Origin of the sequence: Streptomyces sp. 8N616 (genome assembly GCF_052246385.1) — a bacterium.
In the GTDB taxonomy this organism is placed as follows: Bacteria; Actinomycetota; Actinomycetes; order Streptomycetales; family Streptomycetaceae; genus Streptomyces.
This window is the reverse complement of record NZ_JBQQBY010000008.1, coordinates 1-221,970: the sequence shown is the minus strand read 5'-3', so window position 1 is coordinate 221,970 and position 221,970 is coordinate 1. Positions and strand designations below refer to the sequence as shown.

187 protein-coding genes, 1 rRNA gene, 13 pseudogenes and 1 riboswitch are annotated in these 221,970 nt (G+C 72.1%); of the genes and pseudogenes, 109 read left to right on the top strand and 92 right to left on the bottom strand.

What is annotated here, in order from left to right:
- The 11 genes and pseudogenes from rrf to ACTWQC_RS10220 form a co-directional block, all read left to right on the top strand.
- Positions 1-115: ribosomal RNA gene (rrf, locus tag ACTWQC_RS10270) — 5S ribosomal RNA — on the top strand; the annotation flags it as partial.
- A 205-nt stretch (positions 116-320) separates the two neighbouring features.
- Positions 321-929 (top strand): CDP-alcohol phosphatidyltransferase family protein, encoded by a 609-nt coding sequence (locus tag ACTWQC_RS10265; RefSeq protein ID WP_443315279.1) that lies wholly within the window; start codon positions 321-323, stop codon positions 927-929.
- Positions 930-1,062: 133 nt separating this feature from the next.
- Complete coding sequence (locus ACTWQC_RS10260; RefSeq protein ID WP_443315278.1) at positions 1,063-3,558, top strand: sugar phosphate nucleotidyltransferase; 2,496 nt, start codon at positions 1,063-1,065, stop codon at positions 3,556-3,558.
- A gap of 173 nt (positions 3,559-3,731) precedes the next feature.
- Positions 3,732-4,652: a DUF881 domain-containing protein gene (locus tag ACTWQC_RS10255; protein ID WP_443315277.1), complete on the top strand. Its 921-nt coding sequence runs from the start codon at positions 3,732-3,734 to the stop codon at positions 4,650-4,652.
- Positions 4,649-4,981 carry a small basic family protein gene (locus ACTWQC_RS10250; RefSeq protein ID WP_019708255.1) on the top strand — a complete coding sequence of 111 codons (333 nt, stop codon included), beginning with the start codon at positions 4,649-4,651 and terminating at the stop codon, positions 4,979-4,981. The genes ACTWQC_RS10255 and ACTWQC_RS10250 overlap by 4 nt, the downstream gene beginning before the upstream one ends.
- A 5-nt stretch (positions 4,982-4,986) precedes the next feature.
- Entirely contained in the window at positions 4,987-5,949 is a 963-nt protein-coding gene (locus ACTWQC_RS10245) for a DUF881 domain-containing protein (protein ID WP_443315276.1), read from the top strand.
- 80 nt (positions 5,950-6,029) lie between these two features.
- A pseudogene (locus ACTWQC_RS10240) lies at positions 6,030-6,921 on the top strand (FHA domain-containing protein).
- 30 nt (positions 6,922-6,951) lie between these two features.
- Complete coding sequence (gene ftsR, locus ACTWQC_RS10235; RefSeq protein WP_443315275.1) at positions 6,952-7,698, top strand: transcriptional regulator FtsR; 747 nt, start codon at positions 6,952-6,954, stop codon at positions 7,696-7,698.
- 50 nt (positions 7,699-7,748) lie between these two features.
- Positions 7,749-8,222, top strand: a complete 474-nt coding sequence (locus ACTWQC_RS10230) for a bifunctional nuclease family protein (protein ID WP_360861600.1) — start codon at positions 7,749-7,751, stop codon at positions 8,220-8,222.
- A gap of 205 nt (positions 8,223-8,427) precedes the next feature.
- A complete protein-coding gene (locus ACTWQC_RS10225) occupies positions 8,428-9,042 on the top strand; it encodes a MerR family transcriptional regulator (protein WP_443315274.1) in 615 nt (204 codons plus the stop codon).
- Between the two features lie 56 nt (positions 9,043-9,098).
- Entirely contained in the window at positions 9,099-10,661 is a 1,563-nt protein-coding gene (locus tag ACTWQC_RS10220) for a DNA polymerase IV (RefSeq protein ID WP_443315273.1), read from the top strand.
- On the opposite strand, the gene ACTWQC_RS10215 is transcribed toward ACTWQC_RS10220, so the two are convergent.
- A complete protein-coding gene (locus ACTWQC_RS10215) occupies positions 10,568-10,954 on the bottom strand; it encodes a PRC-barrel domain-containing protein (protein WP_443315272.1) in 387 nt (128 codons plus the stop codon). The two genes, ACTWQC_RS10220 and ACTWQC_RS10215, sit on opposite strands and share 94 nt — an antisense overlap.
- A 125-nt stretch (positions 10,955-11,079) precedes the next feature.
- A riboswitch (glycine riboswitch) is annotated at positions 11,080-11,176 on the top strand.
- A gap of 186 nt (positions 11,177-11,362) precedes the next feature.
- Here ACTWQC_RS10215 and gcvP point away from each other — a divergent pair.
- The gene (gene gcvP, locus ACTWQC_RS10210; RefSeq protein WP_443315271.1) at positions 11,363-14,248 is read left to right on the top strand and encodes an aminomethyl-transferring glycine dehydrogenase; all 2,886 of its coding nucleotides are present in this window, start codon (positions 11,363-11,365) and stop codon (positions 14,246-14,248) included.
- A gap of 90 nt (positions 14,249-14,338) precedes the next feature.
- On the opposite strand, the gene ACTWQC_RS10205 is transcribed toward gcvP, so the two are convergent.
- Entirely contained in the window at positions 14,339-14,545 is a 207-nt protein-coding gene (locus ACTWQC_RS10205; RefSeq protein WP_443315270.1) for a DUF5999 family protein, read from the bottom strand.
- A gap of 376 nt (positions 14,546-14,921) precedes the next feature.
- Positions 14,922-15,530, bottom strand: coding sequence for a hypothetical protein (locus ACTWQC_RS10200; RefSeq protein ID WP_443315269.1), 609 nt, complete (start codon positions 15,528-15,530; stop codon positions 14,922-14,924).
- Positions 15,531-16,017: 487 nt separating this feature from the next.
- Here ACTWQC_RS10200 and ACTWQC_RS10195 point away from each other — a divergent pair, with 487 nt between their 5' ends.
- Entirely contained in the window at positions 16,018-17,520 is a 1,503-nt protein-coding gene (locus tag ACTWQC_RS10195) for a glutamate-cysteine ligase family protein (RefSeq protein WP_443315268.1), read from the top strand.
- A 75-nt stretch (positions 17,521-17,595) separates the two neighbouring features.
- On the opposite strand, the gene ACTWQC_RS10190 is transcribed toward ACTWQC_RS10195, so the two are convergent.
- Entirely contained in the window at positions 17,596-19,365 is a 1,770-nt protein-coding gene (locus ACTWQC_RS10190; protein ID WP_443315267.1) for a substrate-binding domain-containing protein, read from the bottom strand.
- A gap of 103 nt (positions 19,366-19,468) precedes the next feature.
- On the opposite strand from ACTWQC_RS10190, the gene ACTWQC_RS10185 reads away from it, so the two are divergent.
- Positions 19,469-20,272: a CPBP family intramembrane glutamic endopeptidase gene (locus ACTWQC_RS10185; RefSeq protein WP_443315266.1), complete on the top strand. Its 804-nt coding sequence runs from the start codon at positions 19,469-19,471 to the stop codon at positions 20,270-20,272.
- A gap of 130 nt (positions 20,273-20,402) precedes the next feature.
- On the opposite strand, the gene ACTWQC_RS10180 is transcribed toward ACTWQC_RS10185, so the two are convergent.
- Positions 20,403-21,224, bottom strand: a complete 822-nt coding sequence (locus ACTWQC_RS10180; protein ID WP_443315265.1) for a PhzF family phenazine biosynthesis protein — start codon at positions 21,222-21,224, stop codon at positions 20,403-20,405.
- A 197-nt stretch (positions 21,225-21,421) separates the two neighbouring features.
- On the opposite strand from ACTWQC_RS10180, the gene ACTWQC_RS10175 reads away from it, so the two are divergent.
- Entirely contained in the window at positions 21,422-22,012 is a 591-nt protein-coding gene (locus tag ACTWQC_RS10175; RefSeq protein WP_443315264.1) for a PadR family transcriptional regulator, read from the top strand.
- A gap of 189 nt (positions 22,013-22,201) precedes the next feature.
- A complete protein-coding gene (locus ACTWQC_RS10170) occupies positions 22,202-24,535 on the top strand; it encodes a glycoside hydrolase family 3 N-terminal domain-containing protein (RefSeq protein WP_443315263.1) in 2,334 nt (777 codons plus the stop codon).
- Between the two features lie 117 nt (positions 24,536-24,652).
- Here the strand turns inward: ACTWQC_RS10170 and ACTWQC_RS10165 are convergent, their stop codons facing one another.
- Entirely contained in the window at positions 24,653-25,081 is a 429-nt protein-coding gene (locus ACTWQC_RS10165) for a type II toxin-antitoxin system Rv0910 family toxin (protein WP_443315262.1), read from the bottom strand.
- 182 nt (positions 25,082-25,263) lie between these two features.
- Between ACTWQC_RS10165 and ACTWQC_RS10160 the strand changes: the two genes are divergently transcribed.
- From ACTWQC_RS10160 to ACTWQC_RS10150, 3 genes are all read left to right on the top strand, one after another.
- Positions 25,264-25,890, top strand: a complete 627-nt coding sequence (locus ACTWQC_RS10160; protein WP_443315261.1) for a peptidase — start codon at positions 25,264-25,266, stop codon at positions 25,888-25,890.
- A gap of 106 nt (positions 25,891-25,996) precedes the next feature.
- Complete coding sequence (locus ACTWQC_RS10155) at positions 25,997-27,052, top strand: EamA family transporter (RefSeq protein ID WP_443315260.1); 1,056 nt, start codon at positions 25,997-25,999, stop codon at positions 27,050-27,052.
- Positions 27,053-27,213: 161 nt separating this feature from the next.
- A complete protein-coding gene (locus ACTWQC_RS10150; protein WP_443315259.1) occupies positions 27,214-28,218 on the top strand; it encodes a DMT family transporter in 1,005 nt (334 codons plus the stop codon).
- A gap of 106 nt (positions 28,219-28,324) precedes the next feature.
- Here the strand turns inward: ACTWQC_RS10150 and ACTWQC_RS10145 are convergent, their stop codons facing one another.
- On the bottom strand, positions 28,325-29,068 hold the full coding sequence (locus ACTWQC_RS10145; RefSeq protein WP_443315258.1) for a pyridoxamine 5'-phosphate oxidase family protein: 744 nt from the start codon (positions 29,066-29,068) through the stop codon (positions 28,325-28,327).
- A 36-nt stretch (positions 29,069-29,104) separates the two neighbouring features.
- Here ACTWQC_RS10145 and ACTWQC_RS10140 point away from each other — a divergent pair, with 36 nt between their 5' ends.
- On the top strand, positions 29,105-30,436 hold the full coding sequence (locus ACTWQC_RS10140; protein ID WP_443315257.1) for an aminotransferase class I/II-fold pyridoxal phosphate-dependent enzyme: 1,332 nt from the start codon (positions 29,105-29,107) through the stop codon (positions 30,434-30,436).
- Here ACTWQC_RS10140 and ACTWQC_RS10135 read toward each other — a convergent pair.
- The 9 genes from ACTWQC_RS10135 to ACTWQC_RS10095 all read right to left on the bottom strand — a co-directional run bounded on the left by ACTWQC_RS10135 (position 30,427) and on the right by ACTWQC_RS10095 (position 41,371).
- The gene (locus ACTWQC_RS10135) at positions 30,427-32,412 is read right to left on the bottom strand and encodes a class I tRNA ligase family protein (protein ID WP_443315256.1); all 1,986 of its coding nucleotides are present in this window, start codon (positions 32,410-32,412) and stop codon (positions 30,427-30,429) included. The two genes, ACTWQC_RS10140 and ACTWQC_RS10135, sit on opposite strands and share 10 nt — an antisense overlap.
- Positions 32,409-33,518, bottom strand: a complete 1,110-nt coding sequence (locus ACTWQC_RS10130; RefSeq protein ID WP_443315255.1) for an NAD(P)/FAD-dependent oxidoreductase — start codon at positions 33,516-33,518, stop codon at positions 32,409-32,411. The genes ACTWQC_RS10135 and ACTWQC_RS10130 overlap by 4 nt, the downstream gene beginning before the upstream one ends.
- A complete protein-coding gene (locus tag ACTWQC_RS10125; protein ID WP_443315254.1) occupies positions 33,515-34,837 on the bottom strand; it encodes a lysine N(6)-hydroxylase/L-ornithine N(5)-oxygenase family protein in 1,323 nt (440 codons plus the stop codon). Before ACTWQC_RS10125 ends, ACTWQC_RS10130 begins: the two co-directional genes overlap by 4 nt.
- Positions 34,838-34,909: 72 nt before the next feature.
- Positions 34,910-36,313 (bottom strand): KamA family radical SAM protein, encoded by a 1,404-nt coding sequence (locus ACTWQC_RS10120; protein ID WP_443315253.1) that lies wholly within the window; start codon positions 36,311-36,313, stop codon positions 34,910-34,912.
- 102 nt (positions 36,314-36,415) lie between these two features.
- Positions 36,416-37,048: an SET domain-containing protein gene (locus ACTWQC_RS10115; RefSeq protein WP_443315252.1), complete on the bottom strand. Its 633-nt coding sequence runs from the start codon at positions 37,046-37,048 to the stop codon at positions 36,416-36,418.
- 4 nt (positions 37,049-37,052) lie between these two features.
- On the bottom strand, positions 37,053-38,339 hold the full coding sequence (locus ACTWQC_RS10110; protein WP_443315251.1) for a preATP grasp domain-containing protein: 1,287 nt from the start codon (positions 38,337-38,339) through the stop codon (positions 37,053-37,055).
- 11 nt (positions 38,340-38,350) lie between these two features.
- A complete protein-coding gene (locus ACTWQC_RS10105; RefSeq protein ID WP_443315250.1) occupies positions 38,351-39,076 on the bottom strand; it encodes a class I SAM-dependent methyltransferase in 726 nt (241 codons plus the stop codon).
- Positions 39,077-39,253: 177 nt separating this feature from the next.
- A complete protein-coding gene (locus ACTWQC_RS10100) occupies positions 39,254-40,108 on the bottom strand; it encodes an alpha/beta fold hydrolase (RefSeq protein ID WP_443315249.1) in 855 nt (284 codons plus the stop codon).
- Positions 40,109-41,371 carry an MFS transporter gene (locus ACTWQC_RS10095; RefSeq protein ID WP_443315248.1) on the bottom strand — a complete coding sequence of 421 codons (1,263 nt, stop codon included), beginning with the start codon at positions 41,369-41,371 and terminating at the stop codon, positions 40,109-40,111. It abuts the gene before it with no gap.
- A gap of 287 nt (positions 41,372-41,658) precedes the next feature.
- Between ACTWQC_RS10095 and ACTWQC_RS10090 the strand changes: the two genes are divergently transcribed.
- From ACTWQC_RS10090 to ACTWQC_RS10080, 3 genes are all read left to right on the top strand, one after another.
- Complete coding sequence (locus ACTWQC_RS10090; protein WP_443315247.1) at positions 41,659-42,981, top strand: ATP-grasp domain-containing protein; 1,323 nt, start codon at positions 41,659-41,661, stop codon at positions 42,979-42,981.
- On the top strand, positions 42,974-44,089 hold the full coding sequence (locus ACTWQC_RS10085) for a GNAT family N-acetyltransferase (protein WP_443315290.1): 1,116 nt from the start codon (positions 42,974-42,976) through the stop codon (positions 44,087-44,089). The genes ACTWQC_RS10090 and ACTWQC_RS10085 overlap by 8 nt, the downstream gene beginning before the upstream one ends.
- A gap of 127 nt (positions 44,090-44,216) precedes the next feature.
- A complete protein-coding gene (locus ACTWQC_RS10080; protein ID WP_443315246.1) occupies positions 44,217-45,122 on the top strand; it encodes a LysR family transcriptional regulator in 906 nt (301 codons plus the stop codon).
- 64 nt (positions 45,123-45,186) lie between these two features.
- On the opposite strand, the gene ACTWQC_RS10075 is transcribed toward ACTWQC_RS10080, so the two are convergent.
- The gene (locus tag ACTWQC_RS10075; protein WP_443315245.1) at positions 45,187-45,654 is read right to left on the bottom strand and encodes a pyridoxamine 5'-phosphate oxidase family protein; all 468 of its coding nucleotides are present in this window, start codon (positions 45,652-45,654) and stop codon (positions 45,187-45,189) included.
- A 143-nt stretch (positions 45,655-45,797) separates the two neighbouring features.
- Between ACTWQC_RS10075 and ACTWQC_RS10070 the strand changes: the two genes are divergently transcribed.
- On the top strand, positions 45,798-46,442 hold the full coding sequence (locus tag ACTWQC_RS10070) for a cysteine hydrolase (RefSeq protein ID WP_443315244.1): 645 nt from the start codon (positions 45,798-45,800) through the stop codon (positions 46,440-46,442).
- A gap of 72 nt (positions 46,443-46,514) precedes the next feature.
- Here ACTWQC_RS10070 and ACTWQC_RS10065 read toward each other — a convergent pair whose 3' ends face one another.
- Positions 46,515-46,997, bottom strand: a complete 483-nt coding sequence (locus ACTWQC_RS10065; protein WP_443315243.1) for a Rieske (2Fe-2S) protein — start codon at positions 46,995-46,997, stop codon at positions 46,515-46,517.
- Positions 46,998-47,078: 81 nt separating this feature from the next.
- Complete coding sequence (locus ACTWQC_RS10060) at positions 47,079-49,298, bottom strand: prolyl oligopeptidase family serine peptidase (protein ID WP_443315242.1); 2,220 nt, start codon at positions 49,296-49,298, stop codon at positions 47,079-47,081.
- Positions 49,299-49,355: 57 nt separating this feature from the next.
- Between ACTWQC_RS10060 and ACTWQC_RS10055 the strand changes: the two genes are divergently transcribed.
- From ACTWQC_RS10055 to ACTWQC_RS10030, 6 genes are all read left to right on the top strand, one after another.
- Positions 49,356-50,180, top strand: coding sequence for a HipA family kinase (locus ACTWQC_RS10055; RefSeq protein ID WP_443315241.1), 825 nt, complete (start codon positions 49,356-49,358; stop codon positions 50,178-50,180).
- Positions 50,177-50,572: a DUF3037 domain-containing protein gene (locus tag ACTWQC_RS10050; RefSeq protein WP_443315240.1), complete on the top strand. Its 396-nt coding sequence runs from the start codon at positions 50,177-50,179 to the stop codon at positions 50,570-50,572. Before ACTWQC_RS10055 ends, ACTWQC_RS10050 begins: the two co-directional genes overlap by 4 nt.
- Positions 50,573-50,751: 179 nt before the next feature.
- A complete protein-coding gene (gene fabG / locus ACTWQC_RS10045) occupies positions 50,752-51,513 on the top strand; it encodes a 3-oxoacyl-ACP reductase FabG (protein WP_443315239.1) in 762 nt (253 codons plus the stop codon).
- Between the two features lie 17 nt (positions 51,514-51,530).
- The gene (locus tag ACTWQC_RS10040) at positions 51,531-52,292 is read left to right on the top strand and encodes an SDR family oxidoreductase (protein WP_443315238.1); all 762 of its coding nucleotides are present in this window, start codon (positions 51,531-51,533) and stop codon (positions 52,290-52,292) included.
- 136 nt (positions 52,293-52,428) lie between these two features.
- Positions 52,429-53,097: a uracil-DNA glycosylase gene (ung, locus tag ACTWQC_RS10035; protein ID WP_443315289.1), complete on the top strand. Its 669-nt coding sequence runs from the start codon at positions 52,429-52,431 to the stop codon at positions 53,095-53,097.
- Positions 53,098-53,270: 173 nt separating this feature from the next.
- A complete protein-coding gene (locus ACTWQC_RS10030) occupies positions 53,271-53,714 on the top strand; it encodes a hypothetical protein (RefSeq protein ID WP_443315288.1) in 444 nt (147 codons plus the stop codon).
- A gap of 135 nt (positions 53,715-53,849) precedes the next feature.
- Here the strand turns inward: ACTWQC_RS10030 and ACTWQC_RS10025 are convergent, their stop codons facing one another.
- On the bottom strand, positions 53,850-54,443 hold the full coding sequence (locus ACTWQC_RS10025; RefSeq protein WP_443315237.1) for a TetR/AcrR family transcriptional regulator: 594 nt from the start codon (positions 54,441-54,443) through the stop codon (positions 53,850-53,852).
- Positions 54,444-54,520: 77 nt separating this feature from the next.
- Between ACTWQC_RS10025 and ACTWQC_RS10020 the strand changes: the two genes are divergently transcribed.
- Complete coding sequence (locus tag ACTWQC_RS10020) at positions 54,521-55,756, top strand: FAD-dependent monooxygenase (RefSeq protein WP_443315236.1); 1,236 nt, start codon at positions 54,521-54,523, stop codon at positions 55,754-55,756.
- 34 nt (positions 55,757-55,790) lie between these two features.
- Positions 55,791-56,696: a Gfo/Idh/MocA family protein gene (locus tag ACTWQC_RS10015; protein ID WP_443315235.1), complete on the top strand. Its 906-nt coding sequence runs from the start codon at positions 55,791-55,793 to the stop codon at positions 56,694-56,696.
- Here ACTWQC_RS10015 and lnt read toward each other — a convergent pair.
- The 3 genes and pseudogenes from lnt to ACTWQC_RS10000 form a co-directional block, all read right to left on the bottom strand.
- Complete coding sequence (lnt, locus tag ACTWQC_RS10010; protein WP_443315287.1) at positions 56,620-58,203, bottom strand: apolipoprotein N-acyltransferase; 1,584 nt, start codon at positions 58,201-58,203, stop codon at positions 56,620-56,622. The genes ACTWQC_RS10015 and lnt overlap by 77 nt on opposite strands.
- 187 nt (positions 58,204-58,390) lie before the next feature.
- Positions 58,391-59,440, bottom strand: coding sequence for a phosphatidylinositol-specific phospholipase C domain-containing protein (locus tag ACTWQC_RS10005; protein ID WP_443315234.1), 1,050 nt, complete (start codon positions 59,438-59,440; stop codon positions 58,391-58,393).
- A 199-nt stretch (positions 59,441-59,639) separates the two neighbouring features.
- Positions 59,640-59,758 (bottom strand): annotated as a pseudogene (locus tag ACTWQC_RS10000) (pyridoxamine 5'-phosphate oxidase family protein); the annotation flags it as partial.
- Between the two features lie 93 nt (positions 59,759-59,851).
- Between ACTWQC_RS10000 and ACTWQC_RS09995 the strand changes: the two are divergent.
- From ACTWQC_RS09995 to ACTWQC_RS09985, 3 genes are all read left to right on the top strand, one after another.
- Positions 59,852-60,340, top strand: a complete 489-nt coding sequence (locus tag ACTWQC_RS09995; protein ID WP_443315233.1) for a GNAT family N-acetyltransferase — start codon at positions 59,852-59,854, stop codon at positions 60,338-60,340.
- A gap of 90 nt (positions 60,341-60,430) precedes the next feature.
- Complete coding sequence (locus ACTWQC_RS09990) at positions 60,431-61,237, top strand: ANTAR domain-containing protein (RefSeq protein WP_443315232.1); 807 nt, start codon at positions 60,431-60,433, stop codon at positions 61,235-61,237.
- Positions 61,238-61,275: 38 nt separating this feature from the next.
- Positions 61,276-61,668, top strand: coding sequence for a hypothetical protein (locus tag ACTWQC_RS09985; RefSeq protein ID WP_443315231.1), 393 nt, complete (start codon positions 61,276-61,278; stop codon positions 61,666-61,668).
- A gap of 303 nt (positions 61,669-61,971) precedes the next feature.
- Here the strand turns inward: ACTWQC_RS09985 and ACTWQC_RS09980 are convergent.
- Positions 61,972-62,163, bottom strand: a pseudogene (locus tag ACTWQC_RS09980) (LysR family transcriptional regulator); the annotation flags it as partial.
- Between the two features lie 311 nt (positions 62,164-62,474).
- Between ACTWQC_RS09980 and ACTWQC_RS09975 the strand changes: the two are divergent.
- Entirely contained in the window at positions 62,475-63,143 is a 669-nt protein-coding gene (locus ACTWQC_RS09975) for a chaplin (RefSeq protein WP_443315230.1), read from the top strand.
- A 142-nt stretch (positions 63,144-63,285) separates the two neighbouring features.
- Here ACTWQC_RS09975 and hpnR read toward each other — a convergent pair whose 3' ends face one another.
- On the bottom strand, positions 63,286-64,803 hold the full coding sequence (gene hpnR, locus ACTWQC_RS09970; protein ID WP_443315229.1) for a hopanoid C-3 methylase HpnR: 1,518 nt from the start codon (positions 64,801-64,803) through the stop codon (positions 63,286-63,288).
- A 278-nt stretch (positions 64,804-65,081) separates the two neighbouring features.
- Between hpnR and ACTWQC_RS09965 the strand changes: the two genes are divergently transcribed.
- Positions 65,082-66,062 (top strand): sigma-70 family RNA polymerase sigma factor, encoded by a 981-nt coding sequence (locus ACTWQC_RS09965; protein WP_443315228.1) that lies wholly within the window; start codon positions 65,082-65,084, stop codon positions 66,060-66,062.
- 27 nt (positions 66,063-66,089) lie between these two features.
- On the opposite strand, the gene lpdA is transcribed toward ACTWQC_RS09965, so the two are convergent.
- Positions 66,090-67,490, bottom strand: a complete 1,401-nt coding sequence (gene lpdA / locus ACTWQC_RS09960; protein ID WP_443315227.1) for a dihydrolipoyl dehydrogenase — start codon at positions 67,488-67,490, stop codon at positions 66,090-66,092.
- A 733-nt stretch (positions 67,491-68,223) separates the two neighbouring features.
- Positions 68,224-69,183 (bottom strand): hypothetical protein, encoded by a 960-nt coding sequence (locus tag ACTWQC_RS09955; RefSeq protein ID WP_443315226.1) that lies wholly within the window; start codon positions 69,181-69,183, stop codon positions 68,224-68,226.
- A 196-nt stretch (positions 69,184-69,379) separates the two neighbouring features.
- On the opposite strand from ACTWQC_RS09955, the gene ACTWQC_RS09950 reads away from it, so the two are divergent.
- The 3 genes from ACTWQC_RS09950 (at position 69,380) to ACTWQC_RS09940 (ending at position 75,801) form a co-directional block, all read left to right on the top strand.
- The gene (locus tag ACTWQC_RS09950; protein WP_443315225.1) at positions 69,380-72,601 is read left to right on the top strand and encodes a chondroitinase family polysaccharide lyase; all 3,222 of its coding nucleotides are present in this window, start codon (positions 69,380-69,382) and stop codon (positions 72,599-72,601) included.
- A 91-nt stretch (positions 72,602-72,692) separates the two neighbouring features.
- The gene (locus tag ACTWQC_RS09945; protein ID WP_443315224.1) at positions 72,693-74,537 is read left to right on the top strand and encodes an AMP-dependent synthetase/ligase; all 1,845 of its coding nucleotides are present in this window, start codon (positions 72,693-72,695) and stop codon (positions 74,535-74,537) included.
- 295 nt (positions 74,538-74,832) lie between these two features.
- Entirely contained in the window at positions 74,833-75,801 is a 969-nt protein-coding gene (locus ACTWQC_RS09940; RefSeq protein ID WP_443315223.1) for a zinc-binding dehydrogenase, read from the top strand.
- Positions 75,802-75,886: 85 nt separating this feature from the next.
- On the opposite strand, the gene ACTWQC_RS09935 is transcribed toward ACTWQC_RS09940, so the two are convergent.
- Together ACTWQC_RS09935 and ACTWQC_RS09930 are read right to left on the bottom strand one after the other, a co-directional pair.
- Positions 75,887-77,071 carry a thiolase family protein gene (locus tag ACTWQC_RS09935; protein WP_443315222.1) on the bottom strand — a complete coding sequence of 395 codons (1,185 nt, stop codon included), beginning with the start codon at positions 77,069-77,071 and terminating at the stop codon, positions 75,887-75,889.
- Positions 77,072-77,100: 29 nt separating this feature from the next.
- Positions 77,101-77,916: an acyl-CoA thioesterase gene (locus ACTWQC_RS09930; RefSeq protein WP_443315221.1), complete on the bottom strand. Its 816-nt coding sequence runs from the start codon at positions 77,914-77,916 to the stop codon at positions 77,101-77,103.
- 96 nt (positions 77,917-78,012) lie between these two features.
- On the opposite strand from ACTWQC_RS09930, the gene ACTWQC_RS09925 reads away from it, so the two are divergent.
- The 3 genes from ACTWQC_RS09925 (at position 78,013) to ACTWQC_RS09915 (ending at position 83,730) form a co-directional block, all read left to right on the top strand.
- The gene (locus ACTWQC_RS09925) at positions 78,013-78,453 is read left to right on the top strand and encodes a winged helix-turn-helix transcriptional regulator (RefSeq protein ID WP_443315220.1); all 441 of its coding nucleotides are present in this window, start codon (positions 78,013-78,015) and stop codon (positions 78,451-78,453) included.
- Between the two features lie 214 nt (positions 78,454-78,667).
- Entirely contained in the window at positions 78,668-80,446 is a 1,779-nt protein-coding gene (locus tag ACTWQC_RS09920) for an AMP-binding protein (protein WP_443315219.1), read from the top strand.
- A gap of 2 nt (positions 80,447-80,448) precedes the next feature.
- Positions 80,449-83,730, top strand: a complete 3,282-nt coding sequence (locus ACTWQC_RS09915) for a carboxyl transferase domain-containing protein (RefSeq protein WP_443315218.1) — start codon at positions 80,449-80,451, stop codon at positions 83,728-83,730.
- 96 nt (positions 83,731-83,826) lie between these two features.
- Here ACTWQC_RS09915 and ACTWQC_RS09910 read toward each other — a convergent pair whose 3' ends face one another.
- On the bottom strand, positions 83,827-84,231 hold the full coding sequence (locus ACTWQC_RS09910; RefSeq protein ID WP_443315286.1) for an SsgA family sporulation/cell division regulator: 405 nt from the start codon (positions 84,229-84,231) through the stop codon (positions 83,827-83,829).
- 179 nt (positions 84,232-84,410) lie between these two features.
- Between ACTWQC_RS09910 and ACTWQC_RS09905 the strand changes: the two genes are divergently transcribed.
- The 8 genes and pseudogenes from ACTWQC_RS09905 to ACTWQC_RS09870 form a co-directional block, all read left to right on the top strand.
- Positions 84,411-85,799 carry a hypothetical protein gene (locus ACTWQC_RS09905; protein WP_443315217.1) on the top strand — a complete coding sequence of 463 codons (1,389 nt, stop codon included), beginning with the start codon at positions 84,411-84,413 and terminating at the stop codon, positions 85,797-85,799.
- A gap of 128 nt (positions 85,800-85,927) precedes the next feature.
- A pseudogene (locus ACTWQC_RS09900) lies at positions 85,928-87,235 on the top strand (MFS transporter); the annotation flags it as partial.
- Between the two features lie 431 nt (positions 87,236-87,666).
- Positions 87,667-88,821 (top strand): serine hydrolase domain-containing protein, encoded by a 1,155-nt coding sequence (locus ACTWQC_RS09895; protein ID WP_443315285.1) that lies wholly within the window; start codon positions 87,667-87,669, stop codon positions 88,819-88,821.
- 146 nt (positions 88,822-88,967) lie between these two features.
- Positions 88,968-90,227, top strand: a complete 1,260-nt coding sequence (locus ACTWQC_RS09890; protein ID WP_443315216.1) for a Tm-1-like ATP-binding domain-containing protein — start codon at positions 88,968-88,970, stop codon at positions 90,225-90,227.
- Positions 90,228-90,391: 164 nt separating this feature from the next.
- Entirely contained in the window at positions 90,392-90,736 is a 345-nt protein-coding gene (locus tag ACTWQC_RS09885; protein ID WP_443315215.1) for a hypothetical protein, read from the top strand.
- A gap of 142 nt (positions 90,737-90,878) precedes the next feature.
- Entirely contained in the window at positions 90,879-91,481 is a 603-nt protein-coding gene (locus tag ACTWQC_RS09880; RefSeq protein WP_443315214.1) for a TetR/AcrR family transcriptional regulator, read from the top strand.
- 75 nt (positions 91,482-91,556) lie between these two features.
- Positions 91,557-92,435, top strand: a complete 879-nt coding sequence (locus tag ACTWQC_RS09875; protein ID WP_443315213.1) for a hypothetical protein — start codon at positions 91,557-91,559, stop codon at positions 92,433-92,435.
- A gap of 159 nt (positions 92,436-92,594) precedes the next feature.
- Positions 92,595-92,798: pseudogene (locus tag ACTWQC_RS09870) on the top strand (ABC transporter ATP-binding protein); the annotation flags it as partial.
- 106 nt (positions 92,799-92,904) lie between these two features.
- Here the strand turns inward: ACTWQC_RS09870 and ACTWQC_RS09865 are convergent.
- Entirely contained in the window at positions 92,905-93,780 is an 876-nt protein-coding gene (locus tag ACTWQC_RS09865; RefSeq protein WP_443315212.1) for an LLM class flavin-dependent oxidoreductase, read from the bottom strand.
- A 51-nt stretch (positions 93,781-93,831) separates the two neighbouring features.
- Here ACTWQC_RS09865 and ACTWQC_RS09860 point away from each other — a divergent pair.
- Positions 93,832-94,205: pseudogene (locus tag ACTWQC_RS09860) on the top strand (MFS transporter); the annotation flags it as partial.
- A gap of 186 nt (positions 94,206-94,391) precedes the next feature.
- Here the strand turns inward: ACTWQC_RS09860 and ACTWQC_RS09855 are convergent.
- Together ACTWQC_RS09855 and ACTWQC_RS09850 are read right to left on the bottom strand one after the other, a co-directional pair.
- Entirely contained in the window at positions 94,392-95,294 is a 903-nt protein-coding gene (locus tag ACTWQC_RS09855; protein WP_443315211.1) for an alpha/beta fold hydrolase, read from the bottom strand.
- Positions 95,295-95,553: 259 nt separating this feature from the next.
- A complete protein-coding gene (locus ACTWQC_RS09850) occupies positions 95,554-96,180 on the bottom strand; it encodes an NUDIX hydrolase (RefSeq protein ID WP_443315210.1) in 627 nt (208 codons plus the stop codon).
- Here ACTWQC_RS09850 and ACTWQC_RS09845 point away from each other — a divergent pair.
- A pseudogene (locus ACTWQC_RS09845) lies at positions 96,088-96,279 on the top strand (anhydro-N-acetylmuramic acid kinase); the annotation flags it as partial. The gene ACTWQC_RS09850 and the pseudogene ACTWQC_RS09845 overlap by 93 nt on opposite strands.
- Positions 96,280-96,283: 4 nt before the next feature.
- On the opposite strand, the gene ACTWQC_RS09840 reads toward ACTWQC_RS09845, so the two are convergent.
- Positions 96,284-96,712 (bottom strand): YchJ family protein, encoded by a 429-nt coding sequence (locus ACTWQC_RS09840; RefSeq protein WP_443315209.1) that lies wholly within the window; start codon positions 96,710-96,712, stop codon positions 96,284-96,286.
- A 130-nt stretch (positions 96,713-96,842) separates the two neighbouring features.
- Between ACTWQC_RS09840 and ACTWQC_RS09835 the strand changes: the two genes are divergently transcribed.
- Complete coding sequence (locus ACTWQC_RS09835) at positions 96,843-99,299, top strand: SpoIIE family protein phosphatase (RefSeq protein WP_443315208.1); 2,457 nt, start codon at positions 96,843-96,845, stop codon at positions 99,297-99,299.
- A gap of 255 nt (positions 99,300-99,554) precedes the next feature.
- Here ACTWQC_RS09835 and ACTWQC_RS09830 read toward each other — a convergent pair whose 3' ends face one another.
- Positions 99,555-100,475 carry a DMT family transporter gene (locus tag ACTWQC_RS09830; protein WP_443315207.1) on the bottom strand — a complete coding sequence of 307 codons (921 nt, stop codon included), beginning with the start codon at positions 100,473-100,475 and terminating at the stop codon, positions 99,555-99,557.
- A 464-nt stretch (positions 100,476-100,939) separates the two neighbouring features.
- On the opposite strand from ACTWQC_RS09830, the gene ACTWQC_RS09825 reads away from it, so the two are divergent.
- On the top strand, positions 100,940-103,402 hold the full coding sequence (locus ACTWQC_RS09825; RefSeq protein WP_443315206.1) for a SpoIIE family protein phosphatase: 2,463 nt from the start codon (positions 100,940-100,942) through the stop codon (positions 103,400-103,402).
- Here the strand turns inward: ACTWQC_RS09825 and ACTWQC_RS09820 are convergent.
- Complete coding sequence (locus tag ACTWQC_RS09820; RefSeq protein WP_443315205.1) at positions 103,399-104,115, bottom strand: response regulator; 717 nt, start codon at positions 104,113-104,115, stop codon at positions 103,399-103,401. The genes ACTWQC_RS09825 and ACTWQC_RS09820 overlap by 4 nt on opposite strands.
- On the bottom strand, positions 104,112-108,398 hold the full coding sequence (locus ACTWQC_RS09815) for a HAMP domain-containing protein (protein ID WP_443315204.1): 4,287 nt from the start codon (positions 108,396-108,398) through the stop codon (positions 104,112-104,114). The genes ACTWQC_RS09820 and ACTWQC_RS09815 overlap by 4 nt, the downstream gene beginning before the upstream one ends.
- A 93-nt stretch (positions 108,399-108,491) precedes the next feature.
- Between ACTWQC_RS09815 and ACTWQC_RS09810 the strand changes: the two genes are divergently transcribed.
- The 5 genes from ACTWQC_RS09810 (at position 108,492) to ACTWQC_RS09790 (ending at position 114,838) form a co-directional block, all read left to right on the top strand.
- Positions 108,492-110,384, top strand: coding sequence for a SpoIIE family protein phosphatase (locus tag ACTWQC_RS09810; protein WP_443315203.1), 1,893 nt, complete (start codon positions 108,492-108,494; stop codon positions 110,382-110,384).
- Between the two features lie 92 nt (positions 110,385-110,476).
- Positions 110,477-111,001, top strand: coding sequence for a (2Fe-2S)-binding protein (locus ACTWQC_RS09805; RefSeq protein ID WP_443315202.1), 525 nt, complete (start codon positions 110,477-110,479; stop codon positions 110,999-111,001).
- Positions 111,002-111,013: 12 nt separating this feature from the next.
- Positions 111,014-112,009: an FAD binding domain-containing protein gene (locus tag ACTWQC_RS09800; protein ID WP_443315201.1), complete on the top strand. Its 996-nt coding sequence runs from the start codon at positions 111,014-111,016 to the stop codon at positions 112,007-112,009.
- Positions 112,006-114,234 carry a xanthine dehydrogenase family protein molybdopterin-binding subunit gene (locus tag ACTWQC_RS09795; RefSeq protein WP_443315200.1) on the top strand — a complete coding sequence of 743 codons (2,229 nt, stop codon included), beginning with the start codon at positions 112,006-112,008 and terminating at the stop codon, positions 114,232-114,234. The genes ACTWQC_RS09800 and ACTWQC_RS09795 overlap by 4 nt, the downstream gene beginning before the upstream one ends.
- Before the next feature lie 151 nt (positions 114,235-114,385).
- Positions 114,386-114,838 (top strand): YbhB/YbcL family Raf kinase inhibitor-like protein, encoded by a 453-nt coding sequence (locus tag ACTWQC_RS09790; protein WP_443315199.1) that lies wholly within the window; start codon positions 114,386-114,388, stop codon positions 114,836-114,838.
- Here ACTWQC_RS09790 and ACTWQC_RS09785 read toward each other — a convergent pair.
- Positions 114,826-115,686, bottom strand: coding sequence for a CDP-alcohol phosphatidyltransferase family protein (locus ACTWQC_RS09785; protein WP_443315284.1), 861 nt, complete (start codon positions 115,684-115,686; stop codon positions 114,826-114,828). The genes ACTWQC_RS09790 and ACTWQC_RS09785 overlap by 13 nt on opposite strands.
- 115 nt (positions 115,687-115,801) lie before the next feature.
- Between ACTWQC_RS09785 and ACTWQC_RS09780 the strand changes: the two genes are divergently transcribed.
- The 5 genes and pseudogenes from ACTWQC_RS09780 to ACTWQC_RS09760 form a co-directional block, all read left to right on the top strand.
- Entirely contained in the window at positions 115,802-116,794 is a 993-nt protein-coding gene (locus tag ACTWQC_RS09780; protein ID WP_443315198.1) for a zinc-dependent alcohol dehydrogenase, read from the top strand.
- Between the two features lie 97 nt (positions 116,795-116,891).
- On the top strand, positions 116,892-117,290 hold the full coding sequence (locus ACTWQC_RS09775) for a 6-pyruvoyl trahydropterin synthase family protein (RefSeq protein WP_443315197.1): 399 nt from the start codon (positions 116,892-116,894) through the stop codon (positions 117,288-117,290).
- A gap of 77 nt (positions 117,291-117,367) precedes the next feature.
- Positions 117,368-118,438, top strand: a complete 1,071-nt coding sequence (locus ACTWQC_RS09770; RefSeq protein ID WP_443315283.1) for a glycosyltransferase family 4 protein — start codon at positions 117,368-117,370, stop codon at positions 118,436-118,438.
- Complete coding sequence (locus ACTWQC_RS09765) at positions 118,435-119,349, top strand: methyltransferase domain-containing protein (RefSeq protein ID WP_443315196.1); 915 nt, start codon at positions 118,435-118,437, stop codon at positions 119,347-119,349. Before ACTWQC_RS09770 ends, ACTWQC_RS09765 begins: the two co-directional genes overlap by 4 nt.
- Positions 119,349-120,293 (top strand): annotated as a pseudogene (locus ACTWQC_RS09760) (lysylphosphatidylglycerol synthase transmembrane domain-containing protein); the annotation flags it as partial. The gene ACTWQC_RS09765 and the pseudogene ACTWQC_RS09760, both read left to right, overlap by 1 nt.
- Here the strand turns inward: ACTWQC_RS09760 and ACTWQC_RS09755 are convergent.
- Entirely contained in the window at positions 120,174-121,130 is a 957-nt protein-coding gene (locus tag ACTWQC_RS09755; protein WP_443315282.1) for a RibD family protein, read from the bottom strand. The pseudogene ACTWQC_RS09760 and the gene ACTWQC_RS09755 sit on opposite strands and share 120 nt — an antisense overlap.
- Positions 121,127-121,891 (bottom strand): creatininase family protein, encoded by a 765-nt coding sequence (locus ACTWQC_RS09750; protein ID WP_443315195.1) that lies wholly within the window; start codon positions 121,889-121,891, stop codon positions 121,127-121,129. The genes ACTWQC_RS09755 and ACTWQC_RS09750 overlap by 4 nt, the downstream gene beginning before the upstream one ends.
- Before the next feature lie 178 nt (positions 121,892-122,069).
- Here ACTWQC_RS09750 and ribA point away from each other — a divergent pair, with 178 nt between their 5' ends.
- Positions 122,070-122,726, top strand: a complete 657-nt coding sequence (gene ribA / locus ACTWQC_RS09745; protein WP_443315194.1) for a GTP cyclohydrolase II — start codon at positions 122,070-122,072, stop codon at positions 122,724-122,726.
- A gap of 58 nt (positions 122,727-122,784) precedes the next feature.
- Here ribA and ACTWQC_RS09740 read toward each other — a convergent pair whose 3' ends face one another.
- The gene (locus ACTWQC_RS09740) at positions 122,785-123,144 is read right to left on the bottom strand and encodes a CAP domain-containing protein (RefSeq protein WP_443315193.1); all 360 of its coding nucleotides are present in this window, start codon (positions 123,142-123,144) and stop codon (positions 122,785-122,787) included.
- Positions 123,145-124,120: 976 nt separating this feature from the next.
- Here ACTWQC_RS09740 and ACTWQC_RS09735 point away from each other — a divergent pair.
- Positions 124,121-125,272: a CapA family protein gene (locus tag ACTWQC_RS09735; protein WP_443315192.1), complete on the top strand. Its 1,152-nt coding sequence runs from the start codon at positions 124,121-124,123 to the stop codon at positions 125,270-125,272.
- 82 nt (positions 125,273-125,354) lie between these two features.
- Here ACTWQC_RS09735 and ACTWQC_RS09730 read toward each other — a convergent pair whose 3' ends face one another.
- From ACTWQC_RS09730 to ACTWQC_RS09710, 5 genes are all read right to left on the bottom strand, one after another.
- Positions 125,355-126,227: an undecaprenyl-diphosphate phosphatase gene (locus ACTWQC_RS09730; protein ID WP_443315191.1), complete on the bottom strand. Its 873-nt coding sequence runs from the start codon at positions 126,225-126,227 to the stop codon at positions 125,355-125,357.
- Between the two features lie 322 nt (positions 126,228-126,549).
- The gene (locus ACTWQC_RS09725; RefSeq protein ID WP_443315190.1) at positions 126,550-131,160 is read right to left on the bottom strand and encodes an SAV_2336 N-terminal domain-related protein; all 4,611 of its coding nucleotides are present in this window, start codon (positions 131,158-131,160) and stop codon (positions 126,550-126,552) included.
- A 1-nt stretch (position 131,161) separates the two neighbouring features.
- Positions 131,162-132,115, bottom strand: coding sequence for an AAA family ATPase (locus ACTWQC_RS09720; RefSeq protein WP_443315189.1), 954 nt, complete (start codon positions 132,113-132,115; stop codon positions 131,162-131,164).
- Positions 132,112-134,205, bottom strand: a complete 2,094-nt coding sequence (locus ACTWQC_RS09715; protein WP_443315188.1) for a vWA-MoxR associated conflict system protein — start codon at positions 134,203-134,205, stop codon at positions 132,112-132,114. The genes ACTWQC_RS09720 and ACTWQC_RS09715 overlap by 4 nt, the downstream gene beginning before the upstream one ends.
- Entirely contained in the window at positions 134,202-135,674 is a 1,473-nt protein-coding gene (locus ACTWQC_RS09710) for an esterase/lipase family protein (RefSeq protein ID WP_443315187.1), read from the bottom strand. The genes ACTWQC_RS09715 and ACTWQC_RS09710 overlap by 4 nt, the downstream gene beginning before the upstream one ends.
- Positions 135,675-136,071: 397 nt before the next feature.
- On the opposite strand from ACTWQC_RS09710, the gene ACTWQC_RS09705 reads away from it, so the two are divergent.
- A complete protein-coding gene (locus ACTWQC_RS09705; RefSeq protein ID WP_443315186.1) occupies positions 136,072-136,590 on the top strand; it encodes a hypothetical protein in 519 nt (172 codons plus the stop codon).
- Entirely contained in the window at positions 136,587-138,275 is a 1,689-nt protein-coding gene (locus tag ACTWQC_RS09700; RefSeq protein ID WP_443315185.1) for a sugar transferase, read from the top strand. Before ACTWQC_RS09705 ends, ACTWQC_RS09700 begins: the two co-directional genes overlap by 4 nt.
- Here ACTWQC_RS09700 and ACTWQC_RS09695 read toward each other — a convergent pair.
- Entirely contained in the window at positions 138,269-138,994 is a 726-nt protein-coding gene (locus ACTWQC_RS09695) for a TVP38/TMEM64 family protein (protein ID WP_443315184.1), read from the bottom strand. The genes ACTWQC_RS09700 and ACTWQC_RS09695 overlap by 7 nt on opposite strands.
- A gap of 48 nt (positions 138,995-139,042) precedes the next feature.
- Here ACTWQC_RS09695 and ACTWQC_RS09690 point away from each other — a divergent pair, with 48 nt between their 5' ends.
- The 5 genes from ACTWQC_RS09690 to ACTWQC_RS09670 all read left to right on the top strand — a co-directional run bounded on the left by ACTWQC_RS09690 (position 139,043) and on the right by ACTWQC_RS09670 (position 143,398).
- Positions 139,043-139,810, top strand: coding sequence for a DNA alkylation repair protein (locus tag ACTWQC_RS09690; protein ID WP_443315183.1), 768 nt, complete (start codon positions 139,043-139,045; stop codon positions 139,808-139,810).
- 89 nt (positions 139,811-139,899) lie between these two features.
- On the top strand, positions 139,900-140,091 hold the full coding sequence (locus ACTWQC_RS09685) for a hypothetical protein (protein ID WP_443315182.1): 192 nt from the start codon (positions 139,900-139,902) through the stop codon (positions 140,089-140,091).
- Positions 140,092-140,182: 91 nt separating this feature from the next.
- Complete coding sequence (tuf, locus tag ACTWQC_RS09680) at positions 140,183-141,358, top strand: elongation factor Tu (protein ID WP_443315181.1); 1,176 nt, start codon at positions 140,183-140,185, stop codon at positions 141,356-141,358.
- A gap of 274 nt (positions 141,359-141,632) precedes the next feature.
- Complete coding sequence (locus ACTWQC_RS09675; protein ID WP_443315180.1) at positions 141,633-142,475, top strand: patatin-like phospholipase family protein; 843 nt, start codon at positions 141,633-141,635, stop codon at positions 142,473-142,475.
- A gap of 59 nt (positions 142,476-142,534) precedes the next feature.
- A complete protein-coding gene (locus ACTWQC_RS09670; protein ID WP_443315179.1) occupies positions 142,535-143,398 on the top strand; it encodes a spermidine synthase in 864 nt (287 codons plus the stop codon).
- A gap of 150 nt (positions 143,399-143,548) precedes the next feature.
- On the opposite strand, the gene ACTWQC_RS09665 is transcribed toward ACTWQC_RS09670, so the two are convergent.
- Complete coding sequence (locus ACTWQC_RS09665) at positions 143,549-144,577, bottom strand: hypothetical protein (protein ID WP_443315178.1); 1,029 nt, start codon at positions 144,575-144,577, stop codon at positions 143,549-143,551.
- A gap of 82 nt (positions 144,578-144,659) precedes the next feature.
- Here ACTWQC_RS09665 and ACTWQC_RS09660 point away from each other — a divergent pair, with 82 nt between their 5' ends.
- Both ACTWQC_RS09660 and ACTWQC_RS09655 read left to right on the top strand, forming a co-directional pair.
- Positions 144,660-145,112 carry a DUF4442 domain-containing protein gene (locus ACTWQC_RS09660; RefSeq protein WP_443315177.1) on the top strand — a complete coding sequence of 151 codons (453 nt, stop codon included), beginning with the start codon at positions 144,660-144,662 and terminating at the stop codon, positions 145,110-145,112.
- A 196-nt stretch (positions 145,113-145,308) separates the two neighbouring features.
- The gene (locus ACTWQC_RS09655) at positions 145,309-146,001 is read left to right on the top strand and encodes a DedA family protein (protein WP_443315176.1); all 693 of its coding nucleotides are present in this window, start codon (positions 145,309-145,311) and stop codon (positions 145,999-146,001) included.
- 130 nt (positions 146,002-146,131) lie between these two features.
- On the opposite strand, the gene ACTWQC_RS09650 is transcribed toward ACTWQC_RS09655, so the two are convergent.
- Complete coding sequence (locus ACTWQC_RS09650; RefSeq protein ID WP_443315281.1) at positions 146,132-146,662, bottom strand: gamma carbonic anhydrase family protein; 531 nt, start codon at positions 146,660-146,662, stop codon at positions 146,132-146,134.
- A gap of 192 nt (positions 146,663-146,854) precedes the next feature.
- On the opposite strand from ACTWQC_RS09650, the gene ACTWQC_RS09645 reads away from it, so the two are divergent.
- Positions 146,855-147,640 carry an acyltransferase gene (locus ACTWQC_RS09645; protein WP_443315175.1) on the top strand — a complete coding sequence of 262 codons (786 nt, stop codon included), beginning with the start codon at positions 146,855-146,857 and terminating at the stop codon, positions 147,638-147,640.
- 321 nt (positions 147,641-147,961) lie between these two features.
- On the opposite strand, the gene ACTWQC_RS09640 is transcribed toward ACTWQC_RS09645, so the two are convergent.
- The gene (locus ACTWQC_RS09640) at positions 147,962-148,828 is read right to left on the bottom strand and encodes an EamA family transporter (protein WP_443315174.1); all 867 of its coding nucleotides are present in this window, start codon (positions 148,826-148,828) and stop codon (positions 147,962-147,964) included.
- Between the two features lie 94 nt (positions 148,829-148,922).
- Here ACTWQC_RS09640 and ACTWQC_RS09635 point away from each other — a divergent pair, with 94 nt between their 5' ends.
- Complete coding sequence (locus ACTWQC_RS09635) at positions 148,923-149,495, top strand: helix-turn-helix domain-containing protein (RefSeq protein WP_443315173.1); 573 nt, start codon at positions 148,923-148,925, stop codon at positions 149,493-149,495.
- A gap of 44 nt (positions 149,496-149,539) precedes the next feature.
- Positions 149,540-150,094, top strand: a complete 555-nt coding sequence (locus tag ACTWQC_RS09630) for a YbaK/EbsC family protein (protein ID WP_443315172.1) — start codon at positions 149,540-149,542, stop codon at positions 150,092-150,094.
- A gap of 55 nt (positions 150,095-150,149) precedes the next feature.
- Here the strand turns inward: ACTWQC_RS09630 and ACTWQC_RS09625 are convergent, their stop codons facing one another.
- Entirely contained in the window at positions 150,150-150,557 is a 408-nt protein-coding gene (locus ACTWQC_RS09625) for a CoA-binding protein (RefSeq protein ID WP_443315171.1), read from the bottom strand.
- Between the two features lie 59 nt (positions 150,558-150,616).
- Here ACTWQC_RS09625 and ACTWQC_RS09620 point away from each other — a divergent pair, with 59 nt between their 5' ends.
- Complete coding sequence (locus tag ACTWQC_RS09620; RefSeq protein ID WP_443315170.1) at positions 150,617-151,243, top strand: YigZ family protein; 627 nt, start codon at positions 150,617-150,619, stop codon at positions 151,241-151,243.
- A gap of 1 nt (position 151,244) precedes the next feature.
- Here ACTWQC_RS09620 and ACTWQC_RS09615 read toward each other — a convergent pair whose 3' ends face one another.
- A complete protein-coding gene (locus tag ACTWQC_RS09615; RefSeq protein ID WP_443315169.1) occupies positions 151,245-153,227 on the bottom strand; it encodes a HelD family protein in 1,983 nt (660 codons plus the stop codon).
- Between ACTWQC_RS09615 and ACTWQC_RS09610 the strand changes: the two genes are divergently transcribed.
- The 3 genes from ACTWQC_RS09610 (at position 153,216) to ACTWQC_RS09600 (ending at position 158,238) form a co-directional block, all read left to right on the top strand.
- On the top strand, positions 153,216-153,482 hold the full coding sequence (locus ACTWQC_RS09610) for a hypothetical protein (RefSeq protein WP_443315168.1): 267 nt from the start codon (positions 153,216-153,218) through the stop codon (positions 153,480-153,482). The genes ACTWQC_RS09615 and ACTWQC_RS09610 overlap by 12 nt on opposite strands.
- Before the next feature lie 311 nt (positions 153,483-153,793).
- Complete coding sequence (locus ACTWQC_RS09605) at positions 153,794-154,996, top strand: exonuclease SbcCD subunit D (RefSeq protein ID WP_443315167.1); 1,203 nt, start codon at positions 153,794-153,796, stop codon at positions 154,994-154,996.
- Positions 154,993-158,238 (top strand): AAA family ATPase, encoded by a 3,246-nt coding sequence (locus tag ACTWQC_RS09600; protein WP_443315166.1) that lies wholly within the window; start codon positions 154,993-154,995, stop codon positions 158,236-158,238. Before ACTWQC_RS09605 ends, ACTWQC_RS09600 begins: the two co-directional genes overlap by 4 nt.
- 44 nt (positions 158,239-158,282) lie before the next feature.
- On the opposite strand, the gene ACTWQC_RS09595 is transcribed toward ACTWQC_RS09600, so the two are convergent.
- Complete coding sequence (locus ACTWQC_RS09595) at positions 158,283-158,738, bottom strand: Lrp/AsnC family transcriptional regulator (RefSeq protein ID WP_443315165.1); 456 nt, start codon at positions 158,736-158,738, stop codon at positions 158,283-158,285.
- A 95-nt stretch (positions 158,739-158,833) separates the two neighbouring features.
- On the opposite strand from ACTWQC_RS09595, the gene ACTWQC_RS09590 reads away from it, so the two are divergent.
- Positions 158,834-159,355 (top strand): rhodanese-like domain-containing protein, encoded by a 522-nt coding sequence (locus ACTWQC_RS09590; RefSeq protein ID WP_443315164.1) that lies wholly within the window; start codon positions 158,834-158,836, stop codon positions 159,353-159,355.
- A gap of 289 nt (positions 159,356-159,644) precedes the next feature.
- Here ACTWQC_RS09590 and ACTWQC_RS09585 read toward each other — a convergent pair whose 3' ends face one another.
- Together ACTWQC_RS09585 and ACTWQC_RS09580 are read right to left on the bottom strand one after the other, a co-directional pair.
- Positions 159,645-161,330, bottom strand: coding sequence for a DUF885 domain-containing protein (locus ACTWQC_RS09585; protein ID WP_443315163.1), 1,686 nt, complete (start codon positions 161,328-161,330; stop codon positions 159,645-159,647).
- Between the two features lie 90 nt (positions 161,331-161,420).
- Positions 161,421-161,903 carry an Lrp/AsnC family transcriptional regulator gene (locus tag ACTWQC_RS09580; RefSeq protein ID WP_443315162.1) on the bottom strand — a complete coding sequence of 161 codons (483 nt, stop codon included), beginning with the start codon at positions 161,901-161,903 and terminating at the stop codon, positions 161,421-161,423.
- Between the two features lie 59 nt (positions 161,904-161,962).
- On the opposite strand from ACTWQC_RS09580, the gene ACTWQC_RS09575 reads away from it, so the two are divergent.
- On the top strand, positions 161,963-163,357 hold the full coding sequence (locus ACTWQC_RS09575; protein WP_443315161.1) for a trans-sulfuration enzyme family protein: 1,395 nt from the start codon (positions 161,963-161,965) through the stop codon (positions 163,355-163,357).
- On the opposite strand, the pseudogene ACTWQC_RS09570 reads toward ACTWQC_RS09575, so the two are convergent.
- Together ACTWQC_RS09570 and ACTWQC_RS09565 are read right to left on the bottom strand one after the other, a co-directional pair.
- Positions 163,284-164,705, bottom strand: a pseudogene (locus ACTWQC_RS09570) (GNAT family N-acetyltransferase); the annotation flags it as partial. The gene ACTWQC_RS09575 and the pseudogene ACTWQC_RS09570 sit on opposite strands and share 74 nt — an antisense overlap.
- Before the next feature lie 218 nt (positions 164,706-164,923).
- Positions 164,924-166,519 (bottom strand): alkaline phosphatase D family protein, encoded by a 1,596-nt coding sequence (locus ACTWQC_RS09565; protein WP_443315280.1) that lies wholly within the window; start codon positions 166,517-166,519, stop codon positions 164,924-164,926.
- 361 nt (positions 166,520-166,880) lie between these two features.
- On the opposite strand from ACTWQC_RS09565, the gene ACTWQC_RS09560 reads away from it, so the two are divergent.
- Positions 166,881-167,216, top strand: coding sequence for a DUF6191 domain-containing protein (locus ACTWQC_RS09560; protein WP_443315160.1), 336 nt, complete (start codon positions 166,881-166,883; stop codon positions 167,214-167,216).
- Here the strand turns inward: ACTWQC_RS09560 and pdxR are convergent.
- Positions 167,211-168,824, bottom strand: a complete 1,614-nt coding sequence (gene pdxR / locus ACTWQC_RS09555) for a MocR-like pyridoxine biosynthesis transcription factor PdxR (protein ID WP_443315159.1) — start codon at positions 168,822-168,824, stop codon at positions 167,211-167,213. The genes ACTWQC_RS09560 and pdxR overlap by 6 nt on opposite strands.
- 155 nt (positions 168,825-168,979) lie before the next feature.
- Here pdxR and ACTWQC_RS09550 point away from each other — a divergent pair.
- Positions 168,980-169,856, top strand: a pseudogene (locus ACTWQC_RS09550) (DMT family transporter); the annotation flags it as partial.
- 185 nt (positions 169,857-170,041) lie between these two features.
- On the opposite strand, the gene ACTWQC_RS09545 reads toward ACTWQC_RS09550, so the two are convergent.
- A complete protein-coding gene (locus ACTWQC_RS09545; protein ID WP_443315158.1) occupies positions 170,042-170,887 on the bottom strand; it encodes an alpha/beta fold hydrolase in 846 nt (281 codons plus the stop codon).
- Positions 170,888-171,085: 198 nt separating this feature from the next.
- Between ACTWQC_RS09545 and ACTWQC_RS09540 the strand changes: the two genes are divergently transcribed.
- The gene (locus ACTWQC_RS09540; RefSeq protein WP_443315157.1) at positions 171,086-171,970 is read left to right on the top strand and encodes an RNA polymerase sigma-70 factor; all 885 of its coding nucleotides are present in this window, start codon (positions 171,086-171,088) and stop codon (positions 171,968-171,970) included.
- 20 nt (positions 171,971-171,990) lie between these two features.
- Here ACTWQC_RS09540 and ACTWQC_RS09535 read toward each other — a convergent pair whose 3' ends face one another.
- Complete coding sequence (locus tag ACTWQC_RS09535) at positions 171,991-172,737, bottom strand: SDR family oxidoreductase (protein WP_443315156.1); 747 nt, start codon at positions 172,735-172,737, stop codon at positions 171,991-171,993.
- 273 nt (positions 172,738-173,010) lie between these two features.
- Between ACTWQC_RS09535 and ACTWQC_RS09530 the strand changes: the two genes are divergently transcribed.
- The gene (locus ACTWQC_RS09530; protein ID WP_443315155.1) at positions 173,011-173,775 is read left to right on the top strand and encodes a GntR family transcriptional regulator; all 765 of its coding nucleotides are present in this window, start codon (positions 173,011-173,013) and stop codon (positions 173,773-173,775) included.
- Positions 173,776-173,946: 171 nt separating this feature from the next.
- Here ACTWQC_RS09530 and ACTWQC_RS09525 read toward each other — a convergent pair whose 3' ends face one another.
- From ACTWQC_RS09525 to ACTWQC_RS09515, 3 genes are all read right to left on the bottom strand, one after another.
- Positions 173,947-175,104 carry an ROK family transcriptional regulator gene (locus tag ACTWQC_RS09525; RefSeq protein WP_443315154.1) on the bottom strand — a complete coding sequence of 386 codons (1,158 nt, stop codon included), beginning with the start codon at positions 175,102-175,104 and terminating at the stop codon, positions 173,947-173,949.
- Positions 175,105-175,198: 94 nt separating this feature from the next.
- Positions 175,199-175,849: a response regulator gene (locus ACTWQC_RS09520; RefSeq protein WP_443315153.1), complete on the bottom strand. Its 651-nt coding sequence runs from the start codon at positions 175,847-175,849 to the stop codon at positions 175,199-175,201.
- A 9-nt stretch (positions 175,850-175,858) separates the two neighbouring features.
- Positions 175,859-177,091, bottom strand: coding sequence for a sensor histidine kinase (locus ACTWQC_RS09515; RefSeq protein ID WP_443315152.1), 1,233 nt, complete (start codon positions 177,089-177,091; stop codon positions 175,859-175,861).
- A gap of 108 nt (positions 177,092-177,199) precedes the next feature.
- Between ACTWQC_RS09515 and ACTWQC_RS09510 the strand changes: the two genes are divergently transcribed.
- The 3 genes from ACTWQC_RS09510 to ACTWQC_RS09500 all read left to right on the top strand — a co-directional run bounded on the left by ACTWQC_RS09510 (position 177,200) and on the right by ACTWQC_RS09500 (position 179,421).
- The gene (locus tag ACTWQC_RS09510; protein ID WP_443315151.1) at positions 177,200-178,132 is read left to right on the top strand and encodes an ATP-binding cassette domain-containing protein; all 933 of its coding nucleotides are present in this window, start codon (positions 177,200-177,202) and stop codon (positions 178,130-178,132) included.
- A gap of 2 nt (positions 178,133-178,134) precedes the next feature.
- Positions 178,135-178,908, top strand: coding sequence for an ABC transporter permease (locus tag ACTWQC_RS09505; RefSeq protein ID WP_443315150.1), 774 nt, complete (start codon positions 178,135-178,137; stop codon positions 178,906-178,908).
- A 66-nt stretch (positions 178,909-178,974) separates the two neighbouring features.
- Positions 178,975-179,421, top strand: a complete 447-nt coding sequence (locus tag ACTWQC_RS09500; RefSeq protein ID WP_443315149.1) for a hypothetical protein — start codon at positions 178,975-178,977, stop codon at positions 179,419-179,421.
- Between the two features lie 203 nt (positions 179,422-179,624).
- Here ACTWQC_RS09500 and ACTWQC_RS09495 read toward each other — a convergent pair whose 3' ends face one another.
- The 9 genes from ACTWQC_RS09495 to ACTWQC_RS09455 form a co-directional block, all read right to left on the bottom strand.
- Complete coding sequence (locus tag ACTWQC_RS09495; RefSeq protein ID WP_443315148.1) at positions 179,625-180,437, bottom strand: IclR family transcriptional regulator; 813 nt, start codon at positions 180,435-180,437, stop codon at positions 179,625-179,627.
- A 37-nt stretch (positions 180,438-180,474) separates the two neighbouring features.
- Positions 180,475-181,041 carry a DJ-1/PfpI family protein gene (locus ACTWQC_RS09490; RefSeq protein ID WP_443315147.1) on the bottom strand — a complete coding sequence of 189 codons (567 nt, stop codon included), beginning with the start codon at positions 181,039-181,041 and terminating at the stop codon, positions 180,475-180,477.
- Positions 181,042-181,205: 164 nt separating this feature from the next.
- The gene (locus ACTWQC_RS09485; RefSeq protein WP_443315146.1) at positions 181,206-182,000 is read right to left on the bottom strand and encodes an IclR family transcriptional regulator; all 795 of its coding nucleotides are present in this window, start codon (positions 181,998-182,000) and stop codon (positions 181,206-181,208) included.
- Between the two features lie 101 nt (positions 182,001-182,101).
- Positions 182,102-182,827: an MIP/aquaporin family protein gene (locus ACTWQC_RS09480; RefSeq protein WP_443315145.1), complete on the bottom strand. Its 726-nt coding sequence runs from the start codon at positions 182,825-182,827 to the stop codon at positions 182,102-182,104.
- Positions 182,828-182,831: 4 nt separating this feature from the next.
- Positions 182,832-183,875, bottom strand: a complete 1,044-nt coding sequence (locus tag ACTWQC_RS09475) for an NAD(P)-dependent alcohol dehydrogenase (RefSeq protein WP_443315144.1) — start codon at positions 183,873-183,875, stop codon at positions 182,832-182,834.
- Positions 183,876-183,984: 109 nt separating this feature from the next.
- Positions 183,985-184,500, bottom strand: coding sequence for a G/U mismatch-specific DNA glycosylase (gene mug / locus ACTWQC_RS09470; protein ID WP_443315143.1), 516 nt, complete (start codon positions 184,498-184,500; stop codon positions 183,985-183,987).
- A gap of 53 nt (positions 184,501-184,553) precedes the next feature.
- Entirely contained in the window at positions 184,554-185,987 is a 1,434-nt protein-coding gene (purB, locus tag ACTWQC_RS09465; protein WP_443315142.1) for an adenylosuccinate lyase, read from the bottom strand.
- 81 nt (positions 185,988-186,068) lie between these two features.
- A complete protein-coding gene (locus ACTWQC_RS09460; RefSeq protein WP_443315141.1) occupies positions 186,069-186,848 on the bottom strand; it encodes an SGNH/GDSL hydrolase family protein in 780 nt (259 codons plus the stop codon).
- Between the two features lie 71 nt (positions 186,849-186,919).
- The gene (locus ACTWQC_RS09455; RefSeq protein WP_443315140.1) at positions 186,920-187,555 is read right to left on the bottom strand and encodes a TetR/AcrR family transcriptional regulator; all 636 of its coding nucleotides are present in this window, start codon (positions 187,553-187,555) and stop codon (positions 186,920-186,922) included.
- 168 nt (positions 187,556-187,723) lie between these two features.
- Between ACTWQC_RS09455 and ACTWQC_RS09450 the strand changes: the two genes are divergently transcribed.
- Positions 187,724-188,179, top strand: a complete 456-nt coding sequence (locus ACTWQC_RS09450; RefSeq protein ID WP_443315139.1) for an ATP-binding protein — start codon at positions 187,724-187,726, stop codon at positions 188,177-188,179.
- Positions 188,180-188,243: 64 nt separating this feature from the next.
- Here ACTWQC_RS09450 and abc-f read toward each other — a convergent pair whose 3' ends face one another.
- From abc-f to ACTWQC_RS09420, 6 genes and pseudogenes are all read right to left on the bottom strand, one after another.
- Positions 188,244-189,878 carry a ribosomal protection-like ABC-F family protein gene (gene abc-f / locus ACTWQC_RS09445; RefSeq protein WP_443315138.1) on the bottom strand — a complete coding sequence of 545 codons (1,635 nt, stop codon included), beginning with the start codon at positions 189,876-189,878 and terminating at the stop codon, positions 188,244-188,246.
- A 75-nt stretch (positions 189,879-189,953) separates the two neighbouring features.
- The gene (locus tag ACTWQC_RS09440) at positions 189,954-190,973 is read right to left on the bottom strand and encodes a hemolysin family protein (RefSeq protein WP_443315137.1); all 1,020 of its coding nucleotides are present in this window, start codon (positions 190,971-190,973) and stop codon (positions 189,954-189,956) included.
- Positions 190,970-192,313 (bottom strand): hemolysin family protein, encoded by a 1,344-nt coding sequence (locus ACTWQC_RS09435; RefSeq protein ID WP_443315136.1) that lies wholly within the window; start codon positions 192,311-192,313, stop codon positions 190,970-190,972. The genes ACTWQC_RS09440 and ACTWQC_RS09435 overlap by 4 nt, the downstream gene beginning before the upstream one ends.
- Positions 192,314-192,495: 182 nt before the next feature.
- Positions 192,496-192,962: pseudogene (locus ACTWQC_RS09430) on the bottom strand (GNAT family N-acetyltransferase).
- Positions 192,963-193,116: 154 nt separating this feature from the next.
- The gene (locus ACTWQC_RS09425) at positions 193,117-195,687 is read right to left on the bottom strand and encodes an ABC transporter permease (protein ID WP_443315135.1); all 2,571 of its coding nucleotides are present in this window, start codon (positions 195,685-195,687) and stop codon (positions 193,117-193,119) included.
- 6 nt (positions 195,688-195,693) lie between these two features.
- A complete protein-coding gene (locus ACTWQC_RS09420; RefSeq protein WP_443315134.1) occupies positions 195,694-196,485 on the bottom strand; it encodes an ABC transporter ATP-binding protein in 792 nt (263 codons plus the stop codon).
- Positions 196,486-196,680: 195 nt separating this feature from the next.
- Here ACTWQC_RS09420 and ACTWQC_RS09415 point away from each other — a divergent pair, with 195 nt between their 5' ends.
- On the top strand, positions 196,681-196,905 hold the full coding sequence (locus tag ACTWQC_RS09415) for an antitoxin (RefSeq protein ID WP_443315133.1): 225 nt from the start codon (positions 196,681-196,683) through the stop codon (positions 196,903-196,905).
- Entirely contained in the window at positions 196,902-197,273 is a 372-nt protein-coding gene (locus ACTWQC_RS09410; protein ID WP_443315132.1) for a fic family toxin-antitoxin system, toxin component, read from the top strand. The genes ACTWQC_RS09415 and ACTWQC_RS09410 overlap by 4 nt, the downstream gene beginning before the upstream one ends.
- A 34-nt stretch (positions 197,274-197,307) precedes the next feature.
- Here ACTWQC_RS09410 and ACTWQC_RS09405 read toward each other — a convergent pair whose 3' ends face one another.
- Together ACTWQC_RS09405 and ACTWQC_RS09400 are read right to left on the bottom strand one after the other, a co-directional pair.
- Positions 197,308-197,979 carry a class I SAM-dependent methyltransferase gene (locus ACTWQC_RS09405; protein WP_443315131.1) on the bottom strand — a complete coding sequence of 224 codons (672 nt, stop codon included), beginning with the start codon at positions 197,977-197,979 and terminating at the stop codon, positions 197,308-197,310.
- Positions 197,980-198,080: 101 nt separating this feature from the next.
- Positions 198,081-198,644: a helix-turn-helix domain-containing protein gene (locus tag ACTWQC_RS09400; RefSeq protein ID WP_443315130.1), complete on the bottom strand. Its 564-nt coding sequence runs from the start codon at positions 198,642-198,644 to the stop codon at positions 198,081-198,083.
- Positions 198,645-198,708: 64 nt separating this feature from the next.
- Between ACTWQC_RS09400 and ACTWQC_RS09395 the strand changes: the two genes are divergently transcribed.
- Both ACTWQC_RS09395 and ACTWQC_RS09390 read left to right on the top strand, forming a co-directional pair.
- Positions 198,709-199,377, top strand: a complete 669-nt coding sequence (locus ACTWQC_RS09395) for an AzlC family ABC transporter permease (protein ID WP_443315129.1) — start codon at positions 198,709-198,711, stop codon at positions 199,375-199,377.
- Positions 199,378-199,417: 40 nt separating this feature from the next.
- Positions 199,418-199,741 carry an AzlD domain-containing protein gene (locus tag ACTWQC_RS09390; RefSeq protein WP_443315128.1) on the top strand — a complete coding sequence of 108 codons (324 nt, stop codon included), beginning with the start codon at positions 199,418-199,420 and terminating at the stop codon, positions 199,739-199,741.
- Between the two features lie 79 nt (positions 199,742-199,820).
- Here ACTWQC_RS09390 and bioD read toward each other — a convergent pair whose 3' ends face one another.
- From bioD to bioB, 3 genes are all read right to left on the bottom strand, one after another.
- Positions 199,821-200,552 (bottom strand): dethiobiotin synthase, encoded by a 732-nt coding sequence (bioD, locus tag ACTWQC_RS09385; protein ID WP_443315127.1) that lies wholly within the window; start codon positions 200,550-200,552, stop codon positions 199,821-199,823.
- A 143-nt stretch (positions 200,553-200,695) separates the two neighbouring features.
- Positions 200,696-202,000 carry an adenosylmethionine--8-amino-7-oxononanoate transaminase gene (locus ACTWQC_RS09380; RefSeq protein WP_443315126.1) on the bottom strand — a complete coding sequence of 435 codons (1,305 nt, stop codon included), beginning with the start codon at positions 201,998-202,000 and terminating at the stop codon, positions 200,696-200,698.
- Positions 202,001-202,022: 22 nt separating this feature from the next.
- Entirely contained in the window at positions 202,023-203,204 is a 1,182-nt protein-coding gene (bioB, locus tag ACTWQC_RS09375; protein WP_443315125.1) for a biotin synthase BioB, read from the bottom strand.
- A 148-nt stretch (positions 203,205-203,352) separates the two neighbouring features.
- On the opposite strand from bioB, the gene ACTWQC_RS09370 reads away from it, so the two are divergent.
- Complete coding sequence (locus ACTWQC_RS09370) at positions 203,353-204,492, top strand: 8-amino-7-oxononanoate synthase (protein WP_443315124.1); 1,140 nt, start codon at positions 203,353-203,355, stop codon at positions 204,490-204,492.
- Between the two features lie 50 nt (positions 204,493-204,542).
- Here the strand turns inward: ACTWQC_RS09370 and ACTWQC_RS09365 are convergent, their stop codons facing one another.
- Both ACTWQC_RS09365 and ACTWQC_RS09360 read right to left on the bottom strand, forming a co-directional pair.
- Positions 204,543-204,806 carry a DUF397 domain-containing protein gene (locus ACTWQC_RS09365; RefSeq protein WP_443315123.1) on the bottom strand — a complete coding sequence of 88 codons (264 nt, stop codon included), beginning with the start codon at positions 204,804-204,806 and terminating at the stop codon, positions 204,543-204,545.
- Positions 204,769-205,677 carry a helix-turn-helix domain-containing protein gene (locus ACTWQC_RS09360; RefSeq protein WP_443315122.1) on the bottom strand — a complete coding sequence of 303 codons (909 nt, stop codon included), beginning with the start codon at positions 205,675-205,677 and terminating at the stop codon, positions 204,769-204,771. Before ACTWQC_RS09360 ends, ACTWQC_RS09365 begins: the two co-directional genes overlap by 38 nt.
- A 257-nt stretch (positions 205,678-205,934) precedes the next feature.
- On the opposite strand from ACTWQC_RS09360, the gene ACTWQC_RS09355 reads away from it, so the two are divergent.
- A complete protein-coding gene (locus ACTWQC_RS09355; RefSeq protein WP_443315121.1) occupies positions 205,935-206,363 on the top strand; it encodes an ATP-binding protein in 429 nt (142 codons plus the stop codon).
- Positions 206,364-206,421: 58 nt separating this feature from the next.
- Here ACTWQC_RS09355 and ACTWQC_RS09350 read toward each other — a convergent pair whose 3' ends face one another.
- Complete coding sequence (locus tag ACTWQC_RS09350) at positions 206,422-207,339, bottom strand: LysR family transcriptional regulator (protein ID WP_443315120.1); 918 nt, start codon at positions 207,337-207,339, stop codon at positions 206,422-206,424.
- Between the two features lie 72 nt (positions 207,340-207,411).
- Between ACTWQC_RS09350 and ACTWQC_RS09345 the strand changes: the two genes are divergently transcribed.
- Positions 207,412-208,083: a LysE family translocator gene (locus tag ACTWQC_RS09345; RefSeq protein WP_443315119.1), complete on the top strand. Its 672-nt coding sequence runs from the start codon at positions 207,412-207,414 to the stop codon at positions 208,081-208,083.
- A gap of 16 nt (positions 208,084-208,099) precedes the next feature.
- On the opposite strand, the pseudogene ACTWQC_RS09340 reads toward ACTWQC_RS09345, so the two are convergent.
- The 3 genes and pseudogenes from ACTWQC_RS09340 to ACTWQC_RS09330 all read right to left on the bottom strand — a co-directional run.
- A pseudogene (locus ACTWQC_RS09340) lies at positions 208,100-208,435 on the bottom strand (C40 family peptidase); the annotation flags it as partial.
- A gap of 1,025 nt (positions 208,436-209,460) precedes the next feature.
- Positions 209,461-209,769 carry a hypothetical protein gene (locus ACTWQC_RS09335; RefSeq protein WP_443315118.1) on the bottom strand — a complete coding sequence of 103 codons (309 nt, stop codon included), beginning with the start codon at positions 209,767-209,769 and terminating at the stop codon, positions 209,461-209,463.
- Positions 209,770-209,775: 6 nt separating this feature from the next.
- A complete protein-coding gene (locus tag ACTWQC_RS09330; protein WP_443315117.1) occupies positions 209,776-210,411 on the bottom strand; it encodes an ATP-dependent Clp protease proteolytic subunit in 636 nt (211 codons plus the stop codon).
- An 81-nt stretch (positions 210,412-210,492) separates the two neighbouring features.
- Here ACTWQC_RS09330 and ACTWQC_RS09325 point away from each other — a divergent pair, with 81 nt between their 5' ends.
- Entirely contained in the window at positions 210,493-210,792 is a 300-nt protein-coding gene (locus ACTWQC_RS09325) for a type II toxin-antitoxin system Phd/YefM family antitoxin (protein WP_443315116.1), read from the top strand.
- A gap of 184 nt (positions 210,793-210,976) precedes the next feature.
- On the opposite strand, the gene ACTWQC_RS09320 is transcribed toward ACTWQC_RS09325, so the two are convergent.
- A complete protein-coding gene (locus ACTWQC_RS09320) occupies positions 210,977-211,984 on the bottom strand; it encodes an ABC transporter permease (protein WP_443315115.1) in 1,008 nt (335 codons plus the stop codon).
- Positions 211,985-212,090: 106 nt separating this feature from the next.
- On the opposite strand from ACTWQC_RS09320, the gene ACTWQC_RS09315 reads away from it, so the two are divergent.
- The 8 genes and pseudogenes from ACTWQC_RS09315 (at position 212,091) to ACTWQC_RS09280 (ending at position 219,479) form a co-directional block, all read left to right on the top strand.
- Positions 212,091-212,717: a TetR/AcrR family transcriptional regulator gene (locus ACTWQC_RS09315; protein WP_443315114.1), complete on the top strand. Its 627-nt coding sequence runs from the start codon at positions 212,091-212,093 to the stop codon at positions 212,715-212,717.
- A gap of 208 nt (positions 212,718-212,925) precedes the next feature.
- On the top strand, positions 212,926-213,228 hold the full coding sequence (locus ACTWQC_RS09310) for an urease subunit gamma (RefSeq protein WP_443315113.1): 303 nt from the start codon (positions 212,926-212,928) through the stop codon (positions 213,226-213,228).
- 15 nt (positions 213,229-213,243) lie between these two features.
- Positions 213,244-213,555: an urease subunit beta gene (locus tag ACTWQC_RS09305; RefSeq protein ID WP_443315112.1), complete on the top strand. Its 312-nt coding sequence runs from the start codon at positions 213,244-213,246 to the stop codon at positions 213,553-213,555.
- Complete coding sequence (locus ACTWQC_RS09300) at positions 213,548-215,269, top strand: urease subunit alpha (protein WP_443315111.1); 1,722 nt, start codon at positions 213,548-213,550, stop codon at positions 215,267-215,269. The genes ACTWQC_RS09305 and ACTWQC_RS09300 overlap by 8 nt, the downstream gene beginning before the upstream one ends.
- Positions 215,270-215,286: 17 nt before the next feature.
- Complete coding sequence (locus ACTWQC_RS09295) at positions 215,287-216,060, top strand: urease accessory protein UreF (RefSeq protein ID WP_443315110.1); 774 nt, start codon at positions 215,287-215,289, stop codon at positions 216,058-216,060.
- Between the two features lie 36 nt (positions 216,061-216,096).
- A pseudogene (ureG, locus tag ACTWQC_RS09290) lies at positions 216,097-216,789 on the top strand (urease accessory protein UreG); the annotation flags it as partial.
- 149 nt (positions 216,790-216,938) lie between these two features.
- On the top strand, positions 216,939-217,715 hold the full coding sequence (locus ACTWQC_RS09285; protein ID WP_443315109.1) for an urease accessory protein UreD: 777 nt from the start codon (positions 216,939-216,941) through the stop codon (positions 217,713-217,715).
- Positions 217,716-217,823: 108 nt separating this feature from the next.
- On the top strand, positions 217,824-219,479 hold the full coding sequence (locus ACTWQC_RS09280) for an alpha/beta hydrolase (protein WP_443315108.1): 1,656 nt from the start codon (positions 217,824-217,826) through the stop codon (positions 219,477-219,479).
- A 221-nt stretch (positions 219,480-219,700) separates the two neighbouring features.
- Here the strand turns inward: ACTWQC_RS09280 and ACTWQC_RS09275 are convergent, their stop codons facing one another.
- Entirely contained in the window at positions 219,701-220,426 is a 726-nt protein-coding gene (locus ACTWQC_RS09275; RefSeq protein ID WP_443315107.1) for a lysophospholipid acyltransferase family protein, read from the bottom strand.
- A gap of 545 nt (positions 220,427-220,971) precedes the next feature.
- Positions 220,972-221,970, bottom strand: a 999-nt coding sequence (locus ACTWQC_RS09270; protein ID WP_443315106.1) for an IS701 family transposase, incomplete at its 5' end; no start/stop codon positions are given.

The following is a 221,970-nucleotide window of genomic DNA, read 5'->3' as shown; positions in this document are numbered from 1 at the left end:
CGGTGGTCATTGCGTTAGGGAAACGCCCGGTTACATTCCGAACCCGGAAGCTAAGCCTTTCAGCGCCGATGGTACTGCAGGGGGGACCCTGTGGGAGAGTAGGACGCCGCCGAACAAACATTGAGCCGTGGTTCCCGGTCGGATACTCGTATTCGACCCGGGAACCACGGCTTTTCTGTATCCGCATCTGCGTCCGTATCTGCTTCCGGGCACGGCTTTCCCGTCCACCTGCGGGACGGGCAGGGCCTCTGTGCAGGTCGTCAATGCCTGCCGGTAGGGTCAGGGGGCATCGTTGGCACGTTCTTCCAGGAGGCTCCCGGGTGGAGGTCCAGGAGACGCGCGTCCAGACGGACCGTGTCCTCACCATCCCGAACATCCTCAGCATGGCGCGTCTCATTGGTGTTCCGCTCTTCCTTTGGCTGATCCTCCGGCCCGAGTTCGGCGGCCCCAAGAGCGACGGCTGGGCGCTGCTCGTGCTTGCCCTCAGCGGTGTCAGCGACTACCTGGACGGCAAGCTGGCGCGGCGGTGGAACCAGGTCAGCAGCCTGGGCCGGCTGCTGGACCCGGCCGCGGACCGGCTCTACATCCTCTCCACGCTCGTCGGTCTGACCTGGCGCGAAATCCTGCCCTTGTGGCTCACGGCCGTTTTGCTGGCCCGGGAGCTGGTCCTTCTCATCATGGTCGGGGTCCTCCGCCGTCACGGCTACCCGCCGCCGCAGGTGAACTTCCTTGGGAAGGCGGCGACGTTCAACCTCATGTACGCCTTCCCGTTGCTTCTGCTGAGTGACGGAAGTGGCTGGGTCCCCTCACTCGCTGCTATTTTCGGATGGGCGTTCGCCGGATGGGGTACAACGCTCTACTGGTGGGCAGGAATCCTGTACGTGGTTCAGGTCCGCCGACTCGTGCGGGCGGACGCCGCGGCCGACTGAGCTCGCCGATGCGGTTACACCGTATTTTCGACCGCCTTACCGCACGCCGGGGCCCGATTTGCGAGAACCGAGGGCCCATCTGGACGGGCGCAGTCGGCTTGACCGTCGTCTCTTCAAGGAGGACGCTTCCGACATGAAGGCCGTCGTGATGGCCGGTGGCGAAGGTACTCGCCTTCGTCCCATGACCTCGAGCATGCCCAAGCCGCTGCTGCCTGTGGCCAACAGGCCGATCATGGAGCACGTACTGCGGCTGCTCAAGCGGCACGGTCTCACCGAGACCGTGGTGACCGTGCAGTTCCTCGCCTCTCTCGTCAAGAACTACTTTGGCGACGGTGAGGAACTCGGCATGGAACTCACCTATGCGCATGAGGAAAAGCCACTCGGCACCGCCGGCAGTGTCAAGAATGCAGAGGAAGCGCTGAAGGACGATGCCTTCCTCGTTATTTCCGGCGATGCGCTCACTGATTTCGACCTCACGGAGCTGATCAATTTCCATAAGGAGAAGGGCGCGCTCGTCACGGTATGTCTGACGCGTGTGCCCAATCCGCTGGAATTCGGCATCACCATCGTCGACGATAACGGCCAGGTCGAGCGATTTCTCGAGAAACCCACCTGGGGCCAGGTCTTCTCCGACACCGTCAACACCGGTATCTACGTCATGGAGCCGGAGGTTTTCGACTACGTCGAGGCCGACGTGTCCGTCGACTGGTCCGGTGATGTCTTTCCTCAGCTGATGAAGGAAGGCAAGCCCATCTACGGCTACGTGGCCGAGGGTTACTGGGAGGACGTCGGCACACACGAGAGTTACGTCAAGGCGCAGGCAGACGTCCTCGAGGGCAAGGTCGAGGTCGATCTGGAGGGCTTCGAGATCTCGCCGGGCGTCTGGGTCGCCGAAGGCGCCGAGGTGCATCCCGACGCCGTTCTCCGCGGGCCGCTCTACATCGGTGACTACGCGAAGGTGGAAGCGGACGCCGAGATCCGCGAGCACACCGTCGTCGGATCGAACGTGGTCGTGAAGAGCGGCGCTTTCCTCCACAAGGCCGTTGTCCACGACAACGTCTACATCGGGCAGCAGTGCAATCTGCGCGGATGTGTGATCGGCAAGAACACCGACATCATGCGCGCCGCCCGTATCGAGGACGGTGCCGTCATCGGTGACGAGTGCCTGATCGGCGAAGAATCGATCGTCCAGGGCAATGTTCGCGTTTACCCCTTCAAGACCGTGGAGGCGGGCGCGTTCGTCAACACCTCGGTCATCTGGGAGTCCCGCGGCCAAGCGCAACTGTTCGGCGCCCGCGGCGTCTCCGGGATCCTCAATGTGGAGATCACGCCGGAGCTCGCCGTACGCCTCGCCGGTGCGTATGCGACCACACTGAAGAAGGGCTCGACCGTCACCACCGCCCGTGACCACTCGCGTGGTGCCCGCGCTCTCAAGAGGGCGGTCATCTCCGCCCTCCAGGCCAGCGCGATCGACGTACGGGACCTGGAGAACGTCCCGTTGCCCGTCGCCCGCCAGCAGACCGCCCGCGGCGGCGCCGGCGGCATCATGGTCCGTACGTCACCCGGGGTCCCGGACTCGGTCGACATCATGTTCTTCGACGAGCGGGGCGCGGACCTCTCCCAGGCCGGCCAGCGCAAGCTCGACCGGGTCTTCGCCCGACAGGAATACCGGCGGGCCTTCCCCGGCGAGATCGGCGATCTGCGCTTCCCCGCCAGCGTCTTCGACTCGTACACCGGATCGCTGCTGCGCGCCGTGGACAACAGCGGTGTCGCCGACTCCGGGCTCAAGGTCGTCGTCGACGCCTCCAACGGCAGCGCGGGCCTTGTGCTGCCCAGCCTCCTCGGCAAACTCGGCGTCGACGCCCTCACCATCAACCCCGGCCTCAACGAGTCGCGGCCGACGGAGACGGCGGACGCCCGCCGCGCCGGCCTCGTACGGCTCGGTGAGATCGTCGCGTCCGCTCGTGCCGCCTTCGGTGTCCGCTTCGACCCCGTGGGCGAGCGGATCTCGCTCGTGGACGAGCGGGGCCGGATCGTCGAGGACGACCGTGCGCTGCTGGTCATGCTCGACCTGGTCGCCGCGGAGCGGCGCAGCGGCCGCGTCGCGCTGCCCGTGACCACGACGCGGATCGCCGAGCAGGTCGCGGCCTACCACGGCACGCAGGTGGAGTGGACGACGACGTCGCCCGACGACCTCACCCGCGTCGGCCGTGACGAGACGACGATCTTCGGCGGTGACGGGCGCGGCGGCTTCATCGTGCCGGAGTTCAGCAGTGTCTTCGACGGAACGGCCGCGTTCGTACGGCTTATCGGCCTGGTGGCCCGCACGCAGCTCACGCTGAGCCAGATCGACGCCCGGATTCCGCGGGCCCACGTCCAGCGCCGTGACCTCGCCACCCCGTGGGCCGTGAAGGGACTGGTCATGCGGACGGTGGTGGAGGCGGCGGGCGACCGGTTCGTGGACACCACCGATGGCGTACGGGTCGTGGAGGCCGACGGCCGCTGGGTGATGGTGCTGCCCGACCCGGCCGAGGCCGTCACGCACCTGTGGGCCGAGGGGCCGGACGAGGCCTCGGCGCAGGCGCTCCTCGACGAGTGGTCCGCGGTGGTCGACAGCGCCGGCCGCTGACCTCCACGCACCCGTCCGCCGGCCGTAGGAGCCCTCCCAGGCTCTGCCCTGGCCGGCGGATCGGTGCGCCGCCATACGGCCCCGGTGCGGGGCGCCGCAGACACGGTGCCTCGCACCGGCGCGTCGATGGCCCCATTCGGCGGTAGCGGCCACGACGTGCGACGATGTGCGGCATGTCGCAGCAGCACCCCGCTCGGAGCTCCGCTTCGCCGCCCTCGCGCCCCGACGCCTCGATGTCGCTGCTGACCAACGTGATGGACCACAGCCTCGACGACGGCTACGTCGAGGCCGCCGCCCGGCACGAAGCCGAAGGCGGCAAGGGGCTGCCGAAGACCCTGCGCGCCCGGCTCGGGCTCGCCGCAGGCCTCGTCCTCGCCGCGGCCGTGGTGACCGTAGGCGCCGCGGAGACGCAGATATCGGCCCCGGCCCTCGCCAAGGAGCGGCAGGAGCTGATCGACCGCATCGAGAGCGACACCTCGGAAGCGGACAAGCTCCAGGAGAGCGTGGACGAGCTCAGGGATGAGGTCGGGCAGCGGCAGCGCGAGGCCCTGGAGGAGCACGGCGGCGGCGAGGGGGAGATCGTCGGCCTGCTGGCCGGGGCGGCGCCGGTGCACGGCCCCGGCGTGAAGCTGGTCGTGAACGACGCCAAGGAAGCCGACGAGGGCGGCGAAGGCCCCCGGGAGAGCAGCGGCTTCACCGACACCGGCCGCGTCCGCGACCGGGACCTGCAGCGGGTCGTCAACGGCCTGTGGGAGTCGGGGGCGGAAGCCATCGCGATCAACGGCCAGCGGCTGACGGCCCTGTCGGCGATCAGGGCCGCGGGTGACGCCATACTGGTCGACAACAAACCGCTGGTGCCGCCGTACACGGTGCTCGCGGTGGGGGACGGGCAGCGCCTGGCCGCCGACTTCCAGAGCAGCGCCGACGGGCAGTACCTGCAGGTGCTCAAGGAGAACTACGGTGTCCGCGCGAACATCTACGCGCAGGACGACGTCCGGCTGCCTGCCGCGCCCAGCCTGATCGTCCGTACCGCTAAGCCGGAAGCCGGGAGCGCGGAGAAGAGCGCCGCCGACACAGGGAAGGGCACATCGTGATCGCCGTACTGGGCCTCGTCGTGGGAGTCGTGGTGGGACTGCTGGTCCGGCCCGAGGTGCCGGCGGTGGTCGAGCCCTATCTGCCGATCGCCGTCGTCGCCGCGCTCGACGCGGTCTTCGGGGGCCTCAGGGCCATGCTGGACGGCATCTTCGACGACAAGGTCTTCGTGGTGTCGTTCCTGTCCAACGTGGTGGTCGCCGCGCTGATCGTGTTCCTCGGTGACAAGCTCGGCGTCGGCGCGCAGTTGTCCACCGGTGTCGTCGTCGTGCTGGGCATCCGCATCTTCTCCAACGCCGCCGCGATCCGCCGGCACGTGTTCCGGGCGTGAGGCCGATGAGCAACGAAGAGACACCCAGGACCCCGGAAACGCCGGAAGGCGAGCCCGAAGAGACGCCGAAGCCGGAAGGGGCTCCGGAAGCAGGGCAGACCCCGGAAGCAGGGCAGACCCCGGAAGCGGAGCGGACCCCGGAAGCGGGACGGACTCCGGAGCCGGAGGACGCCGCCGAGCAGCCCTCTCCTGAGCCGGAGGCCTCAGAGGCACCGAAAGCACCGAAAGCAACGAAGGCCCCAGAGGCGCGGCTCACCGGCCGGCAGCGGCTGGCCGCAGGCGTATGGCCGCCCCGGGTCACCCGCGCCCAACTGATCGTCGCCCTCCTGCTGTTCGTGCTCGGCCTCGGCCTGGCCATCCAGGTGCGCTCCACCACCGAGAACAGCGCGCTGCGCGGCGCCCGCCAGGAGGACCTCGTACGGATCCTGGACGAGCTCGACAACCGCACCCAGCGCCTCGAGGACGAGAAGCGCCGCCTGGAGAACCAGCGCACCGAGCTGGAGAACAGCTCGGACCAGGCCGAAGAGGCGCGCAAGCAGACGGTCCAGAAGGAGCAGCAGCTCGGCGTGCTCGCGGGCACGGTCGCGGCCGAGGGGCCCGGCATCACCATCACGGTGAGCGACGCCGGGACCGTCCAGGCGGACATGCTGCTCGACGCCATCCAGGAGCTGCGGGCCGCGGGCGCGGAGGCCATCCAGATCAACGACGTACGGGTTGTGGCCGACACGTACTTCTCCGACGCCGGGGGCGGTGTACGGGTCGACGGGAAGCGGATCACCGAGCCCTACCGCTTCAAGGTCATCGGCAAGCCGCAGGACCTCGAACCGGCGCTGAACATCCCGGGCGGAGTGGTGCAGACTCTGGAGAAGGAGCAGGCCACGGTGTCCGTCGCCCGCTCCGAGAGGATCGTCGTGGACGCCTTGCGATCGGCGGAGCGGCCTGACTACGCTCGGTTGTCATCGCAGTGAAGGGATCGCGCAGGGGCCGCGCGGCCGGTGCGCGAAGTCGCGGGGGGTCGGCGCACTACGGGGGTGGTGTGTGGTGGAAACTGTCTGAGGGTCACGGACGTTGTGAAGGTGTCCGGGTCGGCCGGGTGCGTGCAGTGAGGTTTCGTCCTGCCCCACGGGCGGGTCTGTTTCGGTCAAGGGGAATCGCCCGTGAAGTTGTTTGCGAAGTTGTTCGGCAAGAGCGCGCGTGAAGGCGGGGGCAGCGGCGCGGCCCGCCACCGCGCGGGGCGTCCCGCCCAGGAGAGCGCCGCGTCGGAGGAGCGGCCGCTGTTCCGCGACGAAATCGCGGGCTCCGGCGGCGACATTCCGGGTGGTCACGGCGCGTCTTCTGTTGACCCTGCGGCATCCGGGCGCATAGGTTTCGAGGAACGATCAACCTCAAGTACGGGTGGAGGGTTCACGGCCTTGCCTGTTTGTACGCGGTGCGGAAACCGGAATGCAGAGGCCAGCCGGTTCTGCTCCAACTGCGGAGCGCCGCTGCGCGCAGGGGCGTCGGGCGAGCGTTCCTCGGAGACGACCTCCACCATCTCGATCTCGGGTCTTGAGGCGTACGAGGCCGAGGCCACGGGCCAGACGGTGCCACCGCTGTCTCCCGAGGCACAGGCCGCCGTTGACGCCCTGCCCCTCGGCTCGGCGCTGCTGGTGGTCCGCCGCGGGCCGAACTCCGGCAGCCGCTTCCTCCTGGACGGCGACCTGACCACGGCCGGGCGCCACCCGCAGAGCGACATCTTCCTGGACGACGTGACCGTCTCCCGGCGGCATGTGGAGTTCCGCCGCGGTCCCGACGGCGGCTTCACGGTGTCCGACGTCGGCAGCCTGAACGGCACGTATGTCAACCGGGAGCGGATCGACTCGGTCCCGCTGTCCAATGGCGACGAGGTGCAGATCGGCAAGTACCGGCTGGTCTTCTACGCCAGCCAGCGGGGCATCTGACCCGTCAGGCGACCCGATCAGGGAAGGGCCATGCGTCGGACACGGTCGGGCGGTGCCGGTCCCGGCACCGCCACCCCGGCAGGCGGCGGGCTGATGAGCATCGGCGCGGTGCTCCAGCAGCTGCGCGAGGAGTTTCCCGAGGTCACCATCTCCAAAATCCGCTTCTTGGAGGCGGAGGGCCTGGTCGAGCCGCGGCGGACCCCTTCCGGCTACCGCAAGTTCAGCCCCGAGGACGTGCAGCGGCTCGCCTGCGTACTGCGCATGCAGCGGGACCACTATCTGCCGCTGAAGGTCATCCGCGAGCACCTCGACGCCCTGGAGCGCGGCGAGCAGGTCCGGCTCCCGGCCCCCGGCCGGCCGCGTGAACTGCTCGACCAGGCGCTGGAGCAGGGCGCCGGGGTCCCGGAGGGCGCCCGGGTCGGCCGCGCCGAGCTCCTCGCCGCGGCCGAGGTCGGAGAGGACGAGCTCGCCGAGTGGGAGTCGTACGGCCTGATCGCGCCGGACGGTGACGGGGGCTACGACATCGAGGCGGTCTCCGTCGCCAAGCTCGTCGCCGACCTCGGGCGCTTCGGTCTCGAGCCCCGCCACCTGCGGGTCATGAAGGCCGCCGCCGACCGGCAGGCGGACCTCGTCGAGCAGGTGGTGGCCCCGCTCAGGCGCCACCGCAACCCCCAGACCAGGAATCACGCGGAGTCCACGGCCCGCGAGCTGGCGACGCTTTCCGTACGGCTGCACGCCGCGCTCGTACAGTCCGCTCTGCGGGGCCGGCTGCACTGAAGGACGGGCCCGACTACCCAAACCGCCCGGGCACGTCCTAGGGTTGCTGTGTGAACGAGCTCGACGTCGTCGGTGTCCGGGTGGAAATGCCCTCCAACCAACCGATCGTGCTCCTGCGTGAAGTGGGAGGCGACCGCTACCTCCCCATCTGGATCGGGCCCGGGGAGGCCACCGCCATCGCCTTTGCCCAGCAGGGCATGGCGCCCGCCCGGCCGCTGACCCACGACCTTTTCAAGGACGTGCTCGAGGCCGTCGGCCAGACTCTCACCGAGGTCCGCATCACGGATCTGCGTGAGGGCGTGTTCTACGCGGAGCTGGTCTTCGCCAGCGGGGTCGAGGTCAGCGCCAGGCCGTCCGACGCCATAGCGCTCGCGCTGCGCACCGGCACGCCCATCTACGGCAGCGACGGTGTGCTGGACGACGCGGGAATCGCCATCCCGGACGAGCAGGAGGACGAGGTCGAGAAGTTCCGCGAGTTCCTCGACCAGATCTCGCCCGAGGACTTCGGCACCAACAGGGAGTGAGCCGGGGCCGGGGAGGCCGGGGAATCAGCCGGATCGGCCGCCCGACCGGCGCGCGGCCAGGCCAATCGGCTAGCCCTTCCCCCGAAGAGGTCACGAGAAACCACCCTTAGGGTGATTATCACTCGGCGTGGCGAGTGTGGCGATCGTTGACGCACCCGGGGTGACTGCCTACCGTCGAGAAGGCAGGTCAAGGACGGAGGTCGGCGTGAGCAGCACCGGCGACGGTACAGCGGCGGGCGGTCCCATTCCGCTCCACGGACGTGCGTCCGACCCCACCATCCGGCGGCACAGCGCAGCGGCTCCGGACAGCGTGGCCCCTGACCAGTCCGATCTGATCGGCTACCGCGGACCCACCGCCTGCGCGGCGGCGGGCATCACGTACCGCCAGCTGGACTACTGGGCGCGTACCGGACTCGTCGAACCCAGCGTCCGGCCGGCGTACGGCTCGGGCACCCAGCGGCTCTACAGCTTCCGGGACGTCGTCGTCCTGAAGATCGTGAAGCGCTTCCTGGACACCGGCGTCTCGCTGCAGAACATCCGTGCGGCCGTCCAGCACCTGCGCGCCAAGGAGCGAGCCGACCTCGCCCAGATGACGCTCATGAGCGACGGCGCGACCGTCTACGAGTGTTCGTCCCCGGACGATGTGGTGAGTCTGCTCCAGGGCGGACAGGGCATCTTCGGCATCGCGGTCGGCGTGGTCTGGCGGGACGTGGAGGACGCCCTGTCCCAGCTTCACGGCGAGCGGGTGGACACCGGAGAGACGCTCGTCGGGCACAACCCGGCCGACGAGCTCGCCCGTCGCCGCAACCGGGCCGTCTGACCCGCCGCAGCCCCGTACACGGCCTGTTGTCAGTGCCGTAGGGCAGCATCGGTGGTGTGAGGTCCGCACCGACCATCCTGCATCTCGACATGGACGCGTTCTTCGCCGCGGTGGAGCAGGCGGCCAAGCCGAGCCTGCGCGGCAAGCCGGTGGTGGTCGGCGGCATCGGTCCGCGCGGCGTGGTGGCCACGGCGTCGTACGAGGCGCGGGTCTTCGGGGTGCACTCCGCCATGGCGACCGGCCAGGCCCGGCGGCTGTGCCCGAACGCCGCCTATCTCGCTCCGCGCTTCACGCTGTACCGCCAGGTCAGCGACGCGGTCATGGAGCTGCTGCACGGGCTGTCCCCGCTGGTCGAGCCGCTGAGCCTGGACGAGGCTTTCGTCGACCTCGAGGCCGGCGGGGTGGCGGCGTCGGCGGACGCCGCGCGCGAGATGGGGGAGCGGCTGCGGCGCGACATCCGGGCCGTCACCGGCCTCACGGGCTCGGTGGGCCTCGCCGGGTCGAAGATGCTCGCCAAGATCGCCTCCGAGCAGGCGAAACCGGACGGACTGGTGCTCATTGCGCCCGGCACGGAGCGTGAGCTGCTGGCGCCCATGACGGTCCGCACCCTCCCGGGCGTCGGTCCGGCCACCGCCGAGCATCTGCGCAGGGCCGGGATCCACAGCGTGGGTGAGATGGCCGAGGCGGGGGAGGACGAGCTGGTCCGGCTGCTGGGCAAAGCGCACGGCAGCTCGCTGCACGCCATGGCCCTGGGCCTCGACGACCGGCCTGTGGTCGCGGAGCGGGACGCCAAGTCCGTGTCCGTCGAGGACACCTTCGACGTCGATCTGCACGACAGGGCGCGGGTGCGGGGCGAGGTCGCGCGGCTCGCCGACCGGTGCGTGCGACGGCTGCGCTCGGCGGGCCGGTCGGGCCGTACGGTCGTGCTGAAGGTCCGGCGCTACGACTTCTCGACGCTCACCCGCTCCGAGACGCTGCGCGGGCCCACCGACGACCCCGCGGTGATCCGGGAGGCCGCCGCGCGGCTCATCGAGACCGTGGACACCACGGGCGGCGTACGGCTGCTCGGCGTCGGGGTCAGCGGGCTCGCCGACTTCACGCAGGAGGACCTGTTCGCGCAGGCCGCGACGGCGGAGACGGCCCACGCGGGGGAGACACCGGGGCCGGAAGCGGAGGCCGGCGGCGCGGAACCGGAGACCGCGGGTGGGGGTACGCCCCCAGCTACCACTGGGGGGACCCCCACCCATGCCGAAGGCTATGGGGGAGCGCCACCCGGGGCGGAGGAAGCGGCGCCGGAGCCCGGCCACAGGCGCTGGGTGCCGGGCCATGACGTCCGGCATGCGGAGTTCGGACCTGGCTGGGTGCAGGGCAGCGGGGTCGGGAAGGTCACCGTGCGCTTCGAACAGCCGTGGTCGGCGCCTGGGCGGGTGCGCACGTTCCCCGTGGACGACCCCGGCCTGGAGCCGTCCGAGCCTCTGCCTCTGGTGTCACCCGAGGACCGGGACGCGGACGCGTACGCGGGCGATCAGTCGCCGTCCCCGGCGATACGGCCGAAGTCCTGGTCGCCGTCGTCCCCGTCGTCCTGGCCGCTGCCCGGAGCGGACGCGTCGAGCCCGTAGTGGTGGTAGAGCTGCAGCTCCTGCTCCGGCGAGAGGTGCCGCCCCACGCCGAAGTCGGGAGCGTCCTTGATCAGAGACCGGTGGTAGGGGACCCGCAGGGTGTCGTCGACGACCTCGCTGGGCTCCAGCGGTACGAACGCGTCGCGCCCGAACAGGCCGGTGCGCACGGCGGCCCACTCAGGACGCCCTGTGGCGTCATCCAGATACACCTCGTCCACGGTGCCGATCTTCGCTCCGTCCAGGTCGAACGCCTTGCGTCCTATCAGGCTCCGCGGATCGATATCGGACTGCACGCTGCCCTCCAACTCCTCGTACGTCCTCTATGAGACAACGAAAGGCCACATCTCGTGCCTCGGCCACTCGGCGTCCTGCGGGTCACGCCCGGCGTGAGGCGCGCTGGTAGGCTGACAGCGGCTGCAGACCCCGTGCGGGAGAGTCCTCCGCTGCAAGGCCGGAGGCGCCGAAGGAGCAAATCCTCCCCGGAATCTCTCAGGCACCCGTACCGCACGGACGAGGTCACTCTGGAAAGCAGGGCGGGCGTCGGACGGAATGTGCCGGAACCCCTCCTCACCGACGGTGAAAGCCGGGCCGCCCAGGCGGACCGGTGAAGCTCTCAGGTTGAGATGACAGAGGGGGAGGCCGTCCGGGTACTCGTGCAGTGGTACCCCTCGCAGGTCGAGTCGACCAGGAGGCCTCCGCAGATGACCGCCAACCGCATCCCACTCTCCCGGCTGGAGCGTGGCATCCCCTTCGAGCAGCGCCACATCGGCCCCGATGCCGGGGCCCAGGCGAAGATGCTCGCCCAGGTCGGCTACGGCTCGCTCGACGAACTCACCGCCGCCGCCGTGCCCGACGTGATCAAGAGCGCCGGGGCGCTGGACCTGCCGGAGGCGCGCGGGGAGGGCGACGTCCTCGCCGAGCTGCGCGGGCTCGCCGACCGCAACGAGGTGCTGGCCCCGATGATCGGGCTCGGCTACTACGGCACCTTCACCCCGCCGGTGATCCTCCGCAACGTCCTGGAGAACCCGGCCTGGTACACCGCCTACACGCCGTACCAGCCGGAGATCTCGCAGGGCCGCCTCGAGGCGCTGCTGAACTTCCAGACCGTCGTCGCCGACCTGACGGGTCTGCCGACCGCGGGTGCCTCGCTGCTCGACGAGGCCACCGCCGCCGCCGAGGCCGTGGCCCTCTCCCGCCGCGTCGGCGAGGTCAAGGACGGGGTCTTCCTCATCGACGCCGACTGTCTCCCGCAGACCATCGCCGTCATCGAGACCCGCGCCGAGCCGACCGGCGTCGAGGTCGTCGTCGCCGACCTGTCCGGCGGCATTCCGGCGGAGGCCGCCGAGCGCGGTGTCTTCGGCGTGCTGCTGCAGTACCCGGGCGCCTCCGGGCAGGTGCGGGACCTGCGGCCGGTGATCGAGCAGGCCCACGAGCTGGGCGCGGTCGTCACCGTCTCCGCCGACCTCCTCGCCCTCACCCTGCTCACCTCGCCCGGCGACCTGGGCGCGGACATCGCCGTCGGCACCAGCCAGCGCTTCGGCGTCCCGATGGGCTTCGGCGGCCCGCACGCCGGCTACATGTCCGTACGCTCGACGTTCGCCCGCAGCCTGCCGGGCCGGCTCGTCGGAGTCTCCGTGGACGCGGACGGCGACAAGGCGTACCGGCTGGCCCTGCAGACCCGCGAGCAGCACATCCGCCGCGAGAAGGCCACGAGCAACATCTGCACCGCGCAGGTGCTGCTCGCCGTCATGGCCGGGATGTACGCCGTCTACCACGGCCCGGACGGGCTGGCGGGCATCGCCCGGCGGACCCACCGCTACGCCGCGCTGCTCGCCGAGGGTCTGCGGGCGGGCGGCGTGGAGATCGTCCACGGCTCGTACTTCGACACCCTGACCGCCCGCGTCCCCGGGCGGGCCGCCGGCGTCGTGGCCGCCGCCCGCGAGGCCGGGGTCAATCTGCGCGAGATCGACGCGGACCTGGTCGGCATCGCCTGCGACGAGACCACCGACCGGGACCAGCTGGCCGCGGTGTGGGGCGCCTTCGGCGTCGAGGCGGACGTGGAGGCGCTGGACGCGACCGTGGAGGATGCGCTGCCGGAGGCGCTGCTGCGCACCGACGAGTACCTCACGCACCCGGTCTTCCGCCAGCACCGCTCCGAGACCGCGATGCTGCGCTACCTGCGCAAGCTGGCCGACCGGGACTACGCGCTCGACCGCGGCATGATCCCGCTGGGCTCCTGCACCATGAAGCTCAACGCGACGACGGAGATGGAGCCGGTCACCTGGCCCGAGTTCGGGGCGCTGCACCCGTTCGCGCCCGTCGAGCAGGCCGAGGGCTATGTGACGCTGATTCGCGAGCTCGAGGAGCGGCTCGCCGAGGTCACCGGCTACGACAAGGTGTCGATCCAGCCGAACGCGGGCTCCCAGGGCGAGCTGGCGGGACTGCTGGCCGTACGGGCGTACCACCGCGCCAACGGCGACGAGCAGCGCACCATCTGCCTCATCCCGTCCTCCGCGCACGGCACCAACGCCGCCAGCGCCGTGATGGCGGGCATGAAGGTCGTCGTGGTGAAGACCGGCGAGGACGGCGACGTCGACGTCGAGGACCTGCGCGCCAAGATCGAGCAGTACGGCGACCAGCTGTCCGTGCTCATGGTCACCTACCCGTCCACGCACGGCGTGTTCGAGGAGCACATCACCGACATCTGCGCGGCGGTGCACGACGCGGGCGGCCAGGTGTACGTGGACGGCGCCAACCTCAACGCGCTGCTCGGTCTCGCGAAGCCCGGCCACTTCGGCGGCGACGTCTCGCACCTCAACCTGCACAAGACCTTCTGCATCCCGCACGGCGGGGGCGGCCCGGGCGTCGGCCCGGTCGGCGTGCGCGCCCACCTCGCGCCGTACCTGCCGAACCACCCGCTCCAGCCGGCCGCGGGGCCCGAGACGGGGGTCGGCCCCATCTCGGCCGCGCCGTGGGGCTCCGCGGGCATCCTGCCCATCTCCTGGGCGTACGTCCGGCTGATGGGGGCGGAGGGTCTGCGCAGGGCCACCCAGGTCGCGGTCCTCGGCGCCAACTACATCGCCAAGCGCCTCGAACCGCACTACCCCGTGCTCTACACCGGCCCGAACGGTCTGGTCGCGCACGAGTGCATCGTCGACCTGCGCCCGCTCACCAAGGCGACCGGCGTCACCGTCGACGACGTCGCCAAGCGGCTGATCGACTACGGCTTCCACGCTCCGACGATGTCGTTCCCGGTGGCCGGGACGCTGATGATCGAGCCGACCGAGAGCGAGGACCTCGCCGAGCTGGACCGGTTCTGCGAGGCCATGATCGCGATTCGCGGGGAGATCGAGCGGGTCGGCTCGGGCGAGTGGCCCGCGGACGACAACCCGCTGCGGGGGGCCCCGCACACGGCGGCCGCCCTGGCCGGCGAATGGGAGCGGCCGTACAGCCGCGAGACTGCGGTCTTCCCGGCCGGTGTCACGGCCGCGGACAAGTACTGGCCGCCGGTGCGCCGGATCGACGGGGCCTACGGCGACCGCAACCTGGTCTGCTCGTGCCCGCCCCTGGAGGAGTACGACGCCTGACACGCATCGGGGCCGGTTCGGCGATTTCCGCCGGGCCGGCCCCTGTGTTTCCGGGTCTTTCTGGTGGTACCGCCTACCGCCGTGCCGCCGTCACGCCGCAGTCATCACATGCTCGGAGCCGAGCGGCCGGTGCGGGGCGATGATCTGCCCGTCCGGCAGCAGCTCACCGGTGTCCTCGAAGAACAGGACGCCATTGCACAGCAGGCTCCAGCCCTGCTCCGGGTGGTGCGCCACGATCTGGGCGGCCTCCCGGTCGGCGGAGTCGGCTGACGGGCACGGTGACTGGTGCTGGCACATGGGTGGGTTCTTTCGCTGTGGTGTGGTGAGTGTCCTGCTGCTCGATGCGGTGTCCATACCGCCCCCCGTATCTCTCGGATCGGTCCCAGTCTTGCCCTACGGGCGCAATTCCGCAGGCATTTCGCGGCAGCTGTCCTCACTGGAAGGGACGCGTCACCCGGGCGGACGGTTCACCGTAGTCCCGCGGTCTCTTCGGGGGGTCTTGTGTGGTCACACCAGGCTAGTCCGGTTGGGCGGTGGCGCTTGGGGCGGCGTTTATGGTGGTGCGCCCCGCGCATTGAGCGCCGAGCCCGCACAACGAGCGCCCAAAGCGAGCGCCCCGCGACCACGGGGTCGCGGGGCACGCTCATGCCGCACACAGCTGGGGTCCTCAAGGTCAGGCGGGCGACCCCATGGCAGCTTGGCCCATGCCCATCAGCGGGGGCGGCGAGAGCCGGAGGGTGAGCACGGGCAGCAACTCCGCGACCCGGTGCGTCCGGTGCGCGGCGATGCCCGGAGGCGCCGGGGCGAGCGGCACCAGCAGGTCGTTCGGCGCGGGCGCGCCCTCGGCGGCGTCGGCCGTGGTGTCCTCGTGGAGCCACAGCGTGAGCATGTAGAGCTCGGGTACGGACAGCAGCCGCGGCTGGTACGCGGCGGGCAGCGTCTCGGCGTGCCGCAGCGCACGCTCGGTGGACGTCACGTAAGGACCCTCGAAGAAGTGCGAGAAGGCCCAGCCGTCCGGGGTCAGCATCGTCTCGGCCGCCGCCACCGCGCGGTCGCCGCCGCGGACCAGGAAGCGCCACCCGGCGAGCCGGGTGCGCGGCGTGCCCCGCCGGGCGGTGATGCGGTCGAGGACATGGACGGGCAGCGGGAGTTCGGGAGTCAGCGGCCCGGGTACGGACCGCAGGGCGGGCGTGCGCGGATCGCGGACCGCGGTGGGCGAGCTGAGGGCCGCAAGGGCGCTGCGCAGGGCGGGCTTGGGTGCCGGGGGAACAAGCAGCGGCATGGTGGTCGCCTCTCACTTGGGAGACACGTGGTGCGGGGCGGTGCGGACGGCGGTGTCAGCAGGTGCGGGGTCAGAGGGGGCCGGTGGATCGAAATGCCGGCGGTGCACACTCTCTGCCCTCTTTCGCGGAGTTTAACTGACGTATGTTCACTCGGTGTTTCGACTAGCTGTCGTCGGCATTGCGGGCAAGGTCGTATTCGGTCCTTGCTCCGAGTGGGTTACGCCTATTCTGTCCGCCCCTCCGGCTCCCTGCCTCGTGCTATGGCCCGTGAGCGGTAGGCCGATTCCCGCCGGTGTTTTTCACGTGAGCAATGCGCGGGGCCCGGGACAGGACGCTATGCCGATGGAATGTGCCGCGGTGCGTGTAGTCACGAGCGTAGCGGGCATGCGGTGTCCGGCGGGCGTTATCGATCACATTGCCTGGGCATCATCGACCCTGACGCCGTGGCCGGTACCGCGGTCGGCCCACTCGAGGAGGGACGCTTCGATGGGGGAGAAGGTCGTGGCAGGCGGGTTCGACCTGTCCGATCGGCAGCGCTATCGGCGCAAACTGCGGCAGTGTCTCGAGGGCCTCGAGCGACTGCTGGAGGAGAAGCGGTTCGACCGGCCCAAGAATCTCATGGGGCTGGAGATCGAGCTGAATCTCGCGGGCGCCGACGGGATGCCGTGCATGATGAATGCGGAAGTACTGGAACGCATCTCCAGCGGCGATTTCCAGACCGAGCTCGGCCAGTTCAATCTTGAAGTGAATATCGTGCCGCACCGTATGTCGGGGCGGGTCCTCGACCGGCTCGCCGAGGAGCTCCGTACCGGTCTGGCGTACGCCGACCGCAAGGCGCGCGAGGTGTCCGCGGAGATCGTGATGGTCGGCATTCTGCCCACCCTCACCGCGCAGCACCTGGTGTCCTCGAACCTCTCCGAGGTCGACCGTTACATGCTGCTCAACGACCAGATCCTGGCGGCGCGCGGGGAGGAGATCGCCCTCGACATCGAGGGCGTGGAGCGGCTGACCTACCGCAGCGGCTCGATCGCCCCCGAGGCCGCCTGCACCTCCGTGCAGCTGCACCTCCAGGTGACGCCCGGGCGGTTCGCTGCCGTGTGGAACGCCGCGCAGGCGGTGGCCGCGGTGCAGATCGCGATGGGCGCCAACTCCCCCTTCCTCTTCGGCCGCGAGCTGTGGCGCGAGTCGAGACCGCCGCTGTTCCAGCAGGCCACCGACACCCGGCCGCCCGAGCTCAGGGCACAGGGCGTGCGGCCGCGGACCTGGTTCGGCGAACGCTGGATCACTGGCGCGTACGACCTCTTCGAGGAGAACTTCCGCTACTTCCCCGCCCTGCTGCCCATCTGCGGCGAGGAGGACCCGATGAGCGTCCTCGACGAGGGCCGCATACCCGAGCTGCAGGAACTGGTCCTGCACAACGGCACCGTCTACCGCTGGAACCGGCCTGTCTATGCGGTCGCCGAGGGCGTGCCGCACCTGCGGGTGGAGAACCGCGTCCTGCCCGCGGGCCCCACCGTCACCGACGTCATCGCCAACACCGCCTTCTACTACGGGCTCGTCCGCGCCCTCGCCGAGGAGCCGCGCCCCGTCTGGTCGAAGCTGTCGTTCGCCGAGGCGTCCGACAACTTCGACGCCGCCTGCCGCTACGGCATCGACGCCACGCTGCGCTGGCCGCGCCCCGGCCGCTCGGGGAGCGTGTCCGAGCTGCCCGCCGTCCGCCTCGTACGGGACGAGCTGCTGCCGCTCGCCGCAGCCGGGCTCGACGGGTGGGGCGTGGAACCGGCCGACCGGGACTTCTACCTGGGCGTCATCGAGGAGCGCTGCAGGCGCCGGGTGAACGGCGCCTCCTGGCAGGCCGCGACCTTCCACCGGGGGCTGGACGGCGGCCTCGGCAGGGAGGCCGCGCTGGCCGCGACCACCCGCCGTTACTGCGAGCTGATGCGCGCCGGCGAGCCCGTGCACACCTGGCCGGTGGCCTTTCCGGGCTGAAACGTCTCTCCCGCGGACCGGGGCCGGGGCTCGGGGCCACAGGACCGGGGCTGGGGGCCACGGGCGCAGAACGCGTCAGCGGCTTCCGGCGGACATGATCGCCTTGAGGAGCACCTGGTGGATCTCCGCCGGGTCCACGACCTGGTGCGCGGAGCCGCCCGTCGCCGCCGCGATCTGCTCGCACGACCGCTTGTCGGCGTCGGGCCCGACCGCGATGGCGATCAGCGGCACCGGACGCTGCGGATCGGCGAGTTCCCTCAGCTCTTCGACCAAGGCTTTGCGGGAAATGGATCCGGGGTCCTGGTTGGCGCCGTCGGTCAGCAGCACGACGGCGTTGAACCGGTCCTTCGCGTATGACGCGTTGGCGTCCCGGTAGACCGCGAGCACCGTGTCGTACAGCCCCGTCGGGCCGTCGGGCACCGGAGCGAGACCGGTGAAGGCCGCGGCCAGCCGGTCCCGGTGCGTGGCGCCACCGGCCGTACGCTCGCCCAGCCGCTCCGTGCCCACCAGCCTGCGGTAGTCGCGGTCGCCGTCCAACTGACGCGCGAACTCCCACAGCCCGATCTCGTCCTTCGGCGTGAAGGTGGCGAGGGCCTGGAGCAGCGAGGCCTTGGTGACGTCCATCCGTGTCTGGCCGTTCCGGCCGGGCACGGGCGCGGACATGGAGTCCGAGGCGTCCACCACGGTGGTCAGCCGCGCGCTCTGGACCGTGATCGTCCATAGGCTGAGCGTCGCCCGCACCTCCTCTGCGGTCGGCGGCTCCGCGGGCGTGGCGGCGTACGGCTGCGGGGCCCGCGCACCCGCCGCGCGGACCACCCCGGGTTCGGGTGGCCCGCCGCCCGTGCGGAATCCGTGCTCGCGCAGCACCTCGAGGCTGTCTCCGGTGCCGAGCAGCGTCATGAAGCGGGTCGCGGCCCGCGTCTGGCCGGCGGTCAGAGTGTCCTCGCCGACCAGGGTGTACGGGTAGTCGAGCAGCGCGCTGCCGTCCTCGGGGTAGAACAGCCGGAGGTCCGGTCCGAGGTGACCGCCCTGGTTGTGGGCGTGGGCCGCCTGCTCGGACACGATCAGCGCCGGGTTCCCGCGCGGATCGCCCTTCTCCGCCCCGGAGTCGGCGCGCGGGAGGGTGGCCAGGACCTCCTCGTCGCCGTCCGCGGCGTGCCCGGCGAGCAGCTTGGCCGTCGCCGCGACCAGCGTGTCGGAACTGGGATCCCGCTTCTCCGCTGAGGCGCCGATCCGGGCGAGGGCGAGCACCCCGGTGGCGCTGCGGGCCGGGTCGGCCGCTCCCAGCCGCAGATCCGCCTTCCCGGCGGCCTTGGTCAGCTCCGTCCAGGTGTACGTCCTGCGGGGCCAGCCCAGCTTCTCCGCGGCGGAGGGGACCGTGGCGAGGGCGAGCGGCGAGGAGGCGACGTTGCCGCCGTCGCCGAGCGAGGGGCCGGTGCCCGACGCCAGGACCCGTTCGACCCACACGCTGGAGTCCGGCAGCCAGACCTCGTAGCCGGGGCGGGCGCCGCGCCGGCTCAGCTCGCCCGCGACCTCGTACCCCGGGCGGGCGGTGACCCGTACGTCCAGGCAGCGGCCGTCCGTACGGACACCGTCGGCCCGGGCCCGGCCGGCGACGATGCGCAGGGCAGGCGCGATGTCGGGCGAGGCGACCACGCGCAGGGGCATGGTCTCGCCGTCGCAGGAGCCGTCGAAGGACAGCAGGTCGCCGCGGAGCGCGGCGACGGTGCCCGCGGTCACGGCCAGGACGAGGGCGGTGGAGATCGCTACGGTACGACGGCGGGCGCGGGTTCTGGCCCCCGTGCCACCGGGCGCCGAGTCGTCGGGCAAGCTGTGTCGTCCCATGGGTCTCCTCCCGGCCTGTCGTGGCGATCTTCGTACTTGTTTTCGAGACCATAGCGGCGCGGGAACGGGGATGAGGCGGGATTGTGGAGAACTGGAGGCGGGTGTGCAGGCAGAGTCCGGCAGGGTGGCCGATTCCTTCCCCGGTGAGCGGCTGTCGCCCCGCTTGCTGCGCGACGAGACGCTGCTGGTGCTCGCTCTGTCGGTGGGTGCGAGCGCGGTATCCGCACTGATCAGCTTTGTCGGCGCGGCGACGAAGCCGGGGGGTCTGCGGGACCAGGCCGCCACGCTCAACGCCTCCGCCGCGCCCGGGCGGCCGTGGCTGGATCTCGCCTGGCAGGTCTTCGGGATCGCGACCGCGCTGGTGCCCGTCCTGCTCGTCGCGCACCTGCTGCTGCGGGAGGGCGCGGGGGGCCTGCGGGCGATCGGCCTCGACCGGCGCAGGCCCCGTTTCGACCTCGGTGCCGGGGCCGGTATCGCGGCGGCGATCGGCGGCACCGGCCTCGCCTTCTATCTCGCCGTGCGGGCCGCGGGCTTCAACCTCACGGTCGTGCCGGAGTCGCTGCCCGACGTGTGGTGGAAGATCCCGGTGCTGATCGCCTCGGCCATCCAGAACTCGCTGCTGGAGGAGGTGGTCGTGGTCGGCTATCTGCTGCGCAGGCTCGGGCAGCTGGGGTGGACGCCGGCGGCCTCGCTCGCGGCGAGCGCCGGGCTGCGCGGGCTGTACCACCTCTACCAGGGCATCGGCGGGCTCGTCGGGAACATGGTGATGGGCGTCGTGTTCGTGCTGCTCTACCGCAGGTGGGGGCGGGTCGGGCCGCTGGTGGCGGCCCATGCGCTGATCGACATCGTGGCGTTCGTCGGCTACGCGCTGCTGGCGGGGAAGGTGAGCTGGCTGCCGACGGGCTGACGCGACCATCGGTGGGTGGGTGCGGCTCGTTCGGCCTCCCCTCCCGCCAATCGCTGGGTGGAGGAGCCGAGCGGACCGCGGCCGAAGATGCGCCTCGTGAGCCGAAGATGCGTCTCGTACGTCCCAAGTCCTAGGCGATGGCGTGCAGTTCGCCGTCGATGACGGTGACCGCGGTTCCGGTGAGGAGTGTGCGGTCGCCGCGCAGGGCGGTGCGTACGAGTCCGGTGCGGGCCGAGGCCTGGAGGCCGGTGAGCTCGTCGCGGCCGAGCCGCTCGGACCAGAAGGGCGCGAGGGCGGTGTGGGCGCTGCCCGTGACCGGGTCCTCGTCGATGCCGACGGCCGGGGCGAAGAAGCGCGAGACGAAGTCGTAGCCACGGGTGGGGTCTTCGGCCCTGGCGGTCGCGATGACGCCGCGGTGGCCGAGGCGCGCGACGGCCGCGAGGTCGGGCGCCAGGGCCCGGACCGTCTTCTCGTCGGCCAGCTCGACGAGCAGATCCCCGACGTTCGGGCCGGTGTCATGGGCGGAGAGGACGTCCGTGCCGAGCGCGGCGACGGCGCTGTCCGGCACGTCGAGCGCGGTCAGCGGTGCGGTCGGGAAGTCCAGGGTGATCGAGCCGTCGTCGGCGGCGGTCGCGGTGAGGACGCCGCTGCGCGTGGCGAAGCGGACGGTGCCGCTCGCGATGCCCGCGGTGTGCAGGACGTGGGCGGTCGCAAGCGTGGCGTGGCCGCACAGGTTGACCTCGGTCGCGGGCGTGCACCAGCGCAGCGCCCAGTCGGCCTCGCCGCCCTGGGGGAGCGGGTGCGCGAAGGCCGTCTCGGGGAGGTTGACCTCCGCGGCGACGCGCTGCAGCCAGGCGTCGTCGGGGAAGCCGCCGGAGTCCAGGAGGAGCACGCCGGCCGGGTTTCCGGCGAAGGGGCGGTCGGTGAAGGCGTCGACGATACGGATGCGCATGAGCGTGAGCGTAGGGCGCGGGAGGCGCCGGGGGACAAGGCCAATTCCGAGTCGCTGGCCCTGGCCGGCCCTGTTGGCCTCGTCTCGGGGGCCTGGGTGGGTGCGGGCCGGCGGCCGGGTCCACGGGCCTTGTCGTTCGAGTGTTCACGATATATCGTTGAAGCATCGCGACAGATCAACATGGAAGGAGCGTCACTATGCGTTCCCACGGACAAGGACATGGACCCTGCGGACCCGGCCACCAGGGCCGGGGTGACTTCGATGCGCGGCGCGCCGCCTTCGGGCCGTTCGGCCCGCCTTTCGGGCCGCCGCCATGGGGCGGCCGCGGGCGCGGCGGAATGCGCGGCAGGGCGCGGCGCGGCGATGTGCGCGCTTCGATCCTGACCCTGCTCAAGGACCGCCCGATGCACGGCTACGAGATGATCCAGGAGATCGCCGAGCGCAGTGGCGGAGCGTGGAAGCCGAGCCCCGGCTCGGTCTATCCGACCCTGCAACTGCTGGAGGACGAGGGCCTGATCAGCAGCACGAGCGATGGCGGCAAGAAGCTGTTCGAGCTGACCGAGACCGGTCGCGCCGAGGCGGATGCCGGTCCCGAGGCCCCCTGGGAGGAGGCCGGGCGCGGCGTCGACTGGGAGGCCATGAACGAGATCCGGAAGGCCGGCGCGGGTCTCGTCGACGCCTTCCGGCAGGTCTGGGCGACCGGGACGCCCGAGCAGCGCGACAAGGCTCTCGCGGTGGTCAACAAGGCGCGGAAGGAGCTGTATCTGATCCTCGCGGAAGAGGACTGAGTGGGGCTGAGCGAGGTCCGGGGAGAGGCCGAGCCAGTCGGAAGCGGCGGTGCCGCGCGCGGGTGCGCGGGGTCGCCGCTTCTTTGCTCGCGAGTTAGTTCAGGTCATGAGAAAAGCGCTGCGAAAAGCCTTGACGGGGTGTCACCGGCGCGGAAAGACTCCGCTCGCCGACCACGAAACGGAGCCCGCATGATGCTGTTACACCGCCGCCTCAAGGGGCGCGTACGCACGAGAGCGAGATCCATCGGAAGCGCCCGGCGCCGCAGCGCCGCCGCACTCGTGACCGTCACGGCCTGTGTGGCGACGCTTGCGTCCGCGCCGGCCGGAGCCGACGGGGCCGGGCGGCCCGCGTACCTCGACGCCCGTGCGCCCGTCGCGCAGCGCGTCCAGGACCTCCTCCGGCGGATGACGCTCAAGGAGAAGGCCGGGCAGATGGACCAGATCGCCGTGGCCCGGATCCAGGGCGACTGCGAGTGGAGCGGCGGCGCCCTCAACGAGGCGTGCATGAAGACGGTCCTCGACGACTACGCAGCTGGTTCCGTCCTTTCCGGCGGCGGCATGGGCCCGCAGAAGAACACGCCCGCCGACTGGGCCCGTATGGTCAACTCCGTCCAGAAGTACGCCGTCGAGAAGTCCCGTCTCCACATCCCCGTGCTCTACGGAGTCGACGCCGTGCACGGCCACAACAACGTCCTGGGCGCCACCGTCTTCCCGCACCAGATCGGGCTCGGCGCCACCTGGGACCCCGGCACCGTACGCGACTCGGGCGCGGCCACCGCCCGTGCCGTCGCCGCCACCGGCATCGACTGGAACTTTTCGCCCGTCGCCGACCTCGCCCGTGACCAGCGCTGGGGCCGCTACTACGAGACGTACGGCGAGGACCCGCTGCTCGCCGGAACGCTCGCCGCGGCCGCAGTCCGCGGCACCGAGAACGTGCGGGGCGCGAAGAAGGTCGCCGCCACCGTCAAGCACTTCGCCGGCTACTCGGAGCCCTCCAACGGGCACGACCGGGTGCCCGCCGACGTGTCGGTCCGCTACCTCCAGGACACCCTGCTCGCGCCGTACCGGTCCGCCGTCGAGGCCGGAGCCAGGACCGTCATGGTCAACTCCGGTGCCGTCAACGGGGTTCCGGCCACTTCCTCGCGCTACCTGCTCACCAAGGTCCTGCGCGACCAGTGGGACTTCAAAGGCGTGGCGGTCACCGACTGGGAGGACATCCGCGCCCTGCAGACCAAGTACAAGATCGCGGCCGACTACCCCGAGGCCATCGCGCTCGCCGTCAACGCCGGTATCGACATGGCCATGGAGCCGTACTTCGCCAAAGACTTCACCGAAGGCCTGATGACCGCCGTCAGGCGTGGCCTGGTGAAGGAGAAGCGCATTGACGAGGCCGTCGGCCGCATCCTGCGGCTGAAGTTGGAACTCGGCCTGTTCGAGGACCCGTACGTCGACCCCGGCGAGGCCGACGAGGCCGTGCTCGGTGCCGACCGGGAACTCGCCCGCAAGGCCGCCACCGAATCCCAGGTCCTGCTGCGCAACGAGGACGGCACTCTCCCCGTACCCGCCTCCGCCAAGAAGATCGTGGTCGCCGGTTCGTACGCCGACGACATCGACAGCCAGGCCGGGGGCTGGACCATCGGCTGGCAGCGGGTGCCCGAGGGAGTCGAGCTCCCCGGCACCACCGTCCTCGAAGGCATCAGGGCAGCGGCGCCCAAGGGCACGGACGTGGTGTACGCCGCGGCCGCGGACGAGGCCGCCGAGCAGGCCAGGACCGCGGATCTCACGGTCGTCGTGGTCGGTGAGAAGGCCGCGGCCGAGGGCGAGGCCGACTCCCCGCGGCCGGAACTGTCCGCCGGCCAGCAGGCGCTGGTGAAGTCGCTGAAGGCGAGCGGCAAGCCGGTCGTGGTCGTGGTGCTCGCCGGACGCCCGCTCGCGCTCGGCGACGCGGCGGGCACCGAAGGGCTGCTGATGTCCTGGCTGCCCGGCACCGAGGGCGGCCACGCGGTCGCCGACGTCCTCTTCGGGGCGGCGAACCCGAGCGGCCGGCTCCCGGTGTCCTGGCCGAAGAAGACCGGCAACGAGCCGATGTACTACCAGCAGCTGCCCGGCACCAACGGGGGCGCCGAGTCCTCGTACGACGCCGCGTACGCCTTCGGGGCCGGTCTCTCCTACACCAGCTACGCCTTCGATTCCCTGGGCCTGGTGCGGAGCTCGGTCAGGGCGGGCGAGCCGGTGCAGCTGAAGGTCACCGTGTCCAACACCGGCCGGAGGGACGGGGATCTGGTGGTTCCCATCCACGTGTCGCGGCCGTCGAGCGACGTGCTGGCCCCGGCCGGGAAGCTGGTCGCCTTCACCAAAGTGCGGCTGGAAGCGGGCCAGTCGAAGACGGTCGCGCTGACCGTCCCGGCGCGGGTGCTCGCGGTCACCCCGGGCGACATCGACGGCGCGGGCGCGCCGCGCGTCGAGGGCGGGGCGTACGTGTTCACCGCGGGCGGGCGGAAGGCCGAGCTGACCGTGCGCTGAGCCCTGCCCCGCCTTACGAGCTGCTCGAGGGGCGCAGTGGCTGAGGGGCGGCCGGCGGGCCACCCCTCAGCCAACGGCGGTCGCCCCAGTCGCGGCGGTCGCAGCCTGTCCTGCTTGTTACGCGACCAGACCGCTGAGCTTGCGCAGCGACTCGTTCAGCGCCGCCGTCGCCGAGTCCTTGAGCTTGCCGGCCATGAGCGTCACGGCCGCTCCGGTGAACTCACCGTCGATCCGCACCTGCGTCCCCTCGCCGTCCGGAGTGAGGGTGTACCGCGTGCCGACGTTCACCGCCATCGGCCCGGTGCCCCTGATGTGCAGCAGCCGGGCGGGCTCGCAGGCCTCCACCGTCCAGTTCACCTCGGCAGGGAATCCCATGAGCTTCATGTTCTCCGCGAAGGTGGCACCCGGCTCCAGGGAGGCGGGGCCGCCCTTGGGGAAGCTGGTGTGCGTGGAGTTCCACTGCCCGTACGACGTGAAGTCCGTCAGCTGCTCCCAGACCTTCTCCGCCGGTGCTTCGATCCGTGCCTCCGCGCTGACCTCGGCCATACGACCACCCCTTCTCCGTCACTGCGACAGGCGCTCGCGGACCGTAGACCGAGGGGCTCCAACATTCAAGACTGACGGAGCGTCAGTTATGGCCTTCCTGTGGCGTGATCTCATCCCTAAGGAGGAGAATCCGGTCATCCGTACCCAACCACGGTGGGAGGGGCAAATGATCCCTACCGTCGATGCTCGGCTCGTTCGGGGCTGATGAGGTGGGAGATGTGCCAGACCGTTCGCCGCCGCCCGGTGTCGCCGGGCAGTCCAGTCCCGGGCCCGGTGCCCGGCTCGGTGCCGTGCCGGCGTCGGTGGTCAGCGCTGCCCGCAGGCGCGCCATACGCGATGCCGACCGCCATGTCGACACCGCTCACCTCCTGCACACCCTCCTCGAAGCGGATCCGGAGGTCAGGGCCGCATTCGGCGCCGGGGCGCAGGTCGCCCGGCTGCTCACCTATCTCGTGCAGCGCAGCATCGGTTACGGGCTCAGGTGGCGGGGTGCGGTCGAGGACTCCGGGGCCCTGCGCGTCGTGAGCGCCGGGCGCGAGGAGAGCGGAACCCCCGGCTTGTCACCGGCGGCGGCCGCGGCCATGCAGGGCGCACTGGAGCGCGCCCGCTGCAGGGGCGCCGAACGCGCCGAAGGGCTCGACCTGCTGGCCGCGCTGGTCGCCGACTCCGGGTGCCGGGCGTCGGAGGTGCTGCGCCGGGCGGGCGTGGACCGCGAGTTGCTGTCGGCCCGGCTCGACGGCTCCCTGCCCGCCGGGGCGGTCGGCGGCGCAACTGTCCTGCAGAGGGGACTCGGGAACGAGGCCGTGTGACGGGGAGCGGGGCGTTCGGGCTGCGGCCTGGTGCTGCGGCCCGGTACTGCGGCCTGTCAGGCGTATCGGGGATGACGCTCCTGTCGAGAGCTGACATCATGTCCGGATGCACGCGTCTCAGGGAAGGAACGTCGGCCTCGGCCTCGCCTTGGCTTCGGCGTTCGCGTTCGGGGGATCGGGGGTTGCAGCCAAGCCGCTGATCGAGGCGGGCCTGGACCCGCTGCATTTGGTGTGGTTGCGCGCCGGGGGCGCGGCCCTCGTCATGCTGCCCGTCGCCTGGCGGCACCGCGCCCTGGTACGTCGGCGCCCCGCCCTCCTCGCAGGTTTCGGCCTGCTCGCCGTGGCGGGCGTGCAGGCCTGCTACTTCGCCGCGATCTCCCGCATCCCGGTCGGGGTGGCGCTGCTCGTCGAGTACCTCGGCCCGGCGCTGCTGCTGGGCTGGGTGCGGTTCGTACAGCGCCGGCCGGTGAGCCGCGCGGCCGCCGTCGGCGTCGTGCTCGCAGTGGGCGGTCTCGCGTGCGTCGTCGAAGTCTGGTCGGGGCTCGGCTTCGACGCGCTGGGACTGCTGCTCGCGTTCGGCGCGGCCTGCTGCCAGGTCTCGTACTTCGTGCTCGCCGACCACGGCAGCGACGGCGAGGACGCGGCGGACCCGATCGGGGTCATCGCGTACGGGCTGCTCGTGGGCGCCGCCGCGCTCACCGTCGTCGCCCGGCCGTGGGGCATGGACTGGGCGCTGCTCGCGGGACAGGCGGACATGGACGGCACGGTGGTGCCGGCGGCGCTGCTGCTCGGCTGGGTCGTGCTCGTCGCGACCGTCATCGCGTACCTCACCGGCGTGCTGTCGGTGCGCCGACTCTCGCCGCAGGTCGCCGGAGTCGTGGCGTGCCTCGAAGCGGTCGTGGCGACCGTACTGGCCTGGTTCATGCTCGGGGAGCATCTCTCCGCGCCGCAGGTCATCGGTGGCGCGGCCGTGCTGGCGGGGGCGCTCATCGCGCAGACCTCGACGCCGAAGGCGGCCTCGGACGGGCCGGTGGCCGGCTCGACGTCCGGATCGATGCCCGGCGAAGGCGGCGAGGGCGGCGAGGGCGGCGAGGATGGCGAGGACGGCAGGGGCATCGGGCGGGACGAAAGGGAGTTGCCCGCCCGTTCCCGGGCGACGTAAGGTCCGGATCATGTATGCGAACGCACTCGTTCTTCCGCCTCCCGCCGCTTAAGGCGGGCGGCCGCTCCACGGAAGACCTGGCTCGGGCTCTGCCCGGGCATGTCGCCGCTGCCCGCAGACGGAAGCGAAGCGACCATTCCTCTTCCGCGGAGAACTCTCTCGTGTCGAACGTGTCGGACAATGCTGTCGGCCTGCCCGTCGGGCGTGGCCTGTTCTATCTGGTCGTCGCCGGTGCCGCCTGGGGCACCGCGGGTGCGGCGGCCGCCATGCTGTACCGGTCCAGCGATCTCGGTCCCGTCGCCCTGTCGTTCTGGCGCTACGTGGGCGGGCTCGCGCTGCTGATGGCGGTGCGTGCGGTACGTGCCGTGAGCCGAGTACGGGCACGGGCCCGGGGCCCGGGCGCCGTCGCGCCCGCGGCGCGGCCGTCCGTTGAAGCGCGGGGCCGCCGGGTCCTGCGCATCGTGGGCACCGGTCTCGGCCTGACCGTCTTTCAGACCGCCTACTTCGCGGCGGTGCAGGAGACGGGGCTCGCGGTGGGCACCGTCGTGACCATCGGCGCCGGGCCCGTGCTCATCGCGCTCGGCGCCCGCCTGACCATGGGGGAGCGGCTGGGCCGCGGGGGAGTGGCGGCCATGGCGGGTGCGCTGGGCGGGCTCGCTGTGCTGGTTCTCGGAAGCGGGGGCGGGGTCGTGAAGCCGCTCGGTGTCGTCCTGGCGCTGGTGTCCGCGGCGGCATACGCGGGGATCACGCTGCTGACGCGCCGGCTCGGGCGCGCCGGTGGAGGCGCGGACCCGCGCTCGACGACGGCCTGGGCCTTCGCCGTCGGCGCGGTCTGCCTGCTGCCGCTCGTCGCGTCGGAGGGGCTGCTGCCGCACACGGCGGATCCGGCCCGGGTGCTGGTGCTGCTGGTGTACGTGGCGGCCGTGCCGACCGCGCTCGCGTACGCCCTGTACTTCGCGGGGGCGGCCGTCGTACGGGCCGCCACCGCGTCCGTGATCATGCTGATCGAGCCGGTGAGTGCGGCGGTGATCGCGGTGGCTGTGCTGGGGGAGCGGCTCACGGTGGCGACCGCGCTCGGAACGCTCCTGCTGCTGGCGGCGGTGGCGGCTCTGGCGGTGACGGAAGCCCGTCTGGCCTCCGCCTACCGCCGCCCGTCCCCCGCCTGAACGGCATTCGTTCCGCGGGGTGATGGGGGTACCCCCATCACCCCGCGGAACGAATGCCCGCACCCGGGCGGGACATTGGGCGGGTAGCGCCGGGCGTAGGTCCTGCTCAGCGGGACGCCGGGTAGGCCGGGAGCGGCACGGCCGGGTCCAGGTCGTCGGACGGGAGCGGCGTGCCGTACGCCCGCGTGACCGGCAGGACGCCGCTCCAGTACGGCAGCGACAAGTCCTCGGGCTCGTCGTTGGGCGGGCCGGACCGCATCTTCGCCGAGACCTCCTCGAGGTCGAGCCGTATCACCGCGGTCGCGGCCAGTTCCTTCGCGTTGGCCCGGCGGGAGTCGTCGGCGCGGCCCGGCAGCACCTGGTCGACGATCGCGTCGAGGGCCGCGGCGCGCTCGGCCGCGTCCGTCACCTGCCGGGCGGTGCCGTGCACCACCACCGAGCGGTAGTTGACCGAGTGGTGGAAGGCGGAGCGCGCGAGCACCAGCCCGTCGACGTGGGTGACGGTGAGGCACACCGGCAGTCCGGGGTCGGCCGAGTCCGCCGAGTCCGCCGAGTCGGCCAGGCCCGAGGAGTCCGCCGGGGCCGCCATGCGCAGCGGCCGGGAGCCCGTCGAGCCGTGCACATACAGCCGCTCGCCCACCCGGGCGTAGAGCGTCGGCAGCACCACGGGTGCGCCGTCGCGGACGAAGCCGAGGTGGCAGAGGTAGCCCTCGTCGAGGATCGCGTGGACGAGTTCGCGGTCGTACGCCGCGCGCTGCCGTGCGCGGGTCGGCACCGTGCGGTCGGTCGGATCGTAGGCGGCTGGGGCCCCGTCGTGGGCGGCGTGAGCGGCGGCGTCCGTGTCCGGCATTGCGAAGCTCCATTGAACTAGTGCATAATCTTCTTTGTGCTAGGAGAGTATCGGATCGCCGGTCGTCGCGCAGCCGAGATTGCGGCCAGCGTGGAACAGGCCGTCGGATCGGGGGAGTTGAGCCCCGGTCAGCTCCTGCCGCCGCTGCGTGAACTGGCGCAGCAGCTGGAGGTCAACCCGAACACCGTCGCGGCCGCGTATCGCACGCTGCGCGACCGCGGAGTGATCGAGACGGCGGGCAGGCGCGGCAGCAGGGTGCGGGCGCGGCCTGCCAGCACGTCCCGGGAGGCGATCGGCGTCGATGCCCCGCCGGGCGTCGTCGACGTCTCCAGCGGCAACCCCGACGTCGCCCTGCTGCCCCCGCTCGGCGGGGCGCTCGCCGAGGCCGCGGCCCGTAACGCCCGCCGCCCTGCGCTCTACGGCGACGTCCCCATCAGCGCCGAGCTGGCGGAACAGGCCAAGGCCGCATTCGCGGCGGACGGTGTACCGGACGGCCCCATTGCGGTCACCTCCGGGGCGCTCGACGCGATCGAGCGGGTGCTCGCCGCCCATCTCAGGCCCGGTGACGCGGTCGCCGTCGAGGACCCCGGCTGGGGCAGCGTGCTGGATCTGATCCCCGCGCTGGGACTGCGCGCCGTGCCCGTCGCCGTGGACGACGACGGGCCGCTGCCGCAGGACGTCGAGTGCGCGCTCCGGCAGGGCGCCCGCGCGCTCGTGGTCACCTGCCGGGCGCAGAACCCGACCGGCGCGGCGGTCACCGGCCCGCGCGCGGACAGCATCCGGTCCGTTCTGGAGAGCCATCCGGAGGTCGTGCTCATCGAGGACGACCACGGCCACGGCATCGTCGACCTGCCGTTCCACGCCCTGGCGGGCAGTTCGGGGCGCTGGGCCCTGGTCCGCTCAACCGCCAAGGCGTACGGGCCCGACCTGCGGCTCGCCGTGCTCACCGGGGACCCCGTCACCATCGACCGGGTGCGCGGCCGCCTGCGGCTCGGCCCCGGCTGGGTCAGTCATCTGCTGCAGGACGTCGTGGTGCAGCTGTGGCGGTCGGGTGCCGTGGACACCGCGGCCGTGGCCGCTGCGTACGGCGCCCGGCGGGACGGCCTGGTACGCGCGCTGCGCGAGCGCGGAATCGCCGCACACGGCCGCAGCGGCATCAACGTCTGGGTGCCGGTGGCCGACGAAACGGGTGCGGTCGCGCGGCTGCTGCAGTCCGGCTGGGCCGTGGCACCCGGGGCGCGCTTCCGGATGTCCTCGCCGCCCGGGGTGCGGGTGACCGTCTCGACGCTGTCGGACGACGACATCGGGCCGGTCGCCGACGCCCTGGCGTCCGCGGCCGGCCCCGCACCCTCGGTGCGCTACGGCTGAGCGGCCGGCCGGAAGAAGACCGCGGACGACAGCTGGACCTTGCTTCCCGGTGTGAGGAGTTCGACCGTCCTGGGCCACTCGGCGGGCTCGGGAAGGTCGAGCGCGGCTGCGAGCCGGGACGCGAAGCGGGGCATGACCGGAGCGGCTCCGGCCGCCAGAAGGCGCGCCGCCGCGAGTTCGAGCGCCACGGCCGTACGGCTCTCGTCCCGCCACTCCTCGCTGCCGGCCAGCAGGCTCTGCCCCTGGCCGAAGCGGACCACGTCCTCGACGATGCCCCCCAGCTCGGCTGCCGCCTGCCGAAGCGAGAACCCGTCCGGGCTCAGGCTTCCGGTCAGGGCGGCCAGCCGGTTGCCGAGGCGGCCGAGGAAGGCCGAGTGCTCCGGGGTCCAGTTGCCCGCGTCCGGCGCGATGCCGGCATGGCGCTCGTCGATACGGCGCCCCAGGTCGTTCAGCCACTCCTGCCAGGTCCCGATGAGGGTGTCCTGGAGCACCGATGCGTAGGCGGCACGCCGGAAGTTGGTACGCACCCCTTCGGGCCGGGTGCTCGAGAGGAAGTAGCGGACGGCGTCGACGCTGTCCGGGCCGAGGATCTCCTTACCCCAGATGGCGTGCCTGCGGCTGGTGGAGAACTTGCTGCCTTCGAGCAGATAGAACTCGTTGACGTGGTAGTCGATGTCCGGTGCCCAGTCGGGGAACGCCAGCTTGTAGAGGACCGGGTAGAGCACCGCGTGGTAGAAGCTGTTGTCGTAGCCGAAGAAGTGGACGATCTTCCAGTCCGGCCGGGGGGCGAGGGCCTTCCACTCCTCGCCGAGCCGCCCGCCCAAGGTCTCGATGCCGTGCAGGAACCCGTACGACATCTCCGGCCACACCCAGATCACTTGACCCTCGGTGGCCTTCTCGGCAGGAGGCACTCCCCAGGTGGACGGGTGGGTGACGGGGACGTCGAAGCGCGGCCGGCCGAAGAGCCGGTGCGCGAGCTCCCCGAGCCGCGCCGGGACACGGCCGAGGCGGTGGTGCTCGCGGACGGTCTCACGGAACTCGTGCAGGGGCAGCGAGTACCGGCTGACGGCGGCCCGGCGCGGGACGGCCGCCGACTGCGCCGACTCCGGGTCCGCCAGGTCGGCGACGAGGTTCGGCTCCCCGCACTCCTCGCAGATGTTTCCGCCGGTGCCGGACGAGCAGTGCGGACAGCCGCCGGTGACGTCGACTTCGTAGAGGTACCGGCCCGTCTCCGAGTCGAAGAGCGCCTCGCCCTCCGCCGGAGCCACCGAGCCGGAGGCGACCAGACGCGAGAAGAACTGCCGCAGTCCCGCCGGGTAGGCCTCGTCGCTGCTCGTCACCGTGTACTGGTCCAGCGGGATGTCCATCAGCCGCAGTGTCTCGGCGATTTCGGCGCTGTAGTGCGCCGCGACCTCCGCGGGTTCCCGGTTCTCCCTGCGCGCGGCGCCGAGCACATAGCTCTGGTAGTCGTCGCTGCCGGTCAGATGCCATGCCTGGGCACCGTTCATGCGCTGGAAGCGCACGTACGCGTCGGCGCCGAGGTACGGGCCGGACAGGTGGCCGAGGTGCAGATCGCCGTTGGGCGTCGGCGGGGTGGAGAAGACGAAGACCGGCCGGTCCCCGTAGGACTTGCGTTCGGGAGACCCCGCCGACCTCAGCGCCCGGTCGGCGTCCCGCCAGTACTGCGTCAGGAAGACCAGATCCGAGTCGCCGGTGTTCTCCAGCACATGGGACTCGAAGGGCTCGAAGAGCGCGACGGTGCCGGGCTCCGCGACGTACCGCTCCCCGTCGACGACGAACTCGCCGCGGCCCGCGACGATGACGAAGCACTCGGTCTCGTCGTGGTGATGGCTGTCCGAGCTGCGGCCCGGGGCGACTCTGCCCCAGCCGGCCCCCACGCCCAGACCCTCGACCGAGCTCATCTCGATGCCGAACGTCTCGTGCAGCGCGCTCGGGTCGTACGTGTTGATGATCACGAGTTGTCCCTCTCTCCGTGGTGCGGAAGCTGGAGCAGACCGGCCGCCTCCGCGGCGACGGCTGGGGCCAGCCGGTAGCCCGAGCCGCACGCCGCACCCGCGAAGACCAGACGCCGGTGGCTGTCGAGGGCCGTCACCAAGGGCCCGCCGGTGGGGCTGTACGCGTCGCAGAAGACCCGCCCGGATACGCAGTGCTCGACGAGGCCGGGCGCGTAGCGGGCCAGGACGTCCCGGGCTTCACGCAGGTTCTCCGGAGATATCCCGTCCGCGACGGTTTCCGGGTCGACGTCCCACTCCCGGCACGTATAGCTGAACAGCCAGTGGCCCCGGTGGTGCAGCGGCAGCAGAAACGCGTCCTCGTCGTGGAAGACGATCGCGCGGTCGCCTTCTTCCGGCCGCACGTCGACGTGCATCGCCACGACCTTCTTCACGCGGCCGCCCAGCGGCGCGACGAGCCCCTTCCAGGCAGGAGCGGCGAGCCAAGGACCGGGCGCGAGTACGGCCCGGTCGGCGATCACGGTCTCGCCGGTGCCAAGGCCCAGTACGACGGCCTGTTCTCCGGGCCGGACTTCGGTGACCCGCACGCTCTCGCGGAAGGAGACCTGCCCCCGGAGGCCCCGGCCGAGGAGGTGCGTGAGGGCGTGCACATCCGCGTACTGGCAGCCCTCGCCCTGCCAGGCCGCGGAGTCCGGGGGGATCCGGATCCGGTCGTCCGGCGGCTGCGCGACGCGCCGCAGACGGGCGCTGTCGAGGTAGATCCCGCGCAGTGCCGCCTCCCCGGCCTCGGCGGCTATCACGGTCATGGGCAGGGGACGGATGGGCAGTTCGGGGTGGAGCGCCAGCAGCTTCGCGTAGTGGTCCTGGCTGTAGGCGGACATGCGGCGCACCCGCTCGGTCGCGCCGCGCGGGAAGGCCAGCCCCGCCGAGCGCCGGGTGGCGCCTGAGCCGATCGTGTCGCGGTCCAGGACCATGACCGAGGTGCCGGGGCTGCGGGCCAGAATCTCGCGGGCGGTCATGCAGCCGATGACACCGGCTCCGATGACCGCGACGTCCACGGTCGTACGCGTCGCGGTCCCGTCCACGGTCGTACGCGTCGCGGCCGTCATCCCGCGAGCCACGCGTTCTTGGCGGCGGTCTTCGTCGACCACTCGATGAACGACGCGAGCTGGTCGTCGCTGCGCACCCCGCGCAGCCGGTCGGCTATGCGCTGACTGCGCCAGGCGTTGAGGCTGAGGTTGGGGTCGGCCAGGCCACGCTGCTGCCGTGCGGCGTTCTGGACGAAGATGTCGCGGCCCGGCGGCCCGTCCCACTGCACGGCGAAGTCCTGGTCGACACGGAGCTCGCCGTCCTCGCGCTCCAGCCGGCCGGCGATCGGGGCCAGGAAGTCCGTCGGTGCGGACCTGAACCCCGTCGCCCACACGACGACGTCCGCCTCGTGGTGCTCCACTTCCCCCGGCTGGTCGTTGTGCTGCGTCGCGATGTCCCACGTGCCGCCGATGCCGCGGGTCACCTCGGTCACCTCGCGGTTGGGGAAGAGCCCGACCAGATCCGGTAACCCCTCGACGAACCGGTGGACGTACAGCCGCTGGTAGATCGACCGGAGGGTCTCCTCGGAGATCCCGTCACTGCTCAGGATCTGCTGGTCGTTGAACGCCCTGCGCGCGTCACCCGGCAGGCCGTAGAAGTAGTCCGAGTGGGACGGCGTGTAGAAGTCGTTGGTGAACGGTGAGTCGTCGATCGGGAAGTAGTTGCGCCGCCGCGAGACCCACGAGACCCGCCGGGGCAGTTCGGCGCCCGGCCGGGATACGAGATCGAGGAAGGCCTCCGCGCCGGACTGGCCGCCGCCGATCACGACGATCCGCTTGCCCCCGAGGTCACGCGCCTTCTCCATGAACTCGCTGACGTGATACTGGGTGGGACCCAGCCACTCCCGCCCCTGAGGCGGTACGAACGGGCGGCTTCCGACCCCGAGTACGACGTTGTCGGCCGTCACCGTGCGGCGGTCGGTGCGGACGCGGAAGACGCCGTCGAAGCCGATTTCCCGCACCTCCTCGCCGAAGACGATGTTGTCGTTGCGCGCGCAGGCCCAGGCCAGGTAGTTGCGGAACTCCTGCCGCGGCACGGCGGAGAACTGCGCGTTGAGGAAGTGGTAGACGCGCCCCTGGGCGTGCAGATAGGCGAGGAACGAGAAGGGGTTCGTCGGGTCCGCGAGGCTGACCAGGTCCTTGAACAGCGAGACCTGCAGGGTTGTCCCGGGTAGCTGCTGTCCGTCGTGCCAGCCGAAGGCCGCCTTCCGGTCGACGAAAAGGTTGGACACCTCGGCGTGCCCGTGGAGGAGTGATGCCAGGCTCAGGTTCGCCGGCCCCACCCCGACCCCGACACACCGATAGTGCGCCGGAGGGTGATCGGGACTCTCCTGTCCCATGTCCGGACCTCTCTTTCGAGTGACGATGGACGGATCATTGACTGCCGCCGGCGTGGGTCACGCCCGGCCGCCTCAACGCACCGCGGAGAAGCGGGGCTCGAAGGCGGGGACGCCGGGGGCGTGCGCCTTCCACCACTCCTGGCCTTCGGGGGGAAGGGTGTAGACGGGGTCGTAGTACTCGTAGAGCCGCGTCAGGTCGTCCGCGTCGCCCGCGTCGAGGGCGGTGCGGTAGTTCTTGGACCAGTACGAGATCCCGTGCACCCGGTCGTAGTCGGTGAGCTGGTGGACCCAGCGCTTCCCGACGAAGGGAACGTCACAGACGATGCGCGGAGTCGCGAAACCGGGGAGATACCCCATGATCGCGTGCTGCAGATCCTGGGCCTCGGCGACCGATGTCCGCCAGTGCTCGCTGTACGGGATCATGTCGCACATGTAGAAGTAGTAGGGCATGATCGCGGCACGGTCGAGCAGGGCGAAGCACAGGTCCAGGAGCGCCGCCGGGCTGTCGTTCACCGTACGCAGCAGGACCGCCTGATTGCGGATGTCGCGCAGGCCGGCATCCAGCAGGAGCCGCGAGGCCCGGGACACGCTCCGTGTGATCTGCTGCTCGGCGTTGGCGTGCGTGTGCAGCGCGATCTGCACCCCGCGCGAGCGCGCCGTGGCTGCCAGTCTCCCGACACCGGCCAGCACCTTGCCGTCCATCCAGTACTGCGGCAGCCCGATCAGCGCCTTGCTGGCCAGCCGTATGTCGCGTATGGAGTCGATCTCCAGCAGAGCGTTCACGAACGACTCGACCCGGGGCCACGGGACGTTGGCGACATCGCCGCCGGAGACGACGACGTCCCGCACGCTCGGGGTCTTCCGCAAGTAGTCGATCATGGCTTGCAGCCGGGCTTCGGGTTTGAGCGTGAAACTGGTCTTGCTGACCTGCGGGGTGGAGTTCCCCACGAGGTCCATGCGGGTGCAGTGCCCGCAGTACTGCGGGCAGGTGGACACCAGCTCCGCCAGGACCTTGGTGGGGTAGCGGTGCGTCAGGCCCTCCGTGGCCCACATGTCGCGCTCGTGCAGGGAATCCCGCTCGGCGTACGGGTGGGAGGGGAAGTCGGTTCTGCGGTCGGAGAGGACCGGCAGCATGTAGCGGCGGACCGGATCGGCGTAGTAGGCGTCGGTGAGCGACCCGGGCCCGTCCGCCGGCGCGTCGGGCGCCATGGTGTTGATCATGTGCGGGGTGATGAGCAGCGACATGGTGGCGCGCTCGCGCTGGTCGCGCTCCAGGTCGGCGAAGAAGGTGTCGCCGAGCAGGTCCCCGGTGACCTCACGCAACTGGCGGAGGTTCTTCACGCAGTGGGCGCGCTGCCACTGCGGGGAGTTCCATTCCTCATCGGTGACGTCACGCCACCCGGGTAAGCGGCGCGGATCGGGCTCCCCGGCTTCGTGACGCCGGTACGCGTAGGGCTGCTGGAGGCCGTCGGACATGCGTATCCTCTCGGTCGGTTCGACGTCGGCGGCAGGCGGCGGGCCGTGGCAGCGGGGGTGCCGCCACTGCCACGGACCCGGCTCACGGGGCGGGTTACGGCGTCACGCCCCCGCCGGCCTGCCCGGCGACACGAAGGAGGGCGCGCAGACACTGGCGCCGGTGGACACCTGCTCCAGGGCGGTCATCCCGCCCAGCGCGCGGCGGTAGGGCTCGCTCAGTTCGGTGAGCACATCGTGGAGCGGCTGATCGACCGCGGCGAGCTGCCGCAGCGCGCCCTCCACCTGTTCGCGCCAGCGGACCCTGATCTCCGGGTCTCCGCCCTGCTCCGTCGTGATCAGTCCACGGCAGCGCGGGCCGCGGCACCGGCACTCCATGCTCCAGCCGATGTCCTCGACGAAGGTCGCGTAGTCGCACGTGACCTCTTCGCCCGCGGCGATGTCCCGGACGGCCACGCCGAAATCGAGACCGAGGTCGAGGACGTTGGCCTCACACGAGTGGTTCATCAGGTAGGCGCCGAGGCACGGCAGCAACAGGCTGCCGTCGCTGAGGAGATGCCCATACGTGTCGAGCGCCGCGAAGCGCGCGCCGGGGAGCGCCGCGACCTCCTCCTTGGACCATCGCGAGCACTTGGTGCACGGATTCCAGATCGCCGTCCCGGCGGGAATGGTCTCCGTGGCGAACAGCCCGACGTTGTGCGTGCGGCTCGCGCGTACGTCGATTCCCTTGGTCAGCACGGGATCAGAGAAGTTTCAGCGCATCGGCGAGACCGGACTCCAGCTCGTCCACCCTGGTATGGCTCTTCCCGAGGATCAGGTAGCGCCACTTGCCGTCGAACGCCAGCGTGTCCGAGGTGAGGACGACTCCCTCGTCGGAGCCCGGCTTGAAGTCCAGACCGGCCTGCCGGACCCGCGCGAGACCCGCGGCGAACTCCCGCTCCACGCCGCCCGGCCTGGAGTCGGCGATCCACACGGCTGCGCCCGCCCGCTCCTCTCCGAGCAGCCGCCTGACCAGCAGATCCAGGTAGGTGCACCCGGTCTTCCTGACGTTGCTCTCGGTCGAGTAGAGGACGTCGTCCGCGGTGATCCCGCCGTCGATGTCGAACGGGCCCCGATATCCGGCCTGATGCAGGTGGCGGCCCAGCGCGAGGCCGCCCTCGACCAGTTCCTCCACGGCCGAGGAACTCGCCACCAGCGGCGTGACCTGGCCGCTGAAGCTGCCGTTGGGAGTTCGCATCTCGCCGACGTGCATCACCCGGGGGCCGTCCTCGTACACCTCCATCTCCACGGTGACGACACGGGCGAAGTCGAGCCGCTCCTCGACGACCCAGCCCGGAGGCTGGTCGGCGACCGAGGGCAGGTACGCGGCGAGCTTGGCATCGAGGCCGGGCAGGTCGCCGGCCTCCCAGAAGCTCACTCCGTAGCCGTTGGAGCCCCGGGCCGGCTTCACGACCGCCGCGCCCCTGTCGGCCAGGACCTTCCGCAGGGCGGCGGCCAGTTCGTCCGGGGTGCCGCAGCTGAAGCCGTGGGCGGTCCTGATGCCCAGCTCACCGGCGAGCTCCCGGAAGCCGGGCTTGGCGTTGATCCGGTACGCGGCCTCCACGGCGCTCGAGGGAACGCCCTCCGCGCCGTAGCCCTCCACCGGTACGCCGATCTCGGCGGCGAGTTCGACGGCGGGGCGGTCCTGGGCGAACGCCTGGAACCGCATGCCGGGCCGGTCCCGCGCCTCCGAACGCAGCCTGTCCACGAGGCCGCTACGGCGGACCGCGGCGGTCAGCGTCGCCAGGTCGTCGGCGGGCGCGTCCAGCAGCGTCACCTCGGACGGGGAGAACCCGAGCAGGTCGCAGGCGTAGTCGCGCAGAGGCCCCGACATGGGCCTGGGTGTGACGAGGACATCGCCCGGCCTGGTCAGCCAGATCTTGCGCGGGGACACGGCGATCAGGGCGTCCGCGTGCCGGTGCACCGGGACGGTGACCATCAGTTCGTTGACGAAGTTGCCGAAGACCAGCAGGGGATAGTCGCGCTGCACGGTGGTTCTCCTCACTCCCCGGGCTTCACGCCGCCGTAGACGGCGTGGCCCGCTTTCATCCAGTAGAGATCGACTTCGTTGAATCCCGCGTCGCGCAGCCAGCCGAGTTGGTCGAAGAGTGGGGACGGCTTGTCGAGGTCGTCCGGGTACTCGTAGCAGCTCCACTCGAGGGCGTGAAACTTCTCGTACGGTTCCGTGGTCCCGGTGCCGACGAGGCTCTGGGCCTTGACGGCCTCGTTCCACATCCGGCGCGCGAGTGCCACACCGCGCTCGCCGACCGGCTGGATCAAGTCCGCGATCACCAGGACCCCGCCGGGGCGCAGCATGGCGAACACATCGCGGAAGAGTTCGCGCTTGCCGTCCCCGTCCAGGTGGTGGATGGCCAGCGAGGAGACCACGGCGGCCGGGGCCTCGTCGCGCGTGCGCCAGTCCTTCCCGGCGAGGTCGAACTGCTCGGTCCGGAACCGGGACTCGTAGGCGGACAGCTCGCGTCGCGCGGTGTCGAGCATGGTGCGGCTGAGGTCCAGGCCCACCACGGTGGCCTGCGGAAAGGCCTTGAGCAGCGCCTCGCTCAGCCTTCCCTGGCCGCAACACAGATCCAGGAACTCGGCCGGATTCTGCGGCTCGGGAATGAGGGAGGTCACGACGTCCATCTGCACCTGGCGCTCGGGGACGAAGTACTCACCGAGCTCGATGAATTCGCTGGAATCCTGTTCTTCCCAGTCCTGCTCGCTCAACTTGCTTCCTTTCGCTTTCTCATTGCGGTCGGAACGCCGTCGCCCACAGCCCAAACGGGCACACGGGGGCCACGCTCACCATGAAGAAGAAATCAGCTTCGGCAGTCGATGAAATGCGCAGCGAAGCCTACGAATATCTGCCGCTCACACGTGCCCCGTCCCCCGGTTTCCTTGAGATCATACCTGCATTTCGACGCCGCTCCGCAGGAATCCGCCGATCGCCGTCACTACGGCCTCGGTGGCGTCGGCATGGCACATGTGCCCTGAGCCGGCGACGACTTCGGTGCGGCAATTTCCGAAGGACCGCGCGAGCCGCTCGAGATGACTCGGGCCCGCCCAGCCGTCCAGTTCCCCGCCGACGGCCAGAGTGGGACAGCGCACCTCGTCGGCATGGCTCATCGCTTCGTCCAGCGAAGGGAATACCGATTCATTGAAGTAGCGAAGCGCGTCGACATTCGCCGGCCACCGGGCGAGCTGCGACTGCCAGGCTCTCGTGCGCTCCGACATCGGGCCCACCCAGAGCGGGATGACGCTCGCGATCAGCCGCCCGAGAGCGGCGTCGCCGGACGGATACGCGTCCCCCTGGGCCTCCAGGATCGCCAGGGCCTCCGCCACCTCGGGCTCGGACCGCCGCACGCGCTGGAAGTCCTGTGCCATCTCCTCGGCCTCGTCGCCGCCGTAAGCGGGCGTCGCCAGCAGCACCAGGCGCCGTACGAGACGCGGGTGACGTGCGGCGGCGAGCGAGGCGACCACTCCGCCGTGCGAGTGGCCCAGAAGATCGACGGGCTCCCCTCCGGCCTCCCTCTCGATCCAGGCCACCAGGTCGCCCGCGTACTCGCTCAACGAGTATGCGCCGGGATCACCGGGCCGCGGGCTGCCGCCCGTGCCGCGCGGGTGCACCACCGCGACGGTGTGGCCGCCGGCCAGGGCGGTCAACGGCTCCAGGTAGCCGGGATGCATCCCGGGACCACCGGGGTGGCACACCAGCAAAGGACCGCTGCCCCACCTCGTGTCGGCCAGTCGCAGCACCATTCAGGCCTCCCGGGGGACGAGAAGGCGGGCGCAGACCGCGGAAGCCAGGGTGAGCGCCGCCGCGGTCGCGAGCGCCCGCTCGGGTGTCGTGGCACCCACCAGGAATCCGCCCGCCGCGGTTCCGATCGGAAAGCCGATCAGATTGACGCTGATGGAGACGGTCATGATGCGGCCCAGCCAGCCGGGGTCCGTACGCCGCTGCCGGAGCGAGAGCAGGCTGACGTTGACCGTCCCCTCCATCAGGCCGAACGCGGCCAGGCCGGCGCCGAGCGCGACGACCGAACCCAGCGCGCTGACGGGGAAGATCGCGACCGCGGCCAGCACGGTCGCGCCCACCATGTAGCGGCGCTCCACCCCGGACCGTACGAGCTTCCCGGCCACCAGCGCGCCCAGCCCTCCGCACAGGCCTGCGATCGCCCACATCAGACCGACATAGCGGCCCGACGAACTCCCGTCGTCCGTGACCCACTTCGCGATCGCGACCGGCACGATGAGGACCAGCATCCCGTACGAGACCTGGAACAGGGAGTAGGAGGCCGCGAGGCCGCGCAGCGTGGCGTTGCGCAGCAGATACCTGATGCCCTCCCACGCCGAGCGCAGCAGGTGCTGCCGCTGCTCGCCCGGCTGTGCGGGCCCCCGCGCGGGGACGGAGCCGCCGCGCAGAAGGGCGAGGCTCAGCCCGGCCAGCGCGTACATGGCCGCCACGGTGAGCAGTGTGGGGTTGGCGCCGACGCCCGCGAACAGAGTTCCGGCGACCAGCGGCCCACCCACCTCGATCACCGAGTAGGTGCTCAGGTCAAGGGCGTTCGCCCGGTCGTACGCGGCATCCGGCACGAACTGGGGGAACAGGGTCCGGATTCCGCCGTCGGTCAGCGGGCTGGTCAGTGAGAACAGGGTCAGCAGCACGTAGAGAACGACGGGAGTCAGTTTCTCCGCCAGGGAGAAGACGGCGATGCCACCGATGAACACGGCGCTCGCGGCCGTGTCGAGTGCGACCGCGCGCAACGCTCCGAACCGGTCCAGTACGGCACCGGCGATGGGGCTCACAAGGAACCCCGGGAGAGTCAGAAAGAACCCGCTCATGCCTGCGACGGAGGCGGAGTCGAACTCGGCTATCGCATAGAGCACGATGACGAACAGCAACATACCGTGCGCCAGCCTGGACAGAGATGCGGCCAGCAGCAGTTGCGGGACGTTGCGACTCGTGAGGACTTGTCTGTAGGTGACGACCGGAGTTTCCGAGTCCTGTAAGTCCTGCGGCATCGGTGTCATTGTGCGGCGTTCACCCGCGAGTCAACCGGTCATCGACAATGCTCGACCAACGAAATTGCACCACGCTTGCTCCCCCGTGTCCTGAAGATGACAATGTCCTCAAGCGGACAATGTCCTGATGGGGACATTGTCCTGAAGATGACAGTGACGCTTTTCCCAATCGGCCGCCAATGTTGCCACGGGCAGAGGATCTATGGAAGCCTCTTCCGCGGTCAATCCGACGCGCTGCGAAGTTGATTCTTGAACTCATGCATGAGTTCCAAAGGGGGAGGGGCGCTGTGACCGAGAAGGCCTCACGACGCCTGGACAGCGTTGATCTCGACATCCTTTACCTGGGCTGGCAGCGGGAAGCCGTCGAGGCGCTGCAGAGACTCGGCGCCCGGGTGACGTGCGTCGTCTCGTCGTCCGACCGCGTCAAGCCGGCCCAAGAGGGCTTCGAGGGAACGTTGGCGGTGGCCCGCGACCACACGCATACGGAGGATGTGCTGGGGGCGCTGGCCCATCTGCGCCTTGCCCCTGACGGGTTCTGGACCGTGTGCTCCGAGGACGAGTTCGCGATCGTCGCAGCGGCGGTGCTCAGCAACCTCGGCGGCGAGCACGCGACTTCGGTCTCCGGTGCGCTGTCTCTGCGCGACAAGGCCTTTCAGAAGCGGTTGGTGCGTCAGGCGGGCATCCCGACCGCCGAGTGCGCGCGCTTCCCCGACCTCGGCGCGGTCGCGGAGGCCGTGCGGTCCGGTGAGGTCGGCACCCCATTCGTGATCAAGCCGCCGGCCGGCGCAGGCTCCCAGCACACCCGCGTCGTCAGGGACGGGGAGGCCGTCAAGGACGAGGACGTCAGGGACGGGAAGGTCGGCGCAGGCGCGCTGGACGCCTTCGCGCGAGAGGTCGGCACCGCCGCCGGCCCCTGGCTGGTCGAAGAGTTCGTCCGGGGCGAGGAGTTGCACATCGACGGCGTGGTACGCGACGGCGCCGTGCTGCTCGCCTCGGTCAGCCGGTACCTGCACAACGTCGTCGAGGTCCACCAGGGCAGCCTCATCGCCTCCGCGACGCTCGACGAGGACGCGGAGCGGGAACTCGTCGACGGCGCCGTCCGGCAGACCGAGCGCGTGCTCGCCGCCCTCGGCCACGCCGACGGCGTCTTCCACCTGGAGGCCTTCCACGCCGACGGCGCCCTGACCTTCAGCGAGTGCGCGGGGCGCATAGGCGGTGGAATGATCCTGGAAGCCGTCCGCGGCAAGTACGGCACCGATCTCTACGACGAGTGGGCCGCGGCCGTCCTTGACGTACCCTCGCCCGCCGCGCGGAGCGTCCGCGAACCCCTGAAGGACTCCTTCGGATGGGCGAATCTCGCGGCGCCCCCGGGCCGTATCCGGAGCCTGCCGTCCCGCGAAGCCATCGAGGCCAGGCCCGGCGTGGTGCAGGGCCAGCTGTGGGCGGAGCCCGGTGACGTCATCGGCGACATGAGCCAGGGGTCGCACCTCCTCGTGGCCAAGGCCCTCGTACGCGCGCCGAGCGAGGCGACCGCCCGGACACAACTGGCCTCGGTCAACGCCTGGTTCGCCGACGCCCTGCAGATGGAGCCGGGCAGTGACGATGCATGACATCAGGCTGCTGTCACTCGCCACAGCCGGGGAGCTGACTCCCTGGGCCGATCTGTGCGGCTCGGCCGACCTGTTCTGCACCCCCCAGTGGCTCGCCGTGGAACGGGATGCCTCCGGGCCCTGGGTCCCCGCGGCCAACGCGTGTCTCGTCGCGGGCGACGGCGACCGCCTCACCGCGGGAGTCACCCTCCAGCAGTTCGACCTCACGGTCGACGACGACACCTGCCGCGTCGACAAGATGGTGCGCGCCCTTCCCGAGGCGGACGGCCTGACCGATGCCGAGCTGGCCGGCGCCCTGCTCCCCTCCCTGATGTGCGGCGGCTGGTTCAACTCGACCGTCCTCACCGCCCCCGGTACGCCGGTCGAAGCCGCCGCCACGGCGCGCCGCGAACTCATCGCGCGGGCCATCAGCACCGGGCAGGAGTGGGGCAGCGCCTCGGTCTTCTTCCCCTACGTCAACGCGGCCGACAGCGGACTGCGTTCGGACCTGAGGGAGGCCGGATTCCTGGAACTCCCGGCACCCGCACGGCACATCTTCGACTGCGACCACCCGAGCCACGACGCGTACCTGGCCGCCCTGCCCTCGCGCCGCAGGGTCCGCATACGGAAGGAGCTGCGCCAGTTCGAGCAGGCGGGAGTGACGACCGACCACACCCCGCTCGACGACTCCAACGTGGAGCGGATCGCCGCGCTGGCCCACAATCTCGAGCGCAAGTACGGACAACTGTCCTCTCCGGAGCAGCTCACCAGCTGGTTCACGGCGATCGCCAAGAACCTGCGGGCCTCCGTGTTCACGGCGGAACTCGGGGGACAGGTCTTCGCGATGACCATGTGGCTGCACCACGAGAACCGGCTGTACGGATTCCATGCCGGATTCGACTACGAGATCGGTCGTGGCCTGCCCATGTACTCCGTGGTGGGCTACCACCTGCCCATCGCGTACGCCTGCTCGAGTCCGGAGACGACGGTGCTCGAGTACGGCATCAGCGCGGACGAGGCCAAGCTCCTGCGGGGTACCGAAGCCATGCCGCAGGTCCTCAGCCTGAAGCCGCTCTCGGATCGGGCGAAGGCCGCTCTCGACGGGCTGGCACCCCTCGGTCCCGGGTGACGGCCGTGCCGAACATGATCAACTCCAGCGTGGCGCTGGAGCGGAGCGCAGGCCTGCGGGCCGACCCCGGCGGAACCTCGTAGGAAAGGCGAGGTCGCATGAGGGTCATCGCTTAGAATCCCTTAACATGTTGAACCTCGACCGCCTCCGCACCCTGGATGCCGTGGCGCGCCACGGCTCGGTCAGCGCCGCCGCCGAAGGGCTGCATGTCACGACCTCGGCCGTCTCGCAGCAGCTGGCCAAGCTGGAGCGCGAGGCGGGGCAGCAGCTGCTCGCCAAGAACGGCCGCGGCATCCGGCTCACCGACGCCGGCCGGCTGCTCGCCGAGCACGCGTCGCGCATCATCTCCCAGGTCGAGCTGGCCCAGTCGGACCTCGAGGCGCACCGCGGGCAGGCGGTGGGCGAGCTGCTGCTCGGCGCCTTCCCCACCTCCGTGCGCGGCCTCTTCCCGGGAGCCATGGCCGTCCTGCGCGCCGACCACCCGCAGCTGCGGGTCCGGCTGCAGGAGCTCGAGCCCGACGAGTCGCTGCCGCGTCTGGTGCGGGGCGACATCGACCTGGCCGTCGTCCTCGACTGGTACAACAGACCGCTCTCCCTGCCCGACGGGCTCGCCAAGGCGCCCCTGCTCGACGACCCCGCGGACGTCGCCATGCCCGCCGACCATCCGCTCGCCGACCGGACCGAGGTCGATCTCGAGGAGTTCGCGGACGACGAGTGGATCTCCTGGCCGAAGGGTGAGTTCTGCCACGACTGGCTCATGTTCACCCTGCGCAGCAAGGGAGTCGAGCCACGCATCACGCATACGGCGGAGGAGCACCACACGCAGCTGACGCTGGTCGGTGCCGGGTTCGGGGTAACCGTCGCGCCACGCCTGGGCCGCGGTCCTGTGCCCGACAAGGTGCGTGTGGTGCCCGTCAGGTCCACGATGCGGCGGCACATCTACGCCGTGTGGCGCGCGGACGCGGACCGCCGCCCCTCCATCCGGGCCGCCGTGGACGCGCTGCGCAAGGCCGCGCTGACCGTGGAGGGCTGAGCGGCCCCGCCGCTTGCGCTCCTCGGCGCCGTCCGCGCCCGCCGCTGAGCCCCGTCCGCCCCCCTCAGCCCTGCGGGATCTTGCGGAAGTCCCAGGAGGCGACCGAGTCCGGGGTGAGGCGCAGCCAGGCGTGGCGGCCGTCGTGCGGCATCCGGTCCATCCCGAAGTACTTGGCCGCGAACAGCCGCTCCGGGGCCTCCAGGTCCGGGCACGGCTCGCCGGTGCGCGGTGCCTCGCCCACGAAGACACCGGTGCCGGACAGCTCGGCGCCCCGCAGCTCCCCGTACTCGTGCCCGTCGTCGACCACCACCGCGATGCGCGGATCGCTGCGCAGCTGTGCCCAGCGGCGGCTGCGGGTGATGGAGTACAGCCACAGCGACGTGCCGTCCCAGGCGAACCAGAGCGGGCTGACGTGCGGCCTGCCCTCCTCGTCCACCGTGGCCACGCGGCAGGTCCGCTGCCCGGCCAGGAAGGCGTTCAGCTCCTCCCCGGTCATCATGATCCGGCGGCCCCGGCGCTGTGTGACGGCCACAACCGTCCACCTCCCCTGTCCCCAAGCATTCTGACGGTACGTCAAGAAATCATGGGTGGTCTTCCGCCGGAGCGCAATGGAGGCTAGCGTCGCGCGCTGCGGGGACACGGACGCGGGCGGGTGAGGGCGGGCGAGGGAGACGTATGGGTGCGCAGGAACGGCTCGGCGAACTGCTCGACCCGGCGGCCACCGCGCTGCTCACCGTGGAGTGCCAGCGGGGCGTGGTCGGTCCCGACAGCGCCCTGCCCGAGCTCGCCCAGGAGGCCCGCTCTTCCGGCGCGCTCACCAACGTCGCCCGGCTGGTAGCCGCCGCCCACGACGCCGGTGTCCAGGTGCTGCACGCCGTGGCCGAGCGCCGCCCCGACGGGCGCGGCGCCAACCGCAACGCGCGCCTCTTCCGGGCCGCCGAGCGCCTGCCCGTACAGCAGCTGTCCGGCTCGACGGCCGTGCGGATCGCGGACCCCGTCCCGGTCGCGGACGAGGATCTGATCGTGCGGCGCCTGCACGGCCTCTCTCCGATCGCGGGAACCGACGTGGACGCCCTGCTCCGCAACCTCGGCTGCCGCACGCTCATCGTCACCGGGGTGTCGGCGAACGTGGCGATTCCCAATGCCGTCTTCGACGCGGTCAACCTCGGCTACGCCGCCGTGGTGCCGGCCGACGCCATCGCGGGCGTACCCCCCGAGTACACGCCCGCGATGGTCCGGCACACCCTCGCCCTGGTCGCGACGGTCACCGCGACCGACGAGGTCCTGGCCTGCTGGAAGCGGCCACACCGACCTCGCTGAGGGGAACCCGCGAGGTCGCGCGAGGTCCCGCGAGGTGCGGGGGTCCGGCCGGGCTCCAGCCTGGCCCGGAGGTCAGCCCAGCTTGATCGAGTCGCCGTCGACGGTGACCTTCGCCCCGGGCAGCGGCTGCGTGGCCGGTCCCTTCTTCACGCTGCCGTCCGCGATGGCGAACTGGCTGTGGTGCAGGGGGCAGTTGATCGTGCCGTCGGCCACCTCGTTCAACAGGGCGCCCTGGTGGGTGCAGAGGGCGGCGTACGCCTTGAACTCGCCCTCCGTCGGCTGCGTCACCACGACCTTCTGATCCTTGAAGACCTTCCCGCCGCCCACCGGGATGTCGGCGGCCTGCCCGAGTACGGCGCCTCCGCCGCCCCCGCTGCTTCCGCCGGACTCGGGCGCGGAGGCGTCGCCCCCGGACGGCTGCTGCTGCGCGTCGCCGCCGGAGTCCTCGCCCGAGTCGCCGCACGCGGCGAGCGCGGCGGCGAGACAGGTGGCGCCGGCCGCGGCGACCACGGTGCGGCGGCTCGTGGACCGCCCCGTCCCCTGAGTTCCCGTCATGGTGCTTACGTCCCCTTTGCTGCTGGGCTTCGCTGCTGGGCGTCTTCCCTGATCCGGCCCACGTGCCACCGTACGGCCGGTTCAGTCGATCTGTACGGAGCGCGGCGCTCCGGTGTTCAGATGTCTTTCGATTCCGAGCGACTTCCGCAAGAAAGCGATCTGGAAGAGGAGGAGATTCTCGGTCACATCCTCCTGGGCCACCAGGTGCGAGATCCCGGGCAGCGGCAGTACGGAGTGCGGCCGACCCGCGGCCAGCAGCGCCGCGGACAGCCGCAGGCTGTGCGCCACGACGACGTTGTCGTCCGCCAGGCCGTGGACGAGCAGCAGCGGTCGGCTGAGCCGGGGCGCGTCCGCGATCAGCGAGGACCGCTCGTAGTTCTCCGGCTCCTCATCCGGGTGGCCCAGGTAGCGCTCCTTCCAATGGGTCTCGTACAGCCACGGGTCGGCCGGGGCCGCGCCCGCGACCGCCGCGTGGAAGACGTCGGGGCGGCGCAGCACCGCGCCCGCCGCGAGATAGCCGCCGTACGACCAGCCGCGGATCGCCACCCGGCCCAGATCCAGGTCCCGGAATCGGTCCGCTGCCGCGTGCAGCGCCTCGACCTGGTCCTCAAGGGCGGGGCCGAGGGCGTCGCCGCGGACCGCCTTCTCCCACTCGGGGCTCCGGCCCGGCGTACCGCGCCCGTCGGCCACCAGCACGGCGAAGCCCTGCTCGGCGAACCACTGCGACACGCACGAGAACCAGGTGCGGGCGCGGACGACGACCTGCATGGCCGGGCCGCCGTACGGGTCGAGCAGCACCGGCAGCGTCCCGGACCCGGGCTCGTACCAGGACGGCAGATACAGGGCGCAGCGCAGGCCGCGGTCGCCCAGGCTCAGGAAGGCGGGCCGCGGGGTGACGGCGGGCTCCTCGGCGAGCGAGCCGATGCCGTCGCCGTCCGCCCGCGGCGCCGGCCGCTGATGCGGGCGCCCCCCGCGGAGCACGGTCGTGCGGTGGCCGCCGGGCGTACGGCTGTCCAGGACGACCGTGCCGCCGCCGGCCGCGGCGGTGTGCAGGCCGGGGCCTTCACTGAGCCGGACGCAGCCGTCCCCGGGCTCGTACGACCACACGTGCGTCTCGGTGGGCTCGTCGCTCGCCGTGAACAGCACCCGCTCGCCCTCGACGGCGAGCACCTCGCGCACCTGGAGCCCGGGCGGGGTGCGGACCTCCGCGCCGATGCGCAGCTTCCGGGTGCCGTCCTGCTCCTCCGCGTGCACGAGGGCGCCGGACGCCGTACGGGCCGGGGTCCCGGGCATCGGCTCCACCCAGGCCGCATCCCGCTGCTCGTGGAGGAGCCGCGTCGCCCCGGAGGCCGGGTCCGCGGCGAGGACGCGTACGGTCCGCTGATCGCGGCTCTGCACGGTGACCAGCGGACCGTGGGCGTCCCAGTGGGTGCCGACGAGGTACTCGAAGGCCGCCCGGTCCCATCCCACTTCCACGGCGGTCCTGCGCTCCTCGAGGGAGAGGACGTGCAGCGAGACCTCCGCATTGGGGGTGCCCGCCGCCGGGTACGGGACCGAGCGCGGCGGCAGGTGCGGATTGGCCGGATCGGCGATGTACCACCGCTGGACCTGCGAGGTGTCGACGCGGGCGGCGAGCAGCGCGGTGCCGTCGGGCGCCCACCAGAATCCGCGCAGCCGCCCGGACTCGGCCGCCACGTAATCCGGCAGCCCGTACGTCACCTCGGGGCCTTCAGGGGCGGCGAGCAGCCGGTCGTTCCCCTCGAGGTCCACCACGTGCAGCGCGCCCGCCGTGACATAGGCGACCGACTGGCCGTCGGGGGAAGGGCGCGGATCGACCACAGGACCCGGCGTGCGGACCGCGAACGGCGCGCCGCCACCCGTCCGTACCACCCAGAGCGCACCGCCCAGCGCGAAGGCGGCGATGCGCACCCCGGGGTCGGTCGCGTACGCCACCACGCCCTCGGCCTGCTCCCTCGCCCGCTCGCGCCGGAACCGCTCCTCTTCCGGTACGGCGTCGCGGGCGGAGCGCGGGCCGGGCGGTTCGGCGAGGACCCGCTCCGCGCCGTCCTCCTCCCTGAGCCACAGCCGGCTCACCGGGTCGGAGCCGCCGCCGGTCCGCAGGAAGAGCACCCGGCGGCCGTCGGGGGAGACGGTGAACTGCCGGGGGACTCCGAGGGAGAAGCGGCGGGTGCGGGCCAACTGGCGGGGAAACTCGGGGAACTCGGGGCTCTCCGGGAAAGCGGCGGTGTCCGGGGCGGAGTCTCCGGCGGCGTCCGTGGCGGTGTCCGTGGCTGCGTCCATGCGGGGACTCTGACAGGCCTGTCCGATCGTGGGAACAGCGCCCTCTAACCTGGGGGAATGCTTCCCGAAGTCACCGCCACCCGCTATGTCACGCCCTTGCGGGAGGGCGGTTCACTGCCGGGCATCGTCGAGGCCGACGATCTCGGCACCTACGTCATGAAGTTCACCGGCGCGGGCCAGGGCCGCAAGACCCTCGTGGCCGAAGTGATCTGCGGCCGGCTCGGCCGCCGTCTCGGGCTGCGCGTGCCCGACCTCGTACAGATCCAGCTCGACCCGGTCATCGGGCTCGGCGAGCCCGACCAGGAGGTGCAGGAGCTGCTGAAGGCCAGCGGCGGCCTCAACCTCGGGATGGACTACCTCCCCGGCTCGCTCGGCTTCGACCCGCTCGCCTTCGAGGTCGGCTCCGCGGAGGCGGGGCGCGTGATCTGGTTCGACGCGCTGATCAACAATGTCGACCGCTCGTGGCGCAACCCCAACCTGCTGGTCTGGCACGGGAGGCTCTGGCTCATCGACCACGGCGCCAGCATGATCTGGCACCACAACTGGCCGACGGCCCGCACCGCGGCCGCCAAGCCGTACGACGCCTCCGACCACGTGCTGGCCTCCTTCGGCCCCGACCTCGACGCCGCTGCCACGGAACTGGCACCGCAGGTCACCGACGACCTGCTGGCCGAGGCCGTGGCCGACGTCCCCGACGCGTGGCTCACCGACGAGCCGGGCTTCGACAGTCCCGACGCGGTGCGCCGGGCCTACGCCGAGGCGCTGGCGGAGCGCGCGGCCACGATCCACACCCGGATCACACTCGGGCCGCGCCGCGCGGAGAAGCCCTCGCAGGCGCCGGAGTGGCTGCGCGTCCGGGTCGACGGAAAGGCCGCGAAGTGACCGGGCTCCACAAGGGACGCGATGTCTTCGAGTACGCCGTGCTGCGCGTCGTCCCGCGGGTCGAGCGCGGCGAGCAGATCAACGCGGGCGTGGTGGTGTACTGCCGCGCGCGGTCGTCCGTGATCGCCCGCACCCACCTCGACGAGGAGCGCCTGCTGGCCCTGGACCCCTCGGCGGATGTGGCGGGCGTACGAGCCGCGCTGCACGCCGTCGAGGGCCTGTGCCACGGCGGGGACGAGGCCGGTGCGGCGGCCGGCGAAGACGCGGGGCGGCGCTTCCGCTGGTTGATCGCGCCGCGCAGTACGGTCGTCCAGCCGGGCCCGGTGCACACGGGACTGACCACCGACCCGGAGGCCGAGGCGGAGCGGCTGCTCGACCTGCTCGTGCGCTAGCACGGTGTGGGCGGGCGTCCGCCACGCCCCGGTCCACCGGGCCGGCCGACCGCCGAACTGCATGTGACATGCGCCGTCGGTGGGTATGGGCCGTTGACACCGGGTGCCGCTGCTTCTAGCGTTTCGTCGACCGACCTACTAAGCGGTTGCTCACTTCATCCGAGCCGAGGAGAACCCGCATGTCCACCACCGAGCAGCGCGTCGCGATCGTGACGGGCGGAGCCCGAGGCATCGGCGCCGCCACCGCCGTACGCCTGGCCGAGGAAGGCCGCGCCGTAGCCGTACTCGACCTCGACGAGGCGGCCTGCAAGGAGACCGTGGAGAAGATCACGGCGGCGGGCGGCAAGGCCATCGCCGTCGGCTGCGACGTCTCCGACGGCGCCCAGGTCGAAGCCGCGGTCGCGCGCGTGGCCGAGGAGCTGGGCGCGCCCACGGTCCTCGTCAACAACGCGGGCGTGCTGCGCGACAACCTGCTGTTCAAGATGAGCGAGTCCGACTGGGACACGGTCATGAACGTGCACCTCAAGGGCGCGTTCCTGGTCACGCGCGCGTGCCAGAAGCACATGGTGGACGCCGGGTTCGGCCGGGTGGTCAATCTGTCGAGCAGCTCGGCGCTCGGCAACCGCGGCCAGGTCAACTACGCGGCCGCCAAGGCCGGTCTGCAGGGCTTCACCAAGACCCTCGCCAAGGAGCTGGGCAAGTTCGGCATCACAGCCAACGCCGTGGCCCCCGGCTTCATCGTCACCGACATGACCGCCGCGACCGCCGCCCGCGTGGGCATGGACTTCGAGGAGTTCCAGGCGGCCGCCGCCAGTCAGATCCCCGTCCAGCGCGCGGGCAAGCCGGAGGACGTCGCCAACGCCATCGCCTTCTTCACGGGCGATCAGGCGGGCTTCGTCTCCGGCCAGGTCATGTACGTCGCCGGCGGCCCGCTCAACTGAACAGGACGGACACGGACATGACTGCACAGGTTCAGAACAGCGGGAAGGTCGCGCTCGTCACGGGCGCGAGCCGCGGCATCGGGTACGGCATCGCCGAGGCGCTCGTCGCCCGCGGCGACCGGGTGGCCATCACCGGTCGCAACGAGGACACCCTCAAGGAGGCCGTGGAGCAGCTCGGCGCCGACCGGGTGATCGGCATCGCGGGCAAGGCGCACGACGAGGCCCACCAGGCGGCCGCCGTCGAGCGGACGATGGAGGAGTTCGGCCGGGTCGACTACCTCGTCAACAACGCGGGTACCAACCCGGTCTTCGGGCCGATCGCCGAGCTGGACCTCGGGGTGGCGCGCAAGGTCTTCGAGACCAACGTCATCTCGGCCCTGGGCTTCGCCCAGCAGACGTGGAAGGCGTGGCAGAAGGACAACGGCGGCGCGATCGTCAACATCGCGTCCATCTCCGGCGTCTCCGCCTCGCCCTTCATCGGCGCGTACGGCGTCAGCAAGGCCGCCATGATCAACCTCACCATCCAGCTCGCGCACGAGATGGCGCCGGGTGTGCGGGTCAACGCCATCGCCCCGGCCGTCGTCAAGACCAAGTTCGCGGAGGCGCTCTACGAGGGGCGCGAGGCGGAGGCCGCGGCCGCCTATCCGCTGGGGCGGCTCGGCGTGCCCGCGGACATCGGGGGCGCGGCGGAGTTCCTGCTCTCGGACCGTGCGGGCTGGATCACCGGCCAGACGCTTCTTATCGAGGGCGGCATCCTCCTCAACGCCGGGGTCGCCTGACCGGTTTGCGTGACGGTGCGGCTGCGCGGCCGGTCCCGCCGGGCGGGACCGGCCGCGCAGCCGCACCGTCAGTGGCCGCCGGTAGGTTCTGCGGTGCAGAACGGATCGCACACCGGAGGTTGTTGACGTGATCGACATGCTGCCCGCGTCCTGGCGCGGCGTCCTCGGCGAGGAGCTGGAGAAGCCCTACTTCGCGGAGCTCACCGAGTTCGTCGAGAAGGAGCGGGCGAACGGGCCGGTCTACCCGCCGCGGACAGAGGTCTTCGCAGCGCTGGAGGCGACCCCGTACGACCGGGTGAAGGTGCTGATCCTCGGGCAGGACCCGTACCACGGCGAGGGGCAGGGGCATGGCCTGTGCTTCTCGGTCCGGCCGGGCGTGAAGACCCCGCCGTCGCTTCGGAACATCTACAAGGAGCTGCGGGACGAGCTGGGCCACCCCGTGCCCGACAACGGCTATCTGATGCCGTGGGCGGAGCAGGGGGTGCTGCTGCTCAACGCGGTGCTGACGGTCCGGGCGGGGGAGGCCAACTCCCATAAGGGCAAGGGCTGGGAGAAGTTCACGGACGCGGTCGTCCGTGCGGTCGCCTCCCGGCCCGACCCGGCCGTCTTCGTGCTGTGGGGGAACTACGCGAAGAAGAAGCTCCCGCTGATCGACTCCGCGCGGCACGCCGTGGTCGAGGGCGCCCACCCGTCGCCGCTGTCCGCGAAGAAGTTCTTCGGCAGCAGGCCGTTCAGCCGGATCGACGCGGCGATCGCCGCACAGGGCCATGCGCCGGTCGACTGGCGGATCCCGGACCTCGGCTAGCGTCATCGACGGAGATCACGGAGATCACGGAGATCACGGAGATCACGGAGATCACGGAGATCACGGAGATCACGGAGATCACGGAGATCACGGAGATCGCGAAGAGCACGGCGACGAGCGCAGGAGGTCCGGTGGCAGAGGAGCGGCGGGGTGAGGCGTCCCAGGACGCCGTCATGACGAGGATCGGCCAGGCGATCATGCTGCACAGAGGCGGCGACCGGGACGAGGCCCGCAACCGGTTCGCCGCGCTGTGGGAGGAGATCGGCGAGGACGGCGATCCGCTCCACCGCTGCACGCTCGCGCACTACATGGCCGACACGCAGGACGACCCGGCCGACGAACTGGCGTGGGACGTGCTCGCCCTGCGTGCGGCCGACAGCCTCACCGACGTCCGTGCCGCCGCGCACCACCAGTCCCTCGCGGTGCGCGCCTTCTACCCCTCGCTCCACCTCAACCTGGCGGCGGACTACGAGAAGCTGGGACAGCCCGCGGCGGCCCGCCGGGAGCTGGACCGGGCACGGGAGCGTTCGTCGGCGCTCGGCGACGACGACTACGGCGACGGCATCCGGGCCGCCATCGCGCGCCTCGAACTGCGGCTGGGCGGCCGGCGGCCGTAGCGCTCGCCCTCGGGGACGGCGCGGCGGGCCGCCGGGGCCCGCCACGCTGTGGGCTTCTCGCTCCGGCACCGATGGTCCCGACTGGCGGCTCCGGCACAGCCGGTCCCGCCCACCGCTCATCCGGTCAGTCGCGGCTCATCCGGTCAGCATGCCGCGCAGCAGCTCCGCGAAGCCGTCCCGCAGCTCCGGGAGCGTGGGGGTCCGGGCATGGTAGGAGCCGGCTGTGCAGGAAAACATGATCCCGTCGCACCAGGCCACCAGCGACAGCGCGTGCCGCTCGGGATCGCGGGACCCGGCTGCCGTCATGAGCTGGACCGCCGGCTCGCGGAAGGCCCGGCCCGAACTGTCGTAGATCTCGCGCAGCTCGGGCCGCCGGGTCGCCTCCAGGGCCAGCTCGTAGCGCGCAATGGCCAGCTGCCGATGCCGCGTCAGATACCGGTGCAGGGCGAGGGCGAGGGCGTCGGTCAGCCCCCCGGATCCGCCGCCCGGCACCGGCATCTCCTCCGGCGTGAGCACCTGCGCCTCCCGTGCGGCCAGCCGCCGGACTGCCGCTTCGAGCAGTGCGGCCCGGGTCCGCGCGTGGTTCGAGGTCGATCCGGCCGGCAGGCCCGCCGCCTCGTCGACCGCCCGGTGGGTGAGCCCGCGCATCCCTCGCTCGGCGAGCAGGCCGAGGGCGGTGTCCGCGATCAGTTCGAGGCGCGAGGAGGTGCCGGTCGTGCTGGGTTCCATGACGTCAATCTACCGTCGGCACTACGGCTGTAGTACGGTGTCACTACAGGTGTAGTGCCAGGAGTCGGGGAGGAGCCATGGGACAGCCAAGGGCCGTGGTGATCGGCGCAGGAATCGGCGGACTCACCGCCGCCGCGGGGCTGCATCGCGGCGGCTGGTCCGTCACCGTCCTCGAGCGGGCCGCCTCGCTGGAGCCGGTCGGGGCCGGAATCGCGCTCGCCCCCAACGCCCACCGCGCCCTCGATGTCATCGGCGCCGGTGACGAGGTCCGTGCCATGTCCTTCTGGCAGGGCGAGGGCGGCCTGCGGCTGCCCAGTGGCCGCTGGCTGTCGCGCGCGACCAGCGCCGCCGCCGTCGAGCGGTACGGCGGCCCGGTGGTCGTCGCCCATCGCGCCGCCGTGGCCGGACTGCTCGCCGCCCGGCTGCCCGAAGGCGCCCTGCGGACCGCGGCCCCGGCCGCACTCGCCGACCCCGGCGTGCCGGGCACCCCCGGCGCGCCCGGCCGCCCCGCCCGCGTCACCACCCCCGCCGGGGACCTCGAAGCCGAGCTGGTCGTCGCCGCGGACGGCATCCACTCCGCGGTGCGGCGCGCCCTCTTTCCCGGCCACCCCGAGCCCCGCTACGCCGGGTTCACCGCCTGGCGGGTCGTTGTCCCCCCGCTCGACGAGCCCTTCCAGCCGCACGAGACCTGGGGGCGGGGCACGCTGTGGGGAACGGTCCCGCTCCACGACGGCCGGGTCTACGCCTACGCCACCGCGGCCGTACCGCCCGGGGAGAAGGCTCCGGACAACGAGAAGGCGGAGCTGCTCCGGCGGTTCGGCGACTGGCACCACCCTGTGCCCGCCGTCCTGGCCGCCGCCGAGCCGGGCGTGCTGCTGCGCCACGATGTGTACGCGGCGGCCGCGCCGCTGCCCGCCCACCACCGCGGCCGCGTCGCTCTCCTCGGCGACGCCGCCCATCCCATGACCCCCAACCTCGGCCAGGGCGGCTGCCAGGCCATCGAGGACGCCGTCGTGCTCAGCCTGCTCGCGTCTCCGGACGGCGACGTGGCGGCGGCTCTCGCCGCGTACACCGACCAGCGGCTGGCCCGCACTACGGACGTCGTACGCCGGTCCGGCCAGATCGGCAGGCTCACCACCTGGTCCTCCCGGCCCGCCTTCGCCCTGCGCACCGCGCTGTTCGCCGCCGTCGGCCTCCTCGGACCCCGCCTCGCGCTGCGCGGCCTCGACGGCATCGCCGACTGGCGGCCGCCGCATGACACGTATGCTGCCGGGGCACAGGAGGCGGAGAGCACGCGCGCCGCGCAGAACTGACGCTCAGAACTGATCAGAACTGAGGAGACCCACGGTGAAGGTCGGCTGCATCGGGCTCGGCGAGATCGCCCAGAAGGCTTACCTGCCCGTCCTGGGCACCCAGCCCGGCCTGGAACTGCACCTGCAGACCCGCGACCGCGCCACCCTCGACCGGATCGGAGCGGCCCACCACATCCCCGGAGAGCGGCTCCACACAGGCCTCGACTCGCTCATCGAGGCCCGCCCGGACGCGGCCTTCGTGCACGCCGCCACCACCGCCCACGCCGAGATCGCCGGCCGGCTCCTTGAGGCCGGGATCTCGACGTACGTCGACAAGCCGCTCGCCTACGACTACGCCGACTCCGAGCGGCTCGTACGGCTCGCCGACGAGCGCCGGGTCAGCCTCGCCGTCGGTTTCAACCGCCGCTACGCGCCCGGCTACGCCCAGTGCCTGGAGCACCCCCGCGACCTGATCCTGATGCAGAAGAACCGGGTGGGCCTGCCCGAGGACCCGCGCACCCTCGTCCTCGACGACTTCATCCACGTCGTCGACACGCTCCGCTTCCTGGCGCCCGGCACCGTGGAGCACGTCGATGTCCGCGCCAAGATGCGGGACGGGCTGATGCACCACGTCGTACTGCAGCTCTCCGGCTACGGCTTCACCGCCATCGGCACCATGAACCGGATGAGCGGGTCCACCGAGGAGATCCTCGACGTCTCGGGGCAGGACACCAAGCGGCAGGTCGTCAACCTCGCCGAGGTGATCGACCACAAGGGCCAGCCGACCGTGCGCCGCCGCGGCGACTGGGTCCCGGTGGCCCGCCAGCGCGGCATCGAGCAGATCGTCCTCGCGTTCCTCGACGCCGTACGGGCCGGGAAGGTGCTCAGCGCCGAGGATGCCCTGCGGACCCATGAGCTGTGTGAACGGGTGGTGCGGGAGGCCCTGGAGCAGGCCGCCTGAACGCCCGGGCCGCATCGAGAGCTCCGAAGGCGGCGAGCGCGGCCAGCGACCCGTACAGCGCCCACTCGCCGAACCGGACGTACGGGCTGGTGCCGCCACCGAGCGGCACCTCGTAGACCGTGGCGGTGCTGCTGCTCGTGCCCAGCCGGTCGCCCACCGCCTCGCCGCGCGGGCCGTGCACCGCGCTGACCCCGGTCAGCGTCGCGTGCACCATGGGCCGCCAGGTCTCGGCGGCCCGCAGCGCGGCCAGCGAGGCGTGCTGCCCGGGTGCCCAGCTCTGCTGGAAGGTGCTGGTGGCCGACTGGGCGACGAGCACCTCCGTGCCGTCCCGCACCAGCCGGCGGCTCATGTCGGGGAACGCCGTCTCGAAGCAGACCAGCGGTCCGATCCGCAGCCCGCCCCCGCCCGGCACGTCCATCACCACCGGTGCCGCACCCCGCCTGCGGTCCTCCGCCGCCGCCTCGCCGACCGAGGTGGCCCAGCCGAGCACGGACCGGAACGGGATGTACTCGCCGAACGGCACCAGGCGCATCTTGTCGTAGCGGGCCCCGGTCGGCCCGTCCGGGCCCACGAGCACCGAGCTCTTGAATATTCCGGGCCGTTCGGAGCGCCGCGCATCCACGTTCACCAGCAGGTCCGCCCCCACCTCGCGGGACAGCGCGGTCAGCCGGTCCCGCAGGTCGGGGCGGCGGCCCAGGTCGGAGCTGACGCTGCTCTCGCCCCACACGACCAGGTCCACGGCCTGCCCGGCCAGCTGCCGGGTCAGTGCCTCCTCCCGGTCGAAGCGCCGCTCCTGGCCGTCGACCCCGCCCTGTATGACACCGGGCTGGACGACGGCGATCCGCACGCTGCCCGTACGGTCGGGCAGCGGGGCCCAGGCCCATGCCGCGCTGCCCGCGACGGCGACCGTCAGCCCGCCCGCCACTGCGGCCGTACGGGCGGTGGGCAGCGCGACGCATATCGCAAACGCCGTGTTGAGCACCACGATCAGAAAGCTGACCAGCCACACGCCGCCGAGCGAGGCCAGCCGCAGCGCGGGCGTGACCTGCCACTGGCTGGCGCCGAGCAGCCCCCACGGCCCGCCGAGGAGATCCCAGGATCTGACGAGCTCCACCGCCAGCCAGCCGGACGGCACCAGCACCAGCGCGCCCGCCACCCGGCGCGGGCCCGGTGCGCCGCCCAGCAGCCGTCTGACCAGCAGGCCCCACGGCGCCCAGAGCACGCCCAGCAGCAGGCCCACGACCAGCGTGAAGACATGCAGATTCGGCATCAGCCAGTGGTGCACCGCCACCATGAAGGCGGCCCCGCCGAGCCAGCCGTCGTACGCGGCGCGGCGCCAGGTCGGGGCGGAGCGGATGAGGAGCAGCCACGGCACCAGGGCGGCGTACGCGAACCACCACAGCGACGGCTCGGGGAAGGCCAGCGCGGGCAGGGCGCCCGCGGCGGCCGCCACAGCGCCGCGCTGCCACGGCGAGGCGAGTACGTGCCGCCACCGGTCGACCGACATCACCATGCCGCGCCTCCCTCGTGCTGGCCCTGTGGCCAGGGGGCACCGCCCAACGGTAGTTGGGGGAGTGCGACCAGTGTGATGGAGCGCGACGAGGGGCGACAGATGGCGTGGGCCGAGCCGGTGGCGGCCGCGGATGCAGGCCTCACGGCTGCCCGGAGCTGCCTGACCGGGATCCGGCGGAGGTTCAGCCGCGGGGCAGCACCGTGGCGAGAACCTGTGGCAGCGGGTACCAGTCGCTCGTGACGATGCTGCCGTGGTCGGCGGCGAGGGCGGCGACGCGGGCGTGCGCGTCGGCCTCCGGGGGGCTGACGGCGTCGATGGCGGGGGAGACCCCGTGCGCGTCGGTCATGATCATCAGGTAGTGGCGCCGGTCGTACCAGGCCGTGTCGATCGCGGTGTCCGTGACGTACGTCGACGCGTCGCCGTCGAAGACGACGAACCAGGGGCGGATCGCCGGGTCCGCGTACCGGGACCGCGGGTCGCCCGCCGCGGCCCCGTGGACGGCCGGGAAGGCGGTGGCCCGGCTCAGGCTCCCGGACGCGGCCAGATTCCGCAGGTGCCCCGCGTACTCGCGGTCGGTCCACAGCGTGTCGAACGGGTTGCTCTCCTCGACGGTGCCGGGGATCAGCTCGATCAGGAACGTGCCCGCGAGTGCGGACCTGGCCGGCCAGCCGCCCGCCCGCACCGCCTCGTCGAGAGTGGCATGGCCGCCGAGGAGGTCGGAGGGGCGGAACAGCGCGTCGCCCAGCTTCTCGCCGACCAGGGCGTCGAACTCGTCGGGGCCGAGACCGCCCCGGTCGTTGAAGCCGTCCTTCAGCTCGATCTTCAGCAGGACGGGGCGATGGCCGGGGTGGGCGTCGTGCCAGGCCCTGATGTCGGAGAGGCAGCCGTCCAGGCTCTGGTTGCGCGGCTTGGTGCGCAGTTCGGCCGGGGACGCGGCGTTCTCGCAGTTGTTGTCGCTGCCCACCGGGTTGTTGTGCGAGACCCGCCAGCGCTTGCTCAGCCCGTTGGTCCACACGTCGAGCTCCAGGAGCCCGGCGCCGGAGTCCAGCGCGTCGGCGAAGTACGGGTACTTGGCCTTCTCATAGGCGTTGTGCACGCCGACCGACGTGGATCCGGAGTACGGGAGGGCTCCGGTGTCCGAGGTCCCGGCGCCGGCCGGCGCGGCTCCGGCGAGCAGAGCGGCCGCGGACACCAGGGCCACGGCCGTACCGGCGGGGCGGATTGTGCGCATGCGATGCCACCTTCGTGTGGGGGGTGGTGAAAGTGGCAGCAGCGTAAGGGAGTTGGGCCGCAATGAGGCGACCGCGGAGGGAATCGGAGGTGGACGGAGGACCGACAAGCGCGCGCCGTGCGGTGCGGCACGCCCTGGGTGCCGAGCTGTGCGGCACGCCCGGGAAACCGCCAGGTGTCCTCGCGGGGCGGGCTGTCGACGCGCGCCCGCTCAGCCGGACGTCACCGCCCGCCATCTCCGTATCGGGCCCGGGTTCGCCTGGAGTGGGAACCGCGGGTCGCGCCGCAGACCCAGCGCCTTGCGGGAGTTCGGCACCATGTGACACGGAAAGCCGACATCTTCTGTCGCCTTTGCCGCGGCGGACCGGAAAATCCCTCGCGGCGCGCGGCCTCCCGGAGCAGGATGACCACCATGCGCATCAGAGCCGCCACCGCCGACGACTGGCCCGCGATCTGGCCGTTCTTCCACCGGATCGTCGCCGCGGGCGAGACCTACACCTACCCTCGCGACCTCGGCGAGGAGGAGGGCCGGGAGTGGTGGCTCCTGGAGCCCCCGGGGCACACGGTCGTCGCCGTCGACGACGAAGAGACCGTCCTCGGCTCGGCCAAGATGAACCCCAACCACCTGGGACCGGCGTCCCACATCGCGGGCGCGGGCTTCATGGTCGCCCCCGGGCACTCCGGGCAGGGCGTGGGCCGCGCCCTGGGGGAGTACGCCCTGGAGTGGGCGCGCCGGGAGGGCTACCGCGCGATGCAGTTCAACGCCGTCGTGGAGACGAACACCCGGGCCGTGGCGCTGTGGCGCTCACTCGGCTTCGAGATCATCGGGACGCTGCCCGAGGGGTTCCGGCACCCCGAGAAGGGGTACGTGGGGCTGCACATCATGTACCGCCGCCTCTGACGGCGACCGCGCCGCCCAGGGATGACGTTGACAGCGTTCTCCGGTGGGCAGACGATCGGTGTGGAGGGAACCGATCGAGGAAGCTACTCAATGCCGGAGTACCGGAACATTCCGCTCGACCGCGAGACGGGGCCGCCGGACGGCGGCCTCGCGGAGCTCGTGGAGCAGGCGGCCTCATGCAATCCGGCCTGCTGCGGAGCCACCGCAACGGTCATCGCCCCCGAAGGGACAGACCGCGGCGAACCACCCACGACCGCCGTCACCCACCCCGACCTGGCCCCGCTGGTCTCCGTGCAGTGGGAGTCGGGCGAGGGCCCGATCCCCTCGGCCCTGGCCACCGGCCTCCCGTCCGCCGCGGACGACCTGCTGCACGACAACCGGTGGCCCAGCTACCGGGCGAGGGCCCTGGACACGGGCGTCCGCTCCAGCATGACCCTGCCGTTCCGCCGCCAGTTCCTGACCGTGACCCTCACGGTCTACGGGTTCCGCCCCGGCTTCCTGCAGAACGCCGCATACGGCGCGACCGCCCTCCTCGGCGACCTCGCCACCACGGGACTGCTGCGCGAGCGCCAGTACCGCGAGGTCCTCGCCGAGGTGGACCAGCTCGACACCGCACTGCGCACCCGCCCCGTCGTCGACCAGGCCTGCGGCATCGTCATGTACGTGCTGGAGTGCGACGTGGAGCGGGCGATGACCCTGCTGCGCCGTCTGTCGCAGCGCACCAACCGCAAGCTGTCCGACCTCGCCGAGGCCCTGGTCCGTACCCGCGGGCGCGGCGCCGAGGCGCAGCTCCTCCGCATGGCCGAGCAGCTGGAGAGCGAGGCCGGCGCCGCGGCCGAGCCGTGGAACGGACACGGACGCGCCGCCCGTCGCGCGCCGGCCCGCACTCTCTCCTAGCGTCGGCCTCAGCGCCGGCACCCCAAGGAGCACCCGCGATGACCACCCTGCAGCACTCGGCCCACGTCAGTGTCCATCTCACCGACTGCTCCCCGCAGGACGCGGACTCCGTGTTCGATGTCCTGGGGGCGGCGTTCCCTGCGGCCGTCGACCGGGAGACCGGAGCGCACTGCGAGCGGCCTCCGCTGCTGGCCAACCCGATGGTGTGGATCAGTACCTATGACGTACGCACCCCGGGCCCGGCAGGGGAGCCGGCGGCCCTCGGAGGATCGGTCACGGCCGACCTCTTCGGCTGCCACCGGCCCGTACGGCAGCTGGAGGAGGCGCTCTCCCGCTCGTTCAGGGTCGAGGAGGAGGGGCACGTCGTGCCCGGTGACCAGGAGGTCCAGGTCCGGCTGAGGCTCCGCAGCCGGGTCACCGTACCGTCGTGACCGAACGGGGCCACGGTGCGCTCGTGACCGTCCGGGGTCACCACGCCGTCCTCAACTCGCCCGCGGGAAGCGCCGGTCGAGACGATCGAGGGGCCTGGCAGCCGCCGGGCAGGCACGGGTCGCGGAGGTAGGAGAGCAGCTCGTGCGCAGCGGGCGCGAGCCGGTCGGAGGCGGGGACGGCGACCGAGACCTCCCACTCCGGCTCGGGTCACCGGCCAGCGGTACGGCCGACAGGGCGGCCGCCTCCGGCTTGCGGGCGATCGGCCGCGGGACGACGGCGACTCCGAGCCCGTGGCCGACGAGCGCGCGCACCCCGGCCAGCGTGCGGGACGCCTCCACCAGTAGCGCCCGGCCGGCGCCGGCCAGCTCCACACTGCTGGTGGTCCGTACGAAGAGCAGGGCCCCCAGCTCCCGCTCCAGGGCCCGGACCGAGGCGGAGAGACCCGAGGCTGAACCGCGCGAGTGAAGTGGCGCTCCTGACGGCCACCACGACAGCCGCCGCCCCGCATACCGCCCGCAATAGGCGCACAGCAACTTCCCTCAGCCATGGGATGGTCAGTCCTCGATAAACGAGGACATGACACTCCATAGGAGGCGCTGTCCGCTGGATCCGTGCGCCCAACTCCGCTTGTCCGACGGGCGAACGTGCCGATCATCGATCCCATTGGGCCCGGGTCGAGCGTCAGGTCGATAAGCCGTCCACTCGATGGGGTGAAAGGCATATGAGCCATAACCCGTATGGCCGTGCCGCGTTGTCTTCGGTGCGGGCGTGTGTCCCGCGAGTATGACTGGAAGGCAGGAAACGCATGAGACGGGTCGCCAGAAATGGCCTGGTCACCGCGGTGGCCACGGGCGGCGTGCTGGCCGCGGCCGCGGGGTACGCGCACGCCGACGCGGGTGCCGAGGGCACCGCAGCCAGGTCGCCGGGAGTGGTCTCGGGCAACACCGTGCAGGCCCCGGTCCACGTCCCGGTCAATGTGTGCGGGAACACCGTCAACGCCGTGGGCCTGCTCAGCCCCGCGGCCGGCAACCGCTGCGTCAACGACTCGCGCGGCCACGGCGGCGACTACGGGGAGGGCTCGCACTCCTCGGCACCGGCCGGCGCCACCGCTCACGCGCGAGGAAGGGGTTCCCCGGGCATCGCGTCGGGCAACACCGTGCAGCTGCCGGTGGACGTCCCGGTCAACGTCACGGGCAACTCGGTCAACGTCGGCGGCATCGGCAACGCGGCGGTCGGCAACTCCTCCTCGAACGGCTCCGGGGACCGTCCCCACAAGCCCCGTACCCCGCAGCCTCCGACGGCGGACAAGCCGGTGCCGCCGCGGACGGCCGGCGTCCACGCCATCGCGCCGACGGAGACCGAGACCCTGGCCCAGACCGGCGCGGGCGTGCCGGGCTACGTCGTCCCGGCCGGCGCCGGACTGCTGCTGGGCGGCGCCCTGCTCTACCGCAGGTTCCGCCCGGCGCAGCACTGAAACGCCCCATTCCCCACGCCTCCCCGAACCGCGCCCCCGTCACCGTCTCCCCCCTCGGTGGCGGGGGCGCCACCGCGCCGCCGTGCCGCCCTGCCGGTGCCGGGGTCTTTCGCCCTCCCCGCGCCCGCGGACCGGTTCAGGCTCAGCCCTCGTCCCGCGGCTGGGCCGCGACGCTGCTCTCGCCGCGCGACCGGCTGACCGGCCTGGTGTGGATGAAGAGGTCCTGGCGGCCGGGCGCCTCGCGGCGCTGGGGCAGCGGCAGCTCGTACCTGACCTCGCGCGCGTGGTCGGCGAGCTGGCGGGTCGGGTTGTAGACCCGGCTGAACTTCCACAGCATGCGGGCGAAGTTGGTCTGCCCGCGCGCGAGGTTGCGGCCGAGGACCCCCATCGCACCGATCGCCGTCCGCAGCCCCAGGTGCTTGCGGTTGATCACGGCCTGCGTGCGGACGAGTTCGCGGTAGAACACCTCCAGCGGGAGCCGCGTGGGCACCACCGCGTGCTGGATGTCGAACAAGCGGTAGTCCCGGGTGGTGAGTTGGCGCGCCTCCGTGTGCCAGATCTCGGTACCCGGGTACGGGGTCATCACCGTGAGGTGCACGATCTCCGGCACCGACAGCGCGAACTCGCGGACGATGCGGAAGCGCTCCTCGTCCCACGCGGGGTCGACGATGAGATTGATGGCGACGTTGATGCCCAGCTTGCGCGCCACTTCGAGCGCCCGGACGTTCTCGTCCGGGCTGATGCGCTTGCGGAACAGGTCGAGGCCCTCGGCGTCGATGGCCTCCATGCCCAGGAACATGTACCTCAGTCCGAGGCTTGACCAGCGCTCGAACACATCCAGGTTGCGCAGCAGCACGTCGCTGCGGGTCTCCAGGTAGTACTGCTTGCGGATGCGCCGGCGCTCGAGTTCCGCGGCGATGCCGTGGCCGTGCTCGGGGCGGATGAAGGCGACGTCGTCGACGATGAAGACATGGGGCTCCCGGATGGTGGCCATCTCCTCGGCGGCGGCCTCCGGCGACGCCTTGCGGTAGCTGCGGCCGTAGAAGGTCCAGGCGGAGCAGAAGGAGCAGTCCCACGGGCAGCCGCGGGTGAACTCGATGGAGGCGCACGGATCGAGTTCGCCGATGAAGTAGCGGTTGCGGCGGCGCATGAGATCCCGCGCGGGCCGGGGGTGGTCGAGGCTGTCCAGCATCTTCGGCGTCGGGCCGCGCCCCGCCGCGCTGACCACTCCCGGTACGGTCTCCAGGCCCCCGTCGCGCGCCGCCTCGAGCAGCGGGGCGACCGCCGGCTCCCCTTCCCCGCGTACGACCGCGTCCACCGCGCCCTCCGCCTGGGCCAGCACGTGCTCCGCGATGAAGGAGACGCTGTGGCCGCCGAAGAAGACGAAGCACCCCGGTGAGGCCGCTTTGGCCTGGTGGGCGATCTCGATGGCCTCGGGGATGTTGGCGAGATAGTTCAGGGAGATCCCGAGCGCCTCGGGGGCGAAGGACGCCAGCTCCCGGTCGAGCACCCGCCGGGACAGCACCTGCAGGTCCACCACCCGTACCTGATGACCGGCGTCGCGGGCCGCCGCCGCCACCCGCTCCAGCCCCAGCGGCTCGAGCCGGAGGAAGATCTCGGAGTACATCAGCGCACTGGGGTGGACCAGCAGCAGTCGCATGTCAGGCTCTCCGGTCGACGGAAGCAGAGGCATACCGTGTCCTTTATGAACCTTTCATGTGCTTTGTTCGGGGAGGCTCGCCGCCACGGGACCCCTCGGTGCGGGGCGGAGCGTCCGGCGCCCCGGGCCCTCGATCAGAACGGGCCTATGCCGCGGATGGCCGGGCCGCGCGGCGCGTGAACGGAGGCGGGAAGGGTACGCCAGCTCGTGTGGCCCACGGCTGACGAACGGTTCCCGAGGACGGGGCGCGGGCCACGGTTCGAAGAGAAGGTGACACCATGCCAGTGGAGCCGAGCGTTGCCGCCGCTCCTCACAGGACCGATCCGGCCGGGCCGGACGAAGAGCCCGATCTGCTGCGCCAATACCTGGCACAGATCGCCGCCACCCCCCTGCTCAATGCCGAGCAGGAGGTCGACCTGGCCAAGCGCATCGAGGCCGGCGTCTACGCGGACGAGCTGCTGCGGGAGGCCGAGGCCGACGGGCGCGACCTGCCCGCGGAGGGCCGGTGGGAGCTGGAGGTCATCGCCCGCGACGGGCAGCACGCCAAGGACCACATGATCCGGGCCAACCTCCGCCTGGTCGTCTCCGTGGCCAAGCGGCACAGCCGTCGCGGCCTGCCGTTCCTGGACGTCGTCCAGGAAGGGAACCTGGGGCTGATCAGGGCGGTCGAGAAGTTCGACTACACCAAGGGTTACAAGTTCTCCACCTACGGCACATGGTGGATCCGGCAGGCCATCGAGCGCGGCCTGGCCCAGTACGCCCGCACCGTACGGCTGCCCGTCCACGTCGTCGAAGACCTGTCAAAGCTCGGCCGGGCCGAGCGGAACCTGCAGCTGCGGCTCGGCCGGGAGCCGACCGCAAAGGAGGCGGCAGCCGAGACCGGCTTCCCGGTCGGGAAGGTCACCCGGCTGCGCCGGGTCGGCCGCGAGGCGATCAGCCTCGACACCCCCGTCGGCGACAAGGGCGAGACCGTGGTCGGCGACCTGATCGAGGACACCGAGGTGCTCCAGGCGCCGGATGTCGTGGAGTACCGCGCGCTCGCCGAGCAGCTCCGCCAGACCATCGGGACCCTGCCGCCCCGGGAGGCGATGATCCTCACCCTGCGGTACGGCCTGCACGACGGGAAGACGCACACGCTCAAGCAGGTCGCCGAGCATGTGGGGCTGACCCGTGAGCGGGTGCGGCAGCTGGAGAAGCACGCACTGGCGCAGCTGCGGGCGCCGGAGCGGCACGAGCCGCTCCTCGACTGGGCCGGCTGACCCCGGCCGCCCCCCTGGGCCCTCGCGTCACATGTTGATCATGTGGCCCGCCAGGCCGTGGACCGCTTCCTTGACCGCCTCGCCGAGCGTCGGGTGCCCGTGCACGTTCCGCGCCACCTCGTGGACGGTGAGGTCCCACTGCTGGGCCAGCGTGAGCTCCGGCAGGAGCTCGGTCACCTCGGGGCCGATCAGGTGGGCGCCCAGGAGTTCCCCGTGCCGGCCATCGCTGATGATCTTGACGAATCCCACGGTGTCGCCGAGCCCGTGCGACTTGCCGTTGGCCGTGAAAGGGAACTTGGCCACCCGCACGTCGTAGCCCTGCTCGCGCGCCTGGGCCTCCGTCCAGCCGAAACTCGCGATCTGTGGCTGGCAGTACGTGGCCCGCGGGATCATCACGTACTCCAGCTCCATGGTCTCCGCACCGGCGATCGTCTCGGCCGCGACGATCCCCATCGCCTCGGCCGCGTGCGCCAGCATGAGCTTGGCCGTCACGTCGCCGATGGCGAAGATGTGCTGGACATTCGTACGGCAGCGGGCGTCGATGTCGATGGCGCCGCGCTGGGTCAGCCGCACGCCCGCGTTCTCCAGGCCGAAGCCCGTGATCCGCGGCTGGAAGCCGATGGCCTGCAGCACCTTGTCGGCCTCGAGGGTCTGCCGCTGCCCGCCGGTGGTGACGATGACATGCACCTTGTCGCTGGAGTCGTCGATGGCCTCGACGCGGGTGGACGGCAGCACGTTGATGCCCAGCTTGCGGTAGCGGCGCGCCAGCTCGGCCGAGACGTCCTCGTCCTCCAGAGGCACGATGCGGTCGAGGAACTCCACCAGCGTGACCTGGACGCCGTAGTTGTGCAGCACATACGCGAACTCGACGCCGATGGCGCCCGCGCCCGCGATCACGATGCTCTGCGGGAGCTCGTCGCTGAGGATCTGTTCCTCGAACGTCACCACCCGCGGGCTGAGGGATGTGCCGGGCAGGAGCCGGGTGGTCGCGCCCGTGGCGATGATGCAGTGATCGAACGAGAGAGTCTCGGTGTTGCCGTCGGCGACCGTGACCTGGAGGGTGTGCGCGTCGATGAAGCTGCCGATCCCCTCGTACTGGGTGATCTTGTTCTTCTTCATCAGGAAGTGCACGCCCTTGACGCGCCCGTCAGCGACCTTGCGGCTGCGGTTGAAGGCCTCGCGGTAGTCGAAACTCACCTGGCCGTCCACCCGGATGCCGAAGGTCTTGGCCTCCTGGGTGAAGATGTGCGCGAGCTCGGCGTTGCGCAGCAGGGCCTTGGACGGGATGCAGCCGACGTTCAGGCAGACCCCGCCCCAGTACCGCGCCTCGACGATCGCCGTTCTGAGGCCGAGCTGGGCCGCCCGGATGGCGGCGACATACCCTCCCGGGCCCGCGCCCAGGACCACGACGTCAAAGTGTCCGCTCATGCACGGCAGCCTAGGCCGCGGCGCCCCGCCGCGCAGCGCGTCCCCCCTTCGCGAAGGAGGCCGGAGTGGGTCATGGACAGCCCCTGGACGGCAGTGGGCTGCGGTGATGTCATGGAAGTGGCGTGGGCGTCGAGAGCGAACTGTCCGGCACGGAGAAGCGGAAGCGTGTACCGCGCACCGTGCAATGAGGGCCCGCAAGAAGCGGGCGGCTCCGGCGCCCCGTCGCCGGGTTCGCGGGGCCGTCGCCGGGCGAGCGCAAGGGCCGTCAGGGCCGGTCGGGATTGCTGAGGTAAGTCCGGCTCGGATCGCGGCGCGTGGACGGCGTCGTCCTTGCCGCTGTCGGCGCGGCTGGTCGGGTGCGATGCCCCGTCGAAGCCCTGGAGGACGAGGCTGCCGTCGATGTTCTCCCGGCCGTCGGTGAACGGACTGCCGGTGGGGTGTAGGAGTCGAAGCTGTCGTGAGCGAGTGTCACGACGGCCTCGAGGGTGCCGAATTCGCAGCCGTCTTTGCGGACGACCTCCAGCTGCCCCTCCATATCGTTCTCGTGCCAGAAGAGGTTGACCGGGTAGTCCTTCCGGTCCTTGCCCCCGCGCCCGCCCACGCCGCGCCGGGCGACGCCGAGTGCCGTGTCAGCGGGGCTCGCGAATGTCCACCAGGGGCTCGGCTCGCCGTCATGGCCGGGATGGCACGAGTGGGCCCGGGCAGGCGGAAAAAGCTCGGGGCGCGGGGGCTGTCAGCGCCTGCCTCCGCGGCCGCGGGGCGCTGCGTCCTCGGCCCGCAGGCGCTCCACCTGCGTGGATGCCTCCCGGGCTCGCCTGCGGTCCCGTTCGGCCGTCTCGTGCGCCCGCCGCGCCGGCGCGCGGGCGGTGCGTTCGGCCTTCCTCGCCTCGGTCAGCGCTTCCCGGGCCTCCCGCAGCGCGGCCTCCAGCTCCCGCACCCGGTCCTCGGCCTCGTGCCGCCGCTCCTCCGCTGCGGCGAGCCGCCGCTCCGCGACGGCGGCTTCCTTCTCCGCGGCGCGGGCCTCGCGCTCCAGCCCGTCCGCCTCTGCGCGGGCTTCGGACAGCCGCGCCCGCCGCTCCCGCTCCGCGCGTGCCCTCTCCTCGGCCTCCTCCGCGCGCCGGGACAAGTAGGTCACCGACGCCGGCCGGGCCGGTGCGGAAGCGCGCGACGGGGCCTTGCGCTGCGGCGCCGATTCGCGGGGGCGCAGCGGATGCACGGTGGCGCTGACCGGCGGGCCGAAACCGGCAGGCGGCGCCAGAGCCTTGGTCATACGCCCGGTGGCCAGCTCCTCGGCGGCGTCGGGGTCGGCGAGCGCGGCCTGCACGGTGGCCTCCACCTCGCGCAGCACGCTCTCGCCCACCGGCCGCCCGGCCTCGGCGGCCAGCTGCTGGGTCTCCTGGGACAGGGCGGTCACCAGCCGCCGCTGCTGCTGCGACAGCGCGCGCAGTTGCCGGCCGTCCAGGTCCTGGTGGGCACGGCGCAGCTGCTCGCCGAGCCCGAGCAGCGCGGTGATCCGGTCGCGGTCGCTGCGGACCAGGAGGTTCAGGGCCCAGGCGGCCAGGGTCGGGCGCCGCAGCGCGCGGATCTTCGCCGCCTGCCCGCGGGGCGCGGTCTTCGCCGCCTCGTCGCGCGCCGCGGTGAACTGCTCGGGCGGCAGCGCGTACAGCTGGTCGGCGACCTCTTCCCAGCCCATACGGTCAGGTTCCCATCATTCCGCACCCGACGGCTGGATTGGTGGGGTGACCGGAGGAAGGAATTCGGCGCGACGGCGGGCGGGGCCGGCCCGGATTCATTCCCGCACATGGGGCCGACGGCGGGGAAGACTCGCCACACGACCCTTGTCGGTTCGATCCACCCTTCCATGGCAAGTGACCGAAGGAGAAGGCACCTTGTCGGACGACGCCACACGGACGCCCCGCCGTACGGTTCTCAAGGCCGCCGCCCTCGGCGCTGCGGGGGGCCTCGTCCTCCCGGCCGTTCCGGCGGGGGCGGCCGTCCGTGAGAGCGCGGAGCCCGGCACCGCCCCCGCCACCCCTCCGGCCGACCTCGAGCGCCGGGCGCTGGCCCTCCAGCCGCCCGCCTTCCTCCTCGAGACCGCGGTCCCGCCCCAGATGGCGGCAGGCAAGGGATCCCGGCTCAGCATCAGCGACCGGGCCGCGATCTGCGGCGGCCACTCGCTGCGCTGGGACCACGACGCACGGTCCCGCATCGTCGTCCGCGCCGACCTGGCGTACGGCGCCGACCCGTACCGCCCGCTCGACGACCAGGCGTGGCAGGGCACCGTGGACACCTTCTCCGTCTGGGTCTTCAACGAGGAGCCCGCCGACGACGCGATCCGCTTCGAGTTCGGCCGGGGCGAGCGCACCGACGCCTGGTTCGACTTCCGCCTCGGCTTCACCGGCTGGCGCACCGCCTGGGTGCGCTACGGGTACGACATGCACGGCCGGGCGCACCCGGACATGGACACCGTCCGCATCATCGCGCCGCGCCGCTCCGGCACCCTCCATCTGGACCAGCTCCTGCTCAATGTGGCGGTGCGGCCCGACGGGCCCACCCGCGACGTGCAGGTGCCCGAGGTCTGCCGCGAGGGCGACGTGTGGGACGCCCAGCACTGGCAGGCCCTCTACCTCTTCGACCAGCTCCTGAAGAAACGTCAACTCCCCGCACCCGCCCCCTCGGAGGAGGACCGGTCCTCCCTGCGCACACTCCTCGCCCGCTACCACGACGAGTACCTGGCCGCGGCCGTGAGGGCGGACGACGCCTACGTGGCCGCGCTCACCGCCCAGGTCGCGGAGCTCGGCGTACCGGAGCGCTCCTCGACCGGCACCGGCCGCCCGGTCCTCTCGTACCAGTCCCAGATCTATCCGCCGCAGATCGCCGCCGACCTCAAGTCCTTCGTGGGCGCGGCGACCCTGCGCGGCTGCACCGACCTGATGAAGACGGTCGCCCAGGCGCACGACGCCGCGGGCGACGCCCACCGCCCCGCTCTCGCCGAGCTCTACCTGCGGCTCGTCGCCCACCTCCGTGACCAGGGCTGGACGCACGGCAGCTGCCAGGGCACGATCCACCACCTCGGCTACGACGCCCGCGGCTACTACGACTCCGTCCACCTGATGCGTGACGTGCTGCGGGAGGCGGGTCTGCTCGGTGCGGTGCGCGCGGACGTGACCTGGCTGACCGGCCTCGGCCGGATCTTCCGCGGCTGGGACCACCGCATGGCGTACGGCAGCATCATGGACATCCTGGGCACCACGTTCCGGGGGCTGCTCGCGGCCGTCCTGCTGTACGAGACCGAGGCGGAGCAGGTGGCGTATCTGCACGCGCTGCGCGACTGGCTCGACCGGGCCCTGCTGCCCGTCCCCGGCATCCAGGACGGCATCAAGCCCGACGGCACCACCTTCCACCACGTCGGGTTCTATCCGGACTACGCGCGCGACGGCTTCAGCGGCCTTGCGCCGCTGGTCTACGTGATGGGCGGCGGGACCTTCCGTATCTCCGAGCGGGCCCACGCCTGGCTGAAGCGGGCCCTGCTGACCATGCGGCTGTACGCCAACAAGTTCCACTGGCCGATCTCCCTCACCGGCCGCCACCCCAGGGGCACCACGGCGCTGTCCGTGACCCCGTACGAGTGGCTGGCGTTCGCCGGAACCCCCGACGGGTCGAGCGACGTCGACCCCGAACTCGCCTCCGCCTTCCTGCGGTTGCTTCCCGCCGAGCCCAGCGACCGGCAGAAGCGGCTGGCCGGGCGGCTCGCCGCCCGCGGCATCACCGCGGAGCCGGACCCGTCCGGCACCTGGGCCCTCAACTACGCGGCCCTCGCCGTCCACCGGCGCGACAACTGGCAGGTCACGGTCCGCGGGCACAACCGCTACCTGTGGAGCACCGAGGTCTACGAGGGCGCCAACTGGTACGGCCGCTACAACACATACGGCCAGATCCAGGTGCTGCACCGCGGCGATCCGGTGACCAACGCCGACAGCGGCTACAGCCAGCCCGGCTGGGACTGGAACCGCCGCCCCGGCACCACCACGATCCGCAAACCGCTGCCGCACCTGCGCGCCGACCTGACCGGCACGATCGAGGAAATGCTGCTCACCGACGAGCGGTTCGCGGGCGCGCATGCCATCGACGGCCGTCATGGCATGTTCGCGATGCGGCTGCACGAGCACCCGAAGTACGACGGCTCGCACCGGGCCCGCACGTCGGTCTTCCTCTTCGACGACCGGATCGTCGCCCTCGGCTCCGGGATCGGGAACGACGACCACCTGCACGAGACGGAGACCACCCTGTTCCAGACCCGGCTGGCCTCCCCGTCGGACCCGACGTACGTCGAAGGACCCGAGCCGGTGACCGCCTTTCCGTACGAGCGGCCCGGTATCGAACTCCGCGAACCACGCTGGCTGCTGGACGACAAGGGCATCGGCTACTACCTGCCCGCGGGACAGCGCATCGGCGTCCAGCGGACCACCCAGCACTCGCGCGACCAGGCGACCGATGCCCCCACCAGCGGCGACTTCGCCAGCGCCTGGATCCGGCACGGCACCGCGCCCCGGGGCGGCCGCTACGCATACGCGATGGTGGTGCGGGCCACGCCGGAGCGGATGGCCGCGTTCACCGAGGAGATGGCGGATCCGGCGCGCGCCCCGTACACCGCCCTCCGGGCGGACACCACCGCGCACATCGTCACCGACCGGGCCACGGGCATCACCGGCTACGCCGCCTTCGAAGCCGTGGACCGGCTGGCCGGGGGGACGGCGGTGCGCGGCGTGGACACCCCGTCGATGCTGCTGACCCGCCGGGACGGCGATGCTCTGGTCCTGGCCGTCTGCGACCCCGACCTGCGGCTGTACGAGGGCATCGACCGCGACCAGTACGAACACGGCCGCTACGTCGGCCACTTCAGTCCCTGGTCCAGGCCCTGGCTCACCAGCCCGAGCCGGCCCCACACTCTGCGCGTGACGCTCCGCGGCCACTGGCGGGCAGCCGGATCCGGCGAGCCGTGCCGGACGCGCCGCCAGGGCAGGGCGACCGTCGTCGAGTTCGAGACGGTGGACGGCCGGCCCGTCCAGGCGCGGCTGCTGCCGGCGCCCGCGCGTCGCATCAAGCCCTAGGCAGGCGTCCAGACCGACCGGTATGGTGCGCTGCCTGCCCGCCGGAAGGATGCGACGCGGCAGAGGCTCGTTGCTCGTTGAGGGGGGTGCCGTGCGGGAATACAGCCTTCCGCACCTGGTGGAGGCTCCGCGTTCGGGTGGTCTCGCGGACTCGGTCTACCAAGTCGCCGAGAGCGACCCGAAGCTGGCGCAGCTCGCCAGGCGCGGCGATCCGGACGGCGGCGAGTGGGTGCAGGTGACCGCGGCCGAGTTCCGGGACGAGGTGCTGGCGCTCGCGAAGGGGCTGCTGGCCGGCGGCATCCAGTTCGGCGACCCGGTCGCGGTGATGTCCAGAACCCGCTACGAATGGACCCTGTTCAGCTATGCGCTGTGGTCCATCGGAGCCCAGGTCGTCCCCGTCTACCCCACCTCCTCCGCCGAGCAGGTGGGCTGGATCCTGTCCGACGCGGGCGTGGTGGCCATCGTGGTCGAGCACGAGGACCACGCCATGACGGTGGGCGCGGTGTGCAACAGCCTCCCGCTGCTGCGCCGGATCTGGCAGCTCGACGACGCGTGCGTGCAGCGCCTCGCCGAACAGGGGCGGAACATCCCCGACACGCTGGTGCACCGTCACCGGCAGGCGGTGGGACCGAACTCGACCGCCACCATCACGTACACCTCGGGCACCACAGGACGGCCCAGGGGGTGCGTGATCACCCACGCCAATCTCGCGGCCGAGTGCGACACCCTCTTCGCCGGGTGGAACGAGCTGCTCGCCGAGCGCGGCGAGCAGCCCACCCTGCTCGCCTTCCTGCCGCTGTCCCACGTCTACGGCCTGATGGTGCAGGTGTTCTGCATGCGCGGCGGTGTCACGCTCGGGCACCAGCCGGATCTCGCGCCCGCCTCGCTGCTGCCCGCACTCGCGTCCTTCCGGCCCACCTTCGTCTTCGCGGTCCCGTACATCTTCGAGAAGATCTACCGCAGGGCGCGGCAGGCGGCCGAGGAGTCCGGCAGACAGGACCTCTTCGACCGGGCCGTGGACATCGCGGTGCGCTACGCCGAGGCCGTGGAGCGCCGGCACATGGGCCTGGGGCCCGGCCCGGGGCCGTGGCTCCGGGCCGTGCACGCCGTGTTCGACCGCATGGTGTACGGGCGGCTGCGGTCCGTGCTGGGCGGCCGGGTGCGGTACGCCGTGTCCGGCGGGTCGACGCTCCGGCGAGAGCTCGGCCTGCTCTTCGCGGGCGCCGGCATCACCATCTACGAGGGCTACGGCCTGACCGAGACCACCGCGGCGGTGACCGGCCAGCCCGTTGGCTTCGTCCGGTTCGGCACCGTGGGCCGGCCGCTGCCCGGGTGCGCCGTCCACATCGCCCGTGACGGGGAGGTCTGGGTGTACGGCGACGTGGTCTTCGCGGGCTACCACCGCAACCCGGCGGCCACCGAGGCGGTGCTGCGCGACGGCTGGTTCGCCACCGGCGATGTGGGCTACCTGGACGACGACGGCTATCTCGTCATCACCGGGCGCAAGAAGGACATCATCATCACCAGCGGCGGCAAGAGCACCTCGCCCCAGGTGCTGGAGGAGCGGATCCGCGCCCATGCCCTGGTCTCGCAGTGCCTGGTCGTCGGCGACAACCGGCCGTACATCGCCGCGCTCATCACCCTGGACCCCGAGGCGCTGGAGCACTGGCTCCGGCTGCGCGGCAAGCACATGTCGGGCCCCTCCTCCCACGACCCTTCGCAGGCCGTCCTCGACGAGGAGCTGCGCACCGAGATCCAGCGGGCGGTGACGGCGGCGAACAGCGCAGTGTCACGGGCCGAATCCGTCCGGGCCTTCCGGATCCTGCCCTTCGAATTCAGCGCGGCCGACGGGCTGCTGACCCCCTCGCTGAAGCTGCGGCGTGGCGCGATCGTGCAGGCGTACGCGCAGGACATCGAGGACCTGTACGCGTTCTGATGCGGGCACGGGCAGACGGCCGAGCGCCGGCTCGCCGCGCGCCGCACCCGGGGCGACGATGCTTCCGGCAGACGTCGTCGCGGAAGGACGGGCAGACAACGGAGGGGAACGTCTTCGTCGCTTTCCAGCCCGAGGGCGCAGCGGGCTGACCGACGGCCGTGCGCAGCGCCGTCCGTGCCATGCCGCACCGTGCCGTGCCCCGACCTGCCGCGCCGTTCCGCGCTGTTGAGGAAATCGCACGCCGGGCTCGTATTGCGTGGGGAGGCGGAACAAGAGAAGAGACGAGGAGCCACGCATGCGCGCTGTCCGTGTCGCCGAGTTCGGCCCGCCCGAGGTCATGCGGGTGGAGATCGTGCCGGACCCCGAACCGGGCGAAGGCGAGGTGCTGGTCGATGTCGCCGCGGCGGGTGTCCAGTTCGTCGAGACGCTGGTGCGCGCGGGGAAGTCGGCGCAGGTGCCGCGGCCGTACACGCCGGGCCGGGACGTCGCAGGAGTCGTGAGCGCGGTCGGACCCGGGGTGGACCCGGGACTCCTCGGCAAGCGGGTGGCCGGGCAGACCGCCCGCTCCGGCGGCTACGCGGAGCGGGCGGTGGTGGCCCGCCGGGCCCTGCACGTGCTGCCCGACCACCTCTCCCTGGACAGCGCCGTCTGCCTGCTCGGACAGGGCCTCACCGCCGTCGGCCTGATCGAGATCGCGGCATTGCGCGAGGACCAGACCGTGCTCGTCGAGGCGGCCGCGGGGGGAGTGGGCAGTCTGCTGGTGCAGCTCGCCAAGGTCGCGCGGGCGAAGGTCATCGGGGCGGCCAGGGGCGAGCACAAGCTGGATGTCGTACGGAAGCTCGGCGCGGATGCCGCGGTGGACTACGGCGTGCCCGGATGGGCCGGTCTCGTACGGGAGGCCGCGGGCGGTTCCGGGGTGGACGTGGTGCTGGACTCGGTCGGCGGGGACGTGGGACGGGAGGCGGTGGACACGCTCGCTCCGGGCGGTCGGTTCATCGTCTACGGCATCGCGTCGGGCCGCGGCACCGAGATACCGGGCGGACTCGTCTACGGCCGTGGGCTGACGGTCATCGGCTACGGCAGCAGCACCCCGGGCCATGACCCCTCGCGCTTCCGTGCGCTGCAGGGCCGGGCCCTGGCCGAGGCCGCCATCGGCAGGATCACGCCCGTGATCGGATGGCGCTTCCGGCTGGAGGACGCCCCGGCCGCGCACGCCGCGCTCGCGGGCCGGGAGACGGTGGGCAAGGTGATGCTGATCCCGTGAACGGCCCGGTCATGGGCCCGAGCCCGAGCCCGAGCCCGAAACCGAGACCGAGCTCGGGAGGTCTCGGTCTCGGTCTCGGGGGCTCTCAGCGGAGGTTCTCCAGGACCGTGGCGTTCGCCAGACCGCCCGCTTCGCACATCGCCTGCAGTCCGTAGCGGGCCCCGCGCTGCTCCATGGCGTTGACGAGGGTGGTCATCAGCCGCGTACCGCTGGCGCCGAGGGGGTGGCCGAGCGCGATGGCGCCGCCGTTGACGTTGACCTTGACCGGGTCCGCGCCGGTCTCCTGCTGCCAGGCCAGCACGACGCTCGCGAACGCCTCGTTGATCTCGAACAGGTCGATGTCGTCGAGGCCCAGTCCGGCCCGGCGCAGCACCTTCTCGGTGGCGGGGATGATGCCGGTGAGCATCAGCAGCGGGTCGGAGCCGGTGACCGCGAAGCTGTGCAGCCGGGCCAGCGGGCGCAGGCCGAGCCGGGCGGCGGTCTCGCTGCTGGTGATCAGCACGGCCGAGGCGCCGTCGTTGACCGGGCTGCTGTTGCCGGCCGTCACCGACCAGTCGATCTGCGGGAAGCGCTCGGCGAAGTCCGGGTCCTCGAAGGAGGGGCGCAGACCGGCGAGCACCTCGGGCGTGGTGTTGGGCCGTACGGACTCGTCGGTGTCGACCAGGCCCTTCTCCGTGGTGACAGGCGCGAGTTCGGCGGCGAAGCGTCCGTCCGCGTGGGCCTGGGCCGCGCGCTGGTGAGAGGTGGTCGCGAACTCGTCCATCCGCTCCCGGCCGACCGACCACTTGGCGGCGATCAGCTCGGCGCTGATGCCCTGCGGAACCAGGCCCTCCGGGTAGCGCGCGGCGAGCGCCGGGCCGAACGGGTCGGCACCCGCGGGCACGTTGGACCACATCGGCACCCGGCTCATCGACTCGACCCCGCAGGCCACCACCAGGTCGTACGCGCCGGAGATGACGCCCTGGGCGGCGAAGTGGACGGCCTGCTGGGAGGAGCCGCACTGCCGGTCGACGGTGGTCGCGGGCACGGACTCGGGGAATCCGGCGGCCAGCCAGGCGTACCGGGTGGTGTTCATCGCCTGCTCGGCCACCTGGTCCACGCAGCCGCCGACGACGTCGTCGACGAGGGCCGGATCCACCCCGCTGCGGTCGATCAGTGTGCGCAGCGTGTGACCGAGCAGGTCGACCGGGTGGACTCCGGCGAGCGCGCCGGAGGGTTTGCCTTTTCCGACGGGCGTACGGACGGCTTCGACGATGACGGCGTCGCGCATGGCGATCGACTCCTTGGGGTTGAGGGTTTTCAGGAAGGTGCGCCGAGGACGCGGCGGGCCTGCCGCGCGAGCGCCAGCAGGTGCCCGTCCGCGTCCCATACGGCGCTGTCGTCCACGGCCCAGCCGCTGCCCGCGTGCTCGCCGCGGATCCGTACGAGCGCCCAGCCGGTGGCCGGTCCGTCGTCCAGCGCCGAGCCGTAGTGCACGGTCAGCTCGGCGGTGGGGACCGGCCGCGGGGCCGTCCAGAGGGCGAAGAGCGCCGGAGGTGGCGCGTCCGCGAGGACGGTCACCGCCCCGGCGTCCAGCGGGCGGCCGTCGCGGAACCGCATCCAGGCGACGAGCTCGGCGCTCTCGCCGCCGCCGAGCGGACGCGCGGGGGTGGCGGGCCGGATCTCCAGGCGCTGCGCGAAGGTGGCCAGACCCTGGGGGAGTGCGAGGGGAGGGCAGTCGCCGGGCCCGGGCACGGCGGGAGCCGGGCTGCCGTGGTGGTACGGGCCGGGGCGCGGGCTGCCGAAGGTCGCCGAGCCGAGCAGGGCCTGCTCCCCGCCCTGCTCGGCGCGCAGCCCGGCCACCGCGGTGCCGCGCCCCGACCGCTCGACGGTGGTGTGCAGGGCGAGCGGGCGGTCGTCGACCCGGGCCAGGAAGTGGGTGGTCAGGGAGCGCACGGGCCGGTCGTGGCCGGAGTCCAGGGCCAGCCGCGCGCGCATGGCGCCGAGACCGAGGGCCGCGAGATACCCGCCGTGCGCACCGGGCCCGGATCCCCAGGAGCGGTCGACCCGGACCACGGCCGGGGGTTCCCCGTCTCCGGGCCGCGTCTCTCCGGACGTGACGGCAGTCGTGGTCATCGCGGACCAACCCCTCGGCTGTGAGTGAGTTTGGAAACTGGACTCACCATACCCCGGTGAGTTTGATAAGCAAACGCACACCTCTAAACTGTGAGCATGAAGACCCGGCGCCCCTGCTCGATCGCGGATACCCTCGGCGTGATCGGCGAGAAGTACTCGATCCTGGTCCTCCGCGAGGTCTTCCTCGGCGTGCGGCGCTTCGACGCCATGACCCGCAACATCGGCGCCCCGCGCGACGTCCTCGCGGCGCGGTTGCGCCACCTCGTCGAGGCGGGCGTGCTGGAGAAGGTCCCGTACAGCGAGCGCCCGCCGCGCTACGAGTACCGGCTGACGGAGGCGGGGCAGGACCTCCGGCCGGTCCTGCTCACGCTGATGCAGTGGGGCGACCGGCATCTCTCCGGCCGCCCGCCGGTGGTCTTCGAGCACGACTGCGGCGCCGACCTCGAACCGCTCGTCGTCTGCCGCTCCTGCGGCCGTGAGGTCGACTCCCGCTCCCTGACCCCGCGCCACGCGGACCCCGACTGGGCCCGGGCCTGACGCGCGGCGAGGCGCCCGCGCCACCCGGGCGGCGGGGGCGCGCTGCGGGGTTGCGGGACCGTACGTCCTGGACTGAACCTCTGCGCCTCGTCCTGGATCGAACGGTTCTGGGGTCCGGGGTCCTGACCGGACCCTTGTCCGGAGCCCTTGGCCGCTCTTAGGGTGAACGGCCAGTCATGCCGACCAGTCGGTATGGGTGAGGGCGGAGGTCGTCGTGTCGCAGAGCGGACGTGTCGAGGACTATCTGGCAGACGTGCGCGCCCGGCAGCGCCGGGTCTGGCCGCGCGAGGTGCCGGCGGAGGTCGTCCATCCCCAGGGGGAGCGACCCCTGACCGAGTATCTCGCGCACTGGTCCGGGCACTGCCCGGACCGGGTGGCGATCAACTTCTACGGGCGGCGGATCGGTTACGCGGAACTCGAGGACCTCACGGCCCGCTTCTGCGGCTGGCTGCAGCGGACCGGGGTGCGTCCCGGCGACCGGGTCGGCGTGCTCCTGCCCAACTGCCCCCAGTTCGTCGTCGCGATGCTCGGCATCCTGCGCGCGGGAGCCGTGCACGTACCGGTGAACCCGATGTTCCGGGAGCACGAGCTGCGGCACGAGCTGGCCGACGCCGGAGTCGAAGTCCTCGTCGTCCTCGACTCATTGCGGCCGCTCGTGGACGCCGTACGGGAGGACACCGCCGTACGCGAGGTGCTCGTCACGCGGATGGCGGACTTTCTTCCGGCAGACCCTGACCTGCCGGTGCCGCCTGGCCTGTCCGGCACTGGGGACGGTGCGGCGAGCGCAGGGGACGGTGCGGCGAGCGCATGGGACCGGGCGCTCGGCGGAGCCCGCGGGCGGGAGCATCCGGCCGACCTCGACGCGCTCGCGGCCCTCAACTACACCGGCGGGACCACCGGCCTGCCCAAGGGCTGCGAGCACACCCAGCGGCACATGCTCTACACGGCGGCGACGGCCGCGGCCGCCGGGGGCATGGACCTCTCCGGGGACCGGCCCGACGTCCTGCTGATCTACGTCCCGGTCTTCTGGATCGCGGGCGAGGACTTCGGGATCCTGCTGCCGCTCCTCACCGGAAGCACCATCGTGCTGCTCGCCCGATGGGACCCCGAGGCCGTCCTGCGGGCGGTCGAGCGCTACGGCGTGACCCTGATGCTCGGGACCGTCGACAACTACGTCGAGCTGATGGATCATCCGCGGTTCTCCGGAGCGGCCCTGTCCAGCCTGACGCAGCCGCGCGCGATGTCCTTCGTCCGCAAGCTCACGCCGCGGATCCGCGCCCGCTGGCGCGCGCTGGTGGGTGAGCACAGCGTGCTGCGCGAGGCGTCGTACGGCATGACCGAGACCCACACCGCCGACTCGATCACCGCGGGCTTCCAGGACGGCGACCACGACCTGCTCACCGAGCCGGTCTTCTGCGGGCTTCCGGTGCCCGGCACCGACTTCATGGTGGTGGACGAGAAGACCGCCGAGCCGCTGCCGCTGGGGGAGCGCGGCGAGATCCTGGTCCGGTCACCCTCCCTGATGACCGGCTACTGGCGGCAGCCGGAGGCCACGGCCCGGGCGCTGCGCGGCGGTTGGCTGCACACCGGGGACGTCGGACTGATCGACGAGGAGGGGTGCCTGCACTACCTCGGCCGCAACAAGGAGATGATCAAGGTCTCGGGGATGAGCGTGTTCCCGTCGGAGCTCGAATCGCTGCTGGCGCGCCACCCCGATGTGCTGTCCGCCGCCGTGGTGCCGATGGACGACCCGTCAAAGGGCCAGATCCCGCTGGCGTTCGTAGAGCCCCGGCCGGGTGCCGCGCTCGGGGCGGAGCAGCTGCGGGCCTGGGCGCGCGACAACATGGCCTCGTACAAAGTGCCCGTCGTGGTCTGCGTCGACGCCCTGCCGATGACCACGACCGGCAAGGTCAAGAAGGGCGAACTGCTCGATCGCGCGGCACGGATCGCCGGGGCGAACGCCGCACCGGCTGTGGACCGGAAGGGCGACTGACGATGGGAATGGCCAAGCTGCTGGTGGCGAACCGGGGCGAGATCGCCGTCCGGGTCATCCGCGCCGCCCGTGAACTCGGCCTCCAAGCCGTGGCGCTGAGGTCCCGCGACGAGGCGGACGCGCTGCACACCCGCCTGGCGGACGACGTCGTGGAGCTGGAAGGCGAGGGCCCTGCCGCCTTCCTGGACGCGGCCGCGGTGGTCGCCGCGGCCGTACGCGCCGGCTGCGACGCCGTACACCCCGGCTACGGGCTGCTGGCCGAGAACGCCGACTTCGCGCGGCAGTGCGGCGACGCGGGCCTGACCTGGGTCGGGCCCCGCCCGGACGTGCTCGACGTCTTCGGCGACAAGAGCGCGGCCCGGCGGCTCGCCGCCCGCCTCGGGGTGCCCGTACTCCCGGCGACCGAGGGGGACACCGCGCTCGAGGAGGCCCGCGCGTTCATGCTCGGCCTCGGCGAAGGGGCGGCTGTGATGGTCAAGGCGCTCGCGGGCGGCGGCGGGCGCGGCATGCGCGCCGTGTACGGCATCGAGGGGCTGGCGGAGGCCATGCGGCGCTGCCGCTCGGAGGCCGCCCACGCCTTCGGCTCCGACGCGGTCTACGTCGAGCAGTTGCTGACCCGGCCCCGCCATGTCGAGGTGCAGGTGCTCGGCGACGGCACGGGCGCGGTCGTCTCCTGCGGCGACCGCGACTGCAGCCTGCAGCGGCACCGGCAGAAGCTCGTGGAGATCGCGCCCGCACCGGACCTGTCCGATGCGGTCCGTGCGAGGCTGCACGACGCGGCGCTCCGGATGGCCCGGGACGTGGGCTACGAGGGCCTCGGCACCTTCGAGTTCCTGCTGGACACCGGCCAAGACCCCGGCGCCCTCTTCTTTCTGGAGGCCAATCCGCGGGTCCAGGTCGAGCACACCGTCACCGAGGAGGTCACGGGAACGGACCTGGTGAAGGCCCAGCTGCGGGTGGCGGCCGGTGACACGCTCGACCGGATGGGCGTCGAGCGGCCGCCGGTCTCGCGCGGGTGTGCCGTGCAGGTGCGGGTGAACGCGGAACGGCCGCTTCCCGACGGGTCGGTGCTGCCGGCCGCCGGGACGCTGGACTCCTTCTGGCCGCCGAGCGGGCCAGGCGTCCGCGTGGACACGGCCGCGTTCCCCGGCAGCCGGATCAGTCCGCGGTTCGACTCGCTGCTCGCCAAACTGGTCGCGCACGACGGCTCGGGCGGACTGCCCGAGGCGCTGGCCCGCGCCCGGCGGGCACTGGCCGAACTGCGAATCGAGGGAGTCGACACCAACATCGGTCTGCTGCGCGGGCTGCTGGAGGCACCCGACGTCATCGCGGGGCGGCTGCACACCGGGCTGGTCGACGACCTGCTGCCGGGGTTGCTGGCGGGCCTGATGCCGGAGGCGGTACCCGAGCCCGGACCGGAGGCACCCCATGAGGCGGGCACTCCCGCTCCCGTTCCCGCTCCCGGGGACGTACTCGCCGTGGACGCCCCCATGCCCGGCACGGTCGTCGAGGTCGCCGTCCACGAGGGGCTGCGCGTACGGGCCGGAAGCACGCTGCTGGTCCTGGAAGCCATGAAGATGGAGCACCTCGTCGAGGCGCCGTGCGACGGCGTGGTCCGCTCCCTCGGCGTGGAGCCCGGCGTCCTCGTCGAGCACGGAGAGCGCCTGGTGCTGATGGAGGCGGCCGAGGCGGGGGCGGGGGAGGCGCCGCAGAACGAGCAGGCGGACCTGGACGAGCCGCGCCCCGACCTGGAGGAGGTGCTCGCCCGCAAGGAACTCGGTGCGGACTCCGGCCGTCCCGGGATGGTGGCCCGCCGGCATGCCGGGGGCCGGCGCACGGCCCGCGAGAACATCCTCGACCTGTGCGACCCGGGCAGCTTCGTGGAGTACGGAGGCCTGGCCATCGCCGCCCAGCGCTCGCGCCGCTCCCTGGACGACCTGGTCCGCCGCACCCCCGCGGACGGGCTGGTCGGCGGGGTCGGCACGATCGGCGCCGGCAGCTTCGGCCCGGAGGCCGCGCGCGTGGTCGCCATGTCGTACGACTACAGCGTGCTGGCCGGAACCCAGGGCCATATGGGGCACCGCAAGAAGGACCGGCTCTTCGAACTCGCCGAACAGGCGGGACTGCCCGTCGTCCTGTTCGCGGAGGGCGGCGGCGGCCGTCCCGGTGACGTGGACGGCATGACGGTCTCCGGTCTCGACTGCATGGCGTTCTGGCTGTTCGCCCGGCTCAGCGGGCAGGTGCCGCTGGTCGGCATCGGATCCGGGCGCTGCTTCGCGGGCAACGCGGCGCTGCTCGGTTGCTGCGACGTCATCATCGCCACGCCGGACGCGAACATCGGCATGGGCGGCCCGGCGATGATCGAGGGCGGTGGCCTCGGCCGGTTCGCGCCGGAGGACATCGGGCCGTTCGAGGTCCAGACGGCGAACGGCGTCGTCGACATCGAGGCGGCGGACGACGCGGACGCGGTACGGCTGGCCCGGCGGTATCTGTCCTACTTCCAGGGGCCTGTGGGGGAGTGGGAGGCCCCTGACCAGCGGCGGCTGCGCCACCTCGTACCCGAGAACCGCGTGCGGGCGTACGACGTTCGGGCCGTCCTCGAGACGCTCGCCGACACCGGCTCCGTGCTCGAGCTCAGGCGGCGGTTCGGGCGCAGCGTCATCACGGCCCTCGCGCGCGTGGAGGGGCGGCCGTGCGGGGTGCTCGCCAACGACCCGCGGCACCTCGGGGGCGCCATCGACTCCGACGCCGCCGACAAGGCCGCCCGCTTCCTGCAGCTGTGCGACGCGTTCGGGCTGCCGGTCGTCTCGCTGTGCGACACCCCGGGCTTCATGGTCGGCCCCGACGCCGAGCGGACCGCCACCGTCCGGCACGTCAGCCGGATGTTCGTGGGCGCCGCCGCGCTGACGGTCCCCATGGGGGTCATCGTGCTGCGCAAGGGATACGGGCTCGGCGCGCAGGCGATGGCGGGCGGCGGCTTCCGGATTCCCCGGTTCACCGTGGCCTGGCCGACCGGCGAGTTCGGGCCGATGGGCCTGGAGGGCGCCGTACGGCTCGGCTATCGCAAGGAGCTTGAGGCGATCGACGACCCCGCCGAGCGCGCGCGGGAGTTCGAGCGCCGGGTCGCGGCCGCGTACGAGCAGGGCAAGGCGCTCAACGTCGCGTCGGTCTTCGAGATCGACGACGTGATCGACCCGGCCGAGTCGCGGCGCTGGATCAGCACACTGCTGCGTGAGGCGGAACCCGGCACGCGCGGATCCCGCCCGTTCGTCGACACGTGGTGACCCTGCGCCGCCCAGGTGTCCCGCGGATCGCGCCGCCTACGGCGGGCGCCGTGATCCTCCGGACGCCCCAGCCGGGCGAGACCGCGGCTTCGGCACTCACCCCTGCTCTGTTGTGGGGTGCTCGTCTGTGGGGTGCTCATCCTCGGAGCCCGGTGGCACGATCCGCAGGGTGCGCTCCAGCCAGGCCGAGACCAGGTCGATGGGAGCCTCCAGTAACGTGACGCCGTCCGGAGAGGTCAGGGAAACGTGGAGCAGGCTGCGCTCGCCCGCCTTCGACGGCCAGATCCGCACATCGCCGTAGCCGGCCGGCCGGTAGATCCCCTCGACCAGCAGCTGGCGCGCGAAGGACCAACTCACCGGCGACTGCGACTCGGTGTGGAAGGTGAAGTGCACCGCGTGCGGGTCCTCCGTGCGGTACGTCAGACGGGCGGGGACGGGGATCCTGCGCTCCGGTGACAGGGCCAGGCTGAACACCAGGTCACGTTCCACCACCGTGTGTATCAAAAGCCCTCAGCCATCCCGTCGCTTACGGATCTTCATGCCGTCCCCACCGACTCCTCACGCCCCGGGGGCGATCTTCTTACGGGAAGTCAACCCGTCAGGGATATGGGGGCGGTAGGTTCCTCGGTCGTCGAATGCGCTTAAACCGCTTAATCTCCGACCCGGGGACCGAACCCGCCGTGAACAAGCCCAACCAGGCGTTGCAGCAGGCGATTCGCGCGGCTGGATGCAGCTACGCGGAGCTCGCGAGAGAGGTGCGGACCGTCGCCGCCGAGAGCGGCAGGACCCGGCTGCGGACCAACTCCTCCGCCGTGTCCCACTGGGTGTCGGGCACCCGCCCGAACGACGTCACCTCGGCCTTCCTCGCCGAGGCCCTCTCCCGGAAGCTCGGGCGCCCGGTCACGGCCGGGCAACTGGGCCTGGGGACGCGTGGGGAAGCGCACGACGGCCAGGAGCCGGCTGTGGGAAGCGGCCCGGCCGGGGATCCGGTGGACGCCCTCACGCGCCTGGGGCGAGCCGACATCGAGCGCTGTACGGCCGTGACCTCGGCGGCCTACTCGGTCGGCGCCGCCGCGCTCCCGCTGGGCTGCGCCGACGAGTTGGCGGCCCGCGGCCGTTCCGCCGCTCTCGGCTCGGGGACCGCGGGCAAGGGCGAGATCGAGGCCGTGAAGGACATGACTCGGCTGTTCACCGCCATCGACGAGCGCTACGGCGGACAGCACGGGCGCTCGGCGGTCGTCCAGTATCTGGTGTCCGACGTGGCCGCGCTGTGCAGGGCGAGATTCCGCACCGAGAACCAGCGGCGGGAGATGCTGTCGGCGGCCGCGTCCCTGGCGTATCTCGCGGGGTGGAAGGCGTACGACGCGGGCGAGATGGGACTGGCCCAGCGGTACTACCTTCAGGCGTACCGGCTGACCCAGGAGGCGGACAACGAGCTGCACGGGGCGTTCATCCTGCGGATCCTGGCCCACCACGGCCTGGAGGCCGGCCGCCCCGAGCACACGCTGGCGCTGGTCGACGCGGCGCTCGACCGGGTCAAGGGGCGCACGGACCCCGCCACCGAGTCCCTCTACGTCATCACCCGCGCCCGCGCGCTCGCGGCCAAGGGCATCCGGCGCGAGGCCGTCGCCGAGTCCGCCCGCGCGGCGCGGATGGTCGAGGGCGCCGACGAGTCCGAGATGCCGTACTGGGCAGCACTGTGGGGTTCTGCGGCGGCCTGCGTGGAGGCTCACACCGCCAAGGCGGCCGTGAGCCTGGGTGAGTTCGCCGCAGCCGAGCGTCACTTCTCCCGGGCGGTCTGGAGCCGGTCCGGCTCCGAGTACCAGCGCATCGCGGCGCTGAGCGTCGCCCACGAGGGATCCATGCAGTGCCGCCAGGGGCGCCTCGAGCAGGCCTGCGACACCTGGGCGAGGGCGCTGGACATGATGAGCGGGGTGCGCTCGGCCCGGGTGCGCGGGGCCGTCGCCGGCATGAGCGAGGACCTCGGGCCGCTGATGCGGCGCGGCGCCCGCACGGCCCTGGACTTCGACGAACGGGTCCGGGCGTGGTGGCGGGACGGCCGGGCGTGACGGTGCGGCTCACGACCTCGGGTGCCGCAGGCACGGGATCCGGCGCGTCGGCCCCCGGGCCGCCTGGTGGACCAGTGGGATCCGATGCGCCGGGGACGGCGCGGCGGATCCCCGGACGCACTCCTTCCGTGGCCCGGATCGCCGCCGCCGGATTCGCCGGTACCGTCATCGAGTTCTACGACTTCTTCCTCTACGGCACCGCCGCGGCCCTCGTCTTCGGACCGCTGTTCTTCCCGAACTTCTCGCCGACCGCGGGAACCCTCGCCGCTTTCGGCACCTTTGCCACCGGGTTCCTGGCCCGGCCGATCGGCTCGCTGATCTTCGGACACATCGGTGACCGCTTCGGACGGCGTCCGGTCCTCCTCCTGACCGTCCTCCTGACGGGGCTGGCCACCGTTGCCGTGGGCCTCCTGCCCGGGTACCACCGCCTGGGCGTCGCCGCCCCCGTCGTCCTGGTGCTGCTCCGCTTCCTCCAGGGCCTGGGTCTGGGGGGCGAGTGGACCGGTGCCGTGCTGCTCGCCACGGAGCACGCGCCTCCCCGGCGCCGAGGCCTCTGGGCGGGCTTCCCGCAGACCGGCCCCGCGATCGGCTTCCTGCTCGCCAACGGAATGACCCTGGTGCTGTCCGCGGCCCTGACGGACGAGCAGTTCCGGTCGTGGGGCTGGCGGGTGCCGTTCTGGTTCGCCGGACTGCTGACGATCGCCGGGTATGCGCTGCGCGCCCGGCTCGAGGAGACCCCGGAATTCCGGGAGCTCGCGCGGAACCGCTCGCTGGCCCGCTCGCCGGTGGCGCAGGTGCTGCGCGGGCAGTGGCGTCGCGTACTGCTCGTGGCCGGAGCGGTGACGGCCGGATACGCGATGCACTACGCGGTGACGACCTGGTCGCTCGCCTACGCCACGCAGTACCTCGGAATGGCGCAGGGAGCGGTGCTGACCTGCCTCATGGTGGCGATGGCGGTGATGGGCGCGGCCACGCCGGTCGCGGCCCTGCTCGGCGATCGCTTCGGGCGGCGGACGCTGAGCCTGGCCGGGTGCGCGGCGATGGCGGTGTGCGTGCTCCCGTACCTCGCCGTGCTGAGGACGGGAGAACCGGTCCCGCTCGTGACCGCTTCGACGGTGACCCTGCTGGCGCTGATCGCCACGATCGGGGTCCAGGGCGCATACATCCCCGAACTCTTCGACGCCCGGCTGCGGTGCACGGGAACGGCGGTCGCGTACAACCTGGGCGCGGTGCTCGGCGGGGCACTGACCCCGCTGGTCGCCACGCGGCTCGCCGGGGGCGGGAGCGGCTCCGGGACACGGGGCGTGGCGCTCTACCTGCTGGCGCTCTGCGTGCTCAGCCTGGGCTGTTTCGCCGCGCTGCCGGACACCCGGGCCGCTGCCGGAGCCGCCGCCGGGGCCCCCGCCGCCGAGCCCGGCGGGGCGGCTGGAGCTGCGGGCGGGGCGAACACGGGGCAGCCTGGTCGCATGGAGGATGAGACCCAGCGGCGGCAGCCGCCCGTGGTGGTGGACCCGCCGCTCGACGGCCGCCGCCGCGTAATGATCAACGGTGCCGACGTGGGAGCCGCCGTCAGCGCGGACGAGCTGCGCGGGATGCTGCGTCGCGCGGACCTGGCCGGGGAGGACGTGAATCTCGACGATCCCGGCCTGATCGAGTGGCGCGGCGGCGGACCGGACGACTGGCCGGCCACCTGACACCCCGCCGTCAGCTCCCCGCCGACGGCACCTGCTGACGGCCCGCTGAGCCGCCCGCGTCGCCCACTACCCGACCATCCGACTGGTCGGTACGGTGGAGTCCGACGGGCCGGGGAGCCGAGGGGGCGGACCCTGGGGGCGGACTCCTGGCTGGGTAGGGATGGGGGCTCATGATGGCTGCTGTTCACGGGCACTGCGACACGAGGTTCGAGGCCGTACGGGAGGCCTTCGACGAGAGCTTCCGCACCGGAGGGGAACTCGGGGCGGCGGTATCGGTGCTGGTCGGTGGTCGGCTCGTGGCCGACCTGTGGGGCGGCTGGGCGGACGTGGCGCGCACCCGCCCGTGGGAGAGGGACACGCTGGTCAACGTGTGGTCCACGACCAAGGGCGTGACGGCCCTGTGCGCGCACCTCCTGGCCGATGAAGGGCTCCTCGATCTGGACGCGCCGGTCTGCGGCTACTGGCCGGAATTCGCCGCCGCAGGCAAGGAGAAGGTGACCGTCCGCCATCTCCTCTCCCACCGGGCGGGTCTGCCGGGCCCGCGTGAACCGCAGTCGGTCACCGACCTCTACGACTGGGACCTGACCGTCTCCAGGCTCGCGGCGACGGAACCCTGGTGGGAGCCCGGCAGCAGGTCCGGATACCACGCGGTGAGCTACGGCTTCCTCGTCGGCGAGGTGATCCGCCGGGTGTCGGGCCGGACCGTCGGCGCGTACCTGCGGGAGAAGGTGACAGGCCCGCTGGGCATCGACTTCACCATCGGCCTGCCCGGAGCGGCGGACGGCAGGGCCGCGCAGCTGGTCGCCGAGCGGCGCGATCCGGGCAGCGAACAGGAGAGGGTCTTCGCGCAGTTGGATGCGGCGGCCCTCGCCGCGCTGGGCAACCCCCTCGTCGGCCCGGACGACGCCAACACGCTGCCCTGGCGCCGGGCCGAACTCCCCGCCGTCAACGGCCACGGAACCGCCCGCGCGGTCGCCGCGCTCTACGGCATCCTCGGCGGCGGCGCGCTCCCCGGGCAGCGCCGGCTGCTCAGCGACTCCGCGGCCGAACGCGTACGGGAGGGCCAGGGGGCGTGCGTCGACCTGGTGCTGGGAGCGGGTTTCGGCGGTGAGACCGAGATCGCGCTGGGCTGCTGGCTGAGCGGATCACGTCGCTCCTACGGCCCCAACCCGCGCGCTTTCGGCCATGACGGCTACGGCGGCTCCTTCGGTCTGGCCGACCCCGAGGCAGAAGTCAGCATGGGGTACGTGATGAACCGCATGGGTCCGCACATCGCGGACGACCCCCGCAAGATGGCCTTGATCGACGCCGTCTACGGCGCGCTCTGAGCACGCCGGAAGCGTCAACTCCGGTCATCCGGGGCCCCGGGTGACGACCCTCGTCCCATCCTGACCCGAAACCGCGATTTCTCGCCGTTCCCCGAGTCTTGTTTCGGTCTTGCCGTGGCCGGGTTGCGGCGGGGACATTACGGACTATGGCGGTAGTTGTGCTGGTGGGGGCCCTGGACACCAAAGGCGTGGAGTACGGCTGGGTGAGGGACCGGCTGCGTCGCAGAGGTGTCGAAGTGGTGCTCGTCGATGTCGGCATCATCGGTGAGCCGCCGGTACGGCCCGACATACCGCGCTCCGAAGTGGCGCACGCCGCGGGGACCGATGTGCGCTGGCTGAAGGAGATGGGTGACCGGGGTGCGGCGGTGACGACCATGGCCAGGGGAGCGGCCGAGGTCGTGCGCCGGCTGCACGCCCAGGGCCGGCTGCACGGTGTGATGGCCGTCGGCGGCAGCGGCGGCACGTCGATGGCGACGCGGGCGATGCGCGCCCTGCCGCTGGGCGTACCGAAGTTGATGGTGTCGTCGATGGCCGCGGGCGATGTGACCCCGTACGTCGGGTCGTCCGACATCGCCATGATGTACAGCGTCGTCGATATCGCGGGGATCAACCGGGTCCTGGCGCCGGTCCTGGCCAACGCGGCGGACGCGATCGCGGGCATGGCGAAGGGCTATTCCGCCTCGCCTGCCGCGCGCTCGGTGCAGTGGGGGCGTGCGGGCGGCCGCCCGGTGGTCGCGGCGACCATGGCGGGCGTGACGACGCCGGGCGTCGACGCCGCCCGGGAGCGGCTGGCCGAACTGGGCTACGAAGTGCTGGTCTTCCACACCAGCGGCGCGGGTGGCCGGTCACTGGAGGCGATGGCGGGGCAGGGCCTCTTCGCCGGCGTGCTGGATCTGACGCTCAGTGAGCTGGCCGACGACCTGGTGGGCGGCATCCTCTCCGCGGGACCCGACCGGCTCAGGGCCGCCGGGCGCCGGGGCACCCCGCAGGTGGTCAGCCTGGGGGCGCTGGACATGGTGAAGTTCGGTCCTCTCGAATCGCTTCCCGAGCGCTTCCGCTCCCGCCTGGTCCGGGTCCACAACCCCTCCATCACGGTGGTCCGCACCTCGGTGGCGGAGTGTGCCGAGCTCGGCCGCCGCGTCGCCGCGAAGCTGCGGGCGGCGACGGGGCCCGCGGCGGTGTACGTCCCGCGGCGCGGGCTCTCGACGCTCGGCGCCCCGGAAGGCCCGTATCACGACCCCGAGGCGGACCGTGCGCTGTTCACGGCGCTGCGCGAGGGACTGCGCTCCAGCGACGTCGAGCTCCGGGAGCTCGACACGCACGTCAACGACCCGGAGTTCGGCCGTGCCGCGGCCGAGCGGCTGCACGGGATGATCACCGCGGGCAGGGAGCGGGCGGCCGGCTGAGCGGCTCCGGTCGTCCTCCCGGTCGTCCTCCCGATCGTCTTCCACGAGGCCTGAGCAGGAGGCCAATAACAGGTGACCGCCGTGCACGGAGGGGGTGAGGCCTTGATTGCGTTTTCAACTCAGCCCTATGCCGCAGGCGCTCACGGGGACCATACTGCGGGGCCATGACCCTCACGGCCGACACCATCACCGCTGAACGGCTCGAGGAACTCCTCGCCGATCAGTCCATCCCCGTCGTGCACCGGACTCTCTGGCTCCTGCTGTGGGAAGGGGAGGTGCCCGTCCTTGAGTTGCTCTCCCTCGACGTCGGGGACGTAGCGCTCGACTCCTTCGGCGAGCGGGCCACCGCTCTGCTCAGCGAGCTGATCGGGGACCGGGACTCCGGCCCGCTGTTCTCCGTCGGAAGCCGCTCCCTGAGCTGGGACGAGGCGGTGCAGGCAGCCGGGGACCAGGGGCACGGCATCCACGCCTTCCGTACCGGCGGCAAGCGGAGCCGGCAGCCCGAGTAGCCGTCGGGCCGGGTACGTCTCACCGTCGCCGCCGTACGTGCGGCGGTCCGGCGCCGGGGAAGTAATGAACCGCAGCCGTATTGACGGGCCTTGGAGGCCGGTCTGAGAATGACGTGTCATTCCGCCGATGCCAGGGGGGCCCGTGCCGAAGGGTGTAGTCGACAAGCGGGACGCGATCCTGCGTGCCGCGGGGAAGGTCTTCGCCGAGCGCGGCTATCACGCGACGGGCATTTCCGACATCGCCCGGGAGCTCGGCGCCGGGCACGGCACGTTCTACCGGTATTTCAAGAACAAGGAGGACATCGCGCGCAGTGTGGTGTCGCGCGCCCTCGGGCGGGTGACGGACGCGCTGTCCGATGAGGACCCGGGCTCCTCCGAGACGCTGGGGCAGTACCGGGAGCAGGTCAGGCGGATCGGCCACAAGCTGTTCGATCTCGTCGTCGCGGAGCCCGAGTTGTGCCGCATTCTCTTCTACGACGCCATAGCGATAGACCGGGCGGAGCCCCGGGCCGCCGGGCAGGCCATGGAGGCGGCGGCCGCGTACACCGCCGCGTTCATCCGCAACGGGCAGGACCGCGGCTTCCTGCGCCGGGACGTGGATGCGCACGTGGTCGGGCTCGCGGTGAACGGGGTGATCGTGACCGGGGCGGTGCGGCTCCTGCATGTGCAGGACCCCGGCGCCATGCGCGAGCCGTGGATCCACACGGTGGAGACCCTCATGTTCGACGGCCTCGGCTCCTCCTGAGCCGCGGCCCGCAAGGACCGCAGTTTCTTTTGTCTTCCGAGCGGAATGACGTGTCATTCCGGAAAGGGGAGCACGATGGTCCAGGTCGACGTCTTCTGGTCGTACGGCATCGGCGCGAGCTTCGCGACGGCCGCGGCCCACCAACTCCGCAGCAGGGCCCGCAGCGCCGACGGCGCTGCCCGGTGGTCCTGGTCCGACCCTCACCTCATGGCCACCGCCCTCTACTGCGCGGTGCTCTTCGCACCGAGCGGCGCATGGCTGCTGTGGGGCTTCCCCGACTGGGAGACGATGCAGGTGGCGCGTGGGCACGGTTCGCTGCCCGCCTGGCTGGTCGCGTTGTTTGCCGCGACCAACGTGAGTCAGGGCGTGCTCGGCTACTGGGTGGCGGCGCGGCTGATCGCCTCCGGCCGGGTCTACGCCGCCTTCCTCCAGGCGGGAGTGGGCTACCTCGGGATGTTCTTCATCCTCGTCCACGGCTGGGACGGGCGCGGGTACCAGCGGTTCTTCTCCGCGGACCGGGAGGTGTTCGCGGCCTGGCCGAGCCGGCCGGGTCCGGATGAGGCCCTGTCGCGCGCGGGCGACTGGCTGAGCTCGCCGGTCGCCCTGACGCTGTACGGGATGGGAGCCGTTCTCGTCCCGGTGATGCTGACGCTGATGGTGTCCTGGCTCAGGCCCGGGCGGCGCGAGCCGGGTGCCGCCGCGGCACCGGGCCGGCTCCGCATCGTGGGTGCCGTGCTCGGTGCCGTCTTCGGCGTGGCGCTGGGTACAGCCGTGGCCGCCAGCGTCCTCGTTCATCTGCTCGGCTGGTGGCTCGGCGTCCCCGTCGCGGCCGCCGTCACCGCGCTGCTCGTCGTACGCCGGGGAACCGGCGCGGCGCACCGCGTCTTCGGGCTGCTCGCGCGGCCGGACCGCCAGGCGCCCCGGCCGCGGAGCGTGCTCGCTGCCGGGCGATGACCCCTTCCGCCTGGAGGCGGGGAACTCCCTGCGGCCGTGGGCCGACTACCTCGACCGGCCGGCGCAGGCCGGCCCGGTCGGGGGCGGCAACCCCGACACCGTGCGGTGGATCGTCGGCACGATCCACCCGGCAAGGTGGAGGCGGCGCAGTAGATGCGCTCCGTCTCCGTTCTGAACGCCGCCGCCTCCCTGTGCGACCGCCTGCACGTGCTGCACGACGGCGCCGTCGCCGCCTCCGGGACTCCGCGCGACGTTCTCACCCCGAGCTGCCGGAGGGGTCTTCGGGGTACGCGCGGCGGTGGTAAAGCACCCGTCACCCGCGACCCGCTGACCGCTTTCGACCACCGCTCCCCGGCGGCGGACGCCGGGGAGCGTGATCAGCGGAGCCTGCCGCTCCGAAGTGACGGGGCCGGCCGTTTCGCAGGACGAGCCGCGCGATCTATCGGGCCGGAAGGACCGTCCGGCCGGCTCAGGCCCCGAGGGCCGCACGGGCAGCCGGGACGACCTCCTCCGCGAACAGCGCCAGCTGCCGCTCATGGTCGTCCGCGGGCCAGTAGACGAACCCGTTCATGCCGAAATCCCGTACGACGGAACCGAGTTGGTCGACCCACTGCCGTACCGACCCCTGAAAGGGCGCGGAGGACTCGGGGCCGATGATGCCGCCCAGGTTGTAGACCTTGCGGATCGCCGCCGGGTCCCGGCCGGCTTCCTCCACGCCCCTGTCCAGCTGAGCGACCGCATCCCCGAGCCGGTCAAGGCCGAGGAAGCCGAGCGACGGCAGCCACCCGTCGGCCCGCGCCCCGGTCAGCCGGATGGTCCTCGGCCCGTACGCGCCGAGCCAGATCCCCAGGTCCGGGCCGGGAGCGGGCCCCGGGTGGACACCGGCCAGGCGGTAGTGCTCTCCCTCGAAGCGGACGGACCGCTGCCCGCTCCACATCAGGCGAATGACCTCAACGGCCTCCTCCAGCGCGTCCGCGGCCTCCCTGCGGTCCCGCCGCGGCCCGCCCATCGCGGCGATGGCGTCCCAGAAGGCGCCCGCCCCGAGCCCGAGCTGGACGCGCCCGCCACCGGTCAGCACATCGAGGCTGGCGGCGGCCTTCGCGAGCATCGAGGGAGGGCGCAGCGGCAGATTGGCCACGGTCGGGACGAAGGTGATGCTCCGGGTCCGTGCGGCCAGATAGCTGATGAGCGTCCAGGTGTCGTAGAACGCGGACTGGTACGGATGGTCCTGCACGGTGACCAAGTCCAGCCCGGCGTCGTCCACCAGACGTGCCAGCCGCTCCGGGGCCTGCGGATCGGCCCAGGTGGGATCGATGTTCGCGCCGAACAGCACAGGGAGTGTCATGGGCCGAACCCTAGGCGGCGCCGGGGCCGGAGCGTGGGCGGCGCGGCCAGGACCGGCGCCACCACGCTGATCGGCCTGCTCCCCACGTACGCCACGCTGGGCCCCGCCGCGCCGTGGCTGCTCACGCTGTTGCGCGCCCTGCAGGGCTCTCCGCCGGGGGCGAGTTCGGCGGCGCCGTATCGGTCATGACGGAGTTCGCACCGCCGGACAGGCGCGGCTTGTACGGGTCGTGGCGGTCCTTCACCGTGGCGCTGGGCCTGCTCGGGGGCGCGGGCGCGGCAGCGCTGCCGGCGACCGCCCTGACCGAATCCGACCTCAACGCCTGGGCTGGCGGCTGCCGTTCCTGCTGACGCCGCCCATGGGGCTCGCAGCCCTGTGGCTGCGGCTGAGGCTGGAGGAGGCGCTCGCGTTCCGGCGGTCCCGGGAGGCGTCCGGCGCGTCCGGCAAGCAGGAGACGGTCCGGACCGCCGACGCGGCCGAGGCCACCGCTGGCGAAGTGGTCAGGGCCAAGACTGAGGCCCTGTTGAGCCCTGGGATGTTGAACGTCAAGCTCAGCGAATCCGGCCCGGGTTCGAGTTCGGGGGCAGGTGGCTTTGCCACCCAGGGCGGCGTCAGGCCCGGCCGCCGGAGCGGGTCTCGATGTCGTGCAGGAACGCGGGCACCAGGCTGTTCATCACCTTCACCGGTATCGCATGCCCGGCCCCCGGGGCGACCTCGATCCGGGCGGCCGGCAGGAGTCGGCGGGCCCTGGCTTGTGCGCGGCGGGCGTCGGTGGCTCGGCTGTCGCCGCCCAGCAGGAGCAGAACAGGTGTGGTGACCGACCTCAACTCCTCGTCGCGGATCCTCTGCGGCGGGATCAGCCGCCCCCGGAAGCCGTGCATGGCCTCCAGGGCCACCCTTGCCTGCGCCTCTGCGGCCTCCGCCGTCTCGCCCGGATCACCGACGAGCCTGTCGAACCAGCGGCGCCGGAAGCCCTCGGAGCCGCTCACCATGGCGGCAACGGCCCCCAGGACGAAACCCGGCCTGAGCGGGGCCAGAGCCCGCACCGGTTCGGCCAAGGTGACCGAGGCGAGTCGGCCGGGGGAGCGTGTGGCCTGATTGAGCGCCACCCAGCCGCCGTAGGAGAGCCCGACCAGGTGCGCACGGTCCACACCGAGCCCTTCAAGGACCTCTTCCAACCAGTCGGCCATCTCGTCCGCCGTACGGATCGGGGCGGTCTGCGTGCTGTAACCGGGCTCGCCCACTCGGTCGATGGCCAGGACGGGGTGGTCCCGGGCGAACGCTGCGACGCTCGACGCCCACACCGCCGGTGTCGCATTCTGACCATGCAGCAGTACCAGAGGGATGCCGTCGGACTCGCCGTAGCCGTAAACGCGGGTGGTGCCCACGCGCGTTGGGATGTCCCGTTGCCGGCGCGGGCCCGGCCAGTACTCCATGGCACGGTCGTACGCGGCCAGGAAGCGCGCCCGCGCCTCGTCGCCGATGAACGAACCCATGTGTGTGCCCGCACCCATACGACTCTCCCCCCCAACGGCGATTCGGCCCGGCCGCCACCGAACCGATCTTCGCAGGAACACGAACCCGAACTGCAACCGGGTCGGTGACCGGCCGATCGCCGTCCAATCGGGGCCTACCAGATCAGGTCCTCCTCCCGGGGCCGGATTCAGTGGCAGCGGTCACCGGCGCCGATCGACGCTGGACGCATGAGGGCCACGTGATGGTGAAGCCGTGGCGAGCGTGCCGGCGCCAAGGTCCTTGAGATACACGGCCCAGTCAGCCGGGGCTGACGGTTCCGTTCCGCACATACCCGAGGTCAATCGGCGTCACTGGCGGACCATCTCTCCGCACACAAGCGAGCAATTCCGGCAGCTGCGGCGGCCACAACGGCTCCGTATCACCGGACAGATCATCCAGCGACCACCATCGCCAACAGAGGATCCCGTCCGCAGCATGCGCGGCAGTGAGGTCACCGACGGGGTCACGATGGGGGCCATGCGCGAGGAAGATGTGTTCGCGCTGCCGCACAGGAACGCCGGCTCTGGTGAAGTCGTGTTCCCAAACACACAGCACAGTGCCGCTGAGCTCGATGTCGGTCCACCCGGTCTCCTCGCGCAACTCGCGCTCGGCCGCTTGCAGCGGCGTCTCGTCCGGATCGATGCCACCGCCCGGCATCGCCCAGTGGACGCCGACTTCCTCGTTGTCATATCGGAACATGAAGACCGACCCTGTCGGGTCCAGCACGGCGACTCTGGCTGCCTGTCTGGGTATCCGCACCGGCTCACCCTGCCAGAGCGTGACACCGCTGTCGATCAAGAAGCGGCCCAGGCATTCGCGGTCCTCGGGTACCTGACGGTCCACGGACTGGCCGGCACCGTACCGACGTGCACCGGCGCGCGCCATCCCAGCATCCTCGGCTCGATCACACCGGGCCGCCGCGGTCTGCGGCTGCCCGCGCCGCGGGAGACAGCCCGGGTCCGGCTGGAGATCTCGCCGCGCTGAGACCTCACGGCGCGAACAGCGCCTCCACGTACACCCACGCGCCGTCGTGCCGGACGAAGCGGCTCTTCTCGTGGAGTTCGCCGGGGCGACCGCGGTGGGTGTAGCGGGCGCGGAAGGTCACGGTGCCGGAGGTGTGGAAGGCGCTGCCCTCGGTGGTCTCCAGGATCTCCAGCCCCAGCCACCGCATCCCGGGCTCGAAGCCGACGCCGGGCGGGCGGGTGCCGGGATGCCACGTCCGCAGCAGGTACGCCTCGTCCTGGACCGCGAAGGCGCTGTAGCGGGAGCGCATCAGCGCCTCGGCGGTGGGGGCGGCGGCCTCTCCGGCGTGCAGCCGCCCGCAGCAGTCGCCGTACGCGGCCGCCCGCCCGCAGGGGCACGGCGAGGTGGCGGTCGTGACGGGGCCCCGCTGGGGGCGTGAGCTGCGACGGGACATTCCGTCATTGTCCGCCACGCGCGCCGCGCTGCGGACATACGGCGACACCATCCGTGTCCTCCGGTGGCTCGCCCCCGGCCGGGGGCGGGAAGATGGACGTGCTGGAGCCGCACAAATCGGATGGCTGACCATGGGCACTTCCGATGCCGCGATGACGCAGGGCCGGTTGGGTACGCCGCTTGTGGCCGTGGCGGTGCTGGACGAGGACGGCACGATCGTCTCCTGGGGCGGGGCCGCCGAGCGGATGTTCGGCTACGCGCCGCAGGCCGTGCTGGGGAGGCCTGGGGCGTCCGTGCTGGTCCACGAGGACGACAGGGGACCGCCGGGCGGCGGCCTCGACCGGCTCCTGGCGGATACCGACCGGGACACGCTGCTGGCCGTCCGGCACCGGGACGGGCGGCGCGTCGACGTCGGCGCGCGAGTCTGCCCGATCACCGGTCCGGAGGGTGAGCCGCAGTGGATGGTGATGGCCTTCGACGTGGCCCGGATGCCGTGGTGGACCGAGGAGCGCTCGCTGCTCGACCAGCTGCCCTCCCAGGCGCCGGTCGGCATGGCCGTGGTGGACAGGGACCTGCGCTGCATCTGGCTCAACGACGCGCTGGTGGCCAGCGGGGGACTGGCGCGTGAGGAGCGCCTCGGCCGGCGCTTGAGCGAGGTCCTGCCGGACCTGCCCGCCGCGGACCTCGAGGACCGGATGCGCCAGGTCCTCGAGGCCGGGGAGGCCGTGATCGACTACGAGTTCAGGGGTCGCACCGAGGCATACCCCAAGCAGGACCGTGCCTACTCGGCGTCGTTCTTCCGGCTCGACGACGCGGAGGGCGGCGTTCTGGGCGTGTGCTACATCGTCGTCGACGTCACCGACCGCTGGCGGGCCCGGCAGCGGCTTGCGATCCTCAACGACGCCAGTACGCGTATCGGCAACAGCCTGGACGTCCGGCGTACCGCACAGGAGCTGGCCGAAGTGGCCGTACCCATGCTCGCCGACTTCGTCTGCGTCGATCTGCTCGCCTCGGTCGTCAAGGGGGAGGAACAGGAGCCGGGGCCGCTCGGCCCTGATGTGCCTCTCGTCCGCAGCGGGCAGCAGTCCGTCCGGGAGGGCTGCCCGGAGGCGTCGGTCGCCGTCGGCGAGCCGGTCGGATACGCCCCGTCAGCACCGCTGGTTCTTGCGCTGCGCGAGGGGCGCTCCGCGCTGGAACCGGTCTTCGCCGCGGGCCTGTGGGCGGAGGACGACCCGCTGCGGGCCGCGAAGATGTGGGACTTCGGGATCCACTCGGCGATGGTGGTGCCGGTGGCGGCACGCGGGGTGACGCTGGGGGCGGCCGCGTTCTACCGGTGGCAGCGGCCCGAGTCGTTCGAGCGGGACGACCTGGTCCTGGCGGAGGAGTTCGTCGCGCGGGCGGCCGTCTGCATCGACAACGCGCGCCGCTACACGCGCGAGCACGCCTCCGCGCTGGCGCTGCAGCGGAGCCTGCTCCCGCAGGCGCTGCCCGAGCAGACCGCGGCCGAAGTCGCCCACCGCTACCTGCCGGCGGGTGAGCGCGGCGGCGTCGGCGGGGACTGGTTCGACGTGATCCCGCTGTCCGGTTCCCGTGTGGCACTGGTGGTCGGTGACGTCGTCGGGCACGGGCTGCACGCCGCGGCCGCCATGGGGCGGCTGCGTGCCGCCGTGCACACCCTGGCGGATCTGGACATGCCCCCGGACGAGCTGCTGGCTCATCTCGACGACCTGGCCATCCGGTTGTGCGCGGAGGAGACCGGCACCGGCGTGGCGGGCGACACCGCGGTGCTGGGGGCCACCTGCCTGTACGCGGTGTACGACCCGGTGACCCGGCGCTGCGGTCTCGCCAGGGCCGGGCACCCCGCGCCGGCGATCGTCACGCCCGGCGGCGCGGTGGACTTCCCCGACCTGCCGGCAGGGCCGCCGCTGGGCCTGGGCGGCCTGCCGTTCGAGGCTCTCGAGGTCGAGCTGCCCGAGAGGAGCCTGCTCGCCCTCTTCACCAACGGCCTTCTCCAGGTGAACGCCCACGACGTCGGCGCCGGGGCGGACCGCTTGTCCCAGTCGCTGGCGTCGCTCTCCCGGGCGCACGCCGACCGGCCGGTGGAGGACATCTGCGCCGCTGTGATCGACTCGATGATCGACGCGGACCGCCGGCCCGACGACGACGTGGCCCTGCTCGTCGCCCGTACACATGCGCTCGGCGCCGACCGGGTCGCCTCGTGGGACCTGCCCGCGGACCCGGCCGTCGTCGCCGACGCCCGCAGCCGCACGGCGCGGCAGCTCGCCGAATGGGGCCTGGAGGAGATCGGCTTCACGAGCGAACTGCTGGTCAGCGAGCTGGTGACCAACGCCATCCGGTACGGCGTCGGCCCCATCCGGCTGCGCCTGATCCGGGACCGGGGGCTGATGTGCGAGGTGTCCGACGGCAGCAGCACCTCCCCTCGCCTGCGGCACGCGCGCACGACCGACGAGGGAGGCCGGGGGCTCCTTCTCGTCGCGCAGCTGAGCCGGCGCTGGGGAACCCGCCACACCGCCGCGGGCAAGACCATCTGGGCGGAGCAGACCCTGGACGAAAGCGTTCTCGGCTGATCACTGTCCGGGGGTGAACCGGTCAGCGCCCGGGGGGTGAACCGGTTCCGCGTCCGCGGGGTGAACCGGTCCCGCGCGCCGGCCGTTGACTTCGGGCGGCAGGGCCGAACACCCCACGGAGTTGAGAGAGATGGCATGGAAGCCGAGCAGAGGCGCGGCGAAGAGCGTTCTGGCGCCGGCACTTCTCGTCGTGGCCGCTGCGAGCGGGCTGACAGGTTGTGAGGTGGGCGGAGACGACGGTGGTGGGCCCCGGGGTCACCCTCCCAGGTCCGCGGTCGGCCGGCCTTCGCCGGCCGCCGGCCCGCTCGCCGTCGCCTCCGCCGCGGCCGGCCTCCTGCCCGTACGCGCCCTGGTGCGCATACGGGAGACCGCGACCCCGCCCAGGCACAGAAGGCCGCCGAAGAGCGTGAGCCAGCCGGGGACTTCGCCGAGGAAGATCCAGGACATGAGGACCACGAGGCCCGGCACCGCGTAGGTCGACGCGCCCATCTTCCCGGCGGTCGTGCGGGACAGCGCGTAGGCCCATGTGCTGAAGGCGAGAGCGGTCGGGAAGACGCCCAGATAGACGACGTTCAGCGTCGCGGACAGCGGGGCCTCGGCGATCTGCGAGACCAGTTGGCCTGCGAAGGGCAGGCACACCAGGGCCCCGATCAGGCAGCCGAAGGCCGTCACTTGGAGAGGCGTGGCGTAGGCGAGAGCGGGCTTCTGGCTCACCACGCCCGCCGCGTACGCGACGGCCGCGAGCAGGCAGAGCAGAACCCCGCCGAACGACGACGTACTGCCGCCGGACATGGACAGTCCCACCACGACAGCCCCGAGGAACGACACGGCGATTCCCGCCAACAGCCTGGGCGGGAAGCCCTCCTTGAGCAGCCAGCCGCCGAGGAGCGCGACCAGGACCGGCCCGACGTTGACGATCATGGCGGCCGTGCCCGCGTCCACCTCACGCTCGCCCCAGTTCAGTGCGACCATGTATCCGCCGAACCACAGGACGCCGGAGGTGACGATGCCGGGCCACGCCCTGCGGGGCGGGAGTCCGCCTCCTCTGACCACCAGAACGACGCCGAGCACGACGGCTCCCGCGAGGAGTCTGCCGAAGGCGAGGGCGCCGGGCCCGAAGTGGCCCACCGAGCTGCGGATCGAGACGAAGGCCGACGCCCACAGCACCACGGTCACCGCTGCCGCGGCGAGCGCGAGACCGTTGATGCGGCTTCCTGGGCCCTGGCTTCCGGCGCCCCGGCTTCCTGCGTCCGAATGATCCTCTGCCGGCCTCGATCCGAAACGCTGTCTCACAGCACCGATCCCTCCAGTCGTCTTCAACGGCAGCCTGAGGCAGGCGAACTGATAGCACAAGCGAGAAAAAGTTGAAGGACGGCGTAGCATCGCTTACAGGTTGGATCGGGCCGTGCCCTCCGGCCGCTCCGCCGACCTGACCGACTAATTGCGCGATATGCGCAATACGGGCAGCTCGCGATTGCGTGTATTGCGCAGATTCCAGGGGGCGCTCATCATGCGCTGGAGGAAGCCCGGCCGACCCTCTCCGTTGCCGTTCTCTGCGGATCGACGTAGGGAGTGAGTAGGGAACAAATGGGGCGAAACGCTACAGGGGACGAAACGCTACACAGGATGGGCGGGCGACCATGAGCGGATCCGAGGCGGAGCCCAGCGGGGGCCTGGGAAGCCCGTTCGATGTGACGCATGCGGCCGCCGTAGTGGTGGACGAAAGCGGAGTGGTCGAGCGGTGGAGCCCGGGCGCCGAGGAGCTTCTCGGGTACCGCGCGGAGGAGATGGTCGGCCGTCCCCTCGCGGAGGTGCTCGACGACGGCAGCGCTCTGCCGACCGCCCTCTCCGACGGACGGCGGGACGGCGAGGGGCGCGGCGGCCTGGTGGCCGTACGCCACCGTGACGGCCGCCTGATGGACCTGGCGTTCCGGGCCTGCCCGCTGTGGGGGACGGTCGAGAAGCCCAGCTGGCTGGTCGTCGTCACCGAGGTGGCCGGGCTGCGCGCCTGGGAACGCGAGCAGGCGGTGTTCCGCGGACTGTTCACCCAGTCGCCCATCGGCATGGCGGTCGTCGATCCCGATCTGCGCTACCTGCTGATCAACCCGGCGCTGGAGCGCATGGACAGCGTGCCCGCCCGGGAGCACATGGGCCACCGGCTCGGAGAGGTGGTGCCCGGTCTCGACGCGGACGTCCTCCAGCGCGAGGCCCGGCGCGTCCTGGAGACGGGCGAGCCCCGGCAGACCCACGAGACGATCGGGCCGGTCCGCGCCGACCCCTCCTTCCCCCGTCACAACCGGGTCAGGTCCGGCTCGTCCTACCGCCTCGAGGACGCCTCGGGCGAGGTTCTGGGGCTGTGCCATACGGTCCTGGACGTCACCAGCCACTACCGGGCCCGGCAGCGGCTCGCCCTGGTGAACGAGGCGAGCGGGTCGATCGGCACCACCCTGGACCTCGACAGGACCGCCCAGGAACTGGCCGAGGTGCTCGTCCCGCGGGTCGCCGACTTCGTGTCCGTCGACCTGCTGGACGCGGTGGTCCGTATGCAGGAACTGCGTCCGGGGCCGGTCAGTGCGACGGAGCCGCTGCGCCGGGTCGCGCACCGTTCACTCCAGGAGGACCTCCCGGAGGCCGTCGTCGAGCCCGGTGAGCCGACCAGCTACCCGGAAGGGTGGGCGCCCATCGAGTGCCTGGTCTCCGGTCGTCCGGTGCTGAGAGCTGTGGTGGATCTTTCCGCCCGGTGGATCGCCCAGGACCCCGTCCGCGAGGCCCGGATGCGCGAACTCGGCATGCACTCGGCGATGGCGGTGCCCCTGCGGGCCCGCGGCATCACCATGGGCGTGGCCACCGTGGTCCGGTGGAAGAACCCGGATCCCTTCGACGAGGACGATCTGCTGCTCGTGGAGGAGCTGGGCGCCCGTGCGGCCGTCTGTATCGACAACGCCCGCCGTTTCGCGCATGAGCACAACGCGGCCCTCACGCTGCAGCGCAGCCTGCTCCCGCGCGATCTGCCGGAACAGAGCGCCGTGGAGGCCGCGTACCGCTATCTGCCCGCCGACATGCAGGCCGGCGTGGGGGGCGACTGGTTCGACGTCATCCCGCTCTCCGGCGCGCGGGTGGCGATGGTCGTCGGCGACGTGGTCGGCCACGGCCTGCACGCGGCGGCCACCATGGGGCGACTGCGGACCGCCGTCCACACTCTCGCCGACCTCGACCTGCCGCCGGACGAACTCCTGGCGCACCTCGACGACCTGGTGGTCCGGCTTTCCGAGGAGGTGGAGGAGGCCGAGTCCCCGCACAGCGGCGATGTGATCGGGGCGACCTGCCTGTATGCCGTATACGACCCGATCTCGCGCCGGGCCACCTTCGCCCGCGCCGGCCACCCCAGCCCCGCGATCGCCCATCTCGAAGCTCCCGTGGAGCTGCCCGACATCCCCGCGGGGCCCCCGCTGGGCCTTGGCGGCCTGCCGTTCGAGTCCGCCGAGATGGAGCTCCCGGAGGGCAGTGTCGTCGCCTTCTTCACCGACGGTCTCATCGAGGCGGCGGACCGGGACGTGGACGTCGGTTTCGAGCGCCTCTTCTTCGCGCTGGCCCACCCCGACCGCCCGCTGGAGGAGATCTCCGACACCATGGTCCGCACGCTCCTGCCGGACCGCCCCCGCGATGACGTCGCCTTCCTCGTCGTCCGCACCCGCGCTCTCGGCAGCGACGACGTCATCTCCTGGGATCTGCCCGCCGATCCCGCCGTCGTCGCCGACGCCCGGCACCGCACCGGCCGGCAACTGGCCGCCTGGGGCCTCGACGACTCGGTATTCACCACAGAACTGATCGTCAGCGAACTGGTCACCAACGCCGTCCGCTACGGCGCCGGGCCGATCCGTCTGCGGCTGATCCGGGACCGGAGCCTGATCTGCGAGGTCTCCGACTGCAGCAACACCTCGCCGCACCTGCAGCGCGCGCGGGGCATGGACGAGGGCGGACGCGGTCTGTTCCTGGTGGCCCAGTGCGCTGCCCGCTGGGGCACCCGCTACACCCCCGAGGGCAAGACCATCTGGGCGGAACAGCCGCTCACCCGCGCCCCCTGGGCGGCACGTGGTCGCTAAGCGTTCCGGCCGCCCACGCGCAGTGCGTCGACCACGCGCTCCACGTCGGAGATACGGTCGGCGAGCACGCCGGTTTCCTTGCCCTCCGCATCCCGCAGCTGGAGTTCGATCTGAGCCAGCCGCTCGGCGATCTCCGTCAGCCGTTCCCCGCTTTCCGCTGCCGTCTCCTGGCCCGCGGGCGGGGGCTGCTCCTCCGCTTCCTGCGCCGCCTCCTCCGCGGGCCCGGCCGGCCGCACCGCTTGCGCCGGCTCCGCGGGCCGCTTCTCGCCGACCAGCAGCCGCCGCAACTGCTCCGCCTGCGCGGCGAGTTGGCGGTTCTTGCGGTGCAGTTCCAGGAAGACGTTGACCTTGGTGCGCAGCAGCCACGGATCGAAGGGCTTGGTCAGGAAGTCCGCGGCGCCCACCGCGTAGCCCCGGTAGGCGTAGTCCGTGTCGGCATCGGTGCCGGTCAGCAGGATGACGGGCACGTCCTTGGTCTGGTCGAGGCGCTTGATGCTGGCGGCGGTCTCGAAGCCGTCCATTCCGGGCATCAGGACGTCGAGCAGCACGACCGCGAACTCCTGCCGCAGCATGGCCTTGAGGGCCTCTTCTCCGGAGTGCGCGCGGACGACGTACTGGTCGAGTGAGCCGAGTACGGCTTCGAGCGCGACCAGGTTCTCCTCCATGTCGTCGACGATGAGGATGCTGGACTTGTCGGATGCGGGAGTGCTCATGTGCCCTGCCTCGGCGGATTCTCTTCGTCCGTCCCGGGTGTCTCCGGCTTCCCGGATTCCCCGGCTTTCCCGGCTTCCTCGGAATCGTCCGCTTCCCCGGCGTCCTTGGTGTCGAGCACGCCGCAGACCGCCGACAGCAGGCGGTCAACGTCCACCGGCTTGGGTACGTAGTCCGAGGCGCCGCTGTCGATCGCCTTCTCGCGGTCGCCCGGCATGGCCTTGGCGGTGAGCGCGATGATCGGCAGGTCGGCGAGCCGTGGCGTGTCCCGGATGGCGCGGATCGTCTCGTACCCGTCCATCTCGGGCATCATGATGTCCATCAGGACCAGCGACACGTCCGGAGACCGGTCGAGGACCTCGAGTCCCTCGCGGCCGTTCTCGGCGTATTTCACCGTGATGCCGACGCGGCCCAGCACATGCGTGAGCGCGAAGACGTTCCGGATGTCGTCGTCGATGATGAGGATCTGGCGCCCTGCCAGCAGACGGCCCGGGCGTCCGCAGACCCACTCGGTGAGCCGGGTCGTCTCCGGCCAGGTGTCCTCACGGTGGTCGGCGGCCCGTGTTCCCCGGCCGGTCAGGTCGCTTCCGGTGCCGGATGCGGGGCCCGGTCTGGAGTCGGGAGGGGTGGTCGGCGGCGCGGTCGGCAAGGGTGCGGCCTGCGCGGGGAGTGGCGCCGCGACGGTGGTGGCCGCCGGGCGCAGCGCCGCAAGATCGGGCGCGGAGGCCGCGGCGGGGTAGTGGGAGGGAACGTAGAGCGTGAACCGGGAGCCGACGCCCTGCTCGCTCTCCGCGGTGACCCGGCCGCCGAGCAGCCCGGCGATCTCGCGGCTGATGGACAGGCCGAGCCCGGTGCCCCCGTACTTGCGGTTGGTGGTGCCGTCGGACTGCTGGAACGCGTCGAAGATCACCGGCAGTTTCTCCGGCGGGATGCCGATCCCGGTGTCCTCGACCGAGAACGCAATGACGGCCTCAGCGTTCCGCAGGGTCTCCTCCTCGAAGCCGGCTCCCGGTACGCGCTCGACGCGCAGGTCCACGCCGCCGGACGAGGTGAACTTGACCGCGTTGGACAGCAGGTTGCGCAGCACCTGCTGGAGGCGCTGCTCGTCCGAGTACAGCTCGCGCGGCACGTCGTCGCCGACCGACACCTCGAAGGTCAGCTTGCGGTCGTGGGCGAGCGGCCGGAACGTCGCGTGCACGTAGTCGAGCAGCTTGGTCAGCGGCAGCTTCTTCGGGTGCACGTCCATCCGGCCCGCCTCGATCTTCGACAGGTCCAGGATGTCGTTGATCAGCTGGAGCAGGTCCGAGCCCGAGCGGTGGATGGTGGCCGCGAACTGCACCTCCTGTTCGGACAGCCGCTCATCCGGGTTGTCGGCGAGCAGCCGGGCCAGGACCAGGAGGGAGTTGAGCGGGGTGCGCAGCTCGTGCGACATGTTCGCCAGGAACTCCGACTTGTACTGCGAGGAGGTGGCGAGCAGGGCGGCCTTCTCCTCCAGCTCGGCGTTGGAGCGCTGCAGCTCGTCGGTGCGCTTGCGCAGCTCGGTGGTCAGCCGCTGGGACTCCGAGAGCAGTGACTCCGTACGGGAGTTGGCGATGATCGTGTTGATCGAGACGCCGATGGTGTTCACGAACTGGTCGATGAAGGCCAGGTGGACCTCGCTGAACTTGCTGAACGAGGCCAGCTCGATCACTCCGAGCACCTCGTCCTCGAAGAGGATCGGCAGGATGACGATGCTGGCGGGCGGTGCGGCGCCGAGCCCGGAGTTGACGGTGATGTAGTCCGGCGGGACATCGGTGATGAGGATCCGCTTCTTCTCCAGCGCGGCCTGGGCGACCAGCCCGCGCCCCACCGTGCCGGACGCGGCCCCGCGGCTGCTGCCGCCGGCCGCGTCGGTGCCGTATCCGGCGATGAACTGCAACCCCTGGCCCGGCTGGGCGCCCGCCTCGGCCAGGAAAAACGCGCCGAACTGGGCGTTCACCAGCGGTGTCAGCTCGCGCAGGATCAGGTCGGCGACCTCGACCAGGTCGCGGTGGCCCTGCATGAGGCCCGCGATACGCGTGAGGTTGGACTCCAGCCAGTCCTTGGCGCGGGTGGTCTCGCGGAGGTTGGCCACCATGAGGTTGACGTTGTTCTTCAGCTCGGCGACCTCGCCCTCGGCTTGCACCGAGATGGATCCCGACATGTCGCCCTGGGCTACGGCGCTGGCGACTTCGGCGATCGCGCGGACCTGGGTGGTGAGGTTCGACGCGAGCTCGTTGACGCTCGTGGTCAGCCGCTTCCAGGTCCCGTAGACGCCCTCGACGCGGGCCTGGCCGCCCAGTTGCCCCTCACTGCCGACCTCGCGCGCCACGCGGGTCACCTCGGCGGAGAACGAGGAGAGCGTGTCGACCATCGTGTTGATCGTGGTCTTCAGCTCCAGGATCTCGCCGCGCGCGTCCACGTCGATCTTCTTCGACAGGTCGCCCTGGGCGACGGCGGTCGCGACCTGGGCGATGTTGCGGACCTGGGAGGTGAGGTTGTCGGCCATGAAGTTGACGTTGTCGGTGAGGTCCTTCCACACGCCGGAGACGCCGCGTACCTGGGCGCGCCCGCCCAGGTTTCCTTCGGTGCCGACTTCGCGGGCCACGCGGGTCACCTCGTCCGCGAACGCCCGCAGCTGGTCGACCATGGTGTTGACCGTGTCCTTCAGCTCGAGGATCTCGCCGCGCGCGTCGACCGTGATCTTCTTCGACAGGTCGCCGTCGGCCACGGCGGTGGTCACCTGGGCGATGTTGCGGACCTGGGAAGTCAGGTTCAGCGCCATGAAGTTGACGTTGTCGGTGAGGTCCTTCCACACCCCCGAGACGCCCCTGACCTGGGCTTGACCACCCAGGTTCCCTTCGGTGCCGACCTCGCGGGCGACGCGGGTCACCTCGTCCGCGAACGCCGACAGCTGGTCCACCATGGTGTTGATCGTCGACTTCAGCTCCAGGATCTCGCCCTTCGCCTCGACCGTGATCGTCTTGCCGAGGTCACCCTCCGCGACCGCGGTGGCGACCTGGGCGATGTTGCGGACCTGGGAGGTGAGGTTGTCGGCCATGAAGTTGACGTTGTCGGTGAGGTCCTTCCACACGCCGGAGACGCCGCGTACCTGGGCGCGCCCGCCGAGCCGCCCTTCGGTGCCGACTTCGCGGGCCACGCGCGTCACCTCGTCCGCGAACGCGGAGAGTTGGCCGACCATCGTGTTCACGGTGCTCTTGAGCTGGAGGATCTCGCCCTTCGCGTCCACGGTGATCTTCTGGCTGAGGTCACCGTTGGCGACGGCGGTGGTCACCTGGGCGATGTTGCGTACCTGCGAGGTCAGGTTCGACGCCATGAAGTTGACGTTGTCGGTGAGGTCCTTCCACACGCCGGAGACGCCGCGTACCTGGGCGCGCCCGCCCAGCTGCCCTTCGGTGCCGACTTCGCGGGCCACGCGCGTCACTTCGTCGGCGAACGCCCGCAGCTGGTCGACCATCGTGTTCACGGTGAGCTTCAGCTCGAGCAGCTCGCCCGTGGCCTCCACCGTCACCTGCTGGGTCAGATCGCCGCGCGCCACCGCCGTGGTGACGACCGCGATGTCGCGCACCTGCGCCGTCAGCCGCGAGGCCATGGTGTTGACGGCCTCCGTCACGTGGCGCCAGTCGCCGGACAGGCCCTGGACCTTGGCCCGGCCGCCCAGCCGGCCCTCGGTGCCGACCTCGCGGGCCACCCGCGTCACCTCGCCGGTGAACCGTGACAGCTGGTCCACCATGCGGTTCACTCCGCGTCCGAGGCGGCGCAGATCGCCGCGGAGCTGCCGGTTTCCGGCGTGCAGGTCCACGTGTTGGGTCAGGTCGCCGTCGGCGACCGCGTCCAGCACCCGCGTCGCGTTCGAGACCGGCACCACCAGTGCGTCGATCAGCGTGTTCGCGGCTTCCACGCTCGTCGCCCAGCCTCCCTGGCCGGGGCTCGGTGCGATCCGCTCGTCGAGCCTGCCCTGCCGCACCATCTCGCGCCGTACGCGCTGGAGCTCGGCGGCCAGATGCTCGTTGCGCGCCACGATCTGGTTGAACACCCCGGTCATCTCGGCCACGACACCTTCGCCGCCGCCGTCGACACGAACGGTGAAATCTCCGTCGCACAGCGAGTTCATCGCCGTGAGCAGGGGACGCAGATCTGCTGCCCTTACCCACGCCTCAGCCGGGGCGGAGTCTGGGGGGCCTGGGGAGGCCGGGGACCGACTGGCGGTGGACGCTGAAACAGGCGGGGCCGGATCGAGTGCCATAACAGCCCATTCTCCGTGATCTACGCATACAGGCGTGTCCTAGTATAAGACCGTCAAAAGAGACGAAATTGCCGGTAAGCGTCCGAGGTGCCCATGGAGCTCTCGCCCACGTACCAGCAGGTGTCCGAGGCGCGGACGAGGTTGCCAGCCGACCGCCTCGCGGCCTCGGCGGCGCGTACGTTCGTGCGGAGCGCGCTGATCGAACGAGCCGCCCCGTGGGACTCCTCGTCGGACGCGATCACCGACCGGCTGGTGGACGACGCGGTGCTCCTCGTGGACGAACTGGTCACGAACGCGGTGATACACGCCGGCACCGAGATCGAGGTCGTCTGCCGGCTGGAAGCCGGACACCGGCCTGTCGCCTCGCCGCTGCTCGTGGGGGAGCCGGCCGGCGAGGCGCCCCTGGCCGAGGAGGGCCCCGTGGGGGTGGTGGTCGAGGTGGTGGATCACCACCCGTCCAGCCCGGTGAGCCGGGGGCCGGACGCGCGGCACGGCAGGCGCGGCCTGGGCCTCCAAGTGGTAGGCGCGCTGGCCGAATCGTGGGGCGTGACGTACCGGCCCACGGCGAAGACCGTGTGGTTCCGCCTGGTGGCCGGGGATGGTGAGCGGGAGGCCGGCGGGCCGGCCGGCGGCGAGGACCGCCGCGATGCGCGCTTCGCGACGGCCCCCGCGCCTGCCGAGGCGCCGGTCCGCCGCGATCGCACCGGGAGGCGGGTCGACCGCATTGGACCGTCGTTCCTCGCCGAGGCCAGCGAGCTGCTGGCCGGGCAGCTCGACCAGGACATGGTGGCCGCGCTCGCGGGGCAGCTCCTGGTCCCCAGGCTCGCGGACTGGTGCGGCGTGTGGCTCAGCAGCGACGGTGGCAGGATGCGGCTCTCCCGCATCTGGCACATGGACGAGCGGCTGATCGACGCACTGCGCCCGCTGCTGGAGAAGAACCCGCCGCCTGCCAGTCTCCGCACCACGGGATTCCCCTGGCCCTGGCCCGGGGGCGGTGGAGTCGGCTCGGCGCTGGCCTTCCCCCTCGTCGCGGGCGGAGCCTGCCAGGGCGTGATGCTGCTCGGCCGCGCCGGAAGGGAGGAGATGACCGACACGGTCATGCGCAAGGTCGAGGACGTGGCGCGGCTGGTGGGGCAAGCGGTGGTGACGGCCCGTCAGTACACCCAGCAGACCACGATCAGCCGGGCGCTCCAGCGCAGGCAGCTCCCTCCCTCCCTGGCGAGCGTCCCGGGCGTGGAATCGGCGATCGTCTACGAGCCGTACAGCGAGCATCAGACCGTCGGCGGCGATTTCTACGACCTGTTCCCGATGGGAGGCCGTCGCTGGGGCTTCATGCTCGGAGACGTCCAGGGCAAGGATCCGGAGGCGATGTCCGTGACGGGCCTGGCCCGGCACCTCGTACGGCTGCTGGCCCGCGAGGGCCACGGCGTCGAGTCCGTGCTCCACCGGCTGAACATCGCGATGGCGGAGGAGAGTGCGGAGGCCGTGGCGTACGGCGGCGAGCACGTGAATCCGCGGTTCCTCAGCCTGCTGTACGGCGAGCTCGAGCCCGACCTGGTCGCGGGCGGCGCGCGCTGCACCCTCGCGAGCGCGGGCCACCCGCTGCCCCTGAGGCTGTTCGCCGACGGAAGCGTCGAGCCCGCGGCGGATCCGCAGATGCTGCTGGGCATCGACAGGAGCACCCGGTTCACCGCCAACTCCTTCGACCTCGCGCTGGGCGAGACGCTGCTGTGCGTGACCGACGGCGTGACCGAACGCCGCAACGGAAACCGGCAGTTGGACGACGACGACGGCCTGTCCGAGGTGCTGCGCGGGTGCGCCGGGATGAGCGCCATGGCCGTGGCGGAGCGGGTGCGGCAGGTGACGCACGACTTCGGCCCCGAGCCGCTCGAGGACGACCTCGCGGTGCTGGTGCTGCATGCGGTACGCGGTCCGGTGCCGGCCCAGTCGCCCGGACCCGGCGCTGACCGGGCGGCGGGCCGTTGACCGGTTGACCTGGGCTGATTCTGCCCTGAGGTACGGTTTGCGACCTTTATGCAGGCATACGAGCATGAAGAGGAGCCTTACGGAGGTGCCTTATGTCTGCACGCGGTCCGGCGCTCACGGAACGTGGCCGAACACTCGAGGAACGCGGTCCGGGCCCGGTCCGGGTCACCTTGTCGGTCAACGGAGTTGAACACGCCCTGGAGATCGAGCCGCGTGTCAGCCTGCTCGACGCCCTGCGGGAGCACCTGCACCTGACCGGGGCGAAGAAGGGCTGCGACCAGGGCACGTGCGGCGCCTGCACGGTGTGGGTCGACGGGGCCCGGGTGCTCGCCTGCCTCACGCTCGCGATGACCTGCGAAGGCCGGGAGGTCACCACCATCGAAGGGCTCGCGGAGGGCGGTGAACTGCACGACATGCAGAGGGCCTTCATCGCCGAGGACGCCTTCCAGTGCGGCTACTGCACGCCCGGCCAGATCATGTCCGCCGTGGCGCTCCTGAAAGAGGGCCACGCGGCCGACAACGACGAGATCAAGGAGTGGATGAGCGGCAACATCTGCCGCTGCGCGGCCTACCCGCACATCCGGGCCGCCATCCGCGCCGTCCGCGACCAAGCCTAGGGAGTCCGTACCGTGCGGCCCATCACCTACTCCCGCGCGACCGACGCGGCCGGCGCGGTCGCCACCGTCAGCGCCGACCCCACGAGCGACTACCTGGCCGGCGGCACCACCGAGGTCGATCTGCTCCGGCAGAACGTCCTCACCCCGCGCCGGCTCGTCGACATCAACGACCTTCCCCTGACCGGCATCGAGGCCCTGCCCGACGGAGGCGTGCGCATCGGCGCCCTGGCCCGGATGAGCGAGGTCGCCGCGTCGCCCTTCGTCCGCGAGCGCTTCCCGGTGATCTCCCAGGCCCTGGAGCTCGGAGCGTCCGCGCAGCTGCGCCACATGGCCTCCATGGGCGGCAACCTGCTGCAGCGGGTGCGCTGTTCGTACTTCCGCGACGCGGAGTCCCCCTGCAACAAGCGGGAGCCCGGGACCGGCTGTTCCGCGATCGAGGGCTTCAGCCGGGGACACGCCGTGCTGGGCACCAGCGAGCACTGCATCGCCACGCACCCCTCCGACGTGGCCGTGGCCTTCATGGCGCTCGACGCGCGCGTGCACACCCAGAGCCCCGGCGGCGAACGGGCCTACCCCATCGACGACTTCTACCTCCTGCCTGGCGACTCCCCGCACCGCGAGCACCCGCTGGAGCACGGCGAGCTGATCACCGCGATCGAGGTGCCCGCCATGCCCGTGGCCCGGCACTCGCTGTATGTGAAGGTCCGCGACCGGGAGTCCTACGAGTTCGCCCTGGCCTCGGTGGCGGCCGCGCTGTCCATCGTGGACGGCACGATCGCGGACATACGGCTGGCGCTCGGCGGTGTGGCCACCAAGCCGTGGCGGGCCATGCACGCCGAGGACTTCCTGATCGGGGCGTCCGCGCAGCGGGAGAACTTCGCCCACGCCGCCCGGGTGGAGCTGGCCGTCGCCCGGCCCACCCCCATGAACGCCTTCAAGATCGAACTCTCTCAGCGCACACTCGTACGCGCCCTCGAGACGCTCACGGGGAACGGGAGCCCCGCATGACCACGGTCATCGGACAACCCCTCGACCGCGTGGACGGCCGCCCCAAGGTCACCGGCGCCGCCCGCTACTCCGCCGAGATCCCGGTCCCGGACATGGCGTACGCCTACCTCGTCGGCTCCCGCATCGCCGCCGGCCGCATCACCGCCATCGACGCGAGCGCCGCCCGGGCCGAGGAGGGTGTCCTCGCCGTACTGACCCATGAGAACCTGCCGAAGATCGCGTCGCAGCCGCCGCTGATCCCGTCGCTGGCCGGCACGGCCGCGCCCGGGCAGACGTTCTTCCCCATGCAGGACGAGGCCGTGCACTACGCGGGCCAGCACGTCGCGATCGTCGTCGCCGACACCTACGAGCGGGCCCAGCACGCGGCGAGCCTGCTGCGCATCTCCTACGAGGAGAGTCCGCCGGTCACCACCATCGAGCAGGGCCGGGACCAGGCGTACGAGCCCGAGGCCATCTTCGGCGGTTTCCTGCCGGCCCGCATCGAGCGCGGGGACGTCGAGGCGGGCCTCGCACAGGCGGAGATCCGGCTGGACGCCGCCTTCACCTGCGCCGCGAACCACCACAACCCCATCGAGCCCTGCGCCACCACCGCTCAGTGGGACGGCGACGAGTTGGTGCTGCACGACACGACACAGGGCGTCAACGCCACCCAGATCACCGTCGCCCGGCTCCTGGGGATCCCGCTGTCGAAGATCCGCGTCATCGGCCACTACGTCGGCGGCAGCTTCGGCTCCAAGGCCATGATCCACAACCATCCGGCGCTGGCCGCGATGGCCGCCCGGGAGGTCGGAAGGCCGGTCAAGCTCGTGCTCACCCGGGAGCAGATGTTCACCTCGGCCGGCCACCGCGAGGAGCAGGAACAGCACATCACCCTGGGCGCCACGCGCGACGGCCGCCTCACGGCACTGCGGCACCACAAGCTCTCGCCCACCTCGCACTTCGACCACTGGGCCGAACCCTCGCTCGGCGGCGCCTCGCAGCTCTACGCCTGCCCCAACTACGAAGGCGTCTACCGGCTCATCCGGGCCAACACCATGACGCCGACCTTCATGCGCGCGCCCGGCGAGGCGACCGGTGTGTTCGCCCTCGAGTGCGCCATGGACGAGCTCGCCGAGCGGCTCGGCCTCGACCCGCTCGAACTGCGCCTGCGCAACCACACCGACGTCGACCCCATGACCGGCCACCCCTGGTCCAGCAGCGGCCTCAAGGAGTGCTACGAGCGCGGCGCCGCCCGCTTCGGCTGGCAGGACCGCGACCCGCACATCGGCTCTCGGCGCGACGGGAACTGGCTGCTCGGCACCGGCATGGCCACCGCGGCCTACCCGGTCCACCCGCCCAGCAACCCGCAGCGCGCCCGCGCCCGTATCTACGCCGACGGCACCGCTGTCGTGCAGGCCGCAACCCCGGAGTTCGGCACCGGTGTGGCCACCGTCATGACCCAGGTCGCCGCCGAGGCACTCGGCCTGCCCGCAGACCGATGCCGCTTCGAGAACGGGGACACCGACCTGCCCAACATCGCGGCCGCGGTCGGCTCCGCGGGCTCCGGCATGATCGGCGCCGCGGTCCACACCGCCGCCACCGCGCTGCGCGATCAGCTCATCGCCCAGGCCGTCGCGGACCTCGGTTCCCCGCTGCACGGGGCCGATCCGTCGGACGTCGTCGTACGCGGCGGTGTCATGACCGCCGGCACCGCATCCGAGTCGTACGCCGGCCTCCTGCAGCGCAACTTCCAGCCCGATGCCGAGGCTTACGGATCCTGGAGCCCGCCGGGCCAGGACGTCCCGTACGGGATGATGACCTTCGGCGCGCAGTTCGCCGAGGTCGCGGTGGACCCGGAGCTGGGAGTCGTCCGGGTGCGGCGGATGACGGGCGCCTTCGCTCCCGGCCGGGTGCTCAACCCCAGGACGGCCCGCAGCCAGCTCATGGGCGGCATGCTCTGGGGCCTCGGCCAGGCGCTTCTGGAGGCCAACTCCATGCAGCCGCGCACCGGCCGCTGGGCGAGCTCCGGCCTCGGCGAGTACCTGGTCGCGGTCAACGCGGATGCGCCGGATGTCGACGTCGAACTCGTCGAGGTCGAGGACACCGTCGTGAATCCGCTGGGCGTCAAGGGCGTGGGCGAGGTCGGACAGGTCGGAGCAGCCGCCGCGATCGCCAATGCCGTTCACCACGCCACCGGCCGCCGCTTCCGGAAGCTGCCCATCACCGTCGAGGACATGCTGCTCTGATGGGTGGCACGCGCGTGTGGCTCGGCCATCGCGATACCCGGGGTGATCGCTCCTACCGCTCCGCTGAGATCGTTTCCGCCCAGGGGGAAGCCATGAGGATCGTGGACGGCGGACCGGCATGGCCGGCCCGCTCAGGGGTACCGCGGCGTACATGACCGGAATCGAGCTGCACAGCGCAGCATTCAGCGACCACAGCACCATCCCCCTCCGCTACTCGAAGGACGGGGAGAACGTCTCGCCACCCCTGACCTGGTCGGGAGTGCCGGACGACACCGAAGAGCTGGTCCTCCTGTGCGAGGACCCCGACGCCCCCTCCGGGAGCTTCGTCCACTGGCTGGTCACCGGCATCCCGCCGGACAGCCACGGCGTGGACCCGGGCCAGGCGCCCCCGGGCACCGCCTTCACCAACGGATTCGGGGACCGGGGGTGGGACGGGCCGCTGCCACCCGTGGGCGACGATGCGCACCGGTACATCTTCCACCTGTACGCCCTGCCCGACCGGGTCTCCCTGTCCGGCCGCCCGACGGCCCGTGAGGTCCACCGCGCCATCGACCGCCAGGGCGAGCTTGCCAGCGGCACGCTGGTCGGCCTCTACCAGCGCTGAGCCCCGGCCCCGGCGGGCTCGGGAGCGGGTGTCCCGGCGGGCTCGGGACCGGGCGCCACGGTGGGTTCAGGACCGGACGCCACCCGGAGCCGCCTGTCCGTCAAGCGGTCCCTGACGCGCCACAGCCACGCGATATCGCGTCCGAAGGACCAGACGAGCAGCGCCAGCGCCAGGAGGACCGCTGCGCCTGCGGGAAGGCGCGAGAGGACCCCTGCGCCGGCCACGACGAGGACGATCCCCTGCAGCGCGGCCACCGCCTTGCGGGCGGTGCTCGGAGGGAGCGGCCCGCGCAGCCATGGCAGCACCCGGGCCGCCGCGACGAACGCGTACCGCATCGCGCCGATCAACAGCACCCATGCGCCCAGCGACCTGGCGATGTGGACACTGAGCACCAGTATGAGGAAGGCGTCGACCTCCATATCGAAGCGGGCCCCCAGCGGGGACGCCGTCCCGGTGCGCCGGGCGACCTGGCCGTCGACCGCGTCGAGGATCAGCGCCACCGTGGCGAGCATGACCAGGACCGCGACCGGCGGCCGGCTCCCGAAGGAGTCCGCGACCAGCGCGGTCACCCCGCCGACGAGCGTCGCCCGGGCCAGGGTGACGCCGTTGGCCGGCCCGAAGGACCGGGTCCACGACCGGCGCAGCGCGAGCGTGAGCATCGTCCAGGTGGCGAGCGCGAACGCCGTACCCGTCAGCCACCCCACGGGTCCCAGACCGACCGCCGTGCCGAGCAGGGCCAGCAGGAGGATCTGCGCGCCCAAGCCGGCTGTTGTCTCCTGCCGGAACAGTTTTGTGCCGTGCTCGCTGTACCTGTCGTAGCCGTCGTATCCGTCGTACCCGTCGTACAGGGCCACCGTGCCCCCTCCGGCTCTGTGGCAGAGTCGATCAGTGCCGCGTACCGTATCCGCGGACGTCGTGCCCACTAGAACGTGCACCGCCACCCGAATGTTCAGGAGGAGGCCGATGAAGCGCGACGCCCGCGCCTTCTGGCTCAGCTCTCCCGGTCACGGTGAGATCCGGACGGCCGCCCTGCCGGAACCCGCCGCCGGCGAGGTTCTGGTGCGTACGCTCTGCTCCGGTGTGAGCCGCGGAACGGAGACGCTCGTCTTCCGCGGTGGCGTACCCGAGAGCCAGTACACCGCGATGCGGGCGCCGTACCAGGACGGCGAATTCCCCGGCCCCGTCAAGTACGGCTATCTCAACGTCGGCCTCGTCGAAGAAGGACCGCCGTCCCTGCTCGGCCGTACGGTCTTCTGCCTCTATCCGCACCAGACGCGGTACGTCGTCCCCGCCGGCGCCGTGACCCCGGTGCCGGACACGGTCCCCGCCCCCCGGGCCGTACTGGCCGGGACGGTGGAGACCGCGGTCAACGCCCTGTGGGACGCCGCACCGCTGATCGGCGACCGGATCGCCGTGGTCGGGGCCGGCATGGTCGGCGCCTGCGTCGCCGCCCTTCTGGCTCGCTTCCCCGCCGTCCGCGTCCAGCTGGTCGACGCGGATCCCGCCCGTGCGGACATCGCCAAGGCGCTCGGCGTCGGCTTCGCGCTCCCCGAGGACGCCGCGGGCGAGTGCGACCTCGTCGTCCACGCCAGCGCCACCGAGGACGGCCTCGCGCGCTCACTGGAACTCCTCGCCCCCGAGGGGACGGTGCTCGAACTGAGCTGGTACGGCGACCGGCGGATCAGCCTGCCGCTGGGGGAGGCCTTCCACTCCCGCCGCCTGGTCGTGCGCGGCAGTCAGGTGGGCACGGTGGCGCAGGCCCGGCGCTCCCGCCGGACCTTCGCCGACCGGCTCGCGCTCTCCCTCGACCTGCTCGCCGACCCCGCCTTCGACGCGCTGATCACCGGCGAATGCTCCTTCGAGGAGCTGCCGCAGGTACTGCCCCGGCTCGCCTCCGGCGACCTCCCGGCGCTGTGCCACCGCGTCCTGTACGACTCCGCCGCGGATTCGGTCTGAACAAGTCCGAGCAGGACTGAGCAAGGAGAACGGACCGGCCGTACTACACGACACACCTCGGCAGAGGGAGACGTCCCGCACCCTGGAGGGCCATCCGTTGTTCAGCGTCACCGTCCGCGATCACCTCATGATCGCTCACAGCTTCCGCGGCGAGGTCTTCGGACCCGCACAGCGCCTGCACGGAGCGACCTTCATCGTGGACGCCACCTTCCGCCGCGCCGAGCTCGACGCCGACAACATCGTCGTCGACATCGGACTGGCCACCCGGGAACTCGGCGGTGTGGTCGGCGAGCTCAACTACCGCAATCTCGACGACGAACCGGCTTTCGCCGAGACCAACACCTCCACGGAATTCCTGGCCAAGGTCATCGCCGACCGCCTCGCCGACCGTATTCACGCCGGCGCCCTGGGCGAGGGCGCCCGCGACCTCACCGGCATCACGGTCACCCTGCACGAATCGCATATCGCCTGGGCGAGTTACGAGCGCACCCTGTGAAGGCCCACCCTGTGAAAGCCCACCCTGTGAACCGCGGCGACGCCACCACGACGGCCGTGCGCTCGGTGCACATCGTCATGCCCGGCGACGTCCGCGACCCGGCCGCACCGAGCGGCGGCAACACCTACGACCGGCGGGTGTGCCGGGACCTGCCCGGCCTCGGCTGGCAGGTGCGCGAGCACGCCGTCGCGGGCACATGGCCACGGCCCGGACCCGCCGCCCGCGCGGAACTGGCCCGGGTTCTCGCGGAGCCGGCGGACGGCGCCGTCGTGCTCCTCGACGGGCTCGTCGCCTGCGCCGTCCCCGACATCGTCGTCGCCGTGGCGCGGCGGCTGCGGCTGGCCGTGCTGGTGCACCTGCCGCTGGGCGACGAGACAGGCCTGCCTCGCCGCGTCGCGGCAGACCTGGACACCCGGGAGCGCAGGACCCTGCACGCCGTGCCTGCGGTCGTGGCGACCAGCGGCTGGGCTGCCCGCCGGCTCGTGGACCACCACGGGCTCGCACCCGGCCGGGTCCATGTCGCCGCGCCCGGCGCCGACATCGCGCCCCTGGCGTCCGGCACCGACGGCGCCTCGCGGCTGCTGTGCGTCGCCACGGTGACCCCGCGCAAGGGACAGCACCGGCTGGTAGAGGCCCTGGCGACCGTCGCCGGCCTGCCCTGGAGCTGCACCTGTGTCGGCGGACTGCGCCACGACCCCGGCTATGTCGCCCGAGTCCGCGAGCTGATCGAGAAGTCCGGCCTCGGACACCGGCTGCACCTCACCGGTCCGCAGGCGGGCGCGCAGCTGGACGCGAGCTACTCCGCCGCCGACCTCCTGGTGCTCACGTCGTACGCCGAGACGTACGGCATGGTCGTGACCGAGGCCCTCGCGCGCGGAATTCCCGTCCTGGCGACGGCCGTCGACGGCGTGCCGGAGGCGGTCGGTCGGGCGCCCGACGGCAGCGTGCCGGGCATCCTCGTGCCGCCGGACGACCCGGCGGCGCTCACCGCGGCGCTGCGCCGCTGGTTCGGCGAGCCCGGCGTGCGCCGCCGGCTGAAGGCTTCAGCACGCCAACGGCGCGCAGTGCTGGACGGCTGGGAGACGACGTCGCGCAATATCGCCGGTGTGCTGGAACAGCTCCGACACGAGCCGCGGAGGGCCGCATGAGTACGACCGACGCGCCTCGTTACACCCCCGAGTGGCTGGAGCTGCGGGAGAGCGCCGACGCCGCCGCCCGCGCACCCCAGCTCCTCGACTCGCTGCGCCGTCACCTGGCGGACCCGCCGCGGCGCCCCCGAGAGCTGGTGATTCGCGATCTCGGCTGCGGCACCGGCTCCATGGGACGCTGGCTCGCCCCCCGGCTGAACGGCCCTCAGCACTGGATCCTGCACGACCGCGACCCCGATCTGCTCGACCGGGCACGCGCGGCAGCGTCCCGTACGGCCGCCGACGGCAGCCGCGTCACGGTATCGACGGAGCGCGGTGACATCGCCCGGCTGACCGCGGACGGCCTTGCCGGCACCTCGCTCGTAACGGCCTCCGCTCTGCTGGACGTGCTCACCCGCGACGAGGTGGACGGGCTCGCCGCAGCCTGCGCCGGTGCCGGATGTCCGGCGCTGCTGGCGCTCTCCGTGGTGGGACGGGTCGAGCTCACCCCGGCCGACCCGCTGGACACCGAGATCGCCGGGGCCTTCAACGCCCACCAGCGGCGCAGCGATCGGGGCCGCCGCCTGCTCGGCCCCGACGCCGTCGCGGCGGCCTCCGAGGCCTTCGCCCAGCAGGGCGCCACGGTACGGGTGCACGCCAGCCCGTGGCGGCTCGGCGCTGGGGGCACTTCCCCTGCCTTCGGCGGGGGCACCCCCACCCAGGGCGAAGCCTCTGGGGGAGAGTCCGCGCTGACGGCGGAGTGGCTGCGGGGCTGGGTCGGCGCGGCCTGTGAGCAGCGGCCGGACCTGGCGTCGCGCGCCGACGCGTATCTGCGGCGCCGCCTGGCAGCGTGCGCGGCGGGCGAGTTGCGGGTGGTGGTGCACCACAGCGATCTGCTCGCACTGCCCCGGCCGCAGGCGAGGATCTCGTGATCCCGCGCGCGGCCTGGGCCCGGATCCGGACCGTCGCCGGACTGGCCATCCTCGCTGTGCTGCTGTGGCGGCTGGGCACCGGCGCCTTCCTGGAGGGCCTGGGCAGGATCGACGGCCCGACCCTCCTGGCCGCTCTCGGTCTCGGCTTGATCACCACCGTGTTCAGCGCCTGGCGCTGGTGCCTGGTGGCCCGGGCCCTGAGCCTCCGGCTGCCGATGGGCCGCGCCGTCGCGGACTACTACCGGGCACTGTTCCTGAACGCGGCGCTGCCCGGCGGGGTCCTCGGCGATGTGCACCGCGCCGTACGGCACGGGCGGAACGCCGGTGACATGGGCCGGGGCGTACGTGCCGTGGTCCTCGAACGGGCCGCGGGGCAGGTGGCCCTCATCGTCGTCGGCGTGACGGTACTGCTCGCCCGGCCGTCCCTGGCCGTGACAGGCGTCCACCACCTCGCCACGACGCCGGGCGCCGCACCGGCCTTCGCCGTGGTGTGCGGGCTCGTGGTGATCGCGGCCGCCGTCTGGCTCCGCCGGAAGCCGGGCACCTCGCGATGGCGCCACGCGGTCCGCGCGGCGCTGGCCGAGGTGCGCCTCGCGCTGCTGGCCCGCGGCAGCTGGCCGGGAGTGGTGATCTCATCCGTCGCGGTGGTGGCGGGGCACCTCGGCACGTTCCTGCTCGCCGCCCGGGTCGCGGGATCCGCCGCACCATCGGCCGAGTTGGTGCCCCTGATGGTGCTGGCGCTGCTCGCCATGGCGCTGCCGCTCAACGTCGGCGGCTGGGGGCCGCGCGAAGGCGTCACCGCGTGGGCCTTCGGCGCCGCGGGCCTAGGCGCGGCCCAGGGGCTGACCGTCGCCGTGGTGTACGGAGTGCTCACCTTCGCCGCGAGCCTTCCCGGCGTCGGCGTGCTCGCCGGCCGGTGGCTGGCCGGTCTGCGGCCCGAGCGGTCCGGGCGGCCGCAGCTCGAGTTCGAAGAGGGTGTCCTCGCCGAGGGCGGCGCGTCGCACCGGCGGGCGGAGCGCGTCCCGCATCACCGGTGTGCCGGGGAACCGGAGCCCCGGAACGCCGTCGCCGAGCAGGACCGGTGCCACGGTGACGTACAGCCGGTGCAGTTGCTGCTCGTGCAGGAAGCGCGACACGGTGACGCCGCCGCCCTCGATCAGCAATCGGCCGAGGCCGCGCCGCGCGAGGGCCTGCACCAGGCGCCGGGGCGAGAACGCATCGCTGTCCGGCAGAGTCAGCACGTCGACGCCGTCCGGGACGGTCTGCTCCCGGTCACTGCCGGCGCCCACCACCCACAGGGTCGGCGCGGCCCCGTCGGTGAACACCCGGCGCCGCAGCGGCACCCGGCCGCGCGGATCGAGGACGACCCGCACCGGGTTGGCCCCCGCACAGGCGCGCACCGTCAGTTGGGGGTCGTCCGCGACGGTGGTGCCGGCCCCGACGACCACCGCGTCGGCGAGCGCACGCAGGCGGTGCAGATGGCGGCGGTCCTCCTCGCCGGTGACGAAGTCGGCGTCGCCGGTACGGGTCGCGATGAAACCGTCCAGGCTCTGCCCGAGCTGGGCGAACACCAGACGCGGACCTGCCAGGCACAGCGGCAGATAGCGGTCGGCGAGCAGTGCCGCCCCGGGTGAGGCGTCCTGCCCCCACCGTCGGCAGCCGTCGGGGCCCAGGACCAGCCCCGCGGCCTCGGCGTCGGCCGCGGACCGGATGCGGTGCAGCCGGTCCCAGGCCTCCGCCGTGTCCAGCACGCTGCTGCGGTGCTCGGCGCGGCCGGTCATCGTATGTCCCGCGGGGCTTCGGCCGGCGATGCGAGAAGTGAGAAGTACTCATCGAACGAATCGACAAGTCCGGCCAGCAATTCCTTTCCCTTCCCGGCGGACGCCATTGACGGGCGGCCGATGACGCCGGATTCCGTGTAGGCCGTCATGCCGAGGGTGAGCAGATGTTTCCGGTCGTCGGCGAGACAATCGGAGGTTTCATAGCCGGGGCGGACCAGTTCTGGATGGGCATGCAGCAGGATGGAGGTCTCCACTTCTCCCGCGTGCATATCGCTGTTCGACGGCGTCTGCACACCCGCCCTGGCGCGCGCCGCATCCCAGTCCGCCGGGCCCGGGAAAAGCGCCATCCGGGTACCGCCGCCGGCGGATTCCTGAACCACGTTGCGTAGTACGTAATTTCCGCCGTGTCCGTTCACCAGAATCAGGGTGCTGATACCGGACCGGCGGAGCGAGTCGGCGATGTCCCGTACGACGGAGTAGAGGGTCGTGGCGGAGATGCTGACGGTCCCGGGCCAGGCCGCATGCTCGTGTGAACAGGAGATCGTGACGGGCGGGAGGTGGTGGACCGGATACGCGGCGGCGACCTCCCGGGCGATGGTGCAGGCGATGACCGTGTCGGTCACCAGCGGAAGAAAAGCGCCGTGTTGCTCGAAGCTGCCGACGGGAAGGACCGCAACAGCGGGCCGTCCGGCCCTCACGTCTTCGGTTGTGCCCAGCGGCAACAGGCCTGGGGCGGTTCCATGCGTTCCCCAACCTCCCATGTTTTTCCGGCCTTTCACTCTTCGCTCTCGGTTCTGCGGGATGCGGCCAGGTTACGTTACCCGGGAACCCCTTGCCCACTGGTCCGAACACGACGAATCGGACGCCGGGTTGAAGTTTCCCCCGCCATTATTCGCTTACACCCGATGAGGATTTACCAGCAGGAGTAAGATCCGCGCCATGACGGAAAGTGAAGTCGTGTTCGACCGCGGTGCTCGTCCATCAGATGTCGAACGAGTGGTGAATGTCCGACTCCCCACCGTACACGGCGATTTTCTCGCTATTGGCTACCTGGACCGCAATGGCGGGGATGAGCACGTAGCGCTGGTGCACGGCGACGTCGGGGGAGAGAGAGCGCTTACCCGCGTGCATTCGGAGTGCCTGACCGGAGATGCCTTCGGGTCCGCGCATTGTGAGTGCGGGGAGCAACTGTCGGCAGCGCTGCGCGCCATCGTGGCAGAGGGGCGCGGCATTCTCGTCTACCTCCGGGGCCACGAGGGCCGGGGAATAGGGCTGTTGGCCAAGCTGCAGGCGATGAAGCTCCAGACGGAGGGACTGGACACGGTCGAGGCGAATCTCGCTCTCGGGCTCCCGGTGGATGCCCGTGACTACCGGGCGGCGGCGGAGATCCTGCACGACCTCGGTGTGGAATCCGTACGGCTGCTGTCGAACAACCCGCGCAAGCGCGAGGCGCTGCTGCGGCACGGCATCAAAATCGCCGAACAGGTCCCGCTGCTGATACCGCCGGGTGAGGAGAACATCCGCTATCTGCGGACCAAGCGAGAGCGCCTCGATCACTACCTGCCGCACCTGGACGGCGCGGCCGACTGGTCGTGACGACGACGTGCGCGTGACCCGGGCGGCCGTACGTGACCGGGCGCTCTCGCGGTGTCCGTTATCGGGCCGTTCCGAAGTCCTGCGTCCAGTAATGGCCGGGCTGCGCGAGGCCGACACCGATCTCCTTGAAGGAGCAGTTCAGGATGTTGCGCTTGTGGCCGGGGCTGGACATCCAGCCCTCCATGACGCTTTCGGGCGTGGTGTAGCCGTAGGCGACGTTCTCGCCGTAGGTGCTCCAGTTGTAACCGGCACGCGTGATCCGGTCGCCCGGAGACGATCCATCGGAGCCCGTGTGTGACATGTTCCGGCTGTCCGCCATGTCTTGGCTGTGATCCTGAGCGGCCTTCGCCAGCTTCTCATTCACGGTCACCGGTGCGCATCCGGCCTTGCGGCGCTCGTTGTTGACGAGTTCCACCACGCGGGCCGAGTCGCCGGAGGCCGGGGCGGTGGAGTCCGGGGCCGTGGACTTCGGAGTGGTGGACTTCGGAGCGGTGGACTTCGGAGCGGTGGACTTCGGAGCGGCGGATTTCGAAGCACTCGGAGACGCGGTGGGGGTCTTCGATGCTCGCGAAGCCGGCTTGGCGTGCGATCGGCCGTCTGCCCACCGGTGATGGGAGGACTCGCTCTTCCAACGGCTGTGAGACTCACCGCCCTTGTTCTCCTGCCAGTCCATACAGGCCATGGCGGCGGAGGGCACACCCACGGCGCCTATGGCGATGGCGGCGATGGCTATCTGCCGGTAATGCGTATTCCTGCGGTGCTTCGACATGGGTGACCTCGCTCGTAAATCGCGGGGCGCCTCGAGTGCGGTCGGCTCTGCACGGACCCCGTGCCTGAGCTGCGGAGACGCCTTGCGGAGCCGTCATTCTTAGGACCGCCGGACGTGCAGGGCAACGAGCATGTGCTACTAAAGAGCTTCGTAGGAAGGGAGGGCTCTTGCGATCGGGGCAAGGGAATGCGTGCCGCCTCTCGGAGCATTTCCGGCAATTCTGTCGCCCTGTCAGAAGCCTTTATTCGCCGCATAGGCGGGCGGATGCGGCTGAGCGAGCCGCAGGCCATCGAACCCTGTGCGAAGTATGTCGGTTTCGGGACGGACAAATCCCCTATTCCGCATGGCGGCCACCTACTATCCCGCCGCGTTGGTGCCGGATATCGGTGTGACGGATGTCACCAGCCTGCGGGTTTGGGTATCCAGGCGTGCACTCCTGGTGACGGAATGCGCCCGTGGTGCTCGCGTGCGTGCGGCCCCCGTGCGCGCGCCCCGGAGGCCCGTCAAGCCGACGCGCCGCTACTCCCCTCGGCCCAACCCGTACGGCCCCCGGCTGCGGACCCCCGGACCTCGGTACACGCTGCGAAGAGGCGTGAGAAGTGCACCGAGGCGAGAGGAGACCGGCATGCGCTGCGCGCTGCGCACAAAGGCGGCGGCCTGGGGGCTGGCCCTCGGGGCGCTCGCCGCCTGTTCCGCACAGGGGACGGCGCCAGGCCCCACCCAGCCCGGCGGCCCCAAGAAGGCCGCGCCGGATGAGGCTTCCGCCAAGGGTCGCCCCTTCACCGTCGTGGCGACCGGCGACGTGATCCCGTACCCCTCGGTCATCCGGCAGGCGCAGACCGACGCGGGCGGCACCGGCTTCGACTTCAGCCGCATCCTGGCCGGGGTCAAGCCTGTCGTCGACCCAGCCGATCTGGCGGTCTGTCACATGGAGACCCCGTACGGACTCCCGGATGGGCCGTTCACCGGCTACCCCATGTTCCAGTCCCCGCCGGACGTCGCCCAGGGTCTCCGCGCCACCGGATACGACAGCTGCTCGACCGCCTCGAACCACACCCTCGACGCCGGTGCGGAGGGCCTCCACCGCACGCTCGACGCCCTCGACGCGGCAGGCGTACGGCACGCGGGCTCGGCCCGCAGCGCCGGCGAGGCCGCCCGGCCCGCACGGCTGCGGGCCGGCGGAGCGGACGTGGCCCACCTCGCGTACACCTATGGCACGAACGGCGTGCCGCTGCCCGAGGGGCAGCCGTGGGCGGTGAACCTGCTCGACCCCGAGCGGGTCATCGCCGACGCTCGGGCCGCCCGCCGCGCCGGGGCCGACGTGGTCCTCGTCAGCGTCCACTGGGGCACCGAGTGGCAGCAGGCGCCCGACGGGCAGCAACTGGACCAGGCCCGGCGGCTCACCGCCGCCCGCACGGGCGGGAGGCGGGACATCGACCTCATCATCGGGACGCACAACCATGTGCCGCAGCCGTACGAGAAGGTCAACGGCACCTGGGTGGTGTACGGGCTCGGGGACCAGGTGGCGAGCTTCGTGCCCGGGAAGGCCCGGGGCAACGAGGGCTCGATGGCCCGCTTCACCTTCGCGCCCCAGGGGGACCGCTGGACGGTCTCGAAGGCGGAGTTCCTCGTCGGGCACTCGGACGTCGGGCCGCCGTTCCGGGTCGTCACCGCGACGCGGAATCGATTCCCCGAGGTACGGGACCGGGTACGCGAAGCCGTTCTGAGCCGGGGCGCGGCTCAGGACGGCTTGACGGAAGCGACGGCGGGGGAGTGACGCGGAGTGGCGGGCTCCGGGTCAGCCTGCGGGGTCAACGCGGGGTCTCAGCACGCGGGGTCAGCCCGCGGGGTCCGCGAGTTCAGCCCGCGGACTCGCCCGCCTGCGGATCGAGGGCTCCCGTCCCGACCAGGATGTAGAGCGCGATGCCCAGCAGGATCCGGTAGACCACGAAGGGCATGAAGCTCTTGGTCGAGATGAAGCGCATGAACCAGGCGATGACCGCGTACCCGACGAAGAAGGCGACGATGGTCGCGAAGATCGTCGGCCCCCACGACACATGGCCCTCGCCCGCGTCCTTCAGCTCGTACAGTCCCGACGCCAGGACCGCGGGGATCGCGAGCAAGAAGGAGTAGCGGGCGGCGGCCTCGCGGGTGTAGCCCATCAGCAGACCGCCGCTGATCGTCGCGCCCGACCGCGATACGCCGGGGATCAGCGCCATGGCCTGGCACACCCCGTAGATCAGGCCGTCCCGGACACCGAGCTCGGCGAGCGTCTTGCGGTCCCGTACGGCGCGGTGCTTGCCGCCCGCCTCGTCCCGCGCTGCGAGCCGGTCGGCGACGCCCAGCACGACGCCCATGACGACCAGAGTGGTGGCGATCAGCCGCAGATCGCGGAACGGCCCCTCGATCTGGTCCTTGAGCGTGACGCCCAGCACGCCGATCGGAATCGACCCTACGATCACCAGCCAGCCCATCTTGGCATCGTGGTCGCTGCGCATCGCCTTGTTGAACAGCGACTTGGCCCAGGCGCCGACGATCCGCGCGATGTCCTTGCGGAAGTAGATGATCACGGCGGTCTCGGTGCCGATCTGGGTGATCGCCGTGAAGGCGGCGCCCGGGTCGTGCCAGTCGGCGAAGGCCGCGGTCAGCCGGAGATGGGCGCTGGAGGAGATCGGCAGGAACTCGGTCAACCCCTGGACGAGACCGAGGATGAATGATTCGAACCAAGACATGAAATGCTATGCCATCCAAGAGACGATCACGGTCTGACCAGGAAACCTGTGGGTCAGAGGCCAGGGTGGGCTGCCAGGCGATGCGCGCGTTCGATCATGTGAATAGGGTCGTGGGCATACTCATGCTCACCTTTGCTGGCTTGGCTGACGGTGCGTCAGGTTCTCTGGGCGGCTTGTGGACGCTGTAGCAGATGGTGATCGCGCCCAGTCGGAGGCAGCGTAGCGCCCCTGGATGTTCGGCCGTCGCCGGGCCCCTCGCGGGGGCAGGGAGGCGGTGTCTCGCGGCAGCCGTGCGGCGGTCCACAGGGACGACCGGCGGCGGTCACAGGAGTTCCGAGACGATGGCCGCTCCCACAGCGCCGGCGCTGAGATAGCGAGACATGTCGTGGGCCGCTGTTCCGTTGCTGACGGAGACGTCCTCGACCCGCGCACCGAAGGTCGTGGCAAGGCGTGGTTCCAGGGCTACGAGGTCTCGGGGGTCGCACACATTCACCCACCGCACGACCGAGCCCGGCCACGCGCCGACGCCGTTCACCGGGGCCGGCTTGAGCCGGTCGAAGAACAGATGTCTGACGCCGAGCGGCGAGCCGGTGGTCACCAGCGTGCGCACCGGCCATTCCGGGTGGGCGCACAACGCCTCGTAGGCCACGATCGAGCCGAGGGAGTGCCCGACCAGTACGCGAGTCCGCGGCGAAATGGCCTCCGCCACCCGGTTGATGACGCTCTCCCGGAGCCCTTCCTCCTGGAAGTAGCGCAGGAGCTGCTTGATGCTCCCCACCAGCATGTGCTCCGCGACTCCCATGAAGAACCGCGACCTGCCGAGCGCACTGACCACGCGCTTGATCGCAGAAGTCCGCGAGGGATCGAACAGCGACTGTGCCGCGTCCTGGAGAGTCCTGGTATCCGGCCGCGGTACGGCGTGATCGGCCCGGGCGGCAGTCTCCCACCACTGCAGCAGCAGGTCCGTCTCGAGCCCGGGTGCGACATCCCGGGCCGAGAGCCTCGGTCCCGCAAGCGCCTCCGGAGCCCCCGCGGCACGAAAGAGGTCCTGGTAGCCGGGGAAGGACACCTCCCATCGCAGCTCGCCCGCCCGGGCCCGCGCATCGGGATCGTCGCGCACGGCCCGGTCGACCGCATCGCGCAGGGCTGCCGTCAGGCGGCTGCGCCCGGCGGCCCTGTCCTCGTTGGCCCTGCCCATCCCGTGGAGTACGACGACCTGCGCGCCGTGGCTCGTCGCCCGGCCCGACCGCGGAGTTTGCGCCGGCCGGGAGAGATGCCGCAGGGCGCTCCCCAGCTCTCCTGGATCGTTCAGGCGTCCGGCGGCGGCGGCATGCACGGACAGATAGCGCGAGACGTAGGGCTCGGCGCGGGACCAGTCGTGGGTGCCGTCGGCCGCACGAGGGAGGTGCGAGAGGAGCACCTCGGTGATCGCCGTGTGCGCGGCCACGTCGTCGCAGTCCTGGCGCAGGGCGTCGGCGAGCGACTGATGGCACAGGCGGTAGCCGGCCCTGCCGTCCTCGTGTCCCTCGACGACACAGATGCCGGCCAGCCGCCGCAGCCACGCCACGTCCTCGTCCGTATACCTCCGGCGGGACATCCGGGAAGCCACTTGGGCCCACAGCCCCGCGGACGGAAGTCCGGGGCCCTGGCAGAAGGCGAGGGGGCGCAACAGGTCGCGGGCGGGCTCGGCGGCCGTGCCGAGCTCGGAGTCCAGCTCCCGGAGCAGCGTGAGCCCGATGTCGCGCGGCAGCGACGCTCGCCATGCGGGGTCGCGGGGGTCGGGGACGGCGTCCGCGGCGGCGAGGGCGCGGGCGACGATCCGGGCCGTGAGGAAGGATCCGCCCACCGCGGTCACCGCTTCCGCCACTTCGCGGACCACCGGTGGCGGGGCCTCCCGGTAGGGACTGTGGGGCGAGGACTCGAGCAGCATCAGGACCGTGTACGCCGTGAGGTCCGCGGGATCGCTGAACCTCTCCGTATCCAGGTCGAGCATCGTGAAGGCCCCGTCAGTGTCTCCCAGTTGGGGCAGAAGAGAGCGGCGGGTGCCCAGAAGCAACCGGATGCGGCCCCGACCGTGATCCATGAGCGGACGCAGCACCGAAGCGATGAGCGTGTCCGGGGTGGCCGCCTCGTCGAGACCGTCGATGACCGCGGTCAAGGGCCGCGGGGACCCTTCCAGACCCGCCAGGAGTTCCCTGGGGTGGTCGGTGGAGAGCTCCGCGGCGGCCGCCAGCTCCGCCACCACGTGCCGGTCGGTCAGTTCCCGGGCGGAGAGGGCGACATCGACACTGCCCAGGGGCGGGATCGCCCGGGAGGGCAGCTCCAGGGTCGACAGGGGCACCCTGCGCCTGAGCTGGGGACTGGTGAGCGCGGCGATCGCCCCCAGGACCGTGGACTTGCCGGAGCCGGGATCACCGCAGACCACCAACGCCGGTGGGTGCGGTCGCGGCTCATTGAGCCAGGCGGAAATCTCGGTCAGCGCCTGGTGACGCGCGGTGAAGGACCAGCCGCCGCCCGCCGTCAGCGATGCCTGCGCCCCTGCCAGGAAATGGGAGTTGAGGCGCGCTTCACGGCGTACTGCGTACCCCGTCCCGGCCGCCCTCGCGGTCTGCGGCGCACTGGAGTCCACCGGTGAAGGCGCGGGAAGGTGCCGGGGGCTGGGCAGGAACGCCGGCTCGTCGTCGGGCGGCCCGAGGCGGGACAGGCGAATCCGGGGACCGGAGCCGGGGCCGGCGAGCTCGGTCATGCGCCGGGCGATGGCGTGCAAGGGCAGGCAGGGCTGATCCTCTTCCGTCGCCAACTCGTCCACTGCGACTCGCAGAAGGCGGGGAAGATTCCCCGCCTCCGCGTGACCCGATGACACGCACTCCAGGACGGAAACCGCGGCTCCCGCTCCGGGCCCTGCTGTGTCGCTCCACGACGGCGGGGAGAGCGGCGCACCCGCACCGGGTGCATCGGCACCACATCTGTCCACCAGCAACAACAGATGGCGTACGCCGATGGCGCCGAGGAACCGGTGGACCTTCTCCGCGAGGCTCACGGAGTGTGCCGCCACGTAGACCGTGAGGAGGTCGCGGGGGCGGCGGTCCGCGGACTGGCAGAAGGCGTGGATCTGCTGGGCCAGCTCCTCAGGTGTCAGGTCCTCGGCGCTCGTTGTCGCGTCCTGGTATCCGAGGCCGGCGAACAGTTCCACCACCATGCGGCGGGACGCGGTGAACTCGTGGGCGTCCGTGAGCATCACGGCGATGAGGAACCTTCTCGCCTCCCGCGCTCCGACGGACGGAGCACGCTCCGAGGCGCCGGACTCCGTGCCTGCCGACACCCCTCTGAGCAGCCGCAGGCCGTCGCGGTGCGCCGCGGCGAAGGGCTGGAGGTCGGCCGGCAGAGCCAGCGGACCGCTGGGATCGACGAGGGCCGCGAGGAAGGTCGGCTGCCCGGTCTCCTTCTCGATGAAGCGACTGAGCGCCCAGTGGACCTTCCAGGCGTCCTCCCGTGCCAGGGACCGGTGCAGCACCTCCCGTACGCCGGGGCGGAAGGTGAGAAGCAGCTCGCTGTCGCCGGTGCGCGGCGGAGGCTCCTCGAACAGGCCGCTGACCACGACTTCGGCCAGGTCGCTCACCTCTGCGTCGGGAAGCATCGTGTGCTGGATGAGGCGCATCACCGGCAGCGACAGCGTCCGCTGGCCGGAACAGAGCACCGCGAGTCGGCGGGCCTCGGGGGAGGCGAGCATTCTGAAGGCCCTGACGGTGTCCTCGGGGTGGGAGGGACCCAAGCCGTCGTCCTCGTCGTCCTCGTCGTCCCAGGGTTCGTCGACCTGGGGCTCCGCATCCTCCGCCCACTCCGCCCTGCTCCCGGAGCCCGTGCGTGCGGTGAGGGAGGCGGGCGAAGGCAGGAGTACGCCGCCGCAGCCGCCTCTCTCGGTTCCCATGAGAGTGCCGGACCATTGCCCCAGTGAGTCGGGCGACAGGTCGGTCGTCGGCAGCGCCGTCCAGCCGGCGTCGTCGTCGCGGCCCGGGTGCAACCAGGAGAACAGGGGCGCGGAGAAGGACAGATCCCCTCCGTGCGCACCGCGCCTGCCCGGACGCAGCCGGGCTGCCTGGGAGTTGAGACCGGTGTGCTGCCATAGCCGGTCGGGGAGCGGGTTGAGCAGTACGGTGGCGGTCGAAGCCGCCCAGTTGCGCAGGTCCTGCCAGATGCCCGTACGGTCCCAGCCCCTGGCCACGCAGTCGGAGCAGACCAGGACCAGGCGCCGGGCTGCCGGGTCCCTCAGCCGGCCCGACGTGACGACGTGGCCGGTCGGGTCGCGCAGTACGGGGTCGTCCTGCGAGACGTCCAGTCGCCAGGTGTGGACGGTCTGGAAGGCGCCCAGTTGCTGCAGCATCCGGATCAGTTCGTCGAACGGCTCCCGCCACACCTCCATCGACGGACTGTCGTCCAGAACCACGTCGAGGTGGAACCACCGCTCCGGCACTGCGGAGAAGGCCGGCACCACATCACCGCTGCGCACATACGCGTGAATCGTGCTCTCGACGTCGAGGGTGCGCCTGCGGCCACGCGGGAACCGGTGCTTGAGCGGGCGCAGGGAGCGCGCGACGTTCAGCTGCCGGGGGAGGGAAGGGCCTCGTTCGACGTACACCCGGGTAGCGCGCTGCAGGCCCGCGCCACCGACGTTGTCGTACAGGTCTCCCGTGCCCGCCGCAGGGGCGGGCTCGTCCATGCCCCCGCCGCAGGCCGCCGTGGTGTCGGCGGCCGGGTCCTCCGCCGCTTCCCGCTCCCCGGGCTGTCCGACGGCCTCGCGGGGATGCTCCTCGGCCCCGTGACCGGCCTGGCGGCCGATGGCGTCGGCCAGCCAGAGGGCATCGGCGAACCCCACGGCGTCGACTTCGGCACCGACGTCAAAAAGGCGCTGCAGCAGCGTCTCCAACTCGACCATGTCAGGTGCTGGAGAGATCGCGGAGGAGAAGAGCCTCCAGTTCCTCGCGCTGGCGCCCCTCTGGAGGCAACTCACCGGTCACCAGGTACACGGCGTTGAGCAACTGGTCGGTCGCCAGCGTCGCCCGTCCCTCGAGACGTTCGGCGAAGCCCTGGATCAGTTGCTGGACGCTCGCCGCGGCCTCGTCGCCCAGATGGGCACGGACGATTCTGGCGAGCCGCTCGGCGCTCGGATCCTTGACCTGGAAGCGGACACAACGCCGCAAGAACGGCGGCGGAAAGCTGCGTTCTCCGTTGCTCGTCATGACGATGACCGGGAAGTGCGTGCAGGTGACCCGGCCCGACGAGATGTCCTCCGCACCGGTGGCGTCCCAACGGCGCACGCTCACCGTGGTCTTGTCGTGCCGAGCCAGCTCCGGAATCTCGAACTCGCCGCGCTCCAGGATGTTGAGGAGGTCGCTGGGCAGATCGAAGTCGCTCTTGTCGATTTCGTCGATGAGGAGCACCCGCGGCCCGTCGGACCAGGCCAGCGCCGTTCCGAGGGGGCCGAGGCGGATGAACCGGCCGATGTCGTCGTCCTCGTGGTGGCGCGTGGCGTCCAGACGGCCGAGCGCGTCATACCCGTAGAGCGCGTCGGGGAGCGTGCTACGGGAGGTGATGTGCCAGCGGAGCACCTCACCCAGGCCCAGTTCGCGGGCCACCGACTCGGCGACGGCGGACTTCCCGGAGCCCGGGGGTCCGGTGAGCAGCAACGGCCGCCGCAGGTACAGGGCGGCGTTGACGGCATCGACCAGACCCTCCGGTGGGTCGAAGCGGAAGGTGTCCTCGGCATCGCCGCCCTCGCCGCTTGCGTCGCCGTCGGCCGAGCTGGACGGCAGACGGCGCCATGGCGGGGGCGGGGGGAGTTCGACGGCTCGCTTCTCGCCGTCTCCGCGGTAATAAGGGGCCCACGTCACAGTTGTCCTCCTGAGGGAGCGAAGCCCGCTCGATGCCGTTTCAACACATCACAGAACCTCTGCCACTCCCGGTCGTGCCACACTGCTCGGAGCTTCGCCAGAGCCGGGAGTTTCTCCGACGCGTCGGCCCGCCACGCCGTGCGATAGGCACGGAGAAAGGCGGCGGGCAGGTCCGGCCACCAGTCGCGTACATCGCACTCGACCTCGTCCCAGTCGGCCACCGACTCCTCGGGCCACATCAGGATGGGCACGTGCAGGAGCAGAAGGTCCAGCAGCCCCTCGGGGTCCGCCGACGGCAGGGAGCGAAGGCCCACGGCCTTGTAGTCACCGCTGTGGATGCGGCGGGTCAGCGTGGCACGGTCCCGGGCGTCGGCGTCGGGTATCCATTCGATCGCCGTGTCCAAACCGTCCTGCTCCATCTTGGCCAGCCGGAGACGGCACATGCGCAGCGCGCGTCGGCGCTCGGGAGGTTGCGGGCGCAGATGGTCGCTCCACCGTACGACGACATCGTGGTGCGCCCCGAGGCGGTCCCCGATGCGGCACTCCTCGGGTTTGTAACGCACCATCAGGGAGGTGGGTACGGCGACGTCCACTCGGCCGATGAGGAGGCCATGCTGTTCAGCGATGTCGAAGGCGTCCTCATAAATGTCCGCCATCGCCTCCTCGAGGCTCTTTCCCTCGGCCCGGTCCTCACCCGCCGTCCACGGCGGGGCCAGTACCTCGTCGCCGTCGAGCAGCCAGGCGCGGAGCCGCTCCGCCCGCGCCGTCGTGCGTACGGCGTGCAGGTCGACGACGAGCCGCACATCGGAGGTACGCGTCTGGGCCGTGAGGCGGTTACGCAGGTCGTTGACGTGTGCGATGTCCGCCACGGTCTCCGCCCAGGCTTCGAACCGCGGGTCGCAGACGTCGAGTTCCGCACTCATGGCCAGACGCAGGGTGAACTCCACGACGGCCCTTCCGCAGCCGTCGTCCGTCACCGGATGGCGCAGCGCGATCAGGTTCAGGTGGTCGTCGAGGCCCACCGGCGACTCGCGCAGCGCGCCGGGCAGAGTGGCCAGCAGCGCCTTGCGGAGTGCTGCCGAGGTGAGCCGCTCAGCCGGTATCCACTGTCTGATGAAGGAGGCGGCGCGCAGGGCCAGCGACAGGTCCTCGACCAATTGCCGCAGGTGGTCCATGACATCGGGCGGGCCGACCTGCTGCGTGGCCAGCCACTGACTGAGTCGGCGCAGATCCGGTTCGGTCCAGCGGTCCCCGTGCGGCGGCGCGCCGTCGCTCTGCGCCAAGGCATCGAAGAGTGCCTTGGCGCCGCGGTCGCCGAGCCGCGCGATCGGGGCGCCCCCGGTGGGGCGCCCCGACGCGACCGGCAGGTCGTACGGCGTGTAGAGGCGGTTGCCGTGCAAGTAGGCGATGTCCAGGAGGTCGATGAGGCTGCCGTGGCGCAGCCGCTCGTGCCCGGCCTCGACGGCTTGGTCGAAGGTGAGTCGCCCGGTGGCACCGTGCAGCGTCTCCGAATAGGCGAAGCCGGTGCATTCCACCAGGATGAAGGAGTCCGTCTCGACCATTCTCAGCAATGCCGTCTTGACCGCCGGATCACCGGCATCGCGGATCCTTCCGCCGCTGAGAATGGTGTGATCTCCCGGCGCAGGCCGCCCCGTACGGACCAGAGGGTCGACGTCCGCCTCCAGCCAGAGCGCGAGCAGGGCATGGCCTTCCAGGAGCACGACCAGCGGCCGGAGGCGCTGGTGTTCGCTGAGTCCGGCGAACACCAGCGCCAGTTCCAGACAGTTGCCGCCCTCCTGGCGTACCCGGTGCGGTGGGCGGATGACCTGCTCGGCCTCATGGCCGTTCGCGAAGTCCAGACGCGCGGTCTCGTAGGCGATGTTCAGCGCGGCCATGTGGTCGTACAAGGCACGCACGGTGGTGCGGCGGTCCGTCTGACGCTCGTCGAACGCCGTGCCGTTCCTGGGCGCGGGGACCCCGAACCAGTGCACGATCGCGTTCGGGTCGACATAGCGGGCGAGCCGCTGCGGTTCGGTCTGTTTCCAGTTGACCCACGCCCGGTCGGGGTTGTGGGAGGCCGTGGGAGTCACCAGACCTCGAAGACGTCGGCGACGGTTCGGTTGCCGTAGGTGACGGTGGCCTCGTAGGTCCCGGCCGGCAGTCCTTCGACGACCCAGGCGGCCCCGTTCTCCCCGTCGGTTCGAGTGACCTGCTCGGGCCGCCCGGGGCCGGTGAGTTCCATGCGCGGCGTCGTGTCTTCGGCCGGGTCTTCCCGCACAGCGCACCGGAGCGTGACGGGCTCGCCGCCGAGATGGACGTCTTCGACTTCGAGCGCGATGACCGGTCTGTCCTCGTGTGCGTCCCCCGGGTCGGTCAGGACGGGCGCACCGTCAGGTCCTTGGAGATCGCTGATGCCCGTGCCGTACAGGCCCAGGGTGCGCAGAAGGCGCGCCAGCGCTCGCTCGCCGGTATGGCACGAGGAGTGCGTGCCGTTCTCCCACCAGTGAACCGGTCCCTCGCTCAGTTCGACGGGGATGGCCGACAGGGCCGGCACGGTGCCGTCCCCTGTTCCGAGCCATCGGCGGCCGCTGCCCAGGGCCAGGGGCTCTGCGGATGTCGCGACGCCGTTGTCGGACAGCACTGCGGCTTGCAGTGTGCTGTGCCCGTAACCCACGACGGGGATGAGGTGCCCCTGCCCCGGGCCTGTCCGTTCGGCCGCCTCCGGTCCCATTTCCTGGTGGAAGTCCGTATAGGCGCAGCGCGCTCTGGTCACGGACAACGAGCCGGCCGACTTCTCCTCCAGTTCCGAGACCCGCAGCGGAGCAGTGGGCCGGTCCGGTCCTGACCTGCGGTCGAGGACGACGGGATGGCGGGGCAGCAACTGGTAGACCGAGGTGTAGCCGGCCAGGAGTTCTGAAATCGGAGCGATTTCGATGCCGCATTTCCGATAGCCGTTGGAGAGGAATTCGAGCGCTTGGACCGACCCACGAAAGGGTGTGCCGAAGGTGATGATGGACCGGGTGTGCGTCCAGCCGCCGAGGACGTCGGCGTAGAACTTGGCGACGAGTCCTCCCATGCTGTGGCAGACGAATACGACTTTCGGCCGGCCGTAGGGGAGTGCGGAGCGCCACTTGGGAAGCTCACGGTCGATGAATTCCTTGAGACGGAGGGCGGAGACGCGGTTGTCGCGGCGCCAGTCGTAGGCGAACTCGAAATAGTTCGCGGGCGGTCCGTCCACGGAGGGATCACCCCGGACGACATCCAGACCGGAGAGGATCATCCTGCGCAACGCACGGTACTGATTCACCTTGGCGAGCCCGGGGATGGTGACCGGTGTGCCGATGAGTCCAGCGGCGGTCACCTCGCTGTCGTGCTCGGCGTCGTCCAGGTCGGCGCGGTCGCCGGCCAGCGCCTCGAGCAGCTCGGTGCGGTTGCGCAGCAGCCCGCCCGCCAGCTTCAGGGACGGTTCCCACAGGGGCGTCTGCCCTTTGCGTAAAACACTTCCCCCGATACCGGGCAGTAGCACGATCACGTCGTTGAATCGGATTCGCTCTGTCAATGCCTGGCCTCCCCCCGGAGCCGCACCTGTGCTGCCGACATGATGCCGGGTCGTGCGGGAGATGGTGCCGGAAATGAAGAAAGATGGTGCCGCATTGAAGAAAGTTGGGGTGCTTGATCGGGAAGGGGGGCGCGCACTTGCTGCGTTCCTGGCTTAACGCGCCCCCTCGGTCGCTCCCGCACGCCCCCGAGTTCGGGTCATATTTTCGGTGTGCGTGTGGTTGTCTCGAAGGGTGCCAGTCTCCGTCCAGAGGTTACGGCGCGTCAGTTCACCGCTCATGCACCTAGGACCCGCCGTTGCTCATCCATCGTTCGACGATTGCCGGGCCGGCCTCGGCGCGCTCAGCAGAGGGGCAGTCTCGTCCTGTGGCCTGCCCGCCGGCGGCAGAGGCGCTCGGATGACCACGATCGAACCGAGTCTGGACTTCGACAGCTACTTCCACTTCAACTTCGAGGACCTGTCGGTCACCGCTGCGCTGATGCTGGCCGCCGACCTTCCGGCCGAACTGGCGCGCGCCGAGTGGCTGGTCAAGGAGGTCTGCTCGCAGGCGTACAGCCAGTGGGACGCGATAGGCGATCCGGACACCTGGATCAAGGCCAGGATCGCGCGGACGGTGATCGCGGCCTACGGCAGACGACGCTCCTGGTGGCCGAGAGCAGGGCAGCCGACAGGCCCCGCCCGCCCCCCACGCGCATCCGGCGACCCGCTCATCGACGTCCTCGACGAGATCCCCGCGCGACAACGGGCTGTCGCCGTTCTCTGGCTGCGCGAGAACTGGCCGCAGGGGAAGATCGAACGCGAACTGGGGATGAAACCGAGGGTCGTCAGCTCGCAGATCGCCCGAGCCGAGGCCACGCTCAAGCGCAGGCTCAAACAGCTCGATGAGCCGGACGACTTCAAGGGGGATCAGTCGTGAAGCCGTTCCGCAGGAGGGTCTACGACCAGCGGCCCGATCCCTTCGTCGCCGCCCGCCTCGCCCGGTCCGGCGCGTCGCTGCAAGCCCGCCTGGCCGACCCCGGAGGCGAGCGCCGCAGCGCGGCGCTCGCCGAGATCAAGCGCCGGGCCGGCGGCCAGGAGAGCCCGGTACCAGCGGTCGTGCCCGCCCTCGTCGGCGTGGGCGCGCGGACACGCGAGGCACAGCCCGAGGGCGAGCCACCCGCCGACCCCGAAGAGCCACCGCGACGGGCGCCGCGGCGCAGCACTCCCCGAAGGCCGCGCTGGTACTTACTCACCGCCATCGGCGTGGACATCCTCGCCGCCGGATTGCCCACTTTGCTGCTCCTGCACGCCGCAGACCAGCGGGCCGCGGCGCTGTGCGCCCTGATCGCGGCAGCGGCGTGGATACTGGTCTGCGCCGTCCGCGGGCGCTACGCCCGGTACGCACTCGGCGAAATCAGCTCGCCGCGGCCGGTGTTCTACGACTGGGCGACCCTGCTCGGAGTGCTCGCCATCCTGCACGCCTTCACCGACGCCACCACGGATCCCTATGTGGCACTCCTCGCTCTGACGCCGACTCCGGTGCTCAGCGCGACGGTGCGCAGGTCCCTGCACCGCCACCTGTCCGACCGACGGCGCCGGGCCTCGGGAGTGCGCCGGGTGCTCGTCGTCGGGGAACCGGTGACCGCCGATCATGTCATCAACCTGTTGTCCCGCCACACCGATCACGAATACGTCGTCGTCGGGCTCTGCGCGGTCGGCGCGGGAGAACCGCTGATCGGCCTGCCCATCGCCGCCCGGCTCGACGAGGCCCCACCGGCCGGTACGGCCGACGCGGGGCAGGTGCGCAGTGCCGCCCGCTTCCACCGAGCCGACCTGATCGTGGCCATCCCCGGCGGGGCCATGGTCGGCGAGCGGTTGAGCCGCTTGATCTGGGGCGTGCACGACTCGGGACTTTCGCTGGCCGTCCTGCCCGGGCTCGCCGAGGTCGCACAGCACCGCGTTCGCTCCTCGGAGGCCGGTGGGCTGATGATGCTCCACATCGCGCCGCCGATCCGGCGGGGTGTCGAGTTGCAGACCAAGTATCTGATGGACCGGTTCGGGGCGGCGACGCTGCTGATGCTGCTGGCCCCCGTCATGGGAGTGATCGCTCTGGCCGTGCGGTTCGACTCGCCCGGGCCGGTTTTCCACCGGCAGATGCGGGTCGGCCTTCAGGGGCAGGCCTTCCACACGTGGAAGTTTCGCACCATGGTGGCGGACGCTGAGGCCCGCAAGCGGGCGCTGCTGTCGGAGAACGAGCACGACGGCCCACTGTTCAAGATGCGCCGGGACCCCCGGGTCACCCGGGTCGGCCGGTTCCTGCGCCGGTACTCGCTGGACGAACTGCCGCTCCTGATCAATGTGCTGCGCGGTCAGATGTCCCTGGTCGGTCCGCGCCCTCCGCTGCCCGACGAAGTGGCGCTGTACGACGAGACGGAGCGGCGCCGACTGGCGGTGCGCCCAGGAGTCACCGGCATCTGGCAGATCAGCGGGCGGTGGGACCTGTCGTGGGACGAGACCGTCCGGCTCGACCTGCGGTACGTGGAGAACTGGTCCCTCATCGGGGACATCGCCATCATGGCGCGCACATTCCGCGCTGTCATCGACGGCCGTGGCGCCTACTGACCCGGGGACCAGCCCCGGCGCAGCCGGCCCCGCTTGCGCCAGGCGACCGTAAGACCCGCGATCCCCGTCACGGCGATGAAACCGATGGCGATCAGGAACGCGGGCGAGGCCGGGGCCGTGGCCCTGCTGCCCGCGATGGCGTACGCGGCCGTGTTCGGCACGCACCCCAAGCCCGTGGCGAGCAGAAACGGCAGCCAGCCCATGCGCGAGACGGCGGCGCAGTAGTTGGCCGCGGCGAACGGCACGCCGGGGAAGAGCCGAAGCGCCAGCATCGAGCGGAAGCCGTGTCTGCTGAGCTGCCGGTCCGCCGCCGTCAGCCAGCGGGCACGCAGCAGCGGCCGCAGCGCGTCCTGGCCGAGTACCCGCCCGAGACCGAACGAGATGCCCGCGCCGAGCACCGTGCCCGCGACGGCGGCCGCGAGCCCGAACTGCGCGCCGAACAGCGCACCGGCCGCGAGGTTCAGAATCGGCCGCGGCACGAGCGCGGCCGTGCACACCCCGTACGCGACGGCGAACAGCACCACGGCCGCGCCGCCCGAGACCCGGGGCGGCCAGCCCTCCGCCAGCAGCTGCTGCGGCTCGAACAGCACGACGGCCGTCGCGGCCGCGGCGAGCAGCACGACGAGCAGGGCGAACCGGGCCCATGGGGACAGCAGCGCCCTGGCGTATGTCAGGGTCTGCGGGCGCTGCGCGGCAGGGGCAGGGGCAGGGACGGGCATCGGGGGAGACTAACCGACGCCGGTGTCCGATCGCCGTATGTTGGGCCCATGCGACCCATCACACCGGGGCCGGAACCCATCACTCCGGGGCCGGGACCCGTCATTCCGGGGCCGGGACCGACCACGGGCGGGCCGGAGAGTGAGCTCGCGGACACCGTGATCGAGCGGCTGACCGCCGTCTACCCGTCCGCCGCCGATCCCGTACGGGCCGAGGGTGCCGCCGCGTACATGAAAGGCATCGCCCCCTTCCTCGGCATCCCCACCACCGAACGCCGCGCCCTGTCCCGTACGGTCCTCGCCGGCACCGCGCGCCCCGGCGAGGCGGACTGCACGGCCATCGCGCTGCGCTGCTGGCAGCTGCCCGAGCGCGAGTACCAGTACTTCGCGGTCGACTACCTGCGCCGGTACGCGGGCCGCTGCTCATCCGGATTCCTGCCGGTCGCCCGCCATCTCGTCGCCACCAAGTCCTGGTGGGACACGGTGGACCTGCTCGCCGCGCACGTCGTCGGCCCGCTGGTCGCTGCGGACCCCCGGCTCGTGGCGGCGATGGACGAGTGGATCGCGGACGACGACATGTGGATCGCCCGCACCGCCCTGCTGCACCAGTTGCGGTTCAAGGGCGACACGGACGCGGACCGGCTCTTCGACTACTGCCTGCGCCAGTCCCGCCATCCCGGCTTCTTCATCCGCAAGGCCATCGGCTGGGCGCTGCGCGAGTACGCGAAGACCGATCCCCACGCGGTCCGCTCCTTCGTCGCATCCGCGCGGGACCGGCTGGCGCCGCTCTCGGTCCGCGAGGCGCTGAAGAACCTCTGACCGGCGGAGGGTTGCGGACAGCGTTCTGAACTGGCGCCCCGCGCAAAATGGTTGGACGCGCGGCCGACCGGGCCGCGATCATTGGCGGCATGTTCCGGCACGCCTTCCTCGCGCTTCCGTCCGCAGTCGCGGACGCGCCGAAGGCTGCCTTCGTTCCCTCGGCCATCGCCGTGGCCGCAGTGGCCGCAGTGGCCGCCGCAGGCGCTGCTGCCGCCGCTGCCGCTGCCACCGACGCAGTCGCCGCAGCTGCCCCGGCACCCTTCGGCGGCGCCCGAAGCTGACCCTTCCCGGATCGTCCGGCGGACCCCGCAGGGGGAGGGTCGGTCAGGCCCAGGGGTCCCGCTGACGCTGCTCACTTCCGAGGAAGCAACCATGTCCAAGCAGGCATACGTGCGCACCAAGCCGCACCTCAACATCGGCACCATGGGCCATGTCGACCACGGCAAGACAACGTTGACCGCCGCCATCACGAAGGTGCTCAGCTCGCGCGGCTCGGGCACGTTCGTGCCGTTCGACCGGATCGACCGGGCGCCCGAGGAGGCGGCGCGCGGCATCACCATCAACATCGCGCACGTCGAGTACGAGACCGACACGCGGCACTACGCGCACGTCGACATGCCGGGCCACGCCGACTACGTCAAGAACATGGTCACCGGCGCGGCCCAGCTCGACGGCGCGATCCTCGTCGTCTCCGCGCTCGACGGCGTCATGCCGCAGACCGCCGAGCATGTGCTGCTCGCCCGGCAGGTCGGCGTCGAGCACATCGTCGTCGCCCTCAACAAGGCCGACGCGGGCGACTCCGAACTGACCGACCTGGTCGAGCTCGAGGTGCGCGAGCTGCTGTCCGCGCACGGCTACGACGGGGACCGGGCGCCGGTCGTACGGGTCTCCGGACTGCGTGCGCTGGACGGCGACCCGCGCTGGACCGGAGCCATCGAGGCGCTGCTCGACGCCGTCGACACGTACGTACCGACGCCGGTGCGCTACACCGACGCGCCGTTCCTGCTGCCGGTGGAGAACGTCCTCACCATCACCGGGCGCGGGACGGTCGTCACGGGCGCGGTGGAGCGCGGCCAGGTGCGGGTCGGGGACCGGGTCGAGGTGCTCGGGGCGGGCATCGAGACCGTCGTCACCGGTCTCGAGACCTTCGGCAAGCCGATGGAGTCCGCGGAGGCGGGCGACAGCGTCGCGCTGCTGCTGCGCGGTGTGCAGCGGGACGCGGTGCGGCGCGGGCACGTGGTGGCGGCGCCGGGCAGCGTGCTGCCGCGCCGGCGCTTCACGGCTGAGGTGTACGTGCTGTCGGCGGCCGAGGGCGGCCGGACCACTCCGGTCGCCACGGGCTACCGGCCGCAGTTCTACATCCGTACGGCGGACGTGGTCGGGGACGTCGACCTCGGTGGCGCGGCGGTCGCCCGGCCCGGCGACACCGTCACGATGACGGTCGAGCTGGGCCGCGAGGTTCCGCTCGAGCCCGGCCTCGGCTTCGCCATCCGCGAGGGCGGCCGCACGGTGGGCGCGGGCACGGTGACCGCTCTCGCGGACGAGTAACCCGCGGCCCGGGCCGCGGGCCACGCAGCGCCAGGGCAGCGGCGCCTGCACGACCCCGCGGGCCCGACGGCGTGGCGCCGACCCGCAGGGCGGCCCCTGCCCCACCGGCCGGCCCTCGGGGATTTCCACCCACCCGCCCTCAAGAGGGCGGGTGGCTGGGAAAACACCGGGCGCGAAGCGCCCGGGGAGGCAGGGGTGGCAGCCCGTGTGGGCTGCCGGTCCTCGGGCAGGGGTGCCAGACTGCCCGGAAGCGCGACGGCGGAGGGAGCGACACGTGGCGGAGACGGCGCTGGTGCTCGGCGGGGGTGGCATCACCGGCATCGGCTGGGAGATCGGCATGCTCGCCGGACTCGCCGAGTCAGGAGTGGACTTGAGCACGGCGGGCGCGGTGATCGGGACCTCCGCCGGTTCCGTCGTCGGTGCTCAGCTCACCTCCGGTCTGCTCACGCTCGACGAGCTGTACGAGCGCCAACTGGCCGACCCCGCAGGGGAGATCGCGGCCCGGATGAGCCCCGCGCTGATCGCCCGCTACGTCTTCGGCGTCCTCCGGTCCCGCGACGGCGCCGCTCTCGGTGCCCGTATCGGCAGGCTTGCCCTCGCAGCGCGTACACCCCCTGAGGCCGAGCGGCGGGCCGTCATCGCGCAGCGGCTCGTCTCGCACAGCTGGCCGGACCGGCGGTTGGTGATCACCGCTGTGGACGCGGTCACGGGTGAGTTCGCGGCCTTCGACAGCTCGAGCGGCGTGGGGATCGTCGACGCGGTGGCCGCGAGTTGCGCTGTCCCGGGCGTCTGGCCGCCGGTCACCATCGACGGCCGGCGCTGGATCGACGGCGGCATCCGGTCGTCCGCCAACGCCGACCTCGCCGCCGAGTACGGGCGCGTGGTGATCCTCGCCCCGCTTTCCCAGGGCGGCGGTCCCGTCCCGACCGTCCGCGCGCAGGCCGCGAAGCTCACCGCCGGCGGCGCCCGGGTCGTACTGCTCACCCCGGACCGGGCGGCGCGCGCCGCCTTCGGGCGCAATCCGCTGGATCCCGCGCGCCGGGCCCCCGCAGCGCGGGCCGGCCGCGCCCAGGCGGCCGCACAGGTCGAGGCGGTGACGGCGGTCTGGGCCGACTGACCGCCGCCCTGCCCGCCCCGCCTGGTCCGGCCCCGCCTCACCCCGGCGACAATGGGTCCGTGGACGAGCCGATTCCCGTCACCCGAGCCGTGGACTCCGGGACCGCCAAGCTACTTCCCGATGTCGACCGGCCGCGGGCCTGGCTGCTCACCGTGAACGGGGCGCCCCAGTCGTACGTCGATCTGGACGACCCGGCGCACCTGGAGTTCGAGTACGCGCGACGGCTCGGCCACGTCCTCGACACGGTTGCCGAGCCGGGCCGCCCCCTCGACGTACTGCACCTCGGCGGCGGCGCGCTCACCCTGCCCCGCTACGTGGCCGCAGTCCGCCCCGGGTCGCGGCAGACGGTGATCGAGGCCGACCGGGGCCTGCTCGACCTCGTCGTCGAGCAACTGCCGCTGCCGCAGCGAACCGGAGCCGGAGCAGGAGCCGGGATCACGCTGCACGGGGAGGACGCCCGCGCGTGGCTCGAGAACGCACCGGAGCACGAGGCCGACATCCTGGTCGCCGACGTCTTCGGCGGCGCGCGCGTGCCCGCGCACCTCACGTCCGTTGAGTACGCCAGGGCCGCCGCCCGCGCCCTGCGACCCGGCGGCGTCTACGCGGCGAACCTCGCCGACGCCGCGCCGTTCGCCTTCCTCCGCTCCCAACTCGCCACGCTCGCCGAGACCTTCGGCCACCTCGCCCTGATCGCCGAGCCCGCCGTACTACGCGGCCGCCGCTTCGGCAACACGGTCCTCGTCGCCTCGGACGCCGAGCTCCCGGTCGACGACCTGGCCCGCCGGACGGCCGCCGACGCCTTCCCCGCGCGCGTGGAGCACGGGGCCGCACTGGAGCGGCTGTACGCGGGAGCCTGGCCGGTCCACGACGCCGACGCCGTACCGTCACCGGAACCGCCCGACGGCGCCTTCAGCATCGGCTGATACGGCACCCGGCAGGCGAAGAACCTCGCCTCACCGGTCGGCCGCACCGTGAACGGGCCGCAGGAGCAAGCGGTTTCGCGCCGGGGGGAGCGAGCCCAGGTTCAGCCGCAGTGCGACCGACGCGCGCGCCGGGAGCAGGACAGGCAGCGGTCAGGACGCCGATTCGAGCGGGCGAAGCGAGCTCATGATCTTCTGGATGGTCGCGTCGGGGATCTCGTCCGCGACGCCCTTCGCCGCGTAGAGCGACCAGATCGCGAGGTCGCCGCTCTCCGCCTTGTACGCCACCGTGAAGGACTTGCCGTCGGACGAGCACTTGTCCGTCTTCTTCACGCCGGTGACGGTGGCGGAGGAGGAGAAGCCGGTGAGGCCGTGCTTGCTCGCGAACGGCTTGGCCTCGGTGACCTTGCGGGTGCCCGTCTCGTTCTGGTCGTAGCCCGCGTAGACCCACATCTCGGCCGCGTCCTGGGCGGCGTTGGCGGTGCTCTTCGCGCCCTGGGCGCCCTTGGTCCCGGCAGCGCCGAGGGCGGTGGTCGAGTCGTAGCCGCTCTCCGTCTTGACGGTGCACCACTGCTCCTTGGCGAAGGCGGGTGCGGACATGACGATGAGAGCCCGCGGTATGTCCGACTTGTCCTTGGAGTCCTCGAACCCGATGGAGGTGCCCTGCGACTCCACCGACCAGTCCGGCGGCACGTCGAAGGCGTTCTGCCGCTTGGCGTTGACCACGACCTTCCAGCCCGGGATGACCGGCTTGACGTCCGAACCACCGCCGCCGCGCGGGTTGTCCAGCTCACCTTCGCCGGACGGGGAGCCGCCGCCCTCCGGCGAGTTCCCGGGCGAGGGCGAAACCCGGGTCTTCCGGTCCTGCTTCGCCTCGTCGGTCTTCTCGTCGTCGCCGCCCAGGACGAAGACCCCCGTGATGACAGCTGCGGCCACGACGGCGACGGCCGTGACGATCGCGATCGTCGCGACCTTCTTGTTGCGGTTGTCCTGCGGCGGCTGCGGGGCGCCGGGCTGCATGCCCGGGTTCCACTGCGGGGCCTGCTGCTGGTACGGATTCGGCTGCTGGTATCCCGGCTGCTGATAGGGGTTCGGCTGGTGATACCCCGGCTGCTGGTATGGATTCGCGTTCGGGTCCTGCGGGTTCTGCTCGCCCCCGGGCGGCTGCTGTCCTGGCCACATGGCCCGTAACGATAGAGGGGCATGAGCATGCCTGCCACGGCCGCCCCTCCCCAGCATTGCTACTCGCTGGTAACGTGGCCGCATGTCCGAGACCCTGCCGTCGATCGGCGACATGCTCACGGCCACCGTGCCGATGGCCCGCACCCTCAACCTCGAGTTCGCCGAGACCACCGCGGAGCGCGCCGTCGTACGGCTGCCCGACCAGCCCGACTTCCACAACCACGTGGGCGGGCCGCACGCCGGCGCGATGTTCACGCTCGCCGAGTCCGCCAGCGGCGCCATCGTGCTCGCCGCCTTCGGCGACCAGCTCTCGCGGGCCGTCCCCCTCGCCGTACGGGCCGAGATCGGTTACAAGAAGCTCGCCATGGGGCCGGTCACCGCCACCGCCAGGCTCGGCCGCCCGGCCGCCGACGTCGTCGCGGAGCTCGACGCGGGGCAGCGCCCCGAGTTCCCGGTCGAGATCGAGATCACACGCGAGGACGGGGCCGTGACCGGGGAGATGTCGATTGTGTGGACACTGCGCCCCAACGGCTGACAGCTGGGCTGGCGGCAGGGGCTGACGGCAACGGCTGACGGAACGGCTGTCGGGAACGCGGGAAACGGCCGACGAGGACGCGGGGAACGGCTGACCGGAGCTGACCGGAGTTTTCCCGGAATCAAGTAGGCTGCCCGGCGTCCGCCCAAACGGCGCGCGCGCCGGGCAGCCTGTACAGATCACGGGAGGAACCGGCTTGCACGTCCAGGAGTGGCTCGAGACCGTGCCCGCGGTCAGCATCTATCTGCTCGTCGGGATCGTCATCGGCCTGGAGAGCCTCGGCATCCCGCTGCCCGGAGAGATCATCCTCGTCAGTTCGGCGCTGCTGGCGTCCCAGCACGGCGAGATCGACCCCGTGATCCTGGGCGCCTGCGCCACCACCGGCGCCATCGTCGGTGACTCCATCGGCTACGCCATCGGCCGCAAGGGCGGCAAGCCCCTTCTGACCTGGCTCGGCGGGAAGTTCCCCAAGCACTTCGGGCCTCACCACATCGCGTCCGCCGAGCGGTCCTTCGAGAGGTGGGGGATGTGGGCGGTCTTCTTCGGCCGCTTCGTGGCCCTGCTGCGGATCTTCGCCGGGCCGCTCGCGGGCGTGCTGCGCATGCCGTACTGGAAGTTCCTCATCGCCAACGTCCTCGGCGGCATCGTATGGGCGGGCGGCACGACCGCGGTCATCTACTACGTCGGCGTGGTCGCCGAGGCGTGGCTGAAGCGGTTCTCGTGGCTCGGCCTGGTCGCCGCGCTGCTGATCGGGCTCACCTCGTTCCTGGTGCTGAAGAGCAGGGCCAAGAAGGCCGCCAGGGAGCAGCAGGAGGAGCGGGCGGAGCAGGCTGCGGCGGGGGCGACCGGCGAGGCGGCCGAGCGGCAGCCCGCACCGGCGGCCGACTGAGGCCGCAGGCCGAGGCCACCGACCGCTGCGACGGCGCTCGCATGGCCCGACCGCTGCGACGGCGCTCGCCAGGCCCCGGGCCGGGGCTTCCCGGTCACCGGGTGGTCGCTTTTTCGCTCCCCGCCTGCCGTCAGCCTCCCAGCGCCTCCCGGTGCTCCCGCGCCAGGTCCACGTACACCGCAGCGTTGAACCTGACGCCCTCGAGCTCCTCCTCGGTCAGCTGCCGCTTGACCTTGGCGGGCACTCCGGCGACCAGCGAGCCGGGCGGAATCTGCATGCCCTGCGGTACGAGCGCCTGGGCGGCGACCAGCGAACCCGTGCCGATCCGTGCCCCGTTGAGCACCGTGGCCCCCATGCCCACCAGCACGTCGTCCTCGACCGTGCAGCCGTGGAGCACCGCGTTGTGGCCGACGGACACGCGCTCGCCGACGGACACCGGGAAGCCCGGGTCGGCGTGCACGGTGGAGTTGTCCTGGATGTTGCTGTCGGCGCCGATGGCGATCGGGCCGCCGTCGCCGCGCAGCACCGTCTGGTACCAGACGCTCGCCCCCGCGCCGAGCGAGACCTCGCCGAGCACGACGGACGTCGGCGCGGTGAACGCCTCCGGGTCGATCTTCGGCTCCTTGCCGTACACCCCTGCGATCAACGCCCGCTCCGCCATCTCGTCCGCTCGCTCTCGTCTCCGGTCGTCCCCCGGTGGCACGTCCGGTCGTCCCCGGTGGCACGCTTCGTCCCCCGTGGCACGCTCTACCGGCACCGTAAGGGAAGGGCCGGGGAGGCTTGCGGGCGGGTGGGGTGAAGATCACAGCACGGGGTGTACGCTGCCCGGCCGACGGCTGAGTACCGTGAGCGGGTGCCGAGAAACCGGAACACGTTCTCATCGCTCGCGGACTGGCGCCGCCGGGCCGTCACGCGCGCGGTGCACCGGTGCTGGCGCTGGATGCAGAACGCGGGCGCGGTGACCGCCGAGCGTCCAGGACGGCACCGCTTCGGACGGATAGGCCGCGGCACCCGGCTCGCCTTCCCGCAGGGGACGCTCTTCGGCGAGCCGTGGATCCACCTCGGCGATCACTGCATCATCGGCGAACAGGTCACCCTGACCGCCGGAATGATGCCCGGTCTCGATCTGGGGCCCGAGCCGGTCCTGCGGCTGGGCGACGGCGTTGTCCTCGGCCGCGGCAGCCATGTCGTGGCCTCGCGGCCCGTGGTCTTCGGAAACGACGTGTTCTGCGGCCCGTACGTCTACGTCACGAGCGACAACCACAGTTACGACGACCCGGAGCAGCCGGTGGGCCGGCAGTGGCCGCGCACCGCACCCGTCGAGGTCGGCGCGGGCAGCTGGCTCGGCGCCGGGGCCGTGATACTTCCCGGCGCCCGCCTCGGCCGGAACGTAGTCGTCGCGGCGGGCGCGGTGGTACGGGGCGAGGTGCCCGACCACGCGGTGGTCGCGGGCGCGCCCGCCCGTGTCGTCCGCCGCTGGGACCCGGATTCGGGCTGGCAGCCGCCGCTGCGCACGCCGCCCCCGGTGCCGATCCCCGAGGGCGTCACCCCGGAGCAACTGCTCGCGCTGGCCGAGCTGGACGAACTGAACGGGCAGGGCGCCGCCCCCGGCACACTGGACCTGTCGGCCGACCGCTGAGGCTGCGGGGGACGGCCGCGAGGAGGTTCGGACGATGAGCAACCGGAATCTGCGCATCCTGCTGGCGATCGCGGTGGTGATCCAGGGCGTCGCGCTGGCGCTGTACGCGGCGCGCAGACTCTGACCGAAGGCTCTCAGGCCGTATCCGGCAAGCTCGGGCCGTATGCGGCAGGGCCCAGACCGTACGCGGCGAGCTCGGGCCGTATGCGGCAGGCCTCAGGCTGTACGCCGCGGACTCAGGCCGTACGCGGCAGGTCTCAGGCTGTACGCCGCGGACTCAGGCCGTACGCGGCCCGGACGCGGGCGTCCGGGCCGCATGGTTCAGCCCGCCGCGAGAAGCACCGTGCCGAAGAGCGCGAGCCCCGCGCCCGCCGCCTGCACCAGCCGCAGCCGCTCCTTGAGGACGCCGCGCGCGGCGAGCGCGGTGATCACCGGGTACAGCGAGGCGAGCACGGCTGCGACGGTCACCGGACCCTGCTGGGCCGCCATGGCGTACGTCCCGTTGGCGGCGACGTCCGCGAGCCCCACGAATCCGAGCGCCGGCAGCGAGGACCGTATCGTCCGCCAGCCCCCGTCCTCCGGCAGCGCGGTGGCGCCGCGCCGCACCGACACGTACAGGGCGGCGCCGCCGACCGCGATGTTCGACAGCCGCTGGACGAAGAGGGCGAGGAAGAGCCCGGTGACGGTGGAGGACGCCTCCGCGATGAGCGCCATCACCGAGCCGAAGCCGAAGGCGGCGACGAGCGTCAGCAGGATGGCCTGCCGCTGCACCGGCGCGCCGCGCAGCTGCGGCCCGCCGGCCAGCACCACTCCCGCGACGGCCACCACGATCCCGGCGAACTGCAGCAGCCCCGGCCGCTCGCCGATCACCAGGCCGACCCCCACGGGCACCGCGACTCCGATCGATCCGAGCGGCGAGACGACGCCCATCGGACCGAGCGCCAGCGCCCGGTAGAAGCACAGCATCGCGGCCGGACCCACGACGCCCGCCGCGACCGCGAACCACAGCTGGGGTCCGGCCTCCTGCCAGCCGCCGGTCGCGACCACGATGGCGCCGAGCACGGCCGCGGCCATGGTCTGCGAGACCACGACGACCGTCAGGGCCGGGATGCGCCTGGTCAGCAGCCCGCCGCCGAAGTCGGCCAGCCCCCACAGGAAGCTGGTGGCCAGGGCGAAGACGGCTGTCATGGCGAAACCTCGCAGTACAGTGGAGTGAACAATGCAGTGCAGCACACAGTAGTGCATTAAAGTGAACTCTGTCATCCAGGATATTGGACGGAACGTGACGGACCTCGACCACCTCACCCAGTCGCTCGCGCGCAACCTCAAGCACTGGCGCACCGAGCGGGGCTTCACGCTGGACGGGCTCGCCGCCCGCGCGGGAGTGAGCCGGGGGATGATCATCCAGATCGAGCAGGCCCGGACGAACCCGAGCGTCGGCACGACCGTCAAGCTCGCCGACGCCCTCGGCGTCAGCATCACCACGCTGCTCGACTACGACCAGGAGCCCAAGGTCCGCGTCGTCCCCGCCGGCCAGGCCGTACGGATGTGGTCCACCGAGGCGGGCAGTTCGACCTCGCTGCTCGCCGGCGTCCAGACCCCCGGCCCCCTCGAGCTGTGGTCCTGGCGGCTCATGCCCGGCGAGGGCAGCACCTCCGACCCGCACCCGGGCGGGACCTTCGAGCTGCTGCACGTGACGGCGGGTGAGCTGACCCTCGTCGTCGACGGCGAGGAGTACCGGGTGCCGACGGGTGCCGCCGCCAGCTTCGAGGCGAACGGCGCGCACGCGTACCGCAACGACGGCACGGAGCCCGTCGAGATGACCATGACCGTGGCCGTCCCGCCCGTGCGCTGAGACGATCAACCGCGATGTCGGCGCCGCCTGTTAGCGTGGCGGACATGCGCGCTCCCATCGGAAACTTCGACTCCGTCCGGCCCGCCGCCGAGGTCCTGGACGAGCTGAGCCCGCCCGTCGCCGGTGCCATCCGGGCATGGAGCGGCCCGGTGCCCGTGGAGCAGCTGCTGTACGTCGACACCGCCCCCGAGAGGGCCGACACCGCCGTCTTCGCCGAGGCCTACGGGCCCGGGCTCCTCGAGTCGTCGGCGAACTGCGTGGTCGTCGCGGGCAAGCGCGGCCAGAGCGTCACGCTGACCGCCTGCGTGGTCCTCTCCACCACGCGGGTGGATGTGAACGGAGCGGTGCGCCGCCACCTCGGAGTGCGCAAGGCGTCCTTCGCGTCGATGGACACGGCGGTGGGGGAGACCGGCATGGAGTACGGCGGGATCACGCCCATCGGGCTGCCCGAGGGCTGGCCTCTGCTGGTGGACGCGGCGGTCGTGGACGCGCCGTATGTGGTCATCGGCAGCGGCCGTCGGCGCGGCAAGCTGCTCGTCCCCGGCAAGGCGCTCGCCGGGGTCCCCGGCGCGGTGGTCCTGGACGGCCTCGGCATCTGATCCATCCGGGCTCGAGGTCGCCGCCGTGCCTCAGCTCAGGAGCGCCGCTGCACCCTCAGCTCAGGAGCGGGATCTCGATCGCCGGGCAGCGGTCCATGACCATGTCGCGCCCCGCCGCGCGGGTGCGCTCGTAGGCGTCCTCGTCCACCACCCCGAGCTGGTACCACACGGCCTTCGCGCCGATCGCGACCGCTTCGTCGGCCACTTCCCCGGCCAGCTCGCTGTTCACGAACACATCGACCACGTCCACCGGGAACGGGATGTCCGCCAGCGTCGCGTACCCCGGCTCGCCGTGGACCGTCTCCGCCTTGGGGTGCACCGGCACGACGCGCTTGCCGAAGCGCTGCAGCACCTTCGCCACCCCGTAGGCGGCCCGCCGCTCGTTGGTCGACAGGCCCACCACCGCCCAGGTGTCGCCTGTGCCGGTCAGAATCCTGCGGATCGTCTCTGCGTCTGCGTACATGCCCCCGACAACCACCGGCCCGGCGGCGCCATTCCCGGCACCCGGCATAGGGTGAGGTGATGCAGGAGCAGTACCGGACGGTCGCGCGCGAGGGCGTGCACGAGACCGAGATCAGCAAGTCGCGGTTCATCTGCGCGCTCGCGCCCGCCGCCACCGAGCAGGAGGCGCAGGAGTTCATTCAGCGCATCCGCAAGGAGCATCCCACCGCGACCCACAACTGCTACGCGTACGTCATCGGCGCCGAGGGCGGCATCCAGAAGGCGAGCGACGACGGGGAACCCGGCGGCACCGCGGGCGTGCCCATGCTGCAGATGCTGCTGCGCCGCGAGGTCCGGTACGTCGTCGCCGTCGTCACCCGCTACTTCGGCGGCGTCAAGCTCGGCGCCGGCGGACTGATCCGGGCGTACGGCGGCGCCGTCGGCGAGGCGCTCGACGCGCTGGGCACCATCACCCGCAAGCGATTCCGGCTGGCCACCGTCACGGTCGACCACCAGCGGGCCGGCAAGCTGGAGAACGACCTGCGGGCAACGGGCCGCGACGTGCGGGACGTCCGGTACGAGGCCGAGGTCACCATCGAGATCGGGCTGCCCGAGGCGGACGTGGACGCCTTCCGCGCCTGGCTGGCCGACACCACGGCGGGCACGGCCGTGCTCGAACTCGGCGGCGAGGCGTTCGGAACGGTTTGAATCACCGCAGCGCTTCCCGCAGGGCATGCGGCAACGCACGGGTGTGCACGAGGCCCAGCGACTGGGTCGCACGAGTCAGCGCCACATACAGGTCACTGGTCTGGTACGCGGCGGGCTCGACCACGATCACCGCGTCGAATTCGAGCCCCTTCGACTGGCGGGCGTCGAGCAGGACGAGCGGCCGGGTCAGGTCGGGTTCCGCGTCCGCCGTCACGCCCGGAAGTTCGGTGGCGAGAGCCCCGTGCAGGGCGCCCGGGGCGATCACGGCCAGGCGGCCGTCCACCTGGGTGTCGCGCGCCACCGCCTCGGCCACGGTGCGGGCGAGAGCGTCCGGGGACGTGGCGCGTGCCCATGGACGTACACCCGTCGACCGTACCGAGCTCGGCGGTTCGAACCGGGGGTTCTCCGCTGTCTGGACCGCTGCCGCGACCGACAGAATCTCAGCAGGGGTGCGGTAGTTGACGGCCAGCCGGGCGTGCTGCCAGCGGTCCTCGACGTACGGCGCGAGGATCTCCTCCCATGAGCTGCAGCCCTCCGCCGCCCCGGTCTGCGCGAGGTCGCCGACGAGCGTCATGGACCGGGTGGGACAGCGGCGCATCAGCAGCCGCCACGCCATGGGCGACAGCTCCTGCGCCTCGTCGACGATGATGTGGCCGAACGCCCAGCCGCGGTCGGTCGCGGCGCGCTCGGCGGCGCTGCGATGGTCGGCCTCCTCGTGGCGCTCGGCCATCCGCTCGGCATCGATGATGTCGTGCGCGGACAGCACCTCCGACTCCCCGTCGCCGAGGTCCTCGAACTCGAAGGTGCGCGAGCCGTACGACAGGTCGAGGACGCCCTGTGCGTAGGCGATCCGCTCCTGTCGCTCGGCCCCCGCCGCGGCACGGCCGGCCCGGTCGTCCTCGCCGAGGAGCTCGGCCGCCTCGTCGAGCAGCGGGACGTCGGCGGGAGTCCACTCCTGTGGCGTACGGCGTATCAACTCGGCGTCGGTGTCCGGCAGATATCCCTCCGGGTCCGCAAGAAAGTCGGCGATCAGGCGCTGCGGGCTCAGATACGGCCACAGGGAGTGGATCGCCGCGTGCACCCGGGGGTTGGCGTCGAGCTCATCGCGCAGCTGCTCGATGTCGGCGGGCCCGAGCAGGTTGGACCCGCCGTACGGGTCGGCGCCGATGCGGTCGGCGAGCTGGTCGGTGAGGGCGCCCAGAACGAAGCCCTCGAAGTACTCACGGGCGAGGTTGTGCGGCAGCCCGGTGTCCCGGGCGCGGTCCCGGGCCGTGCGCACCGTCCCCTCGTCCAGTAGCAGCGTGTCGCGGTCGTGCTCGATCGCGAGCACCGGGTCGGGCAGTGCTTGCCGGTCCCGTACGACGGCGGCGAGCACATCGGCCATCTGCGCCCGCCCTTTGACCGCGGCCGCCTCGGGAGCGTCGGTCCCCGTGGCGCGTACGCCGGGGAAGAGCTCCCCCATGGTCGCCAGCAGCACCCCGGTCTCACCGAGGGAGGGCAGCACTTCGCCGATATAGCGGAGGAAGGCGAGGTTGGGGCCGACGATCAGGACCGCGCGCCTGGCCAGCAGCTCCCGGTGCTCGTACAGCAGATACGCGGCCCGGTGCAGGGCCACCGCGGTCTTGCCGGTGCCGGGGCCGCCTTCGACGACGAGGACGCCGCGGTGCGGGGCGCGGATGATGCGGTCCTGCTCGGCCTGGATGGTCTGCACGATGTCCGCCATGCGTCCGGTGCGTGCGGAGTTCAGCGCGGCGAGCAGCACCGCGTCGCCGTGCCGGTCCTCGTAGCCGGTGCGCTCGCGGTCGGTGAGATCCAGGATCTCGTCGTGCAGGGCGGTGACCGTGCGGCCTTCTGTGGTGATGTGCCGGCGCCGCCTGAGCCCCATGGGCGTGTGACCGGTGGCGAGATAGAAAGGGCGGGCGACGGGTGCGCGCCAGTCGATGAGGAGCGGGGTGCGTTCCGCGTCGGCCGCGTGGATTCCCATGCGGCCGATGTGATATGTCCCACCGTCAGTGAAATCGAGCCGACCGAAACACAGCCCGGATTCGTTCGCTTGGAGCGCGGCCAGGTGCCGGGCCTGCTCGGTGACGGTCACATCGCGCTCGAGCATGGCCTGAAATCCGCCTCCCACCTGGGCCATCGACGTCTGAACGGCCGTCTCGGCCGCGGCGCGCAGATGGTCCAGGCGGTGGTGAAGCAGGGAGACGAATTGTTGCTCGTGCCGCCATTCCTCGGTTGACAATTCAACTCCTCGCTGGATAGGATGCTTTCGGAAAGTGAGACTTGAACTCTTTTGTCGCGGCTCACAGAACCACCCAATATACGCAGCGAAATACCCCGGACGTCAATCGGCCCGGGGTATTTCGCTGCGTATATCCGCGACGATCTGCGTATCTGCGCACGAGCCCCCCGACCCGGGTGAGAAACTGGGGCTGGTGAGGGACAGCGTCCTGTCCGGGCCGACGGGGGCCGGTGTGACTTCCGGGTCCCGTGCCGGTTGGGTACCTCGGAGGCGAAGGGAGCGGGAAGCGTGGAGGTCGGAGCGGTACGGTGAGGCTTCTGCACACGTCCGACTGGCACTTGGGCCGGTCCTTCCACCGGGTGAGCCTCCTGCCCGCCCAAGCGGCGTTCCTCGACCACCTCGTGGAGACGGTCCGCGAGCAGCGGGTCGACGCGGTGCTCGTCGCAGGCGATGTGTACGACAGGGCCGTGCCGCCGCTGGCCGCCGTGGAACTGTTTGACAGCGCCCTCCACCGCCTTGCCGGACTCGGCGTCCCGACGGTCATGATCTCCGGCAACCACGACTCCGCCCGCCGGCTCGGCGTCGGCGCCGGGCTGATGGAGCGCGCGGGCATCCACCTGCGCACCGACCCGGCGGGGTGCGCGGACCCGGTCGTGCTCGCCGACGAGCACGGCGACGTCGCGGTCTACGGCCTGCCCTATCTCGAACCCGCCCTCGTACGGGAGCAATTGGGCGCGGAGAAGGCCGGGCATACGGCCGTGCTCCGGGCCGCCATGGACCGGGTGCGGGCCGACCTCGCCACCCGTACCCCCGGGACCCGTTCCGTCGTCCTCGCCCACGCCTTCGTCTCGGGCGGCGCCCCCAGCGACAGCGAGCGCGACATCACCGTCGGCGGCGTCGCGGCCGTGTCGGCCGAGCTCTTCGACGGGGCCGACTACGCGGCCCTCGGCCACCTCCACGGCTGCCAGACCATCGGCGAGCGCATCCGCTACTCCGGCTCCCCGCTGGCCTATTCCTTCTCGGAGGCCGGACACCGCAAGAGCATGTGGCTCATCGACCTCGGCGCGGCGGGCTCCTTCGCGGCCGAGCGGATCGACTGCCCGGTACCGCGGCCGCTCGCCCGGATCCGCGGCCGCCTCGAGGACCTGCTCGCGGAACCGGGGCTCGCGCGGCACGAGCAGGCGTGGGTGGAGGCGACCCTGACCGACCCCGTCCGTCCGCACGAACCCATGGCGCGGCTCACCGAGCGCTTCCCGCACACCCTCCGCCTCGCCTTCGCCCCCGACCGGGCCGCCGAGGACTCGCTCGCCTCCTACGCCGAGCGGCTCAAGGGCCGTACGGACCGGCAGATCGCCGAGGACTTCGTGGCCCATGTACGCGGTGGCGCGGGGCCCGACGAGAGCGAGCTGGCCGTGCTCCACGGGGCGCTGGACGACGTGCGCTCCGGTGGCGCCGAACGCTCCGGTGGCGCCGAGCGGACCGGTGGCGCCGAGCGCGAGGTGGGCCGGTGAGGCTGCACCGCCTGCGGATCACCGCCTTCGGCCCCTTCGCCGGCACGGAGGAGGTCGACTTCGACGAGCTGTCGGCCGCCGGGCTCTTCCTGCTCCACGGGCCCACGGGCGCGGGCAAGACCTCCGTGCTCGACGCCGTCTGCTACGCCCTGTACGGCGGCGTGCCCGGCGCCCGGCAGGGCGGCCCGTCGCTGCGCAGCGACCACGCCGATCCGCTCACGCCCACCGAGGTGCTGCTCGATCTCACCGTCGGCGGGCGGCGGCTGGAGATCACCCGCCGCCCCGAGCAACTGCGCCCCAAGAAGCGGGGCGAGGGCTTCACGCGCGACAGGGCCCAGACGTGGCTGCGCGAGCACACCGTCGGCGAGCAGGGCGGCGAGCAGCACGGTGAGTGGAAGGCGCTGAGCCGCTCCCATCAGGAGGTGGGGGAGGAGCTCGGGCAGCTCCTGGGCATGAGCAGGGAACAGTTCTGCCAGGTCGTCCTGTTGCCCCAGGGCGACTTCGCACGCGTCCTGCGCGCCGACGCCGAGGCCCGGGGCAGGCTGCTCGGCAGGCTCTTCGACACCCGGCGCTTCGCCGCGGTCGAGGAGCGCCTCGCGGAGCTGCGGCGCGCCGCTGAGAAGCAGGTGGGCAGCGGCGACGAACGACTCCTCGCGCTCGCCCACCGGATGGCCCAGGCCGCGGGCGGCAGCGCTGACGTCCGGACACCGGGGGACCACCCGCCGCCCGAACTCGCCCCCGGCGAACCCGGTTTGGCCGACGCGGTCCTGGAGTGGGCGGCCATCGCCCGTACGAGCGCGCGCGAGCGCCTGGACATCGCCGCGGCCGCCGTCCGCGCCGCCGAGAGCGCCCATGAGGGTGCCCAGCGACACGCCGAGGCAGCGCGGGAGCTCGCCGCGTTGCAAGCGCGACACGCCGACGCGCGCCGCCGCGCCGCCGAACTCGAGGAGCGGCGCGACGACATCGACCGCGTACGGGCGCGGCTGGACCGGGGACGGTCGGCGGAGGGTGTCGTGCCCGCGCTGGAGCTGCGCGAATCCGCCGAGCGCGAGCGCCGCGCCGCCACCGCGGCCCTGCGGGATGCTCGCGCGGCGCTGGCCCGGGAACTACTGGCAGGGCGGGCGGGGGACTGGGCGCACGACCAGCCCTTCGCCCGCGGGGGCGCGCCGGGTGCCGTCGGTGAGTGCGCGGCCGAACCGGAGCAGTCCGCTCTGCTGGGGCGGGAGACCCCCTCCGAGCGCGCCGCGTCCTCCGAGCGCGCCGTGTCCTCCGAGTTCGCCCCGGCCTTCGGCCCGGCCATGCTCTCCGATCTCGCCGAGGCCGGTGCGGAGCGCCTCGCCGCCCTTGAGCGCGAACTCCGCGAGGAGCTGGGCGGCTTGGCCGCCGCCCGGCGCGCCGAACAGCGGGCCGCCCGGATCTCCGCGGAGCGCGCGGACCTCGACCGCGAGGCGCGCGCCGACGAGGAGGTGCTCAGGGAAGCCGCGCACTGGCTCGCCGACTGGGACAACACGCGCCGGCGGCACCAGCGGCGGATCGAAACCGCTCAGGAGGCCGCCACCCGGGCAGAACAGCTCGCCGGCCAGATCGAACCGGCCCTGCAACGCCTCGACGCGGCCCGGCGGCGCGACCGCCTCGCCGCCGAGCTGCACGACGCCGAACAGCGGCTGCTGCGCGCCCGCGAGCGCGCCACGGCAGCCCATGAGCACTGGCTCGACCTCAAGGAGCGCCGACTGCGCGACATCGCCGCCGAGCTGGCCGGCGGTCTGCGTGAAGGCCACCCGTGCGCGGTGTGCGGCGCCACCGAACACCCTGCCCCCGCGCAGGAACAGGCCGGCCACGTCGACCGGGACGCCGAAGAATTCGCCCTCCAGGCGTACCAGCAGGCGGAGGACGGCCGCGCGGACGCCGGCAGGGACGTGCAGTCCCTGCGCGAGGCCCTCGCGGGAGCCGCGGCGGCAGCCGGCAGCGCCACTACCGCGGAACTCGCCACCGTCGCCGAAGAGTTGCGCCGGTCCCACGCCGAGGTCCGTGGTGCGGCCGCCGACCTGCACGCGGGCCGCGAGGCCCTCGCCCGCGCCGAGCGCGAACACGAGCGGCGCCGCGCCCAGCAGCAGGACGCCGAGCGCCGCGCCGCTGCCCGCATCTCCCGGCGAGAGGCCCTCGCGGGTGAACTGGAGGCGCTGGAGAAGGAGTTGGAGCAGGCGCGCGGTGGCGCGGCGAGCGTCGCCGCGCGAGCCGCACTGCTGGAGCGGCACGCCGGCCGGCTCGCGGAAGCGGCCGAGGCGGTACGCGCCGCCGACGTCGCAGCACAGCGGCTGAAGGAGGCCGACGCGCGACTCGCCGACGCCGCCTACCGGGCGAAGTTCGACACGCCGGAGTCGGCGGCCGACGCGGTACTCGCCGAGCCCCAGCGGCGCGAGCTGCAGCGGCGCCTCGACCAGTGGCAGGCCGAGAGCGCCGCGGTCGCCGCCGAGCTGGCGGACCCGCGGACCGCCGAGGCCGCGGCCCGCCCGTCTGCCGACCCCTCCTCCGCCCAGCTGGCCGTGGACGCGGCCACCCGGCGGCTGCGCGCCGCCTCCGCCGCAGAGGCCGAGGCCCGTACGCGCTGCGCCGAGCTCGACCGGCTCAGCGCCCGCGCCACGGCCGACGCGCGCGAACTGGCCCCGCTGCGCGAGTCGTACGACCGCGTGGCGCGGCTCGCCGGACTCGCCGCGGGCACCTCGGCCGAGAACGAGCGCAGGATGCGCCTGGAGTCGTACGTCCTCGCCGCCCGGCTCGAACAGGTCGCCGCGGCGGCGAGCGTGCGCCTCCAGCACATGTCCTCCGGGCGCTACACGCTCGTCCACTCCGACGCCAAGGCGGGCGGCCGCGGCCGCTCAGGCCTCGGTCTGCACGTGATCGACGCCTGGACGGGCAGCGAGCGCGACACCGCCAGCCTCTCCGGCGGCGAGACCTTCTTCGCCTCGCTGTCCCTGGCCCTGGGCCTCGCGGACGTGGTCACGGAGGAGGCGGGCGGCACCCGGCTCGACACGCTCTTCATCGACGAGGGCTTCGGCAGCCTGGACGAGCAGACCCTCGACGACGTGCTCGACGTACTGGACGCGCTGCGCGAGCGGGACCGTACGGTGGGCATCGTCAGCCACGTCGCGGACCTGCGGCAGCGCATCCCGGCGCAGCTGGAAGTGGTCAAGTCCCGTACGGGCTCCGCCATCCGCCGCCGGGCGCCGGGTACGGCGGGCTGAGCGGCGCCGGGGAACGCACAGCAGCGGTAGCCGGGGAGGGCGGGTCAGGGAAGAGGCCCGCCGAGCGGCCGTCGCCGCAGCGGCGAGGAGTACACCACGCTGGTGGTCACCGAACCGAGCCCGGAAATCCGCCCGGAGACCTCCTCCAGGTGGGACATCGAGCGCGCGGCGACCTTCAGGACGAAGCAGTCGTCGCCCGTGACGTGATGTGCCTCCAGAATCTCCGGTGTCGTGTCGAGAAGGTCATGGAACGGCTTGTAGTTGCCGGTCGGGTACCGGAGTCGTACGAAGGCCAGGATCGGCATGCCCAGCCGCTCCGGCTCCACGACCGCCGCGTAGCCCGAGATCACCCCCGCCTCCTCCAGCCGCCGCACCCGCTCCGTCACGGCGCTTGCGGACATGTTCACGGCGCGCGCCAGCTTCGCGTAGCCGGCGCGGCCTTCGCGCTGGAGGACATCGAGAATGCGCCAGTCGGTGGGGTCAGGGGAATAGCCGGTCATGGCGCATCAATAGCAGGGCAATCCCCGGCGGAACAAGGGAGATGCCAGGGAATCCCACTTCATGAGGCCCTGGCACCGCCCATAGATTTCCCGGCATGACACCGCACGTCGCACCGGCCGTTCCGTCCCCGTCCGTCACCGCGTCCGCCACCCCTTCCGCCGACCCCGTCCTCCGCGTGCCGCCCGCCGCACCCGAGGACGCCGCCGCCTACTTCGCCGCGAGCCTGGCCTTCCACACCGACGTCGCCGATGTCGCCGCCGCCCTCGAAGCGGGCGTCCGCGGCTTCACCGTGGCCGACTCCCGCAGCGCCGAGGCCTGGGAGCAGGGCCGCATTCCCGGCGCGCTGCACCTGCCCACCGCGCAGATCCCCTACCTGGCAGGGAAGTTCCTCGATCCGTCCGTGCCGGTCGTCGTGCACTGCTGGGGGCCCGGCTGCAATGGCGCCACGCGCGCCGCGTACGCGCTCGCGCGCCTGGGCTACCAGGTCAAGGAGATGCTCGGCGGCATCGAGTACTGGATCCGGGAGGGCTTCCCCGTCGAGACCGGCGACGGCACCGAGCGGCGCCCCGCCGACCCCCTGACGGCGCCCGCAGGCGCGGGCCACTGCGGATGCTGACGACCGGTCCGCTGCCCCCGAGGCCCGCTGATTCCGGCGCGGCGGCCTGGATCACGGGCCAGGTCATCGACTCGGAGGGCGGCTTCCGCCGCTGAGCGGTCCGGCCGGTGGGCGCACCCACCGGCCGGACCCGGGCGACCGAACGCGCAGACCGAGCCGGATACACGCGGGCAGAGCCGGATCCCCGTACACCGAGCCGGATACCCCGCAGACCGAGCCCGATACGAGCAAACCGAGCCCGATGCGAGCGGACCGAACGGGATTCGATGGACCGTCAGGCCCCGTGGCCTCAGAGGCGGGATAGTTCCTCGACGAGGTCGTCCAGGCCCAGGGAGCCCAGGGACAGCGCCGCCATATGCCACTTCTTCTGGTCGAAGGCGGCCCCGTGCGCCGCGCGGGCGGCCTCGCGGCCCTTGAGCCAGGCGCGCTCGCCGAGCTTGTAGCCGATGGCCTGCCCCGGCATGCCCAAGTAGCGGATCAGCTCGCTGTCGACGAAGTCGGCCGGCCGCCCGCTGTGCATGCCGAAGAACTCGCGCGCCAGCTCGGGCGTCCAGCGCTCGCCGGGGTGGTAGGGCGAGTCCGCGGGGATCTCCAGCTCGAGGTGCATGCCGATGTCGACGATCACGCGCGTGGAGCGCATCATCTGCGCGTCGAGGTAGCCGAGCCGCCGCTCCGGGTCGGTGAGGAAGCCCAGTTCGTCCATCAGCCGCTCCGCGTACAGCGCCCAGCCCTCCGCGTTGGCGCTCACCATGCCGACCGTCGCCTGGTACCGGGAGAGCCGGTCGGCCACGTGCGCCCACTGCGCGAGCTGCAGATGGTGCCCCGGCACGCCCTCGTGGTACCAGGTCGACACCAGGTCGTACACGGGGAAGCGGGTCTCACCCATGGTCGGCAGCCATGTGATGCCGGGGCGGGAGAAGTCCACCGACGGCTGGGTGTAGTACGGGGCCGCCGCGCCACCGGGCGGGGCGATCCGCGACTCGACCCGCTTCACGCGCTCGGCGAGTTCGAAGTGCGTGCCGTCCAGGGATTCGATCGCCTCGTCCATCAGCCCCTGGAGCCAGACCCGCACCTCCTCGACGCCCTCGATGTGCTTGCCGTGCTCGTCCAGGTGCTTGATGGCCGCCCAGGGGGTGGCCGCACCCGGAAGGATCTTCTCGGCCTCGGTACGCATCTCGGCCAGCAGCCGGTGGTACTCGGACCACCCGTACGCGTACGCCTCGTCGAGATCCAGGTCGGTGCCGTTCCACAGGCGCGACCAGCGGGCGTAGCGCTCGCGGCCCACGACGTCGCGGGCGCCCTCGACCGCGGGCGCGTACGTGTCGCGCAGCCAGTCGCGCAGATCCGCGAAGGCCCCGGCCGCGGTGGCGGCCGCCGTGTCGAGCTCGGTGCGCAGCTCGCCCGGGCCGGCGGCGGTGAACTCCGCGAACCAGCTGCGGTCCTTGCCGACCCACTCGTCCAACTGCCCGATGACGGTCTCCACTTGCCGGGGCCCGGCCGGCAGCCCCAGCTCGATGCCCTCGTCGAGCGAGGCGCGGTAGCCCTTCAGGGCCGCCGGGACGGCGCGCAGCCGCTCGGCGACGGCCGCCCAGTCCTCCGGGGTCTGCGTCGGGGTGACCGTGAAGGCGGTACGGACCGAGTGCGCGGGCGAGTGGATGTTGCTGACGGCCCGCAGGCCCTCGTGGGCTTCGTGGACGGCGAGTTCGGCGGTCAGCCGCTCGCGCAGCAGCCGGGCGCAGCGACGCTCGGCGTCGCTGTCGCCGCCCGGCCGGGCCTCCGCCTCGGCCAGCCGGTCCAGCGTCGTGCGGGCCAGGTCGGCGAGGGCCTGCTGCCCGGCGGGGGAGAAGTCCGGGAGCCGGCTCGAACTCTCGGCAACGCCCAGGTAGGTGCCGGTGATCGGGTCGAGGTCGATGAGCGCGTCCACGTAGGCGTCGGCGACCTGGCGGGGCAACGGGCTGCTGATGTTGTCGGACATGGGCTCATCCTCGTATGGGACGGGCCACCGCGTCACCACCACCCGGCGACAGGCATGCGCCTGGCAGGGCGTGTCCGGCGGATCTTTCCCCTATGGGCCGGGAGCCGGCGGGAGCAGGGGGCCGCACTCCCACTGCTGGAAGATCAGCCGCGTCTCGACCCGCGCCACCTCGCGCCGCGACGTGAACTCGTCGATGACCAGGCGCTGAAGGTCAGCGGTGTCGGTGACGGCGACATGGACCAGGTAGTCGTCCGGCCCCGTCAGATGGAACAGGGCGCGCGACTCCGGCAGCGCGCGGATCCGCTCCACGAACGGGCCGATCAGCTCGCGGCGGTGCGGTCGCACCTGCACCAGCAGCAGGGCCTCAAGACCGCGCCCCAGCTTCGCGGGGTCCAGCCGCAGCTCGTGCCCGAGGATCACCCCGGCGCGGCGCAGCCGCGCCACCCGGTCGAGGCACGTCGACGGCGCGACCCCGACCTCGGCCGCGAGGTCGCGGTACGTGGTCCGGGCGTCGTTCTGCAGAAGCCGCAGAATCTGCAGATCCACCGGATCCAGGGGTACGGAATCGGCCATTGGCCGAACATAGCACGGAGAATCGCCACCGTACCCCGTCGAGTGTTCAGCATCGGACCATGGACACGACAGCGACGACAACCGCGGCGACGCCATCCCGCTCGCTCGCCACCGAAGCCGTGCACGCCGGCCGCGAGGACCTCGCCGAACTGGGCCTGCACGCCCCGCCCCTGGACCTGTCGACCACCTATCCGTCGTACGACAGCCGGGCCGAGGCCGCCCGGCTCGACGCCTTCGCCGCCACCGGCGCGCAACTCGACGGACCGCCGGTCTACGCCCGGCTCGACAACCCGACCACCGCCCGCTTCGAGACCGCACTGGCCCGTCTCGAAGGCACCGAAAGCGCGGTCGCCTTCGCCAGCGGCATGGCCGCCCTCACGGCCTGCCTGCTGGCCAGGACGAGCGTGGGGCTGCGCCACGTCGTCGCCGTCCGCCCGCTCTACGGCTGCAGCGACCACCTGCTCACCGCGGGCCTGCTCGGCAGCGAGGTCACCTGGGTGGACCCGGCTGGGGGTACCCCCGATGAAGTCAGGGGGAGCGTCGCCGACGCCATCCGGCCCGACACCGGCCTGGTCATGGTGGAGTCACCGGCGAACCCCACGCTCGCCGAGGTCGACCTGCGGGCCGTCGCCCACGCGTGCGGTGTGGGCCCCTCCTCCCCGATGGGGGGCGAGGAGGGAGTGCCGCTGCTGGTCGACAACACCTTCGCCACGCCCGTCCTCCAGCGCCCCGCCGAGCAGGGCGCGCGGATCGTGCTGCACAGCGCGACGAAGTACCTCGGCGGGCACGGCGACGTGCTCGGCGGAGTCGTCGCCTGCGACGAGGAGTTCGCCCGGAAGCTGCGACAGGTGCGGTTCGCTACCGGTGGGGTGCTCCACCCGCTCGCCGGCTATCTGCTGCTCCGCGGGCTCGCCACCCTCCCCGTACGCGTACGGGCCGCCTCGGCGTCTGCGGCGCGGCTCGCGGAGCGGCTGGCGGCCGATCCGCGGGTCGCCCGCGTCCACTACCCGAAGCTCGGCGGGGCGATGGTGGCCTTCGAGGTGTACGGGGACCCGCACGAGGTGATCGCCGGGGTGCGGTTGATCACCCCGGCGGTCAGCCTCGGCAGCGTCGACACGCTCATCCAGCACCCGGCGTCCATCAGCCACCGCATCGTGGACGAGGGCGACCGCCGCTCCGCCGGGGTGAGCGACCGGCTGTTGCGGATGTCGGTGGGGCTCGAGGACGCCGAGGACCTGTGGCGGGACCTCGACCGCGCGCTCGGCGATCCGCGCGCTTCCCGCGGTGCCGTGGCCGACAGCCCGGTCGTGGGCCTGGGCGTCCCGGTCAGCGCTCGGCCGACGGCTGGTACGCCGGCCCGTGCGACTCCTCCTGCCCCGGGGCCGGCTCCTGCGGGCCGTGCGGGCCGTGCGGACCGGGGGTCACGACGGGTGTCGCGGCCAGCCGGGCGGTGATGACGAGCGTGCCCTCCTCGATCTGGTAGTCGAGCGGCAGGCCGAGGCCGCGCATGGCGGCGACCATCCCGGTGTTCGACGACTGCGTGACGGCGTACACGCTGTCGCAGCCCGCTTCGACGGCCAGCGCGACCAGTCGGCGCAGCAGCTCGGCGCCGACCCCGCGCCGCTGCCAGTCGTCCTCGACGATCAGCGCGACCTCGGTCTCGTCGCCGTCCCAGAGCAGATGGCCGAGGGCGACGAGCCGTCCTGACGGGGTCTGCACGGCGAGCGTGCGGCCGTAGCGGGGGCTGAGCAGGTGGGCGAGGTAGCGGTCGGCGTCGCGGACCGGGCCGTGGTAGCGCATCGACAGCGTCCGGGCGGAGCAGCGCGCCTGCATGTCGCGGGCGGCGGCCAGGTCGTCGGTGTCCGCCCGCCGCACGGTGATCTCGTTGCCCTCCGGCAGCGTCAGCACGTCCCGGCTGCTGGGCACGCGCGGGCCGAGCCGCGCGTCCAGCTCGACGAGGGCGCGGGCGCGGGCGAACTCGGTGGGCGTGAAGGGCAGATACGGCCGCTCGACCGTGATGACCCCGCCTGAGGGGTCGGGCAGCCGCAGCACGGTGTCCTCCAGGACGCCCTCCTCGGGGACCGGCTCGGCGAGCGGCTGCCCGCTGAGGGACTGCGCGGGCAGCGAGTGGATCGTGCAGCGGCCGAGCAACTGCCGTAGTGCCAGGGGAAGTTCGGCCGCATCCAGGGCGGTGCGCGTCGCGAGGTTCAGCACCCGGGTCGGGGCGTCGACCAGGTCGTGGGCGTCGGCGCGCTCGATCCAGGTGCCGCGGCCGCCGACCGCGGCGATCTCGCGCGTCAGCTGGGCAGGAGCCAGGTCTTCCGGGGCGCGCAGCAGGAACTCGTCCACCGTGCCGTCGGACAGCGGGTGCGTCTGGAGGGTCAGGATGTCCACGCGGCGGCGGGCGAGGGCGGTGCACAGCACGGCGAGGCTGCCGGGCACGTCCCGTACGGTGGTCCGGAGGCGCCACAGCGTCGTACCGCCCGCATCCGGGCCCGCCGCGGTGGCGGGGGCCGGCGCGGACGCGGCGGCGACGCCGTGGCCGGTATCGCCGGTATCGGGCGTATGGCCCAGCGGCGGGGCGTGGCCGTGGCGTCGTGCCCACCATGTGTGGAAGCCCGCCGTGGCGATCATGGCGACGGCGGAGGTGATCAGCAGTATGGGTCCGTGGGGGCCGTGCACGATCATGTTCGCGACGGCGTCCGCGACCGCGACGGCCGTGAAGAGGGCGGCGAGTTCAATGAGATCCCGCCGCCAGTGGTGCGGGCGGCGGGAGCTCTTCGCAGATGTCACATCAGTCATGGGATCACCCTGCCTGAAGGGTGTTGCGTGATCACGAACGCTTTGTGACCGACGGGTTAAGGGTGGTTCTGGTCACCTAAGGCCCGGTTTTGGTCATTTATGAGCGGCCGTGACGGGCGAGGCCTCGAGCCCCGGCGGGCACGGAGCGCGTCATGGAAAGGACGGTAGGCCCCGGCACTGACCGTCAACCGGGCTACCGCCCCACCATGGTCAGCGGCTCACTGCCCGACCCGCCCCGGCTCGAGGACCTTCGTGAACAGCACCGCGCCGCCGTCCTCGCGCAGCCGCACCGTCAGTTCCCCATTGTGCCCGTCGATGTCCACCTCGCCGTAGAACTGGTAACCCTCGGCGGGCGAGACGTTCGCCCTCGCCGGGGCCTTCACGAAAACCCGGTCCGGACCGAACGTCCCGTCCAGCGCGTTCGCCGGGAACGAACCCGCGTTCAGCGGCCCGGACACGAACTCCCAGAACGGCGCGAAGTCCGTGAACGCCGCCCGCGACGGGTCGTAGTGCTGCGCCGACGTGTAGTGCACGTCCGCCGTCAGCCATACCGTGCCCGTGATCCGGCTGTGCTTGATGTACCGCAGCAGCTCCGCGATCTGCAGCTCGCGGCCGAGGGGCCCGCCCGGGTCGGCGTTCGCGACCGCCTCGAAGTCCGTGGCGCCGTCCGGCACCACGAGCCCCAGCGGCATGTCCGAGGCGATCACCTTCCACGCCGCCCGCGACCGGCCCAGCTCGCGCTTGAGCCACTCCAGCTGCTCGCGCCCGAGGATGCCCTGCGTGTCCTCCGGCTGCCGGTTCGGCGAGTTCCGGTTCCGGTACGTCCGCATGTCCAGCACGAAGACGTCCAGCAGCGGACCGTGCCGGACCACCCGGTGCACCCGCCCCTCCGTCCGGCCGGGCCGCAGCGTCGGGATCGGGAAGTACTCCGAGAACGCCTGCCGCGCCCGCCCCGCCAGGACGTCCACCGACTTCTCCGTGTACCGGGCGTCGTCCAGGATCTCGCCGGGGTACCAGTTGTTGACGACCTCGTGGTCGTCCCACTGCACGATCGACGGCACCTGGGCGTTGAAGCGCCGCAGGTTCTCGTCCAGCAGGTTGTAGCGGAAGTTCCCGCGGTACTCGGCCAGGGTCTGGGCGACCTTCGCCTTCTCCTCGGTGGTGACGTTCCGCCACACGCGCCCGTCCGGCAGCGTCACGCTCCCCGTCAGCGGCCCGTCAGCGTAGACGGTGTCCCCGCTGAAGAGGAAGAAGTCCGGATTCCTGCGCCGCATCTCCTCGAAGATGCGGTAGCCGCCGTGCTCCGGGTTGATGCCCCAGCCCTGCCCTGCGAGGTCGCCCGACCACACGAACCGTACGCCCTCGCGCCGCCGCACCGGCGCCGTGCGGAACGTCCCGTACACCGGCTCGCCCGTACGCCGCGGGTCGTCGGGGTCGGCGAGCAGCACGCGGTAGTGGATCTGCTCACCCGGCGGCAGCCCGCGCAGCGGAGCCGTTCCCGTGAAGTCCGTGCCCGGGCCGACCACGGGGCCGTACTGGCGCTGTGCGTTGCGGAACGACTCGGTGGCCGACGTCTCGACGATCACTTGGGCCGGACGGTCGGACCGCACCCACACCAGGCCCGACGAGGCGGTCACATCGCCGACCTGCACGCCCCAGCGGGCCTCGGGCCGTCCCGACAGGGCCTGCGCGGGCGCCGCCCCGGTCAGCGAGAGCGACGACGGCAGCACGAGGCCCGCCGACGCCACGGCCCCGCCCCGGAGAAGCGACCGCCGCCCGACGCCTCTCCCGGATCCTTGCGATCCCTGCCCCATCTGGTACCTCCCGTTGCTCACACCAAGTCCTGCCCCGGCCGCCCCGGCTGTCCGCGGCGCCGTCCCGTTGCTACCGGTGCCAGATGTCAGGCACCAGAACGCACAGCCAACTTCTCGGCCTTAAAGGACCGAGATTGCTGACTCGGTGCCCTTAGGCCAAGTCGCGCCTCCGGCTGTCCCGTACGACAGGACGGTACGGGTCGCATCTACCAGTCAGGGAGGCTGGGTCCCTTGTCGTACGGGTGTGTTGACGGAGACCCACGCCGCGCGTGCACGCGCGCGCACGTTGACCCCGGCGACGACAGCTCGCTGGCTTCCCACAGCCGGGAACGGCGCACCGGCGCCGGGACGTTGAGCTGGCATGGTGATGACGATGAGCCTGCTGTCCATATGCCTGTTGGTGATGGTGCCCTTCATGCTGGCCTCGGCCCGGCACGTGGTGCTGCGACGGGGCCGTCCGGAGTGGTTGCGCCGCCGCTTAGCCGCACGCAGGCCCCGCACCGGGGTGGGCCTGGGAGCCACCGCAATTGAGGAGCTGCACGCGTTCCTGAATGCCAATAAACGTGTACAGCTGGAGCAGCGCCATGTGGAGCAGATCGCGCGGAGCGATGTCCAGGACGGTGCTCCGCCGCACGTGGGCGTCGACCTGGACGCGGGGCGGGCGGTGGTCCGGCGGCGGGATGGGAGGCAGTCATGATCTGACCGCCGATCCCAGCAGGCGCACGGCCCGGGCGATCTCCGCCGGAGGCAGCTGCGCGTAGCCGAGTACCAGCCGCACCGGCTCGTCGTCCACCGATCTGTCCCGCCCGTCGTCCACCGCCCGGTCATTGCCCCACCCGCCGTCCGCCGCCCCGCCCCCCATCGGCAGCGTGCCGTACTCGGACAGCGGCCGAAGCGCCACTCCCGCCGCGGCCGCGCGCGACACGAAGCGCGCCTCGGGCCCGTAGCGGGCCGGGAGGCGGACGATCGCGTGCAGGCCTGCGGCGATCCCGGTCACCTCCGCGCCGGGGAAGTGCGCGGCCAGGGCCGCCACCAGGGCATCCCGCCGCTCGCGATACGCGCGCTGGCAGCGGCGAAGCTGCCGGTCGTAGTCGCCGCGGACAACGAAATCGGCCAGGACCGCCTGGTCCAGGGCGGGATTGCCGAGGTCCATGGTCCGCTTCCGGGCGACCAGTTCACCGAGCAGCCGGTCCGGCACGACCGCCCACCCGAGCCGCAGGCCTGGCGCGAGGGACTTGCTGACCGAGCCGGTGTACGCGACCCGGTCCGGGTCGAGACCCTGGAGCGCCCCCACCGGCGCCCGGTCGTAGCGGAAGTCCCCGTCGTAGTCGTCCTCCACCACCAAGCCGTCCACCTCGCGAGCCCACGCCAGCAGCCGGGCGCGGCAGTGCGCGGAGTACGCGATCCCGGACGGGAACTGGTGCGACGGCGTGGTCACCACCGCTCGTACGCCCGACGCGGCGAGCACCTTCGTGTCCAGGCCGTCCGCGCTCAGCGGCACCGGCACCGTCTCGACGTCCGTCGCGGCGAACAGCGCGCCGTGCTCCGGACTACCCGGGTCCTCGATCCCGACCGCCCGCTGTCCGCGCCCGCGGAGCACGAGCCCGAGCAGGGTCATCGCCTGGGCCACGCCCGAGCAGACGACGATCCGGTCCGGGTCCGCCACCACGCCCCGGCGGCGGGCGAGCAGGTCGGCGAGCGCCCGGCGCAGCTCCGGCAGGCCGCGCGGATCGGGGTAGCCGAGCCCGCTGTGCGGCAGCCGGGCCAGGACCCTCCGGTGCGCGGCCGACCAGCCGGCGCGCGGGAAGAGCGCCAGGTCGGGGGTGCCGGGCCGGAAGTCGGCGACCGGCCGTACGTGCGCCGTGCCGCCTTCAGGTGCCCGCCGGGCGGCGGACCGCGCTGCCTGTCCGACTTGCCCGACCCAAGTGCCCGCTCCTCGCCGGCAGTCCAGATAGCCCTCGGCCGTCAACTGCTCGTACGCGTCCGTGACCAGTCCACGCGACACCCCGAGGTCCGCGGCCAGCTCGCGGCTCGAGGGCAGCCGCGTCCCGGGGGCCAGCCGACCTGAGCGCACCGCTTGGCGCAGCGCCGACTGCAGCAGCCGGCCGCGCTGCCGCGGCGGCGCCGACGCGGTCGGCAGCAGCAACTCCCATGCGGCGGTCCATGCGGCGGCCCGCGTGGCGGCCCGCGTGGCGGCCTGCGCGTCGGCCTGCGCGTCGGCCTGCGCGTCGGTCCGTTCGTCGGTCCGCGCGGCACCGTCGCCCCCGCCTACGCCCGAAGCCGAAGTGGTCCCTGAATCACTCATCGGATTGGACCTTAAGGCGGTCCGGTTCCGTGCCTAGCGTCGGGGGCGTCCGGCTGCCTCTGGGCGGGGGAGGGGGCAGCCGGTGGACAGGCCCGCGGGCGCGCAGCGCCGGTGGCCGTACCGGCCCGTTCCCGACGCCCCGCGAGGTGGACCTCATGAACACCGCACACCGGCGCGGGGCGCTCCTCGCCGCCTTCGCCTGCGTCCTCGTCGGCGGGTCCTTCACCGCCAACAGCGTGCTCGGCAACTACCCGCACGCCGGCGGGCAGGCCCTCCGCTACGGGCTGGCCGCCCTGCTCCTCCTCCCCCTGCTCGGCCGCGGTGGCACGGCGCCGCTGCGCTCGCTGACGGCCCGTCAGTGGATGCGCATGGCGCTGCTCGCCGCCACGGGCATGACCGGCTTCAATCTGGCGGTGCTGGCCGCCGAGCGGACCGCGGAACCGGCGGTACCGGGTGTCTTCGTCGGCTGCGCCCCCGTACTGGTCGCGGTGATCGCCCCGGCCGCGGACGGCCGCAGGCCCGCCCGCCCCGTCCTCTACGGCGCGCTGCTGGTCGCGGCGGGCGCGTTCACGGTCCAGGGCTGGGGGCGCACGGACGCGGCAGGGCTCGCCTGGTCGCTCGGCGCGCTCGCCGGTGAGGTCTGCTTCGCGCTGCTCGCCGTGCCGGTGCTGCGGCCGCTTGGCCCCAAGCTGCTCTCGGCTGTGGCCTGCGCCATCGCGGCTCTGGAGTCCGCGGCGCTCGGCCTGCTGCTCGACGGGGGAGCGGTGCTGCGGGTGCCGGACCCGGCGGAGGCGGTGGCGCTGCTGTGGCAGGCCGCCGTCGTCACCGTCGTCGGCTTCGTGTGCTGGTACAACGGCGTCCAGCGGATCGGGGCCGAGCGCGCCACCCTCTTCTCCGGCCTCATCCCGGTGTCCGCCGCGCTGACCGCACCGGCCGTCGGCACGGGTGCGTACGGCGTGGCGCAGGCGGCCGGCAGCCTGCTGGTCGGCGCGGGCGTCGCGCTGGGCTCGGGGGTGTTGGGCTCAGGGGCGCAAGGCTCGAAAGCGCCGGGCTCAGGGCGGCCGGGTTCGAGGGCGCCGGGCTCCAAGGCTCCGGATTCGGCAGCGCCGGGCCCAAGGGCGCCGGGCCCAAGGGCGCCGGGCTCAGGGGCGCCGGGCTCAGGGGCCACGGGCGCCCAGGCCTCCGGGCGCTTCCCTGGAACACCGCGCCCCGGGCCCTCAACTCCCCATCGGCGGACGACTGCCGTCGAGGATCACCCGCGCCACGAGCGCCGGGTCGTCGCTCATGGGGACGTGACCGCACCCGGGGAGCCGTACGAGTCGGGAGCCGGGGATCGCGTCCTTGGCGCGGACGCCCTGGCGAGAGAGCAGGAGGCGGTCGCGTGTGCCCCAGGCGATGGTGACCGGCACCCCGGGCACGTCGTGGGTGAACAGCACGTCACGCCCCGCGGAGAGCGTGGAGTGGAAGCCGGTGGCCTCCCGCAGGGCCCGGGTCTCGGCGGCAGCGGCCTCCGGTGAACGCCGCCCCGGCCGCGCGTAGATGGAGCTCACCAGCACCGCGCGCCCGGCCGTCGTCCGGGACAGCCGCTCCACCACGGGCGGCGGCAGCAGCCGGGCCCCGGTCCGCATGCCGCGGAGCACGCCGAAGGCGTAGCGGCGCTCGGCCTGCGTCCAGAACCCGGCGGGGGAGAGCGCGGTCACGGACCGTACGAGCTTCTCGCGGCCCATGTCGAGCGCGAGCAGTCCGCCCAGCGAGTTCCCCGCGGCATGCGGCCGGTCGAGCTCCAGCGCCTCGCACAGGGCGCCGAGCGCCGGGACCACCGTCTCCAGGTCGTGCGGCACGCCGTCCGGCAGTGCCGGAGACTCCCCGAAACCCGGCAGGTCGACGGCGACGACCTCGCGCTCCGTGGCGAGGACGTGCAGCACCGGGTCCCACGCCTGGCGGTGGTGGCCGATGCCGTGCAGGAGCAGCAGGGGCTCGCCCGAGCCCAGGCGTTCGTGCGCGACGGTGACCGGATGCCTGCCGGACGGGGAGTCGATCGTGAAGGAGACCGTCGCGGGCATGGGGTGCGCTCCTGACCGTCGCGGGACGACGCCGGGGGACAGCCGGCAGGCTGAGGTAGACAGGGTGTCAGCAATAATTACCCTTCGGTAGCCCGGAGTTCAAGAGGGCGTCCGCCCCCGTCCGCAGGATCCGGTCGAAACGGCCACGGCGCGCCCGCCGCCTGGACACGGGACCCGCCCGTCGGGTGGGATGAGCGCGTGGGCACCGATACCGCGACCGACGTCTTCGAGGAGCACCGGCCCGTCCTGACCGGCGTCGCGTACCGCATGCTCGGCCGCGTCGCCGACGCCGAGGACGTCGTCCAGGAGGCCTGGCTGCGCTGGTCGCGCGCGGACCGCGAGACCGTGCGCGAGCCGCGCGCCTACCTCGTACGGACCACCACCCGGCTCGCCCTCGACCGGCTGCGCCAGGCCCAGTCCCGGCGCGAGTCCTACGTCGGTCCGTGGCTGCCCGAGCCGGTCGTCACCGACTTCGCGGGCACGGTCCCGGACGCCGCCGAGCGGGCGGTGCTCGCCGAGTCCGTGTCGCTCGCCGTGCTCGTCGTCCTGGAGTCGCTGTCGCCACTGGAGCGCGCGGTCTTCGTGCTGCGCGAGGCGTTCGGCTTCCCGTACGCGGAGATCGCCGCGATCCTCGAGCGCGGCGAGCCCGCCGTACGGCAGCTCGCGGGCCGGGCCCGCCGGCATGTGGAGGAGCGCAAACCCCGGTTCCCGGTCGACCCGGCGGAGCAGCGCGACCTGACCGAGCGGTTCCTCTCCGCCGCGACCGGCGGAGACCTCGACGACCTGCTGGCGCTGCTCGCCCCCGACGCCCGCCTGGTCGGGGACAGCGGCGGCAAGGCGAAGGCCCCGCTGCGGGTCCTCGAGACCGCGGACAAGGTCGGCCGCTTCCTCTTCGCGGTGGCCCAGCAGCCCATCCCGGACATGGAGTTCCTCTTCCGGGAGATCAACGGCGTACCGTCCCTGCTCGTGCTCTCCGGCGGGAAGCCGGACAGCGTCATGTCGCTCGACATGACCGAGGACGGCCGGATCGCCTGTGTCTACATCGTCCGGAACCCCGACAAGCTCGGCGCCGTCGCGCCTTGAGCGGCTCCCGGGACCACGGCCTAGAGGCCGCCCGCGACCCGCAGCACCGCCCCCGTGGTGTACGAGGCCTCGGGGGACAGCAGCCATGCCACCGCGGCCGCGACCTCGTCCGGCTCGCCGGGACGGCGCATCGGCACGCGCTCCGGGTTGCGCCAGGGCCGTTCCGGGTCGCCCATCGAGGCGTGGATATCGGTGAGGATCATGCCGGGCTGCACGGAGTTCACCCGGATTCCCTCGGCGCCCAGCTCCTTGGCCAGGCCGACGGTCAGCGCGTCCACGGCCGCCTTGCTCGCGGCGTAGTGCACGTACTCGCCGGGGCTGCCGAGCGTGGCCGCGCCCGAGGAGATGTTGACGATGGCCCCGCCGCGGCCGCCGTACCGGGTCGACATCTCCCGTACGGCCCGGCGCGCGCAGAGCAGGGCGCCCGTGACGTTCACGTTCACCACGCGGCGCATCACGTCGGGCGGGGTGTCCGCGAAGCGGCCCAGCGGGCCGGTGATCCCGGCGTTGTTGACCAGCCCGGTAACCGGTCCCAACTCCTGCCGCACGGCGTCGAACAGGGCGTCGGCCTGCTCCTCGACGCTGGTGTCCGCCTGGACGACCACGCACGCGGAGCCCGCGTCCCGCACGGCCGCGGCCGTCTCCTCTGCGGCGTCGCGGGCGCGCTCGTAGCCGATGCCGATCCGGTGTCCGGCGCGGGCCATCCGTACGGCGACCGCCGCCCCGATCCCGCGACCGCCGCCGGTGACCACCGTGACCTGGTCCATTGCCCGTCGCCTCCCGTTCCGCCGGCGATCATCGACGCTACATCGCGCCACTTCCCGGCCATCCGGCCGGGGCTGCACGAACGCCGTGTGAATGCTCTGTCGCACGGCTGCGGGAGGCGGGCAGCCGATCGAGGATTGGTATTGACCAAGGATGAGAGCCGCCCTATGGTCGCAGAGATAGTGCAAGAACCTTTAATAAACAAGGGCGATAAAACCTCTACCCCGGCCTTCGGTGCGGGGGATCCCAGGGACACGGAGATTGCGGAGGACAGGGTGGGGACTACGCAGCTCGAATCGGTGCCGGAGCCGAAGTACTGGCACCTGAAGACCGTGCTCAGTGACGCGCTGGACTCCGAGTTCGAGGTGGGCGAGATCCTGCCCAACGAGCGTGAACTCGCAGCCCGGTTCGGCGTCGCGCGTGCCACCTTGCGGCAGGCGCTCGAGCAGCTCGAACTCGAAGGCAGGCTGCAGCGCCGCCGCGGCGTCGGCACCACGGTCGCCCCGCCCCGGGTGGGCGTGGCCGTCGGCCCCGAGCAGCACGGCTGGCCCGGTTCGGGCGGCGATGCCTGGCAGCCCGTCGACTGCGAGGAGACCGTTCCTCCGGCCGCGGTCGCCCGGTTCCTCGGCACCGACCCGGAGGAGCAGGTCCACACGGTGCGGCGTACGCGCAGGACGCACGGCCAGCCGGTCGCCGCGGAGCTGCTGTATGTACCGGCCGGATCCGTGCCCGGCCTCGCGGCCATCGACCGGCTCGCCGGTGCTGCGCGGGCGCGGGCCGTGCTGCGCGAGCTGCAGCGGCTGGAGCTGGAGGGCCAGGACCGCGCCGTCGAACTCGGTTCCGCGCGCGCCGACGACGCCAGGCAGCTCGACCGGCTGCCGGGCGCGCCGGTGCTGGTGCTCACGACGCGGTACTTCACGCAGGGCCGCACGGTCGCGGTCGCCGTCGCCACGTACCGGGCGGACACCTGCCGCCTCACCTTCGGCGAGACCGGCTCGGTCCAGATCACACACACCGGCGAGCAGCGCCGCGCGTCCTGAGCCGTCCGGGCCGCGCGCTCACGCCCTCGGCGCAGAGTCTCCCACCTGCCCGTCCGGAAGTGATTCCGGGCGGGCAGGTCGCAAGTTCCCGCCGCGCAGCGGCCGTTCAGCCGCACCGCTCGGTTGGCTCAGGCGTAGCCCCAGGCCTCGTCTCAGGTCTCATCTCGGGTCTCAGCGCCGAGCGGTGACCGTGCCCTCGACGGCGAAGAGTTGTTCCTCCACATGATCCAGGGCCAGCCGCAGGGCCCCCGTGGCCACGGCCGCCTCGCCCAGCATCGACAGCTCGACCCGCGGCGGCCGCAGGCAGTAGCGGGCCAGTTCGACCCGCAGCGGGTCCAGGACGCCGTCGAGGCCCGCGGCCCAGCCGCCCACCACGACCAGCTCGGGGTCCATGGCCAGCACCAGCGCCGCCACATCGTGCACCAGCCGCCGGATGAACCGCTCCACGGCCTGCTGCGCCCGCTCGTCCCCTTCCCACGCCTGCGCGAACACCCGTGCCACCGCCGCCTCGTCGAGCGGCGGCAGCGGCTCGCCGGTCGTCGACAGCACCTGCTCCGGTGTGGCCTCCCGCCCCAGCAGGTGCAGCGCGCCGATCTCCCCGGCCGCCCCGCCGTACCCGCGGTGCAGCCGCCCGCCGATGAGCGAGCCCGCGCCCGGGCTCAGCCCGGCCAGCACGAAAACGATGTCATCGGAGCCCGCGCCCGCGCCCTTCCAATGCTCGGCGACCACCGCCGCGTTCGCGTCGTTCTCCACGAGCACCGGGCAGCGGAAGGACCGCCGCAGCCGCTCGCCGAGCTGCAGCCCGGTCCACCCGGGCAGCGCCGTGCACAGGCGTACGGTCCCGTCCGCCTCGACGATGCCCGGCGTACCCACGCCGACGGCGCGCAGCGAGCTGCGCGCCACGCCTGTGCGGCGCAGCAGGTCGGCGACCGCCGCGCGGACCCGTTCGAGCCGCTCCTCCGCGGACGCCTTCTCGGGCACCTCGCGCACCGCGGACCCCGCCAGGTTCCCGCTGAGGTCGGAGAGCAGCGCCGCGACCCGGTGCGGGCCGATCTCGACACCCAGCAGATGCCCGGCCTCGGCGTGGAAGCGGAAGTGGCGGGCGGGGCGGCCCTGACGGCGCGTCCCGCCCTCCTCGGCGGGCGCCTCTCGCACCAGGCCGGTCTCGATCAGCCCCTCGACGACGCCTTCGACGGTCGGCCGCGACAGCCCCGTGTCCTGGACGAGATGGGTCAGGGTCGCAGCTCCGCCGTCCCGGAGCGCGTACAGCACCACCGCCGAGTTGATCCGTCGCAGCAGGGATGGGTCCCCGCCGGTGAGCCGCGCCAAACCCGGCCTCCCTACCAGTGCGTGTGAGCCGGATCGTAGCCGCTGAGCTGCGACGCGGCGAGCGTCGTGCGCCTCTCGTAAGGAACCCGGAACGCTATCCGGGCTCGACGAACCCCGACTCGTACGCGGCGATCACCGCCTGTGTGCGGTCGCGTGCTCCCAGCTTCGCCAGCACCGCGCTGACATGCGACTTCACCGTCTCGGCGCCGAGCACCAACTCCGCGGCGATCTCGGCGTTGGACAGGCCGCGGGTCATGAGCCGCAGCACCTCGGCCTCCCGCTCGGTCAGGGCCGCCCGAACCATCGCCGCGCGGGCGCGCGGGTTGCCGTACGACGCCGCCAGCGATCGGAGCACGGCGGGGAAGAGGAGAGATTCCCCGGCTGCCACCAGTCGTACGGCGTGCACGATCTCCGACGGGTGCGCGCGCTTGAGCAGGAACCCGTCCGCGCCCGCCCGCAGCGCGTCGTAGACGTACTCGTCGTTCTCGAAGGTCGTGACGACGAGGATCTTCGGCGGCTCCGGCACCGAGCGCAGGACGGCGCGGGTCGCCTCGATGCCGTCGAGCAGCGGCATCCGCACGTCCATCGCGACCACGTCCGGTCGCAGGCTCCGCACCAGCGGCACTACCGCGGCCCCGTCGCCCGCCTCGCCGGTGACCTCGATATCGGGCTGCGCCTCGAGGATGGCGCGCAGGCCGGCCCGTACGAGCGGTTCGTCGTCGACGAGCAGGACGGATACGGGCATCGGCTCAGCCTAGGGCGCGGCCCGGTCGAGCGGCAGGCTGGCCCGCACCCGCCAGTCGCCGTCGTACGGCCCTGTCTCGGCCTCGCCTCCGAGCAGCACGGCGCGCTCCCGGATGCCGCGCAGTCCGCGCCCGCAGTTCGGCTGCGCGACCCGGCCCGCGTCCAGCGGGTTGCGGACGTCGAGCTCCACCAGCCGCTCGGACACGGCGATCCGCAGCGCGACCCGGACCGAAGGCCCGGCGTGCCGGAGGGCGTTGGTCAGGGCCTCCTGCACGATGCGGTACCCCTCGCGGGAGACGGGGCCCGGCACTCCCGCCACCGGGCCCGTCACGTCTGCCGTGACCGCCGCCCCCGACGCCCTCGCGGACTCCACCAGCCGCCCGGCGTCGGCGAGCGTCGGCCGCTCGGCCGGCTTCCGGACCGGGTCGTCGCGCAGGAGCCGCAGCACCCGCTCCAGATCCTCCAATGCGTGTCGACCGGTGTCCTCGATGGCCGCCAGGGCGCGATCCGTGAACTCCGCAGAGCCCGCGGCCCGCGCCGCGCCCGCCTGCACCACCGCCACGGTCAGCGCGTGGCCGATGGAGTCGTGCAGCTCGCGCGCCAGCCGGTTGTGCTCCAGCAGCCGATCCGTGCGCTCCTCCAGCGCGGCCAGGCGCTCGGCGGGCGAACGGCCGAGCAGCCGGCGCGCCGCGGCGGCCATCAGCGCGCCCGTGCCCACGACGACGGCCGCGAGGACGACGAGGGGCAGCAGGGCGAGCAGCGCGTACCACCAGTGGTGGCCGGCGACGGGCAGCACCGCGTCGTCGTCGGGGACCCCGCCGGTCGCCCCTTCGGTGAACGCGACCGACTGCAGGGGCAGATGCACGCTCAGGAACGCCACCGGGAGGCCGGTTCCGAGCCGCAGCACCAGCCACAGCGCCGTACGCCACCGGTCGGCCCAGGTCGCCGAAGGAGCGACGGCGATCTCCGAGTCCGGGTCGCCGTGCCGGTGGCCGGCGTGCGCACCGGAACTGAGCAGGAGCCGCGCCTGCACTCCTTCGGCCAGCCGCACGGCAGGCACCACGGCCGCCACGGCCAGCAGCGGCAGGGGCAACACCAGCATCAGCAGGGCCCCGGCGGGACTCGCGACCTCCACCCCCGGGTACACCATCCACACCGTCACCGGGAAGACGGCGCTGATCAGCACATGCAGCCAGCGGGTGTAGGTGACGGTGCGGGCCAGGGGGCGCAGGAAGCCGGGCATGGGCCCCATCCTCCCAGCGGCCCCGGGGCCTCACGTCCCCCGCGCGGGGGAGGCGGAACCCCCGGGCAGGGGAGGAGCCGGCGTCCGGGCGGTCGGCAGTGTGGGGCCATGACCACGATCGACGTCCACGAACTGACCAAGGAGTACGGGCCCACCCGCGCCGTCGACGGGCTGACCTTCGGTGCCCGGCCGTGCCGGGTCACCGGATTCCTCGGCCCCAACGGGGCGGGCAAGTCCACCACCCTGCGCCTCGTTCTCGGCCTCGACCGGCCCACCTCCGGCACCGCCACCGTCGGCGGCCGGCCGTACGGGGAACTGGCGCAGCCGCTGCGGCACGTCGGCGCACTCCTCGATGCCACGGCTGTGCACCCGGCGCGCACGGCCCGCGACCACCTGCTCGCCCTCGCCCACAGCAACCGCATCCCGGCAGCACGGGTCGGCGAAGTCCTGGAGGACGCCGGTCTGGCTGCGGTGGCCCGGCGGCGCGTCCGGACCTTCTCGCTGGGCATGCGGCAGCGGCTCGGCATCGCCGCGGCGCTGCTCGGTGACCCGCCCGTGCTGATGCTCGACGAGCCGTCCAACGGACTCGACCCCGAAGGCATCATCTGGCTGCGGCAGTTGCTGCGACGCCTCGCCGGGGAGGGCCGTACGGTGCTCATCTCCAGCCATCTCATGAACGAGACGGCGATGACGGCCGACCACCTGGTCGTCCTCGGCCGCGGACGGCTGCTCGCCGACACGCCGATGGACGCCTTCCTGGCCGCCCGTGCCCGCCCCCGGGTACGACTGCGCACCACTGAGCCGGAGCGCCTGCGCGCGGCACTCGCCCGCAAGGGGTTCGATGCCGTCCAGAAGGCCGACGCCCGCTTGACGGTCGACGGGGCACGGGCCGAGGAGATCGGTGCCATCGCCGCCCACGAAGGGCTCACGATCCTCGAACTCACCGACGAGCAGGCGACCTTGGAGGACGCCTATCTCAGCCTCACCGCCGGCGTCACCGAATTCGCCACCCCGCCCGCCGGTTCCGCCGAGGAGGACTGACCATGTCACCGAGGACATCCGCAGCGGTCCGTCCCGAAGTCACGGCTGTCATCCGCTCCGAGTGGACGAAAATCCGCTCCGTGCGCTCGCTGCTCGCCTCCCTCGCCGGGATCCTCGCGGGTACGGTCGGCGTCACCGTCGTCGTGTGCGCGCTCTACGGCGAGGCCGAGTCCGACGGGCCAGACTTCGAGCCGGTCCTCAGCTCCTTCTACGGCCTCAACTTCGGCCAGATCGCGGCACTCTGCTTCGGCGTCCTCACCTTGGCGGGGGAGTACGGCACCGGGACCGTGCGCACCTCGCTGACCGCCGTACCGCGCCGGGGCCTGTTCTACGGGGCCAAGCTGGCCGTGGCAGGCGGGCTGGCGCTCGCCGTCGGACTGCTCACCGGCTTCTGCAGTTTCCTCGGCGGCCAGGCACTGCTCGGCGAGCACGGTGTCGGGCTCGGCGCGCCGGGGGCGTTGCGCGCCGCCGTCGGCTGTGGGGCCTACCTCGCTCTGCTGACCCTGCTCTCCGCGGGCGTCGCGGCTCTGCTGCGCAGCGCGGTGGGTGCCCTGGGCCTGCTCACCCCGGTCGTCTTCCTCATATCGCCGATCCTGGGTGAGATCTCCGCGACCCGGGACATCGCCCAGTTCCTGCCCGACCATGCGGGCTGGCAGGTGATGCACCCGGTGCCGGAGGGCCCGCTGGGTGCGTGGGCGGGTCTGGCGGTGATGGCAGGCTGGACCGCAGCCGCCGTGTGGGCGGGGCGGCGGGCCCTGGAACGGCGCGACGCCTAACGCCCATCCGGGCCTCGGCGCCTGACGGGCCGCCAAATTGTCAGTGGCAGCAGTTTTACTGACGGCATGGACACCACGAGGGCTCACCTGACGGCCATCGAGCGGCTGTGTGCGCGCCCCTTCCCCGCGCAGCGGTGCGTGGAGGGCCGGGTCGAGAGCGGCCCGGGGTTCCATCTCGCCGAACTCGACGCCGTGGACGGGCTCTGGGGGCAGGACATGTCCGCCGTGCAGGATGCGCGCGAGGAGTTCGAGTCCGAGCTGCAGGTGCTCGTCCAGGTGCTGACCTACCGCTGGGGCGAGCCCGAACGCACCCGGTTAACCGGCCGCTTGGAACGGGCCGCGAAGGGCGAGCCGGTCCCGGAGCCGCTGCGGACGCTCAGCGGGCTCGTGGGAGAGGTGTACGCCTGGCGTGTCGAGGGTCGCTGGGTCGGGCTCGGCATCACCCGGGAGGAACCGGAGCCGCCGCCGCGGCTGCAGCTCTTCGCCGCGATAGGGGAGGAGGACGTGCGCTGAGCCCGGGCAGCGCGGTAGCGCATACGGAGCCGGGCACACGGAGGCGGGCACACGAGTCGGGCACACGGAGCCGGGCACACGGAGTCGCGCACACGAGTCGCGCACACGGAGTCGGGCACACGGAGCCGGGCACACGGAGTCTGGCTCCTGGAGTCGGCACACGGAGCTGCTCCCATGGAGCCGGTCGCCGCCTGCACCAGGCGTTACCCCGGTGACCGCGTCCCGTCCCCGGCAAGAAGGCGCGCGGCGTCCCGGGCGCCCCGCTGCAGCGCCTGCACCAGTGCATCGCGGTGGGCGCGGAGCGCCGGGGCGGGCACCGCCACGGAGACGGCGGCCAGCACCCGCCCGTCCGGTGCGGTCACCGGCACCGACACGCACGCCTCACCGGGTGCGTGTTCCTCGACCGCCATGGCGATCCCCCTGCGCCGCACGCGCTCGAGCTGGGTCTCCAGGCGGGCGACGTGTGTGATGGTGCGTCCGGTCAGCCTCGGCATGCCCCGCCCCTCCAGGTACCGCCGCCTGGCGGAAGTCGTCAGGCCGGACAGCAGGACCTTGCCGTGGGCCGTGGCATGGGCATGGAGGTCCGGGCCGAGCGGGAGGACGGACTCGGGGCCGACGCCGGGCGCGTGGGCTCCGCTCTCGATGACGACGCTGCCCCCGCGGAAACGGCAGTAGTACGCCGACGACGTGCCACCCGCCCGCCGAACCCCTTCGAGCACGGCGCCGACATCCTCGGCGGCGGGCCCGCGCCGCACCCTGGCCCGGTGGAGGGCGGACACCCGGTCGCCGAGGACGTAGCCCCCGTCCGCGCGTTCCAGGTAGCCGCCGGCCATCAGTGTGTTCACGAGGTTGTAGGCGGTGGACAGGGAACAGCCGAGTTCGCGGGCGAGCGCCTTGGCCGTCACCGGCTCGGACGAGGCCGCGGCGGCGTCGAGAACCGCCATGGCGCGTTCGATGCTCTGCAGAGCCTGCCCCTCGGACATCCTGCCGCCCTTCTGCCGTTCTTCCGTCCTCATCGCGGTGAACCCGGCACCCTACCCCGCTGTTTCGCCGTCAGGCGCTGAGGGGAGCGTGCTCGCGCAGCAGCTCGGTGAAGGCGCGCATCCACGCCGGGTGGTCGTTCCAGGCCCGGGCGGAGACCATGTTCCCGTCCACGACGGCGGCCTCGTCGACGAAGGTGCCGCCGGCGCTCTCGACGTCCGGCGCGCACGCGGGCCAGGCAGCCGTACGCCGCCCCTTCAGCACGCCCAGGGAGGCGAGCGCCACGGCCGCGTGGCACACATGCGCGACCGGCTTGCCGGTTTCGAAGAAGTGGCCGACGACGCGCTGGAAGTCGGCATTCAGGCGCAGGTACTCGGGCGCACGGCCGCCGGGTATGACCACCGCCGCGTAGTCGGCCGGGTCGACCTCCGACAGCGCGAGGTCGGCAGGCCAGGCGTGGCCGGGCTTCTCGGTGAAGGTGTCGAAGTCCTCGACGAAGTCGTGCACCACGAACTGGAGCTTCTTGCGTGACGGGGCCGAGATGTGCACCTCGTAGCCCTCTTCCAGCAGCCGCTGGTAGGGGTAGAAGACCTCGAGGTCCTCGGCGGCGTCACCGGTGACGATCAGTACCTTGGGCATAGGGCTCTCTCCTCAGTCCGTTTACGGCGGATGCCGCGGGCGTGCGGTCCGTGGAGCCACCCTGACCGATCAACGGCCGACCGGGGAAACCATCCCGGGCCACTTTCCAACGATGCTGGAAAGCGCCGGGGAACCCTTGGTGGTGTGCCGGGCGCTCGAGCCGCCTACCCGGTCGCGCCGGCGGCGAGCAGGCGGGAGACGCGGGCGGCCCCGAGACGTACGGCCTCCTCCAACTGCCGCCGGCGCGGCGCGAACAGCCTGGTGGGAACCGAGGTGGCCACGGCTCCCGCCACCTCGCCGTCGCTGTAGACCGGGGCGGCCACGCACGACAGCTCGGAGCTGAACTCCCCGACCTCGACGGCCACACGCGAGGACTGCACCTGCCGCAGATGCCCTTCCAGGACGTCGGGTGCGGTGATGGTGGAAGCGGTGAGACGGGCCAGGCCCTGGCCGCGCAGGTAGTCCTGGCGCCTTCTGGCAGGCAGGGACGAGAGCATGACCTTGCCGAAGGCCGTGGCATGCGGCGCCTCGTGGAATCCGATGCCGAGCGGTTCGGCCCGCGGCGCCTCGGGTGAATCCGCCACCTCGGCGACGACGATGTCCTCGTCCCGGAAGACGGTGTAGTAGGCGGCGGCCGTGCACTCCTGGTGGATCTCGTGGAGCACACCGGAGACACCGGGGGTGACATCGAGCTCCGCGCACAGGTGGCGGTGCAGGTCGGTGAGCTTGTAGCCCAGCCCGTAGCCGCGGGAGTGGTGGAGACGGACCAGGTAGCCGTCGTGTACGAGCGTGTTCAGCAGGCGGTAGGTGGTGGGCAGGGTCAGACCGAGGCGGCGGGCGACGGCCTTCGCGGTGATGCCGTCGCCGCACGTGGCCACCACTTCCAGCACCATCAGCGCGCGCCGCACCGATCCGAGCAGGTCATGGGGCTCGACCGCGTACTGGTCGTTGCCGTGCATCGTCGCCCCCTTTCATGGGCTTCCGTGGCCCCCCGGGGTCCGGCCCGACGGGCCGGTCGCCGCCACGTCATGCGACGGCGGCCGGCGCGCCAGGCTAACAGTCAGGCCGTGGCCGTCCGAATTCTGCTGACCGCGACATAGGTGCGGCCGGCCAGCAGACCCCCCACCACCTGCGCCGCGAGGTACACCGGCAGCTGCGACCAGAGGGCCGTACCGCCCCCCAGCGCGGCGGTGACCAGCGGCCCCAGGGTCCGCGCCGGGTTGAGCGCGGCTCCGGTGACCGGGCCCACGGCGACCGCGATCGCGAAGACGGCGAAACCGATGGGGAGACCCGCGAATCCGCCGGGGGCCCGCTGGTCGATGACGCCGAAGACGACGAAGACCAGGATGAAGGTGCCCACGGCTTCGGCGAAGAACGCCTGGGAGAAGGAGGTGGGGGCCGCGTAGGTGGCGACGCCCAGCCCCAGCCGCACCGCCCGCGTTCCGAGTACGGCGACGATGGCCGCGGCGCCGACGACCGCCCCCGCGCACTGGGCCAGGATGTAGCCGGGCACCTCCCGCCGGCTCATCCTGCCGGTCGAGGCCAGGGCCAGGGTCACGGCCGGATTGATATGACAGCCCGAGACGTGCCCGATGGCGAACACGGCGGCCACGACCGCCATGGCGAACGCGAAGGCGATCATGCCCAGGTCTGCCATCGTGAAGCTGGTCTTTCCGCTTTCCTGCAGCATCAGCGTGGCCGGAATAGAGCCGACGCCGAGGAAAACGAGAAATCCGGTGCCGAGGAATTCGGCAAGAAGTCGCTGACGGAAACTGTTCTCTGTCATGGCTTCACCGGTGGCCGGCGCCGGGAACCAGAATTCCCCGGCCCTGCAGACGCCCGTTGTCCAGGTCGTCCATCGCGTCGTTCACCGCGTCCAGCGGGTACGTCGTGGTGTGCAGCCGCACCTTTTCCTGAGCGGCGAGTGTCATCAGCTCCTCGAGGTCGTTGAAGCTGCCGACGAGGTTGCCCACGACATTGATCTCCGCGGAGATGATGTCGATGGTGGGGACGTTCACCAGCCCCCCGTATCCGACGACGAAGTAGGAACCGGCTCTGCGCAGCATCGCGACGCCCTGCGACTCGGTGCCCTGCTCGCCGACGAAGTCGATGACCACGTGCGCGCCCTGCCCGGCGGTGATCTCCCTGACCGCCGCGACCGGGTCCCCGGCGGCGGCGTTCACGGTGTGGTGCGCCCCGAGGTTCTTGGCGAGCTCCAGCGCCGCATCCGACCTGTCGACCACGACGATTTCGGCCGCGGTGAGCGCCGTCAGGCACTGGACCCCGATGTGGCCGAGGCCGCCCGCGCCGATCGCCACGACGGTGGCGCCGGGGTAGAGCAGGGGCAGCGCCTTCCGTACGGCGTGGTACGCGGTGAGGCCCGCGTCGGCCAGAGCGGCCACGTCGGCAGGCTGCAGAGCGGGGGCGAGCTTCACACACGAGCGAGCGCTGGTCCGCATCAGTTCGGCCATGCCGCCGTCCGAGTCGATCCCGGGGAAGGCGCTCGCCGAGCAGTGCACATCATCACCGGAACGACAGGCGCGGCACAGTCCGCATGTCATCAGGGGATGGATGATGACGGCGTCGCCGACCTCCAGACCGGACACTCCAGAACCGGTCTCGCGGACCCATCCCGCGTTTTCGTGCCCGATGGTGTACGGCAAATCCACACCGGATTTCTCATTCCACTGGCCTTCGACGATGTGGAGATCGGTACGGCAGAGACCGGCACCTCCGATTTCCACGATGACATCCAGCGGGGATTCGATCACGGGCTCCGGAACGTCCTCGACGACCGGCCGCTCGTGGTAATTATGCAAACGTACTGCCTTCATTTTCACGGCTCCTCATCGCTGTATCCCTTGGCGATTGAGGAAATGCTCGTTCGTTCTCGACCACGGGTCAACCACGAAAATTCCGGCTATTGGGAAAACGGACATTTCTCTACGAGTCGCCCCGGTGCCTGGCGTCCGCCACGCCCGCGGCCTCGCGGAGCCTTCCGAACTCCTCGGCCATCGTCCGCAGGGTCCAGTGGGCGTTCAGCCCGCTGGGGTTCGGCAGCACCCAGACCCGCGTCCCGCCGATCGTCCGCTCCTGCGGCCCGACCTTCGCGTGCCGGTCGCCGAACGCGACCCGGTAGGCGGTCACGCCGACCACGGCGAGCCACCGCGGCTCGTACCGCCGTACCTTCTCCCGCAGGATGCGCCCGCCCTCGCGCAGCTCCTCGTCGTCGAGCTCGTCGGCCCGCGCCGTGGTGCGGGCCGCGACGTTCGTGATGCCGAGGCCGTACGCCGGCAGTTCGCCCTGTTCCGCGGGGAGCAGCCGGCGAGGGGTGAACCCGGAGGCGTGGAGTACGGGCCAGAAGCGGTTGCCGGGCCGGGCGAAGTGGTGCCCCGTCGCCCCGGACATCAGCCCGGGGTTGATGCCGCAGAAGAGCACATGCAGACCGCCCGCGAGCACGTCGTCGATCGCGCGGTCGCGGGCGGCCGCCAGGTCCTCGGGCCGAAGGCTGGTCAGAGGATCGCCCCGGGCGCGTACGCCGCGGCCTCCGGGTGCTGCGCCGCGATCTCCTCGATCCGCCGTACGACCGTCGCGACCTGGTCCGCGGCGGCACCCGTGAACGACAGCCGGTCGGCCATCAGCGCGTCCAACTGCGTGCGGTCCAGCGGGATGCGCTCGTCGTCGGCGAGCCGGTCGAGCAGCTCGTTGCGCTCCACGCCCTTCTCGCGCATGGCGAGCGCCGAGGCGACGGCGTGTTCCTTGATCACCTCATGTGCGGCCTCCCGCCCGACCCCGCCCCGCACGGCGCCCATGAGGACCTTCGTCGTCGCGAGGAAGGGCAGGTACCGGTCGAGCTCGCGGGCGACGACGGCGGGGAAGGCGCCGAACTCGTCGAGCACCGTCAGGAAGGTCTCCAGCAGCCCGTCGAAGGCGAAGAAGGCGTCCGGCAGGGCCACGCGGCGGACCACCGAGCACGAGACATCGCCCTCGTTCCACTGGTCGCCCGCCAGCTCGCCGGCCATCGAGGCGTAGCCGCGCAGGATGACGGCGAGTCCGTTGACGCGCTCGCAGGAGCGGGTGTTCATCTTGTGCGGCATCGCGGAGGAGCCGACCTGGCCGGGCTTGAAGCCCTCGGTCACCAGCTCGTGCCCGGCCATCAGCCGGATGGTCTTGGCGAGCGAGGACGGCGCGGAGGCGAGCTGGACCAGCGTGCTCACCACGTCGTAGTCGAGGGACCGGGGGTAGACCTGGCCGACGGAGGTGAAGGCGTGCGAGAAGCCGAGGTGCTCCGCCACCCGCCGCTCCAGGTCCGCCAGCTTCGCGGTGTCGCCGCCGAGGAGGTCGAGCATGTCCTGCGCGGTGCCGACCGGGCCCTTGATGCCGCGGAGCGGGTAGCGGCCCAGCAGGTCGTCGAGGCGCGCGTACGCGACGAGCAGCTCGTCGGCCGCCGACGCGAACCGCTTCCCGAGGGTCGTGGCCTGGGCCGCGACGTTGTGCGAACGGCCCGCCATCACCAGCTCGGCGTGCTCGGCCGCCAGTCGGCCCAGGCGTGCCAGGACGGCGACCGTACGGTCCCGGGTCAGCTCCAGGGAGAGCCGGATCTGCAGCTGTTCGACGTTCTCGGTGAGGTCCCGCGAGGTCATGCCCTTGTGCACGTGCTCGTGCCCGGCGAGGGCGTTGAACTCCTCGATACGCGCCTTCACATCATGCCGGGTGACCTTCTCGCGCTCGGCGATCGAGGTCAGGTCGACCTGCTCGAGGACCCGCTCATAGTCGGCTAGCGCCTGCTCCGGCACCTCGATGCCGAGGTCCTTCTGCGCGCGGAGCACGGCCAGCCAGAGCCGCCGCTCCAGCGTCACCTTGTACTCGGGGGACCACAGGACGGCGAGCTCCGCAGAGGCGTAGCGGCCGGCCAGGACATTCGGGATGCTGGGCTTGGAGGTCACGTGTAGGGATTCTACTGGCGATTCGCGCAGGCCAGTGCCCTGCCCGTCCGGTGGCCCGCTACGCGGTGGGCCGCAGGACCGCTACGAGGCCGGGACCTCGTACGGCAGCAGCTCGGGGCGCTTGGGCGGACGGCCGTCGCCCGACGAGCGGCCCGTCAGCCGGCGCCCGATCCACGGCACCAGGTGCTCGCGCGCGAACCGCAGGTCGCCGACGCGCCGGGCCGCCCATCCCGGCCGCACGGCCGGGGGCAGCATGGCCCGCCAGTCGTGCTCCGCCTCGAGGCCGAGGGTCTGCCACACCGCCTCCGCGACCCGCCGGTGACCCTCGGCCGTCAGATGCAGCCGGTCGACGTGCCACAGGCGCTGGTCCGCCAGCACCGGAGCCCCGTACAGATCGACGACGAGGGCGCCGTGCCGCGCGGCCAGTTCGTCGACGAAGGAGAACAGCTCCTCCATGCGCGGGCGGAATCGCTCCATGACCGGGCCGTTGCGGCCGGGGCTGCGCATCAGCACCAGCTGCCTGCAGGAGGGGGCGAGCCGCCCGGCGGCGTCCTCGAGCAGCCCGCGGACCCGGCCCATGTCGCACTTGGGCCGAAGGGTGTCGTTGAGCCCGCCGACCAGCGTGATCACGTCCGCGCCCATCGCTGCGGCGGTATCCACCTGCTCGTCGACGATCTGCCGGATGAGCTTGCCGCGCACCGCGACGTTGGCGTAGCGGAAGCCGGGCGTGCGGGCGGCGAGCCGTGCCGCGAGGAGGTCGGCCCAGCCACGGTACGTGCCGTCGGGCAGCGCGTCCGACATGCCTTCGGTGAAGGAGTCGCCGACCGCGACGAGGCTGGTGTAGGGAGCATTCATCTGCATGGCGCGGTGATCCTACTCCCGGGTACGGCCGCGCCCAGCCGCGGCCCCCGGGGAGTACGGGGCCATGTCGCTCAGGCGGAATCCGGCGGCGAGGCCGACGCGTCGATTTCGTCGGCGAGGGCGGGATCGATGTGCCGGAGCGCGGCCACGGTGAAGGCTGTGGCGAATTCCCCCGCGGCCGCGGTGTCCAGTGATTCGGTGGAGAGCGCATAGCGGGCGCCCTCGACGGTCAGGCCCACAATCAGCGAGGCGCACAGCTCCGCGCTCACGCCCCAGCGGCCTCTCCCGTGGCGCTCGGTGAAGTCTCGAATGCGCCGCGCGAGTTCCTGGGCCGTGGTGCCGGTCATCCGCTGGCGGGCCTCCGCGACGGTGCCGACCGGGTCGGGGCCGAAGAGCAGCAGGAATTTCGACGGGTGCCGGGCGGCGTAGCCGAAAAGGGTCTCCATGCTGGCCCTGACCTGGGCCTCCAGCGGAAGTTCCGCGGCCGCCGCATACGACTCGAAAACCCGTGTACCGAGCGTGTCGGCAGCGAACTCTGCGCACCGCCGATAAAGATCGTCCTTGCTGCCGAAATGGGCATAGAGGGTGGGCTTCGTTGTTTTCGCGTGGGCCGCGATGTCCTCCATCGTGGCCGCGTGGAAACCGACTTCGGCGAATACCGCGCAGGCGGCGTCGAGCATGTCCTCATCACTCGGGCGATCGATCATGTACAGCACTTTACTTCTCGGTAAAGCCAAATTAGGGTCGTACCAGGCAGTATGACCGTGACAGTGATCCTGGGACGTGATCACTTTCCCGAGACGGGAAGCACAGCAAAGGCGGTCCCTACCAGGCCGGCATTCTCGAGCCGCCGGCCATGGCCCAGTGGAGACCCGATGCACCATCCCCACATACCCGGGGCCCGGGAGGTTGCCTTTCCGCAGAGGGCGGAGGGGCCGGTCCTCTCGGGCGTCCCTCGCCAGGACGGCCGCATATCGGGTCCCTGGCATCTGCCGAGCGACCCCGTCGCGTGCCGTCGTGCCCGGATCGCCATACGCGCCGTACTCGCAGACTGGCAGCTCGAACATCTCACCCACACCGCCGAGCTGCTCGTGAGCGAGCTCGTCGGGAACGCACTGCTGCACACCGACGGGCCGCTCCAGCTCACCGTCGAGCGGCGCCAGGGTCTGCGGTGCCGGGTCGAGGACGGCAGCCGGAAGCTGCCCAGGAGGCGATCCGCCGCTCCCGACGACGAACACGGCCGGGGCCTGGAACTGGTCCACCTGATGTCCAGCGAGTGGGGTGTGGAGCAGACCCTGGAGGGCAAGTCGGTCTGGTTCGAACTGCGCTGAGCCCTCCGCCGTACCCCGCACCGCACGGCGCTCGTCTTGTCGCGCCGAGCCGGTCAGGCCCTACCTACCGATCTTCCAAGGGCAGCAGCCGCCCCTCCGCCATCTCCCGCCTCGTACCGGTGAACCGTGCCCGCAGCCTCCGGTCGTGCGACACCACCACGAGCGTGCCCGCGTACGCCGAGAGGGCCTGCTCCAACTCCTCCACGAGCTCCGGCGACAGGTGGTTCGTCGGCTCGTCCAGCAGCAGCAGCTCCACGGGCCGGGTGAGCAGCCGGGCCAGGGACAGCCTGCGCCGCTGGCCCACCGACAGGCCGCTGACCGGCACCTGGAAGTCCTCCTCGCGGAACAGCCCCAGCGCGGCCAGCGTCTCCGCGTGCTCCTCCGGCTCGCCCGGCAGCCCCTCCGCGAACGCCGCGAGCAGCGGTCGCCGCGACGCGATGGCGGGCACCTCCTGCGGCAGCCTGCCGATCCGCTCAGGAAGCCGGACCCGGCCCCGGTCGGGCGCCAGCTCCCCGGACAGCACCCGCAGCAGCGTCGTCTTGCCCGCGCCGTTCGGGCCCATCAGCAGCAGCCTTTCGCCCGGGGCGAGCGCCAGCCGGTCCACCGACAGCCGTCCGTCGACCGCCACCCCCACCAGCTCGGCCGCCGGCTCCTCCGCCTCCGTGCCGTCGTCCCTGCGGCCGCCGCCGATGGCCACGGTGAAGTGCAGCGGATCCGGCGGCCGCGGCACCGGCTCCGCGCGCAGCCGCCGCAGCCGCTCCCGGGCGTTGCGCACCCGCCCCGACAGCTGCCCCTCCACCGACCTCTGGTGCCTGGTCCAGGCAGGCCGCTCGCTCATCCGCCAGCCGGCCGCGACCCGCGCCGCGCCCGCCGAGGCCAGCTCCTCCTGCCGCTCGACCTCCTCGCGCCACTCGCGGTACCGCTGCTCCCAGCGGTGCCGGGCCGCGGCCTTCTGCTGCAGGAAGCCGGGCCAGCCGCCGCCGTAGCGCTCCACGGCCCGCCGGTCGCCGTCCACCTCCACCACGGTGTCGGCCACCCGGTCCAGGAACTCCCGGTCGTGGGTGACCGCCACGACTGTGCCCTTGTGGGCCCGCAGCCGCTCCTCCAGCCAGCCGACCGCATCCTCGTCCAGGTGGTTCGTCGGCTCGTCGAGCAGCAGCAGCTCGGGCGAGGAGGTCAGTACGCAGGCCAGCGCGAGCCGGGACTGCTCGCCGCCCGAGAGGGTGCCGAGCCGCCGGGCGCGATCGAGGTGCGGCAGGCCGAGCGCGTGCAGCGCGGTGTCCAGGCGGGTCTCGGCGAGATAGCCGTCCCGCGCCTCGTACGCCGCGACCAGGTCGCCGTACGCCGCCACCTGCTGCGCGTCCGCCGTGCCCAGGGCGGCCTCGGCCTCGCGCATCCGCCGCTCCAGGTCCCGCAGATCCGCGAGCGCCTCGTCGATGACCTCCCGTACGGTCGCCCGCGCCGGAAGTTCGAGGCTCTGCGGCAGATAGCCGGTGCCGCCGTCGGCGGTCACCGTCACCCGGCCCTCGTCCGGCGCCTGCCGCCCGGCGATCAGCCGCAGGAGCGTGGACTTGCCCGAGCCGTTGTCGCCGATGACGCACACGTGCTCGCCCGGAGGTACGCGCAGCGAGACGTGCTCCAGCACCGGGCGGCCGGGGTAACCCACCGACACCTGGTCCACCACCAGCTGGGACGTCATCGCGGTCCTTCCCTGGGGCCGTCCTTCGGCGGCGCTCTGACGTGTACGGGCCCGGGCCGGTGCGGCCGGGCCGGCTCAGGCCGAGGGAGCCTTCCCCACCAGCTCCCGCAGGACGTCTTCCATCGTGACGAGCCCGCCGAGGCGCCCGTCGTCGCCGATCACCGCGGCGAGGTGCGTACCGGTGCTCCGCATCGCTCCCAGCGCGTCGTCCAGCGGCAGCGACGCCTTCACGCGCGCGATGGGCCGCATCGTCCCCCTGGCGAAGGGCAGGTCCCTGGGCCGCGCGTCCAGCGCGTCCTTGACATGCAGATAGCCCACGATCCGGCCGTCGTCGTCGACGACGGGAAACCGGGAGTAGCCGGACTCCGCGGACAGCTGCTCGAGCTCCTCGGGCGTGACCCCCAACCGCGCCGAGACGACCTGCTCCACCGGGACCACCACCTCGCCCACGGGACGGCGGCTCAGCTCCAGCGCGTCGCGCAGCCGCTCGGTCGCCCGCTCGTCCAGCAGCCCCGCCTGGCTGGAGTCGGCGACCATACCGGCCAGCTCGTCGTCCGAGAACGTCGCGGGCACCTCGCCCTTCGGCTCCACGCGCAACAGCTTCAGCAGCCCGTTCGCGAAGGCGTTGACCGCGAAGATCACCGGGCGCAGCGCGCGCGTCAGCGCCACCATGGGCGGCCCCAGGAGCAGCGCCGAGCGCACCGGCTCCGCGAGCGCCACGTTCTTCGGCACCATCTCGCCGAAGAGCATGTGCAGATATGTCGCGGCGCCGAGCGCGATGACGAACGCGACCGGGTGGATCAGCCCGTCAGGCAGGCCCACCGCGTGGAACAGCGGCTCCAGCAGGTGCGCGATCGCCGGTTCTGCGACCACACCCAGCACCAGCGTGCACAGCGTGATGCCGAGCTGCGCCGCGGCCATCAGCGCCGAGACGTGCTGCAGGCCCCACATCACGCTGCGGGCGCGCCGGTCGCCCTGCTCGGCGAGCGGCTCGAGCTGGTCCCGGCGCACCGAGATCAGCGAGAATTCGGCGCCGACGAAGAAGGCGTTGACGACGAGGGTCAGCAGACCGATGAAGAGCTGCAGCAGAGTCATCGGGCCGCCTCCCCGTCATCGGGGGATTCGGTCCCGGGCAGCGGCGCGCACAGCCGTACGCGCGCAGCCCGGTGGCCGGTGGCGTCCACCACGTCGATCCGCCAGCCGGCCACCTCCACGCTGTCCCCTTCCTCCGGGATCCGGCCGAGCTCCGTCGCGAGCAGGCCGGCGAGCGTCTCGTACGGGCCCTCGGGGACACGCAGACCGATGGCCGCCAACTGGTCGGTACGGGCCGCGCCGTCCGCGTCGTACAGCGCCCGGCCGTCCTCGTCGGTGCCCGCGGGCGCCAGGTCGGGCACCTCGAGCGGGTCGTGCTCGTCGCGGACCTCGCCGACGACCTCCTCGACGATGTCCTCCAGCGTGACCACGCCCGCCGTGCCGCCGTACTCGTCGATGACCACGGCCATGGCGTGCTTGGCGGACAGCCGGTCCAGCAGCCGGTCCACGGTCAGCGACTCGGGGACGAGGACCGGCTCGCGCAGGATCTCGGATACCGGGCGCCAGGCGCGCTGGTCGGCGGGTATGGCCAGGACGTCCTTGATGTGCGCGGTCCCGATGACGGTGTCGAGGCTGTCCCGGTAGACCGGGAAGCGGGAGAGGCCGGTCGCGCGGGTTGCGTTGGCGACGTCCTCCGCCGTGGTCTGCTCGTCGAGGGCGACGACCTGGACCCGCGGCGTCATCACGTTCTCGGCCGTCAGCTCCGCGAGGCCGAGGGTGCGGACGAACAGCTCCGCGGTGTCCGCCTCCAGGGCGCCCTCCCTCGCGGAGTGCCGGGCCAGCGCGACCAGCTCCTGCGGCCCGCGCGCGGAGGCCAGCTCCTCGGCCGGCTCCAGGCCCATGCGCCGCACCAGGCGGTTGGCGGCGTTGTTGAGGTGCCCGATCAGCGGGCGGAAGGCCGTACTGAAGGCGTGGTGCGGTCCCGCCACCTGCCGGGCCACCCGCAGCGGGCTGGAGATCGCCCAGTTCTTGGGGACCAGCTCGCCGACGACCATCAGCATGACCGTCGAGACGGCCGTGCCGAGGATCAGGGCGACGGAGGAGGAGGCGGAGGCGGGTATGCCGACGGCCTCCAGCGGACCGGCCAGCAGCCTGCCGAGCGACGGCTCGGCGAGCATGCCGATGACCAGGCCTGTGACGGTGATGCCGAGCTGTGCCCCGGAGAGCTGGAAGGTGAGGGTCCGTACGGCCCTGAGCGCGGTGTCCGCGCCCCGCTGCCCCTCGGCCACCGCCCGCTCCAGCACGCTGCGCTCGACCGTCGTCAGCGAGAACTCGGCCGCGACGAAGACGCCGCAGGCGAGCGTCAGGAGGATGGCGAGCGCCAGCAGAAGCACTTCGGTCATCGGTACACCTCCCACCCATGATCCGGCAGGGGAGGGAGGACTGCGCGATCGGCTCGAGGACGGGGACTACTGGGAGGCTCGCCCATGGGCGGACGCTCACACCTTTCACATCGCGGAATGTGCACCCATGGTAAAGGAGGAGCAAAGGGTGCGGCCCGGGTTCCCGGGGGAGGGGCGGCGGTTCAGGCGCCCAGGGGCTTGACCCAGCGGCTCCACTGGGGCTGCCGCGCGTAACCGGCGGCGCTCCAGGCGTGGTGGGCGAGCGCGTTGCGGTTCAGCACCATCGCATCCCCGCGCCGGCCGCCGAGCGAGGTGAACCGGTCCTCGGCGGCCTTCAGCAGCGCGGTCGCCACGCCCTGCCGCCGGTGGTCCGGGTGCACCGCGAGCCGGTAGAGGTGGCAGCGCCAGCCTCCCCCATAGCCTGAACGGCATGGGCGGTACCCCCATCGCCCGCGATCACCGTGCCGACGAGGTCGACGAGGGCGCCCGCGCGCTCGGCCAGCAGCAGGGCCCCGGGGTCGCGGGAGATCAGCCGCGCCACCCCGTCCGCGTCGTCGCTGATGCTCGCGCCCTCCGCCGCTTCCTTCCAGAAGGCGAGCACGGTCTCCACATCCGCGGCCGACGCGGCCCGTATCCGGATATCGCTCATGGCGCCATCCCACCACCGCGAGCGGCGCGGCGGCGAACGGATTTCGGCCTCCGGTCCCTGCTCCCCGGACAGGTCCGGCGCGTGTGCCGCGAGTTCGCCCGCCACGCGCCCCTTCGGGACGACCCGGTGTCCGTGCTGAGGGTGAACACCGGCCTCATTCATTGGCGATGGCGGCGAGGACGTTCATCCGCGACGCCCGCAGCGCGGGCAGCAGAGCGGCCGCCAGGCCCACCAGGACGGACCCGGCGACCACCGCCGCGACCACCGGCCAGGGGACCGCGAAGGCCTTCATCCCCTCAAGCGCCAGCACCTGCTGGACCGCCACACCCCACACGAGCCCGAGTGCCAGGCCCAGTACGGCGCCGAAGACCGCGATGACCACCGACTCCAGCCGGATCATGCGCCGCAGCTGTCTCCGGGCCAGGCCGATCGCCCGCAGCAGGCCGATTTCGCGGGTGCGCTCGACGACCGACAGGGCGAGGGTGTTGACCACGCCCAGCACCGCGATGACGATCGCCAGGCCCAGCAGCGCGTACACCAGGTACAGCAGGACGGCGATCTGGCCCCGGATCAGCTCCTTGTAGTCGGCCTGGTCGCGCACCTGCACCTGCGGGAAGGCGTCGAGGGCGCTCTCCAGCCGGTCGCGCAGCGCCTGCGGATCGGTGCCGTCCGCGGCGTTGGCGTACACCGCGGCGTCCTGCCCGCCGGGGATGTGCTTCTCCAGGGTGTCCATGCTCATGAAGAAGCCGCCCTGGGTCCCGAACCCCTCGCCCGACTCCATGTCCGTCAGAGCACCCACCGTCAGGTCCGCCCTCTGCCCGTTCGCGAAGGTGGCCTGGATCCTGCTGCCGATACGGATCCGGTGGTCGTCCGCGTATGCCTTCTGCAGCCCGATCCGGCCGTTCCCGAGGGCGGAAGCCGTGTTCCCGGCCGCGTACTCCATGTTCACGACCTCGTCCATGCCCCGGTCGAAGCCCGCGCCCGTCGTCCTGGCCGTCGTCCCGTCGGGCAGCTTCAGGCGCATTGGTGCGAACCGCTCCCGTACGACCGTGCCGACCCCGTCCACCTCCCGCACCCGCTCGGTGATCTCCTGCGGGAACGGCGCGAAGTTCCTGTTCTGCACCACGAAGTCGGCGCCGAGCTGCCGGTCGATCTGCTGGTCGAAGGACTGCGTCATCGACTCACCGGCCACGGACATGCCGGTGACGAGGGCGAGTCCCACCATCAGCGCGGCCGCGGTCGCCCCGGTGCGGCGCGGGTTGCGCAGGGCGTTGCGCTGGCTCATCCGGCCCACCGGGCCGAACACCCGCGGGAAGGCCCCGCCCAGCACCCGGATGACCGGGCGTACGAGCAGCGGGCCCGCGACGACCGTGGCGACCAGGGTGAGGACGAGCCCGAGCAGCAGCAGCGAGGATGCCTGCTGGGTCTGTGTGGCCTTCGCGCAGCCCGCCAGCGCCGCCGCCCCGCCGGCCCCCAGCACCGCGCCCGCGACGGCGCGGATCCGCAACGGCCGCCCCACGCCCGCCACTTCGATGTCGGCGAGCGCGGCCATGGGGGAGACCCGGGCCGCCCGCCGGGCGGGCAGATAGGCGGCGACGAAGGTCACGCCCACCCCCACCACGTACGCGGACACCGGGGTCTGCCAGCCGATCACCATCTCGGCCGCGTCGAGGTTCATCCCGAGCAGGCTCATCAGCGATATCAGCCCGGCCGCGAGGCCGACTCCCGCGGCCAGACCCAGCGTTGAGCCGGTCAGGCCGAGGAGCAGCGCCTCGGTGAGCACCGAGCGCCGCACCTGACGGCGGTCGGCGCCCAGCGCGCGCAGCAGCCCCAGCTCGCGGGTGCGCTGAGCGATCAGCATGGAGAAGGTGTTGACGATCAGGAAGACGCCGACCAGCACCGCGATCCCGGCGAAGCCCAGCATCACGTACTTGATCACGTCGAGGAAGCCGCCCAGTTCTGCGGCCTGGGACTCCGCCCGCTCGTCACGCGTGCTGAGCTCGTAACCGGACCCCAGCTCGTCGGCGATGCGCTGCTTGAGCACCTCGTCACTGGTGCCGGGCGCCGCGTCCGCCATGATCGCGGTGGCGGCCCCGGGCTTGCCGAGCAGTTTCGTCTGGGACGTCGGCGTGTCGAGGGCGACCAGCGCCGCGCCCGGGTTGGTCGTGGTGAAGGCCATGATGCCCACGACCTTGACCGGGAAGGTGCCCGGCGGTGCCACCACCCGCAGCGTGTCGCCGATCCCGAGGCCGTCGCGGTCGGCCGTGTCGGCGTCCAGCAGCGCCTCGCCCGCGCCGCGCGGGAGGTGCCCGCTGCTCAGCTTCACCGGACTGCGCTCGGTGTCGTTCCAGTTGGTGGCGATGGTCGGCGCCCCCGACGTGGGTCCGACCGGCTCGTTCCGCTCGTCGACCAGGGTCACCCGCTCCACCCGGACGTCGACCTGCGCGTCCGCGACCCCGTCCACGGCGGCGACGCGCTCGCGCAGCGCGGCGGGCAGCGTCTCCACCCGGCCCGACGACAGGCCGCCGGCCTCGTCGAACTCCGACCGCGGTGCCACGGTCACATCCGCCGACGTGGAGGCGAAGAGCCGGTCGAAGGTGCGGTTGACGGTGTCCGAGAAGATCAGGCTTCCGGCGACGAACGCCACCGACAGCACCACGGCGAGCGCGGAAAGCAGCAGGCGTCCCTTGTGGGCGAGAAAGCTGCGCAGGGTGGCCCGGAGCACCGGGAGTCAGCTCTTCCCGGCCGAGCTGATCGAGTCGAAACGCTTCATCCGCTCCAGTACGGCCTCCGCGGTCGGTTCCGGCATCGCGTCGACGATCCGCCCGTCTCCGAGGAACAGTACGAGGTCGGCGTGTGCCGCGGCCCCCGGGTCGTGCGTCACCATCACCACTGTCTGGCCGAGATCGTCCACCGCCTCGCGCAGGAACCGCAGCACCTCGAGGCCGGACCGCGAGTCCAGGTTGCCGGTCGGCTCGTCGGCGAAGATCAGCTCCGGGCGCGAGGCCAGCGCTCGCGCACAGGCCACGCGCTGCTGCTGGCCGCCGGACAGCTGCGCAGGGCGGTGGCCGAGCCGGTCCCGCAGACCGAGGGTGTCGATGACCTTCTCCAGCCACTCCCGGTCCGGCTTGCGGCCCGCGATGTCCATGGGGAGCGTGATGTTCTCCGCCGCGTTCAGCGTCGGCAGCAGGTTGAACGACTGGAACATGAAGCCCACGCGGTCGCGCCGCAGCCGGGTGAGCTCCCGGTCGTTCAGCCCGGTGATCTCCGTCTCGCCCAGCCACACCTGGCCCGCCGAGACCGTGTCCAGACCCGCGAGGCAGTGCATGAGCGTCGACTTGCCGGAGCCCGAGGGGCCCATCACCGCCGTGAACCGGCCGCGCGCTATCGCCACGTCCACCGCGTCCAGGGCGAGTACGGCCGTCTCGCCCGAGCCGTACGCCTTCGTCAGGGCCGAGGCGCGGGCGGCGATCTCCGCACCCTCCGCCACGCCGTATGCCTTCGGTGCCGCAGGTGTGGACAAGGCCGCCTCCCTGGACCGGGATCCACCGTCCGTACGCGACCGAGAGTAAGTCGGTGCCCGGACATCGGCATCCCCCTCCGGTACGGTCTCGCGCCCCCCGTCTCGTACCGGCGTATGGCCCGACCCCCAAGGGCACCCCCTGCGCCCCGCCCCCTGCGCTTGCCTTTGCTAGCGGAAGAGCGCTAGCTTGGTGCCGTGGCCAAAACCCAGCTGAACGTCCGTGTGGACGAGTCCACCGCCGAGACCGCGAGACAGCGCGCCCTCCAGCGGGGCTTGAGTATGAACCGCTACATCGAAGAGCTCGTCCGCCAGGACGCGGGCGAGGCGGGCCATACGTTCGTGGAAGCCGCGGCCGACTTCATGAAGCAGTACGAGCACGTGTTCGCTGAGGAGTTCGGCGAGGAGCGCAAGCCCCGTTGACCCTGCGCATCGACCTTGCCTGGCTCCTCATGATCGCCGAACAGCACATCCCCGGTGATCCGCCCGTCACCGACTGGGGATCACTGGTCGCCGCCGTCAGCAGGCACGAGGCGGAGATATTCGGCGTGCCCGTCTACACCGACCCACAGGACCGCGCGGCGGCCCTGCTGCAACTCCTGCTGCACGTACCGGCCTTGGAGCGGTCGAACGCGATGTTCGCCACCGCGGTCGCGTACGGCTACCTCGTCGCGAGCGGACTGAAGGTCACCACCTCGCCGGAGCAGGTCCGTGATCTCGCCCGCCTGGTCAAGGACGGCACGGCCGACGTCCGCGCCATCGCCGATGAGTTGCGCAGCTGGAGTCTCTGACGCGCTTCACTGCGACCGTCGCGTTCGGCGGGGGCTATGCGCTGGGCCGCCGGGCCACGCCGAGCACGTGCGCGGAGGTCGGCAGCTGCGGGCCCTGCTCGGGGACCCGCAGCCGCCGGTACGCGCCGATCTCGAATCCCGCGCCCTCCAGCGCGGAAAGGGTGTCCCGGCCCGTGTGGCAGCCGCCGAACAGCAGGGGCCACACGGTCCTGTCGAGGGCCTGCTGCGCGGTCGCCATGGCCCTGCCCTCCGCGCGCCCGTGCTCGAAGAAGCGCAGCTCGCCGCCCGGCCGCAGCACCCGGCGGATCTCCCGCAGGGCCCGCGGCAGATCGCGCACGCTGCACAGCACCAGCGAGGTGACCGCCGCGTCGAACGCCTCGCTCTTCACCGGCAGCGCCTCTGCCACACCCGGTACGACATCGACCGGCACGTCGGCGCGCAGGGCCGCCGCGGTCGCCATCCGCCGCAGGGTGCGCTCCGGCTCGATCGCCACCACCTCGGAGACCTGCCGGGGATAGTGCGCGAAGTTCAGACCGTTCCCCGCGCCGATCTCGATCACCCGCCCGGACAGCCCGGCGAGCAACTCCTCGCGGTGCGCGCCGATCCCCGCCCTCTCCTCGGCGACCACGCTGACGCGGGCGTAGACGCGGGCGAACAGCGGGTGGTGTACGGCGTCCCGCGGAAGTCTGGTGCTGCGCAGTGGCATGGCGGACCCCTTCTTCTGCGGAGGGCGGCTACCAGGATTCTCCCCCGGCGGGGCCGGATTGCACCGCCGTGCCCTGCGGGTCGCGACTGGGCCACGAGGGTTCACGTGTGCTGCATGATCATGATGCAGGTCGTGTCCGGCTCCAGCGCCTGGCAGATGTGCGGTACGTCGCCGGGGTACGAGAGGTAGTCCCCGGCGGCGAGTTCGACCGGCTCGTCGTCCGGACCCGCCAGCACCCGCCCGGTCCCGACGATCAGATGCTCGACGGTGCCCGGCGTATGCGGATCCGACTCCCGCGCGGGACCGGGCTCCACGCGCAGGAAGTAGATGTCCCGGCGCGCGCCCGGCGGGCTCGAGGACAGCAACGTCGCGGCGTAGTCGGACCGTTCCGAGGGCACGGTCGGCCCTTCGCCGGCCCGGATCACCTGGACCGCCGGCCGTGGCGGCTCGACCAGCGTGCTGAACGGCACGCCCAGCGCCACGCCCAGCGCCCACAGCGTCTCCAGGCTCGGGTTGCCGGTCGCCGATTCGAGCTGGGACAGCGTGGATTTCGCGATCCCGGCGCGTTTCGCCAGCTCGGAGAGCGAGAGCCCGGCCCGGGTGCGCTCCCGCCGCAGGGCCGCGGCGATCCGGTCGAGCGGCAGGCGGGGCGTGCCATCAGTCATGTTCGCTCCAGGAGTCTGATCGTTCGTCTTGACGAACACTGCCTCTCTGTCCATTCTAGAAAACATGCGTTCGCTTCTCCGAACACAGGATCGCGGCCTGCTGCGCGATGTGGCCCTGGTGTGCCTGGCCGACGGGGTGATCGGCATCTCGTTCGGCGCGATCGCGGTCGCCGGTGGGCTGCCGGTCTGGCTGCCGGTGGTCATGTCGCTCGTGGTGTTCGCCGGCGCCGCCCAGTTCAGCGCGGTCGGCATCCTGCTGGCGGGCGGCGGCCCGGTCGCCGCCGTCGCGGCCGCGCTCCCGCTCAACACGCGCATCGTGCCCTTCAGCCTGGCCGTCACGGACGTCCTGGGAAAGGGCCGCTCGAGCCGGTTGTTCGGGGCCCACCTGATCACGGACGAGACGGCCGCCTTCGCGCTCGCCCAGCCGGACCCCGCCCGGCGCAAGGCCGCGTTCTGGATCTCCGGCCTGGGCCTGTTCGTCACGTGGAACATCTGCGTCCTGGCCGGCGCCCTGGCCGGGAAGGCGGTGGGAGACACCGGCGCGTTCGGCCTCGACGCGGCGTACCCGGCGGTGCTGCTCGCCCTCGTGCTGCCCACACTGGGCGACGCCGGAACCCGCCGCGCGGCCCTGCTCGGCGCCGCCGTCGCCCTGGCCGCCACGCCAGTCCTGCCCCCGGGCCTGCCCGTACTGCTCGCACTCGCCGGACTTCTCGCCGCCCGGCGGGAGCCGTGAGGGGGAAGCCGTGACGGGGGAAGCCGTGAGGGAGGAAGCCGTGACGGGGGAAGCCGTGACGATCGCCGCGATCCTCGTACTGGCCGTGGGCACCTACGCGTTCCGGCTGGCCGGCCCGCTGCTCCACGGCCGGGTCGAGCTGTCCGCGCGGGTCCGGCAGCTGCTGTCCACCGCCGCCGCCGTGCTGCTCGTCGCGCTCGCGGCCACCGCGGCGCTCACCGAGGCCCAGGGCTTCGCCCACTGGGCCAGGCCCGCGGGCGTTTTGGCCGGCGGGGTCCTCGCTTGGCGCAGGGCGCCGTTCGTGGTCGTCGTGATCGCGGCGGCCGCCACGACGGCGCTGCTCCGCTTCGCGGGCGTGCCCTGATCCGGCGCCGCGCGATCCGGCGCCCGTCCGAGGGGCAGGCGCCGTGCGATACCGCGCCACGCCGCGCGGGCACCCGTGATCACACCGCTGGATGCCCGGGCTGCATGCGGGCGGTGAACGCGGATGCGTCCCACGTGCCGCCCAGCTGCGGGGCCAGCCAGGACCTCGCCGCCGCGCGGAAGTCCGCGGGCGGCAGGGCCCCTGCGCCCTCCGGCACGGCGCCGAGCAGCGGGGCCGCCGCGGCTTCCGGAAGGTCGGCGAGGTTGCAGCGCTCCGCGAGGTCCGGGCGGGCCGGCCAGCTGCCGACCAGGACACCCGCGCACTCGATCCGCCGGGCCCGCAGCGCCTCCGCCGTCAGCGCCGTCGCGTTGAGCGTGCCGAGCCCGGCCGGTGTGACGACCAGCACGGGGGCGCCCAGCAGGCGCGCGGCGTCCGCCAGCGTCCCGCCCTCGTGGTCGAACCGTACGAGCAGCCCGCCCGCGCCCTCGACCAGGACCAGGTCGTGCTCGGCCGCCAGCTTCTCCGCCGCCTCGGCCACCGCCCCCGGCCCGACCGGAGCGAGCCCGGCCCGCCGGGCGGCCGTCGCGGGCGCCAACGGCTCGGGGAACCGGGCGAGTTCGGCGGCGGTCACCGGCCCGGCGAGCCGCACCACTTCGGCCGCGTCACCCGGCTCGTCCGCACCGACCCCCGTCTGCGCGGGCTTGAGGACGGCCACCGACCGTCCGTCACCGGCCGCGACGGCGGCCACCGCCGCGGTCGCGACCGTCTTCCCGATCTCGGTTCCGGTCCCCGTGACGACGAGAATCGCCATGCCGTGCCGCACCCTTTCCCTGTTGCGAATCCCTGTGTTGCGCAGCCCATCGCCGGCGCGGCCCGCTCGTCCGCCGCTGGACGCGCGGGCGTCCGGGCCGCCGCGGCGAGCGAGCCGGGAACGACCCCGGCCCGTATCAGCTATCAGCCCGCCGCGGCTGCCGCCCGTACCGCCGCGCAGATCCGCGTGACGTCGTCGTCGCCCGTGATGAACGGCGGCATGGTGTAGAGGAGGTCGCGGAACGGCCGCAGCCACACCCCTTCGCGTACCGCGGCCCGCGTCGCCGCCTCCATGTCCACCTCGTGGTCGAGCTGAACCACGGCGATCGCGCCCAGCACCCGTACGTCCCGGACGCCCGGCAGCTCCTCCGCCGCCGCGAGCCCCTCCCGCAGCCCCGCCTCGATCCGCTTGACCTCCTGCCGCCAGTCGTGGCCCAGCAGCAGCTCGATGGAGGCGTCGGCGACCGCCGCGGCCAGCGGGTTGCCCATGAAGGTCGGGCCGTGTGCCAGCACCGGGACCTCGCCGCGGGAGATCCCGTCCGCCACCCGCGAGGTGCACAGCGTCGCCGCCATGGTCAGATAGCCCCCGGTCAGGGCCTTGCCGACGCACATCACATCGGGCGAGATCCCGGCGTGCTCCGCCGCGAACAGCGCCCCTGTACGCCCGAACCCGGTCGCGATCTCGTCGAGGACGAGCAGCACCCCGTGCTCGTCGCACGCCTCCCGCAGAACGCGCAGGTAGCCGGGGGAGTGGAAGCGCATCCCGCCCGCGCCCTGGACCACCGGCTCCACGATGACCGCGGCCAGCTCGTCCGCATGACGCCCGATCAGCTCCCGCAGGTGCCGTACGTACGCCTCGTCCGGCTCCGCGTCGAAGCCCGCGGGCGGCGGGTCCGCGAAGATCTGCCGGGGCAGCACGCCGGACCACAGCTGGTGCATCCCGCCGTCCGGGTCGCACACCGACATCGGCTGCCAGGTGTCGCCGTGGTAGCCGCCACGCCAGGTCAGCAGCCGCTGCCTGGCGGGCTCTCCCACCGACCGCCAGTACTGCAGGCACATCTTGACCGCAACCTCGACGGACACCGAGCCCGAGTCGGCGAGGAAGACGTGCCGCAGCGGCTCGGGCGTGATCTCCACGAGCCGGGCGGCCAGGCGTACGGCGGGCTCGTGGGTGAGCCCGCCGAACATCACATGGCTCATCCGCTCCAGCTGCGAGCGCGCGGCCTCGTTGAGCGCCGGGTGGTTGTAGCCGTGGATCGCGGACCACCACGACGACATGCCGTCGATCAGTTCGGTGCGGCCCTCGGCCGGCTGGGCGAGCCGCAGCCGTACGCCGGACGCGGACTCCACGACCAGCGGCTTCTGCCGGCCTGGCATCGGACCGTACGGATGCCAGACGTGCTGCCGGTCGAGAGTCAGCAGTTCGCCCGTGGACAGGGGGCCGGACATCGCAGGCGCACCCATGGAGGGCTCACGCATTGGGTGCGAGGTCGGTGCCCGCGCCGCGGCGCCGCACTGTGACCAGGTCCGTGCGGGCGGCCCCGGCGCCGGCCGGAGCCTCCTGGGGTGCGGCCGCCTCGGCGCCGTCCCCGCACGGTGCGCAGCCGCCGCCTCCGCCCGAACCGCAGCCGGACGGCGCATCCGCCTCCGCCCGGTGCGCGGGCAGCGTCGTCGTATCCGTGCCCTCCACCTCGAAGCCCGCGTCCGCGATCATCTCCAGGTCGGCCCTGCCCGCCTGCCCCTCGCTGGTCAGGTAGTCGCCGAGGAAGATCGAGTTGGCCAGGTGCAGGGCGAGCGGCTGCAGCGACCGCAGATGCACCTCGCGCCCGCCCGCGAGCCGCACCTCCACATCCGGGCAGACGAACCGCACCATCGCCAGGATGCGCAGGGCCCGCTGAGGCGTGAGATTCCACTCCTCGGCCAGCGGCGTCCCCTCGAACGGGATCAGGAAGTTCACCGGTACGGAGTCGGGATCCAGCTCGCGCAGCGCGAAGACCACGTCCACCAGGTCCTCGTCCGACTCGCCCATGCCCGCGATCAGCCCCGAGCAGGCGGACAGGCCCGCGGCCTGTGCCTGCTGGACGGTCTCCACGCGGTCCGCGTAAGTGTGCGTGGTCGTGATGTCCCCGTATGTGGCTTCCGAGGTATTGAGGTTGTGGTTGTACGCGTCCGCCCCCGCCGCGCGGAGCCGCTCCGCCTGCCCGTCGGAGAGCAGGCCGAGGCAGGCGCACACCTCGATGCCCTCGTTCCCTTCCTTGATGGCCTCGATGGTCTGTGACACGCGGTCCACGTCCCGGTCGGTCGGCCCGCGCCCGCTCGCGACCAGGCAGACGCGCTTGGCGCCTCCGGCCACGCCCGCGCCCGCGGCGGCCGCGGCCTCGTCCGGTTTCAGCCAGGTGTACTTGAGGATCTCGGCCTTGGAGCCGAGCCGCTGGGAGCAGTACGAGCAGTCCTCGGGGCACAGTCCGGACTTGAGGTTGACGAGGTAGTTGAGTTTCACCCGCCGCCCGAACCACTGGCGGCGCACCTTGCCCGCGGCCGCCACCACATCCAGCAGGTCGTCATCGGAGGTGGCCAGTACGGCGAGGGCCTCGTCCCGAGTGGGCAGCTCGCGTCGCAGCCCCTTGTCCACCAGCGTGTTCAGCAGATCCATGGCGCTGATCCTCGCCTACGGCACCGCTCCCGGCCAAGGAGGGACCGCACAACAGCAGTCGAATGAGGTGTGTGTATTGCCACACCCTGACCAGCGCATCCCGCCACTACGGTTTGGGCACACCCAACAGAAGGCGAGGGATGGCCCGATGCCCCACGACCCGTTCGCCTGGATCGACGAGCAGGCGCAGGCGCGCCGCAGCGCTGGGCTCGTACGCACCCTGCGCCCGCGCCCGGCCGACTCGCCGCTCCTGGACCTGGCGAGCAACGACTACCTGGGCCTGTCCCGCCATCCGGAGGTCACCGGCGCCGCCGCGGACGCCGCGCTGCGCTGGGGCGCGGGCGCCACCGGATCCCGCCTCGTCACCGGCAGCACCGAGCTGCACGCCGAGCTCGAGGCCGAGCTGGCGGCGTTCTGCGGCTTCGAGTCCGCCCTCGTCCTGTCCTCCGGCTACGCCGCCAACCTCGCGGCCGTCACCACGCTCAGCGACCGCGGCACGCTCGTCGTCTCGGACGCGGGCAACCACGCCTCGCTCATCGACGGCTGCCGGCTCTCCCGCGCCGAGACCGCCGTCGTCCCGCACGCCGACCCGGACGCCGTCGCCAAGTCGCTCGACGGCCACGACGGCAGGGCGCTGGCCGTCACCGACTCCGTCTTCTCCGTCGACGGCGACGCCGCGCCGCTGCCGGAGCTGGCCGCCGCGTGCCGCGCGCACGGCGCGGCCCTGCTCGTCGACGACGCGCACGGCCTGGGCGTGCTCGGCGAGGGCGGGCGCGGCGCGCTGCACGCGGCCGGTCTCGCGGGCGCCCCGGACACCGTCGCCACCGTCACCCTGTCGAAGTCGCTCGGCAGCCAGGGTGGTGCGGTCCTGGGCCCGGCCCGGGTGATCGAGCACCTGGTGAACACGGCCAGGACCTTCATCTTCGACACCGGGCTCGCCCCGGCCGCGGCGGGCGCTGCTCTGGCGAGCCTGCGGCTGCTGGCCCGCGGGCCGGAGCGCGCGGCCCGCGCCCGTACGGTCGCGGCGGCGCTGCACCGGCAGCTGACGGATGCCGGGCTCGCCGCGGTCCGCCCCGACGCGTCCGTGGTGTCCGTATGCGCCCCCTCCCCGGAGGCGGCGGTGCAATGGGCTGCGGACTGCCGGGCCGCCGGGCTCGTGGTGGGCTGCTTCCGCCCGCCGTCCGTGCCCGACGGCATCTCGCGGCTGCGGTTGACGGCGCGAGCGGATCTCACGGACCGCCAGGTCGCCGAGGCGGCCGGCGTGATCGCCGCGACGGCACCTGCCTGACGCGGACGGCTCGGCTCGGGGCTCAGCTCCGCGCGTTCGGCTCCGCGCGCTCAGTTCCGGCCGTCGAACCGCCCCGCACGCACGGCGTCGACGAACGACGACCACGCGGCGGGGGAGAAGAGCAGCGCGGGCCCGGCGGTGTTCTTGGAGTCGCGCACGGCCACGCGTAAAGCCCCGTTCACGGGCGGCTGTTCCGACGCGAGCACGGCCGCTTCGACGCAGTTGTTCATGCCGGTGCTGCGGCTGCTGCGCCGCCAACGGACGCCGGGCAGATGGTCACTGCAGGCTATGTACCGGGTGTGGGGGGTGAGCATTCTTCCGCCTCCTCAAGCCATCGCCGATCGCGGCGATGAAAGCCAACGAGTCCTCGCACGGGAGGGCGCTCCCCCGCAGCGTGTCGAATGCATCGCTGTACGCCCTGAGGTCTTCTTTCCGTTCGAGGTAGAGGCTACTCGTCAAATGGTCGAGAACGACAACATCCAGATCAGCAATGAGCGGAAAGGAAAAGATAACGAAAGGACCCGTGACTCCGATGTGCACGCCGTGGGCGAACGGCAGGACCTGAAGCCGAACTTGGGGCAGCGAGCCCACCTCGACCAGGTGCCGCAGCTGCTCCGCCATCACCTCGGGACCGCCGACCTCCCGCCGCAACACCGCTTCGTCCAGCACCGCGTGGAGCTCCAGTGGCGGGTCGCCCCGCAGCACGTCCTGCCGCGCGATCCGCACCTCCACCAGCTCGTCCACCCGCTCCTGCGGCAGCTCCGCGAGTGCGGCCCGGGTCACCACACGGGCGTAGCGGGGCGTCTGCAACAGCCCCGGCACGACGAGCGTCTCCAGCGTCCTGGCCCGTTCCGCCTCCGCTTCCAGGCTGATGAAGTCCCGGTACGCGGAGGGCAGCAGCTCGCGGTACGCGTGCCACCATGCCCGCTGCCCGCCGTTCGCATCGGAGTTGGCGAGCGCCGCCAGCAGCGCACGCAACTCGCGGTCCGTCACGCCGTACACGTCCAGCAGCCGCGTCACGTCCGTGGACTTCACTCCGCTGCGACCGGTCTCGATCCGGCTCACCTTCGACTGGTGCCAGCCCGCCAGGCGGGCCGCCTCGCCGCTCGTCAGACCGGCGATGTCGCGCTGGCGCCGCAGCTCTTCCCCGAGCTTGCGGCGGCGCACCGCGGGACCGTGCTGCATGGCTCCTCCCTGCGGTCGGCCGCTTGTCGGCGCTTCCCCGGACCCGTGCGCCAGTGTGCGCCCAAATACGGTCTTCCGTAGCAGAGTTCACCGCTTCGAGCGACAGATATATGCACAACCTGGTGGATCGCCCACGCCATGGGCACCTTCGGTGGCACTCTGGGCGAAGCAGCCGTCCGAAGCCGACTCCGACCTCATCTCCCCATCGCGCTACGCGTCGGACCCCGGGCCTCGGTGGGAAAGGGACAGTGTCCGCCATGGCAGACCACCATGAAGCATCCGTCACCCTCCCGAGCGACCCCGTCTCGGTCACCGCCGCTCGCAGATACGTCACCGACGTCCTCGCCGAATGGGGACTCCCGGAGAGCGCCGAAGCCGCCGACACCGTACGGCTCATCGTCTCCGAACTCGCCACCAACGCCGTCCTGCACACCCTCGGCCAGTCGCCCACCTTCACCGTGGACGTCCATCTGGACCGCGACGAGCAGCTGCGGATCGGCGTCACCGACAGCCATCCGCGCCTTCCGAAGCGGCTGCCCGCCGCGGTGCAGCAGGACAACGGCCGGGGCATGGTCATCATCCGCTGGCTCACCGCGGAATCCGGCGGCAAACTCTCCGTCACACCGACTGCGGAGGGCGGCAAAACGGTCTGGATCGCCCTCCCGTGGACGGTCCCCGCGCCCTGAGCGCCACGGCTCGCGGGCCATGGTCGCCCGTCCGCACCGCGGCTCGGCCGCCCCGCCGTCAGCCCGCCCCGCCCGTACGGCCGAAGCTGCCGCGCAGCAGGGCCCGCAAGGTGTCCGCCGCCGGATCCGGCTCGCCCGGCCGGTGCACCACCGAAATCGTGCGCCGCATCTCCGGAGGGTCGAGCCGCCGCACGCCCAGCGGCGTCGCGGACATCGCGGCCACCATCTCCGGTACCACGGCGACCCCGAGACCCGCACTGACCAGCGCGCACACCAGTGCGTAAACCGGCGTCTCCAGGACCACCGCGGGCGTCGCGCCCGACGCGGCCAGCGCCGCCTCCACCCCCTGCCGGGGCGGATGGGACGGCGCCATACTGATCAGCGGTTGCCCCGCCAACTCCGCCCGCGGCAGTCGCCCCGAGCCCTCGGCCAGCATGTGCCCCGGCGCGGTCACCAGCACCAACTCCTCGACCAGCAGCGGCTCGGCCGCGACGCCCGAGGGGAGCGCCACCCGGGCAGCGGGCTCGTAGGCGTGGGTGAGCGCCAGGTCCACGTCCCCGCACGCCACCGCCGCCTCGCCAGACGGCGGTTCGTACTGGGCCACGCTCAGCTCCACCTGCGGGTGCGCACGGCGGAAGGCGCTGAGCACCGGCGGCAGCAGATGCACCCCGGCTGTGACGAAGGTGCCCACCCGCAGTCGGCCCCCGGACAGCCCGGCCAGCCGGGCGAGCTCGTGCCGCGCCCGGTCCATCTCGTCCAGCACCCGCCGGCCCCGCGCGGCGAGCAGCTCGCCCGCGGCCGTCAGTCGCGTGCCGCGATGATGACGTACGAGCAGCGCGGCGCCCGCCTCCCGCTCGAGCTTCGCGAGCTGCTGGGACAGAGCGGGCGCGGTGTAGCCGAGCCGGGCGGCGGCACGGGTGATCGAACCGTCCTCGGCGACCGCGACCAGGGCGGCCAGGCGCGTGGCGTCGTACATTAAGCATTCCTTCAGGCCCAGCAAGAAAATTCCCAATACACACTAAGGGCTCTGCTGGTCCAGGCTGACGGCATGGATGGAGAGCTGATCGCCTTCACCGGGGTCGCCGCCGGCATGGTGGCCATGCCCGGTGCCGACTTCGCCGTGGTCGTACGCAACGCGCTCGGCTCGCGCCGCGCCGGAGTGGCCGCCGCGGTGGGGGTGGCCGGTGGGTTGCTGGTGCACACCGCCCTCGCGGTCGCCGGGCTCGCGGCGGTGCTGGTCGCCGTGCCCGCGCTCTTCCGCGCCGTTCAGGTACTCGGCGGGGCGTATCTGCTCTGGCTGGGCGGCCGGATCCTGCTCCCGGCAGTACGCCGCCCGCTCGACGCTGCGGAGCCCGAGGTCCGCGGAGCGGGCGGACCCGGGAAGGACGGTGCGGTGGGCGGACCCGCGAGCGGCGGCATCGGCACGAGCCTGCGGCAGGGCTTCCTCACCAACGCCCTCAACCCCAAGGCGCCGGTCCTCTTCCTGAGCCTCCTGCCGCAGTTCGTGCCGGACGGTGCGCCCGCTCTGCCGCGCACCCTGCTGCTGGCCGTGGTGGTCGTGGCCATCGCGCTGGTGTGGTTCCCGGCCGTCGCGCTCCTCGTCGACCGGCTCGGCGGGCGGCTACGGCGGCCCCGTACGGCTCGTGGACTGGAGCTCGTCACCGGGGCGGTGCTCGCGGCGCTCGGACTGCTGTTGCTGCTGGAGCCGCTGACGGTCTGACATATGGCCTGATGCCTCAGACCCGGCCGTAGCTGACGTCGCGGGACCAGATCGGGTCGAGCCGTACGACGGAACCGGCCTTGGGGGAGTGCAGGACCTTCCCGTTCCCCGCGTAGATGCCCACGTGGTAGACGCCGCGCCCGGCGCCGAAGAAGACGAGGTCACCGGGACGCCGGGCGGAAGCGGGGATGCGGCGGGTCGAGTTGTACTGGCCCATCGCCGTGCGCGGCAGCTTCTTCCCAACGGACTTGTACGCGTAGGCCGTCAGCCCTGAGCAGTCGAAGCCTCCCGGTCCTGAGCCTCCGTATCGGTAGGGGGCGCCGCGTTTCGCGGAGGCGACGCGAAGGGCCTCGGCTCCCAGCGAGGTTGTCCTCTTCGCGTGCGCTTTCTTCTTCTTGGCGTGCGGCTTGATGTGCGGCTTGGTGTGCGGCTTGGTGTGCGGCGCCTTGGGACGGTGCGCGGCAGCCTGCTCGCCGGACTTGTGCGGCTTGGCGCCCGGCGTGTCCGGTTCGGCGGAAGGCGCGGCGGCGTCGGGTCTGGTACCGGGCGTCCCCGGCACGGATTCTGGTGGCTTGCCCTCGGGCGGCTCCGCGGCGAGCGGCTCGCTCCCGGGGAGGAGGGACGGCCCGTCGCCCGTCGGGGGCGCATCAGTCTGTCCCGGCTCGGTGCCGGGCATCGGGGCGGTGGAATCGGCGGCCGCCGGATCGGCCGTGCCGGACTGGACCTGGGACAACTCCGGCCATGGCGGTGGCGCTGCATACGCCGGCGCCGCGGCGCCCGGTGCCAGCAGCGAGCCGCCGACGGCTGCCAGTGTCAGGGCCGAGGCGGCGCCGGCCCGGCCGAGCAGAGAGGGGACCTGTGCGTGCGCGGTCATGCGCAAACCCTTCGTCAGCCGCCTGTGAAGGGTGACCTGTCGGGTTCGGGCAGGCGAAGAATGCCCGGCCGCGGCTGCGGCTTCACCCCAAGGAGCGGCCGGTGTTCCCAGCGCGCCCCGCACTGCTCGGGTCCTCCACTCCTGCCGATCCACTCTGTCGACCGGATATCCGTGCGGCGGCAGGACTCGGCGTCCGCCCGGACCGCCCCGTCGCGGTGGCGGGGGCTTGTCGTCTCACGGATCGTCACGCACCGACGGGCCGATTTCCGAGCCGAAACCCCTTCATGTGGTCTTGATCACATTTATGGCATTCGGGGGTCTACGGATGTTTTGTCGCGCAGATGTGACGGACCGGCAGGCCTCGTACCAGCGGGGAAGCATCCCGTGGTGGGCGGACCCCCGCGGCCGGGCCGCAAGTCGATCACTGTCCTATGTCGACTTGACGGTACGTCGATTGGTCGTACACGTTCGGCGGTACGGTGGGCCTGCCGAGTGACGGGCCATCAACTCCGCGGCACCGGCGGCAGGGTGACCCGGGCTGCACGGCGCTCCCCGTCCAGCACCCGCAGCGCCCGCGCCAGCGTCTGGGTGTGCACCACGCTCTCACCGCGCTCGTGCATCAGCGTCAGCGCATCCCGCAGTGCGACGGCCTTGCCGACGAGGGCCTGGGCCGCGCGCAGCCCGCCGTACGTGTCGCTGGACCGGGCCGGATTGATGCGCCCCAGCAGGTCGAGCACCTCCAAGTAGCGGTCCACGAGGTCGCACTCGGCCCGGGTGAGGGCGGGCAGCGGGGGAAGTTCTGGCGGCAGCACCGCGGCTCACCTCGCCCCGAGCGGCGTGCTCGCCTGCTTGCGGCTCTGCACGATCCGGTCCGCGAGCCCGTACGCCACCGCCTCCTCGGCCTCGAAGATCTTGTCGCGCCCGATGTCGGCGGCGATCCGCTCGGGCGGCTGCCCGGTGTGCTTGACGAGCATCTCCTCGAGCATGTCCCGCATCCGCAGCATCTCCCTGGCCTGGATCTCCAGATCCTTGGCCTGGCCCCGGACGGGCTCGGAGAAGGCCGGCTCATGGATGAGCACCCGGGAGCCGGGCAGCATCAGCCGCTTGCCCGGAGTCCCGGCCGCGAAGAGCACCGCGGCCGAGGAGGCGGCCTGGCCCAGGCAGATGGTCTCGATGTCGCAACTGACGAACTGCATCGTGTCGTAGATGGCCGTCATCGCGGTCATCGAGCCGCCGGGGGAGTTGATGTAGAGCGAGATGTCCCGGTCGGGGGAGGCGTGTTCGAGGTGCATGAACTGCGCCATGACGTCGTTGGCCGAGATGTCGTCGACCTGCGTGCCCAGGAAGATGATGCGCTCGTCGAGGAGCTTGGAGTACGGGTCCATGGTGCGGATTCCGGTGGTGGTGTGCTCCGTGAACTCCGGCAGGACGTAGCGGGCGGTCGGTCGGTCCATCACTGCACCTCTCCCGTCAGGCCTCTCATCGAAGGCTCTGTTAAAAATGTACAGGACGTACATCCCGTTATGATGGGGAGCATGGCCTACGAGATTCCGGTGACGCAAGCCCGTGCCGAGCTGGCCGACCTGATCAACCGCGTGGTCTACGGCGGGGAAAGGGTCGTCGTGACGCGCCACGGAAAACCCCTTGTGGCGCTGGTTTCCGCCGCTGACCTGCAGCAACTCGAAGAGTCCGAGGCTGCGGCCGAGGAGCGGGTGATCAGCACGGTCTCGGCGGTCCGCCCCGGCACGTCCGCTGCGGGCGAACGGCGGCGCTTCGGCATCGCCGCGGAGCACCGCAGCCCGGACACCGGCGACCGGCGTCCGCGGCGGGGATAGCGCTAGGGGCAGGGCCGAGGGGCCCGACCCCTGACACCCGGTCCAGGCACCCAGGCCCGACACCCGGCCCCGGACACCCCGACCCCGGACACCCCGACCCCGGACATGCTGAAGGCCGTACGCCATCCGTCCGCTACAGCGGATGGCGTACGGCCGCTCCGGGTGCCCCGCTCGGGATCCGCCCTCAGGCCACCGGTTCGGGGAGCGGAGGTTCCTGCTCGACCGGCGGCTTGCGGCCGCGCAGCCCGCCCAGGACCACAGCGGTCAGCCCGAGCGCTGCCCAGATGGCGAGAGCCGTCACCGCCGTCCCCGCGCCGCTGCCGCCGAAGAAGGCCACCGAGCGGATCAGGGTGCCGCCCGCGCCCGGCGGCAGCCACTGACCGATCGCGCCCACCGGTTCCGGCAGCAGCTGCGGTGCGGATGTCACACCGGACCAGGGATTGCCGAGCAGGACGACCAGCAGCGCGCCGAGGCCGATACCGGCCGGCCCCAGCAGTGCCGCCAACCCCGCGACCGCGGAGCTCCCGGCCAGCACGGTCAGTCCGAGCGCGCCGGCCTCCACCCACCAGTCGCCGGTGATGATGCCGAGCCAGCTGTCGGCGATCGCGGTTCCCGCCAGGCCGACCAGCGCCGCGGCACCCGCCAGTGCCGTCACGGCTCGCAGACCGCGCAGCCCCAGCAGCGTCACGATGGCTCCGGAGGCGACACCCGCGAGCGCCAGCGGCAGCACGCTGGACCCCAGGGCCGCGCCGCGCGGGTCGGCGGCAGGCGCGGCCACCACGTCGTCCGTCCGCAACTCCGTGCCGGGCGGGACCTGCCGCGACACCGCGTCGTGCAGCAGCTGGGCCACGGTCGGGCTCGCCGCCGTGGCGGCCAGCAGCTTCGGGCCCTGCGGGGTGACGACCACGGCGCCGTAGACGTCGCGGCCCTCGATCGCAGTGCGGGCTGCGGGTTCGTCGGCGTAGCGGTGCAGGTCGAACGCGCCGTCCCGCTGCTCGAGTTGCTGCTGAAGCGGTGCGGTGGCGGACGCCGGCCCGGCCAGCCCGATGGGCAGGTCGCGGGGCGCGACACGGGCCGCGGGCCAGGCGAAGGCCCATAGGGCCAGGGTGACGACGACCGGCACCAGCACGATCACTACGAGTATCCGCCGGGCCGGGGGAGCGGGTGGTTTCGCGGCAGCTGTAGCGGACATGGTGGAGGCCTCGATTCAAAGAGAAGGATCGTTCGTTTTCCTTGCCCACCGTCCTGCCGGAGATGGGGTCTTGTCAAGAATGAACGTTCGTTTTAGTTTTGGGTGCATGGCCCGCGTATCCCAGGCGCACCTCGACGCCCGCCGCCGCCAGATCCTCGACGGTGCCGCCCGCTGCTTCGCCCGCAACGGCTTCCACGCCACGTCCATGCAGGACGTGCTGCGCGAGGCCGGTCTCTCGGCGGGCGCGGTCTACCGCTACTTCCGCAGCAAGGAGGAGCTGATCGCGGCCATCGCCGAGGAGGCCTTCACCACCATCCGCGCGGCTTTCGCGGACGCCGCCCGGGAGACCCCGCCGCCGCTGCCGGACGTGATCCTCGGCCGCGTGCTGCGTCAGGTCTACGCGGGCCCGGCCGGCACCCCGGTGGACGACCAGTCCGCCTTCCCGCGCCTGATTCTTCAAGTGTGGGCCGAGACCCTGCGCAACGAGCAGCTCGCCGAGACCCTCCACGAGGGCTACATCGCCCTGCGGGCCTCCTGGGTCGAGGTCGTCGAGGGCTACCAGAAGGCCGGGATCGTACGGGCCGACGTCCCCGCCGACCACGTGGCCCGCACCCTCATCGGCACCGTCCAGGGCTTCATCGCCCAGCGCGCGCTGTTCGGCGAGGTCGGCGTCGAGGTCCTTCAGGACGGACTGCGCGGGGTCATGTCCATGGGCCGGGACCGTACGAGTTAACGCTGCCGAAACTCCGCGGAACTAGCCTGCGCGCACAAGGGCGCAAAACGACCGGAGCCGCAGGTGGCGCCAACGGGCCGGCGCCACCGGCTGTGTGGTACACCTCCTTCCGCGACGCGTCGGGCCCGCGTCCCGGGCCCGGCCCGGCCGCCGCCGGGCGGCTGCCGCCCCTGCGGACGGGAGTGTCGACGACTGTGAGGTGCGAAGCGTGCAACTGACCCCGCACGAGCAGGAACGGCTGCTCATCCACGTGGCCGCCGACGTGGCCGAGAAGCGCAGGGCCCGCGGGGTGAAGCTCAATCACCCCGAGGCGATCGCCCTCATCACCGCGCACATCCTGGAGGGCGCCAGGGACGGCCGTACCGTCGCCGAGCTGATGTCCTCCGGGCGCAAAGTGCTCAGCCGCGACGACGTCATGGACGGCATCCCCGAGATGATCCACGACGTCCAGGTCGAGGCGACCTTCCCGGACGGCACCAAGCTCGTCACCGTCCACCAGCCGATCGCCTGACGGGGGAGTGCGCGCATGATCCCAGGAGAGGTGCTGTACGGGGACGGGCCCGTGGCCCTCAACGCCGGCCGCCCGGTCACCCGTATCACCGTCCTCAACGCGGCCGACCGGCCCGTACAGGTCGGCTCCCACTACCACTTCGCCGAGGCCAACCCCGGCCTGGAATTCGACCGCGCCGCCGCCCGCGGCCTGCGGCTGAACATCGCCGCAGGCACCGCCGTCCGCTTCGAACCCGGCATCCCCGCCGAGGTCGAGCTCGTACCGATCGGAGGCCTGCGGATCGTGGCGGGCCTGCGCGGCGAGACCGGAGGTCCGCTCGATGGCTGAACTGTCCCGCGCCGCGTACGCGGACCTCTTCGGGCCCACCGCGGGCGACCGCGTCCGGCTCGCCGACACCGACCTCGTCGTGGAGATCGAGCGGGACCTGGCCGGAGGCCCCGGCTCCGCGGGTGACGAAGCCGTCTTCGGCGGCGGCAAGGTGATCCGCGAATCGATGGGGCAGGCCAGGACCACCCGCGCGGAAGGGGCCCCCGACACCGTCATCACCGGCGCCCTCGTCCTCGACCACTGGGGCGTCGTCAAGGCCGACATCGGGATCCGCGACGGCCAGATCACCGGCATCGGCAAGGCCGGGAACCCCGACACGATGGACGGCGTACACCCCGACCTCGTCATCGGTCCCGAGACCGAAGTCATCGCGGGCAACGGCAAGATCCTCACCGCGGGCGCCATCGACGCGCATGTGCACTTCATCTGCCCGCAGATCGCCGACGAGGCCCTCGCCGCGGGGATCACCACGCTCGTCGGCGGCGGTACGGGACCGGCCGAGGGCACCAAGGCGACCACGATCACCCCGGGGCCGTGGCACCTCGCCCGGATGTTCGAGGCGATGGAGGCCTACCCGCTCAACGTCGGGCTGCTGGGCAAGGGCAACACCGTCTCCCGCGACGCCATGCACAGCCAGCTGCGCGGCGGGGCGCTCGGCTTCAAGATCCATGAGGACTGGGGCGCGACCCCTGCGGCCATCAGCGCCTGCCTGGACGTGTGCGAGGAGACCGGCGCCCAGCTGGCCATCCACACCGACACGCTCAACGAGGCCGGCTTCGTCGGCGACACCCTCGCCGCCATCGCGGGCCGCTCCATCCACGCGTACCACACGGAGGGCGCGGGTGGCGGGCACGCGCCGGACATCATCACCGTCGTCGCCGAGCCCCATGTGCTGCCCAGCTCGACGAATCCGACGCGTCCGCACACCGTCAACACCGTCGAGGAGCACCTCGACATGCTGATGGTCTGTCACCATCTGAACCCGGCCGTGCCGGAGGACCTCGCCTTCGCGGAGTCCCGGATCCGGCCGAGCACCATCGCGGCCGAGGACGTCCTGCACGACCTCGGAGCCATCTCGATCATCTCCTCGGACTCCCAGGCCATGGGGCGGGTCGGCGAAGTCGTGCTGCGCACCTGGCAGACGGCGCATGTGATGAAGCGGCGCCGCGGAGCACTTCCCGGCGACGGGCGTGCCGACAACCACCGTGCCCGTCGCTATGTCGCCAAATACACCATCAACCCGGCGGTGGCCCAGGGCCTGGACCACGAGATCGGTTCCGTGGAGACCGGCAAACTGGCCGACCTCGTGCTGTGGGATCCGGCCTTCTTCGGGGTCAAGCCGCAGCTGGTCATCAAGGGCGGCCAGATCGCGTACGCGCAGATGGGCGACGCCAACGCGTCCATCCCCACGCCGCAGCCGGTCATGCCCCGGCCGATGTTCGGCGGGATCGGCCGGGCCCCGGCGGCGAACTCGCTCAACTTCGTCGCTCCGGCGGCCATTGAGGACGACCTGCCGGAGCGGCTCGGCCTCGGGAAGCGGTTCGCGGCGATCCGCAGCACGCGGGGTGTCGGCAAGGCCGACATGCGGGAGAACGACGCCTGCCCGCGCGTCGCCGTCGACCCCGACAGCTTCACGGTCACGATCGACGGCGACCCCGTCGACCCCGCCCCTGCCACGGAACTCCCCATGGCCCAGCGGTACTTCCTCTTCTGACGGCCACCAAACGCACGATGAGCACTCCACCGGACATCCGTAAGCCGGAGGCCCCCGGGCCTCCGGCCACGGACCCGTGTCCGCCCGGAGCAGCTGCCGGTGTCACGGGACGTCCCGCCGCCCGCGCAGCGCTCCTCGTGCTCGCGGACGGCCGGTTCCCCGCCGGGGGACACGCCCACTCCGGGGGTGCGGAGGCGGCCGTCGAGGCGGGGCGGATCAGGGACGCCGCGTCTCTGGAGGACTTCTGCCGCGGCAGGCTGCACACCGCAGGGCTCGTCGCCGCCGGTCTCGCGGCCGCCGCGGCCGCCGGGCTCGACCCGCTCGTGCTGGACGAGGCCGCGGACGCGCGCACCCCCGTGCCCGCGCTGCGTACGACGGCCCGCCGGCTCGGGCGGCAGATGATGCGCGCCGCCCGCGCGGCCTGGCCGTGCCCCGAGCTCGACGCACTCGCCGCGGCCCGGCCGCGCGGCGCGCACCAGCCCGTCGTCCTCGGCGTCGCCGCCCGTGCCGCCGGGCTGGTGCCGGGCGACGCCGCGCACACCGCCGCGTACGAATCGGTCAGCGGACCCACCACCGCGGCCGTACGGCTCCTCGGGCTGGATCCCTTTCAGGCCACCGCCGTCCTCGCCCGGCTCGCCCCGGAGCTGGACGGCGTCGCTCAGCAGGCCGCGGACGCCGCCGACCGCGCGCTGCTCGAAGGCGTCGACGCCCTGCCGGCGACCTCGGCCCCGCTCCTCGACATCGCCGCCGAGCGGCACGCCGACTGGCCCGTACGCCTCTTCGCCTCCTAGCCACCGCCCCGACCACGTACGACTGAAGGAGCCGCCATGCACCTCGACCACGCAGAGACCTTTCCTCAGCGGCACACCTACAGCGCCCCCGCCGCCCGGCGGCCCGACGGTACGCGCCGCGCCCTGCGCATCGGCCTCGGCGGTCCGGTCGGATCCGGCAAGACCGCGACCGTCGCGGCACTGTGCCGCACCCTCCGCGAGGAGCTGTCCATCGCCGTCGTCACCAACGACATCTACACCCGCGAGGACGCCGAGTTCCTGCTCCGCAACGCCGTCCTGCCCCCCGAGCGCATCACCGCCGTCGAGACCGGCGCCTGCCCGCACACCGCCATCCGGGACGACATCTCCGCGAACCTCGAGGCCGTCGAGGACCTCGAAGAAGCCGTCGGGCCGCTGGACCTCGTCCTCGTCGAATCCGGCGGCGACAACCTCACCGCCACCTTCTCCAAGGGCCTGGTCGACGCCCAGATCTTCGTCATCGACGTCGCGGGCGGCGACGACATCCCGCGCAAGGGCGGGCCCGGCGTCACCACGTCCGACCTGCTCGTCGTCAACAAGACCGATCTCGCCCGTCACGTGGGCTCCGACCTCGACCGCATGGCGCGTGACGCCGGGGCCCAGCGCGGCGAACTCCCCGTCGCCTTCACCTCCCTCGCCGCCCAGGACGGCGTGAAGCCCGTCGCCGACTGGGTGCGCGAACGGCTCGCCGTCTGGACCGCGGACCCGGCAATCGCGGTTCAGGCAACCGCGGACCCGGCGACCGCCGACCAGGCGACCGCGCCCCCGGCGCCCGCGCACGCGGCGCCCGCGGACCCCGCGCCCGCGGACCCCGCGCCCGCGGACCCCGCGCCCGCGAACCCCGCGCCCGCGAACCCGGCGTGAACGCCACGGCCGTACGGGCCACCGCCCGGATCACCGCGGCCCCCGACGGGCGCGGCGGCACCGCCCTCCCCGTCCTCGAAGGCGAGGGCCCGCTCGCGCTGCGCCGCGTCCGCGCGCAAGGAGCCGAGGCAGGCGTCTGCGTCATCGGCGCCATGAGCGCGCCGCTCGGCGGGGACCGGCTGCGCATCGACGCCACCGCCGAGCCGGGTGCCTCGCTACGGGTGACGGCGGCCGCTGCGACCGTCGCCCTCCCAGGCCGGGGCGCCTCCGGACCCGCCACGTACGACGTGCACCTGACCGTGGGGGAAGGAGCGGAACTCCGCTGGCTGCCCGAGCCGTTGATCTCGGCCCACGGCAGCGACCTGCGCATGACGACCCGCGTCGACCTCGCTCCCACCTCCCGCCTCGTCCTGCGCGAGGAGCAGGTCCTCGGCCGCGCGGGGGAGCGGCCGGGACGGCTCACCAGCCGCCTCACTCTGCGCGTGGGCGGCCGGCTGCTCCTCGACCAGGAGACCTCCTACGGGCCAGGCGCACCCGGCTGGGACGGCCCGGCCGTTCTCGCCGGGCACCGTACCTCGGGCCAACTGCTGGCCGCCTGCCCGGAGTTCACGGACCGTCCGCCCGAGGCCCAGGTGCTCGACGGCGACCCGGCCGAGGGCGAGGCCGTCCTCGCTCCGCTCACCGGCCCCGCCACGCTCGCCACCGCCGTCGCCCCCGATGCCCTGCGGCTGCGCCGACTGCTCGATGCGGCCGTCAAGTTGTCGTCTTGGTAAAGAACAACCGCACGTTCTATCGCTCCGAGGCGCGGAAGCGAAAGGATCCTCCTGCAAGCTCTGTGATCATCGCCGCCTCAAGTGGCGTACCCAGCAGGGGGAAACATCGTGAAACGCACAGCGGTGCTCGGTTCCGCCGGCACTCTGATAGCGGGAACGCTGATCGCCGGCGCTTTCGCAGCGCCGAGCGCCAGCGCCGGAACCACCGACCGAAGCACCGAAGGAAAGCTGCAGTCCCGTGATGCCGAGGCGCTCGGCGTCCGCCTCGCCGCGGCCAGAGCCGCGAAGGAGGGCATCGACTGGAAGGACTGTCCAGCCGACTGGGGGCTGCCCAAGCCCGTCCAGTGCGGCTGGGTCACCGTCCCCGTCGACTACGCCAGGCCGAACGGCCGTACCATCGAGATCGCCGTTGACCGGGCGCGCTCGACCGGTACGGCGGGGGAGCGCCAGGGCTCCCTCGTCTACAACCCCGGCGGACCCGGCGGTTCGGGCATGCGGTTCCCACTCCGGGTCACCACCAAGAACCCGCTGTGGGAGAAGACCGCCAAGGCGTACGACTTCGTGGGCTTCGACCCGCGCGGCGTCGGCCACTCGGCGCCCATCTCCTGCATGGACCCGCAGGAGTTCGTCAAGGCGCCCAAGCTCGACCCGGTGCCCGACAGCGAGGCCGACAAGCAGGCCCAGCGCAAGCTGGCCAGGGAGTACGCGGACGGCTGCAAGGACCGCAGCGGCGCCATGCTGGCCCACATGACCACCCCGAACACCGCGCGCGACCTGGACGTCATCCGGGCGGCGCTCGGCGAGAAGAAGCTCAACTACCTCGGCGTCTCCTACGGGACGTACATCGGCGGGGTCTACGCGACACTCTTCCCGGGCCATGTGCGCCGCATGATCGTGGACAGCGTGGTCAATCCGTCGCGGCAGAAGATCTGGTACGAGGCCAACCTCGACCAGGACGTGGCCTTCGAGACCCGGTGGAACGACTGGAAGGCATGGGTCGCGAAGAACGACGCCACCTACCACATCGGCGACACCCCGGAGAAGGTCCAGCGGCAGTGGGAGCAGCTGCGGGCCAAGGCCAAGAGGAGCCCGATCGGCGGGGTCGTGGGCCCGGCCGAGCTGCTCGGCTTCTTCCAGAGCGCCCCGTACTACGACTCCGCGTGGGCATCGGTCGCGGGCGTCTGGAGCAAGTACCTCGCCGGTGACGAGCAGGCGCTCGTGGATGCCGCAGGACCGGACATGTCCGACACCGCGGGCAACACCGCCTCGGAGAACGGCAACGCCGTCTACACCGCGGTCGAGTGCGCGGACGCCAAGTGGCCGACCAGTTGGAAGAAGTGGGACCGGGACAACACCCGGCTGCACCGCGACCACCCCTTCCTGACCTGGTCCAACGCCTGGCTGAACCTGCCGTGCGCCACCTGGGGCGGTCCGCAGCACACGCCGCTCGAGGTGCGTACGGGCAAGGGCCTGCCGCAGGTGCTCATCGTGCAGTCCGAGCGCGACGCCGCCACCCCGTACGAAGGCGCCGTCGAGCTGCACCAGCGCCTCAAGGGCTCGCGCCTGATCACGGAGAAGGACGCGGGTTCCCACGGCGTCACCGGCCTGGTCAACTCCTGCATCAACGACCGGGTCGACGCCTACCTGCTGAAGGGCACGGTCGACGGTGAGGACGTGACGTGCGCGCCGCACGCCACGCCGAAGCCGGCCGCGGCCGCCGCGAAGGCGAAGGCGGACGCCGCCGACCTGCCCGCCATGCACTGAGGCGTACGGCCGGGGTGTGGGCATTCGTTCCTCAGGGCGGAACGGGTGGCCACACCCCGGCCACCGGGCCGCACCGGGGGCGATGCGCCAACCGCCGGGCTCGGCCGTTTCGTACGCGCCTGCGGGCCGGTGGCCGCGTTGTGCCCACCCGTTCCGCCTGGGGGCACCTCCCAGCGGTAGCTGGGGGAGGAACGAATGCCCACAACGCGGTGGTGCCGCGGTCAGCGGCGCAGGAGGCGGGGCCTGTGCCGTGCCGTCTGCGCGGCCTTGGCCGCCTGCTCGGCCTTGACATCCGTGGCGTACCGGTCGACGTACTCCTGCCCGGACATCCGCAGGATCTCGTACATGATCTCGTCGGTCACCGCGCGCAGCGCCGCGCGCTCGTCGGCGATGCCCGCGTAGCGGGAGAAGTCCATGGGCTCCCCGAAGCGGATGGTCACCCGCCCGAGACGGGGGACGACGCGGCCGGGCGGCTGGATCTCGAAGGTGCCGACCATCGCGCAGGGCACGACCTTGACGCCCGCCTTGAGCGCCATGGCCGCCACGCCCACCCGCCCCTTGTAGAGGCGCCCGTCGTGCGACCGGGTGCCCTCGGGATAGATGCCCAGCAGCTCGTCCTTCCCCAGGACGCCCAGGCCCTCGGCGATCGCGGACTGGGCGGCCGTGCGGCCGGAGCGGTCGACGGGGATCTGGCCGACGCTGCGGAAGAAGAACGCGGTGAGCCGGCCCTTGAGGCCGGGCCCTGTGAAGTACTCCGCCTTCGCGAGGAAGGTGATCCGGCGCGGCAGGATCGCCGGCATCAGGAAGTGGTCGGAGAACGACAGGTGGTTGCCCGCGACGATCGCCGGACCCTCATCCGGCACGTGCTCCAGGCCCTCGATCCGCGGCCGGAACAGCAGCCGCAACAGCGGCCCCAGGAGCACGTACTTGAGCACGTAGTAGAACACGGGGAGCGCTCCTCACCCTGCCGGATCGGCTCTCTAGCTGCATTCTCGCAGGTCATAGGGCATCTCGGGGACCGTCAGTGTATGCGCAGATGCGGTCGGGTGTAACCATGCCTGGTCGGACTCATGCTGACTCTTTGCTGACTTTCTGAGTGTGTGTCAGTTGACCTGGCTGCATAGCGGAGAGTAGCGATGCTCCCGGCGCGCCTCATGCCAGTCTATGGCCGCTGCCCGCCCGGTCCCGGCACCACCGGCGATGCGAGGGCCTGGCGAGACTCGGGACGGGCCGCGCACTGCCAGGGATCGACGGTCCTCGGGGACGGCGCGTACCCCCGCCTGCAGGGTGAGCGGACACGGATACCCCCCGCGCCCGGTGGCGCGGTGGACGGTTGCATGGATCCCGTTCAACGCGATGGACTGCACTACGCCCTAGTAGTGCTTCGTTAGGTTCTGGCTCTGGGTCTGTGTAGGGGGCGGCACGCAGGTGGTGCAGGTGCCGGTCCAGCACCGCAGCAGGTCCTGAAGCGTGTCGAGGACTTGGTAGAGGGTCAGGCCGGTGTGGGGACTTTTGGGTCAAGCCTCCGGAGGGTGAGGAAGGCCTGGGCGGCGGTGACGAGGGTGACGTGGTGGTGCCAGCCGCGCCAGGTGCGGCCTTCGAAGTGGTCCAGGCCCAGGCCGTGCTTGAGTTCGCGGTAGTCGTGCTCGATGCGCCAGCGCATCTTGGCCCACCGCACCAGGTCCGCGACGGGCGTGGTGGCGGGCAGGTTGGTCATCCAATAGCCCGTCGGCTCCGCTGCTTCCTCGGGCTGTTCCACCAGCAGGGTCCGCAGTGGCAACACTCCGTCCCACCGGCTGCGTCCGCCGGCCTGTTCCTGGGCGGCGCGGCAGGCTTCCTTGCCCGAGGGCCGCACCTGGAGCACGGCGAAGCGCGAGGTCATCGTGCCCTTGCTGCCCTGGCGCCAGGTGACCGGTTCGAACCAGGTCCCGGGGTCGATGAGGTCGGGCAGGGGCCGGGCCGCCTGGCGATAGCGAGGCAGGGTGGGCGGCCCCAGCCCGCCGTAGGCGGGCTGATACGGCTCGGCCGTGGCCGGGCGGGCGATCTCCTTGGGGTCGACGGCCACCACGTATGACCAGCCGCGCTCCTCCAGGGCGAGACGGAAGGAGACGCTGCGGCCGTATCCGGCGTCGGCCACGATCACGGGCACGGCCAGCCCGCCCGCGGCGAGCCGGTCCAGCAGGCCCAGTGCCAGGTGGGTCTTGGACACATGCCCGACCTCGTCGGGCACCCCGGCGGCCTGCCGCCGCTTGTCATCACTGGCCCATTCCTCCGGCAGGAACAGCTCCCACTCCAGCGGGCACGATGCGGTGTCGGTGGCCGCATGCACGCTGACGGCGACCTGACAGTTGGCCCGCTTGCCCAGGGCCTGTATTTCAATTAGTGCTCGGTGGGCGGGTGTTGGCGGAACACTGAAGGTATGGCTGCGCGTACGGTCGACCGGGTCTCCGTTGCGGCTCTGAAGGCCAAGTTTGATCAGCTCCTGCCCCAC

What these genes read in the sequence shown, in the direction of transcription:
- ACTWQC_RS10260 (WP_443315278.1), top strand. Translation starts at nt 1,063, where the DNA reads ATGAAGGCCGTCGTGATGGCCGGTGGCGAAGGTACTCGCCTTCGTCCC.
- ACTWQC_RS10255 (WP_443315277.1), top strand. Translation starts at nt 3,732, where the DNA reads ATGTCGCAGCAGCACCCCGCTCGGAGCTCCGCTTCGCCGCCCTCGCGC.
- ACTWQC_RS10245 (WP_443315276.1), top strand. Translation starts at nt 4,987, where the DNA reads ATGAGCAACGAAGAGACACCCAGGACCCCGGAAACGCCGGAAGGCGAG.
- ftsR (WP_443315275.1), top strand. Translation starts at nt 6,952, where the DNA reads ATGCGTCGGACACGGTCGGGCGGTGCCGGTCCCGGCACCGCCACCCCG.
- gcvP (WP_443315271.1), top strand. Translation starts at nt 11,363, where the DNA reads ATGACCGCCAACCGCATCCCACTCTCCCGGCTGGAGCGTGGCATCCCC.
- ACTWQC_RS10205 (WP_443315270.1), bottom strand. Translation starts at nt 14,545, where the DNA reads ATGTGCCAGCACCAGTCACCGTGCCCGTCAGCCGACTCCGCCGACCGG.
- ACTWQC_RS10200 (WP_443315269.1), bottom strand. Translation starts at nt 15,530, where the DNA reads ATGCCGCTGCTTGTTCCCCCGGCACCCAAGCCCGCCCTGCGCAGCGCC.
- ACTWQC_RS10195 (WP_443315268.1), top strand. Translation starts at nt 16,018, where the DNA reads ATGGGGGAGAAGGTCGTGGCAGGCGGGTTCGACCTGTCCGATCGGCAG.
- ACTWQC_RS10190 (WP_443315267.1), bottom strand. Translation starts at nt 19,365, where the DNA reads ATGGGACGACACAGCTTGCCCGACGACTCGGCGCCCGGTGGCACGGGG.
- ACTWQC_RS10180 (WP_443315265.1), bottom strand. Translation starts at nt 21,224, where the DNA reads ATGCGCATCCGTATCGTCGACGCCTTCACCGACCGCCCCTTCGCCGGA.
- ACTWQC_RS10175 (WP_443315264.1), top strand. Translation starts at nt 21,422, where the DNA reads ATGCGTTCCCACGGACAAGGACATGGACCCTGCGGACCCGGCCACCAG.
- ACTWQC_RS10170 (WP_443315263.1), top strand. Translation starts at nt 22,202, where the DNA reads ATGATGCTGTTACACCGCCGCCTCAAGGGGCGCGTACGCACGAGAGCG.
- ACTWQC_RS10165 (WP_443315262.1), bottom strand. Translation starts at nt 25,081, where the DNA reads ATGGCCGAGGTCAGCGCGGAGGCACGGATCGAAGCACCGGCGGAGAAG.
- ACTWQC_RS10160 (WP_443315261.1), top strand. Translation starts at nt 25,264, where the DNA reads ATGCTCGGCTCGTTCGGGGCTGATGAGGTGGGAGATGTGCCAGACCGT.
- ACTWQC_RS10155 (WP_443315260.1), top strand. Translation starts at nt 25,997, where the DNA reads ATGCACGCGTCTCAGGGAAGGAACGTCGGCCTCGGCCTCGCCTTGGCT.
- ACTWQC_RS10145 (WP_443315258.1), bottom strand. Translation starts at nt 29,068, where the DNA reads ATGCCGGACACGGACGCCGCCGCTCACGCCGCCCACGACGGGGCCCCA.
- ACTWQC_RS10130 (WP_443315255.1), bottom strand. Translation starts at nt 33,518, where the DNA reads ATGACGGCCGCGACGCGTACGACCGTGGACGGGACCGCGACGCGTACG.
- ACTWQC_RS10125 (WP_443315254.1), bottom strand. Translation starts at nt 34,837, where the DNA reads ATGGGACAGGAGAGTCCCGATCACCCTCCGGCGCACTATCGGTGTGTC.
- ACTWQC_RS10120 (WP_443315253.1), bottom strand. Translation starts at nt 36,313, where the DNA reads ATGTCCGACGGCCTCCAGCAGCCCTACGCGTACCGGCGTCACGAAGCC.
- ACTWQC_RS10100 (WP_443315249.1), bottom strand. Translation starts at nt 40,108, where the DNA reads ATGGTGCTGCGACTGGCCGACACGAGGTGGGGCAGCGGTCCTTTGCTG.
- ACTWQC_RS10095 (WP_443315248.1), bottom strand. Translation starts at nt 41,371, where the DNA reads ATGCCGCAGGACTTACAGGACTCGGAAACTCCGGTCGTCACCTACAGA.
- ACTWQC_RS10085 (WP_443315290.1), top strand. Translation starts at nt 42,974, where the DNA reads ATGCATGACATCAGGCTGCTGTCACTCGCCACAGCCGGGGAGCTGACT.
- ACTWQC_RS10080 (WP_443315246.1), top strand. Translation starts at nt 44,217, where the DNA reads ATGTTGAACCTCGACCGCCTCCGCACCCTGGATGCCGTGGCGCGCCAC.
- ACTWQC_RS10070 (WP_443315244.1), top strand. Translation starts at nt 45,798, where the DNA reads ATGGGTGCGCAGGAACGGCTCGGCGAACTGCTCGACCCGGCGGCCACC.
- ACTWQC_RS10065 (WP_443315243.1), bottom strand. Translation starts at nt 46,997, where the DNA reads ATGACGGGAACTCAGGGGACGGGGCGGTCCACGAGCCGCCGCACCGTG.
- ACTWQC_RS10060 (WP_443315242.1), bottom strand. Translation starts at nt 49,298, where the DNA reads ATGGACGCAGCCACGGACACCGCCACGGACGCCGCCGGAGACTCCGCC.
- ACTWQC_RS10055 (WP_443315241.1), top strand. Translation starts at nt 49,356, where the DNA reads ATGCTTCCCGAAGTCACCGCCACCCGCTATGTCACGCCCTTGCGGGAG.
- fabG (WP_443315239.1), top strand. Translation starts at nt 50,752, where the DNA reads ATGTCCACCACCGAGCAGCGCGTCGCGATCGTGACGGGCGGAGCCCGA.
- ACTWQC_RS10040 (WP_443315238.1), top strand. Translation starts at nt 51,531, where the DNA reads ATGACTGCACAGGTTCAGAACAGCGGGAAGGTCGCGCTCGTCACGGGC.
- ung (WP_443315289.1), top strand. Translation starts at nt 52,429, where the DNA reads ATGCTGCCCGCGTCCTGGCGCGGCGTCCTCGGCGAGGAGCTGGAGAAG.
- ACTWQC_RS10030 (WP_443315288.1), top strand. Translation starts at nt 53,271, where the DNA reads ATGACGAGGATCGGCCAGGCGATCATGCTGCACAGAGGCGGCGACCGG.
- ACTWQC_RS10025 (WP_443315237.1), bottom strand. Translation starts at nt 54,443, where the DNA reads ATGGAACCCAGCACGACCGGCACCTCCTCGCGCCTCGAACTGATCGCG.
- ACTWQC_RS10020 (WP_443315236.1), top strand. Translation starts at nt 54,521, where the DNA reads ATGGGACAGCCAAGGGCCGTGGTGATCGGCGCAGGAATCGGCGGACTC.
- lnt (WP_443315287.1), bottom strand. Translation starts at nt 58,203, where the DNA reads ATGTCGGTCGACCGGTGGCGGCACGTACTCGCCTCGCCGTGGCAGCGC.
- ACTWQC_RS10005 (WP_443315234.1), bottom strand. Translation starts at nt 59,440, where the DNA reads ATGCGCACAATCCGCCCCGCCGGTACGGCCGTGGCCCTGGTGTCCGCG.
- ACTWQC_RS09995 (WP_443315233.1), top strand. Translation starts at nt 59,852, where the DNA reads ATGCGCATCAGAGCCGCCACCGCCGACGACTGGCCCGCGATCTGGCCG.
- ACTWQC_RS09990 (WP_443315232.1), top strand. Translation starts at nt 60,431, where the DNA reads ATGCCGGAGTACCGGAACATTCCGCTCGACCGCGAGACGGGGCCGCCG.
- ACTWQC_RS09985 (WP_443315231.1), top strand. Translation starts at nt 61,276, where the DNA reads ATGACCACCCTGCAGCACTCGGCCCACGTCAGTGTCCATCTCACCGAC.
- ACTWQC_RS09975 (WP_443315230.1), top strand. Translation starts at nt 62,475, where the DNA reads ATGAGACGGGTCGCCAGAAATGGCCTGGTCACCGCGGTGGCCACGGGC.
- hpnR (WP_443315229.1), bottom strand. Translation starts at nt 64,803, where the DNA reads ATGCGACTGCTGCTGGTCCACCCCAGTGCGCTGATGTACTCCGAGATC.
- ACTWQC_RS09965 (WP_443315228.1), top strand. Translation starts at nt 65,082, where the DNA reads ATGCCAGTGGAGCCGAGCGTTGCCGCCGCTCCTCACAGGACCGATCCG.
- lpdA (WP_443315227.1), bottom strand. Translation starts at nt 67,490, where the DNA reads ATGAGCGGACACTTTGACGTCGTGGTCCTGGGCGCGGGCCCGGGAGGG.
- ACTWQC_RS09955 (WP_443315226.1), bottom strand. Translation starts at nt 69,183, where the DNA reads ATGGGCTGGGAAGAGGTCGCCGACCAGCTGTACGCGCTGCCGCCCGAG.
- ACTWQC_RS09940 (WP_443315223.1), top strand. Translation starts at nt 74,833, where the DNA reads ATGCGCGCTGTCCGTGTCGCCGAGTTCGGCCCGCCCGAGGTCATGCGG.
- ACTWQC_RS09935 (WP_443315222.1), bottom strand. Translation starts at nt 77,071, where the DNA reads ATGCGCGACGCCGTCATCGTCGAAGCCGTCCGTACGCCCGTCGGAAAA.
- ACTWQC_RS09930 (WP_443315221.1), bottom strand. Translation starts at nt 77,916, where the DNA reads ATGACCACGACTGCCGTCACGTCCGGAGAGACGCGGCCCGGAGACGGG.
- ACTWQC_RS09925 (WP_443315220.1), top strand. Translation starts at nt 78,013, where the DNA reads ATGAAGACCCGGCGCCCCTGCTCGATCGCGGATACCCTCGGCGTGATC.
- ACTWQC_RS09915 (WP_443315218.1), top strand. Translation starts at nt 80,449, where the DNA reads ATGGGAATGGCCAAGCTGCTGGTGGCGAACCGGGGCGAGATCGCCGTC.
- ACTWQC_RS09895 (WP_443315285.1), top strand. Translation starts at nt 87,667, where the DNA reads ATGGCTGCTGTTCACGGGCACTGCGACACGAGGTTCGAGGCCGTACGG.
- ACTWQC_RS09890 (WP_443315216.1), top strand. Translation starts at nt 88,968, where the DNA reads ATGGCGGTAGTTGTGCTGGTGGGGGCCCTGGACACCAAAGGCGTGGAG.
- ACTWQC_RS09885 (WP_443315215.1), top strand. Translation starts at nt 90,392, where the DNA reads ATGACCCTCACGGCCGACACCATCACCGCTGAACGGCTCGAGGAACTC.
- ACTWQC_RS09875 (WP_443315213.1), top strand. Translation starts at nt 91,557, where the DNA reads ATGGTCCAGGTCGACGTCTTCTGGTCGTACGGCATCGGCGCGAGCTTC.
- ACTWQC_RS09865 (WP_443315212.1), bottom strand. Translation starts at nt 93,780, where the DNA reads ATGACACTCCCTGTGCTGTTCGGCGCGAACATCGATCCCACCTGGGCC.
- ACTWQC_RS09855 (WP_443315211.1), bottom strand. Translation starts at nt 95,294, where the DNA reads ATGGGTGCGGGCACACACATGGGTTCGTTCATCGGCGACGAGGCGCGG.
- ACTWQC_RS09850 (WP_443315210.1), bottom strand. Translation starts at nt 96,180, where the DNA reads ATGGCGCGCGCCGGTGCACGTCGGTACGGTGCCGGCCAGTCCGTGGAC.
- ACTWQC_RS09840 (WP_443315209.1), bottom strand. Translation starts at nt 96,712, where the DNA reads ATGTCCCGTCGCAGCTCACGCCCCCAGCGGGGCCCCGTCACGACCGCC.
- ACTWQC_RS09835 (WP_443315208.1), top strand. Translation starts at nt 96,843, where the DNA reads ATGGGCACTTCCGATGCCGCGATGACGCAGGGCCGGTTGGGTACGCCG.
- ACTWQC_RS09825 (WP_443315206.1), top strand. Translation starts at nt 100,940, where the DNA reads ATGAGCGGATCCGAGGCGGAGCCCAGCGGGGGCCTGGGAAGCCCGTTC.
- ACTWQC_RS09820 (WP_443315205.1), bottom strand. Translation starts at nt 104,115, where the DNA reads ATGAGCACTCCCGCATCCGACAAGTCCAGCATCCTCATCGTCGACGAC.
- ACTWQC_RS09815 (WP_443315204.1), bottom strand. Translation starts at nt 108,398, where the DNA reads ATGGCACTCGATCCGGCCCCGCCTGTTTCAGCGTCCACCGCCAGTCGG.
- ACTWQC_RS09810 (WP_443315203.1), top strand. Translation starts at nt 108,492, where the DNA reads ATGGAGCTCTCGCCCACGTACCAGCAGGTGTCCGAGGCGCGGACGAGG.
- ACTWQC_RS09805 (WP_443315202.1), top strand. Translation starts at nt 110,477, where the DNA reads ATGTCTGCACGCGGTCCGGCGCTCACGGAACGTGGCCGAACACTCGAG.
- ACTWQC_RS09795 (WP_443315200.1), top strand. Translation starts at nt 112,006, where the DNA reads ATGACCACGGTCATCGGACAACCCCTCGACCGCGTGGACGGCCGCCCC.
- ACTWQC_RS09790 (WP_443315199.1), top strand. Translation starts at nt 114,386, where the DNA reads ATGACCGGAATCGAGCTGCACAGCGCAGCATTCAGCGACCACAGCACC.
- ACTWQC_RS09780 (WP_443315198.1), top strand. Translation starts at nt 115,802, where the DNA reads ATGAAGCGCGACGCCCGCGCCTTCTGGCTCAGCTCTCCCGGTCACGGT.
- ACTWQC_RS09770 (WP_443315283.1), top strand. Translation starts at nt 117,368, where the DNA reads ATGCCCGGCGACGTCCGCGACCCGGCCGCACCGAGCGGCGGCAACACC.
- ACTWQC_RS09765 (WP_443315196.1), top strand. Translation starts at nt 118,435, where the DNA reads ATGAGTACGACCGACGCGCCTCGTTACACCCCCGAGTGGCTGGAGCTG.
- ACTWQC_RS09755 (WP_443315282.1), bottom strand. Translation starts at nt 121,130, where the DNA reads ATGACCGGCCGCGCCGAGCACCGCAGCAGCGTGCTGGACACGGCGGAG.
- ACTWQC_RS09750 (WP_443315195.1), bottom strand. Translation starts at nt 121,891, where the DNA reads ATGGGAGGTTGGGGAACGCATGGAACCGCCCCAGGCCTGTTGCCGCTG.
- ribA (WP_443315194.1), top strand. Translation starts at nt 122,070, where the DNA reads ATGACGGAAAGTGAAGTCGTGTTCGACCGCGGTGCTCGTCCATCAGAT.
- ACTWQC_RS09735 (WP_443315192.1), top strand. Translation starts at nt 124,121, where the DNA reads ATGCGCTGCGCGCTGCGCACAAAGGCGGCGGCCTGGGGGCTGGCCCTC.
- ACTWQC_RS09730 (WP_443315191.1), bottom strand. Translation starts at nt 126,227, where the DNA reads ATGTCTTGGTTCGAATCATTCATCCTCGGTCTCGTCCAGGGGTTGACC.
- ACTWQC_RS09725 (WP_443315190.1), bottom strand. Translation starts at nt 131,160, where the DNA reads ATGGTCGAGTTGGAGACGCTGCTGCAGCGCCTTTTTGACGTCGGTGCC.
- ACTWQC_RS09705 (WP_443315186.1), top strand. Translation starts at nt 136,072, where the DNA reads ATGACCACGATCGAACCGAGTCTGGACTTCGACAGCTACTTCCACTTC.
- ACTWQC_RS09695 (WP_443315184.1), bottom strand. Translation starts at nt 138,994, where the DNA reads ATGCCCGTCCCTGCCCCTGCCCCTGCCGCGCAGCGCCCGCAGACCCTG.
- ACTWQC_RS09690 (WP_443315183.1), top strand. Translation starts at nt 139,043, where the DNA reads ATGCGACCCATCACACCGGGGCCGGAACCCATCACTCCGGGGCCGGGA.
- ACTWQC_RS09685 (WP_443315182.1), top strand. Translation starts at nt 139,900, where the DNA reads ATGTTCCGGCACGCCTTCCTCGCGCTTCCGTCCGCAGTCGCGGACGCG.
- tuf (WP_443315181.1), top strand. Translation starts at nt 140,183, where the DNA reads ATGTCCAAGCAGGCATACGTGCGCACCAAGCCGCACCTCAACATCGGC.
- ACTWQC_RS09665 (WP_443315178.1), bottom strand. Translation starts at nt 144,577, where the DNA reads ATGTGGCCAGGACAGCAGCCGCCCGGGGGCGAGCAGAACCCGCAGGAC.
- ACTWQC_RS09660 (WP_443315177.1), top strand. Translation starts at nt 144,660, where the DNA reads ATGTCCGAGACCCTGCCGTCGATCGGCGACATGCTCACGGCCACCGTG.
- ACTWQC_RS09650 (WP_443315281.1), bottom strand. Translation starts at nt 146,662, where the DNA reads ATGGCGGAGCGGGCGTTGATCGCAGGGGTGTACGGCAAGGAGCCGAAG.
- ACTWQC_RS09640 (WP_443315174.1), bottom strand. Translation starts at nt 148,828, where the DNA reads ATGACAGCCGTCTTCGCCCTGGCCACCAGCTTCCTGTGGGGGCTGGCC.
- ACTWQC_RS09630 (WP_443315172.1), top strand. Translation starts at nt 149,540, where the DNA reads ATGCGCGCTCCCATCGGAAACTTCGACTCCGTCCGGCCCGCCGCCGAG.
- ACTWQC_RS09625 (WP_443315171.1), bottom strand. Translation starts at nt 150,557, where the DNA reads ATGTACGCAGACGCAGAGACGATCCGCAGGATTCTGACCGGCACAGGC.
- ACTWQC_RS09620 (WP_443315170.1), top strand. Translation starts at nt 150,617, where the DNA reads ATGCAGGAGCAGTACCGGACGGTCGCGCGCGAGGGCGTGCACGAGACC.
- ACTWQC_RS09615 (WP_443315169.1), bottom strand. Translation starts at nt 153,227, where the DNA reads ATGGGAATCCACGCGGCCGACGCGGAACGCACCCCGCTCCTCATCGAC.
- ACTWQC_RS09595 (WP_443315165.1), bottom strand. Translation starts at nt 158,738, where the DNA reads ATGACCGGCTATTCCCCTGACCCCACCGACTGGCGCATTCTCGATGTC.
- ACTWQC_RS09590 (WP_443315164.1), top strand. Translation starts at nt 158,834, where the DNA reads ATGACACCGCACGTCGCACCGGCCGTTCCGTCCCCGTCCGTCACCGCG.
- ACTWQC_RS09585 (WP_443315163.1), bottom strand. Translation starts at nt 161,330, where the DNA reads ATGTCCGACAACATCAGCAGCCCGTTGCCCCGCCAGGTCGCCGACGCC.
- ACTWQC_RS09580 (WP_443315162.1), bottom strand. Translation starts at nt 161,903, where the DNA reads ATGGCCGATTCCGTACCCCTGGATCCGGTGGATCTGCAGATTCTGCGG.
- ACTWQC_RS09575 (WP_443315161.1), top strand. Translation starts at nt 161,963, where the DNA reads ATGGACACGACAGCGACGACAACCGCGGCGACGCCATCCCGCTCGCTC.
- ACTWQC_RS09565 (WP_443315280.1), bottom strand. Translation starts at nt 166,519, where the DNA reads ATGGGGCAGGGATCGCAAGGATCCGGGAGAGGCGTCGGGCGGCGGTCG.
- ACTWQC_RS09560 (WP_443315160.1), top strand. Translation starts at nt 166,881, where the DNA reads ATGGTGATGACGATGAGCCTGCTGTCCATATGCCTGTTGGTGATGGTG.
- pdxR (WP_443315159.1), bottom strand. Translation starts at nt 168,824, where the DNA reads ATGAGTGATTCAGGGACCACTTCGGCTTCGGGCGTAGGCGGGGGCGAC.
- ACTWQC_RS09545 (WP_443315158.1), bottom strand. Translation starts at nt 170,887, where the DNA reads ATGCCCGCGACGGTCTCCTTCACGATCGACTCCCCGTCCGGCAGGCAT.
- ACTWQC_RS09535 (WP_443315156.1), bottom strand. Translation starts at nt 172,737, where the DNA reads ATGGACCAGGTCACGGTGGTCACCGGCGGCGGTCGCGGGATCGGGGCG.
- ACTWQC_RS09520 (WP_443315153.1), bottom strand. Translation starts at nt 175,849, where the DNA reads ATGCCCGTATCCGTCCTGCTCGTCGACGACGAACCGCTCGTACGGGCC.
- ACTWQC_RS09515 (WP_443315152.1), bottom strand. Translation starts at nt 177,091, where the DNA reads ATGCCCGGCTTCCTGCGCCCCCTGGCCCGCACCGTCACCTACACCCGC.
- ACTWQC_RS09510 (WP_443315151.1), top strand. Translation starts at nt 177,200, where the DNA reads ATGACCACGATCGACGTCCACGAACTGACCAAGGAGTACGGGCCCACC.
- ACTWQC_RS09505 (WP_443315150.1), top strand. Translation starts at nt 178,135, where the DNA reads ATGTCACCGAGGACATCCGCAGCGGTCCGTCCCGAAGTCACGGCTGTC.
- ACTWQC_RS09500 (WP_443315149.1), top strand. Translation starts at nt 178,975, where the DNA reads ATGGACACCACGAGGGCTCACCTGACGGCCATCGAGCGGCTGTGTGCG.
- ACTWQC_RS09495 (WP_443315148.1), bottom strand. Translation starts at nt 180,437, where the DNA reads ATGAGGACGGAAGAACGGCAGAAGGGCGGCAGGATGTCCGAGGGGCAG.
- ACTWQC_RS09490 (WP_443315147.1), bottom strand. Translation starts at nt 181,041, where the DNA reads ATGCCCAAGGTACTGATCGTCACCGGTGACGCCGCCGAGGACCTCGAG.
- ACTWQC_RS09485 (WP_443315146.1), bottom strand. Translation starts at nt 182,000, where the DNA reads ATGCACGGCAACGACCAGTACGCGGTCGAGCCCCATGACCTGCTCGGA.
- ACTWQC_RS09480 (WP_443315145.1), bottom strand. Translation starts at nt 182,827, where the DNA reads ATGACAGAGAACAGTTTCCGTCAGCGACTTCTTGCCGAATTCCTCGGC.
- ACTWQC_RS09475 (WP_443315144.1), bottom strand. Translation starts at nt 183,875, where the DNA reads ATGAAGGCAGTACGTTTGCATAATTACCACGAGCGGCCGGTCGTCGAG.
- ACTWQC_RS09460 (WP_443315141.1), bottom strand. Translation starts at nt 186,848, where the DNA reads ATGCAGATGAATGCTCCCTACACCAGCCTCGTCGCGGTCGGCGACTCC.
- ACTWQC_RS09455 (WP_443315140.1), bottom strand. Translation starts at nt 187,555, where the DNA reads ATGATCGATCGCCCGAGTGATGAGGACATGCTCGACGCCGCCTGCGCG.
- ACTWQC_RS09450 (WP_443315139.1), top strand. Translation starts at nt 187,724, where the DNA reads ATGCACCATCCCCACATACCCGGGGCCCGGGAGGTTGCCTTTCCGCAG.
- abc-f (WP_443315138.1), bottom strand. Translation starts at nt 189,878, where the DNA reads ATGACGTCCCAGCTGGTGGTGGACCAGGTGTCGGTGGGTTACCCCGGC.
- ACTWQC_RS09440 (WP_443315137.1), bottom strand. Translation starts at nt 190,973, where the DNA reads ATGACTCTGCTGCAGCTCTTCATCGGTCTGCTGACCCTCGTCGTCAAC.
- ACTWQC_RS09435 (WP_443315136.1), bottom strand. Translation starts at nt 192,313, where the DNA reads ATGACCGAAGTGCTTCTGCTGGCGCTCGCCATCCTCCTGACGCTCGCC.
- ACTWQC_RS09405 (WP_443315131.1), bottom strand. Translation starts at nt 197,979, where the DNA reads ATGCCACTGCGCAGCACCAGACTTCCGCGGGACGCCGTACACCACCCG.
- ACTWQC_RS09400 (WP_443315130.1), bottom strand. Translation starts at nt 198,644, where the DNA reads ATGACTGATGGCACGCCCCGCCTGCCGCTCGACCGGATCGCCGCGGCC.
- ACTWQC_RS09395 (WP_443315129.1), top strand. Translation starts at nt 198,709, where the DNA reads ATGCGTTCGCTTCTCCGAACACAGGATCGCGGCCTGCTGCGCGATGTG.
- bioD (WP_443315127.1), bottom strand. Translation starts at nt 200,552, where the DNA reads ATGGCGATTCTCGTCGTCACGGGGACCGGAACCGAGATCGGGAAGACG.
- ACTWQC_RS09380 (WP_443315126.1), bottom strand. Translation starts at nt 202,000, where the DNA reads ATGTCCGGCCCCCTGTCCACGGGCGAACTGCTGACTCTCGACCGGCAG.
- bioB (WP_443315125.1), bottom strand. Translation starts at nt 203,204, where the DNA reads ATGGATCTGCTGAACACGCTGGTGGACAAGGGGCTGCGACGCGAGCTG.
- ACTWQC_RS09370 (WP_443315124.1), top strand. Translation starts at nt 203,353, where the DNA reads ATGCCCCACGACCCGTTCGCCTGGATCGACGAGCAGGCGCAGGCGCGC.
- ACTWQC_RS09365 (WP_443315123.1), bottom strand. Translation starts at nt 204,806, where the DNA reads ATGCTCACCCCCCACACCCGGTACATAGCCTGCAGTGACCATCTGCCC.
- ACTWQC_RS09360 (WP_443315122.1), bottom strand. Translation starts at nt 205,677, where the DNA reads ATGCAGCACGGTCCCGCGGTGCGCCGCCGCAAGCTCGGGGAAGAGCTG.
- ACTWQC_RS09355 (WP_443315121.1), top strand. Translation starts at nt 205,935, where the DNA reads ATGGCAGACCACCATGAAGCATCCGTCACCCTCCCGAGCGACCCCGTC.
- ACTWQC_RS09350 (WP_443315120.1), bottom strand. Translation starts at nt 207,339, where the DNA reads ATGTACGACGCCACGCGCCTGGCCGCCCTGGTCGCGGTCGCCGAGGAC.
- ACTWQC_RS09345 (WP_443315119.1), top strand. Translation starts at nt 207,412, where the DNA reads ATGGATGGAGAGCTGATCGCCTTCACCGGGGTCGCCGCCGGCATGGTG.
- ACTWQC_RS09330 (WP_443315117.1), bottom strand. Translation starts at nt 210,411, where the DNA reads ATGGACCGACCGACCGCCCGCTACGTCCTGCCGGAGTTCACGGAGCAC.
- ACTWQC_RS09325 (WP_443315116.1), top strand. Translation starts at nt 210,493, where the DNA reads ATGGCCTACGAGATTCCGGTGACGCAAGCCCGTGCCGAGCTGGCCGAC.
- ACTWQC_RS09320 (WP_443315115.1), bottom strand. Translation starts at nt 211,984, where the DNA reads ATGTCCGCTACAGCTGCCGCGAAACCACCCGCTCCCCCGGCCCGGCGG.
- ACTWQC_RS09315 (WP_443315114.1), top strand. Translation starts at nt 212,091, where the DNA reads ATGGCCCGCGTATCCCAGGCGCACCTCGACGCCCGCCGCCGCCAGATC.
- ACTWQC_RS09305 (WP_443315112.1), top strand. Translation starts at nt 213,244, where the DNA reads ATGATCCCAGGAGAGGTGCTGTACGGGGACGGGCCCGTGGCCCTCAAC.
- ACTWQC_RS09300 (WP_443315111.1), top strand. Translation starts at nt 213,548, where the DNA reads ATGGCTGAACTGTCCCGCGCCGCGTACGCGGACCTCTTCGGGCCCACC.
- ACTWQC_RS09295 (WP_443315110.1), top strand. Translation starts at nt 215,287, where the DNA reads ATGAGCACTCCACCGGACATCCGTAAGCCGGAGGCCCCCGGGCCTCCG.